This window comes from Staphylococcus sp. AntiMn-1 (assembly GCF_001663395.1).
In the GTDB taxonomy this organism is placed as follows: Bacteria; Bacillota; Bacilli; order Staphylococcales; family Staphylococcaceae; genus Staphylococcus; species Staphylococcus equorum.
The window spans coordinates 2,017,696-2,248,381 of the sequence record NZ_CP012968.1; the positions used below are offsets into that span (position 1 = coordinate 2,017,696).

Sequence of the window (230,686 nt, forward strand, 5' to 3'; positions counted from 1 at the left end):
TAAAGAAGAGCCAGCTACAATATCTTGGAATGCACGCGTTTCTGGAGAATCTTCTAAAATGATTTTGTGATCACGATAATGCGTTACTGTAGAACCAGATTTTCGTCCGCTAATATAAACAACACCTTGAAATACGTGAGGGTGTTCAAAGCGTGACAACTGACCGTGACCATTTTGAGCAAGTATAATAGTTGTTTGCTCATGGATTAAATGTTTCATTTCTCTTAATACATCATCAAGTTGAGGTATTTTAACCGCAATAATTAAAACATCAACTTGGCTTTGATCAGTTGTTAATGGCGTTACCTGTAGAGTATGTGCATGTCCAGTATTATTATTGGCAAAGTAGGTGAGTGTTTGATGTTGTCGACCGAGTAAGCGTAAATCAGGATGTATGGTTAAAAGGTCAATTGCAATCGTGCTACCTACTGCGCCAGGTCCAATTATTGCAATTTTGTTCATGTTTTTAATTTCCTTTTCTAAGTAGATTGGTTAGTATATGGATAACAATACAAATATAACAAACTGCGGAGATGATTTTAATTGAAAACATTAAATCAGTTATTAGATATGAAACAGAGTAACGATAAAATATCAATGGTGACAGCTTATGATTATCCTAGTGCGAAGCAAGCTGAAGCAGCACAAATAGATACAATATTAGTTGGTGATTCATTAGGAATGACCGTCTTAGGCTATGATAGTACAGTACAAGTGACGGTAGACGATATGATTCACCATGCAAAAGCAGTACGACGAGGTGCGCCAAGCACGTTTGTAATTGTAGATGTGCCTTTTGGTGCGGTGGGTATAAACGAGCAGTCGGATTTAGAAACAGCTGTAAAATTATATCAGCAGACTCAAGCGAATGCGATTAAAGCTGAAGGTGCACATTTAACTCAATATATTGAAAGTTGTAGCAATGTGGGTATTCCAGTTGTTTCACATCTTGGGTTAACACCCCAAAGTGTTGGTATAACTGGGTATAAAATGCAGGCAAATACTAAAGAAGCAGCACAACAACTTATAGATGATGCTTATAATGTACAACAAGCAGGTGCTGTTATGTTAGTGCTAGAAGCAATTCCAAGCGATTTAGCTGCTAAAATCACTAAAAATTTAGATATACCAGTTATTGGAATTGGAGCTGGTAAAAGCACAGATGGTCAAGTATTGGTGTATCATGATTTACTAAATTATGAAGTCAACCATCAAGCAAAATTTGTGAAACAATATGGTGATTTTTCAAAAGGTGTTCAAGCATTATCTCTATATAATACAGAAGTTAAGTCACAACAATTTCCAAGTGATGCGCACACTTACAAAAAGCAGGTCATGAACGAGGTGTCTGAATGACTGAGTTAATTACTACTATAGAAGAAATGACTGAAATGTCTAAGCAATGGATAAAATCAAATAAATCAGTGGGCTTTGTACCTACGATGGGCGCTTTACACGAGGGCCATTTGAAAATGATGTCACAATCTATTACTGAAAATGACGTGACAGTGATTAGTGTTTTTGTAAATCCACTACAATTTGGACCTGATGAAGATTTAGATGCGTATCCTCGAGCCATTGAAAGTGACACAATTAAAGCCTCATCAGTAGGCGTAGATTATATTTTTTATCCGAGTGAAAAAGAAATGTATCCGGAACAACCTACAATTGAAGTAAAGGCTGGACGTCTAGCATCAGTATTAGAAGGCGCACAACGTCCGGGGCATTTTGACGGCGTAGTGACAGTAGTAAATAAACTGTTCAATATTATACAACCAGAACGTGCTTATTTTGGAAAAAAGGATGCACAGCAATTAGCTATAGTGGAAAAAATGGTTGAAGACTTTAATCATGCAATTGATATTGTAGGCGTAGACATCGTTCGTGAAGCGGATGGTCTAGCTAAGAGTTCACGTAATATTTATTTAACGTCAGAAGAAAGAGCAGAAGCGCCTCACCTTTATAAAAGTTTGCAGTTAGCACAATCATTATATAATCAAGGTGAACGAAGCAGTTTGAAAATTATTGAAGCTACGCGTGATTATATACAACAACATACGAGTGGGGATATAGAAACAGTGGCAATTTATAGCTATCCTCAACTTGTCGAACAACATGAAATTACAGATAAAATTTTTATATCGCTAGCAGTCAAATTTAGTCAGGCACGTTTAATAGATAATATTATTATCGGTGATTAATTTGTCGTAATGTATTTACATGATTAGTGAACAATTCAGTTAGATACAACATTCTCTCAATATACAATTTACATTTTCTTAGTGTTGATTTATCATATGTAGAGAGAGATATTTATCGAGAAAACAATTATATGATAATTAAATAGTTTTAAGGGTATAAATACAGTAGTGAAAATAATGTATGCGTTATCTCAAGAACTAAACAACTTTGTTTTATCTTATATAATTAATTAAAAAGTGATTATGAGAGGTGGTAAAAAAATGAGTGAATCTAACTCAAAAGATGTCATTTTAATTGGTGCTGGTGTTTTAAGTACAACATTCGGTACGATGTTAAAAGATCTTGCACCAGAATGGAATATTAAACTTTTTGAAAGACTCGAAAAACCTGCAATTGAAAGTTCTAACGAACGCCACAATGCTGGTACTGGACATGCCGCATTATGTGAATTGAACTACACAGTTGAACAAAAAGATGGTTCAATCGATATAGAAAAAGCGAAAGAAATTAATGAACAATTTGAGATTTCAAAACAATTTTGGTCTCACTTAGTAAAAAGTAATCAAATTCAAGACCCACAAGAATTTATACGCCCATTACCGCATATTAGTTTTGTGCAAGGTGATAAAAATGTGAATTTCTTGAAGAGACGTTATGAAGCACTTGCGCCTTTATCAATGTTTAAAGGTATAGAATATACAGAAGATCATAAAAAACTACAAGAGTGGATGCCATTAATGATGGAAGGCCGCGACCCAGAAGAAGTAGTTGCAGCTAGTAAAATTGACGAAGGTACAGATGTTAACTTCGGTGAACTTACAAGAAAAATGGCTAAAAACTTAAACGAACATGAAAATGCAGAACTTTTCTACAAACATGAAGTTCAAGACTTCAGCCGTCGTAAAGATGGTAAATGGGAAGTTAAAATTAAAGACCTTAAGACTAATAAAGTAGAACATCACATCACTGATTATCTATTTATTGGTGCAGGTGGTGCTGCAATTCCAATGCTACAAAAAACTGGTATTCCAGAAAGTAAACATTTAGGTGGATTCCCAATTACAGGAGAATTCTTAGTATGTAATAATCCTGATGTTGTAGCTAAGCACGAAGTTAAAGCTTATGGTAAAGAACCTGAAGGTACACCGCCAATGACGGTACCTCACTTAGACAGACGTTATATTCAAGATGAAAACTCATTACTATTTGGACCATTCGCAGCGATTGGCCCTAAATTCTTGAAAAATGGTTCTAATTTAGATTTATTTAAATCAATCAATCCTAGCAATATAATCACTATGTTAGCTGCAGCGGCGAAAAACTTCCCGTTAATTAAATATTCTATTCAAGAAGTATTAGCTAAAAAAGAAGATCGAATGAAAGAATTACGTCGATTTGTTCCTGATGCTAAGGATGAAGATTGGGATATTATGCAAGCTGGTAAACGTGTTCAAGTTATCAAAGATACGAAAGAACACGGTAGAGGATTTATTCAATTCGGTACAGAAGTTGTAAATTCAAAAGACCATTCTGTAATTGCATTATTAGGTGAATCTCCAGGTGCTTCTACTTCGGTTTCAGTTGCATTAGAAGTAATCGAGAAAAACTTCCCAGATTATATGGCTGAATGGGAACCTAAGTTGAAAGAAATCATTCCATCTTATGGTAAATCATTAATTGAAGATTACGCATTATTAAAAGAAATACGACAAGCAAATAATGCTGAACTTGGTTTGAATAATTTATAATAAGTAACAAATTTACCCTTGGAGCAGTTTGGCTTCAAGGGTTTTTTATGTTTGATAATAATTTTGAAAACGAATTACAATCACTGACTATCTGTAAGTAAGACACTATCTACAAACCTTCAGCACAATCCTACTAGTGAAATTCCCTTGAATTTTAAAGTCGGAAAATAAAATTTTTCGCTTACATTTGTTTTGAAGAATACTCTCGTGTATTTTACATATAACTATATGAAACAACTAAAATTCACTATTATCTTATTTTTATTCATTGAAATATATCATTTTATATGTCCTGTACTATAATAACTTTAAAATAGTTCTTGTTTTTTAAAATATGGTTGAGTAATATTGAGTTGTACAAATCTATTTTGAGGTGGAAATATTATGAAAAACAAACAAGGGTTTTTACCTAATAAAATGAACAAATATTCTATTAGGAAATTTACAGTTGGGACGGCGTCACTTTTAATTGGAGCTACATTAGTATTCGGCGTAGGAAGCGAAGCACAAGCAGCTGAATTAGATGAGATTAAGACTAATGATAGTGGAAGTAACAAAGGGGAAGCATTAGATATAAGTGAAATAAAAACTATTGAAACAGAAACGCAAGATGTTGAGAAAGAACCAATTTCTAATGCAAATGACGTTAAAGATACAGAGGGTAAAGAAGAAAATTCTGATATAGACACATCAAAAGTAGAAAGTGAAAATACAGAAAAGGTTCTTGAATCGCAAAATGTTGTAGAGACAACAAAAGAAAATACAAATATTGAACATTCAACAGACAACAAAAATCAGGAAATTAATGAAAAAGCTACTTCAGAAAATAATGTAATTGAAGAAGAAACACCTACTAATGAAAAAGTAGAAAGTGAAAATACAGAAACTCCTAACATAAATGAAAATACGGATACATTAAAAATTGAAGAAAAAAATGATGAAATAAATACAAGCGAACCGAAAACAACTGATGAAAATAAGCATGAAATGACTGAACAGAAAACAAAAATTGAAGAGGATTCTCAGCAACCAACAGAGTCAATTAATGAAAAAGTGCAAACAGAACAAGAAATAACTTTAGATCAAACAGAAATGGAAAATGGCGACAATGTAAATGATGAAATTACACCTACTGATCAATCTACAGCCGACTCAGCATTGATACAACAATTATCAACTACTACGGATAAAGAAGCAGAAGTTAAAACTTTCTTAAATAGTGAGTTGTCAGAAGAAGAAACAAAATCAATTATAGATCAAACAAATATTAACTTTGAAGAAGCGTCTAATGAGGAAATTAAGAATGAAATCTTAAAAGCATTAGCGATTCAATTAGCTAATGAGCAAGATGCGAATAGAATTTTAGCTACACCTAAAAGAACAATGCTACGCACTATGGCAGCACCAACAGCAATAGCAACAGCTGATGCGACAAATGAGCAAGTGGATAAATCACTGGGTTACGTAGACAACTATACATTTGCGAGTTTAATATTTGATCCTAAAACATTATCTTCACAAGGTGCTTTAGACAGCAAGGAAATAGATTTTAATATTGATAGCTATATGTCAGGTTCAAACTCTGGTGATAGATATAAGATTGATTTGAAGTTAGATCCAATTATTGCTAAGCACGTTACTAAAATATCAGTAAATCCTGCCAACCGTAGTAATCCAGTAGAATTTGTACGTTTAACTGACGACCAAGGTAATTTAACCAATACGTGGGAAGTCAATTTTATCAGAGCTAATAATGGGCTATTTGGTGGTGCTGAAATATTAAGTCAATATTCAGCTGAAAACGGTAAGATTTATTTAGATGATACAGTTAGAAATATAATTAATGAGGCTGGAGATTTAAGTAACAATAAATTAAATTACCAAATGTTTGTGAGAGATTCTAGTGAAAATAAAATTGTACGTACTACCGAAAGTAGTGGATATTTCTTAACAAATGCTGACTCAGATTTAATACAGCTGCAAAATAAGATATCCACTGCAAATAGTAAATCATATACATCAAGTAGTGGCTCTGCGGTGTTTAATTCAGATATCGGTAATAATGGTGGCATTATAATAGACCAACAAGTTATGAAAGATGGCATTTTTAGTTACAATACTGCTGGAAATAAACAATGGTCATACAATTATCAAATTGATAAGGACTTATTACCTTACATTGAGAGTGCAGAATTACACACGTATGATTACGCTGGTTTAGCTGGGTTTGATAAAATTTATTATGCTTCTAATAAAGTAGCAGATTTAACACTAGACACAATAGGTAATGGTAAAATCACAAGTGAAAATTTGAATGACCTTATATCATTCAATAATAGCTTGCCAGAAACTGTAGGTATGAGAATAGTTTTGAAATTAAACCAAAGCGTGAATAATATTTTAACTAAAGAAGCATTGTATGATTCTGCAGGTAACTTAATTAGTGAAACAACTAAGCAAAAAGAAGATTTCACATTTGCAGGATATTTAACTGATGACGGTGGAATGCTTATCAATAATACAATGGGCACTTCAACATTAGCATTACAAGATTATGATAAAGATGGTCTGTTAGATAGGTATGAGCGTCAAGTATCATTGAGTAATGCTGAAGTTTTAGATACTGATGCTGATGGGAAAAATGATGGTGATGAAGTAGTCAATTACAAAACATCTCCACTGGTAGGTTTACCAGTAGTTGCAGATATTAACATGGCAGATACTATAGTAAGTGGATCAGTCCCATTAAAAGAAGGAGCAGTTTCACAAACTGCAAAAGTGATTAATGCGGATAATCAGATCATTGGCAGTGCAACTGTAAACAGCGATGGATCATTTGCTATTGTTATACCTAGCTCGCCCGCAGGAGAATATACAATTGCGATTGATTCACCAAATTATGCTAATGATGAAGTAAGTAAATTTAATATTATAGATAATACTATAGTCCCCACACCAACGATTGATCCAGTAGATGATAATGATACAGTCATTGTTGTTCATGGTGCTACAGGGTCAACAGTAACTGTTACTGACAACCACAACAATGTAATAGGAACAGTGAAAATAGCAAATGACACTACTTCAGGTAGTATTACATTATCTAATCCACTAGAAGCAGGTACAGTGTTGACTTCAACTGCTAGTGAAAATGGTAAGATAAGTGATTCATCTAAAACAATAACGGTTACAGATGCAACCGCACCTGACGCTCCAATAATTAATACTGTTACGAGCGAGGATACACAGGTGAGTGGGACGGCAGAACCAGGAACTTCAGTTAGAATTAATTTTCCTGGTGGAGGATACACTGCGATAACTACACAATAGATATTCCATCAAACATTGATTTAGTAGGTGGAGAAGAAGTAAAAGTTGTAGCTACTGATAAAGATGGCAATGTATCTGAAGAAGGATCAACAACAGTTACTGATGTGACAGCGCCCGAGACACCAACGGTGAAAGAAGTAACAAGTGAAGATACACAAATCAGTGGTACAGCCGAACCAAATTCAGAAGTAACTGTAACATTCCCAGATGGCACAACAGCAATGGGCACAACAGATGAAGAGGGTAACTATACAATAGATATTCCGGAAAATGTTGATTTAGTAGGTGGAGAAGAAATCACCGTTACTTCAACCGATAAAGATGGAAATATTTCTGAAAGTACTAAAGTTATAGTTATTAATAAAGAAGAAACGCCAAATACAGGTGAAACGCCAAATACAGGTGAAACGCCAAATACAGGTGAAATGCCAAATACAGGTGAAACGCCAAATACAGGTGAAACACCAAATACAGGTGAAACACCAAAAACAGAACAAACAGCAAGTATAGGTGAAAAATCAAATACAAACGAAACATCAAGTAAAGAAGAAACTCAAAGCAAGTCACAAAATAGAATGTCACAAGAGAATTCAACAATAGAAAAAACTAACAGCAATTCTACTGTGAATAAAAACACCACTAATTCAAGCATTAACAAAGCTGAATCAAAACGTGCTCATAGCAACAAACTTAATTCAGAAAATGAATTGCCGGAAACAGGTCAAGATGAAACACGTAATAGCACTTTATTCGGCACATTAATTGCAGGATTAGGCGGCTTACTATTGCTTGTGATGCGTCGTAGAAAAAAAGAAGAAGACGAAAACAAAATGTCATAATCACAAAGTAATGTTGTAAAGGCTTTTCATCCATTAAGGGTGGAGAGCCTTTTCTTATCAAATTAAAACATTATATAGGAAAGCGCTTACTTTATTTTTTTGAGGGTATTAGACTCAATAAAGGAGGTTTTATAGTGATATATACAAATCCAAATCAAGAAGATGCAAAATACAAAGTAAAATCGAAATATGCTAATTTTATAGGTGGAAAATGGACTGAACCACAAGAGGGGAACTATTTTGATAATATTTCACCAGTTACAGGTGAAAGTTATGCCAAGATACCTAAGTCTACACAAAAAGATGTGGATTTAGCTGTTGAAGCTGCCCAGAAAGCGCAAGTAGAATGGGGTAAAAAATCATTATCTGAAAGATCGCAGTTATTATTAGATATAGCTGATCGTATTGAAGAAAATTTAGAATATTTAGCAGTGATAGAAACGTTTGATAATGGAAAGCCAGTGAGAGAAACACTTACAGCAGATTTACCATTAGTAGTAGATCATTTTAGGTATTTTGCAGGTGTGATTCGTGCAGAAGAAGGCGGCATTTCACAAATAGATAATGATACAGTTGCATATCATTACAAAGAACCATTAGGCGTAATTGGACAAATTATTCCTTGGAATTTCCCTTTACTTATGGCAACTTGGAAAATTGCGCCAGCGATTGTAACAGGTAATACAGTAGTACTAAAGCCCGCAGAGCAAACGCCGGTATCGATTTTACATTTTATTGAAGTGATAGAAGATATTCTACCAGAAGGTGTGCTCAATATAGTAAATGGTTTCGGAAATGAGACTGGTGAGGCGTTAGCGACGCATAAAAACATAAATAAAGTTGCGTTTACAGGTGAAACAACAACTGGAAAAATTATTATGAAGAATGCTAGTGACAATGTTATACCAGTTACACTTGAACTGGGCGGTAAATCACCGAATGTATTCTTCAAAGATATTATGGATGAAGATGATGAATTTTTAGAAAAGGCTGTAGAAGGTTTAGTCATGTTTGCACTAAATCAAGGTGAAGTATGCACATGTCCTTCAAGAGCACTGATTAATGAAGATATATATGAAAAATTCATAGCTTTATGTATAGAAAAAGTTAATAAAATAAAATTAGGAAACCCTTTAGATGAAACAACAATGGTTGGTGCCCAAACTTCAAACGAACAACAAGAAAAAATCAAAAAATACTTAGATATTGGTAAAGAAGAAGGCGCTGAAATTCTTGTAGGTGGAAATGTTAGACAAGAAAACGAGAATTTAGAAAATGGATTTTATATTGAACCAACGATATTCAAAGGTGACCAAAGTATGCGTATTTTCCAAGAAGAAATATTTGGTCCGGTATTATCTGTTGCAACTTTTAAAACAAATGAAGAAGCTCTAGAAATGGCGAATGATACTATCTATGGTCTTGGAGCAGGTATTTGGACGAGAAACCAGAACACTGCGTATCGTATTGGTAGAGGAATTCAAGCAGGACGTGTGTGGGTTAATAATTATCATACTTACCCAGCGCATGCTGCTTTTGGCGGGTACAAAATGAGTGGTATCGGACGAGAAAATCATTTAATGATGTTAGACCATTATCAACAAACTAAAAATCTACTTGTAAGTTATGATACAAAGCCAACAGGTCTATTTTAATGAAAAATAAATAAATATAATGAGACATTTCAAACTATTGCGCTAATGCGTGATAGTTTTTTTGTTACTAAAAATATTTCTAATTGTATATTTTCATAAACCTAATAAATAATTTTCTAACTTAATTTTTATATTTAAATCCATATAAAACTCTTAAAAAAATAATACAATTGTGATATTATATCAAACGACTAAGATTAATGGAGGAAAGCAATGAAAAACAATCATGATTTAACACCCAATAGAATGAATAAATATGCTATTAGAAAACTTTCAGTTGGCACAGCGTCATTATTAGTGGGAAGCGTGTTAGTATTCGGAATCTCTAACGATGCTAATGCAGCAGAAAACGATCTTTCAAAAGACTCCAAAGCACTCAGTACTAATGTGAATGAAGAGGATAACCACTTAGTTGATACAGAAAAAGCAAATAGCAACGAACAAAATCCAGTCAATAATTTTTCAGAAAGCCATGATATTCATAACGATAATTTAAATACTAGTGATAGTGCTTCAGAGCAAAGTGTTGTTGAAAATAAACCAACAGTAAATAACACAGCTGAAATAGACACTAGCAATAAAGAACGAGAAGTAGTTGTAAACACTACTAAAAATAAAGTCACTGACAATAAAGAGAATAATAACAACACGTCGAATGTAATTGAAAAAGAAATTGAAGAGTCAAAAGCTAATAAAACTAATGAAGAAAATAGTGAAATTGTAAAAACGGAAAATAAAATGAAAGCTGCTCATAATTTTGATAACTCATCTCAAAAATTCGAGAATAGAGAAACAAGCGACATAGCAGAGAAAACTACAATAAACCAAAGCGAAGCCCAAAACAGAGAAGATATTAACCATGAAGAAAATAATACAAGTAATAAATTAGAAGCAAAAGATGAAGTGAATACTCAAAGCGAAAATATTAAGCCAGCAAGTGAACATAATGTCCCAGATAGAAATAACACGGAAAGCGTACTAAATACAAAAGAATCAAATAATGCGGTTGCTAAAGTGAGAAAGAGACGTTCAATTATAAATAGAAAAACATCAAGCAAAGCAATGACCGAAGATAGTGCTGTAGAAGCATTAGAGTATTCAGAAAATTACACATTTCAAACTTTAATTTTTGATCCTGAATCATTAGCAAAGAATAGTGTTTTAAATAGTAAAACAATTCCTTTTGAAATCCATAGTTATATGACAGGAGCAAATTCAGGGGATAGATATAAAATAAACTTACAACTTGATCCAATAATTGCTAACCATGTGACAAGAATTACTGTTAACCCAGCTGGTCGTACATCACCAGTACAATTTGTTAGATTATCTAATAAACAAGGTAGATTAACTAACATTTGGCAAGTTAATTTCATTAGAGCAAATAACGGTTTATTTGGCGGTGGTGAAATATTAAGTCAATATACAGCTTCTAATGGGGTCATATATCTTGATACTACAGTTAAAAATATCCTGAACAGTATGAACAATAAACATGATAAGTTAAATTATTTAATCTATGTTAAAGATAATTCTGAAAATAAAAAAATCCAAACTTCAGAAACGAGTGGATATTTTTTAACAGCAGCAGAGAGAGAAATAAATAATATACCACCGGCACAATCCACTAATGCTAATAATTCTTTTAAAGCAAGTAGTGGAACAGTACAATACGATCCTAAAATCGGCAACTTTGGTGGTGCAATTATAGACCAACAAATATTAAAAAATGGAATATTTAACTATCGTGGGAAAATAATGGATGCAGGTCTATATAAACAATGGACATATCATTACCAAATTGACCCAGCTTTATTACCTTATATCGGTTCAATAGAGTTACATAAACAAGATTTTCGCGGGTTATATGGTTTTGACAAGAAATATTATGCAGCCAATAAAGTAGCGACGCTACGTGTAGATTCGAAAGGTAGAGGATCTATTACACATAGTGACTTAAATCAATTAATAGAATTTAATAATGCTTTGCCAGAAACAGTAGGTATTAGAATAGTAATTAAATATAATCAAAGTCCTAATAATATATTGACTAGAAATGCTTCCTATGATCAAAACGGTAATTTAATATCTAGTACAACTCAAGTAAAAGAAGATTTTGCATTCTATGGGTATTTTACAGATAGAAATGGAGGAATAATTAATAACACCTTTGGATCTGCAACCTACTATATACAAGATTTAGATAAAGATGGTTTAACGGATAATTATGAAATTCACAATTCACATTCTGATCCATTTAATGGTGATACAGATAGAGATGGCAAAAATGATGGGGACGAGGTTTTAAGATATCAAACTTCTCCTTTAGTAGGGAAACCCATCGTAAATGACATCACAACAGAGGATACTATTATTAGAGGTGATGTCCCATTAGATAAATCAGCAGCAAGACAAAAGGTGAAAATTTTAAATCCAAATGGCAATGTCATAAAACAAGGCGCGCTAAATAAAAATGGTACGTTTAGTTTTAACGTGTCAAAATTACCACCTGGAAAATATAAAGTGGCTATTGAGTCACCGAATTATCGAAATGCTGAAGTAAATACATTTAATGTAATTGATATGAAAGCATTATTAAAGCCTGCCATTGCACCAGTTAACGATCAAAATACAAACCTCCAAGTCAAAGGTGTTGAAGGTTCTACTGTTGTGGTTAAGGATAATAACAACAATGTTATTGGGACGGTTGTTTTAGGAAAAGGAGAAACAACAAAATCATTACAGTTAAATCAACCGCTAAAAGCTGGAACAGTTTTGACTGCCACTGCCACTAAGAATGGAAAAACTAGCTATGCATCAGACCCAGTAACTGTAACAGATGTGACAGCACCCATAGCGCCAACGGTGACTGAGGTTACGAGTGAAAGTGCGCAAGTTACAGGAACAGGTGAACCTGGTTCAACAATTACGGTTAAACTCCCAGACGGAAGTGTGGCAACAGGCACAGCAGATAATCAAGGCAACTACGCAATCGATATTCCAACAAATGTGGAGTTAGTAGGAAATGAAGAATTGGTAGTGACATCAACAGATGGTGCGGGCAATGTATCGCCAGAAACAAGAGTAACTGTTAAAGATACGACAGCACCGGTAGCACCGATGGTGAATGAAGTGACAAGTGAAGGTACGCAAGTAACAGGTACAGGCGAAGCCGGTTCAACGATTACAGTTAACTTCCCGGATGGAAACACAGCGACGGGAACAGTCGATAATCAAGGCAACTACGTAATCGATATCCCAACAACTGTGGATTTAGTAGGAAACGAAGAGGTCGTAGTAACATCAATAGATGGATCAGGCAATGTATCGCCAGAAACAAAAATTACTGTTAAAGATGTGACAGCACCGGTAGCACCGATGGTGAATGAAGTGACAAGTGAAGGTACGCAAGTAACAGGTACAGGCGAAGCCGGTTCAACGATTACAGTTAAGTTCCCGGATGGAAACACAGTGACGGGCACAGCAGATGATCAAGGCAACTACGCAATCGATATTCCAACAAATGTTGATTTAGTAGGAAATGAAGAATTGGTAGTGACATCAACAGATGGTGCGGGCAATGTATCACCAGAAACAAAAGTAACTGTAACAGATGTGACGGCGCCAGAAGTACCAACGGTTAATCAAGTGACAAGTGAAGGTACGCAAGTAACAGGAACAGGCGAAGTCGGCTCAACAATCACAGTGAAATTCCTGGATGGAAGTGTCGCAACGGGCACAGCTGATAATCAAGGGAACTACGTAATCGATATTCCAAAAAACATAGATTTAGTAGGAAATGAAGAGTTAGTAGTGACATCAACTGATTCATCAGGCAACGTATCGCCAGAAACAAAAGTAACTGTAACAGATGTGACGGCGCCAGTAGCGCCAACGGTGAATGAAGTGACAAGTGAAGGCACGCAAGTAACAGGAACAGGCGAAGTCGGCTCAACAATCACAGTGAAATTCCCGGATGGAAGTGTCGCAACAGGCACAGCAGATAATCAAGGGAACTACGTAATCGATATTCCAAAAAACATAGATTTAGTAGGAAATGAAGAGTTAGTAGTGACATCAACAGATGGTGCAGGCAATGTATCGTCAGAAACAAAAGTGACAGTTAAAGATGCGACAGCACCAGCAGTCCCAACGATAAATGAAGTGACGAGTGAAGATTCACAAGTAAGTGGAACAGGAGAACCCGGCTCAACAATAACAGTTAAGTTCCCAGATGGAAGTGTGGTAACGGGTGTAGCTGATGATAAAGGAAACTACGCAATCGATTTACCAATTGATAAAAAATTAAAAGGTAACGAAGAACTTGTAGTGACATCAACAGATGGAGCAGGTAATGTGTCGCGAGAAGCAAAAGTGAAAGTTAAAGATACGACAGCCCCAGCAGCCCCAACGGTAAATGAAGTTACAAGTGAAAGTACACAGGTAACAGGAACAGGTGAACCAGGATCAACAATCATAGTTAAATTCCCAGATGGAAGTGTCATAATAGGTACAGTAGATAACCAAGGAAATTACGTGATTGATTTACCGGTTGATAAGAAATTAGATGGAAATGAAGAATTGGTTATCACATCAACAGATTCATCAGGTAATGTGTCACGAGAAACAAAAGTGACAGTTAAAGATGCGACAGCACCAACAGTGAATAAAGTTACGAGTGGAGATACGAAAGTAACAGGAACAGGTGAACCAGGATCAACAATTATAGTTAAATTCCCAAATGGAACTATCGTAACTGGAAGGGCTGATAATCAAGGAAACTACGTAATTAATATCCCTTCTATAATAGATTTAAACCCTGGAGATACTATACAAGTCTCATCAATTGATAAGTCAGGAAATATGTCTGGAACAACAACAATTATTGTGAATAATAGTAGTGTTTCAATAACAAAACAAGCGAATGATCATGATAAATCTAGCAATAATTTTGATTTAAATAGTCAATTAGGATTGAATGGAATTGAAGGGGAAGATGGAAAAGAACACACAAATTTAAATAGTAACATCAAACATTCCGATGATTCAGTTAATCATAAATCAGGGACAGATGTAGCTTCCAAAGGCGATGTTATACAAACTAATGATGAAAAAGGTACTATTTCAAATATGAATAATGATAAAAATAATCTAGATAAAGGAAATAATAAACATGTAGATAAATTACCTACTACTGGTGAAAATGAGAACCAAAATAAAGGATTATTCAGTTCATTATTAGCTATGATTGGTGCATTTATATTAATTGGAAGACGTCGTAAAAATACAGAAGAACATTAATAAGTATTAATATTATAAAGATAAAATATCATTAAAGTATTACAAAATAAAGAAGACGGAATGCTCTTTAAATAGAGCTTCCGTCTTCTTTTGTATATAACTTATTGATGATGTGCCATTTCTAAAAATATAGCTTAGGCGTATAATGGAGTAATTAGTAAAGAAAGGTGTGGAGAAATGCAAAAAGCTTATCGGCAACTTATATTAGGTATGATTTGTTTGTTTATAGTTATGGCAATTGGACGTTTTGCATACACACCTATTATGCCGTTTATGCAACAAACGGGACATATGGATAACCAGAGTGCAGGATTACTTGCAACTATTAATTACTTAGGTTATTTAATTGGAGCAATTATTCCTATATGGATAGTTGTGTTTAGCAAGGTTACAGATTTGAAAGTTTATTTACTAATCAATATAGTTTCAACAATATTGATGGGATTATTTGATAATTTTACATTATGGATAATTTTCCGTTTAATCGCAGGGATAACGAGCGGAACGGTTTTTGTTTTAGCCTCAAATGTGGCGCTCGAAGCATTGAGAGCAGCGAACAAGGGTCGTATCTCAGGTATGCTTTATAGTGGTGTGGGTCTAGGCATTTTCACAAGTAGTATATTCATATTTTTATTCACTACAGAAAATAATTGGAAGATAACGTGGATTTTACTGGGCGTTTTTGCTTTAGTTATGGGAAGTTTTGTGTTTTTTGGTATGCGCCAAAATTCAAATGTTGAAAATGAAACACAAACCTTAAATGAAAAGGAAGATAAACCGAAAGTTAAGTTGAATAAAAAATTTATTTGGGGATTTTCAATAGCGTATTTTTGTGAAGGTGCGGGTTACATAATTACAGGTACATTTTTAGTAGCAATCGTTAAATCCATACCTGAATTTGCAGATTATGCAGCGTTAAGTTGGATGTTTGTAGGATTAGGAGCTATTCCATCGACGATTTTATGGTCTATGATGGCTGAAAAATTAGGGTACAGTAAAGCAACTAATTTAGCATTTATTTTACAAATTATTGCCGTAATATTGCCTGTTTTTTCAGAAAGTATAACGAGTTTAGTGATAAGTTCTATTTTATTTGGTGCTACGTTTCTTGGTTTAACGACACTGTTTATGTCTAAAGCACAAACGTTAATGTTTCAAAGTAATAGTAAAATAAATTTAGTTGCTTCATTAACGGTTATTTATAGTTTGGGACAAATGATTGCACCAGCACTTTCTGGTGTATTGATCGGTGAATCTGGAAATTATAATGCAGCACTGATTTTCGCGTCAATTATACTTTGCGTGGGACTATTAAGCAGTATGTATAGTTATAGAGTCACAAATTAAATGATATATTCAAAAGAGAAAATGGATTTAAATAAATAAAAAGTTAGAGGAGTTATATACACGTGTAGAAGTACTCTATTCAGGTTTTTTAACAGTCATAATACTTTTGTGTAAATTGACTTTTTGTGGTAATATCGTCATGGATAAAAATTCGAGATAATAATAGATAAGAAGGTTTAAATATATATGAAAGAAAACTTTTGGCGTGAATTACCACGTCCATTTTTTGTTTTGGCACCAATGGAAGATGTTACAGATGTTGTTTTTCGTCACGTTGTCAGTGAAGCAGGCAGACCTGACGTTTTCTTCACGGAGTTTACAAATACAGAAAGCTTTTGCCACCCTGAAGGTGTACACAGTGTACGCGGACGCTTAACATTTACTGAAGATGAACAGCCTATTGTCGCTCACATTTGGGGAGATAAGCCAGAGCATTTCCGTGAAATGAGTATCGGTATGGCAGAAATGGGCTTTAAAGGCATCGATTTAAATATGGGTTGTCCTGTGCCGAATGTTGCAACAAAAGGTAAAGGTTCAGGACTAATTCAGCGTCCTGAAACTGCAGCTGAAATTATTCAAGCAGCTAAAGCAGGAGGTCTTCCCGTAAGTGTTAAGACTCGACTCGGTTATTCTGATATCGATGAGTGGAGAGATTGGCTGACACACGTATTCGAACAGGATATTGCGAACCTATCGATTCATCTTCGTACGCGTAAAGAAATGAGTAAAGTGGATGCGCACTGGGAATTGATTGGAGAAATTAAAAAGGTTCGTGATGCAATCGCACCGGACACATTATTAACGATTAATGGAGATATTCCGGATAGAAAAACAGGACTCGAACTGGCAGAGAAGTATGGCATTGATGGTGTAATGATTGGACGTGGAATTTTCCAAAATCCGTATGCATTTGAAAAAGAACCAAAAGAGCATACGAGTGAAGAGCTATTAGGTTTGTTAAGATTACATCTTGATCTATTCGATAAATATACAAAAGAAGAACCCCGTCAGTTTAAACCATTGCGCAGATTCTTTAAAGTCTATGTACGTGGCATCAAAGGTGCAGGTGAACTGAGACATCAGCTGATGAGTACGAGTACAACAGATGAAGTCCGGACACTGCTTGATGAATTTGAAGCACAAATGACACCTATACAATAACATTAATATAATTGGATAAAAACACTGAAGAAGTAAAAGAAACGGCTTATAAATCTTAAATTTAAGATTTGTAAGCTGTTTTCTGTTTGATTGTTAATGAAATAATAAATGCAATAATCATGAAAGCTGTGATCATAAATACAACACCTGGCCATTGTATCAGCCCATAGAAGATACCTGCTAATGTACCGCCAATAGATGACCCCATGTAATAAAATAATAGATATAAACTAGATGCTTGCGCTTTATGATGTTCAGCACGACTTGCAACTACGCCACTTGCTATCGCGTGACCACTGAAAAATGCATAAACACTGAATGCCAATCCGAGTATTTTAAAAGCTAAAAAAGGTAAAAGTGTAATCCAAATACCAACGATTAATAGTAATATGCTGAATTTTAAAGCGTTTAATGTGCCTAATTTATTACGTAATTTTGCATTTAATATAGAAGATATCATACCAATTAAGAATAATAAGTAAACAAAGCTAATAATACTGTCATGCAATTGATAAGGTTTAGCTGCCAACACAAAGCCAATATAGTTAAAAGCAGCGATGTTATAGCCTAATAATAGAAAGCCAATCATAAATGGTTTTAGTAAACGAATATTTTTCAAATGTTGACTATAGCTCAATACTAATGCTTTAACAGAAAAGTGTTGTTTCTCAAAATGTCGAGATGCTGGTAGTAAGAAAGCAAATAATATTGCTGCAATAACACTAATAACTGCAATAGAGAATAAGCCGACTTGATACCCATAAATACTTGAAATAAATCCAGTGAATATTCTACCAAACGCACCACCAAAGGCGTTGCCACTAATATAAATACCCATTGCCTCGGGTAAACTATGTGCAGAAATTTCTTCTCCGATATATGCCATGGCGATAGAGGGTAAGCCTGCTAAACAAATGCCTTGTATAAGTCTAACAATTAAGAAGGTGTTGAAATCTGTAATGAACGGTTGCACTAGCGCTAATAATGACACCGAAATTACAGAAAAAATCATAATAGGTTTGCGTCCAATTACTTCCGATATTGCACCGAAAAATAACATAGCAAAAGCTAATGTCAGGGTTGCTGCCGACAATGCCAAACTTGCAACAGTTTCGCTCACATTAAATGATTGTGTGAAGTGGGGTATTAATGGTTGAACGCTATATAGAATTGAAAAAATAGTAAATCCTGAAATGAAAAGTGCAACGATAATTTTAATATATGCTTTTGAACCTCTATTTACATAGTTATTTTTCAAATCTTCCATTATATGACCCCTTTATTCTTAATATATCTATAGTATCACTTAACAGATAATATAAAAAATACATTATTTATTTTAAAAGATCTAATAATATGAGGACTTAGATTATTGAGAAATGACTGTATTTTTTAGAAGCTTTAGATAGAATTTTCAAAAAAATTACAGGTATCTCAAATCAATTACTAAGAAATTAAAAAACAGTTTCTGCTATTCTCTTTATATAATTTCTTTGCTATTGTTAGCTAAGGAAAAATTTTGGGAGGATTTATTAATTATGAAAAAAATCGTTACAGCAACAATTGCTACATTGTCATTGGGAGCAGTGGGCATAGCACAGTCAGACGCAGAAGCATCAGAGAATAATCAATCAGGTACGCAATATTCAAGTAACCAATCTACAAATGGTATATTTGAATATGGTTATATTGATGAAGATAATAATGGGAATTATCACCATACATTAGATGGAAACTGGGATCAATCAATGTTTGATCAACAACAATATTATTTCTATTTAATTGATGAAGAAGGAAATTACCATTATTACTATTTCCCTATGAATGATCAGGGCACAAACTCAACAAATACGAATGCAACAAGTGCATATAATGATAACAACTATAGTGCTGATAAAAGTCATGAAGCTGTTCAACAGAGTGGCTACGATGTAAATGAAGCACCAGCGCAATCACAAGAAGCACCACAAAGTTCTAATAATGAAGTTTCTGCTCAAACTTCATCACAAGAACAAAGCACAGCAGCTAACGACAACGCATCTTATACACAAAATAATACATCATCAAACGAAAACTATGAAAATAGTTATACGCGCAATGACGGTAATGGTGTTGAAGATGTAAAACAAAATGCAACATCAAATAATGTAGAGAACACAACAAATGCACCTGCTACAGAATCAACAAACACAAATAGTTCTAATGAAGGACAAGCTACACAACAAGAAGCGGCACCTTCATCAGAAGCTTCAAACAACAATGCATCATCAAACAACAATAACAATGCGAGCACATCAGAAGCTTCAAATAACAATACATCATCAAACAATAATAACAGCACAAGTTCATCAAATTGGTTAACAAGTAATAGTCAAATGCAACCATATGGTCAATATCATGGTGGCGGGGCACATTACGGTGTGGACTATGCAATGGATGAAAACACACCAGTGTATTCATTAGCAGATGGTACTGTTGTTCAAAGTGGTTGGAGTAATTATGGTGGCGGAAACCAAGTTACAATCCAAGAACAAAACAGTGACAACTATCAATGGTATATGCACATGAATTCATTAAACGTTCAAAAAGGTGACCAAGTTAAAGAAGGACAACAAATCGGTGAGTCAGGTAGCACTGGTAACTCTACTGCACCACATCTACACTTCCAACGCATGGAAGGCGGAATTGGTAACGGTTATTCAGTAGACCCAACTTCATACGTAAACTCAAAAGCTTAAATTAAAATGATAAAATAAAACGTTCTTGAAATTCTGTTATAGAATTCAAGGACGTTTTTTTATAGTAATATGCAGAATTAACAAAGAATATTTGAAATATCTTTAATACCATATCATACTTACATTAAATTTAAATTGAAGAGGATGATGGTATGTTTACTGTTTATGGACATAGAGGTTTACCAAGTAAAGCACCAGAAAATACGCTCGCGTCTTATAAAGAAGCTGGGAATACGCCTGGATTAAAATGGATAGAATTAGATGTAGCGATTACTAAAGATGAACAGTTGATTTTAATCCATGATGATTTTTTAGATCGAACAACGAATATGGTAGGAGAAGTGACACAATTAAATTATTCCGACATCAAAGATACATCAGCAGGTAGCTGGTTTGGCACAGAATTTGAAGCAGAAAAACTACCTACGTTTGATGAGGTTATTGAATTGGCAAATGCCTATAACATGAACTTAAACATTGAATTGAAGGGCGTTACAGGTCCGAATGGCACAGTATTATCAGAAAGTATGATTAAACAAGTTGCAGATAAACTAAAAAGATTAGATTCGGAGTTAAATGTATTGATATCAAGTTTTAATTTGGTTTTAGTGAAATTAGCAGAGCAGTTTATACCTGATTATGAGAGAGCTGTAATATTTAAATCAGCAGCTTTTGGTGATGATTGGAGAACGTTATTAGATTATTGTGGTTCGAAAATAGTGAATATAGAAGATGCGAAATTGACAGAAGCACGTGTTAAAAAAATTAAAAATGCTGGCTATGTATTAAACGTTTGGACAGTAAATAAGCAATTACGTGCAAATCAATTAGCAAATTGGGGCGTTGATGGTATTTTTACAGACAAAGCAGATGAAATGATTCATTTAGAAAGATTGTAAAATTGTATTTCTGGAGGGGATTAGGAAAGCAAATTCCGAATTTTGATTTTCTTCTGCTCTTTTTAATATGATTTAAAATCAGAGGTCCTTTGTCTTAATTATACATTAAATAATAATATTATTATAGACTACTTCTTTATTGTTTATCAGTTTATACTGGTGAATAGCTTAGATGAAGAAGGAGTGTTGAACAATGGTAGAACAAAAAGAAGTGTTGGATCAAGGACCATTTTTTCATGGGACAAAGGCTGAATTACAAATAGGTGATTTACTACAAACACAGCGAATTTCTAATTATCAAAACCGTAAAATGAACCATATTTATTTTACTGGCGCTTTAGACACAGCTAAGTGGGGGCAGAACTTTCGGCTACATTAGCTGACGAACCGGCACAAGAATATATTTATATTATTGAACCCATTGGGGCATTTGAAAATGATCCTAATGTCACAGATAAAAAATTTCCTGGTAACCCAACTCGCTCATATCGCTCGAAGGAACCTTTGAGAATTGTAGCAAAATTAGCTACATGGGAACGACACTCGAATCATGATATTGAACAAATGTTAAAAGGGTTAGCACAATTACGTAAAGATGGATTAGACATTATTGAAGATTAATATACAATTGTAATGAAAATAATGTAAAGCAGTCTATAATTAATAACAGTGGGCTGCTTGTTTATATAAAAAAAGATTATTCCCAGTGAGGTATTATCTGTCACATATTAGTGTTAAAATTCATTTGATAAATGAGAAGAATCATATCGGCTTTCAAAGCAATATAAACAGATGTAACGCTTGGAATTCGATAAAATAGTATAGTTATAATGTATGTAATATTCAAATATAAATAAAAAGGATTAATAAATGATATGTTTCGAAAATTTATAAGTGTAATACCGACTGCTATTTGTGGCTTAGCATTGGGTATTTCAGCATTAAGTAATCTTTTGTACATTATGGATAGGAATGTTTTAGCTACAATATTTTTAATTATTAGTGTTATTGTGGTTGGATTATTTATACTAAAATGTATACAATTTCCTAGCATTGTATTGAAAGAATTATCTGACCGTAATATATGTGCGACTTTTCCCACGTTTACAATGACGTTTCTGACATTACTCTATATCTTATACCACCAACTGAATATTACCTGGGAAATCATAATTTGGTTGTGGTGGTTCGTTGTGATACTGCAGTTTGTTATTATTGGGTTATTTATTTATTACCATATTTATTTACATGAAAATGAACGTATCGTTCCGAGTACCAGTTGGTTTGTTACATTTGTGGGAATTGGCGTTATTTCAGAAACTGCTGAAGATTTTTCACCATTCTTTGGGGAATTGATCGTGTATATTGCGACGCTATGCTTTTTAGTATTAATATGTGTCGTACTGTTTAAAAAGACATGGCGATTATATAACGAAAATCAATTTCCTATGACAATCATCATAGCAGCACCAGCTTCACTTTGTTTAAACGGTTATTTATTAAGTGTAGTACATACACAAATGTTTTACATTATAACGATGTTGATTATCTCTCAACTCATATTTATATACTCATTAACATTTATACCGAAATTATATAAATTGAATTTTAGATTTTCATTCTCAGCATTAACCTTCCCGTGGGTGACAACAGCGACATCACTCTATAACTTACTTGAAATTGAATCTTTACCTCATAAAGTACAAAGTGTGTTGTATTTTGTAATGATATTTGAAGTGATATTTGCAATCGTGACTGTGATTTACGTGATTTTAGGATATGCTTCATTTCTAAAGAAACGTACAATTGAAATAAAATAACCTAAATTAAAGAATGAACCTATCATCTAGTCAGCATAGTGGGAGTGGGTATACGAAATTAAATTTTGATTTCGTATACCCACTCCTTTTTAACTGCAATGAATTGAGTCGTTTTAACTGACGGATTTGCTCGCTTCAAATAGAGCATCTAGATGACTTGTAGTTAGTGCTGTATTTTGATTGAGTACTTTAACATCGTTATAAAGTGCTTCAAGCTCTTTAAAAGAACCTTGTGTTTGATTGATGAGGCCAATGTTCATAACTGTTTTTAATACTATATTGGATAATCCTTTGAAATTTTTAAATATAATAAACTGTGCTTTTGGTTTTATAGTATGGCCTTTGTGTTCTAACAATTGATGTAGTTCAGTAAAAGCAGCTATCGTTTCTTTGGTTAACGTCTGCGCGTTAGTGTTTTGGTTTTGTTTTAGAATAAATAGCATGTTTAAAGGTAAGACTAAAGCAGCGTGTGACATCAACCAATCTTCAAAGTTCTGTTCATAAGTTAGTTTGATTTTCGCATTTTTAAATATTGAATTTAGTTTGTCTGAGAATGTAATTTCTCCATGCATGTTTCCTACTTTGAGCTCTCCAGCATTAAATCTTAAAATATTAGTATGGCTTGCTTCTCTTGAACCACCAGTCATTAAAAAGCCGAAAGTGATATGCTTAAGGTGATTACTCTGTTGCGTCAATGTGCTTTGTAGTAATTTAGGATTCATGTTATTTCCAATGAAAATAATGTTTTCACTTTTGTTTTGAGCTAATGTTGGTACGACATTGTAAAAATCTGAATATTTCATAGTTACAAAAATAACATCATAAATATCATGTTCTGAAAGTGTACTTATCGTTGTTATATGTTCATTTGTCGTTTTTCTTTGCAATGAATGCTGAAGTTTCAAACCTTTTTGATTCAAGTGCTCTAAAGTTTTTCCACGTGCAAACATTGTAATGTCATTATCTTTGGTATTTAGTGCGTGAGCTAAAAATTGCCCCTGTACACCTGCACCATATATTAAAATTTTCATATCATTATCACTCCAATTTAGTTATTGAACAATTGTTTAATAGCTTGAAGTTATCATCAATAAGATTTAAACTCAATGAACAATACAACCTTGTTGATGTTTAATGAACAAATATTAAAAAATGTTGATATTAAAAGGAGTTAAAATGGATAAACGAAAAGAAAAATCCCAAAAACTTATTATTCGTAGCTTTGTTGAACTGATTAGAGAAAAAGACTTTGATAAAATATCAATGAATGATATTGCTCAACATGCCAATATAAATAGAGGTACCATTTATTTGAATTTTATAGATAAGTACGACATTTTAGACCATGCAATTGATTATATTTTGGGCGCAGCAGTGGATAAATGCAATATTTATCTTGCAGAATCAGGAGATAATAAAGAAACGTTGCGTGAAGTCATGTACGTGATTGACGATAAGTACGATATTTTGAAAACTTTGGTTAAAAAGTCAGATCTTAATATGCTTAAGCAAACATTATCAAAGAAAATGCGCGACACCATAAATAAACAAAACAGTGAAATTACTGCCCAGTTTTTATCTTCTGCTGTAGTAGGCGTTATTATATGGTGGATTGAAGAATCAAAACCGTGTGATATAGATACTTTAGTAGGAGAACTTTCTGTATTATTGGAGCCACATTTAAAGCACTTGTAACAATCAACTGAACTGTAATAAAGATATTAATTAATAACCCCCGCCGATGCGCTAAAAATTACAAAAAAGGAATGTGAATAATGGAAAGTAATAATAATGATTATGAGAATTTGTTATTTTATTTTGCTTACAAAACGTTTATAAATACAGCAGATGAAATTATTGAAGCATATGGCTTAAATAGACAACATCATAGGTTCTTATTTTTTATCGAAAAAGTACCTGGAATTACAATAAAAGATTTATTGAAAAGTTTAGAGATTTCTAAACAAGGCAGTCATGCAACGTTGAAAAAATTAAAAGATGAGGCATATATCACTGAACAACCAACCGAAACGGATAAACGTATTAAAGCCTTGTACCCCACAGAAAAAGGAACCAAATTAGTAAAAGAACTTAATAAGGCACAAAATGATTTATTTCAAGATATACAGAAAAAAGTTGGCAATGATTGGTATGCCATAATGGAAGAATTTGCTTCTTATCGTACAGGATTTCAAGAAGTAAAATATTTAAAAGACGAGAATAAGAAAGATTAAATGATTAAACAACTTTATACTATTTAAAATTAAGGATTTTCTAACTATAGCGGAATTAACTTGCTGAATTACTATTATGAAATAAAAGGAAGGATGATTGTATGGTTAAGATAGCAATTGCAGGGGCAGGAGCAATGGGTGGTCGTGTTGGGACGCAAATTGCCGAAGCAGGATATGATGTAACTTTAATAGATTATTGGACAGAACATATTACAAATATTCAGCAACATGGCTTGAATATACAAACCGAAAAAGATACATATCATATTAATATCAAAGCGCAGTTGCCAGAACAAATCGATGAACAATATGATTTGATTATCATTTTAACAAAAGCGATGGATTCAGAAGCAATGATTGAGGCGTTGAATGAAGCTAATGCGATTAAAGAAACAACGGCGGTATTAACAATGATGAATGGCTTAGGACATGAAGAACGTTTTGCCAAAATCATACCGAAATCACAAATATTTTTAGCAGTAACGATGTGGACAGCAGGTTTAAGAGGGACTGGACAAATACTGTTAGAAGGTACAGGAACAATAGAACTGCAGCGCGCAGACGGTGGGGAAGACTATCGTACAGAAGCGATTAATACAATTTTTAATAATGCAAAATTAAATTCTACAATCAGTGATAATGTCTTTGAATCTATATGGTCAAAAGCTACATTGAACAGTGTACTGAATCCATTATGCACGATCTTAGATAAAACAATAAACCAATTTTCACTATATGAACAAGCACGACAAATGGTTATTCCTATTATTGAAGAAATCGTGGCTGTGGCTCATGCACGAGGACTAGAACTCAATTTTGAAAATTTAATTAACAAAATTGAAGCTGCTTATCCAATTGAATCACAAGGTTTACATTATCCATCAATGCATCAAGATTTATATAAAGGGCGGCTAACAGAAATAGATTATTTAAATGGACAAATTGTTACATACGGTAAAGCCTGTGGTGTGGCGACACCACATAATGAAATGCTGACACATATGATTCATCAATTAGAATTAACATATAAAAAATAGTAAAAAAATAAAGTCAACATCGTTGACCTTTCAACTCTATTAAGTTAAGTTTGTAGTGTAATAGAGATGGATAAAAAAGGGGAAATGATGAATGAAAAAACGTATAGGACAATATTTAATGGACTGCATCAGCGCTGTAGGCGTCGATAAAGTATTCGGTGTGCCAGGTGACTTTAATCTGACTTTTCTAGATGATATTATTAGTCGCGATGATATGGACTGGGTTGGTAACACAAATGAATTAAATGCTAGTTATGCGGCTGATGGCTATGCGCGCTTAAAAGGGATAAGTGCAATGGTAACAACATTTGGTGTAGGAGAACTCAGTGCTGTTAACGGTATTGCTGGTGCATATGCTGAACGTGTGCCGGTTATTCAAATTACCGGTGCGCCTACAAGAGCAGTAGAAAATGCAGGGAAGTATGTGCATCATTCCTTAGGAGAAGGAAATTTTGATGACTACAGAAAAATGTATGAACCGATTACGACGACACAAGCGTATCTTACGCCTGAAAATGCCCAGTCAGAAATTCCTAGAGTAATTGAAGCTGCATTAACTGAAAAACGCCCAGTGCATATACATTTACCAATTGACGTAGCAAGCGTAGAAATTGAAGTAGACCAACCGTTTGAAGTGCCACAACATCAGGGGATGGATGTTGCTAAATATGTGAATATGATCAAAGAAAAGTTACAAAGTGCGGATAAACCAGTCATAATCACAGGCCATGAGATTAATAGTTTCGATTTACATGAAAAGCTTGAACAATTTGTGAATCAAACGCAAATTCCTGTAGCACAATTATCATTAGGCAAAGGTTCGTTTAATGAAGAAAACCCATATTACATGGGTATTTATGATGGCTCTTTAGCAGAAGAAGATATTAGAAATTACGTGGATCAAAGTGATGCAATTTTAAATATTGGAGCGAAATTAACAGATTCTGCAACTGCAGGATATTCGTATCAATTTGATATTGATGATGTCGTTATGATTAATCATCGTCACTTTAAAATGAATGAAACGAAAGATATGGAAGTATCACTTATCGATTTATTGGATGGCTTAAATACAATTAATTACGTTAATGGCGCAACGTTCCCTCAATTTCAACGTCCTAAAGAAAAACAATACGATTTGAATGGAGATCCTTTATCTCAAGCAACTTATTTCAAAATGATGCAAGATTTTATTAAGCAAGACGACGTGATATTAGCTGAACAAGGCACATCATTCTTTGGTGCTTATGATTTAGCGTTATACAGTAACAATAAATTTATAGGACAGCCATTATGGGGGTCAATTGGTTATACTTTACCAGCGACACTGGGTACGCAGATGGCGAACACACAGCGTAGAAATTTATTATTAATTGGAGACGGTTCCTTACAATTAACAGTACAAGAAATGTCTTCGATGATCAGAGCGCAAATCAAGCCGATTATTTTTGTTATCAATAATGATGGTTATACAGTAGAACGTAAAATTCATGGAGAAAATGCGTCATACAACGATATTAAAATGTGGGATTATAAATTATTACCAACAGTCTTCGGTGGAAAAGATGAAGTCATTGTGCACGATGTGACAACGAGTGAAACACTACAAAATACATTCCTCGAAATCGAGGCACAACCAGACATGATGCATCTAGTTGAAGTGAAGATGGCAGTACATGACGCACCACATAAATTAAATGCAATTGGCCAAGCATTTGCCAAACAAAATGGTTAAATTCACATAAAATGTAACAAGGAAGCATTGGACATGATAAGGTCCAATGCTTTTTACATATTTTGAGATATTAATTCGTTTTTACAAAGCAAATACGCGATATAAAAAAGACAAACTAAGCTGTTTTATCTGCTCAGTTTGTCAGTATTTTAAATTAATCTTTTTCTATTGCTTCATAATCTACTTGATCATAGTTTGTTTCAAGTTTACGTAACTCGTCACGGGTTTCTTTTTTTAACCCTTCGCCGTAGTCCATCATTTTAACGATATCTTTAAACGCCGCGTACGGGATTGCGAGTTCATCAATATCGTCGATGGTTACATGTAAATCAATATCCTCTGGACGGTCTTCTTGTAATTTTAAGACAAAATCTGGTTCCGTCACAAATGGAGACGACATCCCCACCATATCTGCATGTTGTAAAGCATCAAGCGCACTTTCAGGTGAATTAATACCGCCACTAGCGATGACAGGAATTCTACCATCAAGGTAATCATGGACGACAGCATTGACATATTTTCCTGTGTGCTTGCCGTCAGAACGGACTTTGTTTTGATAAATTTGACGTCCCCAACTTGCGATTGCTAAATATTGTATATTCGCTGTATCTAATACCCAATCCAGATGTTCGTTGAATTCGTCTATTGTATAACCCACATCACTCCCTCGTGTTTCCTCAGGTGTAGCGCGATAGCCTAAAATAAATTGTGGTGGTGCTTCTTTATCAATGACTTTTTGTACAGCAGCTAGTATTTCCAACCCGATACGAGCACGATTATCTAAACTTTGATTTCCGTATTGATCTGTACGTTGATTAGAAAAAGTAGAGAAAAATGTTTGTATAAGTAAGCGTTGGGCAGCTGAAACTTCTACACCATCAAAACCAGCTTGTATAGCACGAGAAGTTGCCTCCGCATATTGATGCGTTACAGAGGTGATTTTATCTATAGACATAGCTAGAACGTCATGTTGAATAGGAGAATTTAAGGACATAGCGCTTGGGCCATAAACTTGGCCATAATTTAAGATGGCTTGATTTGAAAATCTTCCTGCGTGAGTCAGTTGTAAAATGGCTTTATTGCCATTTTTTTTCATTGCAGTTGCTAATTTTTTTAAACCAGGTATACAACTGTCATCAGTGATACTAAAACCATATTCAAATAATTGACCATAAGGTTCAATATAGGCTGCACCTGTTACTTGTAAGGGCGCAGCGTGTGCCCGGCGTTGTGCATAGCGTAAGTCTTGCTCAGTAATATGTCCGTCTTGTGTTGAGGAATTCGTAGTCATAGGTGATAGCACAAAACGGTTATTGAAGACGACGCCATTGGGTAATGTTAATGGTTCGAATAATGCTTGATAATGAGTTTTCATAACTATAACCTCGATCTTCGTTGTAATATGTAATTTTAAATTAACACTAATAGGATATCGTGGTCAATTAAATAAAAAATATGGTAATTTTTTCAAGCAAAATGTAACAAAAATTTTCTATATCAGTTATCCTAGAGGGTGAGGGTAATTTAAAAAAGGGAAACATGTTTTGCAGATACGTGTCTAAAGTTTTGTACATGAATTTTAGCATAACTGAGATACGATATACACTCAAACGAAAGTGCTTACATTATAAGTACGACAAAGTATATAAGGTCAGTATTGGTGGAGGTGGTAACCAACGTGGTTCAATTGAATATTTTAGATTACGCTGTTATTGATGAAGGCAAGTCAGCACAAGATGCCTTACAGGATACAGTACGCTTAGCGCAATTAGCAGACAAACTTGGTTATAAGCGCTTTTGGATGACGGAACATCATAATGTACCGGCGTTTGCATGTAGTAGTCCAGAATTATTGATGATGCAATTACTGGCAAAGACGAAGCAAATCCGACTCGGTTCGGGTGGAGTGATGTTACCGCATTATAGTCCGTTTAAAGTGGCTGAAAATTTTCGATTATTAGAAGCATTTTACCCTAGGCGTGTAGACTTAGGTATCGGTAATAATTCAGGTACACCCAGTGTAAAACAAGCTATGAATGAAACGAAAACACATTTCTTAGACTACGAGCAGTCTATTACCGATGTGCGACATTATCTAACTGAGCGTGAACCAGAGCAACGTTTTAAACAAGTATTTGCACAACCTCGTGTTACTACTGTGCCTCAAATGTGGCTATTAAGTACGAGTGTACCGTCTGCACAAATGGCAGGACGTCAAGGCATGGGATATACACTGGGAACTTTTTTATTACCTAATGAAAAAGCAATTAAAAAAGCTGAAAGCAGTGTACAAGCTTATAGAGAAGCCTTTAAACCTACGGCATTAAATATGAAACCTACTGTTATGCTCACTACATTTGTTGCAGTTGCTGATACAGCATCAGAAGCAGATGCACTAGCTCAATCATTAGACGTTTGGCTACTAGGAAAACAACAATTTGCCGAATTTGAGCGTCTACCTTCTATCGAAACAGCACAATCATATTCACGTTCTGAAAGAGATGAACGTTTGATTACTCAAAGCCGAGCTCGTATAATTGTAGGTACAAAAGAAAGTGCAAAAAAACAAATAGACACAATGATTCAAACATTTAATGCTGACGAAGTGATGGTTGTACCTTTGATACCAGACATAGCGCAACGCTGTCGTACAATCGAATTACTCGCGCAAATATATTTATAACAAATTGATGAAAGGAAGATATTTTATGAAAAAATTAGCAAATTATTTATGGGTAGAAAAAGTTGGAGAGCAGTACGTATATAGTATGACACCTGAATTGCAAGATGATGTAGGAACAGTAGGTTATGTTGAATTTATGGGTGGCGACGACATTAAAGTCGATGACGAAATTGTTAGTATTGAAGCTTCTAAAACAGTATTAGACGTTCAATCACCATTAGCAGGTAAAATTGTTGCACGTAATACAAAAGCTGAAGATGAACCAACGCTTTTAAATTCTGAAAAAGCTGAAGAAAATTGGTTAGTTAAATTAGAAAATGTTGACGAAGCAGCATTTAATGCACTTCCTGAGGCATAAATTATGCAACAAACAGAACGTTTGGCGTATTTAATTGAGTATTTGTGGCAAGAAACACATGATGGCGCCATTGCAGACTTACCTGATAAGGAAGCAGAACGTTTCGAAACGTTTCGAGGGTTAGTAAATGTAAGGCCAGCAACACCGATTGAAGCTGATTTTATTGAGGTACAAGATGCATTTTTGAAAAATTACAATGCGCAACAAGTTACGTCGTTAACATCATTAACCCCATATCTCAATGACGATATATATTTATGGCAAGGTGATATCACGCAGCTTGAGGTAGACGCTATTGTAAATGCGGCTAACAGTAAGCTGTTAGGCTGTTTTGAGCCGAATCATAACTGTATTGATAATATCATTCATACTAAAGCAGGCGTCCAGTTGCGTTTAGCTTGTGCAGATTTAATAGATAAACAAGGTAGACGTGAAGGTGTTGGTAAAGCAAAAATCACCCCTGCTTATAACTTGCCTGCTCAATATGTCATTCATACAGTAGGACCACAAATTCGTAAGACACCGGTGTCACAAATGAACCGTGATTTACTTGCGCGCTCGTATCGAAGCTGTCTCGAACTTGCGGACCAGCAAAACTTATCAAGTATTGCTTTTTGTTGTATTTCAACAGGCGTATTTGGTTTCCCTCAAGATGAGGCTAGACAGATAGCAATTTCGACTGTAATGCAATATAAAAGAGAACATGATTCTGATATCACAGTGGTTTTCAATGTGTTTACAGATAAAGATGCTGCATTGTATAAGGAAGGACTGAAACATTATGACTGAATCAACTTGGGATGTCTTAAATACTAGTTATAATCGACAATCCGATATATTAGCAGATGCTTTAAATGAAGCGGACGCAGTTGTGGTTGGGATAGGTGCCGGTATGTCAGCGTCAGATGGTTTTACGTATATAGGTGAACGTTTCACACAAAATTTCCCGGATTTTATTAAAAAATACGGTTTCTTTGATATGCTACAAGCAAGCCTTCATACATTCGAAAGTTGGCAAGAATATTGGGCTTTTCAAAGTCGATTTGTTGCGCTGAATTATTTAGACCAACCTGTAGGAGCATCTTACACTGCGCTTAATCAAATTTTAAGTAATAAAGATTATCATATCATCACGACGAATGCAGATAATGCATTTGCGGTAGCTGATTTTGATTTGGATAAAGTTTTTCATATTCAAGGAGAGTATATCTTGTGGCAATGTAGTCAACATTGTCATGCGCAGACTTACCGTGATGATGCTGCAATACGTCAAATGATTGTAGAACAAGAGAATATGGAAGTACCACGAGAACTCTTGCCGCATTGTCCTGAATGTGATGCGCCCATGGAAATCAATAAACGAAAAGCACAAGTTGGTATGGTAGAGGATGCTGATTTTCATGCGCAGTTATCTCGCTATAATCAGTTCCTTGATGCACATAAAGAAGATAAAGTATTATATCTAGAAATAGGTATCGGCTATACGACACCACAATATGTGAAACAACCTTTTCAACGCATGACACGACATAATCCAAATGCTTTATTTATGACAATGAATAAGAAAGCATATCGTATTCCAGAAAATATTCGAGATAGAACAATACATCTAACCGAAGATATTTCAACACTCATAACTGAAGCCAACAAAAAATTAACTATATAGGAGAACAATATGTATTTAATTGAACCTATTCGCAATGGCGAATATATAACAGACGGTGCAGTTGCATTAGCGATGCAAATTCACGTTAGCCAAAATATATTTTTAAATGAGGATATCTTATTCCCGTATATCTGTGATCCAAAAGTGGAGATAGGTCGTTTTCAAAATACTGCGGTAGAAATTAACCAAGATTATTTAGATGAACATGGTATTCAAGTTGTTCGCCGTGATACAGGTGGTGGCGCAGTTTATGTAGACAGTGGTGCAGTGAATATGTGTTGTATTTTAGAAAAAGACGATACAATTTATGGTAATTTTAAACGCTTTTACGAACCAGGTATACATGCTTTACATCAACTGGGTGCAACAGAAGTTGTGCAAAGTGGACGTAATGATTTAGCCATTCACGATAAAAAAGTATCTGGTGCAGCAATGACTTTGATTAAGGGACGTATCTATGGTGGCTATTCTTTATTATTGGATGTAGATTATGAACCTATGGTTAAAGTATTGAAGCCGAATCGTAAAAAAATAGAATCCAAAGGTATTAAATCCGTAAGATCACGTGTAGGCAATATTCGTGAATATTTGGCACCGGAATATCAAAATGTAACGATCCATGAATTTAAAGATCTGATGGTTAAAGAGATTTTAGACATTGATGATATGAATGACGCAAAGCGTTACGAATTAACTGATGCTGATTGGGAAGCCGTTGATGAAATGTTAGCGTCAAAATATAAAAATTGGGAATGGAATTTTGGTGGTTCCCCACGCTATGAATATAATAGAGACGCGAGATTAGCGGCAGGCACGATTGATATCTCTCTTTCGGTAGAAAAAGGACGTATTTCAGCATGTCGTATTTATGGAGATTTTTTTGGACAAGGCGACATTAAAGACGTTGAAGAACAACTCAAAGGCGTACGTGTAGTCAAAGAGGATTTATTAAAAGCTTTAAGTGAAATAGACATTACATATTATTTCGGTAAAGCTACTGCAGAAGAATTAGTAGATGTAATATTAAGTTAATAAAAATTGATAATTAAGGCTGAGACATAAATTCATGTCTCAGCCTTAATTGTTACATTCACTTTCGTCACAACAATATTCAATGGTTTATAAATAGGTTGGTTATGTTTTCTTTGATTTGAAAAATACCTTAAGGGTAGAAGATGAAGAGACTCGAAATATAATCAGCTTTTACTTAAGGAGGTTGTAGCATGGATAAGCAACATATTAAAGAGGCTTTAAATAAGCATTCAGAAATAATTATCGAAACTATAGAACATGACCGCATTACTGTAAAGAAAATTGAAGATAATGACGATGAACAGTATTTACATGTATTGGAGCCTAAAGACCAAAAAGTAGAAATTGCTAAAATTACAGATCTTCAAGAAAATAACTTTAATCAATTATAATAAATATGTATAAAAGACCAATGTACCCCGCATCCTAATTAAAAGAATACGGGGTACATTGGTTTAGCTAAATAATTTAATTTTAGAGTACATTAGCTGCGCGTTGATCTGTAACAATGAGTAGTACATTACCTTGATCCATAAGTTCTTCGTAATCTTGCGCATCACTTTCAGAAACGCCAAGAATTTGTAACTTATCTCTTAGTTGGTCACCTTGGTTTTGTTCATCTTCGCCAACATCAGAACGATTGTAATCAATACCTGAGACCTCTGTATTTTTCACGATGCGTTCTGTATGATCTGCATCATGAGATAGAACATAAATATCTTTTGCATTAATTTTTTGATCTTTTAATGTGTTGATATTAATTTCAATGTCTTCATCATTTGAATAAGCTTTAACAATTGGTGTCATATACATACTCCTTTAACAATTGAATTATTTTATAATGCCACTATTTGTTTGTTCATTTTCATCAACCGTTTTAAGACGTGCGTAACGATCATGTGCGATATAAAATTTAGTGTGTTTAAGAGAAAAGTCATATAATTCTTCTCTTTTAATACCTTCAGGCATTTCAAATTCTGTTACGACTTTTTCTTCACTTTGATTTTCTACTTTTACGACTTGTTCAGGTTCAACATCTAATGTTTCTTTAGGATAAACCAAAGCAATTGTTGTTTTACTTTCTTTAACATCTTCTAAATTTTCTATTTTAAAAGCTTCGCTAATATAGTTTGCTACTCTTTTTTCGCGTTTACGTTTTCTTTTATTAACTGCAGCTTCTTTTTTATAATTTTTTCGGAAAATGAAATAAATAATTAAAACAATTACTATAAATATTAAAAAATAAAATATGGACACAAAAATGCCTCCTTTATTTAAAGAATATAAAAAATGATTTCATGTTATACCTTTATATTAATTGTATACCACTAGTGAGATTTTCAAAACAAAATACGAATTGTATCAAGACTGTGGATTTTGAATTACATGATGAATTCAAATATAATGATATATTGAATGGGTTTTAAAATAGCTATTAACAATTTAATATTGTACCAAGTGATAACGTAGCATAATTTAGATTAAGTGAGAAGGAGAGACCAACATGAAATTAGGTATCGTAGGCGCGGGCAAGATCGTCAAAGAAGCATTACCAGTGATGGAAGAAATTTCAGACATTGAGTTTCATAGTATTGTTTCAACAGGAAGAAATCCAGAAAATGTAGAAAGTTTACAGAAACAGTTTAATATTAAAACAATTTTTACGGATTATAATGAGTTCCTTCAAGATGAAGGTATAGAAACGATTTATTTAGCTGTACCAAATCATCTGCATTTTGATTATGCACGCAAAGCAATTGAGCAACAGAAACATGTAATATGTGAAAAACCATTTACTTTAACTAAAGAAGAATTAACAACATTAAAAGCATTGGCTGAAGCGAACAACGTTATTATTATCGAAGCTATTACTAACCTGTATTTGAGTAATTATGATGTGTTAAAACAATCAGTGAGTGAAATAGGTACATGTAAAATAGCCCAATTTAATTATTCACAGTACTCTTCAAGATATGATAATTTTAAAAAAGGCATTATTCAACCTGCTTTCGATCCTGAGAAGGGCGGAGGTGCACTCATGGATATCAATGTATACAATATCCATTTAGCAGTTGGACTCTTCGGGATGCCTAAAGGTGTTACTTATTTTGCTAACGTTAAAAATGATATTGATACATCTGGTATCTTAAATCTTGATTATGATGAAATGAAAGTTGTTTGTATTGGTGCAAAAGACTCTAGTTCTGACAATCAATCTTACATTCAAGGTGAAAATGCAACAATTCATATTAAAGGTCCAACAAATGAATTAAAAGCGTTTGATCTTACATTTAATGACGGTGGTACACAATCATATCAAGTTAACCAACAAAAACATCGTATGTATGAGGAATTTGTGAAGATGGTTCAGATTATTAATGATAAAAATTTCGATTTAGCAGAAGAAAAATTAGAGCATAGTATTCAAGTTATAGAAGTATTAGAACTTGCATTAGATAGTGCAAATATTAAAGTGGGTCCTTCATTAAAATAATTAAGCAATAAAAAATCCAGTACTTCACTTAAGTGTGAGTGCTGGATTTTATGTTGTCGATAGATTTTTAATTTTGGAGCAGTCTTTTGTGTGTGTTTTCCGAGGGTACAGCCTCAGCCTGTAGTCTTTAGCTCGTGATAGACTATTTTAATCTTCTATTTTAATGTGGTTATGAACTTCGTGCTGAATTTCATTGTATACAGTTGAGAAAGTTTTGCCGGATTGGATTGCTGCATTTTTTACATCTTCAAATTCTGGTTTCGCTTTGATAATTTTATTATCCATCATGCCTATTTTTACTAATATAGCACCATACTTTGTGTGAATTGTTTGAAACTGGCGATGGAGAATTTTGCGATTGACTGAATAACTTCTTACACCTAAAGAGCTTGTATTTTTAAGTATATAATTCTCAAAGTATTGTGCGTCATCAAATTTACTAATCACTGTAAGTTGTGTTGCGGGTCTACTTTTCTTCATCGTAATTGGAGTGAAGTAAGCATCTAGCGCACCGTCATCCAGTACTTGTTCGATAAAGAAACCGAGCATCTCTGGTGTCATATCATCAATCTGACACTCTATCACTTGGACTTGTGTTGGTGTGTTGTCTTTTACTGTATATTCAATTGTTCGTAAAATATTGGGGAAATCGAAATCTTTCGTACCACAACCATAACCGATTTGCTCCATGGTTACTGCAGGTAAAGGACCGATTTCCGAAACTAATGCTTTAATAAAACCAGCGCCAGTTGGTGTTGTCAATTCACTGTTAACATCAAAGGACGCAAGCGGGATACCTTTGAGTATTTCAGCAGTCGCTGGTGCAGGTACTGGATAGACACCGTGTGCGATATTGATTTTACCGTTACCAGTTGGGATAGGCGAGGCATAGAGTTCATCAATAGCTAAATCTTCTAGTGCAAGACATCCGCCAATAATATCAATGATAGAGTCCATAGCGCCAACTTCATGAAAGTGAACATCTTCAACAGACATACCGTGAATTTTAGCTTCTGCGTGTGCAATCACGTCAAATACCCGGAGGCTTCTTTCTTTCACTCTGCTTGGTAAGCTACTCTCTTTAATCATCTTAAAGATATCTGATGCTTTTCTATGATGGTGTGCTTCTTCGAAATCAATTTTAAGTGACATAGCTTGAATGCCTTGTTTGTTTTGAGTTGAGAAGTTAAGTTTGAAATGATTGAGCGGTAATGTTTTTAATTGTGTTTCAATAAAGGTGACATCTGCACCCAAATCTACAAGCGAAGACAATAGCATATCTCCAGCAATACCAGCATGACAATCAAGATAAATCGCTTTGGACATAATGTTTCACTCCGTTCTAAGCATTTTCAATCATATTTATAATCATTGCGGCATTATAGCCACCACCAAATCCATTATCGATGTTGAGTACGCTCGAGCCAGGTGCGCAAGAATTAACCATAGATAAGAGTGTGGTAACGCCATCTAAATTGGCGCCGTAACCAACACTCGTAGGTATTGAAAAGACTGGATGATCCACTAAGCCGGCAACGACGCTAGACAATGCACCTTCCATACCAGCAATAACTACGGACACCTTGCTTTGACGAATGTTTTCGATATGTGCAAAAAGCCGATGGATGCCAGAAACACCTACGTCATAAAAGCGTTGTACTGAAATACCCATAACTTCAGCTGTAATAGCCGCTTCTTCAGCTACAGGTAGGTCAGATGTACCCGCACAAATAATTGCTGCAAAATGTTCAGTTTTGTTAATTGTATTAACGGGTGTACAAACGATACGTGCTGTCTCATGGTATTCAAGTTGTGGATACTTAGCAATGACATTCTCTGCTTTAATTTGATCGATTCTAGTAATTAAGATGACTTCATTATGCTTTATTAAAGTGTGTACGATTTCGTCTAATTGGGTTACAGTTTTCCCTTCACCAAATATAACTTCAGGAAAGCCTTGTCGTTTTGTTCTGTGTAAATCAATTTTTGCGAAACCTAATTCATCATAATGACTTAATTTATCTTTGGCTTCTGTAATGGAAAGCTCGTTCTCTTTAACTGCTAGAAGTAATGACTCTATTGTGTCTTGGTTTTCAGTCATAGTTTCGCCACCTTTATTTTGTTAAATCTCATCTTGTGTATTGATGACTTCATTCATGCTGCCTGTACGATAACCTTCTAAATCAATGGTTACATAATCAAAACCAAGTTCTTTCAAGCGAAGTGTAATTTTATTTTTATATTGAATCACTACTGGGATATCTGTGTCGTCTACTTCTATTCTTGCGATATTATTATGATAGCGTACTCTGACATGATTAATGTTTAAGCTTAAAATGAATTTTTCAGCTTCATTTACTTTGTTAACCTTTGTGAAATTTAAAGGTTCACCATAAGGGATTCGAGAAGCCAAGCTACACAAAGCAGGCTTATTCCATACAGGGAGGTCATTGGATTTACTTAACGCTCTAATTTCAGATTTATATAATTCAATTTCTTGTAGCACACTTCTAACACCGAATTCAGTTCTTGCTTTGAGTCCAGGTCTGAAGTCATCTAAATCATCCATAATCATGCCGTCGATGACATAGTCAAAGTTGTAGTTTACTCTCAAGTCTTCAAGTTTTGAATATAATAAACGTTTACTGTAATACCAACTACTTGGTGTGTTTTCAACTATATTTGGATCTTTTAATTCTTCAATTTCAGTTTCTATCACATTGGCATTTAGTGATTCACCTAGATGCAGGGCTTGATCAAATTCTTCATTTCTAAATAACTCGGATTTTACAATAACTGCTTTTACATTATCAGTGCCGAGTACATCGATGGCTTTCTTTAATACAAAGCTGCTATCTACACCACCTGAAAACGCGACGATTACACGATTCATATCTTTTAATACACGTTCTAATTGTTGTTCTTTAGTTAATACTTTAGTTAACATAATGATTCCTCCTAAATTATGATTCTACGTATGGAATAGTAAGTGGTCCGAGTGGCATAACACCTATCGTCATATCTTTTCCATATTTATCTTCTAATGCTTTAAGTGTCTCATTTATATTATGCACTGGATGTAACATGGCATCTTTGGTTTGTTGGTCACTGAGTTTAGAATATAAATAAACATCAGCGAAAGTTTGAATCACGGCTTGTTTTTGTACTTGCCATTGGTCAAGCATCGCGAAGTTAGGATCACTGATCATGTCGACAAGCCCTTGAGGGGAGTCAGCCATTTTTAGTATCTCTGCATAATTACCATGATTAGGATAGCCATCGCTACATTCAGATAACATAATAATGGTGCCACCTTCTTTAACTACTTTATGTGCTGCACTCATGCCTTTAACTGTTTGATATAAGTTTTGATCTAAAGGATAGCCGGAGTTAGAAGCAATCACGACATCAAAACGCTCATCACACTTGAACATAGCATGTGCTTTGGCATATTCACACCCTTTATCATGTGCTTCATATAATTCACCAGCAAATACTTCGGTAATCGCTTTCTCTTTATTCAACGTGACGTTGAGCATAAAGTCTGGTTTACACATTGCATTGATTTCCCGGGTCATATTTTGAACAGGATTATCTTGCATATTGCCCCAAGTTGAACGTATATCGCCAATCATTTTAGCGTTATGGAAGGTCATAATTGTTTCTATGCCAGCAATACCAGGCATAATACCTTTAGGCCCACCAGAGAAGCCAGCGAAGAAGTGAGGTTCGATAAAACCGGTGACAATTTTAAAGTCAGATTCAACATAATCTTTGTTCAGGTATACATCACAACCATATTGACTATGGCCTACTTTTTTAAGCGTATCCTTATCATTACAATGATTATGTACAATTTTCACTTTGCTCACTATGTCTTCACCAAGCATTTGTACAAGTTCTTCTCGTGTTTGATCGCGATGTGTACCTGTACCATTGATAATCACAAAGTTTTCTAAAGGTACGTGGGCTAATGTTTCTATCAGTAATGGTACGAGAATGTGATTGGGTGTCGGTCGTGTGATGTCACTAATAACAATAGATACAGTTTGGTTAGCACTCACCATGTCTTGCAATGGTTCTGAGCCAATTGGATTATTTATGGCTGTACGTATTGCTGTTACATGATCTTCAAGTGGATCAATGTTTTTGGGTTCAATTAGAACGCTTTGCTCCGGCAAGTCAACTTCAACATTTGATTTGCCGTATAATATTGTAGTCTTCAAAGTTAATCCTCCTTTTTATTTAAAGCACTTTCATAATTAGCCGTATTTGTGGCTTGTTTTAACTTAGGAAATGCTTTGTGATCGTTTTTAAAATGTTCCTGAGTGCCATCAATGCCTTTGCGCTTCTGGTATTTATCTACCATGATAACAGCAATTGGACATAAAATCGCCGTAGTAATAGCAGAAACTGAAATTTGAGCTGTCGCGATAGGTGCTACTTTTTCTATCATAGCAAATTCACTTTGACTCAAATTACCACTAGCTAAAGCAGTTGAAGCGGCTGCGACAACTGCAGCAGGTGTAGAAACGGCGTTACCTGCAGTAGACGATTCTGAAATAGGACCGATGACACTTTTCTCTTTAAATAGTTTAAAGGCAATTACACCTGTCACAGCTGTACAGACAAATGTAAGCAATGCTAATGTGAGGCCACCAGATAATACTGAGAAATTAAAGAATTCAGCTAAATTCATTCCTGCTCCTAATGAAAAGGCAAAGAAGGGAATGAGTAATGATTCTCCTGGTCGTAAAAATTCTGCGATTTTAGGATCTAAGTTACCTAAGAGCATACCTATTGCGAGCGGTAATAACACAGAAACGAAAGAAATGACTGGAAAATTCGTACCGATAAATCCTAAAGATATTAATGTAAGTAAAGGACCATCATTAATAGCTAATATAGATAAACCACCGATATCAGAGCGGTTGCCATATGCACTTGTTAGCGCAGCATACATTCCGCTGTTACTATTGGTCATTGCTGCAATAATTGCTATTGTAGATAAACCGAATAACCCTGTCCATGGATCAAATATAGCGCCAAGTAATAGACCAACACCTAAACCCGAAAAATATTTCGTTGATGTTAATATCATACCTTTTTTCAATGCCTTGCCACCAATTTTTAAATTCATTTGACTTCCTACACAAAAGATAAATAAGGCTATTAAAACGAGCGCATTATCTTTAAATAAATCCTGAGAAAATCCCCAATTTGCAACATTTCATAATGACCTTCTTCAGTCTTTGGAGCGCCTAAAAATTTCAAACCATTCGTAATAAAATTCAAATGCAATTGATCAATCGTGTTGATTGCAGCGCCTAATAATAACGGAACAACCATCAAGCCACCAGGTACTTTTTCAATCGTATCTTTAATTCTCATAACGAAACATCCCCTTAATTATGCTAGTGGTTATGGAAAAATGTTCTTATGATGTTCTTAGTCGTTTTTTTTATTAATTTTTCCGAATTTGCTAACGTCTCTGCGAGTGACAATGGACCATCGGTTAAACTAAAAGCACTTACCACACCAACCTCATCAAATTGGTCTATATCTACTTCGATAGAGCCTCCGATAAAGATGACAGGGACATCAAATTGTTTCGCACATTTTGCGATGCCCATAGGTGTCTTACCATAAAAAGTTTGAAAATCAATTTTGCCTTCTCCAGTAATAACTAGATCTGCATTTGGTAAAAGCTGTTCTAATTGCGTATGTTTTATTACTACTTGAATACCATCTTCAAAATGACTAGGTAAAAATGCTTTGAAAGCACCTCCTAGTCCGCCAGCTGCACCAGCCCCTGGCAAATCATGAAGCCTCATATTCGTACTTCTTTCTACAAGATTTGCCCAATGCGTGAGATTGTCATCAAGTTGTTTAATATTATCTTCTGTGGCACCTTTTTGTTTACCAAAAACATGTGAAGCGCCGTCAGGACCTATTAAAGGATTTTGAACATCCGTCGCAATAATAAATTCACAATGTTTAATTCTAGTGTCGAAATGACTTAAGTCTATTTGCTTAATATGTTGCAAAGCACCTCCTCCAAAGGCGATATCTTTGCCGTTTTCATCTAATAGTTTGGCGCCTATAGCTTGTAACATACCTGCACCAGCATCATTTGTTGCAGAGCCGCCAATAGCTAAAATAAATTTTTTGTAACCTTTTTCTAAAGCGTCATAAATTAATTCGCCTGTGCCATAAGTCGTTGTTGTCATAGCATTTAAAGTGTCATCAGTTAAATGTTTTAGCCCAGAAGCTTCTGCCATTTCAATTACGCATGTGTCGTCACCGAGCACACCATATTGAGCAGTTACATGATTTCCAAGAGGACCTGTTACTGAAGCAGTATGAAAGCTTCCGTTTGTGGCATTCACTAGTGCTTCCATCGTACCTTCGCCGCCATCACCAACGGGTAAAGCATGTATGTCAGCTTGTGGATATACTTCTGTAATGCTGTCTGCCATATATTTTGAGACTTGGGTTGCTGTCATACTCCCTTTAAATGAATCCGGTGATAAAATGATTTTCACTTGTGAATCCTCCTTTGTAAACGCTTACTTTTGTTTATTATTTCATTGTATCGATTTTATTTTATTGAAAATAGAGTTAAACTATACAAATATAAAGCTATAATTTTGTATAAAAACGATAAGTGGTGAAAATATGAATATACTCACAGAGGAAATGGCAACATTAATTGTAGAAGAAACAGCTAAAAGAACACAGAGCAATATTAATATCATGAATTTTAACGGAGAAATCATAGCATCATTTGATAAAAAACGTGTAGGCACAATTCATGAAGGTGCACGTAAAGTATTAGAACGAGAAGAAACAGTTATATTATCAAAGGAAGATAGTGCGACATTAGAAGGAACACAACCAGGCGTAAATTTACCGATTATTTTTCAAGATAACATCGTCGGTGTGATTGGTATAACAGGTGATCCTGAAAAACTCACCCATGTATCAGATTTAGTGAAAATGTCTACGGAATTATTGCTATACCAAAATTATTTTACATACGAATTAGAGGGGAATATACGTAGTCAGGAGTTATTTATAGAAGAATTGCTGAAAAGTGAACCGTCAAAATCATTTATTCAACATTTGAGTAATCAACTTAATACTAATCTATTAACATTCGGCAAATGCATTATCATCAATATTGAAAAACAAATATTCTCTAAGAACAGCACCGTGCGTACATTAGCAAGTAAGATTGACCCTAGTTCTTTTGTCATTGCGTTTACGAATCATAACCGTATCGTAATTCTTGCTACTGATGAAGACCGATGTGCATTAGATGAGAAAATAAATCGAATTCATCAAATGTTTAAAGACTTACAATTAGAAGTGCATATGACCTCAAGTCTTATATTTACAAATTTAAATGATTTTAAAAAAGCATATGAAGAATGTGAGCTCGTATTTATGTTAAATGAGCAATCAGCACCACTTGTATCATTTGAAGAGGTAGAAGAAAAAACACTGTTATATCAAATCGACAGCGAAATTAGAGAACGATTCAAAAAAAGAATAATAGGAGATTTAGATGACCAAAGTATTGCAACATTGAAAATATTTTTTCATAATAATTTGAATATCTCGCAAACAGCAAAGCATTTATACATTCATAGAAATACACTGTTATATAGGTTAGAAAAATGTAAAACAGTTACAGGATTGAACCCTAAAAAGTATTCGGAGGCATTGAAATTACAAATTGCGATGTGGTGTTAAAGCGAGAATGGTTAGGTGTGATTTGAAAAGCAAATGATTATAAAATTTAGAATTTTGATATTTATCATGATTGAATTTTCAAATTGTAACGGGTGTAAAATATTAGAACTTCAATTTTTAGAAAATTATTAAAAACCACTTTACAAATTACACGAACAACAATATAATAAAATTAAGTTATTGCTAAATAATTCTATAAAATAAATAACAAAAATCTTTATAGATGCAAAACGTTTTGTTTTCAGTTTGAAATTTTGTTTTGGAAATGGCGCCATTATTGAGTTGTTAAGTAATAACTCACATCAATGTGTCATTGGTGTATTTCAAGATGAAGGAGCGTGAACAAGATATAGCCGAAATAAAAGTTATTGTTTAGAAAAGTATTTTGCAAAGCACGAAGCTATAAAATAAGTATTACACTACAGAGGAAGTAGCACCTTATTTTCAACTTAAAAGTTGAGCATATTCAAAACTAATAATTTCCACCTTTGTTACTCGCGACATAATTCAATTGCAAGTATACCTCTTTATCACTTTATCAAATGATTATATATTAAATATTCACCTACTTTAAAGCAGACATTTGGTCTGTAACATGTCATTTTGAATGATTGTAAATGCCACAAGTTATAAATGTTAGATTGTTTATATAGCACAAATCTATCTATTTAACTCACTTAATCTTTTAACATTTATCAATAAATAGAACCAGTTTATATCAAATGAAAATATTAAATAGATTAACTGTGCGTTTTATGATTGATAGAAATATAACATTTCATTGATGGTGATATGAAAGCTACCTATGAAGCAGGTTCCTTATATTGTAAGCATCATAGTTGCATAGTAAATTAAATGATATCTTACATTCAAATATGACGATAAACTGGTGAACATAAGAAGTTCCAAGCAATACATTAATAATGATTGCTTGGGCTTTTTTGTGTTTAAAGCAGCTACCATTTGTTTAAAGCAGCTACCATTTGTTTGAATCAGATGAATTTGTAATAAAGAAAAAATAAATATATTTTCCAAATTTTCAAATATTATAGTTGTTTTTTGCTTTTTAATATGACATACTCAATAACAATTAGTATAACGTATTTCAAAATAGGGGTGATTTAGTATGACAAAATATATTTATGCATTTGACGAAGGTCAAAAATCAATGAAAGATTTACTAGGTGGCAAAGGGGCCAATTTGGCTGAAATGAAACGCTTAGGGTTACCTGTTCCAGATGGTTTCACGCTTACAACTGAAGCGTGTATTGAATACTTGAAACATGGTTCTAAAGTGCCTGAAGCATTATCAGAACAATTGAATAGTCAATTAGCAGCATTTTCTCAACGTACAGAAAAATCATTTTCATCTGAGGAACAATTATTACTTGTTTCAGTACGTAGTGGAGCGAAAATATCTATGCCTGGTATGATGGATACAATTTTGAACTTAGGGCTAAATGATGATAATGTGAAAAAATTAGCAGCGAAAACAAATGATGCTCGTTTTGCTTATGACTGTTACCGTAGATTGTTACAAATGTTTGGTGAGGTCGTATATGGCATACCAATGAATGCATTTGATACATATTTTAATGCTTATAAAACGCAACATGAATATCAAAATGATGCTGATATTCCGGCAGAAGGGTTACAAGAAATTTGTGAACATTTTAAAGGTGTCTATTTAGATGAAGTATACAAACCATTTCCACAAGAACCATTTGATCAACTAACAGAAGCAATTGAAGCAGTATTCAAATCGTGGGATAACGATCGTGCTCGAGTCTACCGAGAATTAAATGAAATTCCACATGATATAGGTACTGCAGTTAATATTCAAGAAATGGTATTTGGCAATAGTGGCGAACGCAGTGGCACAGGTGTTGCGTTTACACGTAATCCTGTCACTGGAGAAGCGAAATTATTTGGTGAATATTTATTAAATGCACAAGGTGAAGATGTCGTAGCTGGTATACGTACACCTAAAGATATAGAATCATTAAAAGATCAAATGCCACATGTGCATCAACAATTTGTAGATGTATCGCAACGTTTAGAGACACATTATAAAGATATGCAAGATATAGAATTTACGATTGAGAATGAACAGCTCTATATTTTACAAACGCGTAATGGCAAACGTACAGCGAATGCAGCGATTCACATTGCAGTAGATTTAGTTGAAGAAGGTGTAATTACAAAAGAAGAAGCTGTGATGAATGTCGAAGTAAAATCGATTGATCAATTATTGCATCCTAATTTTGATAAAACAGCGCTAGATCATGCTTCAGTTATTTCTAAATTAGGCTTGCCAGCCAGTCCAGGTGCAGCGAGTGGAAAAATTGTCTTTTCAGCAGAAACAGCTAAAATACAATTTGAACAAGGTGAAAGTGTTATTTTAATGCGCCCTGAAACGTCACCTGAAGATATTGAAGGTATGGTCGCAAGTGAAGCAATTGTAACGACGCATGGCGGAATGACTTCTCACGCAGCAGTTGTAGCACGTGGTATGGGTAAATGCTGTGTTACAGGTTGTTCAGATTTAGAAATTAATGTTGTCGATAAAGTTGTAAATTATCCTGGTGGCACATTGCACGAAGGCGATATGATATCTGTTGATGGCGCTCAAGGGGACATCTATGTTGGAGAAGTTGAAACAATGAAAGCAGAAAGAAGTGAAGCTTTCGAACAGTTTATGGAATGGTCAGACGGTGTAGCAAAATTAGACGTACGTATGAATGCAGAAACGCCTCAAGATATCCAAGCTGGCTATCAATTTGGCGCAAAAGGCATTGGGCTTGTACGTACAGAGCATATGTTCTTTGGACCTGAACGTCTCGTTGAAATGCGTCGTTTCATTCTGTCAGATACACAAGATAAACGTATCGCAGCTTTAAATGAAATTAAACAATATCAAACAGCAGATTTTGAAGAAATATTAAAACTATCTGGAGAACGTCCGACAATTATTCGTTTATTAGATCCACCACTACATGAATTTTTACCAAAATCAACAGAAGAAAAATCATCTGTTGCTGGACAATTAAATGTACCAGTAAAAACATTAGAACAATATATAGAAAATTTAAACGAAGTGAATCCAATGCTTGGTCATAGAGGTTGTCGTTTAGCTATTACTTATCCTGAACTATATGTCATGCAAGTAGAAGCGATTATGGAAAGTGCATTAAGATTAAAAGTACAAGGTATTGATTGCCAACCAGAAATCATGATACCGCTTGTTTCAACTGTTGCAGAATTCACGACATTAAAGACACAAATCACTGAACGTATTGAAGTATTGCAGCAAGAAGCGGGAGAATCTGTAAATTACCTCATAGGTACAATGATTGAAACACCACGTGCTTGTCTAATTGTAGGAGATTTAGCAAAAGAATGTGATTTCTTTAGCTTTGGTACGAATGATTTAACACAGTTAACATTTGGTTTTTCACGTGACGATGCTGGGAAATTTATTGGTGCGTATTCTGAACAAGGCATCATAGATATTGATCCTTTCCAAACGTTAGATGTAGAAGGGGTAGGACAATTAGTTAAAGTAGCAACGGAACAAGCGAAAGCTGCCAATCCAACGCTTAAAATAGGGGTTTGTGGTGAACTTGGCGGTGACCATAAATCAATACAATACTTTAATAATTTAGATATCGATTATGTCTCATGCTCTCCGTATAGAGTGCCAGGCGCATTGCTTTCTACTGCGCAAAGTGAAGTTGAAGGTGGTCGATTACGTGTTTAATGATACACAAACACCACAACTCACTTTGTTCGTGGTATCAGATTCAATTGGTGAAACTGCACAACGTATGATTCACGCCACGTTAACTCAGTTTCCAGAAGTATCACAAATAGAGATTAAGAAGTTTCCATTTATTAAAAGTGAATCAGAATTAATTAATGTTTTGAAACGAGCAAAAGAACGAGGGGCAGTCGTTGTTACGACGTTAGTGAACCCAGAATTTAATATAGTAGGTCAAAAGTACGCACAAAATGAACAAATCCCTTATGTCGACTATATGTCAGATTTAATAGGGATTATTCAGCAGCTTACCAATTGTTCACCTATTCTTGAAAGTGGCGCTTTACGCAAATTAGATGAAAACTATTTTAAAAGAATTGAAGCAATGGAATACTCAGTGAAATATGATGATGGTAAGCATTTTACTGATATTGGCGAAGCGGATGCGCTCATCGTTGGAGTTTCTAGAACATCAAAGACACCTTTGAGTATGTATTTAGCGAATAAGGGTTATAAAGTAGCAAACATTCCTTTAGTACCAGAAGTTGATATACCAGATGAAGTCTTTAAATATAAGAAGTTGAAAGTATTTGGTTTAACTGCTAGTCCTAATTACATTTTGAATATTCGTAATGAACGTGTAAAAGTTTTAGGATTACATGGGCCTACAAATTACAATAGTATTGAACGTATCAGACAGGAGTTAGTATATGCTGAGGAAATTTTTGAAAAATTAAACGCGACTGTGATTAATACGGAATATAAATCTATCGAAGAATCTGCATTTTATATTGAAAAATTCTTGTAATAACATCTATTATTTTAGATTTTATAATCATGTTTCACAGCGAATGAAATATTTAAGACGTCGGTCAGTGTCTGTTTAAAAAGGTGGAGACTAGTTATGTGTGAGAGTGGGTACTGTTAAAGTGATATAAAATTTTTAATAAGGAGTGTCACTATGCTTAAAACAGTAATACCTTACTTGTTTTTTAACGGTACGTGTAAAGAAGCACTAGGTTTTTATAGTGAAATATTAAGTGGGACGACCAAAGGAATCATGACTTATGGCGAAGCGAATGAATCAGTTGCTGATGACCCGAATAGAATTATTCATAGTCAACTCGAGGTAGATGGTCAAATATTTATGCTGTCTGATATTCCGAAAGATGATGATACTATGTTACAAGATCGCAATGTCTATATTGTGTTAGAGTTTGAAAATAAAGCAGATATAGAGGAAGTTTATAACCGTCTCAAAGAGGGTGGAGAGGTACAGATGGAACTAGCAGATATGTTCTGGGGTGCTAAGTACGCTAAACTGGTAGATAAATATGATATTGGTTGGGATTTAAGTTATACTTTTCCGACATAGTATAAAACCACGTGCTCAATTATTTATGAGTACGTGGTTCTTTATATTTATTTATCCATATAGGCACGCGTAACCTTTCTGCGACCAAGGGTATAAACAAACAAGCCGGCTATAATGGCGCATCCAATAGAAATGAATAAGTTAGTCAGTATATCAGATTTCTCAGGAAGCATACTATGTATAATAAAAGGGAGAATATATTGATTAAAGTTTGCAATCAAGAACATCATTCCAGCAAAAATATAACTCCCATTACGCACTTTCTTCATCTCTTTTTTCAATGATTCTTCTGAATAAGCCTCTACTACATCTATTTTTTTGCTTCTAATAGCGATGATCATAATTAGAGATAATATCATAATTAAAGCAAAACCTAAAATACCTAAGATAGGTATACGGTGTAAGTAAAATTCTATCCATATATCTGCTACAGAAATAATCATGATGCCCCAAAATAGCCACACAAAATATTTAGCGTATTCATGAAGTAATTGCTGTCTTTCATATTCATCAGTAAACCTGAAGTTAGGAATTAAACGAAGTAACTTGTTATTTTCCATTATACGTCTCCTTTTGATCAATAAGTTTTACACGTGAATCTTTAGCAATTGTAAATACTGCAATAACTATTACAGGGAAAAATGTGTTTAAGTCAGTTAAACGTTCCATATTCAATGCGTTTCCTGCAAGCATTGGAGCAATGACTGAGTTAACAAGTAGTATATAAATGATTGCTACAATAAGAAATATAATTCTCTTATTACGTGAATTTTTTAATGTTTGATGATACGTTTCTTTATCAGTAACTTCTATTGTAAGGGCATCTGCTGCAAAATGACTCATAGACATCCTGCATGCCAATATAATTATCAATATGATACCGCCTATACTAAAAGGTGAAATAAATGAACGCTCAATATCAAAAAATATAGATAAGTAAAGTAAAGATAAGAATATGTATAGTGAAATAATTGAAAGTTTAGCAAGTAATTTGTCAATTTCATGTCTTTGATATTCATCGGGATAGTTCGTTGTTCCTGCAAATCTTTGATAAAGCCATTTATCTTTATTATTCATGATTATCATCTTCCCAAAATAAGTCATTTAAGGTGACATCTAATGCTTTAGCAATCTTTATACATAAATTAAGCGAGGGATTATATTTATCGTTTTCAATCATATTAATGGTTTGACGAGATACTTCTACTGAACGCGCAAGTGTGAGCTGTGACATGTTTTTAGCAGTACGAAAGTTTTTAACTTTATTCATAATAGATTTATTACCCTTCTTTAGTGTCAAATATATATTACATGTACAATATATATGACATGAGAGTATGTGTCAAATATACACGACACTATAAGCTATTTTAGCTTATGAAAGATTCATGACGAAATGCCTAAGGAATCAACAAGACTCTAAAATATCTTGAATACAAAATGAGCCATTAGATTTCTGTTAGGAGACTAATGGCTCATAATATTATGAGGATTAAATTGAATGTTCTATTGATAATGAATCGTTGCGGTAAATACAACAGGTTCATCAGTTAGATTAAAGTAACGATGAGGCACGTCACTATTGAAGCGGAAAGCTTGATTACTATTGATCGTATACATTGTTGTATCGACTGCTATTTTTAACTGGCCTTTGTTAACAATAATATATTCTTCAGACCCAGTATGATGAGGTTCAGAAAGCATCTTGCCTCCTGCTTGTATCTCCATTTTAAACATTTCAAATTTTTTATTATCGTCGTAAGGAAAATAAGGATAAATCGCTATTTGTTCATCAATGATAGGGATGATATCTGATTCATCAATAAAGTCTACGCTATCATTATTCATCGCTGTTAATTGAGACAATGATAAATGTAATCCATTTGCGATTTTCCATAACGTTGTAATCGTTGGATTAGAAGTGCCTTTTTCAATTTGGCTCAGCATGTTTTTACTCACACCTGTTGCTATTGCAACTTTATCTAAACTGAGGTTGTGTTTTTTTCGGTAGTCAGATAAATTTCTGGCTACTATATTCTGAATATTATACAAGTGAATCCTCCTATTTACAATATAACGTACATATCGTACCATATATTGTGTTGTTTTAAAATAAAGCGAGCAAGGCGGTACAATATGGAAAAGTATAGAAAAATAAAACCATTTAATTGGTTATTGTTTATAGGAATCTTATTGATAGGCGCTAACTTAAGAGCACCGATCACCTCAATTGGTGTTGCGTTACCTGACATTAAGACAGATTTAGCGATGTCTAATAGTGCAGTCAGTGTTATAACAGTTGTGCCATTATTGGCATTCTCTGTGATTTCATTATTTGCTGCTCGAACAAGTAATAAAATGGGATTAGAAAAAACAATTTTCTTAGCACTTTGTTTAATCTTTATTGGTGTTCTTGTCAGATCAATTACGGACATTTCATGGTTATACATAGGAACAGTGCTAATAGGTATCGGTATCGGATTTGGTAATGTACTAGCACCAGCAATGATTAAGGCGAAATTTCCACTACATATCGGTATTATGACGGGATATTATACCGTTGTGATGAATGTGTTTGGTGGCTTATCCTCATATGGGACAGCGCCCTTAGTAAAGGCATTTAATTATAATATCGCTATAAGTGTTATAGGAATTATCACACTTATAACAATTATTATATGGTCATTTCAATTAAAAGGAACACAAGAAACCGCCACAGCTTTACCTCGGAAAAGTGTGAATGTGTGGAAATCTCCATTAGCATGGCAAATTACGATACTTATGGGAGGACAATCACTTATATTTTATTCGTTGATTAATTGGCTGCCTGCTTATTTATCTCATAGTGGTATGACTATTAATGAGGCAGGCGCATATTTATCTATTATGCAGATTGCTATTATTCCATTTACCTTCATTACACCTATATTTGCGACTAAAATGAAATCGCAATTCTTCTTAACCTTTATTACAGGTATATGTTTTATTGTGGGTGTGACAATTATGCTAATTGCGCCAAATCTAGCAATCATTTCTACTATCTTAATCGGCGTTGCGGGTGGTCTTGCGTTTGGCTTAGTGAATACGTTCTTTAGTTTAAGAACGGAACATATTCAAACATCAGCAAAGCTTTCAGGAATGGCTCAAGCAGTAGGTTATCTTGTTGCAGCAGTAGGTCCGTTATTATTTGGTATCTTGCATGATATGACAGGTAAATGGACCGCTTCACTAAGTATTTTATTAATTACTGCGATTGTTATAACGTTATTTGGCTCACAAGCGGGACGTAAACGTACTATAGAACAATCAAGCACAATCAAAACAAAATAAATAGTTTGAAAATAAGCTGTCATATATTTTTATAAATTAAATGAAATGTATTTAAAATGGTAAAAATACTCACAATAGAATATAATTGAAATGATTATATCGATTGAAATATTATTCATTGAACGTTATTATTTATGACATTCAATTTATATGTGAATAAAATGGAAGTTTTGATGCAATATTTAATTTTTAAATAACAGATTTCATAAAAGAGAAGTAGTGAGGTGATTTTATGCAATTGATGTTTGATACAGGTATAAGTCCGATATATAGAATCGTGTTAGCTTTCTTTTTTCTAATGAACATCGTGCTCGCTTTACTTATTGTATTTTTAGATAGGGATAGAAGAGATGCGACCTCAACTTGGGCATGGTTATTCTTATTATTCGTTATGCCGATTTTAGGTTTTATTGTGTATATATTCTTCGGACGTGCAGTTAGAAAAAACGTGAACGCGGATTTGAGCATAATCAAATTGAAGATGGGTTGAAAAGGTTACGGTCACAACTTCAAGATGATACAAACAAAATTAGTGATTCAAAAAATCCTATTGTAAGAAAACATGCTGATATTGCTAATACGTTATTAACGAAAGAACAATCTTTTTTAAGTAATAACAATAATATCGATATTTACACAGATGGTCATGATTTGTATGATCAAATGAAGCAAGATTTACGCAATGCTAAGCGCTATATTCATATGGAATATTACGTTTTAAAATTAGACGGCTTAGGTAGTGAAATTATTGAAATATTAGAAGAAAAAGCTGCAGAAGGTCTAGAGGTTAAACTACTCTATGATGCCGTAGGTTCTAAATCGGTACATAATTCTAATTTTAAAAAGTTTCAGTCAGAGGGCGGACAAGTCGAGGCATTTTTCAAATCTAAAATACCTTTTATAAACTTTAGAGTAAATAACCGAAATCACCGTAAAATTGTAATTATTGATGGACTGACAGGTTATGTAGGTGGTTTTAATATAGGTGACGAATATTTAGGTTTAGACGAGAAGTTTGGCTATTGGAGAGATACACACTTAAGAGTGAGAGGCGACGGTGTCGATGCACTACAATTGAGTTTCATACATGATTGGAACTCGCAAGCTAAACGTGAACAGCTAGAATATAATAAAAGATATTTCCCGAACAATGCCTATCAAGGTGGCAACGTGTCTATGCAACTGGCTGCCAGTGCACCAAGTGATAATTGGCATCAAATTGAATTTGGATATATGAAGATGATTATGAATGCTAAAAAGTCCATCTATATGCACAGTCCTTATTTTATTCCGGATAAAGGGTTTATTAATGCCCTGCGTATTGCTGCGAAATCTGGTGTCGATGTTCGTTTGATTATACCGTGTAAACCTGATCATATATTTGTATATTGGGCGACAATTACAAGCGTAGCTCAGCTGATTAAAGACGGTGTGAAAGTCTACACATATGAGAATGGATTTATCCATTCTAAAATGATTATGATTGATGATGAAGTATCAAGCGTGGGTACTGCAAATATGGATGTTCGTAGTTTTGAATTAAACTTTGAAATTAATGCATTTATGTATGACACGCAAATCGCGGAACAATTAAAAGAAGCATTCTTTGAAGACCTTAAAGTTTCAAAAGAACTCACAGAAGAACGTTACGAACAGCGTTCACATTGGATTAAGTTTAAACAATCTATTGCTAAATTAGCATCTCCAATTTTATAATATTTGATTCTAATGTCTGATAATTCTTGACGTGAAATCAATACCAACAGCGATAGTTAACCTCATGGTGGCTACCGTTGTTTTTTAAATCAAAATAGAAAAAACAATTTTATTAGTATAGTAGACTTAACCATGTGTATCATAAACAAATTGTAATATAGCGAAGGGGTGTAGTTATGCAACAAGACACAGAAAAATATATCTATAGACAGTTATATAACCGCTTAAAAGATGATATACTCGCATTCAAATATGAAAGTCATGAAAAAATCCCTTCAAAAAGAGATATGGCAAAGCATCTTAATGTGAGTGTGAACAGTGTGAAATCAGCTTACGAACAGCTATTAGCTGAAGGTTACATTTATACAAAGGAACGAAAAGGTTATTTTATAGAACCGTTAGATAAATTAATCGTCGATCCTGACGCACAAATTTCATTAGAGGGCCACGAACATACAACTCGAACTACATTTGATTACTCTTTTTCCCATATGAGTACAGATATATCAGAATTTCCAGTCGACACATGGGCAAAGTTAACAAAGCGTGTATTTCAAGATTATGATTATTATTTGTCGACTATTCCACACGTTAAGGGCCCAATAGAACTAAGACAATCTATTGCAAAACTTGTGTCATATCAAAGAGGGATACAATGTCATCCTGAACAAATCGTTATAGGATCAGGAACGAATACTTTATTGATGCAGTTAATTCAATTATTGGAAAGAAACGTAACGATTGCTGTAGAAAATCCTGGTTATTCACGTTTTAGAACATTACTAAATCAAACGAATACATCAACCACAGCAATAGAATTAGATCATAAAGGTATATCTATAGATCAGCTCAAACAAGTGCAACCTAATGCTGTTATTGTAACACCATCTCACCAGTTTCCTATGGGCACCATTATGCCTGTCTCAAGACGAATCGATTTATTAAACTGGGCAAGCCAAACACATAGCTATGTTATAGAAGATGACTACGATAGTGAGTTTAAGTATGAAACAGACAATATACCGTCATTGTTTAGTTTTGATAAAAATGACAGCGTGATTTACTTGGGTACTTTTTCCAAAACATTAATGCCAGGTTTACGTATGAGTTATATGATTTTACCATCAAAATTGATTAAGCAGTTTGAATTACAAAATGATAATATGATACCAGATTTTTCTATGTTAAATGCATTAACACTCAATTTAATGATTAAAGAAGGTCATTACGAAAAATATATAAAAAAAATGCATCAACTATATGGAAAAAGAAGGTCTCTATTAATCGAACATTTAGAAAATGTTTTTAAAGATGACATTCAAATAAAAGATACACGCGCAGGTTTACACTTCATCATAGAAGTAGTTTCTCCTTATACATATACAGAAATTGAAACACGCGCAAAAGCACAAAAATTAGAACTTTATACTATTAAACGCTTTTCTGTAAAAACATTTCAAAAGAATGAGGCGGTTAAAATTTTAATTATTGGCTTCTCAAAAATTGAACAATCACAGATACCTGAAGCTGTAAAGCGTTTGAAACAAGTGCTTTCTGAATAAACTGGTACCATTAGTTTGCTTAAACTGGGTCTTTACATAATACCAATAATGACTTAAATTTTTAGACAACCATAAATCTTTTTTAATAAGCATGAGGAGGTTTTTTAATGTCAGGTCAATTTGAGCATTTTAAAGAAAAAGAGAAAAGTATGTAGCACGTGGTGTTGGTAATGGAAATTTGCATGTTGCAGATAAAGCGCAAGGAGCAACAATTACTGACGTAGATGGTCATACATTTATTGATTTTGCTGGTGCTATTGGTACGCTTAATGTCGGTCATACGCACCCAGAAATTACCAAACATTTAAAAGAAAAGCTAGATAAATTCATTCATCCCGGCTTTAATGTCATGATGTATGAAAGTTACCTTAACCTAGCACAGAAATTAACAGAGATTACGCCAGGTGAATTTGCTAAAAAAGCTATTTTACTAAACTCTGGTGCTGAAGCAGTAGAAAATGCAGTGAAAATTGCTCGGAAATATACAGGTAGACAAGCCGTTGTATCATTTGTACGTGGTTTTCATGGTCGTACAAATTTAACAATGTCTATGACAAGCAAAGTGAAACCTTATAAATATGGATTCGGTCCATTTGCACCTGAAGTTTATCAAGCACCATATCCTAATATTTCTGAAAAATCTGAAGAATTAACGGAAGATGCATATGTAGATCAAGTGATTCATAAATTACATGACTTCTTCATTGAAACTGTAGATCCAAGTGACGTTGCATGTATTGTAATGGAACCCGTACAAGGTGAAGGTGGATTTATTATTCCTGATCAAAAGTTTGTTGATACAGTAAAACAAATTTGTGAAGATAATGGTATCGTTTTTGTAGTAGATGAAATACAAACGGGTTTTGCTAGAACAGGTAGAACCTTTGCAATTGAACATTTTGGTATTGAACCAGACTTAATCACAGTTTCTAAATCACTTGCTGCGGGATTTCCTTTAAGTGGTGTAGTAGGTAAAGCAGAAATCATTGATAGTGCAGCGCCAGGAGAATTAGGAGGTACGTATGCAGGTAATCCATTAGCTTGTGAAGCTGCGTTAAAAGTAATTGATATTATAGAGCAAGAGCAATTAAATGATAAAGCAGAACAGCTTGGCCATGATATTGAAGTATATTTGCAAGAACTCAGTCAGTCACACAAGCATATCGCACAGATTCGTCGTCTAGGGGCTATGGTAGCTTTTGAAGTTGTAGATGCTGAAACAGGTTTACCTGATAAAGCAATGACAGGTAAAATCACACAAACAGCAAATGACAAAGGCTTATTGTTATTATCTGCAGGAATTAAAGGCAATGTTATACGCTTCTTACCTCCATTAGTAATAACTGATGAAGAACTTAACCGAGGCTTAAACATTTTAACGCATGTATTTGATGAAGTGACTTCAAATTATAGCGTTTCTTAAAAAATGAAGTTCATTTTCAAAATATTAAAAGGTATAAGTTAATGATAGACATAGAGTATAAAACGTTTTTTAAGGAGTGAAGGATATGGAACAGTTAGAAGTATATAATCCAGCAACGAATGAAGTAGTTGAACGTTTAGATTACACGACGCATGAGGAGATTGATGCACAGATAAACCGTGCTCATCAAGCTTTTCAAGAATGGAAAGTTGTAGATGCACATGAACGTGCTAGTAAATTAAACCAATGGGCTACACTTATAGATGAACACCAAGATGAACTTGCACGTCTGATTACCCTTGAAGGTGGTAAACCTTTAGCTGAAGCTCAAGGGGAAGTAGCTTATGCGAATTCTTATGTGAAATGGTATGCAGAAGAAGCGAAACGTGTCTATGGACGTACAATTCCGGCCCATACACCTTCTAAGAAAATGGTTATAGATAAATTTCCAGTTGGTGTGGTTGGAGCAATTACACCTTGGAATTTTCCAGCAGCAATGATTACGCGTAAAATGGCACCAGCTTTAGCAGCAGGATGTACAATCATTTGTAAGCCAGCAGTGAAGACACCTTTAACTACAATCAAATTAGTAGAACTTGCACATGAAGCGGGTATTCCGAAAGATGCGATATCTTATATTATTGCATCAGGTAAAGATGCGGGTGATATATTTACTGGACATGGCCAAATTAATAAAATAACGTTTACTGGATCGACAGCCGTTGGTAAAACATTAATTGAACAATCAGCACAAACAGTTAAAAATGTAACGATGGAACTTGGAGGTCTTGCACCGTTTATTGTACATAATGATGTAGATATTGAAGCAGCCGTTGATGGGACGATTGCTTCTAAGTTCAGAAATGCTGGACAAACATGCATATGTGCAAACCGTATCTTTGTACATAAAGATATAGCGGAACAATATACAGCAAGACTAACTGAAAAAGTACATGCACTCACAGTAGGTGATGGTTTAGAGGAAGAAGTTAAAATAGGTCCTCTAATAGATCACAATGCTGTCGAGAAAGTGTTAACACATATTACGGATGCACAAGACAAAGGTGGCAAGTTATCTCGTAGTTTAGAAGAGATCCAAGCATTAGGTGGCAATTTCTTAAAACCAGTAGTAATTTCTAATGTAGATTTGAACATGAAAGTGATGCATGAAGAAACATTTGGACCTGTGGCACCAATCATGACCTATGATGATTTAGATGAAGTGATAGACATTGCAAATGATACTGAATTTGGGTTAGCTTCATATTTCTTCACAAATAATTATCGTACTGGATTGAAATTATTTAATGAATTAGAGTACGGCGTCATTGGATGGAACGACGGTGGCCCTTCTGCAGCACACGCACCTTTTGGTGGTTTGAAAGAAAGTGGTTATGGTCGAGAAGGCGGTACAGAAGGAATTGAACCATATTTAGAAACTAAATATCTATCAATAGAAACTTAGCAGATAATTTTGATTTTCAACAATTACAATATGAAATGATTTAAACGTAAACAAAGTGCGGAAATAAAGTGATTGCAAGGTTGGAAATATCGTAATTAATTAGATGTTATTTCAGCCTTAATATATCACTTTTTGAAATTTGATGAATGATATGGGGTATGTTCAATGAAATCAGAATTTAATAAATCAATGAGTATTGTTGATGTCTTGTTTCTTGCTATCGGCGCCATGCTTGGATGGGGATGGGTCGTATTATCAGGAGAATGGGTTTCAACAGCAGGTTTTGTAGGAAGTATTATTGCATTTTTAATAGGTGGATTTTTAGTTATTGTGATAGGACTTACATATGCAGAGTTAGCTGCAGCTATTCCTGAAACAGGAGGCGGATTTGTTTTTGTGAAAAAAGCATTTTCTCCGGGGATTGCTTTTATATCCGGCTGGTCGGTACTTTTTGGCTATGTCTCTGTAATAACATTCGAAGCGGTTGCTTTGCCAACTGTGATAGATTATGTAATTCCGTTTCAGCATCAAGGGTTATTGTGGAATATCGCAGGATGGGATGTTTATCTGACATGGGTACTCATCGGTTCTGTAGGAAGTATCATCTTAACGTCACTTAATTACTTCGGCGTTAAGCCAGCAGCGATTATACAAACAGTGTTTACAATATTTATCGTTGGAGTAGGATTACTACTTGTGTTTGGTGCAGGGTTTAATGGTAACTTTAATAATTTACAACCATTTGAAAATGGTGTTGGTGGTACAATGTCTGTCTTAATGATGATTCCTTTCTTATTTGTGGGATTTGACGTCATACCGCAAATAGCTGAAGAAGTAAAAGCACCAGCTAAAAAAATTGGTGGTATTTTAATTTTTTCTATTATTGCGTCAGTCATATTTTATTTATTGATTGTTTTTGGTGTATCCACAGGACTATCTCCACAAGCATTGACGACAAGTAGCTTAGCTACAGCTGATGCGATGGTCAATTTATTCGGTCATAGTGGTTTCGGTATCTTGCTAGTACTTGGTGGTGTCGCCGGTATTATTACGAGTTGGAATGCTTTCATTATTGGTGGTAGCAGAATATTATATGCCATGGCCAAAAATAAGATGATTCCTCAATGGTTTGCTTATATACATCCCAAGTTTAAAACACCTACACACGGTATTTTATTCTTAGGTGTACTTGCATTTGTTGCACCATTATTAGGTAGACCTGCACTTCAGTGGATTGTTAATGCAGGGGGTATAGGTGTTGTATTAGGTTATTTACTCGTGGCTATTTCATTCCTTAAGTTACGTAAAACACAGCCAGAGTTAGAACGCCCTTATCGTATTAAGAATGGTAAAGCAGTCGGTATAATTGCAATTGTATTAAGTGTGTTATTCTTAATCATATACTTGCCTGGCATGCCATCATCATTGGCTTGGCCATCAGAATGGTTGATTGTCTTAGTTTGGTATTTCATTGCATTTGTACTCTATTTTACACAAAAGAGAAATGTTGTGAGTAGTGAGCAAGTACCAATACAAGAAGATAGGTAATATTATTTTAATATAGGATAAATACAAAAAGCAGCCCGAATTTTATATTCGGGCTGCTTTTTGTGCACGCTTTTCCACATATGAGTCAGATTCAATTATCACTATTTAAAAATTAGTTAGCGATATGGATAAGTTGATCTCCAGGTTTAATCCATTGCTTATTTAAACATAGTTTATATAATGAAAAACTAATAGCTGCAGGTAAGAGGATGTGGAATACAAGGATTAACATCCAAACTTGTAGTGAGCCACCCATCGTATTAATAGTCATAATTTGACCGATGAGTCCACTTGTTCCCATACCGGCACCAGCAGCATTATTCGTCATAGGGAACAATGTTGTCATGATAGGTGCAACAATTGCACTCGCAAGTGTTGGAGGTAAGAGTATCATAGGGTGCTTAATAATATTTGGAACTTGTAACATGCTTGTACCAATTCCAACGGATAATATACCGCCCCAGCCATTGTCTTTAAAGCCATTGACTGCAAATCCAACCATTTGAGCTGCGCAACCAATTGTCGCCGCTCCGGCAGCTAATCCACTTAAATCAAGCATAAGTGCAAGTGCAGCACTAGAAATAGGCGCCGTTAAAGCTAAACCGAAGATGACAGCTACGAGAATCCCCATTATGAATGGTTGTTGCTCAGTAGCAGCGTTGATGATTTTGCCTAAGCCAGTCATAAATTGATTGAGCGCTGGACCAAAGCTTTTTGCAATGAAACCACCAATAATAATTGTTAGTAAGGGCGTTATAATAATATCGATTTTTGTTTTTCCTGCATATAATCTACTCAGTTCAACTACGATTAAAGTAGCAATATATGCCCCACAGGACCACCTTCAAAAGTGGTATACCCCAATGTTCCTACAATGACACAAGAAAAAACAACGAGTGGTTTTGCACCTAATCCATATGCAATTGCAACACCTATCGCTGCACCTGTCACAGACATGGCAACCTTACCTATTTCAGTTAAAAATGTTAAGTCTAATTGAGGTAGTAATGTTTGACTACCTATTGTATCCAAAATTAACCCGATAATTAACGATCCGAATAATCCTAAAGCCATAAAACTGAGTGCTTCTATGACCCACCTATGTAAATAATTCTTCATTTTTGTCCCCCTTAATCTTTAAATAAAGTTATTTTATAAATTAAATTTAGTATATAGATATTTTTCAATGATGGCTAGTATATTTTAAGAATTAGTTTATAGTCAATATATCGCAAAATTAAATAGTTGAGATTATAAAAATTTAATTAGGTTATATAGTATAAATACAAGATTTTTCAACGGTTAGGGGATTAGAATGTCGGAAATATATACGATAGGTCACGCGAATCATTCGGAACAGCAATTTATAGATATGCTTCAACAATTTAATATAGAGGTCATTGTGGATGTACGTGCGTATAGAGGGAGTAAACGCAATCCTCAATTTAATGAAGAGAATATGAGAAAATGGCTCACTGAAGCAAACATTGAATATCAATATAATACGTTGTTAGGTGGTAGAAGAAAAGCCTCTGAAAGTGTAGGTAGAACAATAAATGAAGCATGGAATAATGAGTCTTTCCATAATTACGCTGATTATACTTTGACGAAAGATTTTCAAGAAGGAATCAATGCATTAGAAGTGTTAGGGGATTCAAAACGTGTAGCATACATGTGTTCAGAACCTCATCCAGCGCGATGTCATAGATTAATTGTGAGTAATTGGCTAACTGCTCACAAATGGTCTGTACATCATATTATGCTTGATAACGAACAACAAATTATTCAGCAACAGCATGAATTAGGACAATGGGGTGCTTTGCCGATTATAGAAGATGATGGATACATTGTTTATCCTGAAATTGATGAAGGTAATTAGGATGTTATTGCTGATTACATACCATAGGAACTTCATGAACTTATAATCTCAAATCACCTCACATTCTAGTAGGACGCATACAAAAAATATGTGTTTTAGGTGTTTGTTGTTACGAAAAAAGTACCTCTATGTACAAATAAAAAAACCTAATCATGAAAAAAGCAGTTTTCTACATTTTGAGTAGAAAACTGCTTTTATTAGTTTACTGAGGTATTCAAATCTCAAGCGCTCTGATTTTCCTGGGAAATAAATAATGTGTAGGAATTATTTATTTAGGCTTTATTGACTGAAGCGTCATAAATAGATTCGATTGTTTCACCTAAGATTTTATCAAATTCTTCATCTGATTGATTTACATTTAAATCATTAATAAGTGCACGTGAGAAGCTAGCAATTAAATCTTTGTTTTGTTTAAGGACTTCGTTTGCATGTTCTCTACTGTATCCACCTGATAGTGCAACAACACGTACAACATTAGCATGGTCAATAAGTGTTTGGTATTGGTTAGCTTTTGTAGGGATAGATAGTTTTAACATCACAAGTTGATCATCGTTTAATTTGTTTAGTTCTTCTAAGATTGAGTCAGCTAAATATGCTTCAATTTCTGCTTTATTTTCAGCATTAATATTAACTTCTGGTTCAATGATTGGAACTAATCCAGCAGAGATAATTTGTTTAGCAACATCAAATTGTTGTTTTACCACTAAATCAATACCATCTTTGTTTAGTTCTAAAATATTAGAACGCATTTTCGTACCAAAAATTTTGTGTTCATTGGCACGACTTAATAAAGCATCTAAATCTGGCATAGGTTTCATTAATTGAACGCCATCTTTTTGTTCGTCTAAACCTTTATCAACTTTTAAGAAGGGAACAACGCCTTTATCTGCTAAGTAATCTCCAGTATGTTTACCGTCTACTTCGCGATCCATCGTTTGTTCGAAAAGAATTGCACCAATAATTTTATCAGCACTGAATGAAGGTGATGATACAATACGTGTACGCATGTCATGAACGAGTTTGAACATTTCATCTTCGCTATCGTATTGATCTTCAGTAACGCCGTAATCTTTAAGCGCTTTTGGTGTACTACCACCACTTTGATCTAATGCAGCAATGAAACCTTTACCATTTTTCACTTTATCAAATTGTTCTTTATTCATTCTTACCACTCCTTTTACTGTATTCTCTTTTAGTATGATAAAAATTGAAGCATAACGCAAGTTCAAGGCACTTAAGATACTAAAATATAATAAATATTCTATCTAATATAAAAAAATGTACATTAAACTAGGTCATAGGTTTAGAGACTGATATTAAAAATATAGGTGTTGGATTATAAAAAGCATCTTGTTCTTTATATACTCGAGCATAAACACCAGTATCAAGATGAATGTTTTGATATCCTAACTGTTTTAAGATGTTTATGTCATATCGTGGTCTTGATTGATGATTAATAGGTATGCTTTGTTTGATGATTTCGCTTTCCTGCAACATCTCATCTCCCAGTGTGTTATGTGCGTGATCTGTTGAGATATCCCCGTAATTAATAAAGGAATCTTTGCCATAGTTACCATCTATATTAATAAGATGACCATTTGGTTTTAACACACGTAACCACTCTTTGTAAGTAGCTTGTGTGTTAGGCATTAACCATGTCACATTTCGAGCGATAACGACATCAAAAGTTTCATTTTTATAATTTAGATGTTCTGCATCCATGACTTTAAATTGTATATTTTGATTTAATTGTTGTGCATTCTGTTTTGCAGATTGAATCATATCAGGAGCAAGATCAATACCTGATACTTCAGCGCCTTGTTGTGCACATATGATTGCTAGAAAACCAGCACCTGTACCTATGTCTAAGACTTTTAAACCATCTCTTAATCGAGTAATTGCTTCTATCTCTTTCAACCAAGCTGTTGCATGACTACTTTCTAATTCGGCCTGTTTATCTTTACTAAAAGACTCGGCACGTTTATCCCAATAATTTACAATTTGTTTTTTATCCATTTTCAAACCCTCTTTATTCAAGACTTTATTATTCCTTCTATATTATAGAATACTTTCAATTAAAAGTAAGATAATTAAAATACATATTGAAATTGATTATCATTATCATTAGAATGGTTTATATATAGATAAATATGCATAAATATAGACTTTAAATGCTATTGGAAGTATTTAATCAATTTTTATGGATGCATATAGGTCTAGTACTTATAAATTACACTAGGCTATTTTGACTTAGTTTAGAAAATAGATATGAACAGGAGATCAGCAATGAATAGAAAATATAGTATCCTATCTGGGATTGTATTATCAGCTACATTACTTACTGCATGCAGTTCAAACAATACAGCGAGTAATTCAGAAGATAAAGAATTAACGAAAGAGGAAAAACTTGTTACCGATCAAACAAACCGTGAAGTGAAGATTAAAAAAGATCCGGATAGTATTGTAGTAGGGGGCATACTGCCATATTTTTCTGCTTGGTTTGTAGGGACGAATTCTACTAAAGAAATAAAAGGATTACATCCAAATGCCTACAATGCTGCAGAAAATTCAATGCTAGCTAAAATATCTCCTGATATTAAAAAAACATCTACTGAATTTGTTAAAAACGGTGATATAAATATAGAAGAATTATCTAAAATCAATCCAGATGTCTACTTTGAACTTGCATCTGAAAAGAAAACCTTAGATAAAGTTGCAGAAAGTGGTATACCTACAATTGGTCTTGATACTGTAAATGATGAAGATGATGATCCATTGACTACATTTAACAGTTGGTTAGAAATAACTTCAGAAATCAAAGGTGGTAAAACAAGTGAGAGAACTGATAATTTTATGCAAGAGGGTGAAAAATCTCAAAAAATGATTGATGAAAGCTTAAAAGACACAAAAAAATCAAAGAAACCCAAAGTTTTATTTCTACATCAGCACTCAGATAATTCTATCGTTGTAGCTGGATCAAATTTCCATAGTGAAAAATGGATTAAAGCAACTGGCGGAGTTGATATAGTTGGAGAAGATGGCGTAGAAGGACAAAAAGAAGTCAATATGGAACAAATTTATAAATGGAATCCGGATAAAATCTATATTACTAATTTCACTGAAACACAACCAGAAGATTTGATTGAAAATAAAACGGATGGTCAAGATTGGAGCCAAGTGAAGGCAGTGAAAGACAAAGAAGTTTATAAGGTACCTTTAGGTATTTATCGTTGGTTCCCACCAAATGGCGATGCTCCATTAATGTTGAAATGGATGGCACAACATAACCATCCTGATAAATTTAAATATAATATGAAAGATGAGATTAAATCATATTATCAAAAATTTTACGATTATGAATTATCGGACAAAGATGTAGAGTTAATTTTACATCCATCATCTGATGCTGCAAAATATTAATATTCGATAACAATAATTGGTATATAGGAAGATGAAATTAAAATTAAAAAAATAGATTATGAGTGTCGACAAAGTCTCGGATTTTGTCGACACTTTTTTGTACGCGATTCACTATACCTTTTTAGTTTTGAATGCCATTAATTTAAACTCGAAGTCATTTTAATATGACGTAATTTAAAGACATTTATATTTATAATTATTTTATGCTTTTCACTAATATTAACAAAAACCAAGCAATGTAAAAATTAAACGATTTTTTTGTGAAAAATCACCAAATACATAAATAAAATAAAAAAATAAAATAGAATATATATTCATATTATGTGTATAAAAATACAGTTAGTTAAGTTTGTAAGATTCATTAATTTCGTTAAGTTTAAACTTAACACTGTGATTGTAGCAATTTTCATATTCAAATTAATTGGTGTTTTTATATAATTATTCATCTTTTACAAATAACTCGTTTGAATGTAATTTGCATTATTATTTAAAATTCGTTAGGCTCATGTTTGTGAATAATTAAATAGTTCTTGCTAATTCATTAAATTTATTAGCGGTAATTTTACATACAAATTTACTATGAGGGGTGTTCAACAATTGAAAAAGAATAAAGTAATGGATTGGACGACCTTTATAGGGTCTTCCGTAATTTTATTAATTGCAGTAATTCCTATGATGGTTTTTCCAAAGGCCAGTCAAGATATTATTACGAAAATGAATGAAGCTGTGGTAAGTACAATTGGTTCAGTATATTTATTTATTGGATTGGCAATTTTAATATTTGTTTTGTACATTGCATTTGGAAAATATGGAAATGTGACATTAGGTAAATCTACAGATAAACCTGAATTCAATAATTTTAGTTGGGCAGCAATGCTGTTCTGTGCTGGTATTGCTTCAGATATTTTATATTGGGGCGTTATTGAATGGGCCTTTTACTATCAAGACCCGCCACACGGTGGTAAAGGAATGACGGATAGTGCTTTAAACTACGCTACAATGTATGGCATGTTCCACTGGGGTCCTATCGCTTGGGCAACATTCGTACTGCCAGCGTTATGTATTGGTTATCTTATATTCGTGAAGAAAAAACCAGTGTTTAAAATCAGCCAAACGTTACGACCTATCTTAAAAAGTCAGACAGATGGTTTTATTGGACAAGTTACTGATATTATATTTATCTTCGGTTTACTTGGAGGCGCTGCAACATCACTCGCACTTGGCGTACCGATGATTACAGCAGGTATAGAAAGATTAACCGGTTTAGACGGAGATAGTATGGTCATGCGTGGTGCGATTCTATTTATCATAACTGCACTTTTTGCATACAGTTCTTATTCTGGATTGAAAAAAGGTATAAAAGTATTAAGTGACGGGAACGTTATTTTGTCATTTGTTTTACTCGGATTTGTACTGATTGTTGGTCCAACTGTGTTTATTATGGAAACAACAATAACAGGTATGGGTAATATGGTAAAAAACTTCTTCCAAATGGCGACATGGATAGAACCATTCGGAGGTATCGGTGGACGTAAGGAAACGAACTTCCCACAAGATTGGACAATATTCTATTGGTCATGGTGGATTGTATATGCACCGTTTATAGGGTTGTTTATTGCTCGAATTTCTAAAGGGCGAACTATGAAAGAAGTCGTTCTAGGTACGATTATATACGGTACTTTAGGCTGTATGTTGTTCTTTGGTATTTTCGGTAACTATGCAGTTTACTTACAAATAACTGGAGCGTTTGATGTTGTTCAGAATTTAAACACACATGGTACAGAAGCAACTATAATTGAAGTGTTGCATCAATTACCATTCCCTAATTTAGTTATTATTTTATTCTTGATTTCTGCGGTACTGTTCTTAGCAACGACTTTTGATTCTGGATCTTATATTTTAGCAGCAGCATCTCAGAAAAAAGTGGTTGGAGAACCTTTAAAAGCAAACCGTTTATATTGGGCATTCGCATTATGTTTATTACCATTTGCATTAATGCTAGTTGGTGGTGAGCGATCATTGGAAGTGTTAAAAACAGCTTCCTTACTTGCTAGTGTGCCAGTACTCATTGTCTTCGTCATGATGATGATTTCCTTCTTACGGACATTAAATGAGGATCGACTCAAACTTGAGCGTCGTGCGGATAAATATAAAGAAGTAGAAAGACGCTCACTGAGAATTACACAAGTGAGAGAAAAGAAAAATGACGACAACTTATAGATAAAAACATATAAAAAAGCAGTGGAGTATCTATGACATTAGATTGCTTCACTGCTTTTTTGGTAGTGGAGATGGAAATGTATTGTGACGTATCAGGAATTTTAAATACGTATTTCACACTGATTTTTCAATGAATATATTGAACTTAATAATGAAGATGTATCTGAAAATAAAAAATGACAGCTAGATTTCTAAGAAAGAATCTAACTGCCATTTTTATAGTTGTAAAACTTCTCTTGAAGGATTGAAATAAGTGTTATTTCTTATTTTCGGGAATTGGGAAGTATTTAAATATTTCTCCACTTTCGATTGCTTGGCCTAAATTATCTAACCAATCATAGTAGGGTAATGTATCGATTAATTGTGCTTTGACTTCGCTAGCTTCTGTCTTAGTCGCTGCATCAGCATTTTTGTCGTTGATGACCTTATCAAGTATAGCTACTGAATCATAAACAGCCTCAGAGTTAATTACAATTTCTCTTTTCCATTTGCGGGTAAAGAAGTTACTAAAGAAATTGAAAAAGTCTTTTTCAGCAATGAAATGTTGTTTTCTACTGCCGCGTGTAAACTGTTGTTTGACAAGATCGAATTCTTGGAGCCTTTTTACTCCAGCACTCATGCTAGGTTTGCTCATTTGTAGTTGTTCACGCATTTCATCTAATGTCATGCTGTCTTCAAAGAGCATAGTACCAAATAAATTACCTACACTTCTGTTAATCCCGTATAAGTCCATCGTTTCACCAATTGCATTGATAACGATGTCTTTTGCTTCATCCAATTGCTTATCAGGGTTGTTTGAATGTACCACGATGTACACCTCCGATAATTTTTTATACGAATTTAAGATATTGATGATTAAGTAATGCAAAATAATTACATTTTTATAATTATACAAATCCCTAATCAGCTTATAACTAAACTCGTTTGACACCCTTTCAATTACTATGCTAACATAAAGCTTGTAAAATTCGTTAAATAAAAATTTAACAAACTTAACGGAGGTAATTTTCATGGAACTTTTAAATCAATTATCTCGTCGTCAATATATTGATGGTGAGTGGGTAAATAGCTCGAACGAAGAAACAAGAAAAATTATTAATCCATATAACCAAGAAGTCATTTTTGAAGTCGCAGAAGGTACTTCGGAAGATAGTGAACGTGCCATTTTAGCTGCGAGAAATGCATTTGAAGGTAGCGAATGGTCTCAAGAAACAAGTGAATCTAGAGGCAAAAAAGTTGGCGCAATTGCTGACTTAATCGTTGAACACCGTGAAGAATTAGCAAGACTTGAAACATTAGATACAGGTAAAACATTAGAAGAATCTTATGCGGACATGGACGACATTGCGAATGTATTTAATTATTTTGCTGGTTTAGCAGATAAAGATGGTGGCGAAATAATAGATTCACCAATCCCTAATACTGAAAGTAAAGTGATAAAAGAACCAGTAGGCGTTGTCACACAAATCACACCTTGGAACTATCCTTTACTACAAGCTTCATGGAAGATTGCTCCAGCATTAGTTACAGGCTGTACGCTTGTTATGAAGCCGAGTGAAATCACACCGCTAACAACAATTCGTGTATTTGAATTGATGGCGGAAGTGGGGTTCCCTAAAGGTGTAATTAACTTAGTCTTAGGTAAAGGTTCAGAAGTAGGAGAGCCGTTATCATCGCATAAAGAAGTAGACTTAGTATCTTTCACAGGTGGTATTCAAACAGGAAAACATATTATGAAACAAGCTGCTAATCACGTAACGAATGTTGCATTAGAGCTTGGTGGTAAAAATCCTAATATTATTTTCGATGATGCTGATTTTGATCTTGCAGTCGATCAAGCTTTGAATGGTGGGTTTTTCCATGCAGGACAAGTATGTTCTGCTGGGGCAAGAATCTTAGTACACAACGATATCAAAGATAAATTTGAAGCAGCATTAATTGAAAGAATTAAAAATATTAAATTAGGTGATGGATTTAATCCAGAAACCGAAATGGGTCCAGTTATTTCAGCTGAGCACAGAGAAAAAATCGAAAAATATATGGAAGTTGCAAAATCGGAAAACGCAACAATTGCGATTGGCGGTAAAAGACCAGAACGTGAAGACTTACAAGATGGTTTCTTTTTTGAACCAACTGTCATTACAGATTGTGATACTTCAATGCGTATTGTACAAGAAGAAGTGTTTGGTCCAGTTGTAACAATTGAAGGCTTTTCAACAGAAGCAGAAGCAATCGAACTAGCAAATGATTCAATTTATGGTTTAGCAGGTGGCGTATTCACTTCAGATATCGGTAAAGCTGAACGTGTTGTTAATAAATTGAAAATGGGTACGGTTTGGATTAATGACTTCCATCCATACTTTGCACAAGCACCATGGGGCGGTTATAAACAATCAGGCATTGGTAGAGAACTTGGTAAAGAAGGTTTAGCAGAATATCAAGTTGAGAAACATATTCTACGTAATACGAACCCAGAGCCAGTAAATTGGTTTGGTAAACAATAGGTAATTTACACACAAATACAAAATATTAATAATTAAAAATTTAGGAGGTTTTATCAAAAATGAAAAAATCGTATGATTATATCATTATTGGTGGTGGCAGTGCCGGTTCGGTACTTGGTGGCCGTTTAAGTGAAGATGCATCTAAAGATGTACTTGTATTAGAAGCTGGACGTAGTGACTATTCTTGGGATTTATTAATTCAAATGCCAGCAGCATTAATGTATCCAGCAGGGAATAAACTATATGACTGGATTTATGAAACAAATGCAGAACCACATATGGGTGGACGTAAAGTTGGACATGCGCGTGGTAAAGTATTAGGTGGTTCAAGTTCCATTAACGGTATGATTTACCAACGTGGTAACCCAATGGATTATGAAAAATGGGCACAACCAAAAGGCATGGAATCATGGGATTATGCGCATTGTTTACCATACTTTAAACGTTTGGAAACAACATTTGGTTCTACTAAAGATGATCAGTATCGTGGTCACCACGGTCCAATTAAATTAAGACGTGGACCTGCTAAAAACCCGTTATTCCAAGCGTTTTTCAATGCTGGTGTTGACGCTGGTTATAATAAAACACCAGACGTTAATGGTTTCCGTCAAGAAGGATTTGGTCCTTTTGATAGCCAAGTGCATAACGGTAGACGTGTTTCAGCATCAAGAGCTTACTTACATCCAGCTATGAAACGTAAAAACTTAGATGTTCAAACACGTGCGTTTGTAACTAAATTAAATTTTGAAGGTAATAAAGTAACTGGTGTAACATTCAAGAAGAATGGTAAAGAACATACAGTGAATGCGAAAGAAGTTATTTTATCTGGTGGCGCAATTAACTCTCCACAATTATTACAATTATCTGGTATTGGTGATACAGAACACCTACGTTCAGTTGGTGTTGAACCTCGTCTACATTTACCAGGTGTTGGGGAAAACTTTGAAGACCATTTAGAAGTATACGTGCAACATGCATGTAAACAACCCGTTTCAATGCAACCTAGCCTTAACAAATTGAAAATGCCATTCATTGGCTTACAATGGATTTTAGGTCGTAAAGGTGCAGCAGCATCTAACCACTTCGAAGGTGGCGGATTTGTACGTTCAAATGATGATGTAGATTATCCAAACTTAATGTTCCACTTCTTGCCAATCGCGGTAAGATACGATGGTACGAAAGCACCACATGCTCATGGTTACCAAGTACACGTAGGACCAATGTATTCTAACTCTCGTGGTTACTTGAAGATTAAGTCTAAAGATCCATTTGAAAAACCAGATTTCGTATTTAATTACTTATCTACAGAAGAAGATAAACGTGAATGGGTTGAAGCAATCAAAGTAGCTAGAAACATCTTGTCTCAAAAATCATTAGATCCATTTAATGGTGGAGAAATTTCTCCAGGACCTGAAGTACAAACAGATGAAGAAATCATTGAATGGGTAAAACGTGACGGCGAAACTGCATTACACCCATCATGTAGCTGTAGAATGGGACCAGCATCAGACGAAATGTCAGTTGTTGATCCTGAAACATTCAAAGTACATGGTATGGAAAACTTACGTGTTGTAGATGCATCTGTAATGCCACGTACTACAAACGGAAATATCCACTCACCTGTATTAATGATGGCAGAAAAAGCATCAGACATTATCCGTGGTAAAAAACCTATGGAACCAGAATATATCGATTTCTATCGTCATGGTGTACATGACAAAGATGCAGGAACAGTAAAATAAAAGAAATGAACAAATATATAATTTGAAATAACAACTGGTGAAGTCATAAATTCAATGATTTTCACCAGTTTCTTATTATTTGTAGGTGTTAAAGTGATACTATTTTAGAGTTGGAAATGGCAAAGTGAACAATTGCTACAATAGTAAAAAAGACTTTGATATTGATTAAATAGAAGTAGAGCGATTGTTAAAAAGGTTAATATAAAAACGATTAACTTTCCAAGTGCTTCGATTTAGGAAAGGAGTATTATGGCTTATTTATATTTAGTGATTGCTATTATTACTGAAGTAACAGGAACCGTTTCACTCAAGGCTTCTGAAGGCTTTAGTAAATTATACCCAAGTTTATCAGCAACTGTCTCATTTATTATTTGCTTTTATTTTTTTAGTTTAGCTATGAAATATCTACCATTAGGCTTAAGTTATGCCACTTGGGCTGGTTTGGGATTAATATTGAGTACAGTACTCGCAGTTGTTTTATTTAATGAAAATCTAAATCTCACAGGTATTATAGCAATCGTGTTTATACTCATAGGTATTGTATTGTTGAATACGATAGGTGTTTCAAAATAAGGAAGTATAGATTTGAATAACATCCTAGATAAGTATAGATATTTTCACTGTCACCAAAAATGTATGATTTTTTGGTTGGCAGTTTTTTTATGTTTTTCATAAATTTATAATGTGCATAATATATAAATTTTTATTTGAAGTTGTAATATGTGTTTTTATGATGGGAATAAGGCTATTATAAATATAAGTTGATATAACAAATTTAAAGATGTGGGGTGTGGCAGGATGGAAAATATTAAAGTACAAATGATGAGAACCCAGTTAGACGACATACCACAGTATGATGTGCCTAAAGGTTTTGTCATTAGGAAATTCTGTAAAGGCGATGAAAAATTATGGGCTTATATAGAAACGCTAGCAGGTGAGTTTACAACTGAGGAAATGGCATTAGAGAGGTTTAATAAAGAATTTGGGAATCATGTAACAGAGATGGAACAACGTTGTATCTTCATTGAAAATGAACAGCGAGAAGTTGTGGGTACGACAACTGCGTGGTATGGCTATTTAGGTGATGATACTCAAATGATGGGGAGGATTCATTGGGTGGGTATTATACCACCATATCAAGGAAAAAAGTTATCTAAACCATTACTTAGTGCAGCCATGAATATTTTAGCGTTATATCATGATAAAGCTTATTTAACTTCACAAACGATTAGTTATAAAGCCATCAATATGTATCTTGAGTTTGGTTTTAAACCTGTACAATTAGATGATAATTATCACAAAGCTTGGCAGTTATTAGCTCAAAAATTAAATGAAAATAGGGGCGGAAATAAGCAATCAAAATTTGAAATTTGATTGCTTATTTCCGCCCCACAAGGCTAATTTAAAATGGAATACAAGAGCTGAAACATTTATCTAAGAACTACTTGTCTTGTCGACCAGTAATTAAATCAGAAATTGCTTTAGACGATTTACCATCTTCTAATGAACAAAAATCATTATAGAAAGTGTCGATTTTATCTTTGTAATCTACTTTTACTTGGTCTAAATTTTTCAAATCATCAGCTAATTTATAAGCATCTTGATAAATTGGACCTGGTAAATCTTTATGATAATCAAGATAGAAACCACGTAAATCTTGACCATATTTATCTAAATCATAAGCGAAAAAGAATTGCGGTCTTTTTAGTACGCCGTAATCAAACATGACTGATGAATAATCCGTGATTAAACAATCTGAAATTAAGTATAATTCAGAGATGTCACTGTAATTTGAAACATCAATTGCAAACTCTTCATAACCCCTTAAATCAAGAGCATTAGAAATTAAGTAATGCATTCTTAATAAAATTACATATTCATCACCTAATTGCTCATGTAAGTTATCTAAGTCAATTTTCAAATCAAACAAGTATTTACCTTTTTTAACAAATTCGTCATCTCTCCATGTAGGAGCATACATAATTACTTTCTTATCTTCGGGTAAATTTAAATTTTCTTTGATTTCTTGAAGATATGCTTCGTCTTGTGAGCGATTAACTAAAACGTCATTTCTAGGATAACCAATTTCGAGAATTTGTTCTGGACTCATCCAGAACGCTGTTTCAAATATTTTTGATGAATAAGCATTTGGTGAAACGAGATAATCCCAACGATTTGTTTCTTCTCTGAAATTGCGTTTATAACGATCTGTTGTTGTTCCAGGCATACGAATGACCTTCATATCGTTTGCTAAGCGTTTTAATGGTGTACCATGCCAAGTTTGGATATAGACTTGGTTAGGTTTTTTATTTAGAAACAGTGGGAGCCTAGCATTTGATACCCAGTATTTTGCTCTAGAATAAGCATCGTAGTATGCTTTAGAATTCTTTCTAACTTTTTTTGCAGGCCCTGGTATTTGTACGCTGTTAGGATTTTTTAATACCCATATAAATTCATAATTTGGATGATGTTTCATCATATATTCATAAACATATTTAGGACTATCGCTGTAATTTTTACCACCAAAAGCTTCAAATACGATTGTTTTTGGATTTACTTTATCTTCAGAATCAGTTAATTGATAAAGCGCACGATGTTTATTTTTTCTACGTAAAACAACATTTTTAGCTAATCTAGCTTTATTTCTAAACTGATTAATTTTAAATGCTGATTTTCTCTTATTAAACATAAGCATGAGCGCTTCTGCGATAAATAAAGGTTTTTCATTTTTGAAAATTGTAGGAAATAGTTTTCTCGTTACGCTTGGTAATAACTCACTATTTTGTTCGTATCTTTCAGGTGTTTTTCTTAATGAAGGTTCAAACGAATATTTAAATAAACTTTTCATTTTATTTTTTATGAAACGCTTGTTTTCCTTTAAAGGCGCACGTTGAATAGAATCTGAAAAACTATAAACATAATCATTGAAGACAATACCGAAATCTTGCTTAGATAATCTTGGTTTTAAGAATGGGTCGTAAACTTCGCCTTTGATATAAAATGGGAAGCGACTCACACGTACAAAACCATTTGAATATTTTATAAAATCTAATATGAATGACCAGTCAATAAAGACATCTAATCCTTCATTGAACTGTAGATTATGCCCACGTGCGATAGCGGTTTTAAAGACAATATTACACGCTGAATTTTTGCGTAAAAATTGATTTGATTTAGTTTTTGTATCTAAATATTCCACACGCACTAAGTCTTGGTCTATATATTGTGGTATATCCAGTGTAAATGAATGTATTGGTGAAATAAGTGCATCAAATTGATTTATTTTTTTCATATAAAATGCAAGTGCATAAGAAGCTAAATAATCATCTGAATCAATGAATATAAAATATGGTGCATCTACTTCTTGCATGGCAATATTTCTTGCATGTGCATGACCTGTATTTTGTTGTAAATCAATTTCTTTTATTGGTATATCCCAATTTGCAATACTTTGTGTTGCAATTGTTTTTGAATTATCAGTTGAACCATCATTAACTAAAATTAACTCGAAATCTTGAAATCTTTGTTTTTTAAGACTAGTTAAACAACTTTCTATATAGTCTTCTGAGTTGTAATAAGTCACTATGACAGATATGGACTTCATTATTTATTCCCTCTTTTTTTAAAATTTTCTCTTTATATTTTGATATAAGGTAGAATATATCGAACTTTTTATAATATTTTCGGCTATTGATTATAGCTTTGTAAGTTATTTAAATGCTCTATTAAGAAACAATGGTAATCAATCATCAGATGATCTGTTGATTGTAAAGCATCCATTGTATCATGTACAGTATTCACTATAAAAAATAGGTCTTTGTATATTGCAAAAACCTTCTTGATAATATAGTGAAGTCGCCTGTAATTAATGGTATATAGATAAAGTCACTATCCTATTTTACTATAAAAATTCAATATATACAGTAGTTAAGAAGAATTATATGGATATTAAATTTTTTGAATAATAAAGTTTTTATTTTGCAAAGCCTTGAAATTAAATTATTTTGATTTAGGGTATTGTCAAAGTAATAAAAATTATTTGAATTGTAAAGTGATATAACAATGATTGTAAGTATTTACAAAGCAAGTGTGTTGCAGAAAGGGTGCGTAATGATGACAATTAGAAAAGCAAACCAAGAAGAGTTGAAAATAATCAATGAAACGGTACCGACCGTGTTTAAAGAAGCAATAACAGCAGAGTTTGACTTATCAGATCATGCGATGAGATCAGCGTCAAAACAATTAATAAATGAAGGTGCTGAGTATTATGTATTAATAGAAGAAGGACACATGAAAGGTTTCGTGCTTATAGATGACAAAACAGATTATTTTATTCAAGAAGAGTATGGTTTTATATATGAGTTGTATGTATTTGATGAATATAGAAGGCACGGGGTCGCTGAAGAATTAATACAATTTGTCGGCGAGTATTTTAAAGCGAAAAATATCAAAGAAGTAAGGCTGAATGTTTTTGCGAATAATTTTGCTAAAAAATTATACGAAAAAATGGGTTTCTGTGATAGAAATATAACAATGTCTATGCAAATAACAGATTAGAGTAATTTACGATTTTGCACTCGTGAAGTTTAAGTGGATGAATTGCATTTAATTAAAAAGAGTATAATAGATTTTTTGGAAAAGTGTATCCTTATATTAAGTTTTTGATGAAGTATTGTTAATGATTATTTAAGTTCTCGTTGGTATTCATTTCATTCTCAAACAGATGATTTGTAACTTGAAATAAATTGAGTATAATTTGTTTTTGTTAAAAATAGTTAAGGAGAAATGAATAATGATTAATAACGACTTTGAAGATATAGTAATGAATAGAAAATCTGTAAAACTTTTTGATGAGCAAGTCAAAATATCAACCTCAGAGATGGATGAAATGATTCAAAAAGCAACAAAGGCACCATCATCAGTCAATATGCAACCATGGCGCTTTTTAGTTGTAGAGAGTGAAGAAGGTAAAGATAAATTACGCCCGCTTATACGCTTTAATACACGTCAAAATGATTCTTCGTCCGCAATGGTAGTTATCTTTGGGGATATGCAAAGTCATGAATACGGTGAGGAAATCTATAATAACGCTGTCAAGCAAGGATTAATGCCCGAAGATGTGAAAGATGAATTACTTGGGAAAGTATTACCTTTCTATAGAAGTTTAGAAAAAACTGAAATGAACGATATTATAAAAATTGATAGTAGTCTAGCTGCTATGCAATTCATGTTAGTTGCCAGAGCTTATGGTTATGATACGAATCCAATAGGTGGATTTGAAAGTGATCAAATAGCCGCAGCCTTTGATATCGATTCAGAACGTTATGAACCTGTTATGATTATAGCAATAGGAAAAGCAAAAAATCCTGCTCATGGTTCATATCGTTTACCAGCAGAAACAATTACTAAGCACGTATAATATTATAAGCTGAATCCAATTGGGGCTGAGACATAAATATCCCATTCTCAAATTAAAAGCAGCAATCTATTAGTTTCTAATGGATTGCTGCTTTTCTATGTTAAAATATTCCGATTTTGAAAGCGCATGCTTGCCTGGGGTATGGGAGTGGGACAGAAATCTAATTTTTCTAATAAGATTTCGTCGTCCCACCCCGGCAAAGATGACTAGAAGTGAAACAAGCTTAATATTATACGCGCTTTCACTTCAGTCATCTACTGCCAATATAGCAATAGAGTTGAGATATTATTTGTTTTACAGACTCATACTATTCCCCTAGGCGTCAGAGCTTTATAAAATCGGTACAATTATATAAATTTATAAAAAAATTAGCCACTTTCGTATAATAAAGTTACTCTAACATAACTTTAAAACGAGGTGTCTTATGTATAAAACTTATAATATGACTCAGTTAACACTACCAATGGAAACTGAAATTTTGATTCCTAACAATGATATCGCACATGCAGTTAATCAAATTGTTGAAACAATTCTAGAAACAGAATTCTACGAATTCAATCACTATGAAGAACTCATACAAACAGAGATTTTACCTAAGCTCTTATTATATTGTTAAGGAAGTTTGAGTATATTGTAAATCCTCTATAATATTTTGAGATATTTAATTATAATAGAATTAATATATGTAAAGTGAAACTTATTTGAAATGGTCAAAGGGGGGAAGCTATGTGGAAATATAGAATAATGATGACAATGTTATTTACTGTTTTTATATTTTTTAGTGGATTATGCTTGCATGACCAAAAGCAATTAGTAGATAAAGTTTCATTTTATGCAGTTGGAGATAATTTAATTCATCCAGTAGTTTATCAGGATGCGTTACAAGTTGATGGTAATTTCGACTTTAAACCTATGTATGAATACTTAGAAAAAGATATTGAATCTGCAGATATTTCTTATATAAATCAAGAATCACCAATTGGTGGAGATGAAAAAGGATTTTCAGGCTTCAAACAATTTAATACGCCGACGGATATAGCGGATGATATCGTTGATGTGGGATTTGACATTGTTAACGGTTCGAATAACCATACGCTTGATCAAGGAACCGATGGATTGCGGATTGAGATAAATTTATGGAAACAATTTGACGATATCTTATATACTGGCGCGTTTAATTCACAAAAAGCGAGAGATCATATACCTGTTGTTGAGAGAAATGGAATCAAAGTTGCAATATTAAGTTATACATATGGCACAAATGATATTTCTCCTGAAAAACCGTATCATATCAATTATTTTGATGAAGCTCAGATTAAAGAAGATGTAGCGAAAGCTAAAACACAAAGTGATGCGGTTATTGTGTCGGCACATTGGGGAAGTGAAGGCAAACATGAACCAACGCGTAAACAGAATAAATATGCTGAAGTATTTGCAAATGCAGGCGTAGATGTTGTAATTGGGACACATCCTCACGTCATTCAACCTATAGAATGGGTAAAAGGAAAAGACAATCATAAGACGCTAATAGCTTATTCCCTGGGAAATTTTTTGAATGGGCAAAGTACAGGTGATGAAAGTAATGTATTAGGAGGTAATATTCGTTTTAATATTGAGAAATTGCCCAAGGGCGTAACGATTAAAAATGTTAAATGGCAGTCTTTAATTACGCATTATGAAATAGCCAATCCACTTGATGACAACACACGACATAGTTTTAAAATGTATCCACTTAAAAGATACGATGATAAGTTAGCAAAACGCCACGCACTAAGCTATGATGACGAAAATGATGTTACGAAAGAACGTTTAGAAACAATTACTAAAGATGTCATCGATAAACAATATTTAACTCCGGATAGTTATTAATATAGGTCTGTTAAAATATTTTAATGATTAGAGGGATCTTCCAAAAAATTGGAAATCCCTTTTTTTTATGAGTAAAACTATTATTTACTTTTTAGTGTATGACTTTTTTAGCTAAATCAGTGATGTATTTGAAGAAAGCGTCATGTTCAACGTGATCTACTAGTGAAATAGGTCTACCATTCACATCGTCAATATACGTTTGTCCTTGGCTAGCTCCTTCAGTATGTACAGACACATTCACACTGTGTTGTTGAACAAGTTCAGGCATGCCAACGTAAGCTGTTGTTAATACGTCCCATAAGAAGTAAGTGGAATTCGTTTGGAAGTGTGTTAATGGTGGGACAGCAGCATAGCTTACACCTAAGAAGTCTACACCAGGATAATGACGTTCGTTTGCCCATGCTTGTCTAACATCCCATGTCATAGGTACTTGATTCGTGCTTTCTAAAGCTACCATTTCTATTTTGATATTCGTATCAAATACAATTTGCACAGCTTCGGGATCCCAAAAAGCATTCCATTCAGCTGTTCCATCATGTTCAGGTTCTTCAACGTTACCTTTATCTAAAAATGTACCCCCCATCCATACAAGGCAATCGATATTCTGAACAATAGTAGGCTCTACTGTGATAGCTTTGGCTAAATCTGTTAAGGGACCTGTAAAAAGTAAAGTGACTTTTTGGGACGGAGCTTGTAATTTAACTATAATATCTTGGTAGGCAGGTTGCTTTAATAATAAAGAGTGTTGGTTTGATGGTTCATTTAAAATAGGTAACGCATCCATAAAAAATGCGTGCATACGCCAATCTTTTGGAAAAGGATGTTTACCGCGCTCTTTTGAAGCGGCAACATGTATTGGTTGGTCAGAGAAGCGGTTAATTATTTTTTGAGATGCACTTACTGCTGGTTCGATATAACTATCTGCACCAATTGCGCTTACACCAATAAGCTCTATATCATCCATTTGTATTAATAGAAATAATGAAATGAGATCATCTACACCACCATCATGGTTAAAGTAAATTTGTTTCATAATTTGAATGCCTCCATATGTTCATTTTATGAGGCTATTATACCAAAGAAAACAATATGTAGCGTTCTGAAAAATTAATTTAAGAATGATTTTTGGGGTGTAAAAAGTATTTATATAACATAATGTGATTTAAAATAAACTGTTTTTGTTTAATTGAATTAATTTTAAAATCCATAAAGTCCAATGTTATGGGAATTATAATGAATATAGAGATTAAAGTAGGTCACTGTATCGCTTTGATATATAAGTAATTATGCATTTTAAATGTAAAATACAAGGAACATTAAATCTAAATTGTTTAAAAATTTGTACACAGGTTATGTTATGTTATATTGATAGACAAAAATTAAGGGGTGTTTTTTTTGTGAAGTTTAAAAAAGAAAAAGTTAATAGGGTAGATTCCGATCAAGCTAAAAAAAGTGTAGTTGCCACAGGTATTGGTAACGCAATTGAGTGGTTTGACTTCGGGTTATATGCGCAATTAGCGGTAGTTATAAGTGCCAATTTCTTTGGTAATTTACCGCAAGAGATGCAAATTGTATCTACATTTGCTGTATTTGCTTTTGCATTTATAGTACGACCGATTGGTGGTATCTTCTTCAGTCATATAGGGGACAAATATGGACGGAAAGTTGTATTATCATCAACAATATTACTTATGGCAGCTTCAACATTGATGCTTGGGTTACTACCAACGCAAGATCAAATCGGTATATGGGCGCCAATTCTATTACTTGTAGTACGTATGATTCAGTCATTTTCAACTGGTGGAGAGTACGCTGGTGCGATGACCTACATAGCAGAATCATCGCCAGATAAAGCACGTGGTAAGTTAGGTAGTGGATTAGAAATTGGTACACTCGCAGGTAGTATTATGGCGGCGGCCCTAGCTGGTTTGATGTATGCATTGTTAAGCGATCAACAAATGGCAGACTGGGGTTGGAGAATTCCATTTATCCTTGCTGCGCCATTAGGTATCGTAGGTATCTTCTTGCGTACAGGATTAGACGAAAGTCCTGCTTATGAATCGACATTAGAAGAACAAGAAGAATTAGAATATTCTTATTTAGATATATTTAAATATTATTGGAAAGATATCATCGTTTGTTTCGCAGGTGTCGCATTCTTAAATGTGGCTAATTACATGGTGTTATCCTTTATGCCATCGTACTTAAACTCAACCATTAACTTAGGGGGCACTATGAGTTCTATACTGAGTACGGTCACGATGTTAGTGATGATACCAGCTGTATTTTTCTTTGGTTGGTATAGTGATAAAGTTGGTAATAAGAATACAATTTTATTTGGTTTAATTGGCTTTAGTTTATTCTCTGTGCTTGCCTTCTGGCTCATGAGTATTCCAATGATACCAGTTGTTATCTTAGGATTATTTATCATCGCACTATTCATGTCAACATTTGAAGGCGTAATGCCATCGGTGTTACCAAGTATGTTCCATACAAAAGTGAGATTACGTACCTTGTCACTTGTTTATAATATTGGTGCTGCAATATTTGGTGGTTTAACACCGTTTATTTTATCAATGTTAGTACAAACGACAGGTCAAGAAATTTCACCTTCATATTATTTGATGTTTATTAACGTCATCGGACTTATCATTTTCTTAACAATGTTTAAATCAACATCAAACAAATCATTGAGAGGAAATTATCCAAACGTTGAAAATCAAGAAGAATATGAAGACGTAATTCAAAATCCTAAAGATGCACTTTGGTGGGAAGATGAAGTTAAAAAAGATTAATAAGGTGAATTATAAGAATTAAATAATTTCGAAAAGACGCAGTGCTTATTTATGAGCATTGCGTCTTTTTATATGATGAATCTTTAAAAGTGAGTTGTAATAATTTGTGCAATCGTCAATTAAGCACAATACATTGCACTTAATTAAATAATATCATCGGTATAAAAAGTATAAATATATAATTTAAAAAGATGCAAAAACTTATAAAAATTATCAAATTAATTAATTAATATTATAAGTTTTGTGATATTATAAAAGAAATAAAAGTTTATGGGAGGTTGGACGATATGTCAAAGACAGTGAAGATTGTCATAGCAGTCGTTATTGGGTTGTTACTCGTTGTTGGGATAGGCGGTGCAGCTGCTTATTATTTCATGAAAAATTCACCGAAGAACACATATTTATTAAGTGAGCAAGAAACCGCTAAGCAAATGCAAGAATACGCTAAAGACCGTTTTGAAAATGAATTTAAATTTCAAGACAAAATGAAAGATGAGTCATATTTAATTAGTTTAGATGCAAGTGCAGATGTACCAGAGAAATTACTTAAATCATCTGATATACCAAAATCTGCAGTAGATGCTTCTAAAATGGGATTTAAAATGGGACATGATCCTGAGAACGAAAAGTCAGTATTAGCATTAAACCCTACTGTAGCCGATAATGAAATTGGGGAATTTCAATGGGCAGCAGATGAGGATAATCAATACTACTCAGCACCAATTTTAGATGATGTTTACAAAGCTAAAAATGATGAACTCGTAGATGTTTATGAAAAATTAACGGGTGAAACAGTAAGTAGTTCATCAAGCAGTTCATCAAGCGATTTTTCAAGTAGCTCATCAAGTATGAACAGCAATAATTCAGCAATCACGAATGATACATTGAATTTAAATTCTCTATTATCTGGGACACAAATTTCACAAGAAAAAGTTGAAGAAATTAGTGAACGCTATAGTGAATTAATTATCGATAAACTTGATGATGATAATTTTGAAAAAGAAGACGATAAGATCGATGTTGATGGCGAAGAGAAAGATACGAATAAAGTAACAATGGATATTAGCAAAGCTGAAACGAAATCAATTTTGACAGCAGTTCTAGAAAAAGCTAAAGAAGATAAAGATATTAAAGGCATTGCAGAAGATCAATTTAATGCTGAAGAATATGATGATTCAATTGATGAGGCTTTAGAAGAAGTGAAAGATGCTGATAAAGATGAATTCCCAAGTATTAAATCTGTAATATGGGAAGATGACAATCAAATTCTTAAACGTGATTTAACATTGAAAGATAACAGCGGTGCTGAAATTAAATTAGAGGGTACAAGTCTAATCGATGATGACAAGTTAGTTATGGATTATAACGTATCTGCTGATGAGGCTAAGATTTCGCTTAAAGGTGAGTCAACAAAAGAAGATGATAAGTATGACGATAAATATACTTTAGGTTTTGATGATGGTATTAAAGAATCAGATATCAAAGTTACAAATAAAGAAACAGTGGACGGTAACAAACGTACTGATAAAGGTGATATCGAAATCAGTGCAAACTACGATGAAACTACAATTGAATATGAAAATAAATTAGAGACTGATGTGAAGAATAATTCACAAAAACAAGATCTTGACATTACTACTGAAGTTCAATATGAACCTGTTACAGTTAACATAAAAGGCGAAACTAAACTTAAAGAAGACATTAAGTTTGATAAAGCTGGTGCGAAAGATTTAAATACAATGTCTAACAGTGATTTCAGTAAATTACAAAAAGAAATTTCTGATAATGCTGAAGACATCTTGAAAGATGTTGTGAAAGATCTTGAAGATAAATAAGCATTATAAAAATTTAAACTAAAATATTAATGAAAGGAGTGGTTAAATGAGAACATTACAATTGTTTCGCATTTACCACTCCTTTTTATTGAAAAAATGGCATTTGTTTTTATATTTGGTGTTAATTATCATTGGTTTGTTTTCAGTCTTACTTGTCATACAACAATTTAACCAAGATGATTCCAAATTTAGAATTGGTGTTGTGGATCGCGATCAATCGACAGAAACTGCATTAATACTTAAATCGATGGGCAATGGCACAAACTTAGGCAAAGACATTAGTATCAAACGCTATAATAAACAAGAAGCACACCAATTGTTAAAAGCTCGGAAGTTAGAAGGATACTATGTGTTTGAAAAAGGGATGACTAAGTCATTTTATAAAAATGGTAACTTGCCTATTTCGGTTTATACATATGATAAACAATCGACTAAAAGTTTAGTCATTAATCAATTAACAGATTCAGTGTACAATCGTCTCATGTTGTCTATGGGTGGGGGACTTGCTTATACATCACTTGCAGAGGACGCTGGAAAAGAAGACACGATGCTTTTATTAACAGACTTATTGTTTACAGGGTTAAACCGTACAGGCGGTTTTGATTATCAACCTGTACAAATCTATGATACTGCGAGTTATTATGTGATAACTGGCTATTTAGCGTCTATTTTTATCTTCGCTTTATCGTTATTTTCAATTTTAAAAATGAATCAAGTAACAGCATTAAAATCTAGGTTAAGCATGTATCATTTTTCATTTGAGAAACTAACACTTATTCGAAGTTTATTTACATTATTTTATACGAGTATTTGGGCTGTAGTTGGCTTATTTTGGATGCTCAATGTATTGCCGAATGATTTTGAAAGCTACAATTGGTCTACTCTAGTAATTCAACTTATATATTATATCTTGATGCTGATAATCTGGCTGACGATTATTGATTTAATATCATTTAAATGGATGAATTATATTTTGAAAAGTATATTAAGTCTTGTGATTTTGCTGCTATCAGGCTTAATCATACCTACCATATATTTTAAGCATTTATTCAATGGTATTTTTACGACTCAACCATTTAGTTTTGTAACAAATCAAATGTTGGAAATCATATTAAATAATTACATTTTAGAAACGCCGCTTATGTTTTATATTAGCTTGCTATTATCATTTGTTGTATTAATATTTGTCATTGTCAGGAGGTATCGTAGATGATTCAACCTTACCTTTTTATCGTAGTCGTAAAACAGTGGAAACAATACGTGTTACTGACGATATTATTATTATTTACACTATTGGCAGTGTGGGGTGTGTACAAGACACTCAATCAATCATTTCAAATACCAGTTGCAGTCCAAGATCAAGAACGCTCGTCGTCATCTAAAAAATTGATTGAAGGTATAGATAATAATGAATTTGTGAAAATTGAGCATGTTCCGCTTGATGAAGCATATATTGAGGAACGCGTTACTAGAAAAGAAGCGGTAGTGAGTTTACAAATACCAGAAAATTATAGTGACAAGTTGCATAGTAATAATTTAAAAAATGCACTAACCCTATATGGCAGAGATGACTTTATAGGTGATATTACGTTAGAAATGATTAGTCGTTCGTTGTATGAACAGCAAATACCTAATATAGTGAAGTCGCATTTAGAAGATAACGGTCGAGATTATTCGTTAAATACAGTTAATAAAAAATTAAATCAAGAAACACCAGAATCAAAGATAGCGCATTATGTTATTAATCATAGTTCTAATACTTCAATATCATTAAGTATTGTCTTTGCGATTTTATTATGTGTTAGCAGTGTTCAAATTGTGTTACATCAAAGATTGAAACAAAATGGAGCACTGGCAAGGTTATTTATGTTCCGCTATAGTCGACTTAAATTGTTTGGAACATATGCTATTGCACATACCATTATATTAATGATTTTTTTAAGTCTGACAACAATCGTATTTCAACAAAATTTATCATTGATATTTTATGTGAAATCGCTATTGGTTATTTTAATTTATGAATTGGGCGTAGCTTGGCTATTATTTAAAGTAAATACATTAAGTCATAGACTATTTATGACCCTTATATATGCACTAGTGATGAGTTTAATTTATATCTTCATACAATTATAGGAGTGATGAGATGATAAAATTACAAAATATTAAAAAACAATACCGTCGTAAAAGCATCTTTGAATCGCTAGATATGACATTTGAAGATAAACAGTTAACTATTTTACTTGGTGAAAATGGGGCTGGAAAATCCACACTGCTAAGAATGATTTCAGGATTAGAGGATGCGGATCGAGGCAATATTACTTACTTTGGTGACCAAGTTGCAAAAAAGCAACTTCAAGATATGATTGGATATGTGCCTCAAGATATTGCATTATTTGAACACATGTCAGTAAATGAAAATATCAATTGCTTTAAGGCATTATGTAAAATCCTATAACAGAGGACACAATAGACCAGTATGCATCCCAACTTCATTTAGCAGATAGAACAGTTGCTGTGTCGAAACTATCAGGTGGCACGAAAAGAAAAGTGAATGTATTAATAGGGCTTTTAAGTAATCCGCAAATATTAATATTAGATGAACCAACTGTAGGTATAGATTTGAAATCAAGATATGATATTCATAGCTTGCTCAATAAAATGAAAGCACAATGTCTGATTATATTAACGACACATCATTTAGACGAAGTAGAAGCGTTAGCAGATCGTATTAAAGTAATCGGCACAGACCCATTCTATAGAGATGTCCTGAAAGATAAGCAATGGCACTTTGATACGTATAATTAACAAAATTAAAAAGCCTATCCGTTATTGTTATAAAAAGCCTATACAGTGACGGGTATGCTTTTATTTTTATATTAATTAGTTGGATATCTTTTGAGAAATTAAAGTAAAAGCAATTTTTAAAATAACAACGTTGTTATTTTAAATTAAATCTATTATAATTAGAAGTTGTGAATTCGCTTTCATAAGTTATTAAGGGATGGGAGGACATGAAATTGTCATTTTTAAGCGAACATCTACCACTCATTTCACTCGTAATAGGGGTTGCCTTACTATTATTCTTAAATATTAAGCTCAAAATCAATAGTATTCTAGCGCTCATTTTTTCAGCAATAGTGGTTGGTTTTATAAACGGGATGAAACCTGTTGCAATATTAGAAACAATTAAAGAAGGATTAGGATCAACGTTAGGAAGTCTAGCGCTTATTATTGGATTTGGTGCAGTACTTGGTAAATTAATGGTGGATTCAGGTGCAGCACAACGTATTGCATCGACACTTATAAATAAATTTGGTGCTAAACATGTGCAGTGGGCATTAATTATTGTAGGTGCTGTATTTGGTATTTCTGTGTTTTATGAAGTGGCATTTATGATTTTAGCACCATTAGTAATTAGTATTGCAGTGGAAGCAAAAACACCATTTATGAAGTTAGCGATTACTATGGTTGCTGCCACGACACTATCGCATAGTATATTTCCACCTCAAGCAGGACCAACTGCCCTTGTAGATGCTTACAACGCAGATATGGGTATGGTTTATATATTAGGAATTATTGTCTTTATACCTAGTGTGTTCATGGCAGGTATTGTACTACCTAAGTTTATGAAAAATATGGATTATCCAGTACCTCCGTTATTAAAAAAGAACAAGGTTTTTTCAGAAAGTGAAATGCCAAGTTTTGGAATGAGTTTATTTATACCACTTATTCCTGCAATTTTAATTTCGATTTCAACAATTCTAAGTTTATTTATTACTGAGGATACATTATTACATGAAACTGTAACATTTTTAGGAAGTGCAGAAATCAGTCTTATTATTGCTATTTTAACTGCTATTGTCATCTTCGGTCTTAGAAAAGGTAAAAATATGGATGATATGATGAAGACATTTGAAAGCGGCTTGAAAGGTGTTGCAACGATTATATTCATCGTCGGTGCAGGTGGTGCATTTAAAGAAGTAATACTAGAAGCTAATGTTGGGAACTATATAGCAGATATTATGAAAGATACTAATATTTCACCACTTATCATGGCTTGGCTCATTACAGCGTTAATTCGTATTGCTACTGGACAAGGTGTAGTTTCAGCGATTACTGCAGCAGGCATTGTAGGGCCACTGATACCTACGTTTAATGTAAGTCCTGTGCTTATGGTCCTCGCTACTGCAGTAGGTAGTAATACCATTACACACGTAAATGATGCTTCATTCTGGCTATTTAAAGAATACTTTAATATTTCCATAAAGGATACCTTTAAAACATGGGGTGTCTTATTATTGACAACATCAATTACTGGATTAATTGTTGTCCTAATACTAGATTTATTTATGTAATGACCTTACTAAAAGCATAATTATATATTTGAGTAACATCATAAAAAGCAGTATCTAAATGGATTAAACACAATTCCTTGTAGATACTGCTTCATTTGTGTATAAATACATTAAAAAAGTAAAATAAGGGTAAATTTGTGATTTGAAAGGCTGTAAAATGGCTACAAGTGTTGTCATCAAAAGGTTTGGAGGCAATTGCGTGTAAATTTGATATTTACTGTGAATATACTTTTAATGAATAAATGAGTAACATGGTAAAATGACACGCTATGGACTTTATCTATAGGACTGAAGGCGAATGAATTGTGCCACATCTTTATACATTAAGTATGGTTAATATGTATAAAGATACATTTATATACAGTTATTGTCGATTTAAAAGTTGGCTTGACTTGAGTTTTTATATGCGTATAATAATTCCGTATACAAGAGTTTGTATAAAAAATGCATTCAACTTGTTTTGAACGTAAAATAGATTAGCAAAAACGCAAATAAAATGGCAGCACTTTATGAATTATTTATACTTTGTAAGCGTTGCTTTCTTATTGTTAAAAAGTATCGTGAAAAATTGTATTAACGAGATTCATGCCCCGTATGATTTCATATCTAATTATTATAAATTTGATACAGCATGCTACGGCGTAGTATCTGTTTTAAATTTACTAAGCAAATCAATAAAGATAAAAGTTCAAATTTGAGCACAAACCAAAATTCTATAATAGCAAATGAAAATCTTAGATGGTGATAATTAATATTAAGCAAACTAAGTGGAAAGGAAACTTAGTTTGCCATTTTTATGAAAATAGTAGGGCGGTTACTGCCATAAAATAATTACATAACAGTTTTTTTAAAAGCCATCTGCACTAAATAATACAACTTATATACATTTAACAGAGTGTCATCACAGTATTTATAGAAATGTTAAGTATATAAAAAATTCGTAAAAAGGCTTTAAGGCAATTGTTTATTTAATTATTATTTAAATTAATCTTTGACTAATTGTAAAATTACGTGTATGATTTATGGATATTAATTCAAAATTTAGAATATTTATAGAAAAGGGATGAGGGTTTCGATGAATGATTTATTTGCACTAACAGATCAATACAGTTCGAACAATTATAGCCCGCTTAAACTGGCTTTAACGAAAGGTCTCGGTGCTAAAGTTTGGGATGTTGAAGATAATAGCTACATTGATTGTATTTCAGGTTTTTCAGTCGTCAATCAAGGGCATTGTCATCCGAAAATTATAAAAGCATTTCAAGAGCAAAGTGAAAAAATAACTATGGTATCACGTGCATTATATAGCGATAATTTGGGCAAATGGGAAGAGAAAATATGTTCACTTGCCAATAAAGAAAAAGTATTACCTATGAATACAGGTACAGAAGCCATTGAAACGGCAATTAAGATCGCACGAAAATGGGGATCTGATGTTAAAGGTATAGCGGAAAACCAAGGCGAAATTATTGCAATGAATGGTAATTTCCATGGTCGTACACTAGGTGCCTTATCGTTATCGTCGCAAGAAAGTTATAAAAAAGGTTTTGGACCTTTGCTAGATAATATGCAATATATGGATTTCGGAGATATCACTCGCTTGAAATCACTCATTAACGAAAATACAACCGCAATTGTACTTGAACCAATACAAGGTGAAGGCGGCGTCAACGTACCGCCAGATTATTTCATCCAAGAAGTTCGAAACTTATGTGATGAACACAACGTTCTATTTATTGCAGATGAAATACAAGTTGGTCTTGGTAGAACAGGTAAGATGTTTGCAATGGAATGGGAAGGTGTAGAACCAGACATTTACTTATTAGGTAAGTCGCTTGGTGGCGGTCTTTATCCGATTTCAGCAGTGTTAGCTAACGATGACGTGATGAAAGTACTTACACCTGGTACACATGGTTCAACATTTGGAGGTAATCCACTTGCATGTGCAGTATCAATCGCAGCATTAGATGTGTTAATTGACGAAAACTTAATCGAACGTTCTGCTGAACAAGGACAAAAATTACTTAACCATTTACAGCTGATAGACAGCAACATCATAAAAGATGTGAGAGGCAGAGGATTATTTATCGGTATTGAATTAACTGAAGCAGCACAATCTTATTGTCAACAGATGATAGAACAAGGTGTGCTATGTAAAGAAACACAAGGGAATATTATTAGACTTGCACCACCACTTGTTATTGAAGATGAGGAAATTGATAAAGTTATAAAAGTAATAACAGAAGTTTTAGAAAAAAAGTAAAGCATAACACTTAAAAAAGTTTGAATATTCAGAAAGGAATGAACGTTATGATAGAAGTTGGGATAGTAGGAGGCAGTGGTTATGGTGCAGTGGAGTTAATTCGATTATTACAACACCATCCAAATGTAACAATTAAATATATCTTTTCACATTCTAAAGCGGATGAACCAATAAAAGATACATTTCCTCACTTAACTCATTTAACGCATCACTACGAAGCTTTAGACACTGAAACAGTTGACTGTGATGTGATGTTCTTTGCTACACCTTCAAATGTAAGTAAACATGTAGCGCCAGATTTGGTAAAGAAAAATATAAAAGTCATCGATTTATCAGGTGACTTCAGATTAACTAATAGAGATGTCTACCAACAATTTTATGGTGAAGCAGCTGCGACACAACAACAATTAAATGATGCAAACTATAGTATTGCAGAATGGTCTGAAATAGATCAAACGAATACACAACTAGTAGCTAATCCAGGTTGTTTCCCTACTGCGACATTATTAGCGTTACATCCGTTAATAGATCAAAAACTAATTCAACAAGATTCAATTATTATAGATGCCAAAACAGGCGTTTCAGGAGCTGGAAGGTCACTTGCACAACACGTGCATTACGCTGAAATGAATGAAAACTTAAGTGCTTATGCGATTGGTAAGCATAAACATAAGCCTGAAATAGAACAATATGTCTCGCATTTAGCAAATGAAGATATCAAAGTAGTATTTACCCCGCATTTAGTACCAATGACACGTGGCATACTCTCTACGATATATGTGAAATTAAACAAACAAACTACTAGCGAAGATTTACATGCAACTTTCAAGCAATATTATGATAGTAAACCATTTGTACGCATTAGAGATTTAGGTAATTATCCTAAAACTAAAGAAGTATACGGTAGTAATTATTGTGATATCGGCATGTATGTTGACGAAGAAAGTCAAACAGCAGTGATTGTTTCTGTTATTGATAACTTAGTCAAAGGTGCAAGTGGTCAAGCAATACAAAATTTAAACTTAATGTATGGATTGAACGAAGCAACAGGATTAACACAATTACCTGTATATCCGTAATATAAAAAGAAAGGTGAGATGGGATGAAAGATATTGAAACGTTAGATACACTCAATCAATTGAAGATAGATTTACAAGGGGATGTAAGTTCTCCATTAGGTTTTATAGCTGGAGGCATGCACGTTGGATTAAGAAGAAAGAAAAAAGACTTTGGATGGATATACTCTACGACAGCAGCTGCTGCAGCAGGAACTTATACACTGAATCGTTTTAAAGCAGCACCGTTAAAAGTAACTGAAGAAACGATTAAAAATAATCAATCATTACAAGCCATTGTAGTGAATTCAGCAAATGCTAATTCATGTACTGGTGAAAAAGGTATACAAGATGCCAAAGACACGCAAGCATGGGTAGCAGAGCATTTAAATTTATCCAAAGAAAGCGTGGGTGTCGCGTCTACAGGTGTTATAGGATCGTTTTTACCTATGGATAAGATACAACACGGCACACAAAACGTTTTAAAAGAACAATATAATCAAAGTGAGTTTTTCAATCAAGCTATTTTAACGACGGACACATTTACTAAACATTTATCTGTGCAAGTTGAAATTGATGGTATAACTGTAACAATTGGAGGAACAGCTAAAGGTTCGGGTATGATTCATCCGAATATGGCAACAATGCTGTCATTTATTACTACAGATGCCAAAATTGATGCGGATACGCTAGACAATTGTTTAAAACAAACGATTGATAACTCTTTTAATATGATTACAGTTGATGGAGATTCTAGTACAAATGATATGGTTCTTGGCTTGGCAAATGGACAGGCGAACCATAATAAACTCGATACGTTACATCCAGATTGGGAAAAATTTGAATATGCGTTAAATTTTGTGAGCCAGTATCTTGCTAAATCTATAGCTAAAGATGGTGAAGGAGCGACGAAATTAGTTACGGCTAAAGTTAAAGGCGCAAATGATGTTGCAGAAGCAAGAAAAATTGCTAAAAGTATTGTATCATCAAGTCTCGTTAAAACAGCAATTCATGGTGAAGATGCCAACTTTGGAAGAATCGTTACAGCGATGGGCTATGCTTCTGAAGACATAGAACCAAGTCAGACGAATGTTTCTTTATGTAATGTGCCTGTCGTTGAAGATGGCATGTCAGTTGAATTTGATGAGTTACATTTAAAAAAACAATTAGAAGCGGATAATATTTACATTGAAGCATCAGTTGGTAATGGTGAAGGCGCAGCGTCAGCATATGGTTGTGACCTTTCATATGAATATGTACGTATCAATGCTTCATATAGAACCTAAGGAGTGTGACAGATGAGCTATATTGTAATTAAAATAGGTGGCAGCACTCTGACAAATCTACACGATTCAACAATAGAAGACATTGCATTTTTAAGACAACAAGGATTTAAACCCATCATTGTACATGGCGGTGGACCTTTTATTAATGAAGCTTTGGAGCAACAAGACGTGTCTACACAATTTAAAGATGGCTTAAGAGTGACAACGCGAGAAGTACTTTCAGTAACAAGTCAGACATTAATTGGATCAGTCAATCCAAGTCTCGTTAGCAAAATTAATAAATCAGATATTCAAAGTGTTGGTATCAATGGCATAGATGCAAAATTATTTGATGTCATCCCATTAGACGATAAATATGGTTATGTCGGTGAACCTACAGATGTCGATACTTCTGTACTTGCTTCATTAACAGAACAATTTGTACCAGTCATTGCATCTATAGGTCAACATAGAAGCACAGGACAATTGTATAACATTAATGCAGATACATTAGCATATAAAATCGCACAATTTTTACAGGCTCCAATTTATCTATTAAGTGATATTCCTGGTGTCATCATTGATGAAAAAGTGCAAGCTACACTGAATGCTGAACGTATCAATCACTATATCGATCAAGCGTCAATTTACGGCGGTATGATTCCTAAAGTTCAAGATGCGGTTCAAGCGATTGAATCAGGTTGTGAAAAAGTAGTCATTGCGGCAGGTAATGAATCACATATTATTAAAAAATTACAAAGCGGTCAAAACGTTGGTACAACCATCCAGCGTTAGTACGATCAACAATATATTTAAAAAAGGCTAACTATTTATTAACAATAAATAGTTAGCCTTTTTTAGCTTGGGAGTCACCACAACCACTGCTATTTTCAAAATACAAGTTCAACCATTCATTACAATGCTATATAACCGCCTACTATCCTTAGTTTGCCTAAATAAACCAAATGCATCTATGAGACTCAAATATCATCTCAAAAGACCTCTATATCTCTTGAGATGATAATGACATATTTATTCTCATCAATTATAAAATAAAATATAATATAATAATTATTTTTATTATCAATTATCATACCAAAGCAATCATAATCAAATGAATAATAAATTTCCTTTAAGTTATAATAATTTAAAATGAAATTGTGGAACAATTAAAAAATATTAAAATTATTTGTAAAACTTCTAAGATATGTGGCTCTAGGTTTCAAAGGTTTAAATCATACTAAAAATATCGGAATTATTAAATAATAGGTTGAATATTCAGAAAGTTCCATCTATAATGATTTTTAAATCTTTATAGGAGGCATACACATTACAACTGAAATTTTAAAAGGTGAAAAAGGAAACTTTAATCTTCAAGATTATGAATATACATATAATAACTTTGATTGGGAAGAAGCGGAAAAAGCATTTTCTTGGTATGAAACAGGAAAAGTAAATATGGCATATGAATGTATAGACCGTCACGTAGACAACGGTAAAGGGCAAAAAATTGCCTTGAATTATAAAGACAGCGCACAAGAAGCATCTTTTACTTTCGAAGATTTAAAGCTAGCTTCAAATAAAGTAGCGAATCTATTAAAGACAGAAGCTAATGTAGAAAAAGGCGATAGAGTGTTTGTGTATATGCCTAGAATGCCAGAACTTTATTTTTCATTTTTAGGTATTTTAAAAACTGGAGCAATATGTGGCCCATTATTCGAAGCATTTATGGATCAAGCAGTAGAAGAACGTTTAAGTAATGCAGACGCTAAAGTCTTAGTTACAACGGAAGATTTATTACCTCGTGTACCTTACTCAAAATTACCAGACTTAGAAACAATTATAGTTGTGGGTAACAATGTATCGCCAGAACATATTGATTTTCATACAGCGTTCAAGCATGCGAGTGATAGCTTCGACATTGAATGGCTAAATCGTGAAGATCCACTTGTATTGCATTACACGTCTGGTTCAACTGGCCAACCTAAAGGCGTCTTACATGCACAGGATGCGATGATTGTGCATTACATTACAGGGAAATATGTATTAGATTTACAAGAAGATGATATTTATTGGTGTACTGGAGATCCAGCATGGGTGACAGGATCGTCCTACGGCATATTCAGCCCTTGGCTTCACGGCGTAACGAATTGTGTCATAGGTGGAAGATTCTCACCAGAATTATGGTATGAAATGATAGAAAAATATAAAGTCACATTATGGTATACCGCACCTACAGCCTTACGTATGTTGATGAGTAAAGGCGAAGCATTCACTAAGCAATATGATTTATCAACGTTAAGAAGTATTTTGTCAGTCGGTGAACCATTAAATCCAGAAGTGATTCGTTGGGGCAATGAAGTATATGGCAGACGTATACTAGATACTTGGTGGATGACAGAAACCGGTGGATTAATGATTGTGAATTATCCAAGTCAGACAATTAAATTGGGTTCTATGGGTAAACCATTACCAGGTATTACTGCAAGTATTGTCGATGACGAAGGCAATGAACTACCTCCCAATACTTTAGGTAATTTAGCGTTAAAAGCAGGATGGCCTTCCATGATGAGAAAAATATGGAAAAATGAAGAAAAATTCAATTCATATTTTGTGAATGGTTGGTATATTTCTGGAGATTCAGCATATCGTGATGAAGACAATTACTTTTTCTTCAAAAGTAGAGTAGATGATGTGATTATGACATCAGGCGAAAGAGTAGGCCCGTTTGAAGTTGAGTCTAAACTTGTAGAACATCCAGCGATTGCTGAGGCAGGTGTTATTGGTATCCCTGATGACGTAAGGGGTGAAATAATCAAAGCGTATGTCACATTGCGTGAAGGCGTAGAGAAAACAGATGAACTCAAAGTTGAAATAAGACAATTTGTTAAGACCGGTTTAGCTGCACATGCTGCACCAAGAGAAATTGATTTTATGGATAAATTACCGAAAACAAGTTTTGGTAAAATTATGCGTCGTGTCTTAAAAGCTTGGGAATTAGATTTACCAGCTGGAGATTTGAGTACGATTGAAAAATAATTTTTAAATAATATCCGATTAATTATATCTAATTAATATAAAAATATTTTACATGATAAATGAAAATGGAAACATGAAATATAAGTACAGGTATCACTTAAACTCATAGGAGGTAATAACAATGGGAAAAAAACAAATACATTTCAATGGCTTTATTCAGAACTCACCAGCACCACACGCAATTGGACTTTGGAAACATGACAAACATGAAGGTGCGCAACATGGCACAATAGATTATTGGGTGAAGCTTGCAAAGCTTTTTGAAAAAGGCAAGTTCGATTCATTATTTATCGCTGATGTATTAGGAACATATAGTGAATATGGCAATGATTATAAAACAGCTGTACAACATGCCGTTCAAGTCCCAGATCATGATCCTTTATTAGTGATTTCTGCTATGGCGCAAGCAACAGCACATGTAGGGTTTGCACCAACTGTATCTACAACTTATTTTCAGCCGTATGATATTGCGAGAAAATTTTCTACATTAGATCATTTAACACATGGTCGTATTGGTTGGAACGTTGTGACATCTTACCTAGGAAGTGAAGCGGAAAATTTAGGGTTAACAGAACGTATGCCTAAAGAAACAAGATACGATCGTGCAGATGAATTTTTAGATGTAACGTATAAATTGTGGGAAAGCAGTTGGGAAGATGATGCAGTTGTAAAAGATAAAGCTACCAACACGTATGCAGATCCTGATAAAGTACATTTAATTAATCACAAAGGTCGTTTCTTTAATGTACCTGGACCACATATTGTAGAGCCATCTCCACAACGTACACCAGTATTATTCCAAGCAGGTGCTTCAGATAAAGGTCGTAACTTTGCAGGTAAACATGCAGAAGCAATCTTTGTCGTGAATCATTCACTTCAAGGTTTGGCTAATGATGTAAATGACATTCGTTCTAGAGCAACACAACAAGGCAGAAATAAAGAAGACTTAAAGGTATTTACTATGATTGTTCCCGTTATTGGTGATACGGTAGAAGAAGCAGAACAATTACATCAAGAGTTAATCCAACATATCACTTATGAAGGAACTGCTGCTTTATTAAGTGGACACACAGGCATAGACTTTTCTCAATTTGATCCTGATCAATATTTAGAAGATATTGAAACAGACGCAATTCAAAGCTTGTTAGATATTTATGCGAAAGATCCGACACGTAAATGGACACTGAAAGAGGCTATTAAACATCATGGCTTAGGTATTGGCTCAGTTCGCTTTGTCGGTACACCTACGCAAATTGCTGATGAAATAGAGCATTGGGTTGAAGTTGCTGATGTAGATGGATTTAATATTGCCTATGGAACGATACCAAATTCATATGAAGATTTCATAGAAAAAGTCGTTCCAATATTACAAGCACGTGGCGTTTATCGTAAAGATTATGATGAAGAAAATACAACACTTAGAGAAAATTTATTCGGTAAAGGTGAAAAGTATTTAAGATCAACGCATCCAGGATCACAATACAAACCGCAATTAAATGAACAATATAGTTATAGTACAGCAGAAATTTAAATTTGATAGAGACAAAGCGAACAACAATAACATGTTTGGTTTTTAAAAAATTGAGCTCCTGTCAGGTGTCTGAGAAAGTATAAGCAGTTTGAATAAATAAAGGGGGACATTAAAGATGGCAAGTGTAGCAATCATTGCAGGTGGAAATAAATTACAATCTCGTTTAACAGGTATTGTTGAGTATGCTGAAAAATATCTAGAAGGTGAAGGTATTGATACAGATGTTGTACACGTTCATCAATTAGACGCAGAAGCGTTGATTACAGCGGATTTTTCTAATGCGTCTATTAATGAAACACATCAGAAAATAGAAAGCGCAGATGGTATTATTATCATATCTCCTGTATTTAAAGCAGCTTATTCAGGTATTGTTAAAACGTATTTAGATTTATTACCAAGAGGTGCTTTCACAGGTAAGACAGTATTGCCGTTAGCATTAGGCGGAACCTTTGCACATGTATTAGCAATTCAATATAGCTTAGATCCAGTGATTAAAGAATTAGGTGCAGATACAATTCACAAAGGTAGATTTATATTAGATAAACACATCACTTCTAATGAAGACGGCACTTATGATTATGATCAAGAAGCAAAAGATGGATTAGATAAAACGTTAAAAAAGTTTGTCAGTGACAAATCACAGGTAAGGGAATAATATTTTGAATATAAAAAGGATGGGAGTGTGACATCAATACATGTCTTGCTCCCATCCTTTTTTATGTATAAATTTATAAAGATACTAAAGACCATTGATGTTTGGCGTCGTAAGTTAATTTGAAGTCTTGTGTTTCAATAGCTATCGGAAATGCAGTAGATGCTTTATCAGAAAAAATCCATTTTTTATTTTCTGGCGTCAATAAAATATAACACTCATCGTCTGAATCACACATGAAATTTAAACCTTCTGGAGAAAATGAGCGTGCTTCATGTGTTGTAAGATGATGATTGATTAAAGCTTGATACACATCGTCTAGTTCATTACATACAAATCCGACTTCACTAATTCTTGAAAATTCAGGATCATCCGTCATATTAGATACCCTTGCAATGAGTTCGACAATATTACCTGAAGGATCATTAAAATAAAGTGAATGTGCAACGAAGGATTCAAAATAAGTTGTGTGTTGACCATCTTCCATTAATAAAAATAAGATATTTTGATAGTGTTGTTTCATATCATAAAAATGATTGTAAGGAATATCTATTGCAAAGTGGTAAAACGGTTGATTGATTTCTTCAGATTTTTGAAAATGTAATTGAGTTTCCCCAATTTGAACAATAAAAGAATCTTGATCAATAACTTGAACAGGACATTCTAATGTTTCTTCGTAAAACTGCAAAGTTTCTTCCAACTCAGATGTTAATAATGTAACATTTTTAAATTTCATTTGTAGATCCCCATCCAATCCCATTGTTTAGTTTGGCAAATAAATTTAATTAATAAGTTAATTGTACTTTATCAAAATATTAAGGAGTATGATAATATAACGAAGTTATAAAGTAAAAATACACTTTAATCTATTGGATATCCTAGGTGTTTTGCAGCATTAAAAAAGAACATATAAAAACAGACTAAATGCTAATCAAAGCACTTAGTCTGTTTTATTTATTAATTTCTAATTAAATTAGAAGAAAAATAGTGTGAAGATATACGCACTAATACCTGCAAGTGCACAATATAATAGTGCTGGTCCGAGCGTTTTTCTAATAACACTACCTTCTTTACCTGGCATATCGACAACAGCACAAACTGCAACAACGTTATGAACACAAATCATATTACCTGCAGCGGCACCAATAATTTGTGCGGCTAATACAGTGAATGGTTCAGCATCAATTGCGTTTGCGATGTTCATTTGAATTGGTGAGAATGTAAGTGTTGAAACAGTAGCGCTTCCTGTAATAAAGGAACCTAAGGCACCTAAGAATGGAGCGACAAATAACCAAATTGGACCTAAGTATTGGGACATAGCATTAGCTATGTACTCAGGCATACTAATTAAGTCATTGGCATTAATACCAGAGTTAATGAAGACGTGAACCATCGCTAGTGTCGCAATAAGCGTAATACCTGTAATTTTAATTGTACTCAATGATTCCTTACTAGCTTTAGTTAGGTCTTTAAACGGTTTTTTCTGAATGAGTATCGCAAATATTGCGGATAGTATTAAGATGGTTCCGGGTGAATATAACACTTCCCAATCTGATGAAATCTCTTCAAAATTCATTATATTAGTCCAAGTTAAATCTAAAACACTTGTTGTGAAATCTTTAATAAATGGTACCGTTCTTGTAAGTAGTAATAAGACAACTACCATTAAATACGGTGCCCAAGCTGTTAGCAAACTCATTGAGTGTTCAGACTCATTAGTTTCATATGAATCATCTAAGCCATCTTTCCACTCAGTCTTAGGCAATAACCAACCTTTACTTGCAGTTATAACTGCTACTATTAGACCAGTTAATGAACCTAAAATTGCAACGAACTCTGCGCCAAATAAGAATGCATAAGCAAATGCTGAACCAGCATAAACAACACCAATTAAAGCGAGCCATGGTAACATTTCAAGTATAGATTTTAATTTGTTTTTCTTACCAAAGAAAACAACTAAAGTAATGATTACAATAACTGGAATGAAAATACCGCTTAATAAATCTAATGTAGTAATACGTTCAGCAGTAGATTGGAAGAATGCACTGTCAGCATCTTTCAATGTACTCAATCCTACAAGGACAGGCGTACCAACCGCACCAAATGATACGGCCACACTATCTGCGATTAATGCAGATACTACAGCAATCATTGGTCTGAAACCTAAAGCTACCATTAATGGCGCTGTAACCATTGCAGGTGTACCAAAACCAGACGCACCTTCAATAAGTGATCCGAATAAGAAAGCGACGATAATCACTTGGACACGCATATCTCCAGATATTTTCTGGAAGCCTGAATTAATACGATTTACAGCCCCAGTTTGTCGTAAAGTATTAAGTAATACAAGCGCACCGAATAAGATATATAGAATCGTAAACGTTTTGTGCGTACCTTGTAATAATGAGGCAATTACGACATTACCTTTCATACCCCAAACAAATATTCCCAATAACGTAACAACAATTGCACTGATTATCATACCTTTTAAAGCTGACATACGAAGCAGCACTAAAAAGATAAACGGTACAATTACAGCACTTAAAGCAATTAATAACAGCATATATTTTAACCCCTAACTTACAAATTAATATCATCTAGTCATATGATGATTAAATCATGATTATTGTAAACGTTTTCAGTATAAAAATCAATCATCTGTAATTAATATATAACTTAAATAATTTATTAAACATATCAAAAAAATAGCTGTGTTTATTTAATAGAGTACTATAGAAGGTGTAATAATACAAAAAGTATCTATTATTAATTATAAATCGAAAGAAAACGAAAGGAAACGAAAATAAATTTGCATTATTAGAAAAAATACAATAATATAAAGGCAATATATGAAAGCGTTTTCTAATTGTATAAGTAGCCATAAGTTATCAATTTAATTACATAGGGGTGTGTTAAATATGAATAAAAAATTAACGAAAATGGGAATGCCACCAACCTTATTATGGGGTTACATTGGCGTATTAATATTTATGATGGGGGATGGATTAGAACTTGCATGGATTAGTCCTTATCTTCATGATCATGGCTTATCCGTTCAACAAACTGCAATTTTAACGACTTGTTATGGTGTGACGATTGCAATTGGATCTTGGTTCTCTGGTGTTTTGGTCGAAATTATTGGACCGCGTAAAGTTATGTTATTAGGCACAGGTTTATATATTGTTGGTCATATTATATTTGTAGGATTTGCGATACCTACGATGAATTATGAATTAATGATTCCATCGTATGCTATTCGAGGATTTGGTTATCCGTTGTTTGCTTATTCATTTTTAGTTTGGGTGGCTTACCGTTCACCTCAAAAACGATTAGGTGCCGCAGTAGGTTGGTTCTGGTTTGTATTTACAGGTGGTTTAAGTGTGCTTGGTTCATTCTATTCTTCATTTGCAATTCAATGGTTTGGTCATGTGTTCACTTTATGGACAGCCATTATATGGGTACTTATCGGAACATTTTTAGCTGTATTTGTAAACAGAGATCAATTTGAAATAGAAGATAAAGGGCATGGTGTTAAAGAACATGTAAAAGAAATGGGCGCTGGAATTACGATATTAAAAAGAGAACCACGTGTTGCAGTGGCATGTATTGTAAGAATAATTAATCAAGCGGCACAATATGCATTTCCATTGTTCTTACCAATATATTTATCATCCAAAGGTATTGCAACGACGACTTGGCTCAATATTTGGGGAACAATTTTTATCGCAAATATTATATTTAATTTAATATTCGGTGCGTTGAGTGACAAGATTGGTTGGAAGAATACAATCTCATACATCGGTGGTGTTGGTTGTGCTGTGTTTACATTAGGATTATATTTTGTACCAGAATTATTTACAGGTAATGTATTTGTCGTTGGTACTGTAGGATTTTTATGGGGTATGTGTCTAGCAGGATTTGTTCCAATTTCTGCGCTTGTACCTTCTCTTGTAGGTGATGGCGATAAAGGACCAGCGATGGCTATATTAAACTTAGGCGCAGGGCTATGTGTATTTGCTGGACCTGGGTTAGTAGCATTATTCTACGATAGTATTGGTGTAAAAGGAATGATGTACTTAATCTTTGGATTATATGTGGCAAGTGCAATTATGACACGTTTCTTAAAAACACCTGAAGAACGTGCAAAACTTAGTAAGAAAGAAGCAACATAAGCGAAAAAGCATGTATTTAAAAAATAAATATTTATCGTTATTGGAGTCCCATTCTAGTTTGGAAATTAGAATGGGACTCTCTTATTTTAAAAAGCTAATTATGCAATCGTTTTGAAATGGTGTGGAAATGAAAGACTAATTTTCTTGGAACTCTCCAGAAATAACTTGAGCAACAATCTGTTTGATTACAGCCACAATTTCATTTAACAGAATCGATGACCTCCGTCAGTTAAGTAGTTCAGGAACATTGTAGTATAAAAAAGTAGTGTAATGTGCATTCGTGCATAACTCAAAAAATAAATTTCACAAGTGTGGTTCATTAAAAAATACATTGCATAAATGCTTTGAAAAACTGCATAAATGTTAAAAACATTAGTTTAAATTAGTGCTGTTTATCAAATGATGTAAGATAATATTTTGAACTTTAATTCAACAATATACAGTATAAAGTATATTTATACTTGTTTTATCTGTTAATTACGTATATTATGTATATAAATCTTATAAAAATATTGGAGTGATGAAAATGGGGTTGAACACAACAGCTTTAAATAAGTTACAAGTTTTTAAAGGGGAACACTTTTTGAAAACATGCGATTTTTCAGCAGAAGAATTGAATACATTGATAGATTTTACTGGAGAGTTAAAGGAAAAGAAAAAACGTGGGATCCCTCATCCTTATTTAAAAGGAAAGAATTTAGCGTTACTCTTTGAAAAACCCTCTACAAGAACACGTTCGGCATTTAGTGTTGCCGCGTATGATTTGGGCGCATACCCAGAGTATTTCGGCCAAGGAGATATTCACTTAGGTGTGAAAGAATCTACAGCTGATACTGCAAAAGTATTAGGACGTATGTATGATGGTATTGAATTTAGAGGTTATCATCAAAAAGATATAGAATCTTTAGCTAAAAATGCCAATGTACCAGTTTGGAATGGCTTGACGAATGAGTGGCATCCAACGCAAATGATTGCGGATTTCTTTACATTAAAAGAAAATTGGGGAACTTTAGAAGGCAAAACATTAACTTATGTAGGTGATGCTAGAAATAATGTAGCACATGATTTACTTATTACTGGAGCAATATTAGGTGTTAACGTACATATTGCTGCACCTAAATCTTTACAACCTGATGAAGCAATTCAAAAGTTAGCTAAGGATTATGCTGCACAATCTCAGAGTGAAATTTTAATTACGGATGACGTGAATCAAGCGATTTATCAAACAGATGCTATTTATACAGATGTATGGTTATCAATGGGTGAGGATCAATCTGTTTTAGAAACACGTATTAATGAGTTATTACCTTATCAAGTCAATGAATCGATGCTACTGAATACAATGAATCCTGATGCAATCGTCTTACATTGTTTGCCAGCATTTCATGATTTAAACACTGAAGTAGGACAACAGATTTATGAAAAATATGGCTTGTCTGAAATGGAAATTACGGATGACGTATTTCAAGGTGAGCACGCTGTGATATTTGATCAAGCTGAAAATAGATTACATTCTATAAAAGCAATTATGTCAGTGACACTAGGCGATATATTTTAAGCGAAGTAATAGCTGTAAGGGGTGGGAATACGAAATCAAATTTTAAATTTTGATTTCTGTCCCTCCCCATTTTTTTGCACACCATACGAAGTCACAGATTATAGTCTTGAGCCACTATTATTTACCGAAAATGTTGGCTCAAAACACTGCCGAGAAACTTTTAATATGACAATGTAGATTGTAAAGTGCCTTTGATAGGTCAAAAAGATTACTTAATATATAAAGAAAACTGTTGTTTAAGTGAACTAAACGGGGTTTATGATGAAGGGCTTACATAAAAAGCGTTATATCTTTTGAAAATGTTTTTCATAATGACGAATTGTATTGATCATCATTTTCTTTACTTGTATATTTATGGTAATTAGGAGGTTAATCAATTATGAGTAAGCTATTTGAGAAAGCACAACAATTCGGTAAGTCCTTTATGTTACCTATAGCGATTTTACCAGCAGCTGGTTTATTGTTAGGTATTGGTGGGGCATTAAGTAATCCAAATACAATCAAAGCATATCCTTTATTGGATATTGAACTATTACAAAATATATTTATATTAATGTCATCTGCAGGTAATATTGTCTTCCAAAATTTACCTGTTATTTTTGCAGTGGGTGTTGCGATTGGCTTAGCCAAAAGTGATAAAGGGACAGCAGGTTTAGCTGCGATGTTAGGGTTCCTCATTATGAATGCTTCAATGAATGGTTTGTTAATTATTACTGATACATTAGCAGACGGTAATTTAGCTAAAGAAGGACAAAGTACAGTCCTTGGAATACAAACAGTGGAAACAGGCGTATTTGGTGGTATTATAACCGGTGTCATGACAGCGCTTTTACATAATAAGTTCCATAAAATATCCTTGCCAGCCTATTTAGGCTTCTTTGGAGGTTCGCGTTTTGTTCCTATTATCACAGCATTAGGTTCTATTCTATTAGGTGTCGTGATGTTCTTTATTTGGCCAACTGTTCAAGGATGGATATTTGGTGTTGGAGACCTCGTAGATAAGACAGGCGTTATTGGTACATTTTTCTTTGGTTTTATTTTAAGGCTTTTAGGACCATTTGGTTTACATCATATTTTTTACTTACCATTTTGGCAGACAGCACTGGGTGGTACTTTAGAAGTGAAAGGACAAATTGTACAAGGTACACAAAACATCTTTTTTGCTCAATTGGGTGATCCTGATGTTACTAAATATTATTCAGGTGTATCAAGATATATGTCTGGTAGATTTATTACCATGATGTTTGGTTTATGTGGTGCAGCATTGGCAATCTATCATACTGCAAAGCCAGAACGTAAAAAAGTCGTTGGCGGATTAATGTTATCTGCAGCGTTAACATCATTTTTAACAGGAATTACAGAACCATTAGAATTCAGTTTCTTATTTGTAGCACCAGTCCTTTATGTCATACATGCTTTTTTAGATGGTTTAGCGTTTATGTTCGCAGACATATTTAATATTACAATTGGTCAAACATTTAGTGGTGGTTTCATTGATTATCTATTATTTGGTATATTGCAGGGAAACGCTAAGACGAATTTCTTATGGGTAATTCCAATAGGTATCGTTTGGTTTATACTTTATTATATAATATTCAGATTTTGCATCACGAAATTTAATTTCAAAACACCTGGGCGTGAAGAAGGTGAAGCGGCTGAAACTGTAGAAGCAACTGATCGTGCTAAAACGATTATTCAAGGTCTTGGTGGTAAAGAGAATATTGATGTCGTTGATTGTTGCGCAACAAGATTAAGAGTGACCTTAAAGACTAATCAAGATGTTGATAGAAAAGTATTAGAGTCGACCGAGGAAGAGGCGTGATTCAGAAGGGTAACGGCGTTCAAATTGTTTATGGCCCCCATGTAACTACGATAAAAAATGAAGTAGAAGAACTATTAGATAGTCGACAGTCATAAACAGGCGTATAATGGTATTGTATGCATGATTCATTTTATATTAATTTGATTAAAAACAGATAATTATGTAATATAGGATATTAAATGTTAATTATGAAAATATATAGTGATATTAGAAAGAATGGGGTAGAAATATGAACGTTATAAATTTGAAAGATCGCACAACGGCGAGTCAATATGTTGCTATAGAACTTTTAAAACAAATAAAGTCGCAACCTAATGCTGTGTTAGGTCTTGCTACGGGAAGTACAATGATTGATATTTATAAATACTTATCGGAATTAATTAATGTTAATCACACAAAATTAAATGATGTGGTGACATTTAATTTAGATGAGTATATTGGGTTAGCGGCAGATCACGAACAAAGTTACCATGCTTATATGAAAGAGAATTTATTCAATCATAATAGCACTTGGAATGAAGACAATATTTATTTACCTAAAGGTGATGCAGAAGATGTAGAAAAAGAATGTATAGCTTATGAGCAATGTATACAAGATGCAGGGCCAGCAGACATTCAAATTTTAGGTATCGGTGAAAACGGACATATTGGTTTTAATGAGCCATTTTCATCATTTGAAAGTGAAACACGCGTAGTAGATTTAACGGATTCAACAATCAAAGCCAACAGTCAACACTTTGATAATATTGAAGATGTACCTAAACAAGCTATTTCAATGGGCTTAGCATCTATCATGAATGCGAAGCGTATCATTCTGATAGCGTTTGGAAGTAATAAGCAAGAAGCAATCCAACAATTACTGGATGGTAAAGTGTCAGAATCACTTCCTGCTTCAATCTTGCACCAACATCCGAATGTAGAAGTTATCGTCGATGACTCAGCTTTAAATTAAATAAATATACAAAAGCGATACATGTTTGTATTGGTTTAGAATGTCGACAAAGTTTATGACTTTGTTGGCATTTTTTTGTGGGCTTTTTGCTGGCGCAACTTCATCCTGTAGTCGTCGGGTTATTCAGAAATTGGCCTAAGGCGCTGCCATTTTCAAGAAATATTAAATAATGAGATAAATGAACAAAAATAGATTCAAAACCAAATACCATTACAGCGTTTGGTTTTGAATCTAGCTGAATCTAATTCATTTAACGTGTCTATTTTTATTTAATAAATATAGTTTATATAAATATTTTCTGATTGGAATTATAAAATCGCCAATATATTCTTCTACGTGTGCATTAAAGCCTTTTTTAAATTGCTGTACGCCATAATCTTCAGAAGTTTCACTGAAGTCTCCAGTAATGCCATAAAAATTATATCTTGGAATAGCATTATTTATGGCAAATGTAATCATATCCCATTGCAAACGATAAGATCCCATAAATTGGTTGTATTTAGGATTAGAACCACTAGATAGGTAATAAACTTCATCTTTCGTGTATATATAAAATGCGGCAGCTAAATTTAAGATATTTCCTTCTGTTGAGATTAATTCAATCGTCTGATTAATTTTTCTTTCATAACTATTTTGTTGTTGTGTTAACTGGTACAATTTCGTTTTTGTTTTTTTAGAATTAGTGTTTTCTTGTAATTTATTCTCTAAATCTTTAATTTCTAAAAGAAGACTAGCATTTTTCTTTTGCAATTGTTGTTTATAATTTTCTAAATTGATATACGCGAGTTTTAACATGGAGTGATTGGCATAAATTTTTTGCATTTCCTCAAAATAAGCTTTATCTCTAAATTTAAAATTATGCTTTTCTTCTGCCATTTGAAATAGTTCAAAGAATACATTAGTTTCTGAAATATCCAGTGTTTTTACTTCTACACCCATTTCAAAAGTTTTTTTAATGTTACGACGTGTCTGATAATCCATTTCTTTTAATATGGTACTCTCATTTTTATTTTTTAAATTTAAAACAGATAATCACCTAATTTGGCTAGTGGTAGAGTAACCGATACTATAACCTTGATGAGCATAACCTAATTTTGATAATACATTTTTAAGCTTTTTATTATCATAGTGCTCAATTATTTTTCCATCAGCATCTCTAATATTTTCTAAAATATATGGATCTATTAAAGCGAATAAGGCTTTTTGAGCTTTTAAATATACTTTTAAATTTTCAAAAAAGAATTTAGTTAATATTGGATTACTATAATCTAAAACCGGACCTCTGTGAGAGTAAAAGTATTTAAAAAATCTTAATGCCCTAGCTTCTGTTAATAGACAAGCTGCAATCACTTTCTTATCTTCTTTAACACCTACTAAATGTACATCCTTCTTCTTATTATTTCTATAATGAAAATGAGAAGTAGACTGGGTATAATGCACAAAGTTTTGATTAATAAAATCAGTGAATTCTTTTTCTGTTAATTCTACGAAGTTCATCTTTTCACCTATTTCTTAAATGATAAGAAACCTGGATAAGTAGTCCAGGTCTCCAGGATCTAGTGGATTTATAAACATTATGAGTTTATTACAATAAAATTCTAACATGTAATATTATAATTATATACACTTGCATATAAAAGTTACGAAAATCGTTACAATTAAAAATAAATGAAAGTGGAGTAGAGTGATAAAAAAAGGAGGATTGAAGATGTTCGAATAACGTGGATAACAACACATAATTAAAATTATTTTCAAAAGAAGTAAGAAAGATATATTTAAATAAAAACAGCCCACGTATACAACGTAGGCTGTTATAAAACAATATTAATATCCAGAATTGACTTCTTCACCGTCTTCATCATATTCTGTGACATAACCATCATCATCTATAGTATATGATCCAGCTAAATTACCGTCTTTATCGGTAAATGAAAATCCCCAACCATCATCTGTTTCTTCAGGTTCTTTATAAGTATAAGTATCAGTGTCTAAACTTTCGCCTTCATATGATTCGACTTTGTCTATAACATTATCACGTGTGACTTCCTCATCATCTGAACTGGATGGGTCTTCGTCTTCTTCAGATTGAGTTTCTTTTTCAAATACTTTGTCTTCATGGTCGCTAATAGCTTCATCATCAAAGGTTAAAGTCACATCAACTTCTTCCTCATCGTTTTCAGGGCTTGAAACATTCTCTACATTTGATGTGAATTGTTTACCTTCAACTTCAGTTGTAGCATATACTTCTACTTTTTCATCAGGAGAGTATGGACCAAATGTTTCGCTAGCGTATTCATTAAAGTCTTGTTGTTCCTCACCATTGATATAAAGCTTTAGTGAATCTGAATCGATATATGCTGAATCAGTACTTACAGTGAAGCGCTTTTGTTTGAATTGAGGCTCAGCATCGCTACTTTCTGACATATCGATATGAACGACGCCATCAAACTTTTTCTCATCTACTTTTTGAGTAGCTTTTAAATCGTATATTCCAATAGGGAAGTCATCAAGTGTTTTTGTCTTACCTTGTTTTAGTTTCACTTGTTTCGTATCGTCGTTATGTTTGTAAGATAACGTACTATCTTCTTCAGGAAGAATGGTGACAGACTCTTCATTTACATTAAAATTATAGTTTTTAAATATCCCCCATTTTTTACCATCTTGAGAGATGTTGATGAGTTCATTATCGCCAACTGTAACAGAAGAACCACCCATTGTATTATCTTTCATATCTTGCGCAGCGCTTTGGATTTCATTACCAACACGTTCAGGGCTATCTGTTTCATTAATATATTTATAGACAGCTTTGGCTTCGTCTTTAGATAGAGACTCGCCGTTTGCTTTTAAATTATGAGCTAAGTTGCTCGGCTTATTTTTCTTTAAATCATTTGAAATGGCTTCAGCTTGTTTTGTCGGTGAAAGTTGACTTTCAATTATTTTATAAGCTGTAAATAATGCAATAAGGATAACTACAATGACAGCAATTGTAATATAAAATGGTAATTTTGATTTTTTATTATGATTGTCGTTGTTATTTGTACTACGTTGTTGATGTACAGGGGTGCCACACTGTGTACATACTTTTTGGTTTGGTTTAATTTCGGCTCCACAATTACTACAGTATTTCATTAATTAACTCTCTCCTTAATAATCTGTATTAAAATATGAATCTAAAACACTTAAAGAATTTGAAACTGTACCTTCAATAAAGATGCGAAGGATGACACCTAAAATAAGAATATAAATTAAAATAGCATAAACCACGGGCATGCGAAGTGGATGCTTATGACTATGCTTTGTTGTGAGATAAATTGGTGATACTAATGTAAATAGCATAGAAATTAAAACAAGCATTGATCCAAAACTTGGTACATTAATGGCTAGAAATAATAAACCTAATAAGAACGCAATTACAGAAAAAGTATTAACTAATACAAAATCTGAAAGTGCTTTATGTACACTGATTTTAATGTTTAGCAGTTTAATCAATAATAAGGTAATACCAAAAAGTATTGAAATAGCTATTAGTATGTAAAAGGTAATGTTAAAAACGATATTAGCCTTACTTGTTGCAAAAAATGCTATCTCTGCTGGTATAACTAAAGATAATAAAATAAGTGTAACTATAAATCCTGCAATAATGAGACTGAAAAGTGTTTTAAATGTAAATTGATGTTTACTTATAACTTCATCATCTGTCCTAGAAAATGAGTTGGAGAAAAATAATTTTGCCTCATTAAAAATATCATCAGAATGTTTAGTATTATTTTTGTTTGATTGCCTTGGTTGTTTGGGCTGATAAGATGTCTGAGATGATTCCTGATTCTGTGATACATCAGACTGAGATGTATGTTGATTAGTAGTTGGGTTGTCAGTAGATGATAGATCTTGAAGTGTTAATTTGGCGCCACACTCACCACAAAATAAATCTGTGTTTGTAACTGGCTCCCCGCAATTTGGGCAATGCATAAAAATCCCCCTTGTAATATGTTTATTAAAATAGAATATCACAGTTATATATTATGCGCACCGCTTTTTCATAAAATATAAAAATTCATAATTTAAAAAGTTATTTTTATTTAATTTTTGTGAGTTATAAATTTTTATAGTGAATATTTGTTGTAAGAAGTATTAGAAATCAAAAAAGAGGGAGGGAGATAAATAATCTCCTTCTTCCACTTTTATTGAACTATTATATTTTGGCTTCATTTATACTTCTGACCAAATTAAATGTTGGTGGATGGCAAGGGCACAGGCACCTTTTGCACCATTAATAGGCTGATACGACTTCATTTGAAAATCAATTTCACCTAATCCCCCGTATAAGTTTTGGTAACTCAAGTATTCTTTTAAAATAACATTCGTAATATCATTGTTAAATAATGGGCCATGCAAATAAATTTTATTGGTATCAACTAACATTGTTAAATTATTGAGCGTAATTGCAACTGCACGCATGGCATCTTTAATAATTTGTACAATGCCACTATCGCCTAAACGATATGCTTCTATAACAGTATCTAAAGTTATATCATTTGAGTCTGCTACTAAACTTGTGAGATAAGTACTTTGAGCACTTCTATAAATGACTTTAGCTTTATTTATAATATTCATGCCACCTAAATAGTTTTGTAAGCATCCTCTACGACCACATTCACAACGTTCGCCATCTGGATGGATAATAGTATGTCCAACTTCCCCTACAGAAAAGTTAGAAACGCCATATAAATTGCCACGATACATACTAGATGAAAAAATGCCTTTTACAGCATGGAAGAAGATGAAATTTTCGCCATGATTTTCTGATGTAAGTAAATGTTCATATAGGCTCATACAATGTACATTATTTTCTAAAAATACAGGTAAGCTAATACGAGAAAGTAAATCTTCCAAATCAAAACCAGACCAATCACTATTTGAAGCAATTTGTTGAGATGTTTCATCAAAGTGACCTGGTAAAGCAATGCCAACTGCCTGAATATCGTAAGCTGCATGTTGTTTTAAGAAATGATTAAGTTCTTCCAAGATAAAGTTTGGTGTGATTTTTTTTAGAAATTGTGTTGCAGTAATATCGATTATATTTTGATCAACGATATTCCCAAGATTATCAGTTAAGCATAACGTTACAAAATCTCTGGCTAATTCAATACCAACATAGTAATTGTATTTATTACAAATTGTAAGTAATATTTTTTTGCGTCCTGATGTTTTTTTAGTGTTAATAGCATAGTTATCAACTTCAATATCCGTAGATTTAATGAGATTATTTTGTATTAAATCTGCGGTTACTGCAGTTGTTGTTGCGGGTGTAATACCTGTGTTTTTTGCTATATCAACCCTTGATATAGGGCCGCGTACATATATTTCATTTAAAATTTGACCCCGTATCATACGCTGTTTATTTGTCATGTTTGCTTTCATTTTTATCACCATAATTTCTTAATACTCTTATTATTATATTAAAAATAAAAAGTTGCAACTATATTGACACTCTATTAGTTATAAATTATAATTAATTAAAACATTGAAAGCGTTTTCAAAATCGAATCTACGATGGGGTGTTGATGTGAGTAAATTTAATGACGCATTAGAAAAACATTTGTTACCAGTCGCTTCTAAATTGGGATCTAATAAAATTTTGATTTCAATGAGGGATGGCATTATCGTTGCAATGCCTTTGATTATTATTGGTTCATTATTTTTAGTAATCAGTGGTATTGCGATACCAGGCTGGATAGAGTGGCTAGAAGCACAGGGAATTCAACCATATTTAATGAAAGCAGTGAATGGGACATTCGGGTTAATGGGTTAGTTGCAAGTTTCGGTGTCGCACATAGTATTGCCCGGCAATACAATACAGATGGAGTTTCAGCCGGTATTATTGCGATGTCAGCGTTTTTAGTTGTCACACCAAATGTAATGACTGGAGATAAGGTGCCTGAAGAGGCAATACCTCAAATATATATGGGAAGTCAGGGCTTATTTGTAGCACTGATTATTGGTATTATTTCAGGGTTAATTTTTCAGTGGTTTATCAATAGAAACATTAGAATCAAAATGCCAGATCAGGTTCCACCAGCAGTAGCACAAAGTTTTAGTGCATTAATACCTGGGGCAGCTATTATCATATTATGGCTTGCTGTATATATCGCATTGGATAATTTACCTTTTGGCAACATCCATGAATTGATTGTTAATACATTAGGTGTGCCGTTAAGTCTGATGGGAGGTAGCTTAATCGGTACCATTATCTTAGTTGGTCTTAATAGTGCATTTTGGTTTGTCGGTATCCATGGTGCAAACGTAGTAAATGCAGTTATGCAACCTATTTGGTTGAAAAATATTGATGAAAACCGTCTAGCATATCAAGCCAATCCACACGGAGACTTACCGCACATCATAACGCAGCCATTCATTGATAACTTTGTATTTATGGGTGGCGGTGGCTCAACAATAGGACTAGTGATCGTAATTGCGATATTAGCTTTTAAAAAGCGTTCTAGTAAAATCACAAAAACGATGGCACCACTTACACTGATGCCAGGTATATTTAATATTAATGAACCGACATTGTTTGGTTTACCTGTTGTACTTAATGTGAGATTAATTATTCCATTTGTATTAGCACCAATGATTAATGCGACGATAACTTATTTCGCAATGTCGAGTGGTCTCGTACACCTTACAAATGGTACAGCGATGCCATGGACGATACCACCTATCATCAGTGGATTTTTAGCAACAGGACATTATAGTGGTTCATTGGTTCAAATTGTCTGTATCATTATCGATATTTTACTCTATTACCCATTTTATAGAGCGATGGAGAAATATAATTTATATTTAGAAGACAAGGAAGCGAACGGAATAAAAGAAACGGAAGAATCAAAATAAAGGAGTAGATGATATGGTTAAGAGATTATTAAGTGCGAATGCTTCAGAAATAGTGAAAATGACGGCTGAAGAATTAAAACAAAGTATTAAAGCAAGTGATGGTCGGGTAGTGTTAGCAGAGAATGTTGTTACGCGCACACCAGTCATACCAGACATCACAAATGCAGAACTATCACGTGCCTTCGGAGCAGATTTGATTTTATTGAATGGATTAGATGCGTTCAATCCTAAAGTAGAAAATATAGATGAGAACAAACACGTCATCAAAGAATTGAGACGTCTTGTTGCAAGACCTATAGGCGTCAATTTAGAACCAGTAGATGACCAAGCGAGCATGGCAGAAGAAAAATTAAATATTGCTAAAGGACGTCAAGCAAGTCCGAAAACAGTAAAGGCTTTAGAAAAATTAGGCATAAATTTTATTTGCATGACAGGGAACCCAGGTACTGGCGTATCTAATGAAAAGATTGTTGGTGCAATTGCTGAGACAAGAGCAAATTTTTCAGGATTGATTATAGCAGGAAAAATGCACAGCGCAGGTGTAGATGAACCTGTAATTACAAAAGCATATGTTGAAAAATTTATTGATGCAGGTGCTGATATTATTTTAGTACCATCTATTGGAACAGTGCCAGGATTTGATGAAGCACAACTAAAAGACATAGTGAAAGCAGTCCATCATCATAGTGGTTTAGTTATGTCAGCAATAGGAACAAGTCAAGAGAGTTCTGACGCTAGTACAATTAGGGATTTTGCTATTCGAAATAAAATATGCGGTGTGGATATTCAACATATTGGTGATGCAGGCTATGGTGGTTTAGCTCCTGTAGAAAATATTTTTGAATTAAGTAAAGCGATACGTGGACAACGTCACACATTATCAATGATAGCGAGATCAATTAACAGATAGGGTATGGTATTAATAAATGGAGGGATTTATATGGCAGAAAAAACAATAATGCTCGTATGTGCAGCAGGAATGAGTACAAGTATGTTAGTTCAGAAAATGCAGAAAGAAGCTGAAAAACAAGAGTTAGACCGTGAAATATTTGCAGTTTCAACGACAGAAGCAGATCAAAAAATTGAAGATGCTCAAGTAGATGTTTTGTTGTTAGGACCACAAGTGCGTTTTAAAAAAGATGAATATACTAAAAAAGGTGCGGAAAAAAACATACCCGTAGAAGTGATTGAAATGACGGATTACGGTACGATGAATGGCGCAAACGTATTAAGTGCTGCTGAACGTTTAATGAGCGAATAGGGGTGGGATGATGTCTGAAGAAGAGAAAAATTTAGAATTTGCAATGTCGCTCATTACTTATAGCGGTGATGCTAAAAGTAGTGCGATGGAAGCCATATTTGCAGCTAAAAAAAGTGCATTTGATGAAGCGGAAGCAAAACTAAAACAAGCTGAAGATGCATTACTTGAAGCGCATCATGTTCAAACAAACATGTTAACGAAGGAAGCACAAGGTGAACATATCAATTTGACGCTGTTAACAGTGCATAGTCAAGATCATTTAATGACAGCTATCACTTTTAAAGATCTTGCACAGGAAATGATAGATTTGTATAAAGAAGTAAAAAATAATAAATAATTGTATGATTTGTTATGGTATTGAATCAATGTCAGCAAAAGATGTAAAAGTTTAGTTACTTTTACATCTTTTTTGTTTTGAAAAATAAACAAAGATGTATCAAATTAGGTCTATGCATTTTATAATTTAAAAATAGTATTTTTTATTTAGGTGTGCAACTTTTCGTATTGTGAGACGAAATAGATTACACATCCACACGTACAAGAAAGCGATTACAATATAACTGTAAGGAGGTTGCTGATGTGTTAAGCAAGAGACAACATCATATATTAACGTACTTACTTGAACGTGAAGCCTTTGTTCAAATTCATAATTTAGCAACACAGTTCAATGTATCTGAAAGAACAATTCAATATGATCTTGAATATATTGAAACTATGGAAGATAAATTAGATTTAACGATACATCGGAATAAATATGATGGGATAAAGGTTACAACAACAGCTCCTCAGTTGGCAACATTAGAGCCAAAATATACAGGAACATCGATGCATTATTCAAAGAAAGAACGCATATTATATATCACTTTGAAGTTGTTTGAATCTATTGAACCCACATCATCCCAAGTATTAGCAACTTTAGTTTCAGTAACACGTCGTACGATTGTTGAAGATTTGAAAAATGTTCAATCTTGGTTAGAAGAAAACGATTTGCTTCTTGAGTACAAGAAAAATAAAGGATTTGTGATACAGGGTGAGGAAAATGCTTATCGTAAAGCCTATGCCACACGTGTGCATGAATATTTTCAAACGCATACACATCATATGGGACATCAACTTTTTTCGAATAAAGAGTTAGAACAAATTCGTTTAACAGTCACTTCTATCTTATTAGATGCGAAATATCAGTTAGTTCAAAGTGCAATTGACGGATTGATTTATCACATTTTGATTGCGCTGCATCGTACAAATGAACATTTCGCCTTCGACATACCTGATAAAGAGTATGAAAAGCTCTCTAAAACAGAGCAATTTCATATTGCGCTTAAAATTAAAGGAAAATTAGAAGATATTTTTCAGATTGAATTTCCAAAAAGTGAGGCAGCTTTTATTACTTTGCATTTATTAGGTGCTAAAACGTCAGAAGTGAATGAACTCAATCAACAAATAGACGATTTAGAGGTATTAACAGAACAATTGATTGAACGTATGAGTGGAGAGTTAGGATTAGATTTAATGTCTGATAGCAAATTAGCAAATGGTTTAATCGTACATTTGAGACCTGCAATTCATCGATTGAAGTTTGATATGACGCATGCGAACCCTTTAAATAAGGAGACTCATGCGCAGTATGACCATATTATAGAGGGAATCAAAAGACATGTATGGGGCATTGAAGAAAATTACCAAATCGACTTTACTGATGATGAATTATCATACATCACACTGCATTTTGCTTCTGCGATTGAACGGATTTCAGCAGTGACAACAAATGCCATTAAAGTCGTATTACTTTGTGGATCAGGTATAGGAACTTCTCAATTACTAAAAAGTAGGATGGATCATATTTATCCAGAATTAGAAATTGTAGATGCTTATTCTATATATGAAATAGATGAAGTAATGCTAAAACATGAAGGTATTGATTATATCATTTCTACTGTCCCTTTTGAACAAGCAAGTGTACCAGTAATTAGGGTTACACCATTTTTAAATAAAGATGATCGAAAGCAATTAAATGAAATTATCAACCATTCAAGAGAACGATATGTAAATGATGTCAAAGGGTTAGGACCAACGTTACAAGAAGTATTACCACAATCTCGAATATTGACACAACAGCCAACACTTTTAAGAAATGATGCAATTCGACAATGTGTATCACCGCTTGTAAATGACCAAATCGTAGATGAGGCCTATGCAGCTGACATTATTGAACAATTAGATGCATTTGGACCTTATATGGTAATTAGTCCTCATATTGCATTGATTCATGCTAACCATAAACATGTTAAACAACCTGTAGGCTTTAGTTTAGTTCATTTTAAAACGGGTGTGACCTTTAATCATCAGCAATACGATCCAGTGCATATCATTATTACATTAGCTACGGAGCAGCCGCAGATACATTTAAATGCTTTGCGACAATTTAGCGAGCTAATCATGGACGAATCAACGAGAGCAACACTGTTTTCTGGAAATATAGCAGATATCATGTCATGTATTCGTGATGTAAGTCAACATTAATAAGGGGGATATAAATGAGTCTGGAAATTTTATCATCAGATAAAGTACTGATACGAGATCGAGTAGATGATTGGAAACATGCAATTCGTGTAGCATCTAAACCTCTGCTAGAACAAGGGTACTTTAAACAACAATACATTGAAAAGATGATTTATAGCGTAGAAGAATTAGGACCCTATATTGTAATAGCACCTGAAATCGCAATAGCGCATGCTAGACCGAGTGATGATGTCAAAAAAATAGGATTAAGTTTATTGAAATTGAATCACCATATTAACTTTTCTGAAAATGGACATCATGCTTCTCTCGTGTTTGTATTAAGCGCTGTTGATAACGAAGGCCATTTAGAAATATTAAGGAATTTAGCAACCATCTTAGGGGATTCGAACACAGTTAATAAATTATTAGTAGCAACAGACATTGATGAAATAATAAATATATTTAAAGGAGAATGATGAAAATGAAAATTTTAGTTGTATGTGGTCACGGTTTAGGAAGTAGCTTTATGGTGGAAATGAATGCACAGGAAGCTTTGAAAAATTTAAATGTACCATCAGATATTAAAGTAGAACACAGTGATGTTATGTCTGCGAGTCCTGATATGGCAGATTTATTTATTTGCGGTAGAGATTTAGAAGAAAATACAAAGCACTTAGGGGACGTTATTGTTTTAGATAACATTCTAGATAAGGAAGAGTTACAAAATAAATTGAATGAGAAATTAAGTGATTTGAACATTTTATAAATTATAAGTAAGGGGGCAACGTTATGAAACCTATACTAGATTTTATCGTTGATATTTTGAGTCAACCTGCTATATTAGTAGCTTTAATCGCTTTGATAGGTCTAATTATGCAGAAAAAATCTGCCACTGACATCACGTCCGGTACGATTAAAACAATACTTGGATTTTTAGTGTTAAGCGCAGGGGCGAATGTTGTAACACAATCATTAGAACCATTTGGAAAGATATTCCAACACGCTTTTGGCGTGCAAGGTGTTGTACCTAATAATGAAGCAATTATTTCAATTGCTTTAGAACAATATGGCACAACAGCAGCATTAATTATGGTGTTTGGGATGATTGTTAATATCATTATCGCACGTATTACGAATTTGAAATATATCTTTTTAACTGGTCATCATACATTTTATATGGCAGCCTTTTTAGCTATATTACTGTCAGTAGGTAATATCACTGGGACATTGACAGTAATCACGGGATCTATTATTTTAGGATTAATTATGGCCATATTACCAGCGTTAGCACAACCAACGATGAAGAAAATAACTGGAACTAACCAAGTCGCTCTAGGTCACTTTGGTACAATCAGTTATTGGGCAGCTGGAGAGGTTGGAAAGTTATTTAAAGGGAAATCTAAATCAACTGAAGAAATTAATTTTCCAAAAGGCTTAAGCTTTTTAAGAGAAAGTACAATCAGTATTTCACTCACAATGACATTACTTTATTTTGTGGCAGCATTATTTGCGGGGCCAACTTTCGTACATACAGAAATTAGTGACGGCCAAAACTTTATTGTATTTTCACTGATTCAAGGGTTACTTTTGCAGCTGGTGTGTTTATCATATTAACAGGTGTACGCCTAATATTAGCTGAAATCGTGCCAGCGTTTAAAGGTATTTCTGAAAAATTAGTACCTAATACAAAACCAGCATTAGACTGTCCTATAGTCTTCCCTTATGCACAAAATGCTGTATTAATTGGCTTTTTTGTCAGCTTTATTGTTGGGGTCTTGGGCATGTTCGTCTTATTCTTATTTGGTGGCGTAGTTATACTTCCAGGCGTAGTAGCTCACTTCTTCTTAGGGGCAACTGCTGGCGTTTTTGGTAACGCACGTGGAGGTATTAGAGGTGCAATAGCAGGTTCAGCATTAAATGGCTTGTTAATTACATTCTTACCACTACTGTTCTTGCCATTCTTAGGAGAACTTGGTGGCGCAGCAACGACATTCTCAGATACAGATTTCTTAGTCGTAGGTATTGTCTTTGGTAATATTGCTAAATACCTTGGACTTATCGGTATCGCCGTCTTAGTCTTAATCCTAGCAGCGGTAGCAATATTATTACAAAAACGTACGAATCAAAAAGAAGCAGAAGAACAGTAAAATTAAATAATTAAAATAAAACAGGTGAGCATCTTATAACTAAAGGATGCTCACCTGTTTTTAATATCAATTTAGTGTGAAGTTTTGCTGAAAATGAACAGAGTTAATGTGTTAACTCAAAACTTTCTGCTATTAAATCTTTAATATGATTTATAGAGTTAATTTCATTTAAATTGATGCTTATCCAATTGGATTTATCCATGTGATAGGCTTTGTAAAACCCTTCTTTTTTTCTTAAAGGACCAATAAATTCTTGTCTGACTTTCAAATTCAATACATCTATTTCATCAGTGCCATTTAATCCTATTTTGTCTTGAGAAATATTCATCACTAAAGCAAACCATTTTTTGCTATCTTTATGTCTTAAAGCTGCAAAGTTCGAATAAGTTTGCCAAGGATAATCTGGTTTTACATCATAATTACGATTCACATAATTAAAAACTTCTTCTCTATCTAACATTATTTCACCTTCTTATTAATTATCTTCCCGTATTATTTTAATTTAATCTCTAGCGATATGGCAGTGTGTTTATGAATGTACTATACAATTGTATGAAATTTTGGATTGTAAAATAACCATTTTCATTAAAAAAGCAGTGATTTGACTCACTCCTTCGGGAAAAGCGCTAGCCGAAAACTATAGGCTGAGACTATGACCACGGTAAGCGTGCACAAAAAAGGAATGGGAGAGAAATCTAATTTTTATAACAAGATTTTTCTCCCATTCACATTTAAAGTATAAAGTTATTTAACTTCGTTCGGTACGTCTTTCGGCACGTCTTTAACTTGATACGTTTTTTATATTCTTCACTTGCATGTTGCATGGGTATTAAATAAAGTGCTAAGGCAGCTATTAAACCTGGAATAGCAAAAGCGATAAAGTACATAGGCATAGGTAATGCAAATGTGAGTAAAAAGCCACCCATTAGCGGTCCAATCATTCCGCCGACTCTCCCAATACCAGAAGCTGTACCTAGCGCTGTGGATCTAATATAGGCTGGGAAATATTGCGATACGAAAGCTTGAACGAGATTTTGTGAACCTATGGTAGCAGCGCCAGCGATTGCAATTAAAATATAAATAACAAATATATTAACATCTTTACCTAAAGACAATAGAGATAAAGAAATAGCGCCAGCAATGTATAATGGCACAAGTAGTTTTTTGGAACCAAATTTGTCACATAGTTTTCCGATTATAAGTGTTCCTACGATTGCTCCAACTTGTAATACGATTAAAAACATTAAACTAGAATTTAATTCATATCCTGCTCGCATCATTAAATTTGGTAACCATGTATTTAAACCAAAAATCATTAATAAACAGCAAAAAAAAGTTAACCAAAATAAGACTGTACTGAGCGCCCTGTTTTCTTTAAATAAGTCCATTAAAGGCACTTTAGTAGTAGAAACTTCGATATCTTTTATCGTATCGTTCATTGATATGTTAAGTTTTGGATCAATTTTTCTTAATGTATTTACTGCTTCTTTTTTCCTATTAGTACGATTTAAATAACTAAACGTCTCAGGTAATTGCTTAAGTAAAAACGGTAGTGCAAATATAGGTAAAATTGCCACCCAAAAGATTGAGCGCCAACCTCCGATAGGCATTAATGTTAACCCTAATACTGGTGCAAGAATACCACCAATTGAGTAGCCACATAACACTATTGAAACGACAAGGATTTTCATTCTCTCAGGTGCAAAATCTGTTGCTAGTGCAATTACATTAGGCATGATCCCCCAGACCTAAACCTGCTAAAAAGCGATAGATGCCAAACTGTGTTGTATTTGCAGCAAACCCACAAAGACATGTAAATAAGCTGAATAAAACCAATGTGATTGCTATGACATTTTTTCTACCAATACGATCAGCTAGAATGCCAAAACCTATAGCCCCAAACATCATACCGAATAGGCCATAACTACTTAAAGTACCTGCTTCAATTTCGGAGAGCCCCAATCCTCAATTAACATAGGTACTGCTGTGCCATACAAAACTAAATCATAGCCGTCGAAAATAATAAGAAAAAAGCTCCAAAAAATTAATTTAAAATGAAATTTGTTGAACTTACTTTTATTCACTACTTTGGTTGTATTGATTTCCCCCATAAATATAACCCCTCCATGAAATTAAACACTAATAATTAAAATATGATAATAAAACAGTATATTTATCATATTAGTGTCCTTTGTTCTTTATTGGTGATTATATAGGTGTTTTTTTACAATTACAATGAAAAATGTGAAAATTAAGAATATTTAATTGCTATGGAGATGTAATTCAAACTGTTAGAAAACTAAGAGAAAAGGGCTGAGCGGTAAAATTAATACGATATTTTAACCTCAAAAAAAGAGCCATTAAAATCATTTAATGGCTCTTATGTATTCAATTAATAGTCTAATCAACAGAAAATGATTTGACTTACCTTGAGTATTAAAGGTGTAATCCTAATAATTTAGAAATTTCTTTTTGCTTTTCTAATAAATAGTGTGTATCCGGTGATTCTACTGAATCTGGTAAATTGTCTTTTACTCCTATAACTGAAATAATCCCTTCTAGTTCTTTATTAAATGTAAACACAGGGAAAGAAACAGAAGAAATTGTAGGTATCAACGGTTCTGCAGCGAAAGCAATTTGTTGATTGTGAATTTTATTTAATTCTTCATCTTCGTACTCTTTTTGAGTTTCATCAAAAAAGACTGCAAATATTTTACCGGAAGAAGATTTCGGGGGAAGTACTGTACCAATTTGGGCACCAATATTTAAAATACCTTCTGCATGCCAAATTTTTGTAACGACTGGGCCTCGTCGAGTGATTACTGAATATAAGACTGTATTGTTATTGTGACGGCCAATTTCTTGTAAGTATGGTGTCACAATAGCCAGTGAGTCTAAATTACCCATTGCTGACATACCTAGTTGTATGAGTTGGTTTCCTAAATGATATTCACCTGTAGCTGGGTTACGATAGACCAATTCATTATTAGCTAAAGTATTCATATATTTATATAAGTTACTTTTCGTAATAGAGGTAATTTTTTGAATCTCACTAAATTTCATAGGGGATTTAGATTTCTGTAATACATTCAATATTTTAATACCTGTATCTAAAGATTGGATATAGTCTTTACTCTTTTTATCCGCCATTTATTACTCACGCTCCTTCATGCAATCAAATTATAGCACAATATTCTAGCACTATACATTTACTCAATTATATTTAAAAATATTGTCTTTTTATACTAATAGAAATGAATTACTAACAAAAGGAAGATTGACAATTTTCTGACAATTAATTATAATTGTTTACAAATGGTGAACTCATTATCACATTAGTGGAAATCATTAGGAAGAATAAGTTTTTATTAATTAAGAAAACTTAAATTTTAAAACAAAGGGAGATATTTTATGAAACTGATTACTTTTAAAACAAATGGTTATTCTAGGTTAGGTACATTAACAGAAAAAAATGAAGTAGTAGATTTAAACTATGCATTTCAAGCTTTATTACAAAGTAAGGGTAAATTTCGTAGTGAAACGATTGCGAAAGCATATGTTCCATCTGATGCGAAGGGGTTCATTGAAGGTGGAGAAGAAAGTTTAAACTATGCTAAAGAAGCAATTGATTTTGCGCAAGCTAAACCAGATGTATTTAATCATCAATTAATTTATAAAAAAGAAGACGTAAAAATAGAGGCGCCTATTCAAAATCCAGGAAAAATGTTTTGTGTAGGACATAATTATGAGGAACACATTAAAGAAATGGGTCGTGACTTACCTGAAAATCCAGTAGTATTTGCTAAATTTGATAATACAATTGTTGGTCCAGAAGACGATATTGTTCATTATCCTATCTCAGATAAATTAGATTACGAAGCGGAACTTGCTTTTGTAATAGGTAAAGAAGCAAAAAATGTATCTGAAGCAGACGCACTTAATTATGTAGCAGGGTACACAATCGTTAACGATGTAACTTACCGTGATATTCAGCAAAGAACTTTACAATGGCTACAAGGAAAAACAGTCGATGGCACAGCGCCAATGGGTCCATGGATTATGACTTCTGATGAATTACAAGATCCAGACGGATTAGAGTTGGTACTCACTTTAAATGGTGAAGAAATGCAACGTTCAAATACATCTAATCATGTATTCACAGTTCAAAAATTAGTTGCTTTCTTATCTGGATTAGCAACATTGAAACCAGGAGATATCGTTTTAACAGGTACACCAGGTGGCGTAGGTTCAGCTCGTGATCCACAAGTATTTATGAAAGAAGGCGATGTCGTAAAAATAGAAATCGATAAAATAGGTGCTTTAGAAAATAAAGTAGTTGCAGAAAATAAACAAAAATAAATTTAAAGGAGCATATAAAATGTCGAAAATAGAAACGTATATCGAATCAATTCAACATACTTTAGATAATATTTTAGAAGAAGTAGATGGATTACCAGAAGAAACAATACGTTGGAACCCAACAGAAGATGAATGGTCTATTTTACAAATTTTAAATCATGTTAAAGAAGCGACTTCATATTGGTTAAGCGAAACTGAAACAGTATTATCAGAACCGGGTTCAAAATGGGGAAGAGGTTTGAAAGATGAAGCTAGATTAGAAGCAGTGTCTAACCCAGAAGCATTAAATGTTGAAAATGTTATACAATCAATTTCGAATTTGAAAGACGAAGTAAATGAAAGACTTTCAAAAATTGACGAAAGCCGTTTAACAGAAGAAAATCCACATCGAAATTTCGAAAAGTTTGGTAATAAACCAGTTTCATTTATCATTGAACATTTTATTGATGAGCATATTGAAAAGCATCTTGGACAAATTAAAAGAAATTTAAGTAAAGTGCCTGAATAAAATTATATTATAAAGGGGAGAATTTTTTTATGGCAGACAAAGGAAGTTTCTTACAAGACAGTGATGTAAAAGATTTCACACGAGATATTCAACAATATAACTTAGGACCTCTTTGGGAAGCTATTCCTGAAGTAATGAATAAGACGCCACAATCACATGCACAAGCTTATTTATGGAGTGGTGAATTGTTGAAGAAAAAATTATCAGAGGCAGCGGAAATATTTACGCCTGACAGAGGTAGCGAGCGTCGTGCTATCTATTTTCAAAATCCAGGTTTAACTTATCGTCAACCATGGGGGCATGTATCAACAACTCAGACGCTTTATGCAGCAGTGCAATTATTACAACCAGGAGAAGAAGCTCCTTCACATCGTCATACGCAAAGTGCACTCAGATTTATAACTGACGGTGAGGGCGCTTATACAATTGTTCAAGGTGAACGTATATTTATGGAAGAAGGGGATTTTTTAACAACGCCTAAAAATTTATGGCATGGTCATGGCCATTTAGGTGATGAACCAATGATATGGATGGATGCGTTAGATATTCCTACTATTTATAATCTAGGTGGTACGTTCTTTGAACCATACGAAGATGGATTGCAACAACCTGATGTTCCTGATAACTTCTCTGAAAAAAGATATCAGGGTGGAATGGTACGTCCAATTGGTGATGACAAATTTGATGTAGCACCACTGGCTAACTATAAATGGGATCGCACTGTAGATGCAATCAACGGTTTGATGAACTTTGAACCTGATCCATATGATGGATTTACAGTTGAATATATTAATCCATCAACAGGAAAATCTGCTAACCCAACCGTTGGCTCTAGAATGACACATTTACCTAAAGGACATCATACAAAGGCACATAGACATACTCACTCAGTTATATATTGTGTGCATAGAGGATCTGGATATACTGTTATTAATGGTACGAAATTTAATTGGAAAAAAGGGGATTACTTTGTAGTACCAAACTGGAATTGGCATGAACATGTAGCAAGTGAAGATTCATATTTATTCTCAGTAAATGATATTCCTATTATGAATCGTTTTGAGTTAGAAAGAGGAGATAGTTTAGAGGAAAACAAGGGGCATCAAAAAATAATAGACGAATTCACAGGGGATTTTCGTTAATCGTATTAGATGATACAAATAGCTTAATCACTATATATTAAAAGTTGATTTTTAAAACAAGGGGGTAAACATCATGAGTAATGAAAATAAAAAAATGATCATTATTGGTGGCGGTATCGGAGGTTTAGCAACAGCTTTGGGTGCTGCTCAGAATGGAAATGATGTTAAGGTTTTAGAAAAGGCACCAGAAATTAAAGAAATTGGCGCGGGTATTCAACTTGCAGCGAATGGTACGAATGTATTACAAAAATTAGGCGTAATGGATAAGATTAATGAAGTAGCTGTTTTTCCAAAACGATTAGTATTAATGAACGCATTTACAGGTGAAGAATTATCTGCGCTAGACATCGATTCGACTTATCGTGAGAGATATGGTGCACCTTATATCGTACTTCATCGTTCTGATTTGCATCGTATTTTATTAGAAGCATGTGAAGAACATCCTAATGTGGAATTATCTACAAATCAATACATCAAAAATATAGAAACAAAAAGCAACGGAGATGTAAAAGTCACAGCTAAAAATGGTGATAGTCATGAAGCAAATGCCGTTATCGGTGCAGATGGTTTATGGTCTACTACACGTGGTTATTTAATTGATGACGAGCCTATTTGTTCAGGATATGTTGCATATAGAGGTGCAATTCCAATGGAAGAAGTTACTAATATTGGTAATTTAGACGATGTTTATATGTGGATTGGTCCTGATATGCATGTTGTACAATATCCAGTACGTAAAGGTGAACTTTATAATCAAGTTGTTGTGTTTAAAAGTAAAAACTATCAACCAGGTAATGAACTAGCAGATGATTGGGGCACACCAGAAGAAATGGATGAAGTATTCTCTGGAACATGTGATAAAGTGCAAACTGCAGTTTCCTATATTTCAAGACAAAAAAGATGGCCAATGTTTGATCGTAAGCCGATTGATAAATGGTCAGAAGGTAACTTTACATTAATTGGTGACGCCGCACACCCAATGTTACAATATCTTGCTCAAGGTGCATGCCAAGCTTTAGAAGATGCATCATTCATGGCTGATATGTTAGAAAAACATGAAACGAATTATGAAAAGGCATTTACAGAATTTGAAGAAGAGCGTAAACCACGCACGACATTTGTACAAGAAAATGCACGTGTATGGGGCGAAATCATACATGGTAAAAATAAAGTAAATAATCTATTAAGAAACGCAATTTTGAAAGCGCGTACAGAACATGATTATCAATATGTAGACCAATATCATGGTGGGCATTTTCAAAGTGAAGAAGTAAGTCATTAAAAGAATTCATAAATTGAGCTATAAAGCATCTATGTTGTAGATGCTTTATAGCTCTTTTTAATTCTCATGAAATTTAAAATGTTTATTCTTTGTAATAAACAAATTGACTCGTTGTCGCAAGTAAATTTCCGTCATAACTCCATATTTCTCCAGTTTGGTCAAAGAAGCCATCATAGAATTTAAGTGCACGTGTATGGCCTAAGACTTCTCGATTACCATTCATTTTAAGTGTTTCTGAATCAGCATGAAAATAAATAGTAAGCGAAACTGTTCCAATAGGTACCATTTTTTCACGACGTACCCAAATACGTGGAAAGAAAGCATCACATATTGAAGTAAGTGAGAGAAAATCAAGGTTTCTCTTTGGATTGTCTTGTATCCATTGAAGTGTCGTAGAATCATGAGCATTGTTAGATTGTGTTTGTGATAATGCGAGTGGTGCCCCTTTAATAATTCGTATATCATAATTCTGTAACCAAGGTGGTGCACCCTCTATTGATGGAAGCGCAACATTTTCAGCAGCTGGTACATTAGGGAACGCTATCTCGGTAGTAGACCAAGTATCTCGTCGTTGAGCAGTAACAGCCGTTCCAGTAATAACAGTTTTAGCATTTTGAGAAAGCACAATATACCAATGCTGAGTGGATCGATTTGTTCGAGTAGGTATTGCTTTAATATTAAAATCGCCATCAGCTACAGGTGCTGCGTAGTTAATAGTTAACGCAGCTGGTTCTCCTAATCGTTCTGGATGTTCTAAGACAGTACGAAGCAACGTAGATGCAATAACGCCACCAAACGGTCCAATCATATTGGCATACTTTTCGGACGTATGGCCATTATAAGCACCTGGCGTTTCTTCAGTTAGTTGTGTAGCTTTATCAAATGGATGATTCTGTCCCATAGTAAATCCCCCAAATATTACAATTAATTATCGTTTATACATACATAGTATAACCTGTTTTAGTTGGTTTAAGCATTGATTTTAAGCAATACCTAAAATGATAAAGGCTGAGGTTATATTTCAAAATTGTTTTTAATACTGAATATTTTATTACTATCTTAATATGACTTTTAAAATATTAACATCCGATTCTGAAAAGTATAAAAAAAATAAAATATTGTTTAATTATTCTTAATTATCTGATAATATAAAATTAGTTTGTAAACGTTTTCAATAAAGGGGGATTAAGATGAAAAGATGGGGATTTTAATTGTCATTTTTTCAGTTGTACTAGCAAGTTGTGGTAAAGAAAATAATTCGAGTGCATCGGATAAACAATTTCCCAATGAAACGATAGAAATCGTTGCGCCAGCTTCTCCAGGAGGCGGTTGGGATACTACAGCACGTGCGATACAAAAAATTATGATTGATGAAGACTTAACTAAACAAAATGTTAATGTGATTAATAAACCTGGAGGTGGCGGAGAAGTCGGCTGGCAATATTTAAAATCACGTTCGCCGAATACGATTTCTATCAACTCAAGTTTATTATTATCTAACAAGGAATTGGGATTAAGTGATTTAGGTACAGATGACTTTACACCTATTGCGATTTTAGCAACAGAGTGGATTAGTTTAACAGCATCTAATCAATCTAATTTAAGTTCTGGTAAAGAAGTGATGGAAAAGCTAAAAAAAGATCCAGAATCCTTAACCATAGGTGTTGCACCAGGTTTAGGTAACAATGACCACTTAGCTTTTGTACAAGCAGCGAAGGAATATGGCGTTGATATAGATAAAATCGATTTCCTAGTGTATAAAAGCGGAGGAGATTTGCAAACCGCTTTATTAGGTGGACATGTAGATGTTGCTTCTACTGCTGTCTCTGAAGTAAAAGAACAACACCAAACTGGAAAATTAAAAATGTTAGCAGTAACATCTGATAAACCGGTTGAAGGCATCGAAGAGGTGCCTACTTGGGAAGAACAAGGTGTTGATGTCGTCTTTCCACATTGGCGTGGCGTCATGGGGCCGAAAGATATGACACCAGAACAAATTGCCTATTGGGATGAAACAATGCAAGATGTAGTGAAATCAGATAGATGGCAAAAAATAAGAAAGAACAACGACTGGGAGAATTATTATAAAGATAGCGAAGAAAGTGAGAAATTTTTAAAAGAACAACGTAAGAAATATAAAAAACTAGTCGAAGATTCAGGTCTGAAATAAGGGGGAGTATAAATGTCACGACTTGTCTTTCCAGTATTATTAATATTATTTGGTCTTATTTATTTAGTATTAACTATAAATATACCTAAATCGAACATTGGCGATCCTAATAGTCCGATGTATTTTCCAATGTTAGTTGGTTTATTGCTTTTGATAATGAGTATTATTTATTTCTTTCAAGAATTCAAAAAACGTCATGAAGATTTTACAGCCTTTTCACAATTACTAGAGAGGAAAACATTTATACGTATCGTCTTAACAATTGTTTTAACAGTAATATACGCTTTAATATTCGAACGTCTTGGCTTTTTAATTTCAACAATTATATTCTTAGGTGCCATTATGTTCTTAATTAACGGATATAAAAGATGGTTACAGAATATTTTAGTTACGGTGATTTTTTCTGGCATTGCATGGTACACATTTGCACAATTATTGAATGTCAGTTTACCTTAAGGAGGGTGATTAAATGGGGATTGATGCAGGTAGTTTTTTAGAAGGATTATCAACAGCGTTTCATCCGATGAACCTTTTATGGGTCCTTATCGGTGGTTTTCTAGGTACTGTGGTAGGTATGTTACCTGGATTAGGACCTGCGACTGCGGTTGCAGTACTCATACCTGTGACATTTGGTATGGAACCCGTAAGCGCATTGATTTTAATGGTTTCGATTTATTATGGTGCCATGTATGGTGGCTCGAGAAGTTCGATTTTGTTAAATACACCAGGTGATGGCTCAGCCATTGCAGCTACATTCGATGGTTATCCAATGACCAAAAATGGAGAGGCGGGTAAAGCCCTAACGATCTCAGCTATAGCTTCGTTAATTGGAGGTATTACTGCGGTGTTTGGTTTTATCATTTTAGCTAAGCCGTTATCTGCCTTTGCTTTGAAATTTGGTCCTCAAGAGTACTTTTTATTATTCTTATTTACGCTTTCAGCTATTGTAACTTTATCGTCAGGGAAGATGGTCAAAGGGTTCATTGCGACAAGTATTGGTTTAATCATTAGTACAGTAGGGGTAGATTTACAAACAAGTATTTATCGTTTCACATTTGATTTACCTCATTTAAGTGAAGGTATCAACTTCTTAGTCGTTATCATTGGTGTATATGCCGTAGCAGAAGTATTATATAATTATTTACATTTAGATGCATTGAAACCACCTAAAGCTGATGTAGGATCAATGAAATTATCTAAGGAAGATATAAAGAACACAAGAGGCGCTATGCTTCGCCAAAGTCCTATTGGTTTCTTAATCGGTGTATTACCAGGAGCCGGCGGCTCTATTGCGGCAATGTTAAGTTATTCAACTGAAAAACAAATATCTAAAAATGGTAAGAATTTCGGGAAAGGTCAAATAGAAGGCGTAGCTGCGCCAGAAGCTTCTAATAATGCTGCTTCAGTAGGTGCTTTAATCCCGTTATTAACGATGGGCGTACCAGGATCAGGAACAACAGCTGTAATTTTAGGTGCAGTCGTTATGCTAGGTTTACAACCAGGACCTTTATTATTTGCAAATGAGCCTGAAACGATATGGACACTCGTTAATAGCATGTTTATTGGTAATATATTCTTAGTCATTTTGAACATTGCTTTAATAGGATTACTGTTAAAAATATTACGTACACCACCCAAAGTGTTATATCCTATTATTTTGGTGCTAGCGTTTATCGGTACATATACATTAGGTTATAGTATCACTGATTTCTATATTCTAATTATTTTCGGTATTATCGGCTTAGTTATGAAATTATTAGATTTCCCGGCTGCGCCTTTAATTTTGGCAGCAATCGTAGGTTCAGATATGGAGCAGAATTTTCGTAAAAGCTTAATAGTGAGTAATAACAATGTAGCAGATATCTTTTTGGCATCCCCAATTAGTATCGTATTGACATTGATGACTATTTTAGCGCTGTTCTATCCACTGATTATAAAAGGATTTAAAAGAATGAAAGTGAAAAAATAACATAATAAATCTACTCATTATGTTATGTCATGAGAGGTTTCAAAACGTAGATAAACCAAGTGCTATAAAAGCATTTGGTTTATTTTTTATAGATGTTTTTCCTTGAGATAATCTTTGTTTATCAATTTCTTTACTAAATTTACAAGGAAATGGAAGAATTCTTTTTCGCTAATTCATTTATATATTTGTTGTCCTATATTTAGTTACATCAATGAATCAAGGCAGTGATTTGTGTCGACCCCGCGGGAAAAGTACTAGCCGAATACTATAGGATGGCTCATGCCTGCTGAAAGTGTGTACAAAAAGTGCCGACAAAGTCTTCAACTTTGTCGGCACTATGCAACTACTCATTAAGTTCTATAAACAACGATTTTAAATAGTTATTATTGAAGCATTTCCTTATATACTTTTTGGTTTTGATAAACAGTAGTTAGCAGAGGTGCATTTAATTGGTATGATGCTGCTAAATTTAACAAATAACCTTGTAAATGATCTGCTTCAATATTTAATCCTTTTTCCATATCTCGTTGCATAGAAGTCTTGAAGTGATAGGATAATTTCGGCAGTGATTTCATATATTGATCGACGATATTATCCGAAATAGGCGCACTATGTGTACGCATAATTGAAGCGACTTCATTGTATAGTGACTCAATAAAATCAACGCCTCCCACGCTATCACGAATTGGTCCAATTGGTGCATGCATGAGTGTAGTAAGACTTGATAGTACAGTGATCATTAAATATTTATGCCACATACCTTGCTGGATATTTGAACTTAAAATAAATTCAGCTTTGGTATTTGAAAAAGCTTGAGCAATTTGTTCAGCACGTTCACTTTGATCACCATTTAATTCACCAAAAAAGAGTTTGTCAAAAGGACTTGTATGAACGATTTCACCAACGGGGTTTAAAGTCGTTTCAATAACGCAATAACCACCCATAATTTTATTTTCACCGAAAGTTGATTGTAACTTTGGTAGATGTGCGATTCCATTAAGTAATGGAATAATCACTGTATTACCGTTAACAAATGGTGTTAAATCTTCAAGCGCATGTTCTAAATGATAAGACTTAGAAGACAAGAGCACTATATCGAATGGTTTCACACGGTCTTTTCTTGTAATAAGTTGAGGGTTAAAGTGATAGTCACCCTTTTCGCTATGAATAGATAGACCATTACGCTCTAGATATGATTTTCTTTTTGAACGTACTAGAAATGTAACGTTTTGACCACCTTCAGCTAAGCGACCACCAAAGTAGCCCCCGATACCACCTGCTCCTAAGACTAAAATTCTCATTATTATGCAACTCCTCGTGTTATGTATTATTTCTATCTTGTTAATATATATATATACCACTTCATAAAATTATTACGCATATTTTATATATATTTTATATTATTATTGTAGATGTATATATTAAATTAAGGTGTTATTTTTTCTTTAGCTTCTCAAATTATAAAGTTAACTATCAGAATGATTATTGTTTCACATGGAACGAAGTGGAAATATTTATGAAAACAAATGATTTAGAATTTTCTAAAAACTCATTGACTAATCATGAGTGCGATGCTAGGATTAAAACAATCAAATACATATGATTTACTCTTATCTAGAGTGGTGGAGGGATGTGCCCTATGAAGCCCAGCAACCGTCGTTTTTGAAATGGTGCTAATTCACAGAAAGTAATTTTACTTTCAAAGATGAGGGAAGGTGGATACTTTCTCTTGAAAACCAAGAGAAAGTATTTTTTATACATAGCTTTAGTCGTAAATTAAAACAAATTATAAGGAGAGATTTGATGAAAAGGGTTACAAGTTTAGTTTCGTTATTAGTATTAGCAGTTATATTAGCAGCGTGCGGAAATTCAAAGGGTGAAGGTGAGGATAAAAAAATTACGATAGCAACGTCTCCTGCACCACATGGCGAAGTGCTAAAACACGCTAAAAAAGCAATGAAAGAAGAAGGTTATGAATTAGAAATTAAGACAGTGAATGACTATAAAGTGCCTAATAAATTATTAGATAAAGGCGATGTAGATGCAAACTTTTTCCAACACGTGCCTTATCTAAAAGCTGAAAAAGAAGATCATAACTATAATATTGAAGAAGTAGGAAAAGTCTTAACTACGCCAATGGGTGTGTACAGTAAAAAATATAAAGATATTAATGATATCCCTAAAGGCTCAACAATTTATGTATCGAACAATCCTGCTGAAGAAGGACGCTTCTTATCATTTTTTGTTGATAAAGGTTTAATTAAAATTAAAAAAGGTGTAAATATTGAAGATGCAAAATTTGAGGATATTGTAGAAAATAAAAAGGATTTAAAATTCAATAATAAACAAGGTGCTGAATTTTTACCAAAAACATATAACAGCAAAGAAGGCGCGGCAGTTATTATGAATTCCAACTATGCTATCGATAATGGACTAACACCACATAAAGATTCGATTGCAGTTGAGGATAAATCATCACCATTTGCAAATATAGTCGCAGTTCAAAAAGGCCATAAAGATGATAAAAAATATCAAACGTTAATTAAAGTACTACAATCAAAAGATACACAAGACTTTATTAAAAAAGAATACGGTCAAGACGTCATTCCGTATGAAAAATAGGTTGTCATAGATAACACAATAAATTGGTTACATTTTATATAGTAATTAAAAGTACCATATATTAATATTCTATAAATAAGGCGGGGATAAAATGTCCAAAATAGGAATCATTGGGCTTGGTAAAGTAGGGAGCCAAGTACTTACAGACGTCCAAAATTTAAATTTATTCTCAGATATTGTATTAATTGATACAGATACCGAAAGAGCAAGTGGTGAAGCACTGGATAGTTTGCACACACAAGGTTTACCTAATTCAACCCACATCAATATTCGCGAGGGCAATTACAATGATTTAACTGAAGCCTCCTTCATTGTAATTACAGCAAGTGTGCCAACAGATCCTAATGAGGGTGACCGGGTATTGCTTGCGAAAGGTAATCGAATTATGATTGAAGGAGTCATGAAACAAATTAATCAAGTGACACAAGATGCGATTGTTATTTTAGTTTCCAATCCAGTAGATACGATTACTTATATGAGCAATGCATCTCAGTATCCTTCACATAAAATAATTGGTACTGGTACATCTTTGGAAACATCTCGATTTAAAACATTGATTGCGTCATATTACCAAGTTGACCCTAAGAATGTTGAAGCGTTTGTGATTGGAGAACACGGGCAACATGCAGTTCCTGTATGGAGTAAAGTTAGAATTTATGGCATGACATTAGATGAATTTCAACAATTGACGGATACTCCACCTATAGATAAAACGCGCATAACTTCAGAAATAGATCAGGTATCTATGGATGTATTTTATAAAAAAGGATGGACAAATGTAGCGATATCGAAAGTAGTTAATTATTTAATACAAGCAATTGCATTAAACCAGCAGAGCATCATGCCGTTAACTTCAATAAGTAATGAATATGGTTTGAATGAGAGTGCCTTTAGCCTACCTACATTAGTGGGACGTGAAGGTATTAAACAGAGGTTTGAAATTCAACTTAGTCCAACAGAAATTGCGCAACTCAAAGAGGCGCATCGATATATAAAACAAACAATTAGTAAAGTAACAAATTAATAATTGAGAGATAGTAACGAATGAAAAATTCAGTTGCTATCTCTTTTTTTATTTAAAATAAGCATTTATAGCAGAAATTAAGGTGATGTTAAATAAACAGTGAACTCCTTGCTTATATAATGAGTTATAGCTACAATGTATTTGATATTATAGGTAACGCTTACTAATAAGGCGTGTAAGAATGTGGAAAGTGCGGTGCAGCTATGCAAGAAAGACATGCTAAACTTATTCGTTTAATATTAAATAATAGTAATGATTATTTAAGTGCAAACGAAATAGCGAACTACTTGAATGTTTCCAACAGAACTGTACGAAGTGATATTAAATATATTAATAGTGAGTTAGTGAAAGAACTAATTGTTAGTGTAAAGGGTCGAGGTTATAAAATGAACCGTACCTTATATAGCGTGGAACAATTAGCAGAAATCGTTACAGCATATACGAATAAAGAAAGTGAAATACTGTTGAAAATAGGGTACCAATTGCTAATGCATCAACAACCCATGACTGTTGATCAATTGGAAAATGACTTTGGCTTAACAAGATCAGAAGTAAATGACTATTTAAAGAGAATACAATCATGGTGTACCTCATTTGATATTAATGTAAATATTTCTAAGAAAAAAGGTATTACAGTTAATGGTAACGAAATGAATATAAGAAATGCGATTCTCCATTTAAATCAGCTCTCTACAAAACACCAGACTGTAGAGCAATTCATTCTAAATGAAATACCGGAAGCACATATCCAAATGATATTTCAAATTATTAAAAATAACTTAAGTGATTACCAAATACAAACTTCCGATATTCGAATTCGACAATTGCTCATACATCTTATTATTATCTTTAAAAGAAACAATGACAATGACGCTTCGTGGGTTGTAGATGAAGAATCACAAATTATAGCACAGCATTGCATAGACGAAATAAATCGTAAATTAGCATATGGTCTAAGTGATGAAACAGCTAAATTGTTTTCATTTTTTATTAGTTACTATTTTAATAAATACGATTTAGGCTTAGAAAAAGTGTTCGTTAAAAGTTATATCGATAGAATGATATATCAAATGGAAAAAAGTGTTGGAGTGAATTTTACTAAAGATAAAGCATTACGTGACAATGTTTATTCACATTTTAGTAGAACCTACTTACGTATTGCTAAAAATGTCTATATTAACAATCCATTAACTGAAGATATAAAAAAACATTATCCTTTTGTTTTTAACACATTATATGAAACAGTAAATCATTTGTCTAAAGACGCAAAAATAAATCTAGTAGAAGATGAAATTGCATTTTTAGCATTACATTTTCAATCATCAATAGATCGTAATGAAAAAAATCGTTTTAATATCGTAATTACTTGCTACTATGGTTTGGGTATTTCAAGTTTATTGGAAGCTAAAATAGCAAATTTAGATGATAGGATACACGTGATAGATACATTGAAATTAGAAAATGTGTCACAGTATGATTTTTCAGGTGTCGATGCTTTGATTACGACGCATTTTATAGATAAACTTCAGGTGCCAGATACATTACAAGTAATGGAGGTTTCTCCATTATTTTCCAATGAAGATGCTAATAAAATTCAATCATTTATACGCCATAAGCAAAATCCTGTGCTAAATCAGGATGAATTAGCAGCCATTCAATTTGATGTACACTCAGACAAGCAAGAGCTAACAGAAGCATCCTATGTATTTGAACAGGCGCAAATTATTTTTGGGGACAACCATTCAGTTAGCGAAAAATATATCCAAAGTGCTTTGGAAAGAGAAAAATTTTCTTCTACTTTTATAGGAAATGGGATTAGTATTCCCCACGGCGATCCTGAAAAGGTACTGAAATCACACGTGGTGATTTTTAAAAACATGCAGGGTTTTGGCTGGAAACAAAATCGAGCGAAATTAGTCTTTTTCTTAGCAATAGCAGAACAAGATATTCCAGCTATGAAAAAGATTATTCATACGATAGCCAATTTAACTGAAAATGATGTAGATCAGTTGTTAGTGCTTGAAGATCAAATTTTAAGGGATAAAGTAATTCAGTTAGTGAAAGAATAATTGCCACTACTAACGGCAATTATTCTTTTTTATTTATTCATGAATGCGTTTACAATTAAAAGTAAGGAGGATGAACGTTATGAAAATATTAGCGATAACATCGTGTCCAAATGGGATAGCACACACGTATATGGCTCAAGAGAAATTAGAGCAAGCAGGTAAAGAAATGAGTATAGACATTAAAGTAGAGACGCAGGGAGGCGTTGGTGCTGAAAATGTTTTGACATCGAAAGAAATTAGAGAAGCGGATGGGATTATTATTGCCGCAGATCGCCAAGTAGATTTATCTCGATTTGATGGGAAATTATTAATCAATGAAAGTGTTCGAGAAGGTATTCATAAACCACAAGAACTCATTCAACGTATTATCGATAAAGATGCACACATACATCATGAAGCTAATGCGACAGGTGCTTCTAATCAAGATGATGAGGAGCAAAAAAGTGGCATGCAAATGATATACCAACATTTGATGAATGGTGTTTCATTTATGGTTCCATTTATCGTTGTTGGTGGACTATTGATGGCAATTGCATTGACTTTAGGGGGTAAAGCTACACCTGAGGGGTTAGTAATACCAGAAGATTCATTTTGGAAATCAATTGAAAATATCGGTAATTTAGCATTTAGCTTTATGGTTCCTATCTTGGCAGGTTATATTGCTGTAAGCATTGCAGATAAACCGGGGCTTGTGCCAGGGATGATTGGTGGTGCGATAGCTGCTGATGGTAGTTTTTATGGTAGTGACGCAGGTGCAGGTTTTTTAGGCGGTATCGTAGCAGGTTTCATAGCAGGTTATATTGCAAAATGGATAAAAAATATTAAAATACCAAAAGCAATGGCTCCAATTATGCCGATTATCATTATACCGATAATATCTTCACTGATCGTAGGGCTCATTTTTATTTTCTTAATTGGCGCACCGATTGCTAGTATTTTTGAAGGCTTAACGACATGGTTGAAAGGTATGCAAGGAACAAATATCGTAATTTTAGCGTTGATTATTGGAGCAATGATTGCTTTTGATATGGGTGGACCAGTAAATAAAGTTGCATTTCTATTTGGTTCAGCATTGATTGCTGAAGGAAATTATGCAGTCATGGGTATGGTTGCTGTTGCAGTATGTACACCACCTATTGGTCTAGGTCTTGCAACATTTATCAACAAACGCAAGTTTAATAAAGGTGAAGTAGAAATGGGTAAAGCTTCATTTACAATGGGATTATTTGGTATAACGGAAGGTGCGATTCCTTTTGCTGCTCAAGATCCTTTACGTATTATACCTTCTAATATGATAGGTGCCATGATTGCAGCGGCGATTGCAGCAATTGGTGGCGTAGGTGACAGAGTAGCACACGGTGGACCTATCGTAGCTGTGCTTGGTGGTATTGACCAAGTGCTCTGGTTCTTTATAGCAGTGATTGTAGGTAGTGTTGTGACAATGTTCTCAGTGTTAACACTAAGAAGAAAAACACCAGCAATAGCTGGAGATGCAGCGCATACAGAAGCAGGAATGACAGAACAAAGTCAGAATGATTCAGAAGTAACTGCGCAAAATAGCGCTGAAGAAAAAGAAGATAAACAATCAACAACAGATGATGAGATTGAAGTATTTCAGCAAGAGGTAATTGAAATATCAGAGAAGAAATTGACAAGAGACGAAGCAATTGAACATCTTGTAGATCAATTAGATAAATATGATTACATTACAGATATGGAAAAACTGAAAGCAGACGTCTTAAAACGAGAAATGGAGTCGACAACGGCTATAGGCATGAATGTGGCAATACCTCATGCCAAGTCAGATGCAGTGAAAAAACCAATCGTAGCAGTTATGAATAATAAGCAAGGCGTGAATTGGGATAGCTTAGATGGCACATTGCCAAAAATTGTTTTCTTAATTGCAGTACCAAGTGATAGTAGTGATACGCACTTGAAATTGTTACAGCGTTTATCTAGAGCGCTAATGGATGATAATATTCGTCAAAGTTTAATCGATGCAACACATACAGAACAAATATACGATATACTAAAAGAAATATAATTGGAGGTATGAGCATATGCCATTATTCTTACAACCTGTTTTTCAAGAACGTATCTGGGGTGGTACGGCTTTAAAATCATTCAATTATGATATTCCTAATGAATATACGGGTGAATGTTGGGGGATATCAGCACATCCTAATGGACCGAATATAATTGAGAATGGTAAACATAAAGGTAAAACATTAGAAGCAGTATGGAATGAAGATAAAGCATTATTTGGTGAAACTGGTGATACTAAATTCCCTTTATTAACGAAAATATTAGATGCAAACGATAAATTATCAGTTCAAGTCCATCCAAATGATGAATACGCACAAAAATATGAAGGTGAATATGGCAAAACAGAGTGTTGGTATATTCTAGATGCACAAGAAGATGCAGAGATTATTTATGATGTTAACGCTAAAAATCAGGATGAATTAAACGAAATGATTGATCGACAACAATTTGAGACACTTTTTAAAACAGTAAAAGTACAAGCAGGAGATTTCTTCTATGTACCAGCTGGAACAGTACACGCAATAGGAAAAGGTATTATGATTTTAGAAACGCAACAATCTTCGGATACGACATATAGAATATACGATTATGATCGTGTAGATAAAGATGGAAATAAACGTGATTTGCACTTAGAACAGAGTAAAGCTGTAATTCATCTTTCAGAAGATTCACCTAACACGACGGCAATACATGAAAATATCCAAGGGCAGCAGTACACACAATTTGTGTCTAATGATTTTTTCACAGTTGAACGTTGGGTGATCGCTGGTAACTTAAATTATAGAAAACCGCATGACTATTGTCTTGTTTCAATTGTTGAAGGTAGCGGACAAATTACTGTAGATGGAAGCGACTATAGTTTAAACAAAGGTACGCACTTTATACTGACAACAGAAGATACAGAGATAAAATTTAATGGTGACATGACGATGATTGTCAGCCATGTATAAATAAGGAGAGGCAAGATGAATTTGATTTGTCACATGGCAAATTAGTTTTGTCTGTGCCTCTTTTTATACATAATTAAGATAAACTAATAAATGATGGAGTTGGTGCCTGATGTTGAAAATTTGTGTTGATATTGGAGGAACTAAAACGATTGTGGGCCTTATCAATGAAGACTTAGAAATCGTAGCGAGTCAAAAATTTAAAACGGATAAAGATGTGCCCGAAAAGGAATTTGAAGAAATTATAAACCTGGCGAATGACTATGTAGAGAATTTCGAAAATGTCGATAAAACTTCGTTAAATATTGCGATGCCAGGTCCTTGTGATTATAATCAAGGCTTATTTTTAAATCCTCCCAATTTGCAAAAATATAATGGATTTAATGCGGGTACTTATATAACACAGAATAGTGAATTTAAGTCACGATTTGTTAATGATACGGATGCTGCAATTTTAGCAGAACATCAGTATATAAAAGCACAAACTGAGGATTTCATTTATTTAACGATTAGCACAGGCGTTGGCATGGCTTATATGAAACAGGGACAATTAATCTCTGGCATTGACGGGAACTTTGGTGAGATTGGCCATACAGTAATTAAAAGCGATAGTAGTTACCAATGTCCTGTCTGTAAGCAATATGGCTGTGTTGAAAATGAGATTTCTGGATTAGCGATTAGCAGAAAAGCGAGTGGGATTCTAAAAAGAGAAGTGAGTACAAAAGAAGCCATTGAAATGTATGTTCAAGGTAAAGACAAAACAATAACTCATATGATTGAGGAAGTTTTAAACTTAACTCAACAACTGTGTACAAATTTATTTAGTGTATTTAATATTTATCATATTGTATTAGGCGGCGGCGTGACGCAAAGTCCATTGCCTTATAAAGAAAGTATAGAAACCTATGTAAAAGAACATCATTTAGTACGAAATAGTCCCATTAGTATTAAAGTAAGTGATTTAGAAGCTAATGTATTAACGGGTTTATATTTTGTGAATGAATCATAATAAAAGACTACACATATGTTGTATTACTATCAAATAACGTTTTTATAAACCTTTTTGAAATGTATAACAATAGTGTGTAGTCTTTTTAAAGTTTATTTCTTTTAATAGCTAAGTATTTTCGTATGTTCAAAGTTTTAGATAATTGATCTGAAATCAACAAACCTAAAGCAATCGCACCTGCTATCAAAATAGCACGAATAAATGTGTTAGTCGCGTCAGTAAAATTAAGCGTAACGAGCTGTTGTGTCGCACTGAAAGCAATGCTTCCTGGAACAAGTGGAATAATACCAGGAATCATAAACAATACAACAGGCGCTTTATATATTCGACTCATAGTATGGCTGATTAAACCTAGTGTTAAACTACCTAATAAACTTGTGTATATTGTATCCATTTGTCCATGCTCGCTTAAAATAAAATGGACGATATAACCCATGGCTCCAGCAAATCCGGCGGGAAGAAATACCTTTTTATGCGAATCGTAAATCACGTTGAAGAAATAAGAGGCGCTGAAACTGCATAAGAATGTAATTAAAATAGTCATGAAGAATCCCCCTTAAAATAGTGAATACGCAATTGCTATGCCTGAACCAATCGCAAAAGCAATAACTAATGCTTCCAAAAATTTTGCTGTAAACATAAGCATGTGACGTCCAAATAAATCTTGTATTGCGGTTGTTATTAACACGCCAGGAACAATTGGCATAACTGAAGCAAGCATGGCAGGTCCAAACATATTATCAACATTGAATAATTTAGACCCAAATATAACAATTGTTCCTATTACAAAAGAAGCTACAAATTCAGGTATAAACATAGTCAGTGACTTACTATGCATATACTCTACGATTAAAAATCCTGTAGCACCAGCTATGATTGCGGTAAGCGCATCTGGCCATGTACCATTTTGTAAATATAAAAAGCTCAATGAGATAATGCCGGCTGCTATACCTTTCTTCCACAATGGAATTGTTACTGATGTACGTTCTATATTTTTTAAAAGATCATAAGCTTCTTCTATAGACAATTGATTACTCGTGAGTTTTCGTGAAATTGCGTTAACTTGAAATATTTTCAATAAGTTGGTGATATTTTTATTAATACGTAAAATGCGCGTATCGTGTTCCTCACTAAGTGAAAAATTGATAAACACATTTATGACATATCCTTGGCTATTGTAATAGCCCATACAAATTGCTATGCGACGCATAGTATCTTCAACACGCGATACTTCAGCGCCAGAAGATAAAAGTATTTTACCGGTAAGTAATATGACATTCATGGTTATTTGATCTTTTTGATTATCCAAACGTGCACCTCCAACTTATTGAACAATTATTGTTATTATCCCAATATTAATTAACAAACACAAAGGTAAATACCTTTATTAATAGAATATAGGAGTTGAAATATAAAATTTACACACGCAGGAGTCTTCGGTTTGTGTGACGGGATAATAGCGCGCAGTCTAAAAAACGCCCAACCTTTATTTGTTTGGGCGTTTTTGACGTGCTATATTTTCAGAGTGTGAACTTGGTTCTTAGCGTCACTAAGGAAACTTTTAACATTAGTTTCCAAGTGACGCTTTAAAACCTTTATCAAGATCTGAAATGATGTCTTCTACTTTTTCTGTTCCAACTGATAATCTTACAAGTTCTGGTAGTACACCTGAAGCTTTTTGTTCTTCTGGTGACAATTGTAAGTGTGTTGTACTTGCAGGATGAATGATTAATGATTTAGAATCACCAACGTTTGCTACGTGTGAGAATAAATCTAATCCTTCAACGAAATTAGCAATATCGTCTACTGAACCATCAACGCCAAATGTAAGTATAGCGCCTTGTCCATCTGGTAGATATTTTTGAGCTAATTCATTGTAAGCATTGTTTTCTAAACCAGGATAGTTTACCCATGTTACATTTGGATGTTTTTCTAAATATTGTGCGATGCGTAAAGCATTTTCTGAATGACGTTCCATACGTAGATGTAATGTTTCTAAACCAATTAAGAACTCATGAACATTGAAAGGTGATACAGATGCACCTAAATCACGTAATAATTGAACACGTGCTTTAGTGATAAACGCAGCTTCTCCTACATCCTTCGCATAAGAGACACCATGATAACTAGGGTCTGGTTCTACTAAGCCAGGGAATTTACCGTTATCCCAATTAAATTTACCACTATCAACAATGACACCGCCGATTGAAGTACCATGGCCACCAATAAATTTAGTGGCTGAATGAACAATTATGTCAGCACCATGCTCAAACGGACGTAATAAATAAGGCGTTGGGAATGTATTGTCAACAATTAATGGAACGCCATTATCATGTGCAATATCTGCAACAGCTTCTATATCTAGAACATCAATACGAGGGTTGCCGATTGTTTCTGCATAAACAACTTTCGTTTTATCTGTAATAGCATTTTTAAAGTTTTCAGGATTGCTAGGATCTACAAAATGGACTTTAATACCTAATTTTTTGAATGTCACTTTTAATAAATTATATGTACCACCGTATAAGTTTGAAGAAGCAACAATTTCATCACCTGTTTCAACGATGTTTAATAATGCGAGATGTATTGCAGCTTGTCCTGAAGCAGTAGCTAAAGCGCCAACGCCCCCTTCTAGAGCCGTGATGCGTTCTTCAAAGACATTTTGTGTTGGGTTCATAATTCTCGTGTAAATATTACCGTCTTCTTGTAGCGAAAATAATTTTTGTGCATGGTCTGTACTATCAAATACATAACTCGTTGTTTGATGGATAGGTACTGCGCGTGATTTTGAATCATCCACTTGTTGACCGCCATGAATTGATAATGTGTCTAAATGCCATGAATTCTGACTCATAATGTAAATCCTCCTATAAATTTGAATTTTCTGATAACTAATACTATACAAGAGCTATATAGTGAATTCAAGTATTCTTATTAAAAAAGTAAGGATTTATTTTAAGTGTTTTACAATATTTTAATTATAAAATTTGCAAAAAGGGCTGAAACTATTTATAATTCATATCAGTATAGTAGGGAATAAACAAAATATTAAAAACACCTGTGTGTGGAGGACTATGATGATTGCATATGATTTAATCGGCAATACACCTATGGTATTATTAAAATCTTTTAGTAATGAGGATGTTCAAATTTATGCTAAATTAGAACAATTCAATCCTGGCGGTAGTATTAAAGATAGACTTGGGAAGTATTTAATTGAAAAAGCTTTAGAGAACAACTTAATACAAAAAGGTGGAACTGTAGTAGAGGCATCAGCAGGTAATACGGGTATTGGCGTAGCTATTGCAGCCAACCATCATAATATAAATGCAGTTATTTTTGCACCTGAAGGTTTTGCAGAAGAAAAAATAGCTATTATTAAAGCCTTAGGTGCTGAAGTTAGAAGAACTGAGCAAGCACTAGGCATGCAAGGTGCTCAAGAAGCAGCAAAGCAATTTGAATCGCAAACAGGCGCACTTTATTTAAATCAATTTGAATCTGCTAACAACCCGAAAGCATATTTAGAAACGTTGGGCAAAGAAATTACAGAAGCATTGCCAGAAATAGATTATTTTGTGGCTGGTATAGGTTCAGGAGGTACATTTACAGGTGTTGCAGAACACTTAACTTCATTAAATGTAGAGAATGTCATAGTTGAGCCGGAAGGTTCTATATTAAGTGGAGGAGCTCAACATCCCCATGATATTGAAGGTATCGGTTCTGAAAAGTGGCCTCAGTTTTTACCTGAATCCTTAGTTTCTGATATTGTTAAGGTATCTGATAAAGATGCTTTTGAAAATGTAGCATTATTGGCAAAACGAGAAGGTTTACTTGTAGGAAGTTCCTCTGGCGCAGTCTTACAAGGTGCATTAGAAGTAAAAAAACACATCAATAGTGGTGTTATTGTAACGATTTTTCCTGATGGTAGTGATCGATACATGTCACAAAAAATCTTTAATTATGAGGAGAATCATTAATGAATAAAAAAACACAATTAATTCACGGCGGATCTACTACAGACCCATATACAGGTGCAGTAACTACACCAATTTATCAAACAAGTACATTTATGCAAGATGACATCGGTGATATGAGACAGGGATATGAATATTCTCGTTCAGCTAATCCAACACGTAGTTCATTAGAAGGCTTAATTGCTGATTTAGAACATGGTCAATATGGTTATGCATTTGGTTCAGGTATGGCAGCAATATCAGCAGTGATTATGTTATTAGATGAAGGCGATCATTTATTGATAAATTCTGACGTTTATGGTGGCACTTATAGAGCGCTAACAAAAGTGTTTTCACGTTTTGGAATAAAAGCAGATTTCATAGATACAACGCATATAGATGAAGTGGAACAATATATTAAACCAGAAACAAAAATGTTATATATTGAGACACCTTCAAATCCATTATTACGAGTAACAGATATTAAAAAATCAGCTGAAATTGCACAAAAACATAATTTGATATCAGTTGTTGATAATACATTTATGACGCCATATTTCCAAAACCCATTAACATTGGGTATTGATATCGTATTGCATTCAGCTACAAAATACATTGGTGGTCATAGTGATGTCGTTTCAGGCCTAGTTGCTACAAATGATGAGAACCTAGCTGAGCGTATTGGATTTATTCAAAATTCAACAGGCGGCGTGTTGGGACCGCAAGATAGTTATTTGTTAATTCGTGGTATTAAAACATTAGGGCTAAGAATGGAACAAGTACAACGTAATGCACTTTCAATTATTGAAATGTTGCAACAACATCAAAATGTTAAACAAGTATTCCATCCAAGCATCGCTGAACATTTAAATCATGATATCCACGAAGCACAATCAGAAGGACATACTGGTGTTGTTGCTTTTGAAGTTGAGGATATAGAAAGTGCCAAAGCAATTATCCGTGAATCGCAATATTTCACATTAGCTGAAAGTTTAGGCGCAGTAGAAAGTTTAATTTCTGTACCAGCATTAATGACACATGCTTCTATTCCTAAAGACATTCGTGCCAAAGAAGGTATTGCAGATGGGCTAATTCGTCTCTCAGTTGGCATTGAAGACACTGAAGATTTAGTGGAAGATTTAAAAAAAGCGTTAGATCACCTAAAATAATTAATTATAAAAAAGAACCTCCAATCATTTGGAGGTTCTTTTTTATAAGAAACTGTTCTGTTGTGATATCTATGTAGTACTTTTTGTAGCCTTTGTATGTCATATTGGATAATGGCTTATTAGGACTTAAGTTCAGTTTTAAGATAAGGCTTCTATGTATCACAGAGTTATTTTCTAGGAATACCAATCACATGACCTAATTGTTTTGGAATGTCGAAGGGTTGTTGGCTATCAAAATATGTTTTGATCTTATCATAAACAGGTTCAGGGAAATTCATGCTACGTCTTGTATGGTGACTTACGCCCATCATAATGACTTCATAAGTAGCCGTACGTTCGTCCTGCTCATTATACATCGTTAAAAACAAATGCACTCTCTTGGCATCATAGTCATGTATATGAAACTTGATATAAAATTGATCATCTAGTAATAATTCATTTAAAAAAGAAATATGTGCTTCAATGCTAAATATCGTGATCTCTTGATCGGGACGATATGAAATTGATAAATCTACAGATTCAAAGAAACCAACAACTGCATCACTGAAAATTGAATAATATTGTGCGTCATGCATATGATTATTACGGTCAATCCAAGATGGTTGTACGGTATTTCTATATATGTATTCTTCTACCATGAGACCACTCCTATAATTATTTTTTAATATTGGACTACATAATTGTATCAGTTTTATAGTGAAAAGTTTAAAAATTTGTTTTCTCTATAATGATATTATTATTAGTTGAAAAGTGCGTATTATATAATGTAAATACCATCAAGGATAAGTATTTTCAGCGGTTTGAAAATTAAAGCTAAGTGAGTTACTATGAATATGTAAACGTTTACATTATTGTGAAAGGCAATACGGATTTTCTATGTATAGACGTGTATAAAGGGGTTTGGAATGTAATGCGTTCTATTTTACAATGATGATTTTACGTTTTAAACAAAAAATATTACTACGTACAAAGGGGATTACTATGAAGAAAGTATTTTTAATAGGTAGTGCCTTAATTGGTATAATTGTGGGTGCTGGATTTGCTTCAGGACAAGAAATCCTACAATATTTTACTAGTTTCGGTAAGTTGGGTATATTTGCAGCAATTGTTTCAACAATGTTATTTTCATATATTGGTATGGTACTTGTATGGCTAGGTAGTAAGTTTAAAGCTCAGAGTCATAATGATGTAATACATAAATTAACTGGCGGTACATTGTTTGGTAAAGTGCTTGCATGGGTGATAGATATTGTACTCATCATCGCTTTATTTGGATTTGGTGTCGTAATGCTTGCTGGTGGTGGTTCGAACTTTGAACAACAGTTTGGTATACCAGCAGTACTTGGAACATTATTAATGGTTCTCTTAGTATTTTTATTCGGTATGTTACGTGTAGATAATGTTGTTAAAGTTATCGGTAATATTACACCGTTATTGATTATAGCGATTCTCGTTGTTGCGGTTTATTGCTTGTTTACTATGTCAGGTACGTTTACTGAACTCACTGACATAGCTAAAGAACATACGTCAGCGGTGCCGAATTGGTTTATTTCAGGCGTTAATTACGTTTCATTAAATATCAGTTTAGGAGCAACTATGGCAATTGTTATGGGTGGTAGTGAGAAGAATCCTAAGGTAGCTGCATGGGGTGGCTTCTTCGGAGGATTTGTTTTAGGCATAATGATTATGATAAGTCATTTTGCGATACTTTCTAAAATTGAAACGGTAGGGGATTTACCAATGCCGATGTTAGGGCTTGTAAATGATATATCTCCAATTTTAGGTGTTCTTATGTCTATCATTATCTATTTAATGATATTTAATACGTGTTTAGGTATGTTCTATTCACTTGCTACACGTTTTACTACTCCTGAAACAATACAGTTTAAAATATTTTATATCGTAGCTATTTTAATTGGCTTTGCAGTAAGTTTTGCAGGATTTACAGACTTAATGTCATTCTTTTATCCATTCATTGGATATTTAGGATTAGTATTAATTGTGGTATTAATTTATGCACCATTTAAAGTTAAACGATTAGAGAAAAAAGGAGATTTACCATAGTATAATAGAAATAAAATCAATATGATTATTTATATAGGCTTTGCTTTACAAATTTGAATATTAAGATAGAATGAATAGGCATAGAACTAAGAAAAACAGATTGTATTGTTAGAGGAGTACTATTATGGTATTTGTTGCATTAATATTATTTATTTTATCTTTAGTCTTACTTATTTATTCTATCGCATTATTAATGGGCAAGGATGGTTCGTTATTTAGTTTGTTTACGGATGGAGAAAAAACTTTAACTAAAGGACAAAAGTTATTAATCTATATCGTTACGATTGTTTTATTAGTGATAAGTTTAGTTTGGTTACTTAATCTAATTTAAAAGTTGTGTCTGTTTGCGTTTGTAGTTAAAAAATAATTTATATATATTTAAAAGTTTCTAAGAACATCTTGAGTTCTTAGAGGCTTTTTTATTATCGATAGAACATTACAAACTTTGATGTTATGCATACTCCCGTAGACACGGTAAAAATCGTAAAATTTTAAATATAAAAAGGACTAATCCATTTAATACGGATTAGTCCTTTTATTTTGAGAATGGCATTTATGTCCAAACTCGAGAATAACTAATATTTTCTTAAAAAATCAACGTCACGATCGAAGATTTCTTTAACAACATAAGTTTGTAATGTTGTTAAAATCTTTTCGATTACTTGTGTTTTGTTAGATAAAATACGAATGCTAAAACCATGTGTTGGTAACTGTGTAATACCAAAACGACAATCATATACTTGTTGCAAGTGTTTAATTTGATCGAATACGTTATCTATAAATTTTTGGTTAACATCTGAGTGGATAAAATAGCAAGAACCCAAGTGGCTATAATGCTCCATGTAACCAATATCATCGACTTTATTTTTAGTTGGATCAAGTAACATATTATCAAATACAACGAGATCATCGTCTACATAAATTTCATTTAATAAATGCATATATGTGTAGCTAAAGGCTTTACCTTCTTTAGAATATCCTGGTGTTAAAATATCTGTATAAAATAAAGATGCTGTTGAACTCAAGTTAAATGTATTATGTTGGTAGAATTTGGCATTTTCAAAAGCGATAATTGGATCGCCTACATATTCCGCATAAGCGTTATCTTTAATATTGAAATTTTGATATTGTTCCACATGATCATTCAACGTTTTATAAATCTTTGTTGCACCTTGCGAAGTTAATATCACTTTTGCATCAGTGTCTACATTAAAGTTCATGTTATAGCGATCGCCATCTAAATAACCGCCACCTACATTCACAATATAAAATGTAGGAATATCAGAGCCGTTTAAGTAGACTGGACGCATTACTTTTAATGCTCTTTCAAAAAAGATATCACGCGCAACAGATTTTTTTCCATTATTAAAAACAGTTAGATCTAATTGGCCAGTCCATTGTGGATTTGACTCAGACATTAAGCTAATCCTTTAAGAAATACATCTTGTTCAATCCACTCAAGTACATTGTCTAAGCCTTCATCGGTTTTAAGATTTGTAAAAGTGAATGGGCGGTTACCACGGAATGCTTTTGTATCTTCTGCCATGCGTTCTAATGATGCATTAACATAAGGCGCTAAATCAGTCTTATTGATTACAAAGTAGTCAGATTTAATCATACCTTGTCCACCTTTACGTGGAATTTTTTCGCCTTGTGCAACATCAATAATATAAATTGAAAAATCAACGAGTTCCGGGCTGAAAGTTGCCGCTAAGTTATCGCCACCAGATTCAATGAAAATAAGTTCTATATCTTCATTGCGTTCTTTTAGTTCATCAATTGCTGCAAAGTTCATTGACGCATCTTCACGAATTGCTGTGTGTGGGCATCCACCCGTTTCAACACCGATAATTCTATCTTCAGGTAATACACCTGAGTTAACTAATATTTTTTCATCTTCTTTTGTATATATATCATTAGTGATAACACCAATGCTCAAGTCTTTTGCTAAACGTTTAACAATTTTCTCGATAAGCTGGGTTTTCCCTGCACCCACAGGGCCACCGATACCTATTTTAACTGTCTCTGTCATAAAAATTGTCCTCCTAAGATATAAAAATTCTTACATTGACGTTCTCGTGTTCCATTTGATTGATTTCTAATCCTGGTGCAGTAATACCTAGTTGGGATTCATCCAATGTCATGATATAGTCTCTTGTCTCTTTCATAAGTGGAATCATATGATGTACAATACGTTGACCAGCAGTTTGTCCCAAAGGAATTGCGCGTACCGCATTTTGAGTTAAACTGGACACGTTTTGATATAAATAATAATCAATAATTGTTTCGATATCGACTCCTAAATGATGTCCGAGCATCGTAAAACAAATGGCAGGATGCAACTTGGCTTTTTTCTCTTTTAGTTGCGCATTGTACCAGTCAATCCAGTCACTATCATAAAGTTCAGAAGCGAGTTTGACCATGCGGTTACCCATTTGTTTTGAACCTTGGCGTGTTTCTTTAGGTAAGTTTTGTACGAAAAGAATTTTATCTAATCGCAATATAGATTCTGAATCATTTTGATTAAGCGCATCGTAGACGAGTCGCATTGCTAAGCCATCTGCATATGTCAATTGTTCGTTTAAAAATAACGCGAGCCATTGTTGAAAGCTTGCTTCGTCATGTACTGTGTCACGTTGAATATAAGTTTCAAGGCCAAAGGAATGACTAAATGCACCTGTCGGGAATTGAGAATCACAAAATTGAAACAGACGTAGATGTGCATGATCAGTCATGTGAATGACCTATATGTCTAAATGCTTTATTTACTTTACGATCTTCATGCTCGTATGGAATCCCTAAATCTTTTAATAATGATTCTACCAAGTAGTCGTATTGTACAAGCATTTCAGTTTCTGTAAATTGTGCTGGCAAATGTCTGTTTCCAAGTTGATGCGCGATATCTCCCATTTCTTGAAGCGTACGTGGTTTAATAACGAGTAAATCTTCAGAATTCACATCTACGATAATCATATTGGTGTCGTCTTTATATAAAATGTCGCCATATTGTAAATCAATAGGTTGTTTTAAACGAATTCCTATTTCATTACCATGGTCTGTCGTTACACGTTGAATACGTTTAACTAAATCAGAGTTTTCCAAGTATACTTTTTCTATATGTTTACCTTTTTCACTATCAGCAATGTTAGCGATATTTCCTACAATTTCTTCGATGATCATTTTTTACCTCCTAGAATAAGAAATAGCGTTGAGTTAACGGTAATTCAGTAGCTGGTTCACTTGTGATTTTTTCACCGTCCACGAATACTTCATATGTTTGTGGATCAACATCTATTTTTGGTGTTGCATTGTTGTTTTTCATATCTGCTTTACTTAACTTACGGATATTACGAACAGGTCTTACTTTACGTTTTAAGCCGAGTACTTTATCAATATCATTTTCGTATGCTGTTGAAGAAACGAAAGTCATTGAAGTACTTTGCATATTGCCGCCTAATTGTCCGTACATTTTACGGTATTTCAAGGGTTCAGAAGTAGGGATAGAACCGTTAGCATCACCATTAATGGCTGTATTAATGAGGCCACCTTTAAGGATAACGTCTGGTTTTACGCCAAAGAAAGCAGGTTCCCACATGATAATATCTGCGAGTTTGCCTTCTTCAATAGAGCCAACATAATCTGAAATACCATGTGTAATGGCAGGGTTAATCGTATATTTAGCGATATAACGTTTGATACGGTTATTGTCATTATGTTTACTGTCACCTTCTAATGCACCACGTTGTTCTTTCATACGGTGTGCAACTTGCCAAGTACGTGTAATAACTTCACCGACACGTCCCATAGCTTGAGAATCAGAACTTACCATACTAAATACGCCAATATCATGTAATACATCCTCTGCTGCAATTGTTTCTTTACGAATACGTGAATCAGCAAATGCGATGTCTTCAGGGATTGCAGCGTTTAAGTGGTGGGTAATCATAACCATATCTAAATGTTCGTCTACAGTATTTACTGTGTATGGAAGTGTTGGATTTGTAGAAGAAGGTAAAATGTTTGGATAGGCAGCAGATTTAATTAAATCTGGCGCGTGGCCACCACCAGCACCTTCTGTATGATACATGTGTAATACGCGGTTTTTAACTGCGGCCATTGTTTCTTCCATGAAGCCAGCTTCATTTAATGTATCGGCGTGTAGTGCGATTTGAACATCATAGTCATCTGCGACTTGCAAAGCGTGGTCTAATGCTGAAGGTGTCGCACCCCAGTCTTCATGTACTTTTAAGCCAATCGCACCAGCATGTACTTGTTCTACTAAGGCAGTGTGATTGACTGCTTGACCTTTACCAGTGAACCCAATATTTAATGGCAATGATTCTGCCGCTTCTAACATGCGGTGTAGATGCCACGGTCCTGGAGTAACTGTAGTTGCTTTTGCACCTTCAGATGCACCAGTGCCGCCACCAATATGCGTAGTTATACCACTTTCAAGCGCAACTTGTGACTGTTCAGGGTTAATAAAGTGAACGTGTGTATCAATACCACCTGCAGTTACGATTTTACCTTCTGCAGAAATAATATCAGTCGTAGCACCAATAATAATATCTACATTATCCATAATATCAGGATTACCTGCTTTTCCGACTGCCATAATATAGCCATTTTTAATACCAATATCAGCTTTAATAATTTTATCGTAGTCGATAATCATTGCATTTGTCATAACTAAATCTGCAACCTGTTTATCATCACGTGTTACATTAGGATTTTGAGCCATGCCGTCTCTGATAGATTTACCACCACCAAATGTCGCCTCATCGCCATACGTAGCGTAATCTTTTTCTACTCTTGCAAATAAATTTGTATCTCCAAGTCTTACAGAGTCACCAACAGTTGGCCCATAAAGACTTGTATATTGTGATTGCGTCATTTTAAAACTCATGCTTTATACCCACTTTCTTTATTAGCATTTTCGTTTTCTTGATTTTCTTGTTCAACGATTTCTGTAGCTGAAGTGTCTGCTTCATCTCTATAGACACGAGACTCATCAATTGCTCCATTTACAGCACCGTGAAAACCATAAATTTTTCGTTTGCCAGAAAATTCAACGAGTTGAACTTCTTTCTCATCACCCGGTTCAAAACGAACGGCTGCACCAGCAGGAATATCCAGTCGTTTACCATAGGCTTTTTCATGGTCAAAGTCTAGCGCTGGATTCGCTTCAAAAAAGTGATAATGTGAGCCGACTTGTATTGGTCGATCTCCAGTATTTTTCACATTAAGTATTGTGGATTTATGACCTTTATTTACTTCTATTTCTGTACGTTTAACTATAATTTCACCAGGTTTCATAATATAAATCCTCCTTTATACGATTGGGTGATGTACGGTAATCAATTTAGTTCCGTCAGGGAAAGTCGCTTCAATTTCCATTTCTGTTAGCATATCGGCAATACCTTCCATTACATCATCTTCACTTAATATTTGTTTCCCATAACTCATCAGTTCTGCCACAGATTTTCCATCTCTAGCACCTTCAAGTAGTTCAAAACTAATTATAGCTACTGCCTCTGGATAATTTAATTTTAAACCGCGTTGTTGACGTCTGCGTGCTAAATCTGCTGCTACAACTAGCATCAACTTATCTTGTTCACGTTGTGTAAAATGCACGAGCTTCACTACCTTTCAATTATTTATATCGTGTACGTTAATTATGTCCGCTATATAATGATATTCCGAATAGTATTTAACTACAAGAATAACCCCTTGTGAGCGTGAAAAATAAAAAAAGAATTTTATTACAGGCGATATGTATCTCTTTAAATTTAGTGGATATTAATATATTATTATTTAAGTCAAAGTATATAGAAATCAGGTGACGTTGTGGACGCTATTCGGATAATATTGAAGAATATTGCGCAAGTATTATTATTGAACAATTCGTGGACAGGATTGTTTGTTTTAGCAGGTATTTTTGTAGGTAATTGGAAAGTGGGGCTAATGGCTTTGAGTGCAAGTGTCATTTCCCTATTGCTTGCAAAACGCACGAATTATTCAGAAGAGGAAATCAACACGGGATTGGCCGGGTTCAATCCTGTACTTACTGCCATTGCATTAACATTATTCTTAGTACCAGAATGGTATAGTGTGGTTATTGTATTAGTGGCAATTATTATAACAATGCCTATTGGTTCGGCATTTAGAGAGTTTTTTAAACCATTTGGTGTGCCAATGTTAACAATGCCATATGTATTTGTAAGTTGGATTGTATTACTCATGTCATTCCAATTTAAATTTGTGAACGCAGATGTTAATATTTTGCCGAATACAGTTCAGGAAATTAAATTTTCTGGTCATAGTATCGACTTTATAAGTGCATTTTTGACGGGTTTCAGTGAAATATTTTTACTTAAAAATATGATTGCAGGTATATTAATTCTTATTGGTATTTTTATTGCTTCCAGAAAAGCTGGTACATTTGCAATTATTGCAAATATTATAGGTTTTGCAGCAGTCACGGTACTTGGTGGTAATCACGACCAAATTAATGATGGTCTGTTTGGCTATAATGTCATACTTACAGTGTTAGCTTTAGGTGTCGCATTTAGTACTAGAATTCCGCGTTATATAAGTATTGTGTTAGGCATTCTGCTAACTGTCATATTACATGCAGGCATGACTACATTATTAACACCATTTGGTTTACCGGTATTTACATTGCCATTTATTATTGCTACGTGGATTATGCTATTTGCGGGTAATCAAATGAAAGAACAACAAATAGAGTGATATAACATGAAAACTTAAATTAATCTGGTTGAAAGTGTAGTTAACTCTATTGTTATAAGTTTTAAAATATAAATTTCTAATTGATTTTAAGAATGGTTTTTTAGAAAGAAGGAAAATAAATGAAAAGATTAGTGGTATTGTTTGCAACCGCAGCAATTACTTTAGCAGGATGTAGTGGATCTGGAAGTCAATCTAAAGAAAACACTTTGAACATTGAGTTACCTTTAAAAACAACTTCAATCGCCCCTTATGAAACCGATGTACCAGTGAAAATTGGCGCAGCAGAATCTTTGTTTAAAGCCTCCGCTGAAGGAAAAGTTCAAAAATTATTAGTTGAATCATATAATCAAAAGTCACCAACTCAACTCGATCTAAAAATAAAAGATGATATTAAATTCCAAAATGGTAAAAAAGTGACTGGTAAAGCAGTGAAATCTAGTTTGGAAGAAAGTATTGAGAAAAGTGACTTGGTAAAAGGATCTCTTCCTATTAAGGACATTCAAGTAGACGGACAAAATGTTACGATTACGACAAAAGAAGCATATCCTGAATTAGTTTCAGAGCTTGCCAGTCCATTTTCAGCGATCTATGATACGGAAGCAAAGGGCGATGTAAATAAAACCCCTGTTGGTACTGGACCATATCAAATTAAAGATTATAAGCAATCTCAAAAAATTAAATTAGATCAGAATAAAGACTACTGGCAAGGTAAACCGAAACTAGATCATATTAATGTTACTTATCAAGAAGATGGTAACGCACGTACGAGTGATTTAGACTCTGGGAAAGCAGATGTCATTACAGATGTACCTGTGGAAAAAGTAAAAACACTAAAAGAGAGTGATGAAACAAAAGTATCAAGTGTCTCAGGATTTAGAACAGGCTTACTCTTATATAACCATACAAGCGATAAGATGACGCAACCTGTACGCGAAGCACTCGATAAAGTAATAGATCGTGAAAGTATTGCAAAAAATGTGTCTAAAGGTCATGCTGAACCTGCAACTGGATCTTTCAATACAAAATTAGATTTTATAGAGAATCGACAAGTGCAGAAACAAGATATAGATAAAGCGAAGCAAATAATGGAAGAAGAAGGCTATACAAAAGAACATCCATTACAATTAACAGTTTCAACATATAATGGACGTCCAGAACTTCCGAAAATTGCACAAGTTATCCAATCAGATGCTAAAAAAGCCAATATTGATATTAAATTACGTAATGTGGATGATATCCAAGGTTACCTAAAAGATAAAAGTCAGTGGGATGCATCACTTTATAGCTTTGGTACGATTCCAAGAGGAGACACTGGTTATTTCTTCAACCAAGCGTATAAACCACAAGGTGCGATTAACGCAGGTGATTATGATAATGACAAAGTGACTGCTTTAATAAATCAATTTAATAAAACAGTAGATACAAAAGAACGTCATCGTTTAACGAATGAAATTATTGATATAACTAGCAATGACTTAGCAAATAGCTATATTTCATATAATGATAATATCGTCGGTATGAGTAAAGATGTAGAAAACTTAAAAGCAACTCCTGAAGGCGTCTATCTCATCGATTATAAAGTGGATAAAAAACAATGATATTAAAAAATATACTTTCTAGAATTGGACAAATGATCATTGTATTGTTTGTCCTTTCTACTATCACTTTTATATTAATGAAACTTACGCCGGGAGACCCAGTCGACAAAATTTTACATTTAGATGTGGCTAACGTTTCAAGTGAACAAATTGAAGCTACCAAACAAAAATTAGGTTTAGACCAACCCGTAGTCATCCAATATATTCAATGGTTAGGACAAATTGTGCAGTTGAATTTTGGTACGAGTTATCAAACAGGCGAGCCTGTAATCAATGAATTAATTTATTATACGCCACCTACAGCATTCATTGCTATTTTGACTATCATTATCGTTTTTATTGTAGCAGTGCCATTAGGTATTATTGCAGCGAAATACTATCATACTTGGATTGATACATTGATCCGCACAGTGACATCTTTTACTGTTAGTATACCTTCATTCTTTTTAGGAACTTTATTGATTTATGTATTCGCACAAAAACTCAACTTACTTCCATCATCTGGATTAGATTCGTTAGCAGGCTACGTATTACCTGTGATAGCACTGAGCATAGGTATGAGTGCCTATTATGTCAGATTAATGCGTTCTAATTTAGTAGAACTGTACCAATCTAAAGAAGTAGAAGCGGCTCGACTCAGAGGGATGTCTGAACGTTATATTTTATGGAAAGACTTGTTTAAGCCTGCTATTATACCGGTCGTTACAGTATTGGGTATGTCTATAGGCAGTCTTATTGGCGGCACAGTCGTTATTGAAAACTTATTTAGTATACCAGGTATTGGTCATTTCCTAGTCGATAGTATTAGAGCAAGGGATTATCCTGTTGTGCAAGGTGCAGTTCTTATGATTGGTTTCCTTGTCGTTCTTGCTAACACAATCAGTGACTTATTGTTATTATGGCTAGATCCAAAACGTCGATACAATAAAAATCGTAAAAAGACTAAAGTAGAGCGTCAGGACGGTGAGATGTAATGAAACATATTAATAAACACAATCTCATTTTCTATGGTTTTTCTTTCTATCTCATCGTCATTATAATAGCGCAATTTTTTGTTTCAACTAACAGTGCGTTAGAAGTGCATTTAGGTAATGCTTTGGAAACGCCAAGTTTGACTCATTGGTTAGGGACAGATGATTATGGTAGAGATTTATTATCACGAGTTATCGTTGGGGCAAGGTATACTTTACTCATTAGTTTAATTACATTACTCGTTACGGTAATTATTGGTGTTCCACTTGGTCTTTTAGCCGGTTACAAAAAGGGAATCGTCGATACAGTGATTATGCGTTTAATTGACATTGGACTAAGCATTCCAGAATTTGTATTGATGATTGCATTTGCCAGCTTTTTTAAACCGAGTATTTGGAATTTAGTCATCGCCATTACAATAATTAAATGGATGACATATACAAGACTTACGCGTTCTGTAATAAGCAGTGAAATGATGAAACCTTATATACAAATGGCTAAGTTATTTAATGTGCCAACGCGTACAATTATTTGGAAACATTTTTTACCACAAGTTACGCCATCTATTATTGTGCTGATGACTGTTGATTTTGGTAAAATTATTCTTTATATTTCATCATTATCCTTTTTAGGGCTAGGCGCACAACCACCTTCACCTGAATGGGGAGCAATGCTTAATGCTGGACGTGACTATATTAGCTCTTATCCATTACTATTAATTGTCCCAGCAACTTTAATTACACTAACAATTTTATTATTCAATTTAGCTGGTGATGCCTTAAGAGATAAATTATTAAAAGGGAAGCGTGATTTGGATGACTAATATACTCGAGATATCCAATCTATCAATCAAAGATAATTCAGGTACTAAGCTCATTCATAATATCAACTTAGGACTTAAGCAAAGTAAAGTGAATGTCCTAGTTGGTGAAAGTGGTTCAGGTAAAAGTTTAACTGCCAAAGCACTCGTTCAACGTGTACCACGTACATTAGATATGGAATTTGATGGATTACGTTACAAAAACCAAAGTGTCAGAGATATGCATACTTTATTAGGCAAAGATATCGGTTTTATTTCTCAAGACTATACACACAGCTTTAATGATCATACAAAACTGGGTAAACAACTTATGGCTATTTACAGAATGCACTATAAAGTTAAGAAAGCAGTGGCAAAGCAGTTTGTCATCAAAGCATTACAATGGGTAGATTTAGTACCTGACCAAGTCATGGACCGCTACTGCTTTAGCTTGTCTGGAGGACAACTTGCTAGGGTACAAATTGCGAGTGTTCTGATGTTAAATCCAGAAGTCATTATCGCTGATGAACCAACCTCATCATTAGATGCGATAACGGGTTATAATGTAATGAACTTAATTAAACATTTAGCGGAAGTGCATCAAGTAACTTTATTAATTATCACACATAATTTATCACACGTTTTAGATTTTAGTGACTGGATTCATGTGATACGTCACGGAGAAATGATAGATTCTAATCATGTTCAAGCCTTTAAAAATCACAATGTAAAACCCTATAGCCTGGAGTTATTTAATTCCCGTAGTCAGCTAAGAAGGGAGAATGCTTATGATTGAATTAACAGGAATAAATTTTAAATATGATCAAGATCCTATTTTAACTAATATTAACCTGACTATAAAAGCGGATGAAATTATTGGTATCGTAGGTGAAAGTGGTTCCGGAAAAACAACTTTAGCGCATCTTATGCTAGGTTTACTTCAACCGACCGAAGGACAAATCATCACACATGGATTAACATTATTACCTATATTTCAGCATGCATATGATAGTTTTAATCCGAAATTTAATATGGGGAAATCCTTAGCAGAACCTATACAGTATTATAAAGGTACGGTTATGAGTGATGTACATCGAAGAATGAAAGCAATGATGACATATATGGACCTAGATACTAAGTTGTTGGATAGGTTACCTGATGAATTAAGTGGTGGCCAATTACAGCGATTTAATACAATCCGTACACTTATGTTGGAACCAGATATGCTTCTATGTGACGAAATCACAGCCAGCTTAGATGTTATTGCAGAACAAAAAATGATAGAAGTGCTGAAAGATTATCATCACAGAACACAAAAAGGCATGTTGATGATTTCTCATGATATTGCCTTTTTAAATCATTTGGTTGAAAGAGTTATTGTAATGAAAAATGGCATCATTGTAGACGATTTTAATGTAGAGAATTTATTTAGTAATCAACGACATGAATATACAAAACAGTTACTTTCTATATATTAAGAAAGTGGCTGTTTATTTATATAACATCTACAATCATTTAGAATTTCAAATAGTAATTCTTTATATATTATTGTGTTTAATACAACTTCCTGTACAATTTAAAATACGATAAAAAAAGGGGACATAAAACAATGAAGAAACTATTATTACCTTTGTTAGTGTTGGTGCTTGTACTTGCAGCGTGTAGCAATGGCTCAGAAGACAAGTCGTCTAAAAAAGATAGCGAAAAAACAACTTACAAACAAGACTCAGGAGATAAAGTGAAAATACCTAAAAATCCTAAGCGTATTGTCGTTTTAGGGGCAACATATGCAGGTGGTTTAAAACAACTTGATGCGAATATTGTAGGAGTTGCGAATATCGTTGATGACAGTAAAGTATTAAAAGAAAAATTTAAAGATGTGGAGAAGGTAGATGCTGAAAATGTAGAAAGCGTCGCGAAACTCAAACCAGATTTAATCATTACTTATAATACAGATAAAAACTTGAAAAAAATGAAAAAAATAGCACCAACTGTTGCCTTTGATTATGCAAAACATGATTATAAAGAACAGCACCTAGAGCTAGGGAAAATTGTTGGCAAAGAAGATAAAGCAAAAAAATGGGTTGAAGACTGGGAGCAAAAAACAAAAGATGATGGTAAAGAAATCAAAGATGCCATTGGAGCAGATACAACAGTGTCTATCATCAAAGATTTTGATAAAAAAATCTATGCGCTAGGTAAAACATATGGTCACGGTAGTGAGATTTTATACGACTCATTTGGGTTGAAAATGCCAGAGACAGTAGAAAAAGCAACAAAAGAAAATGATTTAGCTGATATCTCAGAAGAAGAGCTTCCTAAAATGGCTGGCGATTATGTTGTGACTCCTGTAGCAAAAGGGTCTGACTTATCATTTGAAAATAAAGAAATTTGGAAAAATACTGAAGCGGTACAAAACAATCATACATTTAAAGTAGACGAAGGCATTTATTGGTTAAATGATCCGTATTCATTAGAATATGAACGTAAAGATTTAAAAGAGAAATTATTAAATAGCAATTCATAGTGAGCTGAACATACTGCGAGGACTTTTTATTTATAAAGCCTTCCAGTATGTTTTTTTATTAAAAAGTAAGTGACTACCGCTATCTTGATGAATCTATTCAAATGTGTATTGAAAATAAATAATCAAGATGTTACAGTAAATGCAATATATAAAGACAAGGAGGATTAAAATGACAGCTTCTATGAGACTTCGCTAGAACCTTTTTGAATCATAAACACAATAAATTCAAAAAGGTACAGTTCACGCCACATTCTCATAGGGTGAAGTATGTCATTTTTTCCTAATAAGAAGATAATGTATTAAGAGAGTACTATCACGTAAAGATAGTGTCATAAATATATTATGTGAGTGAGATAGGAGAAACCTGTCTTATTTTTTTGCGTGCACTTCCTTTTATTAATAAGGAGTGTATATCAATGATGGAATATACAATTAAATTTAATCAAATAACACACAAATTAACAGATTTTCGTTCTATAGAAATCGAAGCGCTACATGCTTATCAATTTGAAAAAATTGCATTAATCGGAGCAAATGGTACAGGTAAAACAACAATATTAAATATGATAAATCAAACTATTAAACCTGATTTAGGTACAATTGAAGTCAATGATGAAATGCAATATTTTAAACAACTTAGTATGGAGATAGATAGTGATTTTAACCAATTAAAAGGTGATGTGTTAAGTCAACTTAATCTACCAATGCATACGACAGATAAAATGAGTGGTGGAGAAAAAGCAAAGTATAAGTTAGCTAATATTATATCAAATTATAGTCCCATTTTATTATTGGATGAGCCAACAAATCATTTGGATAAAAATGGAATTGACTATTTAGCTGATACTTTAAAATATTACTATGGGACATTAATAATGGTTACGCATAATAGAGCGCTTATAGATGACATTGTAGATACAATTTGGGAAATACAAAATGATGGCACAATAAGGGTATTTAAAGGGAATTATAGTCAATATCATGCTCAATTAGAGCAAGAATATATTGAACATAGTCGTCAGTATCAACAATATCAAAGTGAGAAAACTAGACTAACCAAAGCCAGTGAAGAAAAGCATAAACAAGCACAAAAATATGGGAAAGCAACATCTAAACAAAAGAACAAAAGTATTAAACCAGACAGATATAGTGCTTCTAAACAAAAAGATACAGTCGAGAAAGCAGCACAGAAACAGGCGAAACATATAGAAAAGCGATTAGAACAAATCGAAGAAATTGAACGACCTAAACAGCAATATGATTTTCAATTTCCTCAAAGTAAAGTTTATGAAGTGCATAATAATTATCCAATTATTGCTCAAAACTTCACATTAACACGCGAAGGTATCCCGCTCCTTAACGATACACGATTTCAAATTTCATATGGTTGTAACATTGCAATTATTGGTGATAATGGAGTAGGTAAAACTTCTTTGTTTGAAGCGATATATCATCAAGAAAAAGGTATTGATTGTTCACCAAAAGTGCGTATGGCCTATTATCGTCAACTTAGTTATGAAGCAATGCGAGATGTTTCACTTTTACAATTTTTAATGGAAGAAACAGATACGCAAGAACACTTTGCTCGAGCTATATTAAATAACTTAGGATTAAATGAGGCGCTTGAGCGTTCCTGTAAAGTTCTAAGTGGTGGTGAAAGAACAAAATTATCTTTAGCTGTGTTATTTTCTACTAAAGCTAATATGTTAATCTTAGATGAACCCACTAATTTTTTAGATATAAAAACATTAGAAGCATTGGAATTATTTATGAATGCTTATCCGGGTATCATTTTATTCACTTCTCATGATGCAAAGTTCGTTGAAAATGTTGCAGATAAAAAATGGGAATTAACAAAACAATCAATCTATGATGTAACGTAAAGCTATAAAATAAACAGCAGAATAAATATAGATGGTAGAGAAGTATTGGGGGATGTTATATGGAACAACAGCAAAAAATAAATAATTGGATTGAAATGACAAAATATGTACACTACACAGAATCATTAATAGAAAAAACGTTAAAACAACAATATCATTTAAGTTTAAAAGAATTTTATGTACTATACGAAATTTTTACAGCAACAGGAAAAAAATATAAAATGAATGATTTAATTAAAATAGTAGATTTGAGTCAAAGTGCAATGTCGCGTTTAATCGTTAGGATAGAAAGAATGGATTGTCCGCTCGTTTTTAGACAAGAATGTGTTGAAGATCAACGCGCTATGTATATCTATCTAACTGAAGAAGGATTAACAATGACTAAAAAGGCGTTGAACACATATGAACAATTGATTGAAAAGATTGACCTATCGCATATTCGTAAGCTCACTCATATTAACGATGATTAATTCATTTAATTTTAGTTTTATAGTATAACCTAGGAAATAATCACAATGTAAGTGGATAACGGTTCTATAGTTTAAAGTAGGTGATTAACGCCCCCTATAGAGTGAGATATGATATGGTGAGTAAAAATAGAGGGCGTGTTAAAATGGATATACAATCGGCATGGCTAAATTTACCAGTAAAAGACCTTAAAGCAAGTGAAGCATTTTTTAGTGACATTGGCTTTAAAATTCAACAAAATGATGCTGTTTTGGATAAAATGAGAGGAATTCAAACGATCGATAATAAAATTATTATGCTTATTGAACGTAGCCAATTTAAAAAAGCATCTCAGCTTTCTAATATAGGCTCAAATGAAGCATTAGTTTCTATTTCTGTATCTCAGTCTCAAGATGTTGATGCATTATTAAATAAAGTTAAAGAAGCGGGTGGTAAAGTATTGCAGAGCGGTACGATGTTAGAAGGGTTTTATGGTGGTTTGTTTAGTGACATAGATGGCCATTTATTTAATATTATTGTGATGTAAAGTAAGTAGTAACATATATTGTTAGGGTTGATAACGAATTTGGAAGGATGTATACCGATGATAAAAGCAATTGCAGTAGATAAAGATGGAACGTTATTTAAATCCAATCATACCTTTGATGAAATATATTTTGAAAAAATATTTGAAGGAATAACAAAACGTAATATCAAATTTATTGTAGCAAGTGGTAATCAATATGCCCAATTACGATCATATTTCCCAGGCAAGGAAGCACAAATTACGTATGTAGCAGAAAATGGCGCCGTTACTTATGTTGATGATACATTAGTGTCTTCTTCACATTTTGATCAACAACTTACCTTTGATATTCTGCAGACAATTATGGTGGATTATAATATCTCTGATGTTATAGTAAGTGGGATTAAATCAGCATATGTTAAAAGTGATTGTAGCGATGAATTTATGAATTTTATTACTAACTATTACTACGATATTGAAAAAGTTGAAAACTTTAGTGATATCAAAGATGACCAGTTTGTTAAAGTGGCAATGAGAATCAAAGATGACAATATCGTAAATCAAGTGAAAACTGGTTTGGAAAGTGAATATGCACATGAAATACGAGCCGTGACAAGTGGTGCTGAGAGTGTGGATCTTATTTTACCTGGAGTGAATAAAGGTGTAGCGATTCAAGCACTTTTAAACCAGTGGGGCATAGAGCAAGACGAATTATTAGCTTTTGGAGATGCTAATAATGACTTAGAAATGCTAGCATTGACCACACATAGTTATGCTATGGCGAAATGTAGCCCAGAACTTGAAAAAATAGCTCAACACCGCGCACCATCTAATGATGAATCTGGTGTATTACAAGTAATTGAGAGATACTTAAAGCAACAGGATTAAGTATCAATATAAGTCGAAAATAATTGCAAAGCATTCTAAATAAAATAAAGGAAGCTTCCAAGATTTAGTTGGAGGCTTCCTTATTTATATGCCTATTATTTTATAATTAATACAGGAAGATTCGCGCTGTTGGCAATTTTATGAGTGACATTCCCAAGAACATTTTTAATGTCTGGTTTTGCACGTTTATTACTCATGACGATAATGTCATATTTATTTTCTTCAACTTCTTGCAGAATAGATTGCTTGATGTATCCTGTACTAAATCTCACGCGAACATTTAAACCGAGATTTTCTAATTTTTGAACAAATGGATCTAGTTTTTTGCCTTTTTCGTTCGCTAATTCTTCAAAATGTTTACCATCATAGCGTACTGAGGTTTGTAAGTCACCTTCAGAAATAACATTGAAAATTGTAATTTCAGCGTCATCTACGCCAGCAGTTAAGTTTTGTAATTCTTGCGGAACGTTATCGAATGTGTTGCCAAAGTCATAAGCTAATAGTATTTTCTTGTACATAATAGCGCCTCCTTTATTATTTACATACCCTAATAAAGATAATGTAATATGATTTTAAATTAAACAATTACTGAATTTTATACGTCTAACCCTATAATATCATTTATATGCTCATAACCTTCTGTTTTAAGGTATTTTGCCAAGTTTTTATTTAATTTTTTAGTTAGTCCTGGTCCTTCAAATACTAAAGCACTATAAAGTTGTACGAGCGAAGCGCCATGACGCATCATTGTAATGACGTCACTGGTATTAAATATACCCCCAGTACCAATAATTAAGAACTGACCATTTGTTTGTTTATAGGCATAAGAAATGAGTTCTAGATTACGTTCAAATAGCGGTCTACCACTTAAACCACCAGTTTCATGCTGATTGTCAGAATGTAACTGTTCACGTTTTTGAGTGGTATTAGCTAAAATAATGCCATCAAAAGTTTCAACGATAGGGTCCAACATACGACCTAAACTATCTAAATCAAGATCTGAAGTCAGCTTGATAAAAATAGGCACGTTGACATTGTGACTGTCTTTATATGATTGAATTGCGGAACAAAGTTGTGAGAATTCATCTTTGTCATGGAAGCTTTGTAAATTTTTAGTGTTAGGTGAGCTAATATTCACAGTAAAAAAAGTTACATCATTTCTAAATGTATCGATTACTTTTATATAATCTTGATAACGTGATTCATAATCAGTAAATTTATTCACACCCACATTCAAACCTATAGGTACTTGATAGCTATATTTACGTAGGTTACTAAGTGCCTTGTTCATACCTAAATTGTTGAAGCCCATACGGTTAATTAAAGCGTTATCCTCAACTAATCGGTACATACGTGGTTTTGGATTACCAGGCTGTGGTTTAGGTGTAACACCTCCGAGTTCTATAGCACCAAACCCTGCTTTCTCTAAAGCTTTAGGAACTTCACAAGATTTATCGAAGCCTGCTGCAAGACCAATAGGATTGTCAAAATGAATACCATGAATTTCTTGATGTAGGGCTGTATGCTCATAATGAAATAACTGTTCGATGACTGGTAATAATTTAGAATGTTTTTGTACGAATTTCAGTGCGTCAATAGTCATGCCATGTGCTTTTTCAGGGTCATATTGAAATAAAATAGGTTTGATTAGTTTATACATGAGATTATCACTCCGTTAATCGAATTTTATATGTATTTAAGCCAAAAGTTAATTTATATTGTTGGCTATATTGAAAATGATGTCTTTAATAGACTAGCATTTTACTGAATATATGCCTAGAGTAAATCAAGATAATTTTAAGAAGTGTCACATAAAAAGTATGACAATAAGCATTATTGATTAAGATATGTTGAAAACGGTAATAATTAAGTAGCAATATTATAGCTTAATAGTTATGGAGGGGTACAAATGAAACAAGAATGGCAAGCACAACTTCCATTAAATCATATAGAATCTATATCTCCAGTTGGTGGTGGAGATGTGAATGAAGCATTTCAAGTAACAACACCAGATGAAACTTATTTTTTACTCGTGCAACGTAATCGTAATGAAGATTTCTTTGCAGCAGAAATTGCAGGTTTAAACCTTTTTGAACAAGCGCAAATTACTGCGCCAAAAGTGATTGGAAGCGGAAAAATTAATGAAGATGCTTATTTACTCTTAACCTTTTTAGATGAAGGCACAACTGGTAGCCAAAGAGAATTAGGACAGCTTGTTGCGAAAATGCATAGCCAACAACAATCATCAGGAAAATTTGGGTTTGATTTACCATATGAAGGTGGAGATATTTCATTTGATAATAGCTGGACAGATTCATGGATAACATTATTTGTGGAACGTCGTCTGGATCATTTAAAAGATGAATTATTGCGGTTGAAATTATGGACAGATAATGATGCTCAAACATATAAACGTGTACGTAAGGTCATTATAGATGCACTGAATAAGCATACGAGTAAACCTTCCTTATTGCATGGAGACTTATGGGGAGGCAATTATATGTTTTTAGAAAATGGTTCGCCTGCACTATTTGATCCGGCACCATTATATGGTGATAGAGAATTTGATTTAGGTATTACTACCGTGTTTGGTGGTTTTACACAATCATTTTATGATGAATATAATAAGCATTATCCATTGAGCGATGGTGCGGAGAAACGCTTAGAATTTTATAGACTTTATTTATTAATGGTACACTTAGTCAAATTTGGAAATATGTATGCGAGCAGTGTTGATCGTTCAATGCAACAAATTTTAAACGATTGATATAAGTAATTGCACTTTGTGAACCTCAGAAATATTAAACGGCTGTGCGCTTTGATATGAAAGTGCACAGCCGTTTTTGTGAATATTTATTATAAAGTTATCAATTTAATTTAAATCTAAAGTATTCATGTTTTCACGTAATTCATAGACTTTATCTGGCGTAATGTCTTCACCTAAAGGATCAACGACTTTCAAAGTTGAAAATGTGTTAACAACTTGTCCACGAATCATTTGTAAATATTCTTGTCTTAATACATGTTGTTCTTGTTTTTCTTCAATGCTCAATGTTTCAACTTTTTCTTTATTTGCTAGTATATTAATTCTATCTAATAGTGTCATAATTTTTTTCCTCCTGTAATTCATGAGGTGGAAAGTGTGGAATAATATAATTTCCAACCTCTGTTAATATATTTTTATAAGTTCTTTCATTTTCAACTAAGTGGAGCATAATATGATTCGTACCTATACGCTCATATGATTTTAATATTTTTATTAAAGTATTTCTACCTAAGCGATAACCACCTTTAATCGGTTTAACCAACTCATTTGGATTCACAGACAAATCGATAACAAGTGGATGCATAAAAGGTTTGAATACATCATTTTGATGCCAATCTAGTAATAATTTCTTTTGCTGCTGAAAATCTTGTGGGTAAAACATCCAGCCATCCATGTGTTTCTTTAGCCAAGACATATTTTGTTTTGAATAACCAGTAGCAAACATTGGAATATGCTTGTGTTTTGGTAATATTTGTAAACCGGCATCCTCGTATAATTCAAATATAGAATTTGAGATTTGCGGTGAATGTGTTTTCCATAAATCGTTTATAGAAGTTATCGCTGTTTGAAATTGTTCAGTTAAATGGTTTGTATTTACTTTAAAAGCTGGAAATTCGAATGATCGATCTCCTGTAGCAACGCCTAATAATAATCGCTCATTTGAAATCAAGTCAAGAGAAGTAGCAGCTTTCGCTATATGAATTGGATGACGTAATGTAGCAACAATACTAGATGTTCCGAGAGCGATTTTTGATGTCTTGGCGCTGAGATAAGTTAAAAATACAAACGGATCGTAGTTTGTCGTTACATTTCCTAAATGTGGGCTATAAAGCGGACTGTCCCGTACAAAAAGGCTCGTAAATCCAAGTGTTTCAGCGTATTGCGCTAAATCAACTTGATGTTCCAACGACAATGCGATGTGTTCAGAATTATCAAAAGGTAACGTTAAGCCTAACGTCAAATGACCCTGTTGAAAAGTCCGTTTGAAACCATTGTGTTTTTGAATTGTTGTCACGTCTATCCCTCCTAACTTTATTTAAGCAACAAGCATTATCTAACTAACACCTGTTGTTTAAATGCATTGTATTACGTTACGGAATATAAAGCAAACAACATGTTTATATATGTATCGTTTAAACAACATAAAGAGAAATGTGTTGTTTTGAAAATGATACTATTTTAGAAGATAGGGTATAACCTAAGAATATACTATTAAAAAAACTTATAAATTAAGGTGATATATTTTCAAAAACTAATATTATGATTTGATTATTTTTGGAAAATTCTTTAAATTTTAATAGTATAATATATTTTAATGGAGGGTTATTTATGTTTATAAGAAAAATGATAGGTAGTATAGCTTTTTCTTTAGTTATGTTATCTGCAATTGCACCATTTAGTAGTTCTGCAGCTACGGATACTCAAAATAACGATACGACGAATCAGCAAACACAAACACAACAAAATGATAATACGACCAATAGTCAGTCATCAGAAGTTATGCCGAGGGTCATATTACCTGATGAAGACAGAACACAAATTGAAAATACCACTACAGGCCATTACCAATCAGTAGGCTACATTAATATGGGAGACAATATAGCGACAGGCGTAGTCATCGATGAAAATACTGTATTAACAAATAAACATGTTGCTAATCTTTCAAACGGTGATATGACATTTGCACCTGCAGCTAAAAATGAAGGTTCATTTCCGTATGGTGAGTTTACTGAAAAAGATGTCCAAGCTTACCCTGGTCAAGAAGACTTAGTACTTGTACATTTTAATACTAACGATAAAGGACAGTCTGTAGGTGATGTCGTACAACCCGCAACAATCCAAGATGCATCAAGTGTTAGTAAAGGTGATCCTGTGACAGTAACTGGCTATCCGGGTGATAAATCGTTAGCTACAATGTGGGAAAGTAAGGGAGAAGTATTAACAAATAGCGGCACGCAACTTACATACGGTGCGAGTACATTTGGCGGTAACTCTGGTTCTGCAATCTTTAATGCGAATAATGAAGTAGTAGGATTACATTACGGTGGCGTAGAAGGTGAAAGTAATAATGGCGTCGCATTAACTGGTGATGTATTAGACTTTATTAATGAAAACAAAAAATAGTTTCTTGAAAAATTTTAAGCCTCTAGAACAAATAAGCATTGCTTTAGAGGCTTTTTTGTATGATTTATTTTAATACGTGACTCATAAACAAAGGAAGTGCTTTTTCGATATAGTTAAGTGCAGAAGTGTTGCTCGTATGAAACCAATGTTTAGCTGTGCCATATAGCCCCCACGATAAAAAGCGAGCACTTGTAGCTAAGGCTTCTCTATCTTCAGTTGGATGTTTTTGTACGATTAACGTTAAGAAAATATCTTCCAGTTCTTCTTTTACTCTCTTTTCAACTACTTCACCATATGCAGCACTATTTAATTTACATTCATTATGTGTTTCTTCAATATAACTCGTAATTGTGATAAACGTTTTGCATAATGTTTCTTCATTAAGTTCGGAAGCAAGGGTTAAGTTATCGTTTAAATTTTTAAGAATGGTTTCTGACAATGTATAGTCCATAATGTCATATTTATCATAAAAGTGAGCATAGAATGTAGCACGGTTTACAGTTGCGCGTTCAGTTATATCCTTCACTGTAATGGTTTGTAACTTCTTTTCTTTAGCAATGTCGCGAAAGGCATCCATCAATAATTTTTTTGTTCTGGTAATTCGTGGATCAACATGTGTTGTGGTCATTGACTTCACACCTCCTTAAATAAGTTGCAAATAAGATAATTTATACAAATTATCTGGCTTTAGTTCATGAATGTCAATATGCTTGATTTGTAATGAGTAAAAATAAATATAAAACGGCGTGCTTTAACATGAATTACATTGTTTCATAATTGGTTTATTACTATGGTTTTCGGTTTGAATATTGATTAGTTAATATTGTTACTACTATATTAAAAAGTAGTATGATAGAAATGTGGCAAGATTTCGAATTGGAGGATTAGAATACAGTAAGGTTTACGTAGAAGATTCTTGTTATAGCGAATTTTTGAATGAACTTTCAGTATTAGCTATTGTTTTAGTTTTGAGATTTGAAATGAGCAACATATCTAAAATATTTTGATTGGAGTGAAGCATATGACTAAAAAGATTATTATGGATTGTGATCCAGGACATGATGACGCAATTGCTTTAATTTTAGCTGGTGCAAAAAATAGCTCACTTGATGTCTTAGCAGTAACTACAGTGGCAGGTAATCAATCTGTTGAAAAAAATACAAAGAACGCATTGAATGTGCTCGAAGTTATGGGAAGAGGAGATATCAATGTCTCAGTTGGTGCAACACGTCCGTTAATTAAGCCAGCTTCATTTGCCTCCCAAATTCATGGCAATACTGGTTTGGATGGTCCGAAGTTACCTGAAGTGCCATCTCTTAAACCCACACCAGATCATGCTGCTGACGTCATTATTAAAACATTAAAGCAAAGTAAAGAACCAGTTACCATTGTTGCTACAGGACCGTTAACTAACATAGCAACTGCATTAATTAAAGATCCAAGCATCACGCAATATATCGATTCTATAACAATTATGGGCGGCGGCACATTTGGTAATTGGACGCCTAACGCGGAATTCAATATTTGGGTAGATGCTGAAGCGGCGAAACGAATCTTTGATAGTGGAGTGACAATTAATGTATTTGGACTAGATGTCACACACCAAGTATTAGCAACGGATGAAGTCATTAATCGCTTTAAGCGTATCGACAATCAAATTGCTAAATTTGTCGTTGAACTTTTAGAGTTTTTCAAATCAACATATAAAACACATTTTAATATGGATGGTGGCCCAATTCATGATGCTTGTACAATTTTGTATTTATTACAGCCAGACTTATTTACGATGCAACATACACACATAGATATTGAACACCAAAGTCCGCTTACATATGGGACGATGGCAGTCGATTTAAATGATATTACGCATAAAGAAAAAAATGCTTATTTCGCTACTGCAGTGGATGTAGAAAGCGTATGGAAACTAATGGAAAATATGCTTGGAAGTTATAGTGCTTAAAATAATATATAGCTTTAGGGTCGTTGAAGCATAATCTGAAATAAGTTGAATGAAAAAGTCAGTGTATAAACAATATACGATGACTTTTTTGTGACATCAAACTAAAGTATGAGCCGTTTTCAAGCTGTATGATTAGCGTATCAAAACTATAAAAAGTATACTAATATATCACAACTTAAATATAATAAAGGTGATTTGAATAGTGAAAAATACGATAAAAACAATTGTTTTACTTATTATTATTATAGTTCCGTTAACACTACTCATTATTAACATCGACGACATTCAAGACAGTATGAATAAAACTTTTACAGAAGAAAGCAGTAACGAGACTGATGAAGATAATGGTAACTCATTTAGCATGTTATTTGATGGAAGTAGAGAAACAGAAACATTTGGTGAATACGAGAGAAGTAATTTTGATGGTAAACATTATGGTATAGATTATCATTTACCTGAAGATACGCCTATAAAAGCTGCTTCAGACGGTACGGTAACACGCACATTTAATAACGAATTAGGTGGGAAAGTCTTACAAATTTCGGAAGCAAATGGTCAGTATCATCAATGGTATATGCATTTAAATGATTATAAGGTTGAAGTAGGTGACAAAGTGCAAGCTGGCGATGTCGTTGCACTTTCAGGCAATACTGGCGAACAAACCACAGGCGCTCATCTTCATTTCCAAAGAATGAATGGTGGCGTAGGTAATACGTATGCCGAAGATCCTAAATCATTTATAGAAAAACTGCCTGATGGCGAAAAAAGTTTATATAAAAAATAATAAAAAGTTTTGGTAATATGTTGCTAAAGCTCAGAACGTAGACAAATCAAATGCTGTAAAGGCATTTGATTTTTTTTAGATGTTTTTCCTTGAGACAATCTTTGTTCATTAATTTCAATGGCCAATTATGATTGGAAATGTAGGGAATATCTTTTCTCTAATTTAGTTATAGATTCAATTTTATTTGCGTTTGTCTTTACATAATTTCAAACAATGATTGATTATATTATTATTATTTTAAAAAGTGGCAGTGATTTGGGCAGACTCCTGCGGGAAAAGCACTAGCTGGAGACTACAGGCTGAGGCTGAAACGTGCACAAAAAATGCCAATAAAGTCGTAGGCTTTGTCGATATTATGAAGCTTTGCAGTTAGCAAAGCTTTCTGTATACACATTAGTCATTAATGTCATGTATGGAAGCGTAAGCTAAATAATCTTGATGTATGGCTTCCCATAAATAGAACGCACCAATAGATGCACAATGCTTCCAACGTTCAGAACATAAAGCAAGCTGTGCTTTTCGCTGCGCTTTAGTTGTACCGTACAACCATTGCGCTGACCTTTGCAGACCAACATCATGAACAGGGACAACATCTGGACGCTGTAATGTAAATAATAAAAAAACTTCGGCAGTCCATTGCCCAATACCTTTCACTTCAGTTAACGTACGAATAACTTCATCGTTGCTTAACTTGTGTAAATTTTCTAAATCTAGTTTTCCATGTTGTATATGTGTTACTAAATTATGAATATAATTAATTTTAGATTTAGATAAACCAAAGGATTTCATTTGCGTATCTTCAATTTTTGACAGTTTATCAACTGTCCATTCATCATTGATAGCATCTGTTAGCTGTTCAAAAATAGATGCGGCCACTTTTACTGTGATTTGTTGTCCTATTATAGAGCGAATTAAAGATTTTAATGGGTTAGGACGAATATTGATTTGAAGATTGCCAACTTTTTTAATCAGTAATGCTAATGTTGCATCTTTTTTAATTAATTGTTGAACACAGTCATCTTGTACATGAATATTCCATGAGGTCAATTCTAACACCACCTTATTTTAGCAAGTTTTGCAGTACGACAGCTTGGTTATGCTCTTCATCTTTAGCTGCAAATAATAAAATAATATCTTTTTTAGTATTAGATTTGATTTCTTTAAGTTCATTAAATGCTTCTTGTTGATTGTCATTTTCACGTAATTCTTTTTCATATTTTTCTTTGAAAGCAGCATACAATTTAGGATCATGATCGAACCATTTTCTTAACTCAGATGTAGGCGCAAGTTCTTTTAACCAATAATCTAAATTTGCATCCTCTTTAGATACACCTCTTGGCCAAACGCGGTCTACAAGTATACGCACACCATCTTTTTGTTCTTTATCATAAATTCTTTGAATGTGAATAGTCATAGCATTCATCCTTTCTAAAAAAAACTATTACAATACTTAATTACCTATAATGAATATAGAAAAACATAATTACTTTAATTATAGAAGAAAGAGAAAGGGTATATAGATACAAAGAGAGAAATAGGAGTGAGTTCAATGACAAATTTCGATAATGTGCAACCACCTCAACAATTCAAATATCGAGATAACGATGTATGTATAAAAAACTATTATGAATTTACATGTAACAATCGTATTTATTTCACTGAAAAATTTCACAAAGATTTAGAGAATCATTTATACAAATTCAACATTGAAATTTTATCTGCAATTGATGATTATGGTCTAGCAATGGATTTTAATGAAGTTGATAAGTTATATAAAAAAGAAATTGCACCTTATTTAGACGGAAAATTAGTGAACGAAACATTGCCGGATATGAATACAACAGCTGAAAATATCGCTTTTTGGATTTGGGAACAATTTGATCGCTTATTACCAGAAAATAATAAACTGCAAAAACTAGAATTTTTTGAAACTGAAACACAAGGACTCGTAATAACTTCTGAATTAATGGAAAAATAAAAGTTATTATGGAAGAAACTAAAAACCATTAGAAACCAACTAAATATATAATTAATAGCCGATAGATTACTTAATCGTTATCTGTGGGCTTTTTTAGTTGCTTTTTTACTAGATTATTTTTAAAAATTAAATATGAAATAAATATTCTGAAAATTAAGATAATGTGATATATTAGTAATTATTACAACTTAGGAGGAACTGCTATGATGAAAGTCAGTCCGAAACAATTTATAAATAATGTATTATCAGGTGTAGCAATAGCGATTGTTGCAGGTCTGATTCCAAATGCAATTTTAGGTGAATTATTTAAGTTGCTTTCACCAAAGTATCCAATATTCGAAACAATGTTACAAGTTGTCGAAAGTATACAATTTACAGTACCACTTCTTGTAGGAGCATTGATTGCAATGCGCTTCAATCTAACGCCATTAGCTACAGCAGTAGTTGCAAGTTCGGCATTTGTTGGTAGTGGGGTTGCACAATTCAAAGATGGTGTATGGATGCTTGTAGGCGTTGGGGATTTAATCAATACAATGATTACTGCAGCAATTGCAGTGTTTTTTATATTAATAGTAGGAGAACGTTTTGGTAGTTTAACGCTAATTATTTTACCAACAATTGTTGGAGGCTTGGCTGCATTAATAGGCGTACTCATACTGCCATACATACAAATGATTACTACAGGTATAGGTAATTTAGTAAATTCATTTACAGAATTACAACCTATATTAATGTCTATGCTTATTGCACTTGCATTCAGTTTCATAATTATTTCACCGATATCGACTGTGGCTACAGCTCTAGCCATAGGTATAAGTGGTCTAGCAGCTGGTTCTGCTTCGCTTGGCATCGTAGCATGTGAAGGTGTACTTGTTGCAGGCACAATGAAAATGAATAGACCAGGCGTACCGATAACGATTTTCTTAGGTGGCGTTAAAATGATGATACCGAATATGGTAAGACATCCTATTATTTTATTACCGATTTTTACAAACGCACTTATCACAGGGTTTGTAGGTGGGCTTATTGGTATAGAAGGTACTAAAGAGTCAGCCGGATTTGGTATTATCGGGCTTGTAGGGCCAATTAGTGCCTTTAAATTTATGGAAGACTCGATATTAATGAATTTATTATTAGTATTTATCACGTTCTTTGTAGTTCCATTTATTATGGGGTACTTAATTAATCTTTTTTATATGAAGGTATTAAAACTGTATGATAGTAACATTTATAAATTCTTAGCATAAAATGTTATATGTTTTGGATATGAAATGAGTAACGATTTGTAATAAACTAACAGTTAAATTGATTTTTTGAAAATACAGTTAGACAATCTAAAAGGCCACATAACAGTGGTCTTTTTTTATTTTGACAAAAATCAGTGCAAGTTTCGCGCAAAATTATAATTTTTATGTTGAATTTTAATTTTACAGTTGGGTAACAGTAGATGGTTTTGTAATATTTCAGACTATATAAAAAATTAGTATGAAAATTGACGTGAAGCTCAATATAATAACATTTAGAGATATATGAAAAGTATATTTTATTTGTTTAGAGCGTTACAAAACAAAACGGTTATATTTCAATATTACAAAGAGAAGCTGTATCTGTAACGTTTTGTTATCTAAGTGTAATATAATTGAACGAAATTTATGGTATATTATTTGTGGCGAAAAAATAACACATAAAAATTAATTGCTTGAAGTACATAGGATAATTTAATTAACGAAAATATAATTTTACTTAAAAAGATTTAAATGGAGGATTTTTTAATTATGAAGAAGACAATTTTAGCATCATCATTAGCAGTAGCATTAGGTGTAACAGGATACGCAGCAACAGCAGACAACAATCAAGCTCACGCTTCAGAAGAAAGCATCGACAAAGCGCATTTAGCTGAATTAGCACAAAGTAATGCTGCAGAATTAAATGAAAAACCATTACACGCTGGTGCATACAACTATGATTTCGTATTAGGCGGTTATGAATATACATTCACTTCAGACGGTCAATCATGGTCATGGGAATATGATGTAGCAGGTGCTCAAACTGCATCTTCTAACGTTTCTACAAACACAACTCAAGACGTTAGCACACAAGCAACTACTAATACTAACGAAAAATCAGCAAGCGAAGTAAGTACGCAACAACAATCAAATAATGTTGACGTAAAACCAGTTGCAGCTCCTAAAGCTTCAACTACTACAAAAGTTGAAACTACACAAACAAGTACAACTACTACAAATACATCAAGCATTGATTCAGTAGCGCAACAAATGGCAGAACGTACTGGTGTATCAGCATCACAATGGAAAGGTGTTATCCAACGTGAAAGTGGCGGAAATGCAAACGCAGTTAACGCTTCATCAGGTGCATACGGATTATTCCAATTATTAGGTCATGGTGAGCATGCTGGTATGTCTGTTCAAGATCAAATGGATAAAGCAGTTGAGGTTTACGAATCTCAAGGTGCTGGCGCATGGGTTGCATGGTAAGATTTAAGCACACAATATAATGATTTAATTATAAAAAGAAAGAGTGGCTCTTAGTAGTCACTCTTTTTTTATAATTTAAAGTTTATTGACAAGGGTGAATATTCTGATAAAATTAAAGCTAATTAAATAAATGAAAACTTATCCAGAGAAGTTGAGGGATTTGGCCCTATGAGACTTCAGCAGCAGACTTATGTCGTAAGTACTGTGCTACTTCCAACAAGTGACATGACTTGATAGATAGGTGACATGTGAAAACTATATGCCACTTCATTGGGTATATAGTTTTTTTATATAGGAGGACTTTTTAATGTCAATTTCAGATAGATTAGCACAAATTCCTGATAGTTACTTTGGTAAAACAATGGGGCAAAAGGTTGAACATGGGCCTTTACCATTAATCAATATGGCAGTCGGTATCCCTGATGGCGAAACGCCAAAAGGTATTATTAATTGTTTCGCTGATGCGATACGTCTTCCTGAGAATCAGAAGTATGTAGCATTTCACGGTAAAGATAGCTTGAAACAAGCAATTGTAGATTTTTATGAAAGGCAGTACCAAGTAGAATTAGATATAGAAGATGAAGTTTGTATTTTATATGGAACGAAGAATGGTTTAGTAGCGCTTCCAACATGTATCGTTAATCCTGGAGAAAATGTATTGCTACCGGATCCTGGTTATACAGACTATTTGGCAGGGGTGATGTTGGCTGATGCACAACCTGAGCGATTGGTACTTAAACCACCATATTATTTACCTGAATGGGATAAAGTAGATAAAAAAGTGCTAGCTAATACACGTCTAGTTTATTTAACTTATCCTAATAATCCAACTGGCTCAGTGGCTACAAAGGCTGTATTTGATGAAGCTGTTGCAAAATTTAAAAATACGAAAACTAAAATTGTTCATGATTTTGCATATAGTGCATTTGGTTTTGATGGTAAGAATCCCAGTATGCTGCAATCTGAAGGTGCGAAAGATTTGGGAGTAGAAATTTTTTCCTTATCTAAAGGTTACAACATGTCAGGATTTAGAGTGGGATTTGCAGTAGGGAATAAAGATATAATACAAGCCTTAAAGAAATACCAATCACATACACACGCTGGTATGTTTGGTGCGTTACAAGATGCAGCTACTTATGCATTGAATCATTATGATGATTTTTTAGAAGAACAAAATGAAACTTTTAAAAAACGTAGAAATCAATTTGAAGCAAAACTTAATAAAGTGGATATACCATTTGAACCGATGAAAGGTGGCATTTTCTTGTGGTTGAAAACACCGCCCGAATACGATGGTGAAACGTTTGTTGACTATTTATTACAAGAGCAATCTATTCTTGTTGCACCTGGCATACCTTTTGGTGAACATGGGCGTAACTATGTACGTATTTCATTGGCACTTGATGATCAAGCATTGTTGAAAGCAGCAGAACGTATTCAATCGCTTAAATATCTTTATCAATAATAAAATAGGAGTGAATTTAGATGACAAAAATCAAACTTTTTGGCGTGCGTGAAGAAGATATTCCCTACATAGAAGCATGGGCAACAAAATACAAAGTAGAGGTTGATTTAGATAAAGATTTACTTACTTTAGACACAGTAGATCGAGTAGAAGGATTTGATGGTTTATCTTTATCACAGCAAATTCCATTAGATGAAACAGTATATAAAAAATTACATGATTTTGGCATTAAACAAATTGCACAACGTAGTGCAGGTTTTGATAGTTATGATTTGGATTTAGCTCAAAAATATAACTTGATTATTTCAAATGTACCTTCGTATTCGCCACATTCAATTGCAGAGTATACAGTTTCTCAAGCACTTAATTTAATTCGTAATTATAATGATATTCAACAAAAAACAGCAACTTATGATTTCAGATGGCAACCAGCGATATTATCACGTTCTATCAGAGATTTAAAAGTCGCTGTAATCGGTACGGGACGCATTGGTTCTATTGTAGGAAAAATTTTTGCTCGAGGGTTTGACGCGGAAGTTGTGGCATATGATATTGAACCGAATGAACAATGCCAAACATATTTAACTTATAAAGATAGTGTGACTGAAGTTGTAAAAGATGCAGACATTGTCACTGTACATATTCCAGGTAGTAAAGAAAATGACTATTTATTTGACGAAGATTTATTCAAAGCATTTAAGAAGGGCGCTGTGTTTATCAACTGTGCGCGTGGTTCTATTGTAAAGACAAGTGCACTTATAGAAGCTTTGGATAATGGAACGTTAAAAGGTGCAGCGCTTGATACTTATGAGGGTGAGAAAGGATTGTTTCCTAGTGATCAAAGGGGCACTGAACTTAAAGATGATATTTTAACTCAATTAATTGAACGACAAGATGTTATACTGTCTCCTCATATTGCATTTTATACAGATGCAGCAGTTGAAAATTTAATTGTGGATGCACTAAATGCAACATTAGAAGTATTGAATACTGGTGATACAGCCCTCCGTGTTAATACATTATAAAGGGTTTTTAACTCAGTATTAAAATTAATATAAACAATAAAAAAGTGGGCGCATCAGAGATGAGGCGTCCACTATATTTGTGTGCTATTCATTTATTTTACATCATAACCTTGGTCTTCAATTGCTTCTTTCATATGAGACATTTCGACTTTGCTGTCATCATAATCTACTTTAACGTTATTTTCTTCAAGGTTAACATCTGCTGTTGTAACACCATCAAGGTTAGTAAGTGCTGACTCTACTGCTTGTTTACAGTGATCACAACTCATGCCTTCTACTTTAATTGTTTCTGCAGTCATACAAATCACCTCCTTAAAATAATGAATGTCTCTATCATGATTATTTCAAAAATGAATTATAATTTCATGCGTTTAAGTCTCAATGCATTAGTGACGACACTCACAGAGCTTAACGCCATTGCAGCGCCGGCAACCCATGGTGCGAGTAACCCTAATGCGGCAATCGGTATACCAGCTACATTGTAACCAAATGCCCAAAATAAGTTTTGACGAATATTGCGTATTGTTGATTTACTAGCTTTCATGACTTTCGGAATTAATAATAAATCGCCGCCAAGAATTGTAACGTCAGCAGCTTCGATAGCAACTTCTGTACCGCTACCAATTGCTATACCAATGTCTGCTTGTACAAGTGCTGGCGCATCATTGACACCATCACCAACCATGGCTACTGTCTTGCCTTGATCTTGTAGCTCTACAATTTTTGAGGCTTTTTCTTCAGGTAGTACCTCGGCGATTACTGTGTCGATGCCTACCTGTTTTGCAATAGCTTGTGCAGTACGTTCGTTATCTCCAGTGAGCATCACGACTTCAATGTTTAAATCATGAAGTTGCTGAATTGCTTCACTTGTTGAAGCTTTAACAGTGTCTGCAACAGCGATTGTTCCTTTTAATTCGCTATCTATGGCAATCATCATCGCTGTTTTTCCATCTTGTTCAAAACGTGATAATTGTGTTTCAGCACTGTTTATTGCAATGTTTTCTTCTATCATAAATTTGCGATTACCAACACATAATGATTTACCATCAATTGTCGCTTTTATACCGTGACCTGGTATCGCTTCGAAATGTGCTACTTCTAAAAATGGAATGTGATTCTTTTTAGCGTAGTTCACAATAGATTCAGCTAAAGGATGTTCAGAACCTTTTTCTGCACTTGCGAGTAGTTGTAACACTTTATCATCACCATCAAAATCAGTGACTACGGGTTTACCATTTGTAATTGTACCTGTCTTATCTAATACAACAGTATTGACGTGGTGTGTACGTTCAATATGTTCGCCACCTTTAAAAAGAATACCGTTTTCGGCAGCTTTTCCAGTACCTACCATAATAGAAGTAGGCGTAGCTAACCCAAGTGCACAAGGGCAGGCGATTACGAGTACTGCGATTGCAGCAACTAATGCTGGTTCGAATTGTCCTGTTTGTACGAGTGTAATCCATACAATAAATGTGAGTAAAGCAATGCCAACTACAATCGGTACAAAATAGCCAGAAATAATATCAGCAAGACGTTGAATAGGTGCTTTAGATCCTTGTGCTTCTTCTACAACTTTAATAATTGAAGCGAGCGCTGTGTCTTTGCCAACTTTAGTTGCTTCTACTGTAATAGACCCATTTTTATTCATTGTGGAACCGATGACGTTATCATTTTGAACTTTCTCAATTGGTATAGATTCACCAGTTAACATAGATTCGTCTATAGAAGTGGTTCCTTTAATGACTTTACCGTCTACAGGTATTTTCTCACCAGGTTTAATGATAAGGTGATCGCCTTGGACAACCTCGTTTAATGGAATCATAAGTTCTTCTTGATTACGTAACACGCGTGCTTCTTTTGCTTGAAGGTTGAGCAATTCACTTAAAGCATTTGTAGTTTGTGTTTTTGCGCGCGTTTCTAAATACTTTCCAAAAAGAATCAATGTGATTAGTACTGCACTCGTTTCAAAATATAGATGCGGTGTATAATTTGTAAGGTTTAGCCATTTTATCATTTCGTATAAACTATAGAAGTATGCGGCACTTGTACCTAAGGCGACAAGCACATCCATGTTGGCAGAACCATTGCGTAAATTTTTATAGGCACCTACATAAAATTGCCAACCGATTATAAACTGAACAGGTGTTGCTAATGCAAATTGAAACCATGGATTCATAAAGATATGAGGAATTTGCATACCGAAAAGGTGTACAAACATTGTAAGCAATAAGGGTGCTGCTAAAATTGCTGAAATAATAAGTTTATTGCGTTTGTGTTTTAACTCTTGTTCTTTTTGCGAACTTTTCTCACTGGCTGCTTGTTTTGGTTTTGCATCATAACCTATTTTTTGAATTTTTTTAATCAAATCATCAATAGAAGTCATTTCTGGATTATAAGCAATCGTTGCATTTTCAGTAGTTAAATTGACATTAGCATGTTCAACACCAGCGTCACGGTTTAATACTTTTTCAATCCTATTCGAACATGCGGCACAAGTCATGCCTATAACATCGAGTTCTGCTTTTTCAGTTAAGACGCCATAACCTGTTTTTTCAATGGAGTGCGTAAGGTCATCAATCGTTGTCGATTCAGGATTGTAAGCAACCGTTGCTTTTTCAGTTGTAACGTTTACAGTGGCATCTACATCATTAATTTTATTTAAGTTTTTCTCTATACGATTTGCACACGCGGCACAAGTCATACCGGTGATACCTAAAGTCGTTTTTTTCTTTTCAGCCATGAAGTGAACCTCCTTTCATACATGTAACTAAATATTGGTGACAGAGTCGTTTTTTAATTTCTATATTTTTAATATACCCCCACTAGGTATAAAAGTCAATTTTTACGTTTGAAAAAAGAGATTGAAATAAGGGTGTAGTTTTAAAAACTTACCGATATTTCAATCTCATAGATTCATATTTTATAAAAGATGTTGTTTGTTTACTTTACTTAATTCTGAAACAATTTTACGACTGTCTTTATTGAGGTGTTGTACATAAATTGTGTTTTTTTTCTTATGATAGTTTTCTATTAAAGTATCAATCGCATTCACTGCGGAATCGTCCCATAAGTGAGCTTGACTAAAATCTAAGTAAATTATTTTATTGCGTAATTCCAAATCAAGTTGATTCATCATAGAATCTATAGAGACAAAGAAAATTTGGCCTTTGATTTTGTAGTGAATTGTCTCATCGACTTCTTCGTAATCTACAGTAACATTTGAAATTTTTGTAGCAAAACAAAGGGCACTTACAATGACACCAACGATAACACCTAAGGCAAGGTTACTCGTGAATAGTACAATAGCTACAGTGAGTACCATGACTAACGCATCAGTTCGTGGTGCTTTTTTCATAAATTGGAATGAATGCCAATCAAACGTTCCTACAGATACCATAATCATGATACCAGCTAATATAGGCATAGGAATTTGAACGACCCAATCCCCAAACACGATAATTAAAACAATCAAAAATACACCAGCTGTAAAAGTAGAAAGACGTGTTGTTGCACCAGAGCGTACATTAATTACGGATTGACCAATCATAGCACAGCCACCCATAGCACCAAAGAACCCTGTAATAAAGTTGGCAATACCTTGTCCACGTGATTCTCTATTTTTACTACTATACGTATCAGTTGCTTGGTCTACGATACGTGCAGTCAATAAACTTTCTACAAGTCCAACAATCGCCATAGATAAAGAATAAGGCAAAATAATTTGTAATGTTTCTAAGTTAAATGGCACATCAGGAATGAAAAATTGTGGCAATGAACGTGTGATTTGACCTAAATCACCAACAGTTTCGACTTTTGCGCCAGTCGCTAAGTAGACAATAGTAAGTACAACAATTGCGATAAGTGGCGCGGGAATTTTGTTGAATACGCGTGGCAATAAGTAAATAATTAGTAGTGTAGTAATAACAAATAAATATGTAGGTATTGATATACCAAATATATGCTTGATTTGTGTCATGAAAATAAGAATGGCTAAAGCGTTGACGAAACCAATCATGACAGAGTTTGGGATGAACTTCATTAAACGTCCTACCTTTAACACACCAAATATAATTTGTATAATACCCATTAAAATTGTTGCTGCCAGTAAATATTGAACGCCATGGTCCTTTACTAATGGCACAATGACTAAGGCAACAGAACCTGTAGCTGCTGAAATCATTGCTGGTCTACCACCAACGAAAGAAATAACAACTGCTATAATAAATGAAGAGTATAGACCGACCATAGGATCTACACCGGCAATGATAGAGAATGAGAGGGCTTCAGGAATGAGTGCAAGCGCCACAAGGATACCAGCTACGATATTGGTGCCCGGAGCAGTGAGCCATTCTCGTTTAAGTTTATTTAACATCTTCTTGTACTCCTTATTTAAAATTCAATTAGACTATTATATCATATGACAGAAGTGTAGATTTAGAAAAATAGAAGCAACTAAATTTCATATAAGTGACAAAGTTGTCATTTAAAAATAGCTTTTTGTTAGTTATATCAAACGAAAAGAAAAAATTAATTAGCTATGATAGTTATATAGAGAAAAAGATGACGAGGAGTGAACAAACATGTCGATATTAAAAGTAGAAGGACTAACAAAAAAGTACGGTAACAGACATCAGCAACAAGAAGTATTAAAGGGGATAGATTTTTCAATTGAAAAGGGTGAATTTGTTACCATAATGGGGCCTTCAGGTTCTGGTAAAACAACACTTTTAAACGTCTTAAGTTCTATTGATTATATAACGAGTGGCACAGTTGAAATTAACGGTAACAAAATAAATAACATGAGTAACAAGGCGTTAGCAGATTTTCGTAAAAAAGAGATAGGTTTTATTTTTCAAAACTATAGTGTATTACACACATTAACGGTAAAAGAAAATATCATGCTTCCTTTATCAATTCAAAAAATGTCTAAAACAGAAAAAGAAAATAATTATAATGAAGTAACAAAAGCGCTAGGTATTCATGAACTGGGTCATAAATATCCTAATGAAATTTCTGGAGGGCAACAACAACGTACTGCAGCAGCACGCGCTTCGGTACATAAACCTGCTATTATTTTTGCTGATGAACCTACTGGCGCATTAGATTCAAAAAGTGCACAAGATCTTCTAAACAGGCTTGAAGATTTGAATGAAAGCATAGATGCAACGATTGTAATGGTGACACATGATCCAGTGGCAGCAAGTTATTCTAATCGTGTCATTATGTTGAAAGATGGCAGCGTCCATTCTGAAATTTACCAAGGTGATGACTCGAATCAAGCGTTTTACAAAAATATCATTCATATGCAAACTGCTTTGGGTGGTGTAGCAAATGAGTTTTAATCAGATCGTAATTAAGAACTTCAGACAAAACATACGGCATTATGCGATGTATATATTTTCATTGATTGTCAGTATTGTATTATATTTTAGTTTCGTAACATTAAAGTATACAGAGAGTATAAACAATGTAAATTCAATGTCTATTATTAGAAAGGGTTCTGAAGTAGGATCATATTTCTTATTTGCGATTATACTCGTATTTCTAATGTACGCAAATCAATTATTTATAAAACGACGGACACGTGAATTTGCTTTATATCAATTAATAGGTTTAACTCGAAAAAATATTATGCGCATATTATTAATTGAACAAGCTGCAATGTTTTTAATAACAGGGTTGATGGGCATAATTATTGGTGTCTTTGGTTCGAAAATTCTCTTAATGATTGTACTCAAGGTATTAACTATAGACACGAGTGTATCATTAACGTTCCAATTTCCTGCTGTTATACAAACAATTTTATTAATTATCGTGTCTTTCCTATTGATTATGGCACAAAGCTTCATCTTTTTACGTAAGCGCAGTATATTATCATTGATGAATGATAGTACAAAATCTGAAGCAACCCAATCTAAGATGACCGTTATTGAAGTTATCTCAGGCATTTTAGGCATAGCCATGATTGCTTTTGGCTATTATATGTCTACTGAACTGTTTGGCAAATTCGCCGAGCAATTAATGTACGCGCCATTCGCCATTTTATTTTTAACTATTATAGGTGCATATCTATTCTTTAGAAGTTCAGTGTCGCTGATTTTTAAAACATTGAAGCGTTCAAAAAATGGTAATGTTTCTATAACAGATGTTGTATTTACGTCTTCAATCATGCACAGAATGAAGAAAAATGCATTGTCACTCACAATAATAGCGACGATATCTGCTGTTACTGTAACCGTACTGTGCTTTGGTGCAATCAGTAAGTCAACGATTGACGATACAGTGAAGCAATCCTCACCACAAGATTTTAATTTCTTGGAAAATAAGCAAGCCCAACAATTTGAAGATAAATTGAAACAAAAGGATATAGGTTATAACAAAGTATATAAAGAAGTTACTGAATTAAAAGTAACTAAAGAGAATTTTTATGATTACAGTAGTAATTTTGGTGAAACTGATAAAATGTTTATAACAAGTAATAAATATTTTAATGATAAGGATATTACGGATCATAAAGCGAAAATGATAAATATGGCTTCATCCGCAAGTATAATGAAATTCAATTTAAATACAAAAATTCAATTTGATACTAAACCAGTGGACACATTTAAAGTGATTGATGCTAAAAAAGAAGTGAATTTTAAAAACGATGTCAGCTTTGCTTCACCTGTATTACTCATAAGTGAACAGCAATATAATCACTTGAAACCACAAGGTGAGGAAACACGTACTCAATATGGTTATGATTTAAAAAATCAAAATAATTGGGAAGAAGCTAATAAAATGGCCCATTCGGTTCATTCTGATATCTACCCTCAAAAATTAGTACGTCAAGAATTGAATGACTCTGCGGGTATATTATTATTTGTTACATCATTCTTAGGGCTAGCATTTTTAGTTGCGTCAGGTTGTATTATTTATATTAAACAGATGGATGAAACAGAAGATGAGATACCAAGTTTCCGTATATTACGCAAAATTGGATACACACATAGTGATATGCTCAAAGGGTTAGGGCTTAAAGTAATGTTTAATTTTGGACTGCCACTAGTAGTGTCATTATTACATGCATATTTTGCAGCTAAAGCATTTATGTTAATCCTCAGTACTACAAATATGTTACCTGTCTATATTGTTATGGGTGCATATTCAATTGTTTATTGCATATTTGCAGTTATGTCATTTATCCATTCAAGTAGAATCATTAAACATTCTATCTAAATCCAATTAATAATCTTAAAGCTCAGTCAACACACTATAGCGGCACTGTTATAGTGTGTTGTCAATGTATTCATTTTATATTGCTCAAAACTAATTAAAAATTCAAAATGTTTGTATGTGTTCTGAAGTGGTATCTAGCAAGTAATAGGCGTAAAAATGGAGGTATACAAATGAACTTAACTGAATTTCATAAACAAATTAAAGGTTATACACAAGATAGACAACCAGGAATTGAAAAAGATATGAATCCACAGCCACTTTCAGAAATGAAAGATTATAAAAGTGGTGGAAAATTGAAAGGGAAAGTTGCTTTGATTACCGGCGGAGATTCAGGTATTGGGCGTTCAGTGGCAACACTATATGCTAAAGAAGGCGCAGATGTCGCGATTGGATATTATGATGAACATGAAGATGCTGAAGCGGTAGTAAATCGTTTGGAATCTTTAGGTGTAAAAGCAAAAGCCTATGCACATGATTTGAAAGATGTTGCATCATCACAAGATTTAATTGAAAAAGTCGTAAATGATTTTGGTGGACTCAATATATTAGTTAATAATGGTGGCGTTCAATTTCCAAAAGATAATTTTGAAGATATCACACCAGAACAAGTAAAAGAAACATTCGAAACGAATATTTTTGGAATGATGTTTTTATCTCAAGCTGCAGTACCACACTTAAGTGATGGCGATGCGATTGTTAATACCACGAGTGTGACAGCTTATAGAGGTTCGGGACATCTTATAGATTATTCAGCAACAAAAGGAGCGATTGTTGCATTCACACGCTCATTAGCAACTACGTTGATTGGGAAAGGTATTCGTGTCAATGCAGTGGCACCTGGACCAATTTATACACCGTTAATTCCAGCAACATTCACAGAAGACAAAGTTGAAAATCAAGGTTCTGATACACCAATGGAACGTAGAGGGCAACCAGCTGAGCTGGCACCATCTTATGTATTTTTAGCAACGTACGCAGATAGTTCGTATATTACAGGCCAAGTTATCCACGTCAATGGTGGAGATTATATGACATCATAAATTTATAGATGAGTATTAAGAAAAATAAAGCAGCGAGACTCCTATTGAAAAGGGTCTTGCTGCTTTTGTCTATCTTTAAAATGAATCGAGATTGTTGAAGAACTAACAATTTAAATCTTCCATGTTTACTACAACATTGCACTTTTTAGCAACGTCAGTGTCATGTGTTGCTATTATGATAATTTTATTGTCATTTAAACATGCTAATAACTTATCTAGGATTTTTTCTCCATTTGTTCTATCTAATGATCCTGTTGGTTCATCGGCTAGTATAATATTAGGGTTTTTTAACAATAATCTGTTTAAAGCGATGCGTTGTTGTTCTCCACCGCTTAATGTTGATATTTTACGCTTTAAATCAACATTTACATTTAATTCTGTTAATAATATATTTTTACGTTTTCGTTTTTCTGCCTTCGACTGTTTTGGGAACGCTAGTCCAATGTCTAAATTTTCATCAACTGACAAATTGTCTATTAATCCATAGTTTTGAAATAGATAACCTAATTGTGTTTTATAGAAATGGTTATCAGCAATTAATTTTTTTCCATTAAGATATATATTACCTGAATCTATTTTTTCAAATCCAGCAATACTATTTAATAATGTAGATTTACCGGAACCGCTATACCCCATTAATGCATACGAGTTACCATTTTTAAATGAGTAATTTAAATTTTTAAATATAGTATTTCCTTCTTTTGTAATCGTTAATCCTTGTATTTTTATCATTATCATCACCTGATATTTTTGGGGAGTTCTTGTTTCTCAATATAGTGTATTTCTTTCACATATGTACCTTTATGAATGATTTCTACAAACTTTTTACTTGGATCATAACCACCGAATGTTAATTTATAGTTCAGTTTTTCCCCATTCTTGGAATACGCTGTGACATCGTTATATTGCTGTGTGTGTTGTTTAACTATGGCATACGATTTTTCTTCTTGTAGAAAGGGATTAAATCTATCAAAGTTATCATTTGTTAAAAATGTAGTAACAGCAAGTAGTATGATAACAGTAATAACGATAATTAATTTTTTACTCATTATTCTAGCTCCTTTAAGTTAATTAAGTTATTTTTTTCTAACTTATTTATATATATACTTTGTATTAAAATTTGAATAATTATAATAAAGATAAATAAAAGGAGGATTGCACTATTCTTCATAACTGTTATAGATATAACGCCAACTAAAATGACTAATCCATTACTCAATAGTAAGTATTTACTATTATTTTTAATTAAATTGAAACCATGTATTTTTCTTATCATTAAAAATTTCATATTTTTTTCAAAGTATTGTTGGATATCAAAAATTATTGTTAAAACCAATGTGATAAAAGACAAAAGTATTGAAATAGATACAATAAGGATTTTAAGATTAAGATCTTCAAAATCCTTCAATACTATGTCTTTATAATTTGTAACACCACTTACAACATCTTCTAATCCATATTCCTTCAAATATTTATTGGTATTTTCATAATCTTTAAACAAGTAACTACCTTGTGTGACCGATGAATAATAAAAGTTATTTCCTAGGTCTGTTGTATCTATTAATACAACTAGAGGATTTTTACTAAAGTTATTTTTTAAACTAGATCTGGTATCAAAAGTATATATTTCAAAGTTGTCATTTGTTTGTTTCATGTTAATTTCTTTAATTTGATTATCATTATCCCGTTGAAAGTTAATCCAATCTTTGAAATCTTTTTTAATTGCTTGTTGAAAGATATGCGCTTTAGGTGGTAATAATAAGTCTATTGTATTTTTAGAATCGGACAGTTCAAATTGTGTTTTAAATGCACTATTATAAAAATCTATGAAATTGCTATTTAAAAAATAACGTTACCATTTTCAGGCGTGTAATTCGTAGGTTGGGGATGATATAAATTATTGTGTCTAATAAGTAATGATTCACGTTGTGCTTCAGTATTTGAGATTAATTTATGAGATTTTTTGGATATATCATTTTCTTCTGAATGAGTGTACTTAAGTGGTGCAACTTCAATGACGTAATAATCATCTAACTTTGTCCAGTATTTTTCAGTTTCTTTAATCTTTTTCAATTCATGATATGAACTTAAATTTTGTACTAACAAAATTACTAAGACAAATAGAATAATTATCTTGAACGATACAGTTATCATTCGTAATAAAGTGTAGGGTTTTTTGCCTTTGATAATTAATGGTATATCTGTTTTTATAAATAGTGTATAAGAGCAAAGTGAAATTAGAAAAAGTATACTGAATAAAATGATTACACCTAAGAAAACACGCACTATAAAAATAAAATTATTGTCTGAAATGTCCAATACTAGTGACAAAATTATTATAGAAATTAAAAAGACACTTAATAAGGAAGTGTAGTATAAACATTTCTTAAGCATATCTTCAGATATTATTTTTGAAATTGAATAACCATGTAATTTTTTAATACCATATTCTTTAAATTTTATATTGGCTATTTGTAAAAAATAAAAAACATGAAGTATTAATATTGAAGTCATAGGGAATAGGAGCCCCTTATCATTTATGACAGATAAAAATAAAACGAATTTATTTAAACTAACTATTTCTGATTCTACACCTTTTTTCTGTAGTAGTTGTTTAATATTATGAGAATCAAATGAATCTCCCATTACAAAATAATTCCCTCGGACATCTTTACTCAGAAGGGTGTCGTAGTTGATATATTTATACCTAATATGATTTTGAAATTTTGGTTTTTCTTCGTTAAACGAGTATATATATTTGTCTGTATTTTGATTTGTATTTGAGATAGATTTATAGATTGTGATATTTTCTTTTTGGGAAATCGATTCAATTGTTTCATAAATTTCTTGCTTATTGTGACTATAATCCCAAGCAGAAATGTTTAATATGGTATGACTACCAGGTAATAATTCTTGCTCTTCTCTTAATGTGAACACTAGGACTAATATAGTAATGATACCAAGCGTTATGATATCTAAGGTTAATTTTATTATTTTCATACAGTACCTCATCAATTAAGGAAATGAATACAAATTGTATTCATTTCCCAGCTATTATTAGTAAACGTTGTAATATGTTCTATTTACGAAGAATGATTTTGGGGCAGATGCTCTAGCTTGGATACCTGCTCTCGTTTTCCACTATAGGATTTATATTTACCCACTGCTGTAGAGCCATGTGCTTTATAATTATTACTGTAATATGACCAAACATATTTGCTTCCTACTCCATAATTCCAAATTCCACCTATAGATAGTTGCTGCATTTGCTATTGTTCCAGAGCCTAATACTATTGCTAAATACAATAAAACACTTATAATAGTCTTTTTCATTTGCATAGCCTCCTTTGGTATTAATTTATATTATTATATAATTTTCATTAAAATATCTCATTATGATTTTTTTCACTTACCCTTTAAAAATTTATATTTTTTCATAAAAAAGAGCATCTCCTTTAAATATTAGGAGATGCTCGTAATTTATTTGTCTGAAGGTTGTCTTGGCAAACCTATTTGTTGAAATCTATGTTAATAAGGTACGACAATTACAGTATCGATACGAAATTGAGACAAGGTTGACACCTAGCATATCAGATGACGTTTATTCTGTAATTATCTAGAAGAAAGTTGATAAACTTTAAAAGAAATCAGAAGGGATAAGATCATCGAATTGTAAGTGCTTTAATGAATCGAAATTCACACTTTCTATACTTTGAAGTAGTTCACCATTTTTAGCTTGGTTATAATAATTAACTGCTTCTGCTTGCACGTCATGGTCCTGGAATGTTTTAACTACGCCTAATATCAGTAATACTGCAATAGCCCCTTTAATGATTGTCTTCATAATAAATGACTCCTTCTATAAGTTTATACTCTTATTCTATACCGTTTTGTACTTTGTGACATGCGTCCCTAGTATCGAAATTATATCATACCTTAGTTGTATCCTAACGATACAAACTATTAAGAACTTTCTTTTTATAAACCAAATACAATAGGTAACCATAAATATACGAATAGTGATATTACCACAATTGCACACATGTTTAAAATAAATCCAGCTTTAACCATATCTTGCATTTCTAATTCATCAGAACTAAATACCGCAGCATTTGGTGGTGTTGAAATTGGCAACATAAATGCACACGTTGAGGATACTGCGACAATTCCCATAATAATAAATGGATCTTGGCTAATTGCTGCGGCTAAACCAATACTGATTGGCATTAACATATTAGAAACTGCCGTATTAGACATCACTTCTGTTAAGAATAAAATAGACGTCGATAATACGATAACGACAAGGATTAATGGTAGTGGTTCGACGAAACCTAGCATGCCACCAAACCATTTTGTCAGTCCTGAATCTTCAAATGCAGCAGCTAAGGATAAGCCACCGCCGAATAATAGCAATATACCCCATGGTAGTCTACTCATATCATTCCATACGAGTAATGCACCGTTAGAAGATTTTGCAGGAATAAGGAAGAGCAATACAGCACCTAACATTGCGATAACTGTATCTGATAAATTTAAAGAAGCAGGCAAGAGACCGCCACCAATCCACAAGATACTAACGAAAAGGAAGACAATACCTGTTAACTTTTCTTCTAAACTCATCGGACCTAAATCATGTAAAGCTTTCTTTGCAAAATCTGAAGATATTTTATCGGAGTCTTCAATTTTAAATAACCATTTTGTCATTAACAAGTATAAAATGATTAACAAAATAATTGTCAACGGTAAGGCAAATAACATCCATTGTGCAAAGGACACTTCTCTATTTAAACTAGAAGAAGCGATGGCTGCGAAAACCGCATTTGGTACTGAACCAATAAGCGTTGCTAAGCCACCGATAGATGCTGAATAAGCGACAGTTAATAATAATGCTTTCCCGAATTTGTGGGCTGATTCTGGTTTGAGGAATTGTGCATCTTTAATTTCTTTTATTAATGCTAATGCAATTGGCAACATCATAAGTGCGGTTGCTGCATTTGAAATCCACATTGAAATAAATGCAGTTGCAATCATCGTACCTAAAATAATACGATTACTATTTGAACCCATCAAAGAAATGATGGTCATAGCAATGCGTTTATGTAAATTCCATTTTTCAATGGCCAGTGCGATAATAAAGCCGCCCATATACATAAAGACGATTGGATCAGCATAAGCACTCGCAGCTACTTGTTCATTTGTCCCGCCACTCAAAGGTAGTAATATCAATGGAATGAGTGACGTAGCAGGTATAGGAATTGCTTCTGTAATCCACCATGTAGCCACAAAAAGTGTGACTGCAAGAACAGCACGTGGTTCATCCGCTAAACCTGTAATACTGGGTATAAAATAAAAAATGATGAAGAGTGATGGCCCTAAGATTAAACCGATTTTTCTTTCATTTGCAAAAATCCCCCTTGTTATTGTCTATAGTTGCAAGAATATCAATTTAAAAAGAGCAAAACAATGTATTTTTCAGAAAATTATAAAAATTAATGAAAAATACTGGTAAACTGTATTTAATATCTTAGAATAAAAATTTATTACAAAGGGGGAATGTTCATGGTATTAGGTGCACTTATAGCTAAAGATGACACGTGGATGTTATGGGCAATTATTATAGTTTGGGCAACAATAAGTTTATTCCTAGAACAGCGATACAAGTGGGCAAGTACAATTTCGGGAGCTATTATAGCGCTAGTGGGGGCAATGCTCTTATCAAACTTTAAAGTGATACCAACGAGTTCACCGGTGTATGATACGGTATGGGATTTTATCGTGCCACTTTCTATTCCATTATTATTATTTAGTTCAAACATTTTAAAGATATGGAAAGAAAGTAGACGATTATTATTCATTTTTATGATTGCTTCGGTAGGGACAATGATAGGTACAGTGGTCGCATTTCTTACTTTAAATCAATGGATACCTTACCTGTCTAAAATAGGCGCCATGATGACTGGAAGCTATATTGGTGGTGGCATGAATTTTGCAGCTTTAAGTTCTAAATTCCAAACACCTGGAGACATGGTTTCTTCGACAGTAGTTGCTGATAACAGTGTTATGGCACTGTATTTTATATTACTTATAGCCATTCCATCAATGCCTTGGATAAAAAATATTTTACTACTAATTATAAAGCCGAAACGACACCTGAGACACAACAGTCATTTTGGCAACCAAAAAAAATTCAATTATTAGATATTGCATTTTCAATGGCAAGTGCCATTGCACTTGTAGCGATTAGTTTCAAAATAGCAGAATTGATACAACTATGGGTACCTAAAAGTAATCTCATATTAACAATCATTGTATCTTTCTTTGGTGATTCTTATTTATTGTTAACAACACTGACATTAATAGTTGTTGCTATCTGGGGAGATTTCTTTGAGAAGTTAGCAGGTGCATCAGAAATTGGCACTTTCCTTATTTATATATTCTTTGTAGTCATTGGCACGCCGGCTTCATTTGCTACAATTATTACAACTGCACCGTTGTTATTTGTTTTTGTCATTATTATTTTGATTTTCAATTTAGGTTTAAGTCTTATTTTAGGTAAGCTCTTTAAATTTAAAATTGAAGAAATATTGTTAGCAAGTAATGCAACTGCGGGAGGGCCTACTACTGCAGCAGCATTAGCTATTGGAAAAGGCTGGTCAGGTTTAGTGGGCCCGATACTTATTATTGGTACATTAGGTTATGTAATAGGAAATTATGCTGGAACAATGATGTATCAATTATTTATTCATCTAGGATAAATTGTAAAAGGTGTTAGAATATGTATGTATATTTGACGGAACTTAATGATGGAGGGATATATGTATGAACGAAAAAGAAAAGATGTTAGCAGGTGAATGGTATGATGCTAACTTTGATGAAGCTTTGGATGTTGAAAGGAATAAAGCGAAAGATCTTTGCTTTGAATTAAACCAAACAAAGCCGAGCAATTCAGAAAAACGCAATGCAATTTTAACTGACTTACTCAATGATAAGCCAGATAATTTAGAAATATTAAGCCCATTCCAAGTAGATTATGGCTACAATGTTTTTTTAGGAAATAATGTATTTGTAAATCATGATTGTTATTTTATGGATGGCGGAAAGATTTTTATTGGAGATAATGTTTTTATAGGTCCGAAATGTGGACTTTATACAGCTGTTCATCCTCTTCAATATCAACAGAGAAATATAGGGTTAGAACAAGCATTACCTATTAACATAGGAAATAACGTGTGGTTAGGTGCTAACGTTATTGTGTTGCCGGGTGTTCAAATCGGTGATGGAGCAGTCATTGGGGCAGGTAGTGTTGTGGCGAAGGATATTCCGGAAAATGTACTAGCAGTCGGAACACCAGCTAAACCTATAAATAAAATAGATAATTAATAAATATTTAACAGAAAAAGCGGTGGTAACATTCATTACGTAATGGATATTACCACCATTTTTTTATTGTACATAGTGTAAATAATCATGAAATATAAAAATAATCTACAATAGTCATTATCATTAAATCGTGTAATATTAAAAAACAAATTAAAACAATGTAGAAAAATATTCCGCGGAGCTTAAATTTAAAATAATAAAATTGTTCGGAATATAATAGTGAAATGTGTTAAGATATAAAAATGTGAGTGAAAAGGTAAGTAATATAATTGTAGATGAATATATATAAGATAGATGAATCTGATTTTTAGAAAGGAATCGATAAATCTGCTTATAGTTAGAATTGAAACAATTATGTCCACACAAAAACATAACTACTTCAAGAAAAGGAAAGAGGCATTTCAAAGATGGATATATTAATTGGAACTTTGTTTTTAGTTGTAGTGTTAGCATTATTTACACTGTTTACATATCGAGCACCTATGGGTATGCGTGCGATGGGTGCTTTAGCAAATGCTGCAATTGCAACATTCTTAGTTGAAGCATTTCATAAATACGTAGGTGGCGACCTATTAGGTATTAAATTTTTAGGTGAACTGGGCGATGCTGCTGGAGGTCTTGGTGGTGTAGCTGCAGCTGGACTTGTAGCATTAGCTATTGGTGTTTCACCTGTATATGCTTTAGTTATAGCTGCCTCATGTGGAGGACTAGATTTAATACCTGGTTTCGTCGCTGGCTATGTTGTTGGTTATTTAATGAAATACGCGGAAAGAAAAGTACCAGATGGTATAGATTTGATCGTAGGTATTTTAATTATTGCACCTTTAGCAAGATTAGTTGCGACGGGTATTACCCCGTTAGTTAACAATTCACTATTAAAAATAGGTGACATCATTCAAAGTTCTACAGAAATAAACCCAATTATTATGGGGATTATTCTTGGTGGTGTTATTACAGTAGTAGGAACAGCGCCATTAAGCTCTATGGCTTTAACGGCATTACTTGGTCTAACTGGTATGCCAATGGCAATTGCTGCTATGGTTTCTTTCTCTTCTTCATTTATTAATGGCACAATGTTTAATAAATTGAAATTAGGCGATCGTAAATCTAGAATTGCTGTTTGTATTGAACCATTATCTCAAGCAGATATTGTGTCGGCAAATCCTGTTCCAATATATACTGCGAATTTTATAGGTGGTGCATTAGCGGGAGCGGTTATCGCTTCATCTGGAATGATAAATGATGCAACTGGTACGGCAACCCCACTAGCTGGTTTCTTAGTCATGTTTGGATTTAATGATCCATTGAAAATTTTCATTTATGGCGCAATTATCGCTGTTATTGGTCTAATTGTAGGCTATGTATGTTCTAAACTTTTCAAAAATTATCCAATTGTAACGCAAGAGGATATAGAATCCCGTTAAAACATACGTTGTAATGCGTTGTAGTATAAAATCTTGAATAAAAAAGGAGGTTTAGATTTTTCAAATGAAATCTAAACCTCCTTTTATTTTTTGAGATATTTGAAACAGTAATAGATAACTAGTTATTAATCACCAATTTGACTATTAAGTATATCTGTAATAAACATATGTCCTGGTGCATGGGTAATCATTAATTCTGGCTTGGCATCTAGAGCGATAGATTGTGGGGTCACACCACATCCCCAAAAGACAGGAACTTCATTTTCCTTTATTGTGGCAGGTTCTCCAAAATCAGGTCTTGTAATATTATCAATACCTATTTTAGATGGATCACCAATATGTAGCGGTGTCCCATGCATATTTTTAAAGTGTGTAGTAATTTCAGTTGCTTTAATGGCTTGCTGCATTGTCATCGGGCGCATACTTACTGTGATATTACCTGCAAATTCGCCACTTGGTTCTGCGGGTATATCAGTGATGAACATAGGTACATTGTGATCTTCTTCAATATGTCGAATCGGAATGTCGGCTTCTAATAAGGCATGTTCAAAGGTAAAACTACAACCGATTAAAAAGCTGACCATATCACCATTAAATAGATGCGAGACATTTGTTGGTGATTCAACAAGCTCGCCATAACGATAGACACGATATTCTGCCACCTCTGTGCTAATATCTGCTTGTTTACCGTAGAAAGGAAAGGTAGTAGAACCTTTTTCGGATACATCTAAAAGTGGACATGTTTTAGGATTGCTAAAACAAAACCTTAAAAAATCATATGCGTAGCTTGAAGGTAGAATAACGACATTGGCTTGTACGTATCCTTTAGCCATACCACTGGTAGGATCAGTAAGTTCTCCATTACTAATCATTTCTCTTAGTTTATGTGGCTGTATATTATCTAAATTCATAAAACCATCCCCTTAATTTAAAACTTATCGTTAGTTTAGCAAAAATAAGTCATAACAGTTAAATATATGTATATTACAAGTTTATAAAAATGCCCCTCCATTAGCTAGAGAATAGGAGGGGTGAATCATTTTATTTGTCGTTATTATTTTCGTCTTTTTTATTATTTCTATATTGTTTGTTTAATTCAGCTTCTTTTTCATCATGAGTTGTGCTTTGCTTATCATTTGCTGAATCGTCTTTTGAATCATTAGTATCATCATCTTCACGTTGCTCAAGTGGAATTGAATAATCTTTATCATCATCTATATGTGTCATTTTAAAATGTTTCGTTGGTTCTCTACGCAATGCACGCATTAATGACACAATCATTAATAGCAAGATAATAGAGAACGGAAGCCCTGTGACAACAGAAGCGGTTTGTAAACTTGTTAAGCCACCAGCAATTGTCATAGATACTGAAATTGCACCAATTAAAATACCCCAAATGATTTTGTGCTTCGTCTTAGGATTTGCTATGCCACCTGTTGCCATGCCTGAGACAATATGTGTTGTTGAATCAGCACTTGTGACAATAAATATAAATATCAGTGCAATTGCTAAAGCACTCGTAATGTCAGCAAGAGGGAATTTAGATAACAATTCAAATAACGCTACGGTGTAGTCTTGATCAACAACGTTAGCAATATTATCATTCTCTTTGAGTGCAATTTTAACTGCTGTACCCCAAAACCAGCAATCCAAGTAAATGAAATTAGCGGTGGAATAATGAGTACGCCAACGATGAATTCTCTTATCGTACGTCCACGTGAAACCCGCGCAACGAAACCACCTATAAATGGAGACCATGAAATCACCCATGCCCAATAAAAGACTGTCCATTGTTGAATCCAGCCATTGTCTCCGGTATATGGACTAATACGTAAACTATATTCAATAAAATGGCGTAAATAATCACCAATTGCTAAAGTGTAAGATTCGAAAATGAATTTTAAATCACCAAAAATGAACATAAAGATAAGAAGCAAGGCACCTAATCCTATATTAATATTACTTAGCCATTTGACACCTCTATTTAAACCAGTTGCTGCAGAAGTTAAGAAAATAGCTACCATTAATACAGTAATTGTGATTTTAGTAATATTATTATTAGGTATATTAAAGACATGTTCTAACCCACCGCTAATTTGCATAATACCTAATCCAATTGAAGTTGCGATACCCATCACTGTCGCAATAATAGCTAAAATATCGATGATGTTTCTGTAAGGGCGCTTATATGCTTCGCCAAATACAGGCTCCATCGCTGTTGAAATTAGCCCGTCACGATTTTTTCTGAATTGGAAATAAGCGACAGTAAGACCGGCAATTGCAAATATAGACCATTGTGAAATACCCCAGTGGAAAAATGTATAGCCCATTGCGACTCTTGCAGATTCTGCCGACTCATCTGCGACTGTGCCTGGGAAGGGAGAATGTAAATAATGACTTAATGGTTCAGCCACACCCCAAAAGACAATCCCTACACCTAAGCCTGCTGAAAATAGCATTCCAATCCAAGAATGCATAGAAAACTCAGGCTCTTCATCATCTCTACCTAATTTAAAGCGTCCATAACGAGATACAGCTAACGCGATTAAAAAGATATCTAAAATAAAAATAATAACTAAGAATAACCATCCGAAAGAATTTGATATGTAGTCATAAACTTGTTGTGCGTATGTTCCAAACCCCTTTGGGAAAATACCAGCAACTAAAGTGATGAGTAAAATGATAGCTACTGAAATAATGTAGACCAAATTACGATTTTTTGTTTTTCTCTTATGCTTATTATTCATAACGCTATTTAATCATTCCTTTGTTTATTTAGATTATAATTACATACCCTTATTATTATTTTGTTACTCATTGGACTAAATTCGTTTGTTTTAAGTATTTAAATACAATAGAATAGATTGAGCAATCATATTATTGCATAACGTTATTTGTGAGGGTATAGCATTAACAAAGCTAGAAGTAAATTCCTGAGGAGGAAAATTATGAAAAGAACTGTGGAAAAAATATTAACCTGGGTAGGCATTATCCTACAGTTTATCTTAATATTTTTAATGGCTATCGTTACGCCATTTTTAAATGATGCGAGCGTAAAAGATTCACTCATACAATCAATGAACAATAGTCAAGAATTTAATCAGGTATCAAATCAAATGACACCATCTCAATTATTAGATATGGCGAGTAGCTTGTTTATTGTAGCTTTAGGAGCAGTTATCGTATGTACAATTATCGCAATTATATTTGCGTTATTAATTAATAAAATTCCTAAAGTGTCGGGTGTTGTACTGATATTAATTGCAATTGTTACAGTATTTACATTTAATTGGATTACTGCATTATTGTGGTTAGTAGCTGGTATTTTACTATTAGTAAGAAAAGCGCATAAACCGAGCTATGAAGGTGTTACGAATTCAAATAATAGAAGCAATACAGACAATCATTATCAAGAGCGAAATACTGAATTAAAAGATGAAGCACCAGAACATCAAACTGATGATAGAGACTTTACAAAGCAAGAGAAACTAAGTGATGACAAAGACGAAGCGGTATCGACTTCTGATGAACACACGTATCAACGTCGCCAAGATCGTAAAGATAAATAAAATCGAAGTATTTCATGATGAACGTAAAATGATAAATGGTGATACTATGAAATAATAAGATAAAGAAAGAGGACTAGCTGATTGTAAAAAACAGCTAGTCCTCTTTTAATTATTGTATTTGATATATAATTTGTTAATTTACTAATCCATCTTGCCGTGTTTATAACTTTCATACACTTTGTCGTAATTGATGTGTCCAATACCACCTACCATAAATTTTCCGAGTTTGAATAAGTTGAATACATATGCTAGACAAACTGATATTGTGACTGTGAGAATGAAAGTGAAAGCAATGTTTCTTAATGAACTATCCGCTCTCAATAAGCCTAAATCATGCACAAAGAAGTAATGAACTAAATATATACAGAATGAGTAGTTACTTATGAATAATACGAATTTTGGAACATATTTGACATAGGATGAGAATAAGAAAAACAGCAAGATCACCATTGTGACATAAAATGGTATATCAAAGCGTTTAGATTCTACCCAAGTACTAACACCAAATAAATAGTTACTAATTAATATACCTGCTGACAAGATTGCGCCAAAAATAATAAGCCAAGTATATTTTTTAATATTCTTCATGAGGGACTCATAGTATATGCCTGTATAAAAACCAAGTAAGAAATAACTAATCCAACCTAAAAAGAGCATCCAACCTTCTCTTCCCCAAAACAATCCTAAAATTGGATTTTCTGATGGGGTACAAATTCTCTAAATGCCCAATACAATGTGGCGAATATTGTTGCACCAATAATTACAGGAATAGGTTTCCATTTAATTATGTATTTAGCAAAGAGAATGTGTAATATATAGAATTGGAAAATAATTACAATAAAGTATGTCACAGCGCCACCATGGAACATCGTGTTTGAAACATGCCCAAAGTAATCATCTAATGTCTCAGGTTCAAAATAGAAATATGAGATAGCTAGATTAACCACAATATATGGGATACCTAAATAAATCAATTTGTTTTTAAAGAAACCAGGTTTTGTTTTAACGTGATAATTTTTCGCTAATAAAAATTCTGAAATGAATACAAATAATGGCGTACTAAACATTAGCAATAATTGAAAAATTCTAATAGCAGTGCCATGGCCCACAAAATCCATTTTGGAAAATGTAGTTGTAATCGCATGAATGAGAACAATACTTAAACAAGCTATAGTACGCATCCAAAAAATAACAGACGTATATGTTTTCATAAATAGCTTAACCTCTCGATTGTTCTTTTTTTTGAAAATAAATATTGTTATGATTATATTCAAGTTTAAATAATAACATACGTAATGAGAATTCAGTGTAAATATTAAGATAAATTTTATTAAATTAGCATTTACTATTTATATGATATTAACAATAAATATCAATGAATATAATAGCAAATTTTAGGGAATAATGCGAAATAGGTGAGATACGATTTAATTAAAAAAAGTGATTGTAAGCGATTGCATTTGTGGTGTGATACATATACAATAAAATCAAGAGTGGAATAATTCCATTCGTGTTTTCTATTTACAAACTGACATGGGGGTAGAAAAATGGTAGTTAATTATCAGAATGAACCAGGTATCGATTTTACAGACAGTAAAAATGTAGAATCATTTAAAGAGGCTTTAAAGAAAGTTAAAGGTGAATTAAATCAAAAAATTCCTTTAGTAATTAATGGGGAAGAAATATTCACAAAAGATACGTATCAATCTATCAACCCTGCCAATACTACTGAAGTTATTGCAGAAGTTTCAAAAGCAACTCAAGCAGATGTAGATAAAGCATTTGAGTCTGCAAACGAAGCTTATAAATCATGGAAGAAATGGTCACACAAAGATCGTGCTGAATTTTTACTTAGAGTATCGGCAATTATTAGACGTCGTAAAGAAGAAATCTCAGCGGTGATGGTTTACGAAGCAGGTAAACCATGGGATGAAGCTGTAGGTGACGCAGCAGAAGGTATTGATTTCATTGAATACTATGCGAGATCAATGATGGAATTAGCAGACGGTAAACCAACATTGGATAGAGAAGGAGAACATAATAAATACTTCTATAAACCAATTGGTACTGGTGTTACAATTCCACCATGGAACTTCCCGTTTGCAATCATGGCTGGTACGACATTAGCGCCAGTAGTTGCAGGGAACACAGTACTTTTAAAACCAGCAGAAGATACACCATTAACTGCATATAAATTAATTGAAATTTTAGAAGAAGCTGGATTACCAAAAGGTGTTGTTAACTTTGTACCAGGGGATCCAAAAGAAATCGGTGACTATCTTGTAGATAGCGTACACACGCATTTTGTAACTTTCACAGGTTCACTTGCTACAGGTACTCGAATTTTTGAAAGAGCTGCAAAAGTACAAAAAGGACAAAAGTTCTTAAAACGTGTTATTGCTGAAATGGGTGGTAAAGATGCAATCGTAGTTGATAAAGATATTGACACTGATTTAGCAGCAGAATCTATTGTAAGTTCTGCATTTGGTTTCTCAGGACAGAAATGTTCAGCGTGTTCTCGTGCAATCGTACACAAAGATGTATATGATGAAGTATTGAAAAAAACAGTTGAATTAACTAAGAATTTAACATTGGGCAATACTGAGAATAACACGAACATGGGACCAGTTATTAATAAAAAACAATTTGATAAAATTAAAAATTATATTGAAATTGGTAGCAAAGAAGGTAAATTAGAGTTCGGTGGTGGTACGGATGGTACTACTGGATACTTTATTGAACCTACAATCATCTCAGACTTAAAATCAAGAGACCAAATCATGCAAGAAGAAATCTTTGGTCCGGTGGTTGGCTTTGTTAAAGGCAACGACTTTGAAGAACTATTAGACATTGCTAACGATACAGATTATGGTTTAACAGGTGCTGTAATTACTAATAATCGTGAAAACTGGATTCATGCAGTTGAAGAATACGATGTAGGTAACTTATACCTTAACCGTGGATGTACTGCAGCAGTTGTTGGCTATCACCCGTTCGGTGGTTTCAAAATGTCAGGTACTGACGCTAAGACAGGTAGCCCAGACTATCTATTAAACTTCTTAGAACAAAAAGTCGCTTCAGAAATGTTCTAATTAAAATTATAAAATAATTTAAAAGCCTCTCATTGCTTTGCAGTGAGAGGTTTTTTGGCGTGAATTTATTGTTTTACGTCTTTACTTTGATATTAATCATTTTATGAAAGATTTCATCTATTTCGTGTGCCGGGCGTTTAATATTGTGGTCGCGCATCCACTTCATAAAGCCAAATAAACTTGCGCCATATACATAAAAAATCAGTTCGATTGGAACACTCGGATCTACAGAAATACGTGACATATTATCTTTAATGTCATTTTGTAATACACGGATGAAATAATTTGTAATCGTTCGTTCAAAATCTTTGTCTTCTATTTGCTTTTCTTTAACTTTGTTAAGTTCATCGATATCTGTTATTGTTTTTTCCATAATAGTAAATGGATTGTTAATGCGTTCTTTAAAATCAATTGAAAAATAATCTTTCATTAAATAGGTAATTAAATAAATAAGTAAATCATATTTATCATAAAAATGTTTATAAAATGTTGTTCGATGTACCAAAGCTTCGTTGCAAATTTGGTTTACGGTAATTGTTGAAAAAGGATGTTTTTCCAAGAGATCATAAAAACTTTTAGACAGCGCGCGTTTTGTTTTAATAACACGGAGATCTTTTTCATTCATTCTACACTTCTCCCTTTTTGTAGTTTAAATAGACATATTGGCATAATTAGTTCTTTTTATAATACGACTTAGCTTGTAAAATGTTAATATAAATAATCTACACTATATGTATAAACTATAACGTTGATTAAATTAGGAGGCAATAGTTTGGCAAAGTTTTTGTATAAATTAGGTTCGTTTATTGCAAAACATAAATGGTGGAGTGTTGTTGCATGGGTCGTTTTACTCGCAGCAATTATTATACCACTTACAATAAGTTCACCTAAATTTGATAATGACATCACTATGAATGGTTTAGAATCACTCGATACAAATGAAAAAATAGAAGATGAATTTAACCAGGATAGTGAAAAAGCACAAATAAGAATTGTATTTAAGAGCGATTCTGAAGATGGCATAGTTAAGGAAGATATGACTAAAGATATCAAAGACACATTGAATGACATTAAAGACAATGATGATGATATTAAGAATGTTTCAGATCCTTATGATAATAAACAAATAAGTAAAGATAAGACAACTGCTTTTGCGGATGTCAATTATGATGTGTCTGCTACAGCTTTAAAAGCAGATTCTAAAGATAATGTAAAAGATGAAGTTGAAAAATTAGAAGATAAACATAATGTACAAGCTGAATTAATGGGTTCAGGAATGGAGTCTACTGAAATTGGCGGTGCTTCAGAAATAATAGGTATTATCGTAGCATTCGTTGTATTATTAATTACGTTTGGCTCATTTATTGCGGCAGGTATGCCAATTATCAGTGCATTACTTGGCTTGGGTACAGGCGTAGGGATTATTTCATTACTTACTTACGCGTTCGATATTCCAAACGTTACATTGACGTTAGCCGTTATGATTGGACTTGCAGTAGGTATAGATTACGCACTGTTTATACTATTTAGATATCGTCAAATAGTGAAGACAGAACCAGATCATATTAAAGCTATCGGTTTAGCTGTAGGTACAGCTGGTAGTGCTGTTATCTTTGCTGGTGTAACTGTAATTATTGCAGTTTGTGGGCTAGCCCTCGTTGGCATAGACTTCTTAGCAGTCATGGGTTATGCGTCAGCTATTAGTGTATTAGTAGCGGTAATTAGTGCTTTAACATTATTACCTGCAATCATCAGCATTTTCCATAAGAGCATTAAGCCTAAACAAAGTAAATCAGAATTTGAAGGCGATGTTGATACAGCTTGGTCAAAATTTGTTGTAGGCAAACCTTTAACAGCAGTCTTAATTGGACTTATTATTTTAGTAGTAGCAGCAATCCCAATTAGTGATATGCGTTTAGGTATTCCAGATGATGGTATGAAATCGGAAGATACGACACAGAAAAAAGCATATGATATTATTTCAGACAAATTTGGCGAAGGTTATAATGGCCAAATTGCTATGCTTGTGAATGTTAAAGATAAGAAAGATGATCCTCAAGCATTACAAAAAGATTTACAAGATCTGACAAAAGATATTAATGGTATGGATAACGTGGATATGGCGACGCCTCCTCAACTAAGTGATAGTAAAGACTATGCCTTAGTTGCTGTAATTCCTGAAAAAGGACCTAACGCACAATCTACAAATGATTTAGTCCATGATTTAAGAGATTATAATGACGATGCACAAGATAAATATGATTTCAAAACAGAAGTGTCTGGTCAAAGTGTAATCAACATTGATATGTCTCAAAAATTAAATGAAGCAATTCCATTATTTGCGAGTGTTATCGTAGCTTTAGCATTTATTCTATTAATGGTAGTATTCCGTTCAATTATTATTCCATTGAAGGCAGTACTAGGATTCGTATTATCATTAGTAGCAACACTTGGCTTTACGACATTAATCATGCAAGAAGGATTCATGACTGGTCTGTTTGGTGTTGATACGACAGGCCCATTACTCGCATTCTTACCAGTAATAACAATCGGTTTATTATTTGGTCTCGCAATGGATTATGAAGTGTTCTTAATGTCACGTATCCATGAAGAATACAGTAAGACACGTAACAACGAACATTCTATTAAAGTGGGTATTAAAGAAAGTGGCCCGGTTGTGGTTGCTGCAGCATTAATTATGTTCAGTGTGTTCATCGCTTTTGTCTTCCAAGATGATGTGATGATAAAATCAATGGGTATAGCACTTGGTTTCGGTGTATTATTCGATGCATTTGTCGTTCGTTTACTATTGATACCTGCACTGACACAGTTGTTTGGTAAAGCATCATGGTATATGCCAGCATGGTTAAATAGAATTTTACCAAGTGTGGATATTGAAGGACATGAATTACAAAGTATGATGCCTACTCAGAAAGTGAGTACTTCAAAAGAAAGTTATGATCGTACATTCAATATTCACCAACAATCAACGACAACAGCTAAAAATAGTAATGCAATTTCAGTTGATAGAAAAACTAAAATGCTATATGACGAGATTGCGCAACAAACAGCGCAAACAGATTTCTTATATCAAGCATTAGCAGACTATCAAGCAGGTAAAAAACAACCGCATTATTACAGCGATAATAATAACGCTAATAATGTAGATAACAGTACAGAACGTAATACAACATCAAGTACAGAAAACAAAGATGAAGATGTTATGTCACTGTTAGCGCAACAAAGTAAAAATATTAACAAACTGAATGAATTAATCGAGAAAACGATTAATAAAAAATAAGTCTAAATATATTAGGATTCTTAATTATATTGAGAATCAATTACTGCCAACAAAATTTCAGATTTTGTTGGCAGTTTTTTTGTCCAAAAATCAACAAAATAGTATAGATTATAGCCAAATTTATAATTTTTATTAAAATATTGAATTATAAAGAGGTGAATCATGAAAACTTTTTATCAAGTAGAATTTAATGAACCAAACAAGGTAACAGTCAGCATAAATGATGGATTACGTCTTGTGTTAGTGCTGAGAAGTAGATTGATAGTATGGAAATATAATGAAAAATATGAATACCAGAAAGGTGATATTTTTATTGTTAATCATCGTGAGCAATTTCGTTTCATAGAAAATAAAGATACACTCTATATTTCTATTCATTTAACTGAAAGTTACTTAAAGCAATATATAGATGATTATAATAATAAAATTTTAATTTTAGAAAAAGGGTGTTTGCAAGAAGTTATTTATAAACAAATCGTAAATGCTATTGCAATGATAGGCGTTGTGAATATTAGAAAGGGGAGTATTATCGTTTGTATATAGAACAGCAGTTAATAAATTTAATGTTTATAATTGTACGATTCTTACCGACAAAAATGAACGAATCATATAAAACAATGTTAAATGACTATCGAGTAGAATTTGTATGTAACTATATTCAAAGTAATTACACTAATGATATCTCGTTAACTAAAGTAGCCAAAAAGGTAGCACTTAGCACTACGTATTTATCAAAAATTTTCACACAGCAAATGGGAATGGGATTCAATCAATATCTGATTCACATAAGACTTGAGCATTGTAAGGAAGATTTGATTTATACAGATAACACAATTACGCAAATTGCTTTGAAAAATGGTTTTAGCAATTCTAACATGTTACTGAAACATTTTAAGAAAGATACACAAATGACGCTTACACAATATAGGGGGAATATAAAGATATACATTTGAGTGAAAATCAATATGAAGAAAATGAAAATATTGCATATCAAATTTATTTGCACTATTTATCAGATTATATCAATCAACCTGTCGATAGTGCTATCCAATCAACTGAAGCAGAAAAAAAGTCATTGATGTTACTTTAAAAGACTCAAAACAAACACTTTTGCATTATCAACATGTAATACAAATAGGAAATTTAGACGTATTACTCATTCAAAGATATCGAAAACAATTACTAGAAGTGAAAAAGTGTATAGGATTAAATCATGTACTGATTAAAGATCCGATTAGAGAAGGTTTTATTAAGGATAAAATTATCGAAAGTGATGAAGTTATACCGAATGTACACCGTTATATGAAGATAGATGAATGCTTGAATTTTTTACTCATGTATCACATTGGTTTAGGCATAGAGATAAATCCACCGAAAGCAATCTCGAAGTTCAAAGGTTATTATAAAGAATTGGTATATGTATTGGAACATATTTATAACACAGTTCCAGATAGTCATTTATTTAATCTAGTACTTTACATAAATTGTATAGATGAACAGAACTCTCAAACAATAATCACATTATTTAAACAGTATTTTAAAAATATCAAAATTGTACTGAACTTTAATATTGAAAATCAAGCAGAAGTACACATAGCTAAACGCATTTTAGAGGATCATAAGCAACATATTGATAGTATTGCATTCTGTGCAAATCAAAATGACATAATTAATTTTCAATCTATCGAGAGTGACCAATTTAATTTAGCTAAGAAACACATCACGCTCAAATTAAAGAAAATTATGGAATGGTTAGATGTAAAAAATCGAAAAATTTCCTTTACATTATTGAATTGGAATACATTGACAGGCGATACAAATCTGACAAATGGAGAATATTTTAGAGCAGGCATTATTTTTGAACAACTTATAGAAATGAATGGCCATATTAATATGATTGGATACTGGTTGAATTTTGAGATACATCAGAAATATAGTCAGAAAGATATAAAAAAAGAATTAAATGGTATTGATTTATACCATCAATTTGATGGTAAAAGACCTGCTTTTTTTACAAGTATGTTTTTTAAAAAATTATTAAAAAACATCTTGTATAGAAATGGAAATTGTATTGCTTTAGGTAATACCGAACATTTTCAAATTGTGCTCTGGGATGCAGAACATTATAACCCTTATTTTACTTTGAATGATTCCTCTAATGACTTAAATCATAAAGAATATCAAATAAATATTTTTGATTTATTACCTGGGACATACAAAATTAAGCATCTAACATTAGATAAAAATCATGGTGCGTTATATAAAATATGGCAACAATATAATACGCAACATGGCATGGATGAAGAAACGATTAATTATGTTAATCGAGTATCTTTTCCCAAACTGGATGTAAGTGAAGTAGATATAATCGATATAATAACATATCACTTAAAATTACTTACAAATGCAATTCAAATTATTGAATTTAGAAGATATTTTGATAAAAAATATAGCTAAAAAGCAACTAGAGGTTGGACAACGGAAGCTCATTTAAAAAGTAGAGTGTCTGTCCTATTCTCTAGTTTTTATTTCGAGTAAGTATCATTAATCCTATATTTAAACGTGAGAATAATTATTGATGACAAAAATCAATATGTACATTTTTGTCATAGAAGTAATATAAATCGAATGCGTTATAAATAAGATATAAAAACAACAAATACGCTATATTGAGATCTAAAATTACGCGCTACAATATTTTTTATAAAGGATAGCGAGCGTTATTGATTGAGGATGTTAAGAGAAAAACATTTTACAATTAGGCTTATCTTTCCTGTTTGTCATTTGAAAATTTAATTTAGGAGGATAAAGAATGACTCAAAAAGGAAATGTACAGACATATAAAGGAGATAATAAATTAATATTAGGAATTGTATTAGGGGTCGTCACCTTTTGGTTGTTTGCACAATCACTATTAAATGTAGTACCGACTTTGCAGCAATCTTTTAACAGTAATATAGGAACAGTGAGTATTGCGGTGAGTATTACTGCGCTTTTCTCAGGAATGTTTGTGGTAGGTGCAGGTAGTCTCGCTGATAAAGTTGGACGCGTAAAAATAACTTATATTGGTTTGTGGCTTAGTATTATTGGTTCATTATTGATTATCGTGAGTAACTTATCTATCTTACTTATTGTAGGTAGAGTGATTCAAGGGTTGTCTGCTGCAGCAATTATGCCGTCAACATTAGCCATAATGAAAGCTTATTTTGATGGGAAAGATAGACAACGTGCTTTAAGTAATTGGTTTATCGGTTCATGGGGAGGTTCAGGTTTAGCATCTTTATTTGGCGGAATGGTATCGACATTTGTAGGATGGAGATGGATATTTATCTTGTCTATCATCATCGCCTTAGTTTCGATGTTATTAATAAAAGGCACACCTGAAACAAAATCAGTTAGCAAAACTAAGGTAGGATTTGATTACACAGGATTACTATTATTTGTTGTTATGATGTTAAGTATTAATGTGGTGATCACACAAAGTGCATCATTGGGTATTTTTTCACCAATCATTATAGGTTTAATAATAATATTTATAGTTTCGACAATAAGTTTTATTAAAATGGAAAATAAAAAACAAAATCCATTAATCGATTTCAAACTTTTTAATAATAAAGCATATACAGGTGCCACACTTTCTAATTTTTTATTAAATGGTGTAGCAGGTGCACTGTTAGTAGCTAACACATTTGTGCAGCAAGGTTTAGGCTTTAATGCATTCCAAACTGGTTTATTATCTATTACTTATTTGGTAACAGTATTATTAATGATTAGAGTAGGAGAAAAGATTCTACAAAAAGTAGGCGCTAAAAAGCCGATGATGCTCGGCACATTTTTTAATATGATTGGTATAATTTTAATCTCGCTTATATTTTTACCAAGCACAATTTATGTAGTCGTTTGTATCATTGGATATTTACTTTATGGTTTGGGACTCGGTTTCTATGCTACACCTTCAACTGATATGGCTATTTCAAATTCACCTGAAGATAAAGTAGGTGTGGCTTCTGGTATTTATAAAATGGCTTCATCACTCGGTGGTGCATTTGGTATCGCGTTATCAGGCGCACTTTATGGTATCGTGGCAAGTACTACTAATGTCCAAACTGGCGCATTAATAGGATTATTACTCAATGTGTTGATGGCATTATTATCGTTAATTATCATATTGATTACTGTCCCATCATTTAAAAAGGCATAACATTTACGTTATTCAACAAAATGCTCTAACACATAAATTACACTCAAAAAGTATATAATGTAAATAAGTTGAATATATTTAATATAGGAGGAACTGTTATGGTGAAACAATTAATAGATATATTGAAAGAGAAAGAAAAGCGAATGATTGAGATACGTCGCTATCTTCATCAATATCCTGAGCTATCTTTCCACGAAGAAGAAACGCCTAAGTATATTGAAGATTTTTATAAAGATAAAGATTGTGAAGTAGAAACGAATGTAGGTCCTAATGGTTTGAAGGTGACAATCGATAGTGGGAAACCTGGTAAGACAATTGCAATACGTGCTGATTTTGATGCACTACCAATTCAAGAGGATACTGGGTTAGAATTTGCTTCAAAAAATGAAGGCGTGATGCATGCTTGTGGTCATGACGCACATACAGCATATATGCTAATTCTTGCTGAAACACTTATCGAATTGAAAGATCAATTTAAAGGTAAAGTTGTTGTTATTCATCAGCCTGCTGAAGAAGTACCTCCAGGCGGTGCACAAGCGATGATTAAAGATGGTGTCTTAGATGGTGTCGACCATGTATTAGGTGTCCATGTGATGAGTCATATGCCATCTGGTAATGTATATTATCGTGAAGGTAATGTACAAACGGGTAGAGATTTCTTTAAACTTAAAGTGAATGGCCAAGGAGGACACGGTTCATCACCACATACGGCAAATGATAGTATTGTAGCTGGTGCATATTTTGTTAATGCTTTACAAACAATAGTTTCAAGACGTTTGAATCCTTTTGAAACTGGCGTTGTAACAATTGGTTCATTTGACGGTAAAGGACAATTTAATGTAATCAAAGATAGTATTGAAGTAGAGGGCGATGTACGTGCCTTGACTGATGAAACCAAACAAACGATTAAAAAAGAGGTTAAACGTTTAACAGATGGCTTAGAAGCAATGTTTGGTGTGACATGTGAATTAGAATATAATGTCGATTATCCTGCATTGTACAATGATCCAGAGTTTACGAATTTTGTTGTAGAATCTATTGAAAGTGCTGATACAGATGCAATTAAAGGTATAGAAAGATGTGAAGCACAACCACCTTCTGAAGATTTTGCATATTATGCTAAAGCTATACCGAGCACATTTATTTATGCAGGTGCTGCACCTGACAATGGTAACATTCATCCACATCATCATCCTAAATTTGATATCAGTGAAAAATCATTACGCGTAGCAGCTGAAGCAGTAGGCGTTACCGTATTCAATTATTTAAAATAAAGTATTAAAACATAAAATAAAGGTTGTAGCTTATTATACTGGGCTACAACCTTTATTTTTGTGTGCATAATTTTCTTCCCATTTTTCATGTAGTTTATGCAGGCGCATTAAAGTGTATATATAGAATAATAAAATAATAAAAAAGGATGATTGAAATGAATGCAGATAAAAAACTAAGTGAATTGCTTGAAGATTATAATAAGCCGTTAAAAAAATTATTCAAATATGATAAGTCAAAGGCACTTACATTTGATAAAGAAACTAGAAGTGAAGTTCAAGAACAAAAAGGTGTTTTTGTTATCTTTAAAAATAAAAAACCATTATATGTAGGACAAGCAGGTGGGTTTATGACTGGATACAAACTTACTCAAAAAGATTTAAATGATAAGCTCGCACAATTCAATGTGAAATCAGATGCTGGCACAGCAAAATTTAGAAAAGCCTATGTAGCGCAACAAAATTTAGATGAATCAGAATTAAAAAATATTAAAGCAGAAGAACATAATTTGAAATTCCAATATATTAAAGTTAAAGGTAACCCTGCACTAATTAATATCTTAGAAATACTTGCTTTAGAATATGCGAAAGAAAATGATATTGAGTTATATAATTTTCTATAAAATCACCTGAGTTAATGGAGGTGAATAGGAAGAGGGTTGATTGCTATGAATATAAGAAATTTTAATATTCGTTTTCAACACTGTGATATTAAAGTGAAATTACCTAAAGGATACTTTAAGCGTAAAGCTGGTCCATATCCTTTAGTTATCGTTCAAGATGGTGATGACTTATTTAAGGATATTGAACGAGAAGTCATATTTGTAGGATTAGTGCAGAATGATAATGACAAAATTTATGCGGCTTGGCAAGATAAAGTCGAAGATGAATCATTTTATAGTGCAGTGGATGATTATCTCTTATGGATTTCTGATCAATTGTTACCTTATTTAAAAAAATGTTTCAATGTATCTGAACAGCGCTTGGATATAAGTATTGCTGGGGCGTCACTAGGTGGATTAGTTGCGCTCTATGCGTTATTCAAGAAACCAGATACATTTGGCACATATATACTGATTTCACCTTCAATATGGTATCCAGGCTTTCTAACATTTATGAAACAGCAACCTATTATTAAAGAAGAAGAACATGTTTATTGGTATATTGGCACGCTTGAAGATGAACAACATCCAGAGATCAATACCAATATCTTAGCTCAAACTGAACAAGGCGTAGACATTCTAAATGAGCTCTTAATTTCTGAACAAATAACATTTCATTTCGTTACAAATAATAAAGAATTACACCAGCAAATTTATTTCAAAAAATACTTTAATAAAGCGGTAAAAAAATTATTTTAGTTAATTTGCTCACGTAAAAAATGACAAATTATAGCCATTATTTATCAGAAAATTCGAAATAATAGCATGTAAATTCTGACCTTTATGCTTAATTAATGATAAAATTTAAAGTTTAAGAATTTTTAAAAGAAATAATCGTACACTTATTTGTGTAATATTCTCATTTATAATTTGCGAAGAGAAGTGTCTTTTAAATTCTAACTTTATATTATTAACAAACATAGGGGATGCTTTTATGGTAGAAAAAATGAAACAAATTTCAGGGGGTAAATTGTTGACGGGTATTGTATTATCAATATTAACTTATTGGTTATTTGCCCAGTCATTTTTGAATATTGGGCCTCAAATCCAGTCAACTTTTGGTGCTAGTCCAGGTATAGTCAATATTTCTATAAGTTTAACGTCATTTGTTACTGGTGTGTTTATGGTAGTAGCAGGTAACATTTCAGATAAATTTGGTAAAGTGAAAATGACACGTATTGCACTCATACTAAGTATCGTTGGTTCACTTATGCTTATCGTCTCAGGAAATGTCGTATTATTGATTCTAGGTAGAGTTGTGCAAGGTTTATCAGCAGCAATTATCATGCCAGCGACGATTTCCATCGTCAATGACTTTTTTGAAGGGGACGAAAGACAAAAAGCATTGAGTTTTTGGTCGATTGGTGCGTTTGGGGGCACAGGTTTATCATCTTTCTTTGCAGGAGCAATGGCAACATTTATTTCGTGGCAATCTATCTTTATTCTGTCGATTATATTATCTCTTGTTGCGCTGATGCTATTAAAACATTTACCAGAAAGTAAATTAATTAAAGACAAAGCAAATCGTTTTGATTATGTAGGACTTACAATATTTGTGATTATGATTGCGAGTGTTAGTTTTGTCATTACACAAGGTTATAAAATGGGGTGGCTGAGTACGCCAACATTAATATTATTAGCTGTCTTTATCATATGTGTATTTATGTTCTTCAAAGTAGAACGTGGCAAAAAAGTGCCGTTTATCGATTTGGAATTATTTAAAAATAGACCTTATATAGGCGCAGTACTTGCGAACTTCTTACTTAACACAGGCGTTGGTGTCATTGCTTTATTTAATATGTATGCGCAAGGTGGATTGGAATTTAGTGCGTTCCAAGCAGGTTTACTTACTTTACCGTACTTGATTACACTACTTATTGTTGTACGCTTAGGTGAAAAGAGCATTAAAAGATTTGGCGCGAAACGTGCGTTGGTTATCGGACCAATATTTACAGCAATAGGTATATTGTTATTTAGTTTAACGTTCTTTGGTACCTCAGGGTATATCGTTGTAGCGTTAATTGCATCAGTCTTTTTTGGTGGCGGTACAGGTCTCTTTGCAACACCGGCATTGAGTACTGCAGTTTCAACTACACCTCCAGAAAAAGTGGGCGTCGCTTCCGGTATATTTAAAATGGGCTCAACACTTGGTGGCGCATTTGGTATTGCAATTATGACTTCTATTTACACAGCGATCATGCAAAGTGGACAAAGCTTACATACAGCGGCAACAGCAGGCTTTATCGTTGGTGCTTGTATTGTTGGTTGTGGTGTTCTAGCGAGTGCATTAATCATACCGACACGTAAAATAAATAGTTAAATATTAAAATTAAAGACCATTGTAACGTTATCGTTGCAGTGGTATTTATTACGTTGAATTATAAAGTATACTATTGGTCATACATTTCTAATTTTTTATATTTATGTGCCAAATGTAAATCATGTGACAATGCTATAAGCGGTCTAACTGTCATCTGTATACTGCCGATTACAAATAATACTGTACCTATAGTGACAGTATTATCACTGAAAAATAAAAAACTACCTATTAAGAATATGATGACAAGAACAACATCGTTTAATTGGTATAGTGCTTTATAAATCAGTGTAAGACGTTCAGATCTTTGAGGTGTATTAAAATTTAAATCAGTACTTTTGTTAATAGAATTTTGTTGCTTTGATTTAGACATAGAAAAGGCCTCCCATACATATCTTGAGTTGTCTTACTCATTCCCTTAATGGTTTACATAAAACCGAGAAAGATTTATGATAAAACAAATTCAGAAGGACAGAAAGAGGGGAGCATCATGCATTATAAAAGATACTATCAAGCACCTATCGGACGCGTTGCAATAACATCTGACGGAGAGCATATTACTGGATTGTGGCTACCCAACCAAACCGATTTCGAATTAAAATATGACCATAAGTTAGTAGAAACAGAACAACCTATCTTTGATAAAGTAGAACGTTGGTTAGACGCATATTTCTCGGGAAATATTCCGGAAATTGATTTTCCTTTAAAAGCGTCTGGCACGGAATTTCGTGAACAAGTCTGGGCAGCACTTTTAGAAATACCCTACGGCGAAACAGCAACGTATGGTGAAATAGCACAAATAATAGGGAAAAAAAGAGGTAAAGCTCAAATGTCGTCACAAGCGGTGGGTGGCGCAGTAGGCAGCAATCCAATTTCAATTATCATTCCATGCCATAGAGTTGTTGGTAAAGATGGTAGTTTAACCGGTTATGGTGGTGGCATTGATACCAAAATTGAGTTACTTAAATTAGAAAAAATGGATATGGATGCATTTTATAGACCTAAGCATAGTACAAAGCCTTGAAGCAGTAAGGTTGATCAATGAATTAAAATGTTCAAAAAAGTTACTTAAATACGCTTGCAAGTTGTAAAAAAACTCTAACTAAGTTGATAATTTAACTCAGTATGGTATTCTATTACACGTCTTTGCTAAAAATTTAAGGGATGGTGAGAATTTTGCCAAAAGAGAAAAAACAATTTTCAAGTGTATTTATATATTCAGCTGCCATCATAGGATTACTTGTTTTGGTTGGCGCAATTTTCCCTCAACAATTTGGGAGTATTACAGGTAGTGTGTCTACTTGGGTTTCAGATACATTCGGTTGGTATTATATGTTGTTATATACTGTAATACTAGGCTTTTGCATATTTCTAGCATTTAGCCCAATCGGTAAATTAAAGCTAGGTAAACCTTCGGATAAACCAGAATTTCGTACGGTGTCATGGTTAGCGATGTTATTTAGTGCAGGTATGGGTATAGGTTTAGTATTCTACGGAGCATCAGAGCCTATTTCGCATTATTTAGCACCGCCAACAGCAGATGCTGAAACAAAAGCAGCCATGTCAGAAGCGTTTCAATCTTCATTTCTAGACTATGGTATTCATCCATGGGCGATGTACGGTGTTGTTGCTTTGGCACTAGCATATTCACAGTTCCGTAAAGGTGAAAATGGTTTGATTTCAAGAACGCTACGCCCAGTTTTAGGCGATAGAGTAGAAGGTCCTATTGGCACGGTTGTAGATGTGCTAGCAGTCTTTGCAACAGTAATTGGTGTTGCAGTTTCTTTAGGCGTAGGGGCCATTCAAATTAACGCTGGGCTTAATTATTTATTTGGTATACCAGCTAATTCATTGGTTCAAGGTATAATTATAGCAGTAGTTACTGTATTGTTTTTATATAGTGCATGGAGTGGTTTAAGCAAAGGTATTCAATATTTAAGTAATTTGAATATGGTGTTAGCTGCTTTACTACTCGTAATTGTTTTTATTGTGGGACCAACGCTACTTATCTTAAACATGATGACAAGCGGCACAGGAGACTATTTGAATTCAATTTTATTTAATACTTTAGACGTTGCTCCGTTAAATGAACAAAAGTCGGACTGGTTACAAACATGGACAATCTATTATTGGGGCTGGTGGATGAGCTGGAGTCCATTTGTTGGTATATTCATCGCTAGGATTTCAAAAGGACGTAGTATAAGAGAATTTGTTGTTGCAGTGTTAGGTGTTCCAACAGTGGTTAGTATCATTTGGTTTAGTGCCTTTGGTACAACAGGTATCACAGTTGGACAAGAACACGGTGAATTATTTAAATTACCACCTGAGACACAATTATTTGGAATCTTTAATGAATTACCATTTGGATTTATTCTTTCAATGATTGCATTAGCACTTATTGCATCATTCTTTATTACTTCGGCAGACTCAGCGACCTATGTCTTAGGTATGCAGACTGCACACGGTACGTTAAACCCTACTGCTTTTGTTAAAGTTGTTTGGGATTAGCATTAGCAGGTATTGCATATGTCTTATTATTAGCTGGCGGAGATACTGGTTTAGACGCCTTACAATCTGCTGCTATCATATCAGCACTACCGTTTAGTTTTGTAGTGATATTAATGATGATTGCTTTATATAAAGATGCAAACAAAGAACGGAAATATCTAGGTTTGACTTTACAACCTAATAAAGAACGATACGAAGCATATACACGTAAGATTGAACAAGAACAAGCAGAAAAATAATTACGTTATAACATGAGACGTACATAAAACAGAGGAGATACAGTCGTAAATTGACAAATATCTCCTCTGTTTTAGTTTGTTGAGTAAAAAGAAAAGAGGCTGAGACATAATGACATGTCTTAGCCTCATTTTTTATATTGGCAGTGGCTGACTGAATTGAAAATGCGCTTATATCAAGCTTTTTTCAATTCTAGTCAGCTGTGCCGGGGTGGGACGACGAAATTTTATTAGAAAAATTAGATTTCTGTCCCACTCCCTTTTTATATACATAAATTTATTAAATTCAGTAAAGACTTCCTAGCACATGATTTAAATGCATAAGCTAAATATGGTAATTTAAATTATGCATCTTAATCATGATACGATTAAGTGATTTCAGATTTAATTTAAGGTATTATAATTACGGATATGATCATTAATACTTTCAAGATAGAAAATATTTTTTGGTTCATCAGCTAATTCAGTTTCGTGATCGAATTCTAAATTATCAAAACGTTTAAAGAATGATTCATACGTTTCAACTGAAATTTCAGTACGATTGTTTAAAAGGTCTTTATGTCCTTGAATATCAAGTGCATCTCGGTAGCCTTTTACAATTTTACCGCTAAAGAACTCGCCTACAGAACCTGAACCGTAACTGAAGAGTCCGATTGTATCATCGCCAGAAAGGTCATGCGTTTCTAATAATGAAATCAAACTTAAGTATAAAGATCCAGTGTAGATGTTACCTACATAACGATTATAATATGTAGCATCTTCATAACCAGAAGTTAAGCGTGCTTTTGTTTGTTCATCAACAGAATCTGTTAAAATTGAGTCAAGTGCTTTTTTACCCATTTTAGTAAATGGTACGTGGAAACATAATGATTTAAAATTATCTAATGTTTTATTGTAGCGACGAGCATATTCATTCCAGCTTTCTTGGAACGAGTGAATGTAAGCGTCTTTTGACAATGCGCCATCAACGAGAGGATAAGGTTGTCCACTTGGACGCCAAAAATCATAGACATCTTCAGTGAATGCAACTGCGTCATCATTTAATTCAAGAATTCGTGGGTTTTGTGATATTATCATAGCAACTGCACCTGCACCTTGTGTAGGTTCGCCACCAGAGTTTAAACCGTAACGTGCAGTATCGCTAGCGATAACTAATACTTTTTCATCTGGACGTTGTGCTAAATAATCTTTAGCTAATTGAATTGCTGGTGTTGCAGCATAGCAAGCTTCTTTCATTTCAATACAACGTGCAAATGGTTGAATGCCAAGCAAGTTATGTATTTGTACTGCTGAAGCTTTCGCAGAATCAATTGCAGATTCTGTTGCAACGATAACCATACTGATTTGTTTTTTATCTTCATCAGTAACGATGTCTTTTGCGGCATTTGCGCCCATTGTAACAATATCTTGGCTTACTGGACTAACTGCCATTTCATTTTGGCCAATGCCAAGTAGAAATTTATTTGGGTCAACTTGGCGTGATTCTGCCAGTTTAGCCATGTCTACATAAAATCTTGGAACGTAAAAATTAATTTGATCAATACCAATTGTCATAAAGCGTATCGACACCTTTCTATATATAAATAAGCACCTGTATCATACCAAATCACGCTTATAAAATACAATGATTTAAAAACTGTAAATAAAGGAGATTGAAAATGAATAAAATAGCAATCGTAAGTGCAAAACGTACACCAATTGGAAGATTTAAAGGGAAATTAAGTAATTATTCAGCAGTTGAACTTGGAAAGAAAACATTAAAAGCAGCAATAGAAGCAATTAAATTAGACCCAAATACAATAGATCAAGTCATTTATGGCAATGTGTTACAAAGTGGAAGCGGACAAAACCCAGCGCGTCAAATTAGTATCAATGCAGGTGTACCGAATACGACGCCAGCTATGACGATTAATGAAGTTTGTGGTTCAGGATTAAAATCAATTATTCTCGGTAAACAAGCAATCCAATTGGGAGAAGCGAAAGTAGTTGCAGTTGGTGGCGTAGAAAGTATGACGAACGCACCACAACTTATTTTGAAAGAAGGAGAATCACCTGTTCAAAGCTTTATGCATGACGGTTTAACAGATGCTTTTTCAAATGTGCCAATGGGCATCACAGCAGAAAAAATTGCTGAAAAATACGATGTGACACGCGAGCAACAAGATAAATTTGCAAATGATTCTCATCAAAAAGCACATCAAGCGACTGAAGCGGGCAAATTTGATAATGAAATTGTACCTTTAAAAGACGTAAATGGCGAATGGATGACAAGTGATGAAGGTATACGTGGCAATACGAGTATAGAAAAGCTTGCAACTTTAAAAACAATTTTTAAGGAAAATGGCACAGTTACTGGTGGTAATGCATCTAGTATTAATGATGGTGGTTCAACTATTATCTTAATGGACGCAGCTTATGCAAAAGAACAAGGCTATGAAATTTTAGCGCTTCTAGGAGAACACGCTGAAATAGGTTGTGACCCTGATTATATGGGATATGCACCATATCATGCAGTTACGAAATTATTAGATAAGACAGGTAAACATATTGATGACATAGATGTAGTTGAAATGACTGAAGCATTTGCATCACAAAGTATCCCTGTTCGAGATAATTTAGGCATAGCTGAAGAGAAACTCAATTTATATGGTGGTGCGATTGCGCTAGGTCACCCAATCGGTGCAACTGGTACACGCTTAGTAACGACACTTGTGAATGTATTGTCACAAGAGGATAAACAAAGTGGTATCGCTACGGCTTGTATTGGCGGCGGCTTAGGTATAGCACTAGAAATTGAAAAGGGGCATAAATAATGGAAGCATTAGATAAGTCATTTCGTCATTTATCTCGTGAAGAGAAATTAGAGCAACTTGTTCAAAAAGGCTGGTTGAGCAATGAAAATAAAGCGGTATTGCTAAATAACCCGCTTATTCCTGAAGAGATTGCGAATAGTTTGATTGAAAATGTAATTGGTCAAGGTTCTTTACCTGTAGGATTACTACCTGAAATTATTGTTGATCAAAAACCATTTGTCGTGCCAATGATGGTAGAAGAACCTTCAGTTGTTGCAGCTGCAAGCTATGGTGCTAAACTTGTCAATCAAACTGGTGGTTTCAAAGTGGTATCTAGTGAACGTTTAATGATTGGCCAAATTGTATTTGATGGCGTAAATGATACACAGGCACTTGCACAAAAAATTAATCAGTTGGAATCACAAATTAAACAAATTGCTGATGAAGTATATCCTTCAATTTTAGAAAGAGACGGGGGCTACCGCCGCATAGAAATTGATACGTTTTCAGCGGAAGGCTTATTGTCATTAAAAGTATTTGTAGATACAAAAGATGCTATGGGTGCGAACATGCTGAATACAATTTTAGAAGGTATTACAGCTTATTTGAAAAATGAATTAGACAATATTGATATTTTAATGAGTATTTTATCTAACCATGCGACAGCGTCTGTAGTTAAAGTACAAGGTGAAATAGAAGTTTCTGCTTTATCCAAAGATGGCCGCAATGGACAAGAAGTAGCGAAACGTATGGAACGTGCTTCTGTATTAGCACAAGTAGATATTCACCGTGCAGCGACACATAATAAAGGTGTAATGAATGGTATCCACGCTGTTGTCTTAGCAACAGGTAATGACACACGTGGTGTTGAAGCAACCGCACATGCATATGCAAGTAAAGATGGACAGTATCGTGGCTTAGCAACATGGCATTATGATGAGCAACGTCAGACATTAGTTGGGACGATTGAAGTTCCTATGACATTAGCGACAGTCGGTGGCGGTACAAAAGTGTTACCAATTGCTAAAACAGCGCTAGATTTAATGAAAGTAGATTCCGCTGAACAACTTGGACATGTAGTTGCTGCTGTTGGCTTGGCACAAAACTTTGCTGCTTGTCGAGCATTAGTATCAGAAGGTATCCAAAAAGGACATATGAGCTTACAGTATAAATCGTTAGCCATTGTTGTGGGTGCAGAAGGTAAAGAAATCGCACAAATCGCAGATATGTTGAAAGATGAGCCAAGAGCCAATACAGCTACAGCACAACAATTGCTAGATCAATTAAGAGAGAACAAATAGAATTAGTATATATAAAGTACCTTCAATGTGAAAGGTATAATTGAATCATAGGTGGATGTATTAGGGGAGTGAGACACGATAATGTCCACTCCCCTTTAGCGTGCTTAGTTTGAAGAGAAATAAATATCTCTGGTTAAATTGTTAAAACGCTATTTCTATTATCCAATGCTATGGTTATGATTTTATTTTAAGAAAATACTATCATATACTTGTTATATAAGAAAAAGTAGAAAAGGGGTATGAATAATGGAAAACAACAACATTCCGGCATTATCATATAAAGGGAATGCAAGTACAGCTGTGCCAATACTTTCACATGAAGCGGATATCCAAACGGTTACGGCAGAACAATGGCTAAAAATCTCTGATGAAGGTTTACAACTTGAAGGGCTATGCTTTGATAAAGATGGGAATCTACTTTTATGTGAAGTATTTGGAGGTACAATCTTTCACGTAGACCTGCCAGAGAAAAAAGTGACAACACTATTTCAATCACAAAAACAAAATCCAGCAGCAGTTAAAATACATAAAGATGGAAGACTTTTTGTTTGTTATTTGGGGGATTTTGAAAGCTCAGGAGGTATCTTTGCAGTAAATTCAGAAGGTGAACAAGAAGTTCCAATTGTTTCAGATATTGATACTGAATATTGTGTTGACGATTTAGTATTTGATAGTAAAGGTGGATTTTATTTTACAGATTTCCGTGGTTATTCTACAAATCCTAAAGGTGGCGTTTACTATGTGTCACCAGATTATAAAACGATCACACCTGTCATTCAGAATCTTGCTGTGGCCAATGGTGTGGCCTTAAGTACTGATGAAAAAACATTGTGGGTTACAGAGACAAATGCAAATCGATTACATCGCATAGATTTATTGGATGATGGTGTTACGATTGCGCCATTTGGAGCCTCTATTCCTTATCACTTCACAGGACATGAAGGTCCAGACTCTTGTTGCATTGATAGCGATGACAACCTTTATGTTGCAATGTATGGTCAAGGAAGAGTACTTGTTTTTAATAAAAAAGGTTATCCAATAGGTCAAATCTTGATACCAGGGCGTGACCAAGGGCATATGTTGAGATCAACGCATCCTGCCTTTATTCCTGGTACAGATCAATTAATTATTAGTGCGAACGATATAGAAATGGGTGGGGACTCTTGGTTATTTACTGCTAAAGGTTTTGCCAAGGGACATCAGAGTTACCAATTTTATTAAATTTAATTGAATAAACAGATATAGAAAAAATGTAAATTCGACTCGGAGTTACATTTTTTCTATATTAATGTTTTTAATACATAGTCATTCCCTTTAATAAAGATTGGAGGAATATGATGTGACTTGTTGTTTTAAAAAAGCGAGTTGTAAAAAATAGTGGCCTATCTGTATAAAAAAAGTGGTTTGAATGATGTAAAATAACTACCTTTAAATAATAAATACGCTGTTGAAAGCGCATAAAAAGTTAAGTATGATATAAAATAACAAAGGGGAGGTGCCTACTATTTTTAATAAGAAATCTAAAAATAATGGCGAAAAGATTAGAACAAAGAAAGAATTAGGACTTACATCTGCTTTAATTACTTTAATCATTATGATAACTTCAATGTTATTAACGGTAGCGGTGCTTGAGAAAGAGCCTCATATACCATTAATGATTGGTACGGCAGTTGCGATTATTATAACCATGTTACATGGATACGCATTTAGCGAAGTAGAGGAAATGATGTATAAGGGGATTCGACATGCATTACCGGCTATAGTAATCATTATTCTCGTAGGTTTAGTAATTGGTTCATGGATAGGTAGTGGTGTAGTAGCTACTATGATTTATTACGGACTGCAATTAATCGACCCAAGATACTTTTTAGTCGTAGTAATTGTGCTATGTGGTATTGTGGCATTAGCTATAGGTAGTAGTTGGTCTACAATGGCGACAGTAGGTGTAGCATCTATGGGTATTGGCCTGAGCATGGGTATTTCGCCAGGTATGGTTGCAGGCGCAGTCATCTGTGGATCTTACTTTGGTGATAAAATGAGTCCATTATCTGATACGACAAATTTAGCTTCTGGTTTGTCTGGTGTTAATTTATTTGAACATATTCAACACATGTTTTTTACAACGATACCAGCTTTGGTGATATCACTAGTTGCATTTTTCTTTATAGGTATACGTTTTGGTGATAAAAACTTTGACACCAAAAATATAGATGAAATACTGACTACGATGCAAGATAGTTTTGTGATTACACCGTGGTTGCTCATAGTACCATTGGCAGTCATCGCACTTGTAGTAGTCAAAGTACCAGCAATACCAGCGATTTGCGTAGGTATTATATTAGGGTTCTTCGCGCAACTGTTTATACAAGGTGACTCGATTGTAGATGGATTAACAGCATTACAAACAGGTTACACGATTGAATCTGGTAATGAACTCGTTGATGAATTATTTAACCGTGGTGGATTAGAATCAATGTTCTATACGATTTCACTTACACTTGTCGCAATGACATTTGGCGGTGTGCTTGAATATTCAGGCATGTTAACTGCATTAATTTCGGTTATTTTAAAATTTGCTAAATCTACTGGATCATTAATTGCATCTGTTATAGTGTCATGTATTGGTACAAACTTTACATGTTCGGAACAATACATATCAATTATCGTCCCATCCAGAATGTACGCAGGGGCATTTAAAAAGAAAAATTTACATGCTAAAAACTTATCCAGAGCTTTAGAAGATGGCGGTACGTTAACGTCTGTGTTTGTACCATGGAATACTTGTGGTGTATTTATTGCTTCGACATTAGGTGTGTCTGTTATAGAATATGCGCCTTATGCAATTTTAAATTATACAGTACCAGTCATATCTATTATATTTGGGTATATTGGTTTTAAAATTATAGGATTAAGTAAAGAAGAAATTGAACAAAATAGAAAAGAAGAAGAAGAGGCGAACCTAACATAATGCAGCAATTTGATTTAAAAGCAGTCAACACGTTGATTTGTAACAGTTGTATTTAATTCAAGGTTAGTAAGCTAAACAATATAATATGAATTAAGTGTATAAACATATATTTCTGATTAATTAAAATTGTCCGAATATATTGAAAAATAAATGCGCTCCAAAGTTGAATTTAGTTTCAATTTTTTAGGAGTGCATTTTTCACGTTGATTTGTTCGTTTGTGATAGTTATTTAAAAATAACAATGGTCTGTGTATTAATGTTTTTGTAATGAGTTGATATTGAAAAATTAAAATTTAAACGTATACTTGAAAGTATTAATTATGTTTCAAGTAGAGGAGTACGTGCATGGATATTAAACAGATGAAGTACTTTGTTGAAGTTGTAAATCAAAATAGTATGACAAATGCTTCCAAATCTTTATATATTGCTCAGCCAACGATTAGTAAAGCGATAAAAGATTTAGAAAAAGAATTGAACATGACACTTTTCGACCGCAGTAAACGACAACTTGCATTGACTGATGCTGGTAGGGTGTTTTATCAGAAAAGCAAAGAAATTTTAACGCTCTATAATGATTTGCCTAGAGAGGTTAATAGTCTACTTGGTTTAGAAACAGGTCATATCAGTATAGGTTTGTCTGCAGTGATGAACATGAATAAGTTTATTCATATACTTGGTGAGTTTCATCAAAAATACCCAAATGTTACATACAATTTAGTGGAAAATGGTGGGAAGATGATTGAGACTCAGTTAATTAAAGATGAGATTGATATTGGTATTACCACAATTCCAGTGGATCAGTCCATTTTTCACTCTGTGTTGTTATATGAGGAAGAATTGAGACTCGTATTGAATAAAGAGCATAGATTAGCGAATTATGAACAAATAAACATGAGTATGTTAAAAGAAGAGGACTTTATACTATTTAATGAAGATTTCTATTTAAATGACAAAATTATTGAAGCGGCTAAAAATTCAGGATTTGTGCCAAATACAATTTCTAAAATTTCTCAGTGGAACTTTATTGAAAATTTATTAAGCGCACATCTTGGTGTGAGTATCTTACCAGAGAATATTGTGAATTTACTTGATGGTAATTTTAAAAGTATAAAAATTGATGACCCAGCAATGCGTTGGGAGTTAGGCGTTATATGGAAAAAGGAAAAATATTTAAGTCATGCGACTAAAAAGTGGATTAAATTTATGAAACAAAGGTTATAAAAATACCTATATAGGTTGGTTATGACTTTAGTCAGTCTTATGAGAGCAGGAAGAAATCAAGTTTTGATTTCTTTCTGCTCTCTTTTTTGTTTGCAACAGCATAAATAATCAAATGTAAAGTCATGTAAGTGCCGAAATAGCAGGGGCTGTTGAATGAAAAGCATGAGTATTTAAAGTTTCATTATTATTGTTTAATATAATGAAATATAATGTATTCAATCGCTTACATGAAAAAAAGTAATAGGTGTCATTGATAATCAATATTTTTATTATATTACGTACGGGCTTATACTAGTATATGTAATCAATAAAACACCAAATAAAAATGACGATAAAGGGATGATAAAAATGCAGATGTCACTAAAGGTAGTTAGAGTTTTATTTCAAATATTAATGATTATGGCTATTACGTATGCTGGAAATGTCTTGCAAAGTGTTCTGCACATTCCAATTGCAGGAAGCATCGTAGGCTTAATCTTATTTTTTCTCTTACTACAATTTAAAATTATCCCATCACAATGGGTTAGTAAAGGTTCGAATTTTTTCTTAACAACTATGGTATTTTTCTTTGTACCTTCCGTTGTAGGGGTCATGGATGTCGTATCTGAGATTAATTTAAATTTCATTTTATTCTTCGCAATGATTATTTTAGGAACTTGCTGTGTTGCTTTAATTTCAGGGTTTATAGCGGAGAAAATGGTTAGAACTACGGAATATGGGAATGGACAAGATTAGATGACACTTTTAAATGCTTTGATAATGATTGTCTTAACAATTGTTATGTATGCTGGAGCTAAAAAATTACAGCAAAAATTTAAAAACCCGTTTTTAAATCCAGCACTCATATCTTCTATTGGTATTATTACGATCTTGCTTCTATTTAATGTAGATTATCAAGGTTATATGGTTGGCGGTCAATGGATTAATTATCTATTAAACTGTACGGTGGTTTGTTTAGCTTTTCCGTTATATCAGAACCGTCATAAAATATTAAAACATGCCAATATCATATTCAGTAGTGTCTTCTCAGCAGTGATATTAAACTTTGTGTTTATATTTTGCTTATTGAAAATATTAGGTTATTCAAGAGAAGTTATTATGACGATGTTACCACGCTCTATGACTGCCGCAGTTGGTATAGAAGTTTCAAATCAACTGGGCGGGGTAGATACGATTACTGTTATGTTTATCGTCGCGACAGGGTTAATTGGTAGTATATTAGGGTCTTATTTATTAAAAGTGGGAAGATTTAAGACCGCTATTGCAAAAGGTTTAACGTACGGTAATGCATCTCATGCATTCGGTACGGCACAAGCATTTGAAATAGATGGTGAGTCGGGGGCTTTTAGTTCTATCGGTATGATTTTAACAGCCGTTTTAAGTTCTATTGTATTACCGATACTCGTCCTCTTATTATATTAAGTTTTAAAACGAACTAGATATTTTACTGCAAACAACATCAGAAGAATCAACGATTTAAAATGATTGAAATTTGAAAGGAGCTATTTTAAAAATGGCAAAAATTAAAGCAAATGAAGCATTAGTAAAAGCGTTGCAAGCATGGGATATTGATCATTTATATGGTATTCCAGGAGATTCTATAGATGCAGTCGTAGATAGTTTAAGAACAGTTAGAAATAATATTAAATTTGTTAATGTTAGACACGAAGAAGTTGCAAGTCTAACTGCTTCAAGTTATACGAAAGTGACTGGCAAAATTGGAGTAGCTTTAAGTATTGGTGGACCTGGTGTAATTCACTTACTTAACGGTATGTATGATGCGAAAATGGACAATGTACCTCAACTTATTTTAGCTGGTCAAACAGATAGTACAGCTTTAGGTACGAAAGCATTCCAAGAAACAGATATTAGCAAATTAGTTGATGACGTGTCAGTCTATAACCGTCAAATATCTGAAAATGACAAAGATATATTTGGTATTGTCAATGAAGCGATTCGTACTGCATATGAGAAAAAAGGTGTAGCCGTATTAATCTTACCGAATAACTTATTAACAAATAAAGTTAAAGATACAACAAATACAAAAGTGGACACTGCACCACCAGCACGTGTAACACCAAAACCACGTAGTATTAAAAAAGCAACTAAGCTTATCAATAAAAGTAAACGTCCGGTAGTACTTGTCGGTATGGGTGCTAAGCATGCCAAAGATGAACTACTTCAATTTATTGAAGCGGTGAAAATACCTTCAATTATCACGCTACCTGCGAAAGGTTTATTAGCGGATGCGCATCCTTATAATATTGGTAATCTAGGTAAAATCGGAACGAAAACATCTTACCAAACAATACAAGATGCCGACCTATTAATCATGATAGGTACGAATTATCCTTATGTGGATTATTTACCTAAGAAAAATATTAAAGCAATTCAAATTGATAACAATGCTGAAAATATTGGCCACCGTTTTGATGTGAATGTGGGTATTGTTGGTGACAGTAAATTATCATTGCTACAATTAACAGATTCAGTAAAACATGTATCAGAACGTGATTTCTTAACGAAAACATTAGAAAGAAAAGCAACTTGGGATGCATGGATGGCAAAAGATTTAGAAGATAACAGTAAACCCATTAGACCAGAACGTCTAATGGATGCAATTAACCAAGTAAGAACAGACGATGCAATCTTTTCTATTGATGTAGGTACATCAACAGTATGGTCAACACGTTATTTAAATTTAACAGTTAACAATAAATTTATTGTATCTAGTTGGTTAGGTACAATGGGTTGTGCATTGCCAGGTGCCATTGCTGCTAAAACAGCATACCCTAATCGTCAAGTTGTCGGTATTGCTGGTGATGGTGCATTCCAAATGGTAATGCAAGACTTTGCAACAGCAGTACAATATGACTTACCAATGACGTTCTTTGTGTTAAATAATCAACAACTTTCATTTATTAAATACGAACAACAAGCAGCTGGTGAATTAGAATATGCAATTAATTTCACTGATATTGATTACGCAAAATTTGCTGAAAGTTGTGGTGGCGTTGGTTACACATTAACTGACCCAAATAGAATTGACGAAGTAGTTGAAGATGCAATGTCGCAAGACCGTCCAACAATTGTCAACGTGTACGTTGATGAAACTGCAGCACCATTACCAGGCAAGATTGTGATGGATGAAGCAATGAATTATGGTAAATGGGCATTTAGATCAATTACTGAAGATGGAAAATTAGACCTAGAGGAGTTACCTCCAATGTCAACGGCGGTAAAACGTTTCTTCTAAACTTATATTTTAATTTAAAGCTACCAAACTATTTTATGCTTGGTAGCTTTCAGAGTGTCGACAAAGTCTCCGACTTTGTTGGCACTTTTTTTGTGCACGCTTTCCGCGGGCACAGCCTCAGCCTGTAGTCTTCGGCTAGTGCTTTTCCCGCAGGAGTCGGCACAAATTACTGCCATTTTTTACTTAGTATGTTACATAAAATTTTAGCGTTACATATCCTTATACATTAAAGTGGATACTTGAATGACTATTGAGTTAAATGTATAATGATATTCAAATATATACTTTAATGAGAGGTTGGAGGATATGAATAAAAATGAAACGTGTGAAGTTTTCTGTTATGACGAAAAAAAGGTTAATAAAGTACAGCATGATTTACAAAATATAGATATTTCCGGTGTTTCTCAACTTTTGAAAGCAATCGCAGACGAAAATAGAGCTAAAATTACTTATGCTTTATGTCAGGAAGAAGAATTATGTGTATGCGATATCTCAAATATCATTGGTGTGACGATCGCAAATGCCTCTCATCATCTTCGTACGCTTAATAAACAAGGGATACTCAAGTTTAGAAAAGAAGGGAAAATGGCTTTCTATTCGCTGGATGATGAACATATCAAGCAGATTATGATGATGGCATTAACGCATAGGAAAGAAGTGAGCGCTAATGTCTGAGCAGCAAGACAAAGTAACAAATAAAGAAAGTAGTACATATCGAGTACAGGGTTTTTCATGTGCCAATTGCGCAGGGAAGTTTGAAAATAATGTTAAAAAACTGCCTAATGTACACGATGCAAGTGTTAATTTTGGTGCCTCTCAAATCTCTGTGCAGGGTGAAGCAAGTATTGAAGAATTGGAAAAAGCCGGTGCATTTGAAAATTTAAAAGTAATACCAAAAACAACAACACGTACAACTTCGGATTCAAAAGATGAACAAGAAGAAAACATTCCGTTTTATAAGAAACATAGTATATTAATCTATTCGGCATTATTTATGTCGCTGGGTTTTATTTCTATGTTTATTAATGGAAATGAAAATATTATAACGGCGCTTTTATTTATTACATCAATGATTGTCGGCGGCGCTTCCATGATAACAACTGGTCTCAAGAATTTGATTCAATTAGAGTTCGATATGAGAACATTGATGACAATTGCTGTTATAGGTGGTGTCATTATCGGTGAATGGGCAGAGGTATCAGTTGTGGTGATTCTATTTTCGATTAGCGAATCATTAGAGCGATTCTCCATGGATCGAGCCAGAGCATCGATTACTTCATTGATGGATGTTGCCCCGAATAAGGCTTTAATCAAACGTGATAACCAAGAAATGACTGTACATGTTGATGATATTGTCGTTGGGGATGTTATGATTGTAAAACCAGGTCAAAAAATTGCGATGGACGGTATTATAATTGATGGCTACTCATCAATTAATCAAGCAGCAATCACTGGTGAATCTGTCCCAGTTGAAAAGTATAAAGATGATGATGTGTATGCAGGCACACTAAATGAAGAAGGATTTCTAGAAGTAAAAATTACAAAACGAGTTGAAGATACCACAATATCCAAAATTATACATCTCGTGGAGGAAGCACAAGCAGAACGTGCACGGTCACAAGCATTTGTAGATAAATTTGCAAAATACTATACACCTGTGATCATAATGATTGCGGCAATGGTTGCTTTATTGCCACCACTATTCTTTGAAGCAAGTTGGGATAAATGGGTATATCAAGGGCTTGCAGTTCTTGTGGTTGGATGCCCGTGTGCCCTTGTTATTTCTACACCAATAGCCATAGTATCGGCAATAGGTAATGCTGCGAAGAAAGGTGTACTTGTCAAAGGTGGTATTTACTTAGAAGAAATCGGAGCACTGAAAGCAATTGCATTTGATAAAACAGGCACTTTGACTAGAGGCGTTCCAGTCGTGACTGATTTCAAAGTTATCAATAA

General features: G+C 33.6%; 193 protein-coding genes, 14 pseudogenes and 2 riboswitches (2 of these 209 running past the window's edge). Of the genes and pseudogenes, 138 read left to right on the top strand and 69 right to left on the bottom strand.

Annotation, left to right across the window (positions count from 1 at the left end):
* Window positions 1-462, bottom strand: partial view of an oxidoreductase gene (locus tag AOB58_RS09820; RefSeq protein ID WP_046465782.1) — the 5' portion only. The gene continues 396 nt to the left of window position 1, outside the view; only the first 462 of its 858 coding nucleotides appear in the window; it begins with the start codon at window positions 460-462; its stop codon lies beyond the left edge, outside the window.
* Window positions 463-543: 81 nt separating this feature from the next.
* Here AOB58_RS09820 and panB point away from each other — a divergent pair, with 81 nt between their 5' ends.
* The 9 genes from panB (at window position 544) to AOB58_RS09865 (ending at window position 17,583) form a co-directional block, all read left to right on the top strand.
* Entirely contained in the window at window positions 544-1,356 is an 813-nt protein-coding gene (panB, locus tag AOB58_RS09825) for a 3-methyl-2-oxobutanoate hydroxymethyltransferase (protein WP_046465783.1), read from the top strand.
* Window positions 1,353-2,201 carry a pantoate--beta-alanine ligase gene (panC, locus tag AOB58_RS09830; protein WP_064783378.1) on the top strand — a complete coding sequence of 283 codons (849 nt, stop codon included), beginning with the start codon at window positions 1,353-1,355 and terminating at the stop codon, window positions 2,199-2,201. Before panB ends, panC begins: the two co-directional genes overlap by 4 nt.
* Before the next feature lie 261 nt (window positions 2,202-2,462).
* Window positions 2,463-3,950: a malate dehydrogenase (quinone) gene (mqo, locus tag AOB58_RS09835; RefSeq protein WP_002506471.1), complete on the top strand. Its 1,488-nt coding sequence runs from the start codon at window positions 2,463-2,465 to the stop codon at window positions 3,948-3,950.
* Between the two features lie 384 nt (window positions 3,951-4,334).
* Window positions 4,335-7,280, top strand: coding sequence for a YSIRK-type signal peptide-containing protein (locus AOB58_RS09840; RefSeq protein WP_064783379.1), 2,946 nt, complete (start codon window positions 4,335-4,337; stop codon window positions 7,278-7,280).
* A 104-nt stretch (window positions 7,281-7,384) separates the two neighbouring features.
* Window positions 7,385-8,119, top strand: a complete 735-nt coding sequence (locus AOB58_RS13595; protein ID WP_064783380.1) for an Ig-like domain-containing protein — start codon at window positions 7,385-7,387, stop codon at window positions 8,117-8,119.
* A gap of 134 nt (window positions 8,120-8,253) precedes the next feature.
* Window positions 8,254-9,774 (top strand): acetaldehyde dehydrogenase ExaC, encoded by a 1,521-nt coding sequence (exaC, locus tag AOB58_RS09850; RefSeq protein ID WP_046466034.1) that lies wholly within the window; start codon window positions 8,254-8,256, stop codon window positions 9,772-9,774.
* 213 nt (window positions 9,775-9,987) lie between these two features.
* Window positions 9,988-15,075, top strand: a complete 5,088-nt coding sequence (locus tag AOB58_RS09855; RefSeq protein WP_064783381.1) for an Ig-like domain-containing protein — start codon at window positions 9,988-9,990, stop codon at window positions 15,073-15,075.
* 177 nt (window positions 15,076-15,252) lie between these two features.
* On the top strand, window positions 15,253-16,422 hold the full coding sequence (locus tag AOB58_RS09860) for a YbfB/YjiJ family MFS transporter (protein ID WP_002506476.1): 1,170 nt from the start codon (window positions 15,253-15,255) through the stop codon (window positions 16,420-16,422).
* A gap of 186 nt (window positions 16,423-16,608) precedes the next feature.
* Window positions 16,609-17,583 (top strand): tRNA dihydrouridine synthase, encoded by a 975-nt coding sequence (locus AOB58_RS09865; protein ID WP_021338893.1) that lies wholly within the window; start codon window positions 16,609-16,611, stop codon window positions 17,581-17,583.
* 61 nt (window positions 17,584-17,644) lie between these two features.
* Here AOB58_RS09865 and AOB58_RS09870 read toward each other — a convergent pair whose 3' ends face one another.
* The gene (locus AOB58_RS09870) at window positions 17,645-18,850 is read right to left on the bottom strand and encodes an MFS transporter (RefSeq protein WP_064783382.1); all 1,206 of its coding nucleotides are present in this window, start codon (window positions 18,848-18,850) and stop codon (window positions 17,645-17,647) included.
* Between the two features lie 271 nt (window positions 18,851-19,121).
* On the opposite strand from AOB58_RS09870, the gene AOB58_RS09875 reads away from it, so the two are divergent.
* The 4 genes and pseudogenes from AOB58_RS09875 to AOB58_RS09890 all read left to right on the top strand — a co-directional run bounded on the left by AOB58_RS09875 (window position 19,122) and on the right by AOB58_RS09890 (window position 23,040).
* On the top strand, window positions 19,122-20,321 hold the full coding sequence (locus AOB58_RS09875; RefSeq protein WP_064783383.1) for a M23 family metallopeptidase: 1,200 nt from the start codon (window positions 19,122-19,124) through the stop codon (window positions 20,319-20,321).
* Window positions 20,322-20,473: 152 nt separating this feature from the next.
* Window positions 20,474-21,220, top strand: coding sequence for a glycerophosphodiester phosphodiesterase family protein (locus AOB58_RS09880; protein WP_002506480.1), 747 nt, complete (start codon window positions 20,474-20,476; stop codon window positions 21,218-21,220).
* 193 nt (window positions 21,221-21,413) lie between these two features.
* A pseudogene (arr, locus tag AOB58_RS09885) lies at window positions 21,414-21,841 on the top strand (NAD(+)--rifampin ADP-ribosyltransferase).
* A 254-nt stretch (window positions 21,842-22,095) separates the two neighbouring features.
* Window positions 22,096-23,040, top strand: a complete 945-nt coding sequence (locus tag AOB58_RS09890) for a TDT family transporter (protein ID WP_002506482.1) — start codon at window positions 22,096-22,098, stop codon at window positions 23,038-23,040.
* A gap of 113 nt (window positions 23,041-23,153) precedes the next feature.
* Here AOB58_RS09890 and AOB58_RS09895 read toward each other — a convergent pair whose 3' ends face one another.
* The gene (locus AOB58_RS09895) at window positions 23,154-24,071 is read right to left on the bottom strand and encodes a ketopantoate reductase family protein (RefSeq protein WP_021338891.1); all 918 of its coding nucleotides are present in this window, start codon (window positions 24,069-24,071) and stop codon (window positions 23,154-23,156) included.
* Window positions 24,072-24,216: 145 nt separating this feature from the next.
* Between AOB58_RS09895 and AOB58_RS09900 the strand changes: the two genes are divergently transcribed.
* From AOB58_RS09900 to AOB58_RS09915, 4 genes are all read left to right on the top strand, one after another.
* Complete coding sequence (locus AOB58_RS09900; RefSeq protein ID WP_021338890.1) at window positions 24,217-24,735, top strand: TetR/AcrR family transcriptional regulator; 519 nt, start codon at window positions 24,217-24,219, stop codon at window positions 24,733-24,735.
* Window positions 24,736-24,815: 80 nt separating this feature from the next.
* Complete coding sequence (locus AOB58_RS09905) at window positions 24,816-25,274, top strand: MarR family winged helix-turn-helix transcriptional regulator (protein WP_002511636.1); 459 nt, start codon at window positions 24,816-24,818, stop codon at window positions 25,272-25,274.
* 101 nt (window positions 25,275-25,375) lie between these two features.
* A complete protein-coding gene (locus tag AOB58_RS09910) occupies window positions 25,376-26,311 on the top strand; it encodes a ketopantoate reductase family protein (RefSeq protein WP_046466031.1) in 936 nt (311 codons plus the stop codon).
* A gap of 91 nt (window positions 26,312-26,402) precedes the next feature.
* A complete protein-coding gene (locus AOB58_RS09915; protein WP_046466030.1) occupies window positions 26,403-28,046 on the top strand; it encodes an alpha-keto acid decarboxylase family protein in 1,644 nt (547 codons plus the stop codon).
* Between the two features lie 154 nt (window positions 28,047-28,200).
* On the opposite strand, the gene AOB58_RS09920 is transcribed toward AOB58_RS09915, so the two are convergent.
* On the bottom strand, window positions 28,201-29,421 hold the full coding sequence (locus tag AOB58_RS09920) for an NADH-dependent flavin oxidoreductase (RefSeq protein ID WP_021338888.1): 1,221 nt from the start codon (window positions 29,419-29,421) through the stop codon (window positions 28,201-28,203).
* Between the two features lie 303 nt (window positions 29,422-29,724).
* Between AOB58_RS09920 and AOB58_RS09925 the strand changes: the two genes are divergently transcribed.
* The 6 genes from AOB58_RS09925 (at window position 29,725) to AOB58_RS09950 (ending at window position 34,177) form a co-directional block, all read left to right on the top strand.
* Window positions 29,725-30,729, top strand: coding sequence for an LLM class flavin-dependent oxidoreductase (locus AOB58_RS09925; protein WP_002511632.1), 1,005 nt, complete (start codon window positions 29,725-29,727; stop codon window positions 30,727-30,729).
* Between the two features lie 25 nt (window positions 30,730-30,754).
* Entirely contained in the window at window positions 30,755-31,087 is a 333-nt protein-coding gene (locus AOB58_RS09930) for a glycine cleavage system H family protein (RefSeq protein ID WP_002506490.1), read from the top strand.
* Window positions 31,088-31,090: 3 nt separating this feature from the next.
* Window positions 31,091-31,876 (top strand): protein-ADP-ribose hydrolase, encoded by a 786-nt coding sequence (locus AOB58_RS09935; protein ID WP_021338887.1) that lies wholly within the window; start codon window positions 31,091-31,093, stop codon window positions 31,874-31,876.
* Window positions 31,869-32,753 (top strand): SIR2 family NAD-dependent protein deacylase, encoded by an 885-nt coding sequence (locus AOB58_RS09940; protein ID WP_002511630.1) that lies wholly within the window; start codon window positions 31,869-31,871, stop codon window positions 32,751-32,753. Before AOB58_RS09935 ends, AOB58_RS09940 begins: the two co-directional genes overlap by 8 nt.
* Before the next feature lie 9 nt (window positions 32,754-32,762).
* Entirely contained in the window at window positions 32,763-33,785 is a 1,023-nt protein-coding gene (locus tag AOB58_RS09945; protein WP_002511629.1) for a lipoate--protein ligase, read from the top strand.
* A gap of 191 nt (window positions 33,786-33,976) precedes the next feature.
* The gene (locus AOB58_RS09950; RefSeq protein ID WP_002511628.1) at window positions 33,977-34,177 is read left to right on the top strand and encodes a hypothetical protein; all 201 of its coding nucleotides are present in this window, start codon (window positions 33,977-33,979) and stop codon (window positions 34,175-34,177) included.
* 82 nt (window positions 34,178-34,259) lie between these two features.
* On the opposite strand, the gene AOB58_RS09955 is transcribed toward AOB58_RS09950, so the two are convergent.
* Entirely contained in the window at window positions 34,260-34,592 is a 333-nt protein-coding gene (locus tag AOB58_RS09955) for a YflT domain-containing protein (protein WP_002506495.1), read from the bottom strand.
* A 24-nt stretch (window positions 34,593-34,616) separates the two neighbouring features.
* Window positions 34,617-35,042 (bottom strand): hypothetical protein, encoded by a 426-nt coding sequence (locus AOB58_RS09960; protein WP_002506496.1) that lies wholly within the window; start codon window positions 35,040-35,042, stop codon window positions 34,617-34,619.
* Window positions 35,043-35,289: 247 nt separating this feature from the next.
* On the opposite strand from AOB58_RS09960, the gene AOB58_RS09965 reads away from it, so the two are divergent.
* Window positions 35,290-36,279 carry a Gfo/Idh/MocA family protein gene (locus AOB58_RS09965; protein ID WP_046466029.1) on the top strand — a complete coding sequence of 330 codons (990 nt, stop codon included), beginning with the start codon at window positions 35,290-35,292 and terminating at the stop codon, window positions 36,277-36,279.
* Between the two features lie 147 nt (window positions 36,280-36,426).
* Here AOB58_RS09965 and larC read toward each other — a convergent pair whose 3' ends face one another.
* The 6 genes and pseudogenes from larC to AOB58_RS09995 form a co-directional block, all read right to left on the bottom strand.
* The gene (gene larC / locus AOB58_RS09970; RefSeq protein ID WP_046466028.1) at window positions 36,427-37,605 is read right to left on the bottom strand and encodes a nickel pincer cofactor biosynthesis protein LarC; all 1,179 of its coding nucleotides are present in this window, start codon (window positions 37,603-37,605) and stop codon (window positions 36,427-36,429) included.
* Between the two features lie 16 nt (window positions 37,606-37,621).
* Complete coding sequence (gene larB / locus AOB58_RS09975) at window positions 37,622-38,380, bottom strand: nickel pincer cofactor biosynthesis protein LarB (protein WP_046466027.1); 759 nt, start codon at window positions 38,378-38,380, stop codon at window positions 37,622-37,624.
* 21 nt (window positions 38,381-38,401) lie between these two features.
* The gene (gene larE, locus AOB58_RS09980) at window positions 38,402-39,226 is read right to left on the bottom strand and encodes an ATP-dependent sacrificial sulfur transferase LarE (RefSeq protein WP_021338882.1); all 825 of its coding nucleotides are present in this window, start codon (window positions 39,224-39,226) and stop codon (window positions 38,402-38,404) included.
* A gap of 16 nt (window positions 39,227-39,242) precedes the next feature.
* Window positions 39,243-40,505: a nickel-dependent lactate racemase gene (larA, locus tag AOB58_RS09985; protein ID WP_021338881.1), complete on the bottom strand. Its 1,263-nt coding sequence runs from the start codon at window positions 40,503-40,505 to the stop codon at window positions 39,243-39,245.
* A 2-nt stretch (window positions 40,506-40,507) separates the two neighbouring features.
* Window positions 40,508-41,670: pseudogene (locus AOB58_RS09990) on the bottom strand (2-keto-3-deoxygluconate permease).
* A 23-nt stretch (window positions 41,671-41,693) separates the two neighbouring features.
* On the bottom strand, window positions 41,694-42,824 hold the full coding sequence (locus AOB58_RS09995) for a glycerate kinase (RefSeq protein ID WP_064783384.1): 1,131 nt from the start codon (window positions 42,822-42,824) through the stop codon (window positions 41,694-41,696).
* A 133-nt stretch (window positions 42,825-42,957) separates the two neighbouring features.
* Between AOB58_RS09995 and AOB58_RS10000 the strand changes: the two genes are divergently transcribed.
* From AOB58_RS10000 to AOB58_RS10015, 4 genes are all read left to right on the top strand, one after another.
* Window positions 42,958-44,037, top strand: coding sequence for a CdaR family transcriptional regulator (locus AOB58_RS10000; protein WP_046466026.1), 1,080 nt, complete (start codon window positions 42,958-42,960; stop codon window positions 44,035-44,037).
* A 1,126-nt stretch (window positions 44,038-45,163) separates the two neighbouring features.
* Complete coding sequence (gene ppdK, locus AOB58_RS10005) at window positions 45,164-47,797, top strand: pyruvate, phosphate dikinase (protein WP_046466025.1); 2,634 nt, start codon at window positions 45,164-45,166, stop codon at window positions 47,795-47,797.
* Window positions 47,798-47,864: 67 nt separating this feature from the next.
* Window positions 47,865-48,605, top strand: coding sequence for a pyruvate, water dikinase regulatory protein (locus tag AOB58_RS10010; protein WP_230456596.1), 741 nt, complete (start codon window positions 47,865-47,867; stop codon window positions 48,603-48,605).
* Window positions 48,606-48,758: 153 nt separating this feature from the next.
* Complete coding sequence (locus AOB58_RS10015; protein WP_046466024.1) at window positions 48,759-49,172, top strand: VOC family protein; 414 nt, start codon at window positions 48,759-48,761, stop codon at window positions 49,170-49,172.
* A 47-nt stretch (window positions 49,173-49,219) separates the two neighbouring features.
* Here the strand turns inward: AOB58_RS10015 and AOB58_RS10020 are convergent, their stop codons facing one another.
* The 4 genes from AOB58_RS10020 to AOB58_RS10035 all read right to left on the bottom strand — a co-directional run bounded on the left by AOB58_RS10020 (window position 49,220) and on the right by AOB58_RS10035 (window position 51,224).
* Window positions 49,220-49,732, bottom strand: a complete 513-nt coding sequence (locus AOB58_RS10020; RefSeq protein WP_002506509.1) for a hypothetical protein — start codon at window positions 49,730-49,732, stop codon at window positions 49,220-49,222.
* Window positions 49,722-50,249, bottom strand: a complete 528-nt coding sequence (locus AOB58_RS10025; RefSeq protein ID WP_021338875.1) for a hypothetical protein — start codon at window positions 50,247-50,249, stop codon at window positions 49,722-49,724. The genes AOB58_RS10020 and AOB58_RS10025 overlap by 11 nt, the downstream gene beginning before the upstream one ends.
* The gene (locus AOB58_RS10030; protein WP_002506511.1) at window positions 50,242-50,442 is read right to left on the bottom strand and encodes a helix-turn-helix transcriptional regulator; all 201 of its coding nucleotides are present in this window, start codon (window positions 50,440-50,442) and stop codon (window positions 50,242-50,244) included. Before AOB58_RS10030 ends, AOB58_RS10025 begins: the two co-directional genes overlap by 8 nt.
* Window positions 50,443-50,678: 236 nt before the next feature.
* Window positions 50,679-51,224: a helix-turn-helix domain-containing protein gene (locus AOB58_RS10035; RefSeq protein WP_021338874.1), complete on the bottom strand. Its 546-nt coding sequence runs from the start codon at window positions 51,222-51,224 to the stop codon at window positions 50,679-50,681.
* Between the two features lie 84 nt (window positions 51,225-51,308).
* Between AOB58_RS10035 and AOB58_RS10040 the strand changes: the two genes are divergently transcribed.
* The 6 genes and pseudogenes from AOB58_RS10040 (at window position 51,309) to AOB58_RS10065 (ending at window position 60,216) form a co-directional block, all read left to right on the top strand.
* Window positions 51,309-52,502, top strand: a complete 1,194-nt coding sequence (locus tag AOB58_RS10040) for a CynX/NimT family MFS transporter (RefSeq protein ID WP_046466023.1) — start codon at window positions 51,309-51,311, stop codon at window positions 52,500-52,502.
* Between the two features lie 232 nt (window positions 52,503-52,734).
* Window positions 52,735-54,218, top strand: a pseudogene (cls, locus tag AOB58_RS10045) (cardiolipin synthase).
* Between the two features lie 176 nt (window positions 54,219-54,394).
* Window positions 54,395-55,780, top strand: coding sequence for a MocR-like transcriptional regulator GabR (gene gabR / locus AOB58_RS10050; RefSeq protein ID WP_021338872.1), 1,386 nt, complete (start codon window positions 54,395-54,397; stop codon window positions 55,778-55,780).
* Window positions 55,781-55,887: 107 nt separating this feature from the next.
* Window positions 55,888-57,203, top strand: a pseudogene (gene gabT, locus AOB58_RS10055) (4-aminobutyrate--2-oxoglutarate transaminase).
* An 85-nt stretch (window positions 57,204-57,288) separates the two neighbouring features.
* Window positions 57,289-58,668: an NAD-dependent succinate-semialdehyde dehydrogenase gene (locus AOB58_RS10060; protein ID WP_046466021.1), complete on the top strand. Its 1,380-nt coding sequence runs from the start codon at window positions 57,289-57,291 to the stop codon at window positions 58,666-58,668.
* 165 nt (window positions 58,669-58,833) lie between these two features.
* Window positions 58,834-60,216, top strand: a complete 1,383-nt coding sequence (locus AOB58_RS10065) for an APC family permease (protein ID WP_002511608.1) — start codon at window positions 58,834-58,836, stop codon at window positions 60,214-60,216.
* Window positions 60,217-60,328: 112 nt separating this feature from the next.
* Here the strand turns inward: AOB58_RS10065 and AOB58_RS10070 are convergent.
* A pseudogene (locus AOB58_RS10070) lies at window positions 60,329-61,335 on the bottom strand (PTS transporter subunit IIC).
* A 196-nt stretch (window positions 61,336-61,531) separates the two neighbouring features.
* Between AOB58_RS10070 and AOB58_RS10075 the strand changes: the two are divergent.
* On the top strand, window positions 61,532-62,095 hold the full coding sequence (locus tag AOB58_RS10075; protein WP_002506520.1) for a DUF488 domain-containing protein: 564 nt from the start codon (window positions 61,532-61,534) through the stop codon (window positions 62,093-62,095).
* A 272-nt stretch (window positions 62,096-62,367) separates the two neighbouring features.
* Here the strand turns inward: AOB58_RS10075 and AOB58_RS10080 are convergent, their stop codons facing one another.
* Both AOB58_RS10080 and AOB58_RS10085 read right to left on the bottom strand, forming a co-directional pair.
* Window positions 62,368-63,258, bottom strand: a complete 891-nt coding sequence (locus AOB58_RS10080) for a fructose bisphosphate aldolase (RefSeq protein ID WP_002511606.1) — start codon at window positions 63,256-63,258, stop codon at window positions 62,368-62,370.
* 127 nt (window positions 63,259-63,385) lie between these two features.
* The gene (locus tag AOB58_RS10085; RefSeq protein ID WP_064783385.1) at window positions 63,386-64,111 is read right to left on the bottom strand and encodes a class I SAM-dependent methyltransferase; all 726 of its coding nucleotides are present in this window, start codon (window positions 64,109-64,111) and stop codon (window positions 63,386-63,388) included.
* A gap of 270 nt (window positions 64,112-64,381) precedes the next feature.
* On the opposite strand from AOB58_RS10085, the gene AOB58_RS10090 reads away from it, so the two are divergent.
* Window positions 64,382-65,515, top strand: coding sequence for an ABC transporter substrate-binding protein (locus AOB58_RS10090; RefSeq protein ID WP_046466019.1), 1,134 nt, complete (start codon window positions 64,382-64,384; stop codon window positions 65,513-65,515).
* A gap of 597 nt (window positions 65,516-66,112) precedes the next feature.
* Entirely contained in the window at window positions 66,113-67,735 is a 1,623-nt protein-coding gene (locus AOB58_RS10095; protein ID WP_002506524.1) for a BCCT family transporter, read from the top strand.
* Between the two features lie 256 nt (window positions 67,736-67,991).
* Here AOB58_RS10095 and cudC read toward each other — a convergent pair whose 3' ends face one another.
* Entirely contained in the window at window positions 67,992-68,543 is a 552-nt protein-coding gene (gene cudC / locus AOB58_RS10100) for a choline uptake/conversion transcriptional regulator CudC (RefSeq protein ID WP_002506525.1), read from the bottom strand.
* Between the two features lie 202 nt (window positions 68,544-68,745).
* Between cudC and betB the strand changes: the two genes are divergently transcribed.
* From betB to AOB58_RS10120, 4 genes are all read left to right on the top strand, one after another.
* The gene (gene betB / locus AOB58_RS10105; protein WP_002506526.1) at window positions 68,746-70,239 is read left to right on the top strand and encodes a betaine-aldehyde dehydrogenase; all 1,494 of its coding nucleotides are present in this window, start codon (window positions 68,746-68,748) and stop codon (window positions 70,237-70,239) included.
* 59 nt (window positions 70,240-70,298) lie between these two features.
* On the top strand, window positions 70,299-71,981 hold the full coding sequence (gene betA, locus AOB58_RS10110) for a choline dehydrogenase (protein ID WP_002506527.1): 1,683 nt from the start codon (window positions 70,299-70,301) through the stop codon (window positions 71,979-71,981).
* A gap of 249 nt (window positions 71,982-72,230) precedes the next feature.
* Window positions 72,231-72,554: a DMT family transporter gene (locus tag AOB58_RS10115; protein ID WP_002506528.1), complete on the top strand. Its 324-nt coding sequence runs from the start codon at window positions 72,231-72,233 to the stop codon at window positions 72,552-72,554.
* A 225-nt stretch (window positions 72,555-72,779) separates the two neighbouring features.
* On the top strand, window positions 72,780-73,355 hold the full coding sequence (locus AOB58_RS10120; protein ID WP_046466018.1) for a GNAT family N-acetyltransferase: 576 nt from the start codon (window positions 72,780-72,782) through the stop codon (window positions 73,353-73,355).
* A 67-nt stretch (window positions 73,356-73,422) separates the two neighbouring features.
* Here AOB58_RS10120 and AOB58_RS13370 read toward each other — a convergent pair whose 3' ends face one another.
* Window positions 73,423-75,585, bottom strand: coding sequence for a bifunctional glycosyltransferase/CDP-glycerol:glycerophosphate glycerophosphotransferase (locus AOB58_RS13370; protein WP_082920403.1), 2,163 nt, complete (start codon window positions 75,583-75,585; stop codon window positions 73,423-73,425).
* Between the two features lie 506 nt (window positions 75,586-76,091).
* Between AOB58_RS13370 and AOB58_RS10130 the strand changes: the two genes are divergently transcribed.
* The 4 genes and pseudogenes from AOB58_RS10130 to AOB58_RS10145 all read left to right on the top strand — a co-directional run bounded on the left by AOB58_RS10130 (window position 76,092) and on the right by AOB58_RS10145 (window position 79,269).
* Window positions 76,092-76,538 (top strand): GNAT family N-acetyltransferase, encoded by a 447-nt coding sequence (locus AOB58_RS10130; RefSeq protein WP_230456593.1) that lies wholly within the window; start codon window positions 76,092-76,094, stop codon window positions 76,536-76,538.
* Window positions 76,539-76,773: 235 nt separating this feature from the next.
* Window positions 76,774-77,400 (top strand): nitroreductase family protein, encoded by a 627-nt coding sequence (locus AOB58_RS10135; RefSeq protein WP_002506533.1) that lies wholly within the window; start codon window positions 76,774-76,776, stop codon window positions 77,398-77,400.
* Between the two features lie 424 nt (window positions 77,401-77,824).
* Window positions 77,825-78,007 (top strand): annotated as a pseudogene (locus AOB58_RS10140) (IS5/IS1182 family transposase); the annotation flags it as partial.
* Window positions 78,008-78,126: 119 nt separating this feature from the next.
* The gene (locus tag AOB58_RS10145; protein WP_064783386.1) at window positions 78,127-79,269 is read left to right on the top strand and encodes a CapA family protein; all 1,143 of its coding nucleotides are present in this window, start codon (window positions 78,127-78,129) and stop codon (window positions 79,267-79,269) included.
* Window positions 79,270-79,360: 91 nt separating this feature from the next.
* Here the strand turns inward: AOB58_RS10145 and AOB58_RS10150 are convergent, their stop codons facing one another.
* Window positions 79,361-80,302: a nucleoside hydrolase gene (locus AOB58_RS10150; protein WP_021338863.1), complete on the bottom strand. Its 942-nt coding sequence runs from the start codon at window positions 80,300-80,302 to the stop codon at window positions 79,361-79,363.
* 364 nt (window positions 80,303-80,666) lie between these two features.
* Between AOB58_RS10150 and AOB58_RS10155 the strand changes: the two genes are divergently transcribed.
* From AOB58_RS10155 to ssuE, 13 genes and pseudogenes are all read left to right on the top strand, one after another.
* Entirely contained in the window at window positions 80,667-82,064 is a 1,398-nt protein-coding gene (locus AOB58_RS10155) for an MFS transporter (protein WP_002506537.1), read from the top strand.
* A gap of 287 nt (window positions 82,065-82,351) precedes the next feature.
* The gene (locus AOB58_RS10160) at window positions 82,352-83,899 is read left to right on the top strand and encodes a DUF6583 family protein (RefSeq protein WP_064783387.1); all 1,548 of its coding nucleotides are present in this window, start codon (window positions 82,352-82,354) and stop codon (window positions 83,897-83,899) included.
* A gap of 46 nt (window positions 83,900-83,945) precedes the next feature.
* Window positions 83,946-85,112, top strand: a complete 1,167-nt coding sequence (locus AOB58_RS10165; protein ID WP_002506539.1) for an ABC transporter permease — start codon at window positions 83,946-83,948, stop codon at window positions 85,110-85,112.
* Window positions 85,109-86,032: an ABC transporter permease gene (locus tag AOB58_RS10170; protein WP_021338861.1), complete on the top strand. Its 924-nt coding sequence runs from the start codon at window positions 85,109-85,111 to the stop codon at window positions 86,030-86,032. Before AOB58_RS10165 ends, AOB58_RS10170 begins: the two co-directional genes overlap by 4 nt.
* Before the next feature lie 10 nt (window positions 86,033-86,042).
* Window positions 86,043-86,704: pseudogene (locus AOB58_RS10175) on the top strand (ABC transporter ATP-binding protein).
* A 212-nt stretch (window positions 86,705-86,916) separates the two neighbouring features.
* Window positions 86,917-88,254, top strand: coding sequence for a gluconate:H+ symporter (locus tag AOB58_RS10180; protein ID WP_021338859.1), 1,338 nt, complete (start codon window positions 86,917-86,919; stop codon window positions 88,252-88,254).
* Between the two features lie 1,075 nt (window positions 88,255-89,329).
* The gene (gene rocD, locus AOB58_RS10185; RefSeq protein ID WP_021338858.1) at window positions 89,330-90,517 is read left to right on the top strand and encodes an ornithine--oxo-acid transaminase; all 1,188 of its coding nucleotides are present in this window, start codon (window positions 89,330-89,332) and stop codon (window positions 90,515-90,517) included.
* A 47-nt stretch (window positions 90,518-90,564) separates the two neighbouring features.
* A complete protein-coding gene (argC, locus tag AOB58_RS10190) occupies window positions 90,565-91,596 on the top strand; it encodes an N-acetyl-gamma-glutamyl-phosphate reductase (protein ID WP_021338857.1) in 1,032 nt (343 codons plus the stop codon).
* 23 nt (window positions 91,597-91,619) lie between these two features.
* Entirely contained in the window at window positions 91,620-92,858 is a 1,239-nt protein-coding gene (gene argJ, locus AOB58_RS10195) for a bifunctional glutamate N-acetyltransferase/amino-acid acetyltransferase ArgJ (RefSeq protein ID WP_002506545.1), read from the top strand.
* Between the two features lie 12 nt (window positions 92,859-92,870).
* A complete protein-coding gene (gene argB, locus AOB58_RS10200; protein ID WP_064783388.1) occupies window positions 92,871-93,632 on the top strand; it encodes an acetylglutamate kinase in 762 nt (253 codons plus the stop codon).
* Between the two features lie 534 nt (window positions 93,633-94,166).
* Window positions 94,167-95,876 (top strand): acetate--CoA ligase, encoded by a 1,710-nt coding sequence (gene acsA, locus AOB58_RS10205; protein WP_056935979.1) that lies wholly within the window; start codon window positions 94,167-94,169, stop codon window positions 95,874-95,876.
* A gap of 121 nt (window positions 95,877-95,997) precedes the next feature.
* Window positions 95,998-97,407 (top strand): LLM class flavin-dependent oxidoreductase, encoded by a 1,410-nt coding sequence (locus tag AOB58_RS10210; protein WP_002506548.1) that lies wholly within the window; start codon window positions 95,998-96,000, stop codon window positions 97,405-97,407.
* 115 nt (window positions 97,408-97,522) lie between these two features.
* Complete coding sequence (ssuE, locus tag AOB58_RS10215) at window positions 97,523-98,062, top strand: NADPH-dependent FMN reductase (protein ID WP_002506549.1); 540 nt, start codon at window positions 97,523-97,525, stop codon at window positions 98,060-98,062.
* A 73-nt stretch (window positions 98,063-98,135) separates the two neighbouring features.
* On the opposite strand, the gene AOB58_RS10220 is transcribed toward ssuE, so the two are convergent.
* Window positions 98,136-98,795, bottom strand: a complete 660-nt coding sequence (locus tag AOB58_RS10220) for a hypothetical protein (protein ID WP_064783389.1) — start codon at window positions 98,793-98,795, stop codon at window positions 98,136-98,138.
* Window positions 98,796-99,032: 237 nt separating this feature from the next.
* Window positions 99,033-100,622: an L-lactate permease gene (locus AOB58_RS10225; protein ID WP_064783390.1), complete on the bottom strand. Its 1,590-nt coding sequence runs from the start codon at window positions 100,620-100,622 to the stop codon at window positions 99,033-99,035.
* 355 nt (window positions 100,623-100,977) lie between these two features.
* Here AOB58_RS10225 and AOB58_RS10230 point away from each other — a divergent pair, with 355 nt between their 5' ends.
* The 4 genes and pseudogenes from AOB58_RS10230 (at window position 100,978) to nagB (ending at window position 106,563) form a co-directional block, all read left to right on the top strand.
* Entirely contained in the window at window positions 100,978-102,231 is a 1,254-nt protein-coding gene (locus AOB58_RS10230; protein ID WP_002506552.1) for an MFS transporter, read from the top strand.
* A gap of 526 nt (window positions 102,232-102,757) precedes the next feature.
* A complete protein-coding gene (gene argF / locus AOB58_RS10235) occupies window positions 102,758-103,789 on the top strand; it encodes an ornithine carbamoyltransferase (RefSeq protein WP_064783391.1) in 1,032 nt (343 codons plus the stop codon).
* Window positions 103,790-104,168: 379 nt separating this feature from the next.
* Window positions 104,169-105,706 (top strand): annotated as a pseudogene (locus tag AOB58_RS10240) (PTS transporter subunit EIIC).
* A gap of 134 nt (window positions 105,707-105,840) precedes the next feature.
* Window positions 105,841-106,563, top strand: a complete 723-nt coding sequence (nagB, locus tag AOB58_RS10245; protein ID WP_002506555.1) for a glucosamine-6-phosphate deaminase — start codon at window positions 105,841-105,843, stop codon at window positions 106,561-106,563.
* Window positions 106,564-106,809: 246 nt separating this feature from the next.
* On the opposite strand, the pseudogene AOB58_RS10250 reads toward nagB, so the two are convergent.
* The 4 genes and pseudogenes from AOB58_RS10250 to AOB58_RS10265 form a co-directional block, all read right to left on the bottom strand.
* Window positions 106,810-108,060 (bottom strand): annotated as a pseudogene (locus AOB58_RS10250) (aminoacyltransferase).
* Window positions 108,061-108,387: 327 nt separating this feature from the next.
* Window positions 108,388-109,692 carry a TcaA second domain-containing protein gene (locus AOB58_RS10255; protein WP_064783392.1) on the bottom strand — a complete coding sequence of 435 codons (1,305 nt, stop codon included), beginning with the start codon at window positions 109,690-109,692 and terminating at the stop codon, window positions 108,388-108,390.
* A 15-nt stretch (window positions 109,693-109,707) separates the two neighbouring features.
* Window positions 109,708-110,532, bottom strand: a complete 825-nt coding sequence (locus tag AOB58_RS10260) for a zinc ribbon domain-containing protein (RefSeq protein WP_064783393.1) — start codon at window positions 110,530-110,532, stop codon at window positions 109,708-109,710.
* A 240-nt stretch (window positions 110,533-110,772) separates the two neighbouring features.
* Window positions 110,773-111,972: an ROK family protein gene (locus AOB58_RS10265; RefSeq protein ID WP_237283146.1), complete on the bottom strand. Its 1,200-nt coding sequence runs from the start codon at window positions 111,970-111,972 to the stop codon at window positions 110,773-110,775.
* Between the two features lie 157 nt (window positions 111,973-112,129).
* Between AOB58_RS10265 and AOB58_RS13820 the strand changes: the two genes are divergently transcribed.
* The 9 genes and pseudogenes from AOB58_RS13820 (at window position 112,130) to AOB58_RS10305 (ending at window position 119,367) form a co-directional block, all read left to right on the top strand.
* Complete coding sequence (locus tag AOB58_RS13820; RefSeq protein WP_237283147.1) at window positions 112,130-112,375, top strand: hypothetical protein; 246 nt, start codon at window positions 112,130-112,132, stop codon at window positions 112,373-112,375.
* The gene (locus tag AOB58_RS10270) at window positions 112,303-113,457 is read left to right on the top strand and encodes a PTS sugar transporter subunit IIC (protein WP_237283148.1); all 1,155 of its coding nucleotides are present in this window, start codon (window positions 112,303-112,305) and stop codon (window positions 113,455-113,457) included. Before AOB58_RS13820 ends, AOB58_RS10270 begins: the two co-directional genes overlap by 73 nt.
* Before the next feature lie 13 nt (window positions 113,458-113,470).
* Entirely contained in the window at window positions 113,471-114,367 is an 897-nt protein-coding gene (locus tag AOB58_RS10275) for a DUF7916 family protein (RefSeq protein ID WP_002506561.1), read from the top strand.
* Between the two features lie 30 nt (window positions 114,368-114,397).
* Window positions 114,398-114,718 carry a PTS sugar transporter subunit IIB gene (locus AOB58_RS10280; protein ID WP_002511583.1) on the top strand — a complete coding sequence of 107 codons (321 nt, stop codon included), beginning with the start codon at window positions 114,398-114,400 and terminating at the stop codon, window positions 114,716-114,718.
* 10 nt (window positions 114,719-114,728) lie between these two features.
* Window positions 114,729-115,055 (top strand): PTS lactose/cellobiose transporter subunit IIA, encoded by a 327-nt coding sequence (locus AOB58_RS10285; RefSeq protein WP_064783394.1) that lies wholly within the window; start codon window positions 114,729-114,731, stop codon window positions 115,053-115,055.
* Between the two features lie 242 nt (window positions 115,056-115,297).
* A complete protein-coding gene (locus AOB58_RS10290) occupies window positions 115,298-117,241 on the top strand; it encodes a BglG family transcription antiterminator (RefSeq protein ID WP_064783395.1) in 1,944 nt (647 codons plus the stop codon).
* A gap of 14 nt (window positions 117,242-117,255) precedes the next feature.
* On the top strand, window positions 117,256-117,696 hold the full coding sequence (locus tag AOB58_RS10295; RefSeq protein WP_021338844.1) for a PTS sugar transporter subunit IIA: 441 nt from the start codon (window positions 117,256-117,258) through the stop codon (window positions 117,694-117,696).
* A 5-nt stretch (window positions 117,697-117,701) separates the two neighbouring features.
* Window positions 117,702-117,986, top strand: a complete 285-nt coding sequence (locus AOB58_RS10300; protein WP_021338843.1) for a PTS sugar transporter subunit IIB — start codon at window positions 117,702-117,704, stop codon at window positions 117,984-117,986.
* Between the two features lie 23 nt (window positions 117,987-118,009).
* Window positions 118,010-119,367, top strand: a pseudogene (locus AOB58_RS10305) (PTS ascorbate transporter subunit IIC).
* A 103-nt stretch (window positions 119,368-119,470) separates the two neighbouring features.
* Here the strand turns inward: AOB58_RS10305 and AOB58_RS10310 are convergent.
* The 5 genes from AOB58_RS10310 to AOB58_RS10320 form a co-directional block, all read right to left on the bottom strand.
* Complete coding sequence (locus AOB58_RS10310; RefSeq protein ID WP_064783396.1) at window positions 119,471-119,827, bottom strand: MmcQ/YjbR family DNA-binding protein; 357 nt, start codon at window positions 119,825-119,827, stop codon at window positions 119,471-119,473.
* A 271-nt stretch (window positions 119,828-120,098) separates the two neighbouring features.
* Entirely contained in the window at window positions 120,099-121,103 is a 1,005-nt protein-coding gene (locus tag AOB58_RS10315; RefSeq protein WP_250636770.1) for an MFS transporter, read from the bottom strand.
* Window positions 121,096-121,275: an MFS transporter gene (locus AOB58_RS13935; RefSeq protein WP_250636771.1), complete on the bottom strand. Its 180-nt coding sequence runs from the start codon at window positions 121,273-121,275 to the stop codon at window positions 121,096-121,098. Before AOB58_RS13935 ends, AOB58_RS10315 begins: the two co-directional genes overlap by 8 nt.
* A gap of 20 nt (window positions 121,276-121,295) precedes the next feature.
* Window positions 121,296-121,478 (bottom strand): hypothetical protein, encoded by a 183-nt coding sequence (locus AOB58_RS13825; protein ID WP_237283149.1) that lies wholly within the window; start codon window positions 121,476-121,478, stop codon window positions 121,296-121,298.
* Between the two features lie 325 nt (window positions 121,479-121,803).
* Complete coding sequence (locus tag AOB58_RS10320; protein WP_021338838.1) at window positions 121,804-122,517, bottom strand: IclR family transcriptional regulator; 714 nt, start codon at window positions 122,515-122,517, stop codon at window positions 121,804-121,806.
* Between the two features lie 261 nt (window positions 122,518-122,778).
* Here AOB58_RS10320 and AOB58_RS10325 point away from each other — a divergent pair, with 261 nt between their 5' ends.
* The 4 genes from AOB58_RS10325 (at window position 122,779) to AOB58_RS10340 (ending at window position 126,658) form a co-directional block, all read left to right on the top strand.
* Window positions 122,779-123,726, top strand: coding sequence for a fumarylacetoacetate hydrolase family protein (locus tag AOB58_RS10325; RefSeq protein WP_021338837.1), 948 nt, complete (start codon window positions 122,779-122,781; stop codon window positions 123,724-123,726).
* A 19-nt stretch (window positions 123,727-123,745) separates the two neighbouring features.
* On the top strand, window positions 123,746-124,234 hold the full coding sequence (locus tag AOB58_RS10330; protein WP_002511575.1) for a DinB family protein: 489 nt from the start codon (window positions 123,746-123,748) through the stop codon (window positions 124,232-124,234).
* Window positions 124,235-124,263: 29 nt separating this feature from the next.
* On the top strand, window positions 124,264-125,376 hold the full coding sequence (locus tag AOB58_RS10335; protein WP_064783397.1) for a cupin domain-containing protein: 1,113 nt from the start codon (window positions 124,264-124,266) through the stop codon (window positions 125,374-125,376).
* A gap of 73 nt (window positions 125,377-125,449) precedes the next feature.
* A complete protein-coding gene (locus AOB58_RS10340) occupies window positions 125,450-126,658 on the top strand; it encodes an FAD-dependent monooxygenase (protein WP_021338835.1) in 1,209 nt (402 codons plus the stop codon).
* Window positions 126,659-126,740: 82 nt separating this feature from the next.
* Here AOB58_RS10340 and AOB58_RS10345 read toward each other — a convergent pair whose 3' ends face one another.
* On the bottom strand, window positions 126,741-127,559 hold the full coding sequence (locus tag AOB58_RS10345; RefSeq protein WP_021338834.1) for an acyl-CoA thioesterase: 819 nt from the start codon (window positions 127,557-127,559) through the stop codon (window positions 126,741-126,743).
* Window positions 127,560-127,856: 297 nt separating this feature from the next.
* On the opposite strand from AOB58_RS10345, the gene AOB58_RS10350 reads away from it, so the two are divergent.
* From AOB58_RS10350 to AOB58_RS10360, 3 genes are read left to right on the top strand one after another with little or no spacing between them, the layout of a single operon-like run.
* The gene (locus AOB58_RS10350) at window positions 127,857-128,828 is read left to right on the top strand and encodes a tripartite tricarboxylate transporter substrate binding protein (protein ID WP_064783398.1); all 972 of its coding nucleotides are present in this window, start codon (window positions 127,857-127,859) and stop codon (window positions 128,826-128,828) included.
* 12 nt (window positions 128,829-128,840) lie between these two features.
* On the top strand, window positions 128,841-129,284 hold the full coding sequence (locus tag AOB58_RS10355) for a tripartite tricarboxylate transporter TctB family protein (protein WP_002511570.1): 444 nt from the start codon (window positions 128,841-128,843) through the stop codon (window positions 129,282-129,284).
* Window positions 129,285-129,297: 13 nt separating this feature from the next.
* Window positions 129,298-130,797, top strand: a complete 1,500-nt coding sequence (locus AOB58_RS10360; RefSeq protein WP_021338832.1) for a tripartite tricarboxylate transporter permease — start codon at window positions 129,298-129,300, stop codon at window positions 130,795-130,797.
* A gap of 383 nt (window positions 130,798-131,180) precedes the next feature.
* Here the strand turns inward: AOB58_RS10360 and panE are convergent, their stop codons facing one another.
* Window positions 131,181-132,098 carry a 2-dehydropantoate 2-reductase gene (gene panE, locus AOB58_RS10365; RefSeq protein ID WP_021338831.1) on the bottom strand — a complete coding sequence of 306 codons (918 nt, stop codon included), beginning with the start codon at window positions 132,096-132,098 and terminating at the stop codon, window positions 131,181-131,183.
* Between the two features lie 306 nt (window positions 132,099-132,404).
* Window positions 132,405-132,509: riboswitch (SAM riboswitch) on the top strand.
* Between the two features lie 91 nt (window positions 132,510-132,600).
* Here panE and AOB58_RS10370 point away from each other — a divergent pair.
* The 6 genes from AOB58_RS10370 (at window position 132,601) to AOB58_RS10395 (ending at window position 140,514) form a co-directional block, all read left to right on the top strand.
* Entirely contained in the window at window positions 132,601-133,419 is an 819-nt protein-coding gene (locus tag AOB58_RS10370; protein WP_021338830.1) for a MetQ/NlpA family ABC transporter substrate-binding protein, read from the top strand.
* A 91-nt stretch (window positions 133,420-133,510) separates the two neighbouring features.
* Complete coding sequence (locus tag AOB58_RS10375) at window positions 133,511-134,443, top strand: lactate/malate family dehydrogenase (RefSeq protein WP_021338829.1); 933 nt, start codon at window positions 133,511-133,513, stop codon at window positions 134,441-134,443.
* Between the two features lie 203 nt (window positions 134,444-134,646).
* On the top strand, window positions 134,647-136,512 hold the full coding sequence (locus AOB58_RS10380) for a BglG family transcription antiterminator (protein ID WP_021338828.1): 1,866 nt from the start codon (window positions 134,647-134,649) through the stop codon (window positions 136,510-136,512).
* Window positions 136,513-136,591: 79 nt separating this feature from the next.
* Entirely contained in the window at window positions 136,592-138,556 is a 1,965-nt protein-coding gene (locus AOB58_RS10385) for a fructose-specific PTS transporter subunit EIIC (protein WP_021338827.1), read from the top strand.
* Between the two features lie 16 nt (window positions 138,557-138,572).
* Complete coding sequence (manA, locus tag AOB58_RS10390; RefSeq protein WP_021338826.1) at window positions 138,573-139,508, top strand: mannose-6-phosphate isomerase, class I; 936 nt, start codon at window positions 138,573-138,575, stop codon at window positions 139,506-139,508.
* A 109-nt stretch (window positions 139,509-139,617) separates the two neighbouring features.
* The gene (locus AOB58_RS10395) at window positions 139,618-140,514 is read left to right on the top strand and encodes an ROK family protein (RefSeq protein ID WP_046466001.1); all 897 of its coding nucleotides are present in this window, start codon (window positions 139,618-139,620) and stop codon (window positions 140,512-140,514) included.
* 85 nt (window positions 140,515-140,599) lie between these two features.
* Here the strand turns inward: AOB58_RS10395 and AOB58_RS10400 are convergent, their stop codons facing one another.
* From AOB58_RS10400 to AOB58_RS10410, 3 genes are all read right to left on the bottom strand, one after another.
* Entirely contained in the window at window positions 140,600-141,058 is a 459-nt protein-coding gene (locus tag AOB58_RS10400) for a threonine/serine exporter family protein (protein WP_002506578.1), read from the bottom strand.
* Between the two features lie 12 nt (window positions 141,059-141,070).
* Window positions 141,071-141,823, bottom strand: a complete 753-nt coding sequence (locus AOB58_RS10405; protein WP_002506579.1) for a threonine/serine exporter family protein — start codon at window positions 141,821-141,823, stop codon at window positions 141,071-141,073.
* 258 nt (window positions 141,824-142,081) lie between these two features.
* Window positions 142,082-143,368, bottom strand: coding sequence for a homocysteine synthase (locus AOB58_RS10410; protein WP_021338824.1), 1,287 nt, complete (start codon window positions 143,366-143,368; stop codon window positions 142,082-142,084).
* A 223-nt stretch (window positions 143,369-143,591) separates the two neighbouring features.
* On the opposite strand from AOB58_RS10410, the gene AOB58_RS10415 reads away from it, so the two are divergent.
* Both AOB58_RS10415 and AOB58_RS10420 read left to right on the top strand, forming a co-directional pair.
* Window positions 143,592-144,491 carry a PLP-dependent cysteine synthase family protein gene (locus AOB58_RS10415; protein ID WP_021338823.1) on the top strand — a complete coding sequence of 300 codons (900 nt, stop codon included), beginning with the start codon at window positions 143,592-143,594 and terminating at the stop codon, window positions 144,489-144,491.
* Window positions 144,491-145,636 carry a bifunctional cystathionine gamma-lyase/homocysteine desulfhydrase gene (locus AOB58_RS10420; RefSeq protein WP_002506582.1) on the top strand — a complete coding sequence of 382 codons (1,146 nt, stop codon included), beginning with the start codon at window positions 144,491-144,493 and terminating at the stop codon, window positions 145,634-145,636. The genes AOB58_RS10415 and AOB58_RS10420 overlap by 1 nt, the downstream gene beginning before the upstream one ends.
* 167 nt (window positions 145,637-145,803) lie before the next feature.
* On the opposite strand, the gene AOB58_RS10425 is transcribed toward AOB58_RS10420, so the two are convergent.
* Complete coding sequence (locus tag AOB58_RS10425) at window positions 145,804-146,274, bottom strand: thioesterase family protein (protein WP_002506583.1); 471 nt, start codon at window positions 146,272-146,274, stop codon at window positions 145,804-145,806.
* 343 nt (window positions 146,275-146,617) lie between these two features.
* On the opposite strand from AOB58_RS10425, the gene AOB58_RS10430 reads away from it, so the two are divergent.
* Together AOB58_RS10430 and AOB58_RS10435 are read left to right on the top strand one after the other, a co-directional pair.
* A complete protein-coding gene (locus tag AOB58_RS10430) occupies window positions 146,618-147,700 on the top strand; it encodes a YkvI family membrane protein (RefSeq protein ID WP_031266092.1) in 1,083 nt (360 codons plus the stop codon).
* Window positions 147,701-147,824: 124 nt separating this feature from the next.
* Window positions 147,825-148,031, top strand: coding sequence for a hypothetical protein (locus AOB58_RS10435; protein WP_002511563.1), 207 nt, complete (start codon window positions 147,825-147,827; stop codon window positions 148,029-148,031).
* 244 nt (window positions 148,032-148,275) lie between these two features.
* Here the strand turns inward: AOB58_RS10435 and AOB58_RS10440 are convergent, their stop codons facing one another.
* From AOB58_RS10440 to AOB58_RS10470, 7 genes are read right to left on the bottom strand one after another with little or no spacing between them, the layout of a single operon-like run.
* Window positions 148,276-149,118 carry an urease accessory protein UreD gene (locus tag AOB58_RS10440; protein WP_021339772.1) on the bottom strand — a complete coding sequence of 281 codons (843 nt, stop codon included), beginning with the start codon at window positions 149,116-149,118 and terminating at the stop codon, window positions 148,276-148,278.
* Window positions 149,118-149,732, bottom strand: coding sequence for an urease accessory protein UreG (gene ureG, locus AOB58_RS10445; protein WP_002506587.1), 615 nt, complete (start codon window positions 149,730-149,732; stop codon window positions 149,118-149,120). The genes AOB58_RS10440 and ureG overlap by 1 nt, the downstream gene beginning before the upstream one ends.
* A 13-nt stretch (window positions 149,733-149,745) precedes the next feature.
* Window positions 149,746-150,435, bottom strand: a complete 690-nt coding sequence (locus tag AOB58_RS10450; protein WP_002506588.1) for an urease accessory protein UreF — start codon at window positions 150,433-150,435, stop codon at window positions 149,746-149,748.
* Complete coding sequence (gene ureE / locus AOB58_RS10455; RefSeq protein ID WP_002506589.1) at window positions 150,428-150,880, bottom strand: urease accessory protein UreE; 453 nt, start codon at window positions 150,878-150,880, stop codon at window positions 150,428-150,430. Before ureE ends, AOB58_RS10450 begins: the two co-directional genes overlap by 8 nt.
* A gap of 10 nt (window positions 150,881-150,890) precedes the next feature.
* Window positions 150,891-152,606 (bottom strand): urease subunit alpha, encoded by a 1,716-nt coding sequence (gene ureC, locus AOB58_RS10460; RefSeq protein ID WP_046466000.1) that lies wholly within the window; start codon window positions 152,604-152,606, stop codon window positions 150,891-150,893.
* Window positions 152,603-153,016, bottom strand: coding sequence for an urease subunit beta (locus AOB58_RS10465; protein WP_021339770.1), 414 nt, complete (start codon window positions 153,014-153,016; stop codon window positions 152,603-152,605). Before AOB58_RS10465 ends, ureC begins: the two co-directional genes overlap by 4 nt.
* 15 nt (window positions 153,017-153,031) lie before the next feature.
* Window positions 153,032-153,334, bottom strand: coding sequence for an urease subunit gamma (locus tag AOB58_RS10470; protein WP_021339769.1), 303 nt, complete (start codon window positions 153,332-153,334; stop codon window positions 153,032-153,034).
* Between the two features lie 213 nt (window positions 153,335-153,547).
* Between AOB58_RS10470 and yut the strand changes: the two genes are divergently transcribed.
* The 11 genes from yut to AOB58_RS10525 all read left to right on the top strand — a co-directional run bounded on the left by yut (window position 153,548) and on the right by AOB58_RS10525 (window position 164,093).
* On the top strand, window positions 153,548-154,453 hold the full coding sequence (gene yut, locus AOB58_RS10475; protein WP_002506593.1) for an urea transporter: 906 nt from the start codon (window positions 153,548-153,550) through the stop codon (window positions 154,451-154,453).
* 119 nt (window positions 154,454-154,572) lie between these two features.
* Complete coding sequence (gene nikA, locus AOB58_RS10480) at window positions 154,573-156,051, top strand: nickel ABC transporter substrate-binding protein (protein WP_021339768.1); 1,479 nt, start codon at window positions 154,573-154,575, stop codon at window positions 156,049-156,051.
* Window positions 156,048-157,025, top strand: a complete 978-nt coding sequence (gene nikB, locus AOB58_RS10485) for a nickel ABC transporter permease (protein WP_021339767.1) — start codon at window positions 156,048-156,050, stop codon at window positions 157,023-157,025. The genes nikA and nikB overlap by 4 nt, the downstream gene beginning before the upstream one ends.
* Complete coding sequence (gene nikC, locus AOB58_RS10490; protein WP_002506596.1) at window positions 157,025-157,846, top strand: nickel transporter permease; 822 nt, start codon at window positions 157,025-157,027, stop codon at window positions 157,844-157,846. Before nikB ends, nikC begins: the two co-directional genes overlap by 1 nt.
* Window positions 157,839-158,618 (top strand): ATP-binding cassette domain-containing protein, encoded by a 780-nt coding sequence (locus AOB58_RS10495; protein ID WP_021339766.1) that lies wholly within the window; start codon window positions 157,839-157,841, stop codon window positions 158,616-158,618. Before nikC ends, AOB58_RS10495 begins: the two co-directional genes overlap by 8 nt.
* On the top strand, window positions 158,611-159,300 hold the full coding sequence (locus AOB58_RS10500) for an ABC transporter ATP-binding protein (protein ID WP_021339765.1): 690 nt from the start codon (window positions 158,611-158,613) through the stop codon (window positions 159,298-159,300). The genes AOB58_RS10495 and AOB58_RS10500 overlap by 8 nt, the downstream gene beginning before the upstream one ends.
* Before the next feature lie 131 nt (window positions 159,301-159,431).
* Window positions 159,432-160,349 (top strand): ABC transporter substrate-binding protein, encoded by a 918-nt coding sequence (locus AOB58_RS10505; RefSeq protein ID WP_002511560.1) that lies wholly within the window; start codon window positions 159,432-159,434, stop codon window positions 160,347-160,349.
* 416 nt (window positions 160,350-160,765) lie between these two features.
* Window positions 160,766-162,232: a ribosomal protection-like ABC-F family protein gene (gene abc-f, locus AOB58_RS10510; protein ID WP_064783399.1), complete on the top strand. Its 1,467-nt coding sequence runs from the start codon at window positions 160,766-160,768 to the stop codon at window positions 162,230-162,232.
* A gap of 59 nt (window positions 162,233-162,291) precedes the next feature.
* Window positions 162,292-162,702, top strand: coding sequence for a MarR family winged helix-turn-helix transcriptional regulator (locus tag AOB58_RS10515; RefSeq protein WP_002506600.1), 411 nt, complete (start codon window positions 162,292-162,294; stop codon window positions 162,700-162,702).
* Between the two features lie 143 nt (window positions 162,703-162,845).
* Window positions 162,846-163,226, top strand: a complete 381-nt coding sequence (locus AOB58_RS10520; protein ID WP_021339763.1) for a VOC family protein — start codon at window positions 162,846-162,848, stop codon at window positions 163,224-163,226.
* Between the two features lie 57 nt (window positions 163,227-163,283).
* Window positions 163,284-164,093, top strand: coding sequence for a Cof-type HAD-IIB family hydrolase (locus AOB58_RS10525; RefSeq protein WP_002506602.1), 810 nt, complete (start codon window positions 163,284-163,286; stop codon window positions 164,091-164,093).
* Window positions 164,094-164,188: 95 nt separating this feature from the next.
* On the opposite strand, the gene AOB58_RS10530 is transcribed toward AOB58_RS10525, so the two are convergent.
* The gene (locus tag AOB58_RS10530) at window positions 164,189-164,611 is read right to left on the bottom strand and encodes a universal stress protein (protein WP_002506603.1); all 423 of its coding nucleotides are present in this window, start codon (window positions 164,609-164,611) and stop codon (window positions 164,189-164,191) included.
* Window positions 164,612-164,688: 77 nt separating this feature from the next.
* The gene (locus AOB58_RS10535) at window positions 164,689-165,753 is read right to left on the bottom strand and encodes a quinone-dependent dihydroorotate dehydrogenase (RefSeq protein WP_021339762.1); all 1,065 of its coding nucleotides are present in this window, start codon (window positions 165,751-165,753) and stop codon (window positions 164,689-164,691) included.
* A 249-nt stretch (window positions 165,754-166,002) separates the two neighbouring features.
* Here AOB58_RS10535 and AOB58_RS10540 point away from each other — a divergent pair, with 249 nt between their 5' ends.
* Window positions 166,003-166,860 carry a fructosamine kinase family protein gene (locus AOB58_RS10540; protein ID WP_002506605.1) on the top strand — a complete coding sequence of 286 codons (858 nt, stop codon included), beginning with the start codon at window positions 166,003-166,005 and terminating at the stop codon, window positions 166,858-166,860.
* A gap of 105 nt (window positions 166,861-166,965) precedes the next feature.
* Here the strand turns inward: AOB58_RS10540 and AOB58_RS10545 are convergent, their stop codons facing one another.
* Entirely contained in the window at window positions 166,966-167,199 is a 234-nt protein-coding gene (locus tag AOB58_RS10545; protein ID WP_002506606.1) for a DUF896 domain-containing protein, read from the bottom strand.
* The gene (locus tag AOB58_RS10550) at window positions 167,183-168,154 is read right to left on the bottom strand and encodes an LLM class oxidoreductase (protein WP_002506607.1); all 972 of its coding nucleotides are present in this window, start codon (window positions 168,152-168,154) and stop codon (window positions 167,183-167,185) included. Before AOB58_RS10550 ends, AOB58_RS10545 begins: the two co-directional genes overlap by 17 nt.
* A 314-nt stretch (window positions 168,155-168,468) precedes the next feature.
* On the opposite strand from AOB58_RS10550, the gene AOB58_RS10555 reads away from it, so the two are divergent.
* Entirely contained in the window at window positions 168,469-169,263 is a 795-nt protein-coding gene (locus AOB58_RS10555) for a trypsin-like serine peptidase (protein ID WP_021339761.1), read from the top strand.
* A 64-nt stretch (window positions 169,264-169,327) separates the two neighbouring features.
* Here the strand turns inward: AOB58_RS10555 and AOB58_RS10560 are convergent, their stop codons facing one another.
* Window positions 169,328-169,891, bottom strand: coding sequence for a TetR/AcrR family transcriptional regulator (locus AOB58_RS10560; protein ID WP_021339760.1), 564 nt, complete (start codon window positions 169,889-169,891; stop codon window positions 169,328-169,330).
* Between the two features lie 393 nt (window positions 169,892-170,284).
* On the opposite strand from AOB58_RS10560, the gene AOB58_RS10565 reads away from it, so the two are divergent.
* Window positions 170,285-171,223 (top strand): nucleoside hydrolase, encoded by a 939-nt coding sequence (locus AOB58_RS10565; protein ID WP_064783400.1) that lies wholly within the window; start codon window positions 170,285-170,287, stop codon window positions 171,221-171,223.
* A 202-nt stretch (window positions 171,224-171,425) separates the two neighbouring features.
* The gene (locus AOB58_RS10570) at window positions 171,426-172,007 is read left to right on the top strand and encodes a M23 family metallopeptidase (RefSeq protein WP_021339758.1); all 582 of its coding nucleotides are present in this window, start codon (window positions 171,426-171,428) and stop codon (window positions 172,005-172,007) included.
* Between the two features lie 393 nt (window positions 172,008-172,400).
* On the opposite strand, the gene AOB58_RS10575 is transcribed toward AOB58_RS10570, so the two are convergent.
* A complete protein-coding gene (locus AOB58_RS10575) occupies window positions 172,401-173,063 on the bottom strand; it encodes a DNA-3-methyladenine glycosylase family protein (RefSeq protein WP_236582977.1) in 663 nt (220 codons plus the stop codon).
* Window positions 173,064-173,067: 4 nt separating this feature from the next.
* Window positions 173,068-173,421, bottom strand: a complete 354-nt coding sequence (locus AOB58_RS10580) for a DUF488 domain-containing protein (protein WP_064783402.1) — start codon at window positions 173,419-173,421, stop codon at window positions 173,068-173,070.
* Window positions 173,422-173,556: 135 nt separating this feature from the next.
* Here AOB58_RS10580 and AOB58_RS10585 point away from each other — a divergent pair, with 135 nt between their 5' ends.
* The 5 genes from AOB58_RS10585 to AOB58_RS10605 all read left to right on the top strand — a co-directional run bounded on the left by AOB58_RS10585 (window position 173,557) and on the right by AOB58_RS10605 (window position 178,970).
* Window positions 173,557-173,985, top strand: coding sequence for a 6-pyruvoyl trahydropterin synthase family protein (locus AOB58_RS10585; RefSeq protein WP_021339756.1), 429 nt, complete (start codon window positions 173,557-173,559; stop codon window positions 173,983-173,985).
* Between the two features lie 203 nt (window positions 173,986-174,188).
* A complete protein-coding gene (locus AOB58_RS10590; protein ID WP_002506615.1) occupies window positions 174,189-175,232 on the top strand; it encodes a PTS sugar transporter subunit IIC in 1,044 nt (347 codons plus the stop codon).
* 528 nt (window positions 175,233-175,760) lie between these two features.
* The gene (locus AOB58_RS10595; protein WP_046465988.1) at window positions 175,761-176,480 is read left to right on the top strand and encodes a transglycosylase family protein; all 720 of its coding nucleotides are present in this window, start codon (window positions 175,761-175,763) and stop codon (window positions 176,478-176,480) included.
* A gap of 135 nt (window positions 176,481-176,615) precedes the next feature.
* Window positions 176,616-176,724, top strand: a riboswitch (SAM riboswitch).
* 63 nt (window positions 176,725-176,787) lie between these two features.
* Window positions 176,788-177,945 carry an aminotransferase class I/II-fold pyridoxal phosphate-dependent enzyme gene (locus AOB58_RS10600; RefSeq protein WP_064783403.1) on the top strand — a complete coding sequence of 386 codons (1,158 nt, stop codon included), beginning with the start codon at window positions 176,788-176,790 and terminating at the stop codon, window positions 177,943-177,945.
* 20 nt (window positions 177,946-177,965) lie between these two features.
* On the top strand, window positions 177,966-178,970 hold the full coding sequence (locus tag AOB58_RS10605; RefSeq protein WP_021339753.1) for a D-lactate dehydrogenase: 1,005 nt from the start codon (window positions 177,966-177,968) through the stop codon (window positions 178,968-178,970).
* A 92-nt stretch (window positions 178,971-179,062) separates the two neighbouring features.
* Here the strand turns inward: AOB58_RS10605 and copZ are convergent, their stop codons facing one another.
* From copZ to AOB58_RS10620, 3 genes are all read right to left on the bottom strand, one after another.
* Window positions 179,063-179,269 (bottom strand): copper chaperone CopZ, encoded by a 207-nt coding sequence (copZ, locus tag AOB58_RS10610; RefSeq protein ID WP_002506619.1) that lies wholly within the window; start codon window positions 179,267-179,269, stop codon window positions 179,063-179,065.
* A gap of 56 nt (window positions 179,270-179,325) precedes the next feature.
* A complete protein-coding gene (locus AOB58_RS10615) occupies window positions 179,326-181,710 on the bottom strand; it encodes a heavy metal translocating P-type ATPase (protein ID WP_064783404.1) in 2,385 nt (794 codons plus the stop codon).
* A 180-nt stretch (window positions 181,711-181,890) separates the two neighbouring features.
* Window positions 181,891-183,342: a SulP family inorganic anion transporter gene (locus AOB58_RS10620; protein WP_002506621.1), complete on the bottom strand. Its 1,452-nt coding sequence runs from the start codon at window positions 183,340-183,342 to the stop codon at window positions 181,891-181,893.
* A gap of 208 nt (window positions 183,343-183,550) precedes the next feature.
* Here AOB58_RS10620 and AOB58_RS10625 point away from each other — a divergent pair, with 208 nt between their 5' ends.
* The 3 genes from AOB58_RS10625 (at window position 183,551) to AOB58_RS10635 (ending at window position 187,231) form a co-directional block, all read left to right on the top strand.
* Entirely contained in the window at window positions 183,551-184,312 is a 762-nt protein-coding gene (locus AOB58_RS10625; RefSeq protein WP_021339751.1) for an ABC transporter ATP-binding protein, read from the top strand.
* The gene (locus tag AOB58_RS10630; protein ID WP_064783405.1) at window positions 184,302-186,191 is read left to right on the top strand and encodes an FtsX-like permease family protein; all 1,890 of its coding nucleotides are present in this window, start codon (window positions 184,302-184,304) and stop codon (window positions 186,189-186,191) included. The genes AOB58_RS10625 and AOB58_RS10630 overlap by 11 nt, the downstream gene beginning before the upstream one ends.
* Window positions 186,192-186,361: 170 nt before the next feature.
* Window positions 186,362-187,231 carry an SDR family oxidoreductase gene (locus AOB58_RS10635; protein ID WP_021339749.1) on the top strand — a complete coding sequence of 290 codons (870 nt, stop codon included), beginning with the start codon at window positions 186,362-186,364 and terminating at the stop codon, window positions 187,229-187,231.
* A gap of 102 nt (window positions 187,232-187,333) precedes the next feature.
* On the opposite strand, the gene AOB58_RS10640 is transcribed toward AOB58_RS10635, so the two are convergent.
* The 7 genes from AOB58_RS10640 to AOB58_RS10665 form a co-directional block, all read right to left on the bottom strand.
* The gene (locus AOB58_RS10640; RefSeq protein ID WP_064783406.1) at window positions 187,334-187,963 is read right to left on the bottom strand and encodes an ATP-binding cassette domain-containing protein; all 630 of its coding nucleotides are present in this window, start codon (window positions 187,961-187,963) and stop codon (window positions 187,334-187,336) included.
* A 5-nt stretch (window positions 187,964-187,968) separates the two neighbouring features.
* Window positions 187,969-188,280, bottom strand: coding sequence for a YxeA family protein (locus tag AOB58_RS10645; RefSeq protein WP_064783407.1), 312 nt, complete (start codon window positions 188,278-188,280; stop codon window positions 187,969-187,971).
* Complete coding sequence (locus AOB58_RS10650; RefSeq protein ID WP_064783408.1) at window positions 188,280-188,885, bottom strand: DUF1430 domain-containing protein; 606 nt, start codon at window positions 188,883-188,885, stop codon at window positions 188,280-188,282. The genes AOB58_RS10645 and AOB58_RS10650 overlap by 1 nt, the downstream gene beginning before the upstream one ends.
* Window positions 188,886-189,070: 185 nt before the next feature.
* Window positions 189,071-190,231 carry a hypothetical protein gene (locus AOB58_RS10655; RefSeq protein ID WP_064783409.1) on the bottom strand — a complete coding sequence of 387 codons (1,161 nt, stop codon included), beginning with the start codon at window positions 190,229-190,231 and terminating at the stop codon, window positions 189,071-189,073.
* 83 nt (window positions 190,232-190,314) lie between these two features.
* Entirely contained in the window at window positions 190,315-190,497 is a 183-nt protein-coding gene (locus AOB58_RS13375) for a lactococcin 972 family bacteriocin (protein WP_371988346.1), read from the bottom strand.
* Between the two features lie 371 nt (window positions 190,498-190,868).
* Window positions 190,869-191,075: a cell wall inhibition responsive protein CwrA gene (locus AOB58_RS10660; protein WP_002506625.1), complete on the bottom strand. Its 207-nt coding sequence runs from the start codon at window positions 191,073-191,075 to the stop codon at window positions 190,869-190,871.
* Between the two features lie 134 nt (window positions 191,076-191,209).
* On the bottom strand, window positions 191,210-192,640 hold the full coding sequence (locus AOB58_RS10665; protein WP_064783410.1) for an SLC13 family permease: 1,431 nt from the start codon (window positions 192,638-192,640) through the stop codon (window positions 191,210-191,212).
* Window positions 192,641-192,790: 150 nt separating this feature from the next.
* Between AOB58_RS10665 and AOB58_RS10670 the strand changes: the two are divergent.
* The 3 genes and pseudogenes from AOB58_RS10670 (at window position 192,791) to AOB58_RS10680 (ending at window position 196,035) form a co-directional block, all read left to right on the top strand.
* Window positions 192,791-193,986, top strand: a pseudogene (locus AOB58_RS10670) (DUF819 family protein).
* Window positions 193,987-194,050: 64 nt separating this feature from the next.
* On the top strand, window positions 194,051-194,611 hold the full coding sequence (locus AOB58_RS10675; protein WP_064783411.1) for a sugar O-acetyltransferase: 561 nt from the start codon (window positions 194,051-194,053) through the stop codon (window positions 194,609-194,611).
* Between the two features lie 407 nt (window positions 194,612-195,018).
* Window positions 195,019-196,035, top strand: a complete 1,017-nt coding sequence (locus AOB58_RS10680; RefSeq protein ID WP_002506629.1) for a PTS sugar transporter subunit IIC — start codon at window positions 195,019-195,021, stop codon at window positions 196,033-196,035.
* A gap of 125 nt (window positions 196,036-196,160) precedes the next feature.
* Here the strand turns inward: AOB58_RS10680 and AOB58_RS10685 are convergent, their stop codons facing one another.
* A complete protein-coding gene (locus AOB58_RS10685; RefSeq protein ID WP_064783412.1) occupies window positions 196,161-196,946 on the bottom strand; it encodes a putative hydro-lyase in 786 nt (261 codons plus the stop codon).
* A 130-nt stretch (window positions 196,947-197,076) separates the two neighbouring features.
* Window positions 197,077-198,689: pseudogene (locus AOB58_RS10690) on the bottom strand (BCCT family transporter).
* Between the two features lie 294 nt (window positions 198,690-198,983).
* On the opposite strand from AOB58_RS10690, the gene AOB58_RS10695 reads away from it, so the two are divergent.
* Entirely contained in the window at window positions 198,984-199,604 is a 621-nt protein-coding gene (locus AOB58_RS10695) for a DUF4064 domain-containing protein (RefSeq protein ID WP_021339739.1), read from the top strand.
* Between the two features lie 141 nt (window positions 199,605-199,745).
* Here the strand turns inward: AOB58_RS10695 and AOB58_RS10700 are convergent.
* Window positions 199,746-200,815: pseudogene (locus AOB58_RS10700) on the bottom strand (acyltransferase family protein).
* A gap of 336 nt (window positions 200,816-201,151) precedes the next feature.
* Between AOB58_RS10700 and pruA the strand changes: the two are divergent.
* Window positions 201,152-202,696, top strand: a complete 1,545-nt coding sequence (gene pruA / locus AOB58_RS10705; RefSeq protein WP_064783413.1) for an L-glutamate gamma-semialdehyde dehydrogenase — start codon at window positions 201,152-201,154, stop codon at window positions 202,694-202,696.
* 73 nt (window positions 202,697-202,769) lie between these two features.
* Here pruA and AOB58_RS10710 read toward each other — a convergent pair whose 3' ends face one another.
* Complete coding sequence (locus AOB58_RS10710) at window positions 202,770-203,321, bottom strand: TetR/AcrR family transcriptional regulator (RefSeq protein ID WP_064783414.1); 552 nt, start codon at window positions 203,319-203,321, stop codon at window positions 202,770-202,772.
* A gap of 147 nt (window positions 203,322-203,468) precedes the next feature.
* Here AOB58_RS10710 and AOB58_RS10715 point away from each other — a divergent pair, with 147 nt between their 5' ends.
* The 10 genes from AOB58_RS10715 (at window position 203,469) to AOB58_RS10745 (ending at window position 214,451) form a co-directional block, all read left to right on the top strand.
* On the top strand, window positions 203,469-205,997 hold the full coding sequence (locus AOB58_RS10715; RefSeq protein WP_064783415.1) for an MMPL family transporter: 2,529 nt from the start codon (window positions 203,469-203,471) through the stop codon (window positions 205,995-205,997).
* Between the two features lie 162 nt (window positions 205,998-206,159).
* Complete coding sequence (locus AOB58_RS13830; protein WP_237283150.1) at window positions 206,160-206,540, top strand: hypothetical protein; 381 nt, start codon at window positions 206,160-206,162, stop codon at window positions 206,538-206,540.
* Window positions 206,531-206,950: a helix-turn-helix transcriptional regulator gene (locus AOB58_RS13835; protein WP_237283151.1), complete on the top strand. Its 420-nt coding sequence runs from the start codon at window positions 206,531-206,533 to the stop codon at window positions 206,948-206,950. The genes AOB58_RS13830 and AOB58_RS13835 overlap by 10 nt, the downstream gene beginning before the upstream one ends.
* Window positions 206,947-207,087: a hypothetical protein gene (locus AOB58_RS13840; RefSeq protein ID WP_237283152.1), complete on the top strand. Its 141-nt coding sequence runs from the start codon at window positions 206,947-206,949 to the stop codon at window positions 207,085-207,087. Before AOB58_RS13835 ends, AOB58_RS13840 begins: the two co-directional genes overlap by 4 nt.
* A 20-nt stretch (window positions 207,088-207,107) precedes the next feature.
* Window positions 207,108-208,454 carry a hypothetical protein gene (locus tag AOB58_RS13845; RefSeq protein WP_237283153.1) on the top strand — a complete coding sequence of 449 codons (1,347 nt, stop codon included), beginning with the start codon at window positions 207,108-207,110 and terminating at the stop codon, window positions 208,452-208,454.
* A gap of 355 nt (window positions 208,455-208,809) precedes the next feature.
* On the top strand, window positions 208,810-210,198 hold the full coding sequence (locus tag AOB58_RS10725) for an MFS transporter (protein ID WP_064783416.1): 1,389 nt from the start codon (window positions 208,810-208,812) through the stop codon (window positions 210,196-210,198).
* 98 nt (window positions 210,199-210,296) lie between these two features.
* A complete protein-coding gene (locus AOB58_RS10730; RefSeq protein WP_064783417.1) occupies window positions 210,297-211,472 on the top strand; it encodes a M20 family metallopeptidase in 1,176 nt (391 codons plus the stop codon).
* A gap of 155 nt (window positions 211,473-211,627) precedes the next feature.
* The gene (locus AOB58_RS10735; RefSeq protein WP_021339732.1) at window positions 211,628-212,092 is read left to right on the top strand and encodes a hypothetical protein; all 465 of its coding nucleotides are present in this window, start codon (window positions 211,628-211,630) and stop codon (window positions 212,090-212,092) included.
* Between the two features lie 45 nt (window positions 212,093-212,137).
* Window positions 212,138-212,830 carry an alpha/beta hydrolase gene (locus AOB58_RS10740; RefSeq protein WP_021339731.1) on the top strand — a complete coding sequence of 231 codons (693 nt, stop codon included), beginning with the start codon at window positions 212,138-212,140 and terminating at the stop codon, window positions 212,828-212,830.
* Window positions 212,831-213,065: 235 nt separating this feature from the next.
* The gene (locus AOB58_RS10745) at window positions 213,066-214,451 is read left to right on the top strand and encodes an MFS transporter (protein WP_064783418.1); all 1,386 of its coding nucleotides are present in this window, start codon (window positions 213,066-213,068) and stop codon (window positions 214,449-214,451) included.
* 70 nt (window positions 214,452-214,521) lie between these two features.
* Here the strand turns inward: AOB58_RS10745 and AOB58_RS10750 are convergent, their stop codons facing one another.
* Window positions 214,522-214,821, bottom strand: coding sequence for a YrhK family protein (locus tag AOB58_RS10750; RefSeq protein WP_021339729.1), 300 nt, complete (start codon window positions 214,819-214,821; stop codon window positions 214,522-214,524).
* 117 nt (window positions 214,822-214,938) lie between these two features.
* On the opposite strand from AOB58_RS10750, the gene AOB58_RS10755 reads away from it, so the two are divergent.
* Entirely contained in the window at window positions 214,939-215,472 is a 534-nt protein-coding gene (locus AOB58_RS10755; RefSeq protein WP_021339728.1) for a methylated-DNA--[protein]-cysteine S-methyltransferase, read from the top strand.
* A 140-nt stretch (window positions 215,473-215,612) separates the two neighbouring features.
* Window positions 215,613-217,195: pseudogene (locus AOB58_RS10760) on the top strand (BCCT family transporter).
* Window positions 217,196-217,576: 381 nt separating this feature from the next.
* Here AOB58_RS10760 and AOB58_RS10765 read toward each other — a convergent pair.
* On the bottom strand, window positions 217,577-218,746 hold the full coding sequence (locus tag AOB58_RS10765; RefSeq protein ID WP_021339725.1) for a hydroxymethylglutaryl-CoA synthase: 1,170 nt from the start codon (window positions 218,744-218,746) through the stop codon (window positions 217,577-217,579).
* A gap of 104 nt (window positions 218,747-218,850) precedes the next feature.
* Here AOB58_RS10765 and AOB58_RS10770 point away from each other — a divergent pair, with 104 nt between their 5' ends.
* The 10 genes from AOB58_RS10770 to AOB58_RS10815 form a co-directional block, all read left to right on the top strand.
* Window positions 218,851-220,005: a thiolase family protein gene (locus AOB58_RS10770; protein WP_021339724.1), complete on the top strand. Its 1,155-nt coding sequence runs from the start codon at window positions 218,851-218,853 to the stop codon at window positions 220,003-220,005.
* Window positions 220,005-221,285 carry a hydroxymethylglutaryl-CoA reductase, degradative gene (locus tag AOB58_RS10775; protein WP_021339723.1) on the top strand — a complete coding sequence of 427 codons (1,281 nt, stop codon included), beginning with the start codon at window positions 220,005-220,007 and terminating at the stop codon, window positions 221,283-221,285. The genes AOB58_RS10770 and AOB58_RS10775 overlap by 1 nt, the downstream gene beginning before the upstream one ends.
* A 246-nt stretch (window positions 221,286-221,531) precedes the next feature.
* Window positions 221,532-222,506 carry an SMP-30/gluconolactonase/LRE family protein gene (locus tag AOB58_RS10780; RefSeq protein ID WP_021339722.1) on the top strand — a complete coding sequence of 325 codons (975 nt, stop codon included), beginning with the start codon at window positions 221,532-221,534 and terminating at the stop codon, window positions 222,504-222,506.
* A gap of 274 nt (window positions 222,507-222,780) precedes the next feature.
* A complete protein-coding gene (nhaC, locus tag AOB58_RS10785) occupies window positions 222,781-224,253 on the top strand; it encodes a Na+/H+ antiporter NhaC (RefSeq protein WP_021338623.1) in 1,473 nt (490 codons plus the stop codon).
* A 345-nt stretch (window positions 224,254-224,598) separates the two neighbouring features.
* Entirely contained in the window at window positions 224,599-225,474 is an 876-nt protein-coding gene (gene cidR, locus AOB58_RS10790) for a cidABC operon transcriptional activator CidR (protein ID WP_064783419.1), read from the top strand.
* A 348-nt stretch (window positions 225,475-225,822) separates the two neighbouring features.
* Window positions 225,823-226,209: a CidA/LrgA family protein gene (locus tag AOB58_RS10795; RefSeq protein WP_002511542.1), complete on the top strand. Its 387-nt coding sequence runs from the start codon at window positions 225,823-225,825 to the stop codon at window positions 226,207-226,209.
* Window positions 226,210-226,896, top strand: a complete 687-nt coding sequence (locus tag AOB58_RS10800; RefSeq protein ID WP_002511541.1) for an LrgB family protein — start codon at window positions 226,210-226,212, stop codon at window positions 226,894-226,896.
* 91 nt (window positions 226,897-226,987) lie between these two features.
* Entirely contained in the window at window positions 226,988-228,730 is a 1,743-nt protein-coding gene (locus tag AOB58_RS10805) for a pyruvate oxidase (protein ID WP_002506655.1), read from the top strand.
* Between the two features lie 306 nt (window positions 228,731-229,036).
* Window positions 229,037-229,405 (top strand): ArsR/SmtB family transcription factor, encoded by a 369-nt coding sequence (locus AOB58_RS10810; RefSeq protein WP_021338621.1) that lies wholly within the window; start codon window positions 229,037-229,039, stop codon window positions 229,403-229,405.
* A protein-coding gene (locus AOB58_RS10815; protein ID WP_064783420.1) for a heavy metal translocating P-type ATPase crosses the window boundary here: on the top strand, window positions 229,398-230,686 show its 5' portion. Its footprint extends 886 nt past the window's final position; 1,289 of the gene's 2,175 nt are visible here — the first part of the coding sequence; it begins with the start codon at window positions 229,398-229,400; its stop codon lies off the right edge, out of view. The genes AOB58_RS10810 and AOB58_RS10815 overlap by 8 nt, the downstream gene beginning before the upstream one ends.

Bases quoted from the DNA above. Each gene is read 5' to 3' on its own strand.
- panC (WP_064783378.1), top strand. From the start codon at position 1,353: ATGACTGAGTTAATTACTACTATAGAAGAAATGACTGAAATGTCTAAG.
- mqo (WP_002506471.1), top strand. From the start codon at position 2,463: ATGAGTGAATCTAACTCAAAAGATGTCATTTTAATTGGTGCTGGTGTT.
- AOB58_RS09840 (WP_064783379.1), top strand. From the start codon at position 4,335: ATGAAAAACAAACAAGGGTTTTTACCTAATAAAATGAACAAATATTCT.
- AOB58_RS09855 (WP_064783381.1), top strand. From the start codon at position 9,988: ATGAAAAACAATCATGATTTAACACCCAATAGAATGAATAAATATGCT.
- AOB58_RS09860 (WP_002506476.1), top strand. From the start codon at position 15,253: ATGCAAAAAGCTTATCGGCAACTTATATTAGGTATGATTTGTTTGTTT.
- AOB58_RS09865 (WP_021338893.1), top strand. From the start codon at position 16,609: ATGAAAGAAAACTTTTGGCGTGAATTACCACGTCCATTTTTTGTTTTG.
- AOB58_RS09870 (WP_064783382.1), bottom strand. From the start codon at position 18,850: ATGGAAGATTTGAAAAATAACTATGTAAATAGAGGTTCAAAAGCATAT.
- AOB58_RS09875 (WP_064783383.1), top strand. From the start codon at position 19,122: ATGAAAAAAATCGTTACAGCAACAATTGCTACATTGTCATTGGGAGCA.
- AOB58_RS09880 (WP_002506480.1), top strand. From the start codon at position 20,474: ATGTTTACTGTTTATGGACATAGAGGTTTACCAAGTAAAGCACCAGAA.
- AOB58_RS09890 (WP_002506482.1), top strand. From the start codon at position 22,096: ATGTTTCGAAAATTTATAAGTGTAATACCGACTGCTATTTGTGGCTTA.
- AOB58_RS09895 (WP_021338891.1), bottom strand. From the start codon at position 24,071: ATGAAAATTTTAATATATGGTGCAGGTGTACAGGGGCAATTTTTAGCT.
- AOB58_RS09900 (WP_021338890.1), top strand. From the start codon at position 24,217: ATGGATAAACGAAAAGAAAAATCCCAAAAACTTATTATTCGTAGCTTT.
- AOB58_RS09905 (WP_002511636.1), top strand. From the start codon at position 24,816: ATGGAAAGTAATAATAATGATTATGAGAATTTGTTATTTTATTTTGCT.
- AOB58_RS09910 (WP_046466031.1), top strand. From the start codon at position 25,376: ATGGTTAAGATAGCAATTGCAGGGGCAGGAGCAATGGGTGGTCGTGTT.
- AOB58_RS09915 (WP_046466030.1), top strand. From the start codon at position 26,403: ATGAAAAAACGTATAGGACAATATTTAATGGACTGCATCAGCGCTGTA.
- AOB58_RS09920 (WP_021338888.1), bottom strand. From the start codon at position 29,421: ATGAAAACTCATTATCAAGCATTATTCGAACCATTAACATTACCCAAT.
- AOB58_RS09930 (WP_002506490.1), top strand. From the start codon at position 30,755: ATGAAAAAATTAGCAAATTATTTATGGGTAGAAAAAGTTGGAGAGCAG.
- AOB58_RS09935 (WP_021338887.1), top strand. From the start codon at position 31,091: ATGCAACAAACAGAACGTTTGGCGTATTTAATTGAGTATTTGTGGCAA.
- AOB58_RS09940 (WP_002511630.1), top strand. From the start codon at position 31,869: ATGACTGAATCAACTTGGGATGTCTTAAATACTAGTTATAATCGACAA.
- AOB58_RS09945 (WP_002511629.1), top strand. From the start codon at position 32,763: ATGTATTTAATTGAACCTATTCGCAATGGCGAATATATAACAGACGGT.
- AOB58_RS09950 (WP_002511628.1), top strand. From the start codon at position 33,977: ATGGATAAGCAACATATTAAAGAGGCTTTAAATAAGCATTCAGAAATA.
- AOB58_RS09955 (WP_002506495.1), bottom strand. From the start codon at position 34,592: ATGACACCAATTGTTAAAGCTTATTCAAATGATGAAGACATTGAAATT.
- AOB58_RS09965 (WP_046466029.1), top strand. From the start codon at position 35,290: ATGAAATTAGGTATCGTAGGCGCGGGCAAGATCGTCAAAGAAGCATTA.
- larC (WP_046466028.1), bottom strand. From the start codon at position 37,605: ATGTCCAAAGCGATTTATCTTGATTGTCATGCTGGTATTGCTGGAGAT.
- larB (WP_046466027.1), bottom strand. From the start codon at position 38,380: ATGACTGAAAACCAAGACACAATAGAGTCATTACTTCTAGCAGTTAAA.
- larE (WP_021338882.1), bottom strand. From the start codon at position 39,226: ATGTTAACTAAAGTATTAACTAAAGAACAACAATTAGAACGTGTATTA.
- AOB58_RS10000 (WP_046466026.1), top strand. From the start codon at position 42,958: ATGAATATACTCACAGAGGAAATGGCAACATTAATTGTAGAAGAAACA.
- ppdK (WP_046466025.1), top strand. From the start codon at position 45,164: ATGACAAAATATATTTATGCATTTGACGAAGGTCAAAAATCAATGAAA.
- AOB58_RS10010 (WP_230456596.1), top strand. From the start codon at position 47,865: ATGATTCACGCCACGTTAACTCAGTTTCCAGAAGTATCACAAATAGAG.
- AOB58_RS10015 (WP_046466024.1), top strand. From the start codon at position 48,759: ATGCTTAAAACAGTAATACCTTACTTGTTTTTTAACGGTACGTGTAAA.
- AOB58_RS10020 (WP_002506509.1), bottom strand. From the start codon at position 49,732: ATGGAAAATAACAAGTTACTTCGTTTAATTCCTAACTTCAGGTTTACT.
- AOB58_RS10025 (WP_021338875.1), bottom strand. From the start codon at position 50,249: ATGAATAATAAAGATAAATGGCTTTATCAAAGATTTGCAGGAACAACG.
- AOB58_RS10030 (WP_002506511.1), bottom strand. From the start codon at position 50,442: ATGAATAAAGTTAAAAACTTTCGTACTGCTAAAAACATGTCACAGCTC.
- AOB58_RS10040 (WP_046466023.1), top strand. From the start codon at position 51,309: ATGGAAAAGTATAGAAAAATAAAACCATTTAATTGGTTATTGTTTATA.
- gabR (WP_021338872.1), top strand. From the start codon at position 54,395: ATGCAACAAGACACAGAAAAATATATCTATAGACAGTTATATAACCGC.
- AOB58_RS10060 (WP_046466021.1), top strand. From the start codon at position 57,289: ATGGAACAGTTAGAAGTATATAATCCAGCAACGAATGAAGTAGTTGAA.
- AOB58_RS10065 (WP_002511608.1), top strand. From the start codon at position 58,834: ATGAAATCAGAATTTAATAAATCAATGAGTATTGTTGATGTCTTGTTT.
- AOB58_RS10075 (WP_002506520.1), top strand. From the start codon at position 61,532: ATGTCGGAAATATATACGATAGGTCACGCGAATCATTCGGAACAGCAA.
- AOB58_RS10080 (WP_002511606.1), bottom strand. From the start codon at position 63,258: ATGAATAAAGAACAATTTGATAAAGTGAAAAATGGTAAAGGTTTCATT.
- AOB58_RS10085 (WP_064783385.1), bottom strand. From the start codon at position 64,111: ATGGATAAAAAACAAATTGTAAATTATTGGGATAAACGTGCCGAGTCT.
- AOB58_RS10090 (WP_046466019.1), top strand. From the start codon at position 64,382: ATGAATAGAAAATATAGTATCCTATCTGGGATTGTATTATCAGCTACA.
- betB (WP_002506526.1), top strand. From the start codon at position 68,746: ATGGAACTTTTAAATCAATTATCTCGTCGTCAATATATTGATGGTGAG.
- betA (WP_002506527.1), top strand. From the start codon at position 70,299: ATGAAAAAATCGTATGATTATATCATTATTGGTGGTGGCAGTGCCGGT.
- AOB58_RS10115 (WP_002506528.1), top strand. From the start codon at position 72,231: ATGGCTTATTTATATTTAGTGATTGCTATTATTACTGAAGTAACAGGA.
- AOB58_RS10120 (WP_046466018.1), top strand. From the start codon at position 72,780: ATGGAAAATATTAAAGTACAAATGATGAGAACCCAGTTAGACGACATA.
- AOB58_RS13370 (WP_082920403.1), bottom strand. From the start codon at position 75,585: ATGAAGTCCATATCTGTCATAGTGACTTATTACAACTCAGAAGACTAT.
- AOB58_RS10130 (WP_230456593.1), top strand. From the start codon at position 76,092: ATGATGACAATTAGAAAAGCAAACCAAGAAGAGTTGAAAATAATCAAT.
- AOB58_RS10135 (WP_002506533.1), top strand. From the start codon at position 76,774: ATGATTAATAACGACTTTGAAGATATAGTAATGAATAGAAAATCTGTA.
- AOB58_RS10145 (WP_064783386.1), top strand. From the start codon at position 78,127: ATGTGGAAATATAGAATAATGATGACAATGTTATTTACTGTTTTTATA.
- AOB58_RS10150 (WP_021338863.1), bottom strand. From the start codon at position 80,302: ATGAAACAAATTTACTTTAACCATGATGGTGGTGTAGATGATCTCATT.
- AOB58_RS10160 (WP_064783387.1), top strand. From the start codon at position 82,352: ATGTCAAAGACAGTGAAGATTGTCATAGCAGTCGTTATTGGGTTGTTA.
- AOB58_RS10165 (WP_002506539.1), top strand. From the start codon at position 83,946: ATGAGAACATTACAATTGTTTCGCATTTACCACTCCTTTTTATTGAAA.
- AOB58_RS10170 (WP_021338861.1), top strand. From the start codon at position 85,109: ATGATTCAACCTTACCTTTTTATCGTAGTCGTAAAACAGTGGAAACAA.
- rocD (WP_021338858.1), top strand. From the start codon at position 89,330: ATGAATGATTTATTTGCACTAACAGATCAATACAGTTCGAACAATTAT.
- argC (WP_021338857.1), top strand. From the start codon at position 90,565: ATGATAGAAGTTGGGATAGTAGGAGGCAGTGGTTATGGTGCAGTGGAG.
- argJ (WP_002506545.1), top strand. From the start codon at position 91,620: ATGAAAGATATTGAAACGTTAGATACACTCAATCAATTGAAGATAGAT.
- argB (WP_064783388.1), top strand. From the start codon at position 92,871: ATGAGCTATATTGTAATTAAAATAGGTGGCAGCACTCTGACAAATCTA.
- AOB58_RS10210 (WP_002506548.1), top strand. From the start codon at position 95,998: ATGGGAAAAAAACAAATACATTTCAATGGCTTTATTCAGAACTCACCA.
- ssuE (WP_002506549.1), top strand. From the start codon at position 97,523: ATGGCAAGTGTAGCAATCATTGCAGGTGGAAATAAATTACAATCTCGT.
- AOB58_RS10220 (WP_064783389.1), bottom strand. From the start codon at position 98,795: ATGAAATTTAAAAATGTTACATTATTAACATCTGAGTTGGAAGAAACT.
- AOB58_RS10225 (WP_064783390.1), bottom strand. From the start codon at position 100,622: ATGCTGTTATTAATTGCTTTAAGTGCTGTAATTGTACCGTTTATCTTT.
- AOB58_RS10230 (WP_002506552.1), top strand. From the start codon at position 100,978: ATGAATAAAAAATTAACGAAAATGGGAATGCCACCAACCTTATTATGG.
- argF (WP_064783391.1), top strand. From the start codon at position 102,758: ATGGGGTTGAACACAACAGCTTTAAATAAGTTACAAGTTTTTAAAGGG.
- nagB (WP_002506555.1), top strand. From the start codon at position 105,841: ATGAACGTTATAAATTTGAAAGATCGCACAACGGCGAGTCAATATGTT.
- AOB58_RS10255 (WP_064783392.1), bottom strand. From the start codon at position 109,692: ATGAAATACTGTAGTAATTGTGGAGCCGAAATTAAACCAAACCAAAAA.
- AOB58_RS10260 (WP_064783393.1), bottom strand. From the start codon at position 110,532: ATGCATTGCCCAAATTGCGGGGAGCCAGTTACAAACACAGATTTATTT.
- AOB58_RS10265 (WP_237283146.1), bottom strand. From the start codon at position 111,972: ATGACAAATAAACAGCGTATGATACGGGGTCAAATTTTAAATGAAATA.
- AOB58_RS10275 (WP_002506561.1), top strand. From the start codon at position 113,471: ATGGTTAAGAGATTATTAAGTGCGAATGCTTCAGAAATAGTGAAAATG.
- AOB58_RS10280 (WP_002511583.1), top strand. From the start codon at position 114,398: ATGGCAGAAAAAACAATAATGCTCGTATGTGCAGCAGGAATGAGTACA.
- AOB58_RS10285 (WP_064783394.1), top strand. From the start codon at position 114,729: ATGTCTGAAGAAGAGAAAAATTTAGAATTTGCAATGTCGCTCATTACT.
- AOB58_RS10295 (WP_021338844.1), top strand. From the start codon at position 117,256: ATGAGTCTGGAAATTTTATCATCAGATAAAGTACTGATACGAGATCGA.
- AOB58_RS10300 (WP_021338843.1), top strand. From the start codon at position 117,702: ATGAAAATTTTAGTTGTATGTGGTCACGGTTTAGGAAGTAGCTTTATG.
- AOB58_RS10310 (WP_064783396.1), bottom strand. From the start codon at position 119,827: ATGTTAGATAGAGAAGAAGTTTTTAATTATGTGAATCGTAATTATGAT.
- AOB58_RS10315 (WP_250636770.1), bottom strand. From the start codon at position 121,103: ATGCCTAATGTAATTGCACTAGCAACAGATTTTGCACCTGAGAGAATG.
- AOB58_RS13935 (WP_250636771.1), bottom strand. From the start codon at position 121,275: ATGATGTTTGGGGCTATAGGTTTTGGCATTCTAGCTGATCGTATTGGT.
- AOB58_RS13825 (WP_237283149.1), bottom strand. From the start codon at position 121,478: ATGGGGGAAATCAATACAACCAAAGTAGTGAATAAAAGTAAGTTCAAC.
- AOB58_RS10320 (WP_021338838.1), bottom strand. From the start codon at position 122,517: ATGGCGGATAAAAAGAGTAAAGACTATATCCAATCTTTAGATACAGGT.
- AOB58_RS10325 (WP_021338837.1), top strand. From the start codon at position 122,779: ATGAAACTGATTACTTTTAAAACAAATGGTTATTCTAGGTTAGGTACA.
- AOB58_RS10330 (WP_002511575.1), top strand. From the start codon at position 123,746: ATGTCGAAAATAGAAACGTATATCGAATCAATTCAACATACTTTAGAT.
- AOB58_RS10335 (WP_064783397.1), top strand. From the start codon at position 124,264: ATGGCAGACAAAGGAAGTTTCTTACAAGACAGTGATGTAAAAGATTTC.
- AOB58_RS10340 (WP_021338835.1), top strand. From the start codon at position 125,450: ATGAGTAATGAAAATAAAAAAATGATCATTATTGGTGGCGGTATCGGA.
- AOB58_RS10345 (WP_021338834.1), bottom strand. From the start codon at position 127,559: ATGGGACAGAATCATCCATTTGATAAAGCTACACAACTAACTGAAGAA.
- AOB58_RS10350 (WP_064783398.1), top strand. From the start codon at position 127,857: ATGGGGATTTTAATTGTCATTTTTTCAGTTGTACTAGCAAGTTGTGGT.
- AOB58_RS10355 (WP_002511570.1), top strand. From the start codon at position 128,841: ATGTCACGACTTGTCTTTCCAGTATTATTAATATTATTTGGTCTTATT.
- AOB58_RS10360 (WP_021338832.1), top strand. From the start codon at position 129,298: ATGGGGATTGATGCAGGTAGTTTTTTAGAAGGATTATCAACAGCGTTT.
- panE (WP_021338831.1), bottom strand. From the start codon at position 132,098: ATGAGAATTTTAGTCTTAGGAGCAGGTGGTATCGGGGGCTACTTTGGT.
- AOB58_RS10370 (WP_021338830.1), top strand. From the start codon at position 132,601: ATGAAAAGGGTTACAAGTTTAGTTTCGTTATTAGTATTAGCAGTTATA.
- AOB58_RS10375 (WP_021338829.1), top strand. From the start codon at position 133,511: ATGTCCAAAATAGGAATCATTGGGCTTGGTAAAGTAGGGAGCCAAGTA.
- AOB58_RS10380 (WP_021338828.1), top strand. From the start codon at position 134,647: ATGCAAGAAAGACATGCTAAACTTATTCGTTTAATATTAAATAATAGT.
- AOB58_RS10385 (WP_021338827.1), top strand. From the start codon at position 136,592: ATGAAAATATTAGCGATAACATCGTGTCCAAATGGGATAGCACACACG.
- manA (WP_021338826.1), top strand. From the start codon at position 138,573: ATGCCATTATTCTTACAACCTGTTTTTCAAGAACGTATCTGGGGTGGT.
- AOB58_RS10395 (WP_046466001.1), top strand. From the start codon at position 139,618: ATGTTGAAAATTTGTGTTGATATTGGAGGAACTAAAACGATTGTGGGC.
- AOB58_RS10400 (WP_002506578.1), bottom strand. From the start codon at position 141,058: ATGACTATTTTAATTACATTCTTATGCAGTTTCAGCGCCTCTTATTTC.
- AOB58_RS10410 (WP_021338824.1), bottom strand. From the start codon at position 143,368: ATGAGTCAGAATTCATGGCATTTAGACACATTATCAATTCATGGCGGT.
- AOB58_RS10415 (WP_021338823.1), top strand. From the start codon at position 143,592: ATGATTGCATATGATTTAATCGGCAATACACCTATGGTATTATTAAAA.
- AOB58_RS10420 (WP_002506582.1), top strand. From the start codon at position 144,491: ATGAATAAAAAAACACAATTAATTCACGGCGGATCTACTACAGACCCA.
- AOB58_RS10425 (WP_002506583.1), bottom strand. From the start codon at position 146,274: ATGGTAGAAGAATACATATATAGAAATACCGTACAACCATCTTGGATT.
- AOB58_RS10430 (WP_031266092.1), top strand. From the start codon at position 146,618: ATGAAGAAAGTATTTTTAATAGGTAGTGCCTTAATTGGTATAATTGTG.
- AOB58_RS10435 (WP_002511563.1), top strand. From the start codon at position 147,825: ATGGTATTTGTTGCATTAATATTATTTATTTTATCTTTAGTCTTACTT.
- AOB58_RS10440 (WP_021339772.1), bottom strand. From the start codon at position 149,118: ATGTCTGAGTCAAATCCACAATGGACTGGCCAATTAGATCTAACTGTT.
- ureG (WP_002506587.1), bottom strand. From the start codon at position 149,732: ATGACAGAGACAGTTAAAATAGGTATCGGTGGCCCTGTGGGTGCAGGG.
- AOB58_RS10450 (WP_002506588.1), bottom strand. From the start codon at position 150,435: ATGACTGATCATGCACATCTACGTCTGTTTCAATTTTGTGATTCTCAA.
- ureE (WP_002506589.1), bottom strand. From the start codon at position 150,880: ATGATCATCGAAGAAATTGTAGGAAATATCGCTAACATTGCTGATAGT.
- ureC (WP_046466000.1), bottom strand. From the start codon at position 152,606: ATGAGTTTTAAAATGACGCAATCACAATATACAAGTCTTTATGGGCCA.
- AOB58_RS10465 (WP_021339770.1), bottom strand. From the start codon at position 153,016: ATGAAACCTGGTGAAATTATAGTTAAACGTACAGAAATAGAAGTAAAT.
- nikA (WP_021339768.1), top strand. From the start codon at position 154,573: ATGAAAAGATTAGTGGTATTGTTTGCAACCGCAGCAATTACTTTAGCA.
- nikB (WP_021339767.1), top strand. From the start codon at position 156,048: ATGATATTAAAAAATATACTTTCTAGAATTGGACAAATGATCATTGTA.
- nikC (WP_002506596.1), top strand. From the start codon at position 157,025: ATGAAACATATTAATAAACACAATCTCATTTTCTATGGTTTTTCTTTC.
- AOB58_RS10495 (WP_021339766.1), top strand. From the start codon at position 157,839: ATGACTAATATACTCGAGATATCCAATCTATCAATCAAAGATAATTCA.
- AOB58_RS10500 (WP_021339765.1), top strand. From the start codon at position 158,611: ATGATTGAATTAACAGGAATAAATTTTAAATATGATCAAGATCCTATT.
- AOB58_RS10505 (WP_002511560.1), top strand. From the start codon at position 159,432: ATGAAGAAACTATTATTACCTTTGTTAGTGTTGGTGCTTGTACTTGCA.
- abc-f (WP_064783399.1), top strand. From the start codon at position 160,766: ATGATGGAATATACAATTAAATTTAATCAAATAACACACAAATTAACA.
- AOB58_RS10515 (WP_002506600.1), top strand. From the start codon at position 162,292: ATGGAACAACAGCAAAAAATAAATAATTGGATTGAAATGACAAAATAT.
- AOB58_RS10520 (WP_021339763.1), top strand. From the start codon at position 162,846: ATGGATATACAATCGGCATGGCTAAATTTACCAGTAAAAGACCTTAAA.
- AOB58_RS10525 (WP_002506602.1), top strand. From the start codon at position 163,284: ATGATAAAAGCAATTGCAGTAGATAAAGATGGAACGTTATTTAAATCC.
- AOB58_RS10530 (WP_002506603.1), bottom strand. From the start codon at position 164,611: ATGTACAAGAAAATACTATTAGCTTATGACTTTGGCAACACATTCGAT.
- AOB58_RS10535 (WP_021339762.1), bottom strand. From the start codon at position 165,753: ATGTATAAACTAATCAAACCTATTTTATTTCAATATGACCCTGAAAAA.
- AOB58_RS10540 (WP_002506605.1), top strand. From the start codon at position 166,003: ATGAAACAAGAATGGCAAGCACAACTTCCATTAAATCATATAGAATCT.
- AOB58_RS10545 (WP_002506606.1), bottom strand. From the start codon at position 167,199: ATGACACTATTAGATAGAATTAATATACTAGCAAATAAAGAAAAAGTT.
- AOB58_RS10555 (WP_021339761.1), top strand. From the start codon at position 168,469: ATGTTTATAAGAAAAATGATAGGTAGTATAGCTTTTTCTTTAGTTATG.
- AOB58_RS10560 (WP_021339760.1), bottom strand. From the start codon at position 169,891: ATGACCACAACACATGTTGATCCACGAATTACCAGAACAAAAAAATTA.
- AOB58_RS10565 (WP_064783400.1), top strand. From the start codon at position 170,285: ATGACTAAAAAGATTATTATGGATTGTGATCCAGGACATGATGACGCA.
- AOB58_RS10580 (WP_064783402.1), bottom strand. From the start codon at position 173,421: ATGACTATTCACATTCAAAGAATTTATGATAAAGAACAAAAAGATGGT.
- AOB58_RS10585 (WP_021339756.1), top strand. From the start codon at position 173,557: ATGACAAATTTCGATAATGTGCAACCACCTCAACAATTCAAATATCGA.
- AOB58_RS10590 (WP_002506615.1), top strand. From the start codon at position 174,189: ATGATGAAAGTCAGTCCGAAACAATTTATAAATAATGTATTATCAGGT.
- AOB58_RS10595 (WP_046465988.1), top strand. From the start codon at position 175,761: ATGAAGAAGACAATTTTAGCATCATCATTAGCAGTAGCATTAGGTGTA.
- AOB58_RS10600 (WP_064783403.1), top strand. From the start codon at position 176,788: ATGTCAATTTCAGATAGATTAGCACAAATTCCTGATAGTTACTTTGGT.
- AOB58_RS10605 (WP_021339753.1), top strand. From the start codon at position 177,966: ATGACAAAAATCAAACTTTTTGGCGTGCGTGAAGAAGATATTCCCTAC.
- copZ (WP_002506619.1), bottom strand. From the start codon at position 179,269: ATGACTGCAGAAACAATTAAAGTAGAAGGCATGAGTTGTGATCACTGT.
- AOB58_RS10615 (WP_064783404.1), bottom strand. From the start codon at position 181,710: ATGGCTGAAAAGAAAAAAACGACTTTAGGTATCACCGGTATGACTTGT.
- AOB58_RS10620 (WP_002506621.1), bottom strand. From the start codon at position 183,342: ATGTTAAATAAACTTAAACGAGAATGGCTCACTGCTCCGGGCACCAAT.
- AOB58_RS10625 (WP_021339751.1), top strand. From the start codon at position 183,551: ATGTCGATATTAAAAGTAGAAGGACTAACAAAAAAGTACGGTAACAGA.
- AOB58_RS10630 (WP_064783405.1), top strand. From the start codon at position 184,302: ATGAGTTTTAATCAGATCGTAATTAAGAACTTCAGACAAAACATACGG.
- AOB58_RS10635 (WP_021339749.1), top strand. From the start codon at position 186,362: ATGAACTTAACTGAATTTCATAAACAAATTAAAGGTTATACACAAGAT.
- AOB58_RS10640 (WP_064783406.1), bottom strand. From the start codon at position 187,963: ATGATAAAAATACAAGGATTAACGATTACAAAAGAAGGAAATACTATA.
- AOB58_RS10645 (WP_064783407.1), bottom strand. From the start codon at position 188,280: ATGAGTAAAAAATTAATTATCGTTATTACTGTTATCATACTACTTGCT.
- AOB58_RS10650 (WP_064783408.1), bottom strand. From the start codon at position 188,885: ATGAAACAAACAAATGACAACTTTGAAATATATACTTTTGATACCAGA.
- AOB58_RS10655 (WP_064783409.1), bottom strand. From the start codon at position 190,231: ATGAAAATAATAAAATTAACCTTAGATATCATAACGCTTGGTATCATT.
- AOB58_RS13375 (WP_371988346.1), bottom strand. From the start codon at position 190,497: ATGCAGCAACTATCTATAGGTGGAATTTGGAATTATGGAGTAGGAAGC.
- AOB58_RS10660 (WP_002506625.1), bottom strand. From the start codon at position 191,075: ATGAAGACAATCATTAAAGGGGCTATTGCAGTATTACTGATATTAGGC.
- AOB58_RS10675 (WP_064783411.1), top strand. From the start codon at position 194,051: ATGAACGAAAAAGAAAAGATGTTAGCAGGTGAATGGTATGATGCTAAC.
- AOB58_RS10680 (WP_002506629.1), top strand. From the start codon at position 195,019: ATGGATATATTAATTGGAACTTTGTTTTTAGTTGTAGTGTTAGCATTA.
- AOB58_RS10685 (WP_064783412.1), bottom strand. From the start codon at position 196,946: ATGAATTTAGATAATATACAGCCACATAAACTAAGAGAAATGATTAGT.
- AOB58_RS10695 (WP_021339739.1), top strand. From the start codon at position 198,984: ATGAAAAGAACTGTGGAAAAAATATTAACCTGGGTAGGCATTATCCTA.
- pruA (WP_064783413.1), top strand. From the start codon at position 201,152: ATGGTAGTTAATTATCAGAATGAACCAGGTATCGATTTTACAGACAGT.
- AOB58_RS10710 (WP_064783414.1), bottom strand. From the start codon at position 203,321: ATGAATGAAAAAGATCTCCGTGTTATTAAAACAAAACGCGCGCTGTCT.
- AOB58_RS13830 (WP_237283150.1), top strand. From the start codon at position 206,160: ATGAAAACTTTTTATCAAGTAGAATTTAATGAACCAAACAAGGTAACA.
- AOB58_RS10725 (WP_064783416.1), top strand. From the start codon at position 208,810: ATGACTCAAAAAGGAAATGTACAGACATATAAAGGAGATAATAAATTA.
- AOB58_RS10730 (WP_064783417.1), top strand. From the start codon at position 210,297: ATGGTGAAACAATTAATAGATATATTGAAAGAGAAAGAAAAGCGAATG.
- AOB58_RS10735 (WP_021339732.1), top strand. From the start codon at position 211,628: ATGAATGCAGATAAAAAACTAAGTGAATTGCTTGAAGATTATAATAAG.
- AOB58_RS10740 (WP_021339731.1), top strand. From the start codon at position 212,138: ATGAATATAAGAAATTTTAATATTCGTTTTCAACACTGTGATATTAAA.
- AOB58_RS10745 (WP_064783418.1), top strand. From the start codon at position 213,066: ATGGTAGAAAAAATGAAACAAATTTCAGGGGGTAAATTGTTGACGGGT.
- AOB58_RS10750 (WP_021339729.1), bottom strand. From the start codon at position 214,821: ATGTCTAAATCAAAGCAACAAAATTCTATTAACAAAAGTACTGATTTA.
- AOB58_RS10755 (WP_021339728.1), top strand. From the start codon at position 214,939: ATGCATTATAAAAGATACTATCAAGCACCTATCGGACGCGTTGCAATA.
- AOB58_RS10765 (WP_021339725.1), bottom strand. From the start codon at position 218,746: ATGACAATTGGTATTGATCAAATTAATTTTTACGTTCCAAGATTTTAT.
- AOB58_RS10770 (WP_021339724.1), top strand. From the start codon at position 218,851: ATGAATAAAATAGCAATCGTAAGTGCAAAACGTACACCAATTGGAAGA.
- AOB58_RS10775 (WP_021339723.1), top strand. From the start codon at position 220,005: ATGGAAGCATTAGATAAGTCATTTCGTCATTTATCTCGTGAAGAGAAA.
- AOB58_RS10780 (WP_021339722.1), top strand. From the start codon at position 221,532: ATGGAAAACAACAACATTCCGGCATTATCATATAAAGGGAATGCAAGT.
- cidR (WP_064783419.1), top strand. From the start codon at position 224,599: ATGGATATTAAACAGATGAAGTACTTTGTTGAAGTTGTAAATCAAAAT.
- AOB58_RS10795 (WP_002511542.1), top strand. From the start codon at position 225,823: ATGCAGATGTCACTAAAGGTAGTTAGAGTTTTATTTCAAATATTAATG.
- AOB58_RS10800 (WP_002511541.1), top strand. From the start codon at position 226,210: ATGACACTTTTAAATGCTTTGATAATGATTGTCTTAACAATTGTTATG.
- AOB58_RS10805 (WP_002506655.1), top strand. From the start codon at position 226,988: ATGGCAAAAATTAAAGCAAATGAAGCATTAGTAAAAGCGTTGCAAGCA.
- AOB58_RS10810 (WP_021338621.1), top strand. From the start codon at position 229,037: ATGAATAAAAATGAAACGTGTGAAGTTTTCTGTTATGACGAAAAAAAG.